The 225781-nt window shown below is 67.0% G+C and carries 230 protein-coding genes, 1 tRNA gene, 1 other RNA gene and 2 pseudogenes (2 of these 234 running past the window's edge); 139 read left to right on the plus strand and 95 right to left on the minus strand.

All coding sequences use genetic code 11. The features are described 5' to 3' along the window. The 7 genes from CPH63_RS11530 to CPH63_RS11560 form a co-directional block, all read left to right on the plus strand. On the plus strand, positions 1-273 hold the end of the coding sequence (locus CPH63_RS11530) for a glycosyltransferase family 4 protein (RefSeq protein WP_157749487.1). Its footprint begins 648 nt before the window's first position; the window shows 273 of its 921 coding nt (coding positions 649-921); its start codon lies off the left edge, out of view; the stop codon is at positions 271-273. Between the two features lie 192 nt (positions 274-465). Continuing rightward, positions 466-1575, plus strand: a complete 1110-nt coding sequence (locus tag CPH63_RS11535) for a lysylphosphatidylglycerol synthase domain-containing protein (protein ID WP_157749488.1) — start codon at positions 466-468, stop codon at positions 1573-1575. 8 nt (positions 1576-1583) lie between these two features. Continuing rightward, positions 1584-2693 carry a glycosyltransferase family 1 protein gene (locus tag CPH63_RS11540; RefSeq protein ID WP_197704313.1) on the plus strand — a complete coding sequence of 370 codons (1110 nt, stop codon included), beginning with the start codon at positions 1584-1586 and terminating at the stop codon, positions 2691-2693. Positions 2694-2797: 104 nt separating this feature from the next. Beyond that, positions 2798-3916 carry a glycosyltransferase family 1 protein gene (locus CPH63_RS11545; protein ID WP_096305091.1) on the plus strand — a complete coding sequence of 373 codons (1119 nt, stop codon included), beginning with the start codon at positions 2798-2800 and terminating at the stop codon, positions 3914-3916. Next, a complete protein-coding gene (locus tag CPH63_RS11550; RefSeq protein WP_096303099.1) occupies positions 3913-4824 on the plus strand; it encodes a glycosyltransferase family 2 protein in 912 nt (303 codons plus the stop codon). Before CPH63_RS11545 ends, CPH63_RS11550 begins: the two co-directional genes overlap by 4 nt. A gap of 87 nt (positions 4825-4911) precedes the next feature. Then, positions 4912-6012, plus strand: coding sequence for a sugar phosphate nucleotidyltransferase (locus CPH63_RS11555; RefSeq protein WP_241895621.1), 1101 nt, complete (start codon positions 4912-4914; stop codon positions 6010-6012). 54 nt (positions 6013-6066) lie between these two features. Then, positions 6067-6984 (plus strand): DNA-3-methyladenine glycosylase, encoded by a 918-nt coding sequence (locus CPH63_RS11560; RefSeq protein WP_096305093.1) that lies wholly within the window; start codon positions 6067-6069, stop codon positions 6982-6984. A 4-nt stretch (positions 6985-6988) separates the two neighbouring features. Here the strand turns inward: CPH63_RS11560 and CPH63_RS11565 are convergent, their stop codons facing one another. From CPH63_RS11565 to CPH63_RS11585, 5 genes are all read right to left on the minus strand, one after another. Continuing rightward, positions 6989-7840 carry a serine hydrolase gene (locus CPH63_RS11565; RefSeq protein WP_241895622.1) on the minus strand — a complete coding sequence of 284 codons (852 nt, stop codon included), beginning with the start codon at positions 7838-7840 and terminating at the stop codon, positions 6989-6991. Further along, positions 7837-9225: a coenzyme F420-0:L-glutamate ligase gene (locus CPH63_RS11570; protein ID WP_096303100.1), complete on the minus strand. Its 1389-nt coding sequence runs from the start codon at positions 9223-9225 to the stop codon at positions 7837-7839. Before CPH63_RS11570 ends, CPH63_RS11565 begins: the two co-directional genes overlap by 4 nt. After that, complete coding sequence (gene cofD / locus CPH63_RS11575) at positions 9222-10181, minus strand: 2-phospho-L-lactate transferase (protein WP_096303101.1); 960 nt, start codon at positions 10179-10181, stop codon at positions 9222-9224. The genes CPH63_RS11570 and cofD overlap by 4 nt, the downstream gene beginning before the upstream one ends. Before the next feature lie 62 nt (positions 10182-10243). Further along, positions 10244-10882 carry an O-methyltransferase gene (locus CPH63_RS11580; RefSeq protein ID WP_197704315.1) on the minus strand — a complete coding sequence of 213 codons (639 nt, stop codon included), beginning with the start codon at positions 10880-10882 and terminating at the stop codon, positions 10244-10246. Positions 10883-10934: 52 nt separating this feature from the next. Further along, positions 10935-12314, minus strand: coding sequence for an aminotransferase class V-fold PLP-dependent enzyme (locus tag CPH63_RS11585; protein WP_206745536.1), 1380 nt, complete (start codon positions 12312-12314; stop codon positions 10935-10937). A 247-nt stretch (positions 12315-12561) separates the two neighbouring features. Here CPH63_RS11585 and sigE point away from each other — a divergent pair, with 247 nt between their 5' ends. The 4 genes from sigE to CPH63_RS11605 all read left to right on the plus strand — a co-directional run bounded on the left by sigE (position 12562) and on the right by CPH63_RS11605 (position 16187). Next, positions 12562-13251: an RNA polymerase sigma factor SigE gene (gene sigE / locus CPH63_RS11590; RefSeq protein WP_096303103.1), complete on the plus strand. Its 690-nt coding sequence runs from the start codon at positions 12562-12564 to the stop codon at positions 13249-13251. Beyond that, complete coding sequence (locus tag CPH63_RS11595; protein WP_096303104.1) at positions 13248-13832, plus strand: anti-sigma factor; 585 nt, start codon at positions 13248-13250, stop codon at positions 13830-13832. The genes sigE and CPH63_RS11595 overlap by 4 nt, the downstream gene beginning before the upstream one ends. Before the next feature lie 196 nt (positions 13833-14028). After that, positions 14029-15756, plus strand: coding sequence for a S1C family serine protease (locus tag CPH63_RS11600; RefSeq protein WP_096303105.1), 1728 nt, complete (start codon positions 14029-14031; stop codon positions 15754-15756). Between the two features lie 38 nt (positions 15757-15794). Further along, on the plus strand, positions 15795-16187 hold the full coding sequence (locus CPH63_RS11605; RefSeq protein ID WP_096303106.1) for a sec-independent translocase: 393 nt from the start codon (positions 15795-15797) through the stop codon (positions 16185-16187). 15 nt (positions 16188-16202) lie between these two features. On the opposite strand, the gene CPH63_RS11610 is transcribed toward CPH63_RS11605, so the two are convergent. Further along, positions 16203-17336: an Mrp/NBP35 family ATP-binding protein gene (locus tag CPH63_RS11610; protein ID WP_096303107.1), complete on the minus strand. Its 1134-nt coding sequence runs from the start codon at positions 17334-17336 to the stop codon at positions 16203-16205. Between the two features lie 114 nt (positions 17337-17450). Between CPH63_RS11610 and CPH63_RS11615 the strand changes: the two genes are divergently transcribed. The 3 genes from CPH63_RS11615 to CPH63_RS11625 are packed head-to-tail and all read left to right on the plus strand — an operon-like array spanning position 17451 to position 19053. After that, a complete protein-coding gene (locus tag CPH63_RS11615) occupies positions 17451-18011 on the plus strand; it encodes a MarR family winged helix-turn-helix transcriptional regulator (RefSeq protein WP_096303108.1) in 561 nt (186 codons plus the stop codon). Between the two features lie 23 nt (positions 18012-18034). Then, the gene (locus tag CPH63_RS11620) at positions 18035-18751 is read left to right on the plus strand and encodes an AzlC family ABC transporter permease (RefSeq protein ID WP_206745537.1); all 717 of its coding nucleotides are present in this window, start codon (positions 18035-18037) and stop codon (positions 18749-18751) included. Between the two features lie 14 nt (positions 18752-18765). Further along, positions 18766-19053, plus strand: coding sequence for an AzlD domain-containing protein (locus tag CPH63_RS11625; protein ID WP_241895623.1), 288 nt, complete (start codon positions 18766-18768; stop codon positions 19051-19053). Here the strand turns inward: CPH63_RS11625 and CPH63_RS11630 are convergent. Both CPH63_RS11630 and CPH63_RS11635 read right to left on the minus strand, forming a co-directional pair. Beyond that, positions 19012-19542 (minus strand): DUF1003 domain-containing protein, encoded by a 531-nt coding sequence (locus CPH63_RS11630; RefSeq protein WP_096303110.1) that lies wholly within the window; start codon positions 19540-19542, stop codon positions 19012-19014. The two genes, CPH63_RS11625 and CPH63_RS11630, sit on opposite strands and share 42 nt — an antisense overlap. Beyond that, entirely contained in the window at positions 19535-20854 is a 1320-nt protein-coding gene (locus CPH63_RS11635; RefSeq protein ID WP_096303111.1) for a magnesium transporter MgtE N-terminal domain-containing protein, read from the minus strand. Before CPH63_RS11635 ends, CPH63_RS11630 begins: the two co-directional genes overlap by 8 nt. Before the next feature lie 64 nt (positions 20855-20918). Between CPH63_RS11635 and CPH63_RS11640 the strand changes: the two genes are divergently transcribed. From CPH63_RS11640 to prmC, 5 genes are all read left to right on the plus strand, one after another. Next, on the plus strand, positions 20919-21902 hold the full coding sequence (locus CPH63_RS11640) for a DMT family transporter (RefSeq protein WP_197704317.1): 984 nt from the start codon (positions 20919-20921) through the stop codon (positions 21900-21902). 105 nt (positions 21903-22007) lie between these two features. After that, the gene (locus CPH63_RS11645) at positions 22008-22967 is read left to right on the plus strand and encodes a CoA ester lyase (protein ID WP_091359108.1); all 960 of its coding nucleotides are present in this window, start codon (positions 22008-22010) and stop codon (positions 22965-22967) included. A 189-nt stretch (positions 22968-23156) separates the two neighbouring features. Next, a complete protein-coding gene (locus CPH63_RS11650; RefSeq protein WP_096303112.1) occupies positions 23157-23912 on the plus strand; it encodes a hypothetical protein in 756 nt (251 codons plus the stop codon). 194 nt (positions 23913-24106) lie between these two features. Then, positions 24107-25303 carry an acyl-CoA dehydrogenase family protein gene (locus CPH63_RS11655; protein ID WP_096303113.1) on the plus strand — a complete coding sequence of 399 codons (1197 nt, stop codon included), beginning with the start codon at positions 24107-24109 and terminating at the stop codon, positions 25301-25303. 45 nt (positions 25304-25348) lie between these two features. Next, a complete protein-coding gene (gene prmC, locus CPH63_RS11660; RefSeq protein ID WP_172892203.1) occupies positions 25349-26242 on the plus strand; it encodes a peptide chain release factor N(5)-glutamine methyltransferase in 894 nt (297 codons plus the stop codon). Here prmC and CPH63_RS11665 read toward each other — a convergent pair. The 4 genes from CPH63_RS11665 to CPH63_RS11680 all read right to left on the minus strand — a co-directional run bounded on the left by CPH63_RS11665 (position 26231) and on the right by CPH63_RS11680 (position 31577). Next, entirely contained in the window at positions 26231-26839 is a 609-nt protein-coding gene (locus CPH63_RS11665; RefSeq protein WP_096303114.1) for a cysteine hydrolase, read from the minus strand. The two genes, prmC and CPH63_RS11665, sit on opposite strands and share 12 nt — an antisense overlap. 70 nt (positions 26840-26909) lie before the next feature. Then, positions 26910-29900: a right-handed parallel beta-helix repeat-containing protein gene (locus CPH63_RS11670; RefSeq protein WP_172892204.1), complete on the minus strand. Its 2991-nt coding sequence runs from the start codon at positions 29898-29900 to the stop codon at positions 26910-26912. A 282-nt stretch (positions 29901-30182) separates the two neighbouring features. Further along, positions 30183-30539, minus strand: coding sequence for a hypothetical protein (locus tag CPH63_RS11675; protein ID WP_096303116.1), 357 nt, complete (start codon positions 30537-30539; stop codon positions 30183-30185). 30 nt (positions 30540-30569) lie between these two features. Further along, positions 30570-31577 (minus strand): GTP pyrophosphokinase family protein, encoded by a 1008-nt coding sequence (locus CPH63_RS11680; protein ID WP_096303117.1) that lies wholly within the window; start codon positions 31575-31577, stop codon positions 30570-30572. Between the two features lie 158 nt (positions 31578-31735). On the opposite strand from CPH63_RS11680, the gene CPH63_RS11685 reads away from it, so the two are divergent. Next, a complete protein-coding gene (locus tag CPH63_RS11685; RefSeq protein ID WP_096303118.1) occupies positions 31736-32092 on the plus strand; it encodes an iron chaperone in 357 nt (118 codons plus the stop codon). A 21-nt stretch (positions 32093-32113) separates the two neighbouring features. Here CPH63_RS11685 and CPH63_RS11690 read toward each other — a convergent pair whose 3' ends face one another. Both CPH63_RS11690 and CPH63_RS11695 read right to left on the minus strand, forming a co-directional pair. Continuing rightward, entirely contained in the window at positions 32114-32992 is an 879-nt protein-coding gene (locus CPH63_RS11690; RefSeq protein ID WP_096303119.1) for an RNA polymerase sigma-70 factor, read from the minus strand. Then, the gene (locus CPH63_RS11695; protein ID WP_096303120.1) at positions 32989-33576 is read right to left on the minus strand and encodes a carboxymuconolactone decarboxylase family protein; all 588 of its coding nucleotides are present in this window, start codon (positions 33574-33576) and stop codon (positions 32989-32991) included. Before CPH63_RS11695 ends, CPH63_RS11690 begins: the two co-directional genes overlap by 4 nt. 96 nt (positions 33577-33672) lie before the next feature. On the opposite strand from CPH63_RS11695, the gene CPH63_RS11700 reads away from it, so the two are divergent. Continuing rightward, positions 33673-34080, plus strand: coding sequence for an EVE domain-containing protein (locus CPH63_RS11700; RefSeq protein ID WP_157749489.1), 408 nt, complete (start codon positions 33673-33675; stop codon positions 34078-34080). A 25-nt stretch (positions 34081-34105) separates the two neighbouring features. Here CPH63_RS11700 and CPH63_RS11705 read toward each other — a convergent pair whose 3' ends face one another. Continuing rightward, complete coding sequence (locus CPH63_RS11705; protein ID WP_096305099.1) at positions 34106-35662, minus strand: NAD(P)/FAD-dependent oxidoreductase; 1557 nt, start codon at positions 35660-35662, stop codon at positions 34106-34108. A 255-nt stretch (positions 35663-35917) separates the two neighbouring features. On the opposite strand from CPH63_RS11705, the gene CPH63_RS11710 reads away from it, so the two are divergent. From CPH63_RS11710 to CPH63_RS11765, 12 genes are all read left to right on the plus strand, one after another. Continuing rightward, the gene (locus CPH63_RS11710) at positions 35918-37582 is read left to right on the plus strand and encodes a hypothetical protein (protein WP_096303122.1); all 1665 of its coding nucleotides are present in this window, start codon (positions 35918-35920) and stop codon (positions 37580-37582) included. A gap of 16 nt (positions 37583-37598) precedes the next feature. Further along, on the plus strand, positions 37599-37892 hold the full coding sequence (locus CPH63_RS23425; RefSeq protein ID WP_096303123.1) for an FmdB family zinc ribbon protein: 294 nt from the start codon (positions 37599-37601) through the stop codon (positions 37890-37892). Positions 37893-37967: 75 nt separating this feature from the next. Next, positions 37968-39215, plus strand: coding sequence for a formamidase (gene fmdA, locus CPH63_RS11720; protein WP_096303124.1), 1248 nt, complete (start codon positions 37968-37970; stop codon positions 39213-39215). A 33-nt stretch (positions 39216-39248) separates the two neighbouring features. After that, positions 39249-39656 carry a YccF domain-containing protein gene (locus CPH63_RS11725; RefSeq protein ID WP_096305100.1) on the plus strand — a complete coding sequence of 136 codons (408 nt, stop codon included), beginning with the start codon at positions 39249-39251 and terminating at the stop codon, positions 39654-39656. A 52-nt stretch (positions 39657-39708) separates the two neighbouring features. Continuing rightward, complete coding sequence (locus tag CPH63_RS11730; RefSeq protein WP_157749490.1) at positions 39709-40149, plus strand: YbaB/EbfC family nucleoid-associated protein; 441 nt, start codon at positions 39709-39711, stop codon at positions 40147-40149. Between the two features lie 6 nt (positions 40150-40155). Then, complete coding sequence (locus CPH63_RS11735; RefSeq protein WP_096303126.1) at positions 40156-40875, plus strand: hypothetical protein; 720 nt, start codon at positions 40156-40158, stop codon at positions 40873-40875. An 18-nt stretch (positions 40876-40893) separates the two neighbouring features. Next, complete coding sequence (locus CPH63_RS11740; protein ID WP_096303127.1) at positions 40894-41724, plus strand: hypothetical protein; 831 nt, start codon at positions 40894-40896, stop codon at positions 41722-41724. Then, on the plus strand, positions 41721-42164 hold the full coding sequence (locus CPH63_RS11745) for a hypothetical protein (protein WP_096303128.1): 444 nt from the start codon (positions 41721-41723) through the stop codon (positions 42162-42164). The genes CPH63_RS11740 and CPH63_RS11745 overlap by 4 nt, the downstream gene beginning before the upstream one ends. A gap of 150 nt (positions 42165-42314) precedes the next feature. Further along, positions 42315-43583, plus strand: coding sequence for a CpaF family protein (locus tag CPH63_RS11750; RefSeq protein ID WP_096303129.1), 1269 nt, complete (start codon positions 42315-42317; stop codon positions 43581-43583). Next, the gene (locus CPH63_RS11755) at positions 43584-44444 is read left to right on the plus strand and encodes a type II secretion system F family protein (protein ID WP_096303130.1); all 861 of its coding nucleotides are present in this window, start codon (positions 43584-43586) and stop codon (positions 44442-44444) included. Then, entirely contained in the window at positions 44441-45385 is a 945-nt protein-coding gene (locus CPH63_RS11760; RefSeq protein ID WP_096303131.1) for a type II secretion system F family protein, read from the plus strand. Before CPH63_RS11755 ends, CPH63_RS11760 begins: the two co-directional genes overlap by 4 nt. An 84-nt stretch (positions 45386-45469) precedes the next feature. Further along, on the plus strand, positions 45470-45679 hold the full coding sequence (locus tag CPH63_RS11765) for a hypothetical protein (RefSeq protein ID WP_096303132.1): 210 nt from the start codon (positions 45470-45472) through the stop codon (positions 45677-45679). A gap of 68 nt (positions 45680-45747) precedes the next feature. Here CPH63_RS11765 and CPH63_RS11770 read toward each other — a convergent pair whose 3' ends face one another. Further along, positions 45748-46431: a nitroreductase family protein gene (locus CPH63_RS11770; protein WP_157749491.1), complete on the minus strand. Its 684-nt coding sequence runs from the start codon at positions 46429-46431 to the stop codon at positions 45748-45750. 444 nt (positions 46432-46875) lie between these two features. On the opposite strand from CPH63_RS11770, the gene prfB reads away from it, so the two are divergent. The 4 genes from prfB to smpB all read left to right on the plus strand — a co-directional run bounded on the left by prfB (position 46876) and on the right by smpB (position 50257). Then, positions 46876-47973: a peptide chain release factor 2 gene (prfB, locus tag CPH63_RS11775; RefSeq protein WP_096303134.1), complete on the plus strand. Its 1098-nt coding sequence runs from the start codon at positions 46876-46878 to the stop codon at positions 47971-47973. A 68-nt stretch (positions 47974-48041) separates the two neighbouring features. After that, a complete protein-coding gene (ftsE, locus tag CPH63_RS11780) occupies positions 48042-48731 on the plus strand; it encodes a cell division ATP-binding protein FtsE (RefSeq protein WP_091359080.1) in 690 nt (229 codons plus the stop codon). Positions 48732-48832: 101 nt separating this feature from the next. Further along, entirely contained in the window at positions 48833-49720 is an 888-nt protein-coding gene (gene ftsX, locus CPH63_RS11785; protein ID WP_256385840.1) for a permease-like cell division protein FtsX, read from the plus strand. Between the two features lie 39 nt (positions 49721-49759). Beyond that, the gene (smpB, locus tag CPH63_RS11790) at positions 49760-50257 is read left to right on the plus strand and encodes an SsrA-binding protein SmpB (RefSeq protein WP_096303136.1); all 498 of its coding nucleotides are present in this window, start codon (positions 49760-49762) and stop codon (positions 50255-50257) included. A 15-nt stretch (positions 50258-50272) separates the two neighbouring features. On the opposite strand, the gene CPH63_RS11795 is transcribed toward smpB, so the two are convergent. Then, on the minus strand, positions 50273-51754 hold the full coding sequence (locus CPH63_RS11795; protein ID WP_172892205.1) for a CYTH and CHAD domain-containing protein: 1482 nt from the start codon (positions 51752-51754) through the stop codon (positions 50273-50275). A gap of 127 nt (positions 51755-51881) precedes the next feature. Here CPH63_RS11795 and ssrA point away from each other — a divergent pair. Beyond that, positions 51882-52255, plus strand: a transfer-messenger RNA (tmRNA) gene (gene ssrA / locus CPH63_RS11800). Between the two features lie 230 nt (positions 52256-52485). Here the strand turns inward: ssrA and CPH63_RS11805 are convergent. Further along, a complete protein-coding gene (locus CPH63_RS11805; protein ID WP_096303138.1) occupies positions 52486-52728 on the minus strand; it encodes a hypothetical protein in 243 nt (80 codons plus the stop codon). A 29-nt stretch (positions 52729-52757) separates the two neighbouring features. Further along, on the minus strand, positions 52758-53321 hold the full coding sequence (locus CPH63_RS11810; protein ID WP_096303139.1) for a DUF664 domain-containing protein: 564 nt from the start codon (positions 53319-53321) through the stop codon (positions 52758-52760). A 149-nt stretch (positions 53322-53470) separates the two neighbouring features. Here CPH63_RS11810 and CPH63_RS11815 point away from each other — a divergent pair, with 149 nt between their 5' ends. The 6 genes from CPH63_RS11815 to CPH63_RS11840 all read left to right on the plus strand — a co-directional run bounded on the left by CPH63_RS11815 (position 53471) and on the right by CPH63_RS11840 (position 59012). Then, positions 53471-54103 (plus strand): hypothetical protein, encoded by a 633-nt coding sequence (locus CPH63_RS11815; protein ID WP_096303140.1) that lies wholly within the window; start codon positions 53471-53473, stop codon positions 54101-54103. Positions 54104-54235: 132 nt separating this feature from the next. Next, the gene (locus tag CPH63_RS11820; RefSeq protein ID WP_157749493.1) at positions 54236-54646 is read left to right on the plus strand and encodes a hypothetical protein; all 411 of its coding nucleotides are present in this window, start codon (positions 54236-54238) and stop codon (positions 54644-54646) included. A 190-nt stretch (positions 54647-54836) separates the two neighbouring features. After that, positions 54837-55214, plus strand: a complete 378-nt coding sequence (locus CPH63_RS11825) for an ATP-binding protein (protein WP_157749494.1) — start codon at positions 54837-54839, stop codon at positions 55212-55214. Positions 55215-55399: 185 nt separating this feature from the next. Continuing rightward, positions 55400-55870 (plus strand): hypothetical protein, encoded by a 471-nt coding sequence (locus CPH63_RS11830; protein WP_157749495.1) that lies wholly within the window; start codon positions 55400-55402, stop codon positions 55868-55870. A gap of 107 nt (positions 55871-55977) precedes the next feature. Then, positions 55978-58458: a bifunctional FO biosynthesis protein CofGH gene (locus CPH63_RS11835; protein WP_096305101.1), complete on the plus strand. Its 2481-nt coding sequence runs from the start codon at positions 55978-55980 to the stop codon at positions 58456-58458. Positions 58459-58742: 284 nt separating this feature from the next. Further along, positions 58743-59012, plus strand: a complete 270-nt coding sequence (locus CPH63_RS11840; RefSeq protein WP_371364932.1) for a WhiB family transcriptional regulator — start codon at positions 58743-58745, stop codon at positions 59010-59012. A 27-nt stretch (positions 59013-59039) separates the two neighbouring features. Here CPH63_RS11840 and CPH63_RS11845 read toward each other — a convergent pair whose 3' ends face one another. Then, complete coding sequence (locus CPH63_RS11845) at positions 59040-59444, minus strand: metallopeptidase family protein (RefSeq protein WP_241895627.1); 405 nt, start codon at positions 59442-59444, stop codon at positions 59040-59042. Positions 59445-59692: 248 nt separating this feature from the next. On the opposite strand from CPH63_RS11845, the gene CPH63_RS11850 reads away from it, so the two are divergent. The 8 genes and pseudogenes from CPH63_RS11850 to ahcY all read left to right on the plus strand — a co-directional run bounded on the left by CPH63_RS11850 (position 59693) and on the right by ahcY (position 66978). Next, positions 59693-60088 carry a DUF3499 domain-containing protein gene (locus tag CPH63_RS11850; RefSeq protein ID WP_096303144.1) on the plus strand — a complete coding sequence of 132 codons (396 nt, stop codon included), beginning with the start codon at positions 59693-59695 and terminating at the stop codon, positions 60086-60088. Between the two features lie 63 nt (positions 60089-60151). Further along, entirely contained in the window at positions 60152-61546 is a 1395-nt protein-coding gene (locus tag CPH63_RS11855; RefSeq protein ID WP_096303145.1) for a phosphomannomutase/phosphoglucomutase, read from the plus strand. Continuing rightward, a complete protein-coding gene (locus tag CPH63_RS11860) occupies positions 61543-61749 on the plus strand; it encodes a Trm112 family protein (RefSeq protein ID WP_096303146.1) in 207 nt (68 codons plus the stop codon). The genes CPH63_RS11855 and CPH63_RS11860 overlap by 4 nt, the downstream gene beginning before the upstream one ends. Continuing rightward, the gene (locus CPH63_RS11865) at positions 61746-62888 is read left to right on the plus strand and encodes an SIS domain-containing protein (RefSeq protein WP_096303147.1); all 1143 of its coding nucleotides are present in this window, start codon (positions 61746-61748) and stop codon (positions 62886-62888) included. The genes CPH63_RS11860 and CPH63_RS11865 overlap by 4 nt, the downstream gene beginning before the upstream one ends. Then, on the plus strand, positions 62885-63856 hold the full coding sequence (locus CPH63_RS11870) for a cation diffusion facilitator family transporter (protein ID WP_096303148.1): 972 nt from the start codon (positions 62885-62887) through the stop codon (positions 63854-63856). Before CPH63_RS11865 ends, CPH63_RS11870 begins: the two co-directional genes overlap by 4 nt. Next, entirely contained in the window at positions 63853-65088 is a 1236-nt protein-coding gene (manA, locus tag CPH63_RS11875) for a mannose-6-phosphate isomerase, class I (protein ID WP_197704319.1), read from the plus strand. The genes CPH63_RS11870 and manA overlap by 4 nt, the downstream gene beginning before the upstream one ends. Positions 65089-65133: 45 nt before the next feature. Continuing rightward, positions 65134-65322 (plus strand): annotated as a pseudogene (locus CPH63_RS23700) (MerR family transcriptional regulator); the annotation flags it as partial. Positions 65323-65493: 171 nt separating this feature from the next. After that, the gene (gene ahcY / locus CPH63_RS11880; protein ID WP_371364935.1) at positions 65494-66978 is read left to right on the plus strand and encodes an adenosylhomocysteinase; all 1485 of its coding nucleotides are present in this window, start codon (positions 65494-65496) and stop codon (positions 66976-66978) included. A 70-nt stretch (positions 66979-67048) separates the two neighbouring features. Here the strand turns inward: ahcY and CPH63_RS11885 are convergent, their stop codons facing one another. Next, positions 67049-67813 carry an RDD family protein gene (locus CPH63_RS11885; protein WP_096303150.1) on the minus strand — a complete coding sequence of 255 codons (765 nt, stop codon included), beginning with the start codon at positions 67811-67813 and terminating at the stop codon, positions 67049-67051. A 60-nt stretch (positions 67814-67873) separates the two neighbouring features. Here CPH63_RS11885 and CPH63_RS11890 point away from each other — a divergent pair, with 60 nt between their 5' ends. Then, positions 67874-68869: a stage II sporulation protein M gene (locus CPH63_RS11890; RefSeq protein WP_096303151.1), complete on the plus strand. Its 996-nt coding sequence runs from the start codon at positions 67874-67876 to the stop codon at positions 68867-68869. A gap of 38 nt (positions 68870-68907) precedes the next feature. Here CPH63_RS11890 and CPH63_RS11895 read toward each other — a convergent pair whose 3' ends face one another. The 5 genes from CPH63_RS11895 to CPH63_RS11915 all read right to left on the minus strand — a co-directional run bounded on the left by CPH63_RS11895 (position 68908) and on the right by CPH63_RS11915 (position 74388). After that, complete coding sequence (locus tag CPH63_RS11895) at positions 68908-70191, minus strand: DUF58 domain-containing protein (RefSeq protein WP_096303152.1); 1284 nt, start codon at positions 70189-70191, stop codon at positions 68908-68910. A 76-nt stretch (positions 70192-70267) separates the two neighbouring features. Then, on the minus strand, positions 70268-71233 hold the full coding sequence (locus CPH63_RS11900) for a MoxR family ATPase (protein ID WP_096303153.1): 966 nt from the start codon (positions 71231-71233) through the stop codon (positions 70268-70270). Then, on the minus strand, positions 71230-72426 hold the full coding sequence (locus tag CPH63_RS11905) for a DUF4350 domain-containing protein (protein WP_096303154.1): 1197 nt from the start codon (positions 72424-72426) through the stop codon (positions 71230-71232). Before CPH63_RS11905 ends, CPH63_RS11900 begins: the two co-directional genes overlap by 4 nt. Next, on the minus strand, positions 72423-73082 hold the full coding sequence (locus CPH63_RS11910; protein WP_096303155.1) for a DUF4129 domain-containing protein: 660 nt from the start codon (positions 73080-73082) through the stop codon (positions 72423-72425). The genes CPH63_RS11905 and CPH63_RS11910 overlap by 4 nt, the downstream gene beginning before the upstream one ends. A 4-nt stretch (positions 73083-73086) precedes the next feature. Next, positions 73087-74388, minus strand: a complete 1302-nt coding sequence (locus CPH63_RS11915) for a hypothetical protein (protein WP_096303156.1) — start codon at positions 74386-74388, stop codon at positions 73087-73089. Positions 74389-74496: 108 nt separating this feature from the next. On the opposite strand from CPH63_RS11915, the gene mtrA reads away from it, so the two are divergent. From mtrA to secA, 6 genes are all read left to right on the plus strand, one after another. Continuing rightward, positions 74497-75186, plus strand: a complete 690-nt coding sequence (mtrA, locus tag CPH63_RS11920; RefSeq protein WP_096303157.1) for an MtrAB system response regulator MtrA — start codon at positions 74497-74499, stop codon at positions 75184-75186. Between the two features lie 130 nt (positions 75187-75316). Further along, entirely contained in the window at positions 75317-76948 is a 1632-nt protein-coding gene (mtrB, locus tag CPH63_RS11925) for an MtrAB system histidine kinase MtrB (RefSeq protein ID WP_096303158.1), read from the plus strand. Next, the gene (locus tag CPH63_RS11930; protein WP_096303159.1) at positions 76945-78723 is read left to right on the plus strand and encodes a hypothetical protein; all 1779 of its coding nucleotides are present in this window, start codon (positions 76945-76947) and stop codon (positions 78721-78723) included. Before mtrB ends, CPH63_RS11930 begins: the two co-directional genes overlap by 4 nt. A gap of 118 nt (positions 78724-78841) precedes the next feature. Continuing rightward, entirely contained in the window at positions 78842-79615 is a 774-nt protein-coding gene (locus tag CPH63_RS11935) for a ComF family protein (protein ID WP_197704320.1), read from the plus strand. Positions 79616-79765: 150 nt separating this feature from the next. Then, positions 79766-80359 carry a ribosome hibernation-promoting factor, HPF/YfiA family gene (gene hpf, locus CPH63_RS23705; protein WP_172892302.1) on the plus strand — a complete coding sequence of 198 codons (594 nt, stop codon included), beginning with the start codon at positions 79766-79768 and terminating at the stop codon, positions 80357-80359. A 339-nt stretch (positions 80360-80698) separates the two neighbouring features. Further along, positions 80699-83533 carry a preprotein translocase subunit SecA gene (gene secA / locus CPH63_RS11945; RefSeq protein ID WP_096305105.1) on the plus strand — a complete coding sequence of 945 codons (2835 nt, stop codon included), beginning with the start codon at positions 80699-80701 and terminating at the stop codon, positions 83531-83533. Positions 83534-83558: 25 nt separating this feature from the next. Here the strand turns inward: secA and CPH63_RS11950 are convergent, their stop codons facing one another. Beyond that, complete coding sequence (locus CPH63_RS11950; protein ID WP_096303161.1) at positions 83559-84149, minus strand: Rv3235 family protein; 591 nt, start codon at positions 84147-84149, stop codon at positions 83559-83561. A gap of 78 nt (positions 84150-84227) precedes the next feature. Beyond that, complete coding sequence (locus tag CPH63_RS11955) at positions 84228-85124, minus strand: LysM peptidoglycan-binding domain-containing protein (protein ID WP_157749498.1); 897 nt, start codon at positions 85122-85124, stop codon at positions 84228-84230. 173 nt (positions 85125-85297) lie between these two features. Here CPH63_RS11955 and CPH63_RS11960 point away from each other — a divergent pair, with 173 nt between their 5' ends. Both CPH63_RS11960 and CPH63_RS11965 read left to right on the plus strand, forming a co-directional pair. Next, on the plus strand, positions 85298-85507 hold the full coding sequence (locus CPH63_RS11960) for a hypothetical protein (protein ID WP_096303163.1): 210 nt from the start codon (positions 85298-85300) through the stop codon (positions 85505-85507). After that, the gene (locus tag CPH63_RS11965) at positions 85507-86019 is read left to right on the plus strand and encodes a Clp protease N-terminal domain-containing protein (RefSeq protein WP_096303164.1); all 513 of its coding nucleotides are present in this window, start codon (positions 85507-85509) and stop codon (positions 86017-86019) included. Before CPH63_RS11960 ends, CPH63_RS11965 begins: the two co-directional genes overlap by 1 nt. Positions 86020-86151: 132 nt before the next feature. Here CPH63_RS11965 and CPH63_RS11970 read toward each other — a convergent pair whose 3' ends face one another. Beyond that, positions 86152-86757 carry a TetR/AcrR family transcriptional regulator gene (locus tag CPH63_RS11970; RefSeq protein ID WP_096303165.1) on the minus strand — a complete coding sequence of 202 codons (606 nt, stop codon included), beginning with the start codon at positions 86755-86757 and terminating at the stop codon, positions 86152-86154. Between the two features lie 94 nt (positions 86758-86851). Here CPH63_RS11970 and CPH63_RS11975 point away from each other — a divergent pair, with 94 nt between their 5' ends. The 5 genes from CPH63_RS11975 to CPH63_RS11995 all read left to right on the plus strand — a co-directional run bounded on the left by CPH63_RS11975 (position 86852) and on the right by CPH63_RS11995 (position 89995). Next, a complete protein-coding gene (locus tag CPH63_RS11975) occupies positions 86852-87601 on the plus strand; it encodes an SDR family NAD(P)-dependent oxidoreductase (protein WP_096303166.1) in 750 nt (249 codons plus the stop codon). Between the two features lie 71 nt (positions 87602-87672). Then, a complete protein-coding gene (locus CPH63_RS11980) occupies positions 87673-87990 on the plus strand; it encodes a DUF1330 domain-containing protein (RefSeq protein WP_096303167.1) in 318 nt (105 codons plus the stop codon). Then, a complete protein-coding gene (locus CPH63_RS11985) occupies positions 87987-88475 on the plus strand; it encodes an SDR family NAD(P)-dependent oxidoreductase (protein WP_096303168.1) in 489 nt (162 codons plus the stop codon). The genes CPH63_RS11980 and CPH63_RS11985 overlap by 4 nt, the downstream gene beginning before the upstream one ends. A 94-nt stretch (positions 88476-88569) precedes the next feature. Then, a complete protein-coding gene (locus CPH63_RS22280; RefSeq protein WP_157749499.1) occupies positions 88570-88911 on the plus strand; it encodes a hypothetical protein in 342 nt (113 codons plus the stop codon). A 268-nt stretch (positions 88912-89179) separates the two neighbouring features. Then, a complete protein-coding gene (locus CPH63_RS11995) occupies positions 89180-89995 on the plus strand; it encodes an isocitrate lyase/phosphoenolpyruvate mutase family protein (protein WP_096303170.1) in 816 nt (271 codons plus the stop codon). A 336-nt stretch (positions 89996-90331) separates the two neighbouring features. Here the strand turns inward: CPH63_RS11995 and CPH63_RS23710 are convergent, their stop codons facing one another. The 4 genes from CPH63_RS23710 to CPH63_RS12015 form a co-directional block, all read right to left on the minus strand. Beyond that, entirely contained in the window at positions 90332-90610 is a 279-nt protein-coding gene (locus CPH63_RS23710; RefSeq protein ID WP_096303171.1) for a type II toxin-antitoxin system RelE/ParE family toxin, read from the minus strand. After that, entirely contained in the window at positions 90607-90891 is a 285-nt protein-coding gene (locus CPH63_RS12005; protein WP_096303172.1) for a type II toxin-antitoxin system Phd/YefM family antitoxin, read from the minus strand. Before CPH63_RS12005 ends, CPH63_RS23710 begins: the two co-directional genes overlap by 4 nt. A gap of 267 nt (positions 90892-91158) precedes the next feature. Beyond that, positions 91159-93708: a polynucleotide kinase-phosphatase gene (locus CPH63_RS12010; RefSeq protein ID WP_096303173.1), complete on the minus strand. Its 2550-nt coding sequence runs from the start codon at positions 93706-93708 to the stop codon at positions 91159-91161. Beyond that, positions 93705-95108: a 3' terminal RNA ribose 2'-O-methyltransferase Hen1 gene (locus CPH63_RS12015; protein WP_096303174.1), complete on the minus strand. Its 1404-nt coding sequence runs from the start codon at positions 95106-95108 to the stop codon at positions 93705-93707. The genes CPH63_RS12010 and CPH63_RS12015 overlap by 4 nt, the downstream gene beginning before the upstream one ends. A gap of 120 nt (positions 95109-95228) precedes the next feature. Between CPH63_RS12015 and CPH63_RS23210 the strand changes: the two are divergent. Next, positions 95229-96011: pseudogene (locus tag CPH63_RS23210) on the plus strand (DNA polymerase beta superfamily protein). A 100-nt stretch (positions 96012-96111) separates the two neighbouring features. Here the strand turns inward: CPH63_RS23210 and CPH63_RS12025 are convergent. Continuing rightward, the gene (locus CPH63_RS12025) at positions 96112-96711 is read right to left on the minus strand and encodes a hypothetical protein (protein WP_157749500.1); all 600 of its coding nucleotides are present in this window, start codon (positions 96709-96711) and stop codon (positions 96112-96114) included. 53 nt (positions 96712-96764) lie between these two features. Here CPH63_RS12025 and CPH63_RS22945 point away from each other — a divergent pair, with 53 nt between their 5' ends. From CPH63_RS22945 to CPH63_RS12040, 4 genes are all read left to right on the plus strand, one after another. Next, positions 96765-97187 (plus strand): hypothetical protein, encoded by a 423-nt coding sequence (locus tag CPH63_RS22945; RefSeq protein WP_206745538.1) that lies wholly within the window; start codon positions 96765-96767, stop codon positions 97185-97187. A gap of 65 nt (positions 97188-97252) precedes the next feature. Continuing rightward, complete coding sequence (locus CPH63_RS22285; RefSeq protein WP_157749501.1) at positions 97253-97816, plus strand: hypothetical protein; 564 nt, start codon at positions 97253-97255, stop codon at positions 97814-97816. A gap of 70 nt (positions 97817-97886) precedes the next feature. Then, a protein-coding gene (locus CPH63_RS12035) for an IS3 family transposase (protein ID WP_096303177.1) occupies positions 97887-99004 on the plus strand; the annotation gives its coding sequence in 2 pieces (ribosomal slippage) (positions 97887-98154 and positions 98154-99004; 1119 coding nt in all). A 293-nt stretch (positions 99005-99297) separates the two neighbouring features. Next, positions 99298-99897 carry a cation transporter gene (locus CPH63_RS12040; protein WP_096305106.1) on the plus strand — a complete coding sequence of 200 codons (600 nt, stop codon included), beginning with the start codon at positions 99298-99300 and terminating at the stop codon, positions 99895-99897. Between the two features lie 68 nt (positions 99898-99965). Here CPH63_RS12040 and CPH63_RS12045 read toward each other — a convergent pair whose 3' ends face one another. Further along, positions 99966-100298: a YnfA family protein gene (locus CPH63_RS12045; protein ID WP_172892206.1), complete on the minus strand. Its 333-nt coding sequence runs from the start codon at positions 100296-100298 to the stop codon at positions 99966-99968. 79 nt (positions 100299-100377) lie between these two features. Between CPH63_RS12045 and CPH63_RS12050 the strand changes: the two genes are divergently transcribed. Next, entirely contained in the window at positions 100378-100572 is a 195-nt protein-coding gene (locus tag CPH63_RS12050) for a hypothetical protein (protein ID WP_096303178.1), read from the plus strand. Positions 100573-101884: 1312 nt separating this feature from the next. On the opposite strand, the gene CPH63_RS22585 is transcribed toward CPH63_RS12050, so the two are convergent. The 4 genes from CPH63_RS22585 to CPH63_RS12070 all read right to left on the minus strand — a co-directional run bounded on the left by CPH63_RS22585 (position 101885) and on the right by CPH63_RS12070 (position 105614). Then, positions 101885-102160, minus strand: a complete 276-nt coding sequence (locus CPH63_RS22585; protein ID WP_096303179.1) for a hypothetical protein — start codon at positions 102158-102160, stop codon at positions 101885-101887. An 807-nt stretch (positions 102161-102967) separates the two neighbouring features. Beyond that, a complete protein-coding gene (locus CPH63_RS12060; protein WP_096303180.1) occupies positions 102968-103255 on the minus strand; it encodes a transcriptional regulator in 288 nt (95 codons plus the stop codon). Beyond that, complete coding sequence (locus CPH63_RS12065; RefSeq protein ID WP_157749502.1) at positions 103255-103818, minus strand: hypothetical protein; 564 nt, start codon at positions 103816-103818, stop codon at positions 103255-103257. The genes CPH63_RS12060 and CPH63_RS12065 overlap by 1 nt, the downstream gene beginning before the upstream one ends. Before the next feature lie 323 nt (positions 103819-104141). Next, on the minus strand, positions 104142-105614 hold the full coding sequence (locus CPH63_RS12070) for a potassium/proton antiporter (RefSeq protein WP_096303182.1): 1473 nt from the start codon (positions 105612-105614) through the stop codon (positions 104142-104144). Between the two features lie 213 nt (positions 105615-105827). Here CPH63_RS12070 and CPH63_RS12075 point away from each other — a divergent pair, with 213 nt between their 5' ends. Next, entirely contained in the window at positions 105828-107564 is a 1737-nt protein-coding gene (locus tag CPH63_RS12075) for a chloride channel protein (RefSeq protein ID WP_096303183.1), read from the plus strand. A gap of 106 nt (positions 107565-107670) precedes the next feature. Further along, positions 107671-108180 (plus strand): MarR family winged helix-turn-helix transcriptional regulator, encoded by a 510-nt coding sequence (locus CPH63_RS12080; RefSeq protein WP_096303184.1) that lies wholly within the window; start codon positions 107671-107673, stop codon positions 108178-108180. 180 nt (positions 108181-108360) lie between these two features. On the opposite strand, the gene CPH63_RS12085 is transcribed toward CPH63_RS12080, so the two are convergent. From CPH63_RS12085 to CPH63_RS12100, 4 genes are all read right to left on the minus strand, one after another. Continuing rightward, entirely contained in the window at positions 108361-109746 is a 1386-nt protein-coding gene (locus CPH63_RS12085) for a hypothetical protein (protein WP_197704322.1), read from the minus strand. Positions 109747-109941: 195 nt separating this feature from the next. Then, positions 109942-110145 carry a ferredoxin gene (locus CPH63_RS12090; protein WP_096303186.1) on the minus strand — a complete coding sequence of 68 codons (204 nt, stop codon included), beginning with the start codon at positions 110143-110145 and terminating at the stop codon, positions 109942-109944. Then, positions 110142-111335, minus strand: coding sequence for a cytochrome P450 (locus CPH63_RS12095; RefSeq protein WP_096303187.1), 1194 nt, complete (start codon positions 111333-111335; stop codon positions 110142-110144). Before CPH63_RS12095 ends, CPH63_RS12090 begins: the two co-directional genes overlap by 4 nt. 33 nt (positions 111336-111368) lie before the next feature. Next, entirely contained in the window at positions 111369-111938 is a 570-nt protein-coding gene (locus tag CPH63_RS12100; RefSeq protein WP_096303188.1) for a TetR/AcrR family transcriptional regulator, read from the minus strand. Between the two features lie 263 nt (positions 111939-112201). On the opposite strand from CPH63_RS12100, the gene CPH63_RS12105 reads away from it, so the two are divergent. Next, positions 112202-112726 (plus strand): pyridoxamine 5'-phosphate oxidase family protein, encoded by a 525-nt coding sequence (locus CPH63_RS12105; RefSeq protein ID WP_096303189.1) that lies wholly within the window; start codon positions 112202-112204, stop codon positions 112724-112726. A gap of 381 nt (positions 112727-113107) precedes the next feature. Further along, positions 113108-113680, plus strand: coding sequence for a hypothetical protein (locus tag CPH63_RS12110; RefSeq protein ID WP_096305108.1), 573 nt, complete (start codon positions 113108-113110; stop codon positions 113678-113680). Between the two features lie 77 nt (positions 113681-113757). Here CPH63_RS12110 and CPH63_RS12115 read toward each other — a convergent pair whose 3' ends face one another. Beyond that, positions 113758-113994 carry a helix-turn-helix domain-containing protein gene (locus CPH63_RS12115; protein WP_096303190.1) on the minus strand — a complete coding sequence of 79 codons (237 nt, stop codon included), beginning with the start codon at positions 113992-113994 and terminating at the stop codon, positions 113758-113760. A 138-nt stretch (positions 113995-114132) separates the two neighbouring features. Between CPH63_RS12115 and CPH63_RS12120 the strand changes: the two genes are divergently transcribed. From CPH63_RS12120 to CPH63_RS12155, 8 genes are all read left to right on the plus strand, one after another. Beyond that, entirely contained in the window at positions 114133-114804 is a 672-nt protein-coding gene (locus CPH63_RS12120) for an SAF domain-containing protein (protein WP_157749503.1), read from the plus strand. Then, complete coding sequence (locus tag CPH63_RS12125) at positions 114801-116093, plus strand: chromosome partitioning protein (RefSeq protein WP_096303192.1); 1293 nt, start codon at positions 114801-114803, stop codon at positions 116091-116093. The genes CPH63_RS12120 and CPH63_RS12125 overlap by 4 nt, the downstream gene beginning before the upstream one ends. An 81-nt stretch (positions 116094-116174) precedes the next feature. Then, positions 116175-117299, plus strand: coding sequence for a 5'-3' exonuclease H3TH domain-containing protein (locus CPH63_RS12130; protein ID WP_096303193.1), 1125 nt, complete (start codon positions 116175-116177; stop codon positions 117297-117299). A gap of 162 nt (positions 117300-117461) precedes the next feature. Further along, positions 117462-118919, plus strand: a complete 1458-nt coding sequence (locus CPH63_RS12135; protein WP_096303194.1) for a wax ester/triacylglycerol synthase family O-acyltransferase — start codon at positions 117462-117464, stop codon at positions 118917-118919. After that, entirely contained in the window at positions 118916-120079 is a 1164-nt protein-coding gene (locus CPH63_RS12140; RefSeq protein WP_096303195.1) for a patatin-like phospholipase family protein, read from the plus strand. Before CPH63_RS12135 ends, CPH63_RS12140 begins: the two co-directional genes overlap by 4 nt. Then, on the plus strand, positions 120076-120573 hold the full coding sequence (locus CPH63_RS12145; RefSeq protein WP_096303196.1) for a hypothetical protein: 498 nt from the start codon (positions 120076-120078) through the stop codon (positions 120571-120573). The genes CPH63_RS12140 and CPH63_RS12145 overlap by 4 nt, the downstream gene beginning before the upstream one ends. Positions 120574-120754: 181 nt before the next feature. Further along, complete coding sequence (locus tag CPH63_RS12150; protein WP_096303197.1) at positions 120755-121042, plus strand: WXG100 family type VII secretion target; 288 nt, start codon at positions 120755-120757, stop codon at positions 121040-121042. A 99-nt stretch (positions 121043-121141) separates the two neighbouring features. Next, a complete protein-coding gene (locus tag CPH63_RS12155) occupies positions 121142-121720 on the plus strand; it encodes a suppressor of fused domain protein (RefSeq protein ID WP_096303198.1) in 579 nt (192 codons plus the stop codon). Between the two features lie 76 nt (positions 121721-121796). Here the strand turns inward: CPH63_RS12155 and CPH63_RS12160 are convergent, their stop codons facing one another. Continuing rightward, entirely contained in the window at positions 121797-122951 is a 1155-nt protein-coding gene (locus CPH63_RS12160; RefSeq protein ID WP_096303199.1) for a magnesium and cobalt transport protein CorA, read from the minus strand. 94 nt (positions 122952-123045) lie between these two features. Between CPH63_RS12160 and CPH63_RS12165 the strand changes: the two genes are divergently transcribed. Next, positions 123046-123552 carry a MaoC family dehydratase gene (locus CPH63_RS12165; RefSeq protein WP_096303200.1) on the plus strand — a complete coding sequence of 169 codons (507 nt, stop codon included), beginning with the start codon at positions 123046-123048 and terminating at the stop codon, positions 123550-123552. Here CPH63_RS12165 and CPH63_RS12170 read toward each other — a convergent pair. Next, complete coding sequence (locus CPH63_RS12170) at positions 123549-123971, minus strand: NUDIX hydrolase (RefSeq protein ID WP_096303201.1); 423 nt, start codon at positions 123969-123971, stop codon at positions 123549-123551. The two genes, CPH63_RS12165 and CPH63_RS12170, sit on opposite strands and share 4 nt — an antisense overlap. Before the next feature lie 131 nt (positions 123972-124102). Here CPH63_RS12170 and CPH63_RS22290 point away from each other — a divergent pair, with 131 nt between their 5' ends. The 4 genes from CPH63_RS22290 to CPH63_RS12185 are packed head-to-tail and all read left to right on the plus strand — an operon-like array spanning position 124103 to position 126847. Next, positions 124103-124258, plus strand: coding sequence for a hypothetical protein (locus CPH63_RS22290; RefSeq protein ID WP_157749504.1), 156 nt, complete (start codon positions 124103-124105; stop codon positions 124256-124258). 11 nt (positions 124259-124269) lie between these two features. Beyond that, a complete protein-coding gene (locus CPH63_RS12175; protein ID WP_096303202.1) occupies positions 124270-124998 on the plus strand; it encodes a PH domain-containing protein in 729 nt (242 codons plus the stop codon). A 35-nt stretch (positions 124999-125033) separates the two neighbouring features. Next, positions 125034-125897: a PHP domain-containing protein gene (locus tag CPH63_RS12180; RefSeq protein WP_096303203.1), complete on the plus strand. Its 864-nt coding sequence runs from the start codon at positions 125034-125036 to the stop codon at positions 125895-125897. Between the two features lie 17 nt (positions 125898-125914). Continuing rightward, positions 125915-126847 carry a PD-(D/E)XK nuclease family protein gene (locus CPH63_RS12185; protein WP_206745539.1) on the plus strand — a complete coding sequence of 311 codons (933 nt, stop codon included), beginning with the start codon at positions 125915-125917 and terminating at the stop codon, positions 126845-126847. 28 nt (positions 126848-126875) lie between these two features. Here the strand turns inward: CPH63_RS12185 and CPH63_RS12190 are convergent, their stop codons facing one another. The 4 genes from CPH63_RS12190 to CPH63_RS12205 are packed head-to-tail and all read right to left on the minus strand — an operon-like array spanning position 126876 to position 131746. Next, complete coding sequence (locus CPH63_RS12190) at positions 126876-127751, minus strand: oxygenase MpaB family protein (RefSeq protein WP_197704323.1); 876 nt, start codon at positions 127749-127751, stop codon at positions 126876-126878. 4 nt (positions 127752-127755) lie between these two features. Further along, positions 127756-128685, minus strand: a complete 930-nt coding sequence (locus tag CPH63_RS12195; protein WP_096303205.1) for an alpha/beta fold hydrolase — start codon at positions 128683-128685, stop codon at positions 127756-127758. Continuing rightward, complete coding sequence (locus CPH63_RS12200; RefSeq protein WP_096303206.1) at positions 128682-130007, minus strand: PQQ-binding-like beta-propeller repeat protein; 1326 nt, start codon at positions 130005-130007, stop codon at positions 128682-128684. Before CPH63_RS12200 ends, CPH63_RS12195 begins: the two co-directional genes overlap by 4 nt. A 53-nt stretch (positions 130008-130060) precedes the next feature. Then, complete coding sequence (locus CPH63_RS12205; RefSeq protein ID WP_197704324.1) at positions 130061-131746, minus strand: DEAD/DEAH box helicase; 1686 nt, start codon at positions 131744-131746, stop codon at positions 130061-130063. Positions 131747-132011: 265 nt separating this feature from the next. Between CPH63_RS12205 and CPH63_RS12210 the strand changes: the two genes are divergently transcribed. Continuing rightward, complete coding sequence (locus tag CPH63_RS12210) at positions 132012-132740, plus strand: ferritin-like fold-containing protein (RefSeq protein WP_096303208.1); 729 nt, start codon at positions 132012-132014, stop codon at positions 132738-132740. A gap of 43 nt (positions 132741-132783) precedes the next feature. On the opposite strand, the gene CPH63_RS12215 is transcribed toward CPH63_RS12210, so the two are convergent. From CPH63_RS12215 to ligD (CPH63_RS12230), 4 genes are all read right to left on the minus strand, one after another. After that, a complete protein-coding gene (locus CPH63_RS12215; protein ID WP_096303209.1) occupies positions 132784-133008 on the minus strand; it encodes a DUF3107 domain-containing protein in 225 nt (74 codons plus the stop codon). Positions 133009-133122: 114 nt separating this feature from the next. Then, complete coding sequence (locus CPH63_RS12220; RefSeq protein WP_096303210.1) at positions 133123-133788, minus strand: TetR/AcrR family transcriptional regulator; 666 nt, start codon at positions 133786-133788, stop codon at positions 133123-133125. 38 nt (positions 133789-133826) lie between these two features. Next, entirely contained in the window at positions 133827-134765 is a 939-nt protein-coding gene (gene ligD, locus CPH63_RS12225; protein WP_096303211.1) for a non-homologous end-joining DNA ligase, read from the minus strand. After that, positions 134762-135745, minus strand: a complete 984-nt coding sequence (gene ligD, locus CPH63_RS12230) for a non-homologous end-joining DNA ligase (RefSeq protein WP_197704326.1) — start codon at positions 135743-135745, stop codon at positions 134762-134764. The genes ligD (CPH63_RS12225) and ligD (CPH63_RS12230) overlap by 4 nt, the downstream gene beginning before the upstream one ends. 167 nt (positions 135746-135912) lie before the next feature. Between ligD (CPH63_RS12230) and CPH63_RS12235 the strand changes: the two genes are divergently transcribed. The 12 genes from CPH63_RS12235 to nudC all read left to right on the plus strand — a co-directional run bounded on the left by CPH63_RS12235 (position 135913) and on the right by nudC (position 153661). Next, the gene (locus tag CPH63_RS12235; protein ID WP_096303212.1) at positions 135913-137022 is read left to right on the plus strand and encodes a Ku protein; all 1110 of its coding nucleotides are present in this window, start codon (positions 135913-135915) and stop codon (positions 137020-137022) included. 11 nt (positions 137023-137033) lie between these two features. Continuing rightward, on the plus strand, positions 137034-138119 hold the full coding sequence (locus CPH63_RS12240; RefSeq protein ID WP_096303213.1) for an alpha/beta fold hydrolase: 1086 nt from the start codon (positions 137034-137036) through the stop codon (positions 138117-138119). 72 nt (positions 138120-138191) lie between these two features. Then, positions 138192-139493, plus strand: coding sequence for a DUF3152 domain-containing protein (locus tag CPH63_RS12245; RefSeq protein ID WP_157749505.1), 1302 nt, complete (start codon positions 138192-138194; stop codon positions 139491-139493). Positions 139494-139679: 186 nt separating this feature from the next. Next, positions 139680-140840 carry an adenylyltransferase/sulfurtransferase MoeZ gene (moeZ, locus tag CPH63_RS12250; protein WP_096305111.1) on the plus strand — a complete coding sequence of 387 codons (1161 nt, stop codon included), beginning with the start codon at positions 139680-139682 and terminating at the stop codon, positions 140838-140840. A gap of 15 nt (positions 140841-140855) precedes the next feature. Further along, a complete protein-coding gene (locus tag CPH63_RS12255; RefSeq protein WP_241895634.1) occupies positions 140856-141206 on the plus strand; it encodes an MGMT family protein in 351 nt (116 codons plus the stop codon). 74 nt (positions 141207-141280) lie between these two features. Continuing rightward, positions 141281-144379 (plus strand): ATP-dependent DNA helicase, encoded by a 3099-nt coding sequence (locus tag CPH63_RS12260; protein WP_096305113.1) that lies wholly within the window; start codon positions 141281-141283, stop codon positions 144377-144379. Further along, positions 144376-147672 carry a UvrD-helicase domain-containing protein gene (locus CPH63_RS12265; protein ID WP_157749506.1) on the plus strand — a complete coding sequence of 1099 codons (3297 nt, stop codon included), beginning with the start codon at positions 144376-144378 and terminating at the stop codon, positions 147670-147672. Before CPH63_RS12260 ends, CPH63_RS12265 begins: the two co-directional genes overlap by 4 nt. A gap of 91 nt (positions 147673-147763) precedes the next feature. Then, a complete protein-coding gene (locus tag CPH63_RS12270; RefSeq protein WP_096303216.1) occupies positions 147764-149212 on the plus strand; it encodes a dipeptidase in 1449 nt (482 codons plus the stop codon). After that, the gene (locus tag CPH63_RS12275; RefSeq protein WP_096303217.1) at positions 149209-149919 is read left to right on the plus strand and encodes a hypothetical protein; all 711 of its coding nucleotides are present in this window, start codon (positions 149209-149211) and stop codon (positions 149917-149919) included. The genes CPH63_RS12270 and CPH63_RS12275 overlap by 4 nt, the downstream gene beginning before the upstream one ends. Positions 149920-150026: 107 nt before the next feature. After that, the gene (locus CPH63_RS12280) at positions 150027-151322 is read left to right on the plus strand and encodes a pitrilysin family protein (RefSeq protein ID WP_096303218.1); all 1296 of its coding nucleotides are present in this window, start codon (positions 150027-150029) and stop codon (positions 151320-151322) included. Beyond that, positions 151319-152704, plus strand: a complete 1386-nt coding sequence (locus CPH63_RS12285; RefSeq protein ID WP_096303219.1) for a pitrilysin family protein — start codon at positions 151319-151321, stop codon at positions 152702-152704. The genes CPH63_RS12280 and CPH63_RS12285 overlap by 4 nt, the downstream gene beginning before the upstream one ends. Positions 152705-152722: 18 nt before the next feature. Next, a complete protein-coding gene (gene nudC / locus CPH63_RS12290) occupies positions 152723-153661 on the plus strand; it encodes an NAD(+) diphosphatase (RefSeq protein WP_096303220.1) in 939 nt (312 codons plus the stop codon). A 45-nt stretch (positions 153662-153706) separates the two neighbouring features. Here nudC and CPH63_RS12295 read toward each other — a convergent pair whose 3' ends face one another. Then, entirely contained in the window at positions 153707-154420 is a 714-nt protein-coding gene (locus tag CPH63_RS12295) for a uridine kinase (RefSeq protein ID WP_197704327.1), read from the minus strand. Continuing rightward, on the minus strand, positions 154417-154668 hold the full coding sequence (locus CPH63_RS12300) for a mycoredoxin (RefSeq protein ID WP_096303221.1): 252 nt from the start codon (positions 154666-154668) through the stop codon (positions 154417-154419). Before CPH63_RS12300 ends, CPH63_RS12295 begins: the two co-directional genes overlap by 4 nt. 166 nt (positions 154669-154834) lie before the next feature. On the opposite strand from CPH63_RS12300, the gene CPH63_RS12305 reads away from it, so the two are divergent. The 4 genes from CPH63_RS12305 (at position 154835) to CPH63_RS22295 (ending at position 158149) form a co-directional block, all read left to right on the plus strand. After that, positions 154835-156886, plus strand: a complete 2052-nt coding sequence (locus CPH63_RS12305) for an ATP-dependent helicase (protein WP_197704328.1) — start codon at positions 154835-154837, stop codon at positions 156884-156886. Positions 156887-157049: 163 nt separating this feature from the next. Next, complete coding sequence (locus tag CPH63_RS12310) at positions 157050-157415, plus strand: hypothetical protein (protein WP_157749507.1); 366 nt, start codon at positions 157050-157052, stop codon at positions 157413-157415. A gap of 162 nt (positions 157416-157577) precedes the next feature. Continuing rightward, positions 157578-157922 carry a WhiB family transcriptional regulator gene (locus CPH63_RS12315; RefSeq protein ID WP_096303223.1) on the plus strand — a complete coding sequence of 115 codons (345 nt, stop codon included), beginning with the start codon at positions 157578-157580 and terminating at the stop codon, positions 157920-157922. 53 nt (positions 157923-157975) lie between these two features. Then, a complete protein-coding gene (locus CPH63_RS22295; protein ID WP_157749508.1) occupies positions 157976-158149 on the plus strand; it encodes a hypothetical protein in 174 nt (57 codons plus the stop codon). An 88-nt stretch (positions 158150-158237) separates the two neighbouring features. Here CPH63_RS22295 and CPH63_RS12320 read toward each other — a convergent pair whose 3' ends face one another. Both CPH63_RS12320 and CPH63_RS12325 read right to left on the minus strand, forming a co-directional pair. After that, positions 158238-159599, minus strand: coding sequence for an AarF/ABC1/UbiB kinase family protein (locus tag CPH63_RS12320; protein WP_096303224.1), 1362 nt, complete (start codon positions 159597-159599; stop codon positions 158238-158240). Next, complete coding sequence (locus tag CPH63_RS12325) at positions 159596-160642, minus strand: hypothetical protein (RefSeq protein ID WP_157749509.1); 1047 nt, start codon at positions 160640-160642, stop codon at positions 159596-159598. The genes CPH63_RS12320 and CPH63_RS12325 overlap by 4 nt, the downstream gene beginning before the upstream one ends. A gap of 205 nt (positions 160643-160847) precedes the next feature. Here CPH63_RS12325 and CPH63_RS12330 point away from each other — a divergent pair, with 205 nt between their 5' ends. After that, entirely contained in the window at positions 160848-161543 is a 696-nt protein-coding gene (locus CPH63_RS12330) for a M48 family metallopeptidase (protein ID WP_241895636.1), read from the plus strand. Between the two features lie 38 nt (positions 161544-161581). Here the strand turns inward: CPH63_RS12330 and CPH63_RS12335 are convergent, their stop codons facing one another. After that, positions 161582-162976, minus strand: a complete 1395-nt coding sequence (locus CPH63_RS12335) for a zinc-dependent metalloprotease (RefSeq protein WP_096303227.1) — start codon at positions 162974-162976, stop codon at positions 161582-161584. A gap of 252 nt (positions 162977-163228) precedes the next feature. Here CPH63_RS12335 and CPH63_RS12340 point away from each other — a divergent pair, with 252 nt between their 5' ends. Together CPH63_RS12340 and CPH63_RS12345 are read left to right on the plus strand one after the other, a co-directional pair. Next, the gene (locus CPH63_RS12340; RefSeq protein ID WP_096303228.1) at positions 163229-163564 is read left to right on the plus strand and encodes a hypothetical protein; all 336 of its coding nucleotides are present in this window, start codon (positions 163229-163231) and stop codon (positions 163562-163564) included. A 9-nt stretch (positions 163565-163573) separates the two neighbouring features. Continuing rightward, positions 163574-164605 carry a PDZ domain-containing protein gene (locus tag CPH63_RS12345; protein ID WP_096303229.1) on the plus strand — a complete coding sequence of 344 codons (1032 nt, stop codon included), beginning with the start codon at positions 163574-163576 and terminating at the stop codon, positions 164603-164605. 63 nt (positions 164606-164668) lie between these two features. On the opposite strand, the gene CPH63_RS12350 is transcribed toward CPH63_RS12345, so the two are convergent. Further along, on the minus strand, positions 164669-165214 hold the full coding sequence (locus CPH63_RS12350) for a PPA1309 family protein (protein WP_096303230.1): 546 nt from the start codon (positions 165212-165214) through the stop codon (positions 164669-164671). 140 nt (positions 165215-165354) lie between these two features. Here CPH63_RS12350 and CPH63_RS12355 point away from each other — a divergent pair, with 140 nt between their 5' ends. Together CPH63_RS12355 and CPH63_RS12360 are read left to right on the plus strand one after the other, a co-directional pair. Continuing rightward, on the plus strand, positions 165355-168360 hold the full coding sequence (locus CPH63_RS12355; RefSeq protein ID WP_096303231.1) for a UPF0182 family protein: 3006 nt from the start codon (positions 165355-165357) through the stop codon (positions 168358-168360). A 100-nt stretch (positions 168361-168460) separates the two neighbouring features. Next, positions 168461-168534: transfer RNA gene (locus CPH63_RS12360), tRNA-Met, on the plus strand. Positions 168535-168602: 68 nt separating this feature from the next. Here the strand turns inward: CPH63_RS12360 and CPH63_RS23715 are convergent. From CPH63_RS23715 to CPH63_RS12390, 5 genes are all read right to left on the minus strand, one after another. Then, complete coding sequence (locus CPH63_RS23715; RefSeq protein ID WP_371364940.1) at positions 168603-169031, minus strand: tyrosine-type recombinase/integrase; 429 nt, start codon at positions 169029-169031, stop codon at positions 168603-168605. Between the two features lie 641 nt (positions 169032-169672). Then, complete coding sequence (locus CPH63_RS12370) at positions 169673-170458, minus strand: SGNH/GDSL hydrolase family protein (protein ID WP_096305116.1); 786 nt, start codon at positions 170456-170458, stop codon at positions 169673-169675. Positions 170459-171248: 790 nt separating this feature from the next. Then, positions 171249-171524: a hypothetical protein gene (locus CPH63_RS12380; RefSeq protein ID WP_096303234.1), complete on the minus strand. Its 276-nt coding sequence runs from the start codon at positions 171522-171524 to the stop codon at positions 171249-171251. Between the two features lie 615 nt (positions 171525-172139). Beyond that, on the minus strand, positions 172140-172679 hold the full coding sequence (locus CPH63_RS12385) for a hypothetical protein (RefSeq protein ID WP_197704329.1): 540 nt from the start codon (positions 172677-172679) through the stop codon (positions 172140-172142). Positions 172680-173335: 656 nt separating this feature from the next. Then, positions 173336-174076: an alpha/beta fold hydrolase gene (locus tag CPH63_RS12390; RefSeq protein WP_096303235.1), complete on the minus strand. Its 741-nt coding sequence runs from the start codon at positions 174074-174076 to the stop codon at positions 173336-173338. 319 nt (positions 174077-174395) lie between these two features. On the opposite strand from CPH63_RS12390, the gene CPH63_RS12395 reads away from it, so the two are divergent. The 3 genes from CPH63_RS12395 to CPH63_RS12405 all read left to right on the plus strand — a co-directional run bounded on the left by CPH63_RS12395 (position 174396) and on the right by CPH63_RS12405 (position 176654). Continuing rightward, positions 174396-175694 (plus strand): serine/threonine-protein kinase, encoded by a 1299-nt coding sequence (locus CPH63_RS12395; protein ID WP_157749510.1) that lies wholly within the window; start codon positions 174396-174398, stop codon positions 175692-175694. Then, positions 175691-176209 carry a hypothetical protein gene (locus tag CPH63_RS12400; RefSeq protein ID WP_096303237.1) on the plus strand — a complete coding sequence of 173 codons (519 nt, stop codon included), beginning with the start codon at positions 175691-175693 and terminating at the stop codon, positions 176207-176209. Before CPH63_RS12395 ends, CPH63_RS12400 begins: the two co-directional genes overlap by 4 nt. A gap of 64 nt (positions 176210-176273) precedes the next feature. After that, positions 176274-176654: a VOC family protein gene (locus CPH63_RS12405; protein WP_096303238.1), complete on the plus strand. Its 381-nt coding sequence runs from the start codon at positions 176274-176276 to the stop codon at positions 176652-176654. A 35-nt stretch (positions 176655-176689) separates the two neighbouring features. Here the strand turns inward: CPH63_RS12405 and CPH63_RS12410 are convergent, their stop codons facing one another. Continuing rightward, a complete protein-coding gene (locus CPH63_RS12410) occupies positions 176690-176992 on the minus strand; it encodes a helix-turn-helix domain-containing protein (protein WP_096303239.1) in 303 nt (100 codons plus the stop codon). 112 nt (positions 176993-177104) lie between these two features. Here CPH63_RS12410 and map point away from each other — a divergent pair, with 112 nt between their 5' ends. Further along, positions 177105-177875, plus strand: a complete 771-nt coding sequence (gene map, locus CPH63_RS12415; RefSeq protein WP_096303240.1) for a type I methionyl aminopeptidase — start codon at positions 177105-177107, stop codon at positions 177873-177875. 6 nt (positions 177876-177881) lie between these two features. Here the strand turns inward: map and CPH63_RS12420 are convergent, their stop codons facing one another. Continuing rightward, positions 177882-178562 carry an NADPH-dependent F420 reductase gene (locus CPH63_RS12420; RefSeq protein ID WP_096303241.1) on the minus strand — a complete coding sequence of 227 codons (681 nt, stop codon included), beginning with the start codon at positions 178560-178562 and terminating at the stop codon, positions 177882-177884. A gap of 165 nt (positions 178563-178727) precedes the next feature. On the opposite strand from CPH63_RS12420, the gene CPH63_RS12425 reads away from it, so the two are divergent. The 3 genes from CPH63_RS12425 (at position 178728) to CPH63_RS12435 (ending at position 181267) form a co-directional block, all read left to right on the plus strand. Next, positions 178728-180002 (plus strand): MFS transporter, encoded by a 1275-nt coding sequence (locus CPH63_RS12425; RefSeq protein WP_096303242.1) that lies wholly within the window; start codon positions 178728-178730, stop codon positions 180000-180002. 27 nt (positions 180003-180029) lie between these two features. After that, the gene (locus CPH63_RS12430; protein WP_096303243.1) at positions 180030-180803 is read left to right on the plus strand and encodes an HNH endonuclease family protein; all 774 of its coding nucleotides are present in this window, start codon (positions 180030-180032) and stop codon (positions 180801-180803) included. Between the two features lie 224 nt (positions 180804-181027). Next, positions 181028-181267 (plus strand): hypothetical protein, encoded by a 240-nt coding sequence (locus CPH63_RS12435; RefSeq protein WP_096303244.1) that lies wholly within the window; start codon positions 181028-181030, stop codon positions 181265-181267. Between the two features lie 73 nt (positions 181268-181340). Here the strand turns inward: CPH63_RS12435 and CPH63_RS12440 are convergent, their stop codons facing one another. Both CPH63_RS12440 and CPH63_RS12445 read right to left on the minus strand, forming a co-directional pair. Next, on the minus strand, positions 181341-182627 hold the full coding sequence (locus CPH63_RS12440; protein WP_096303245.1) for a hypothetical protein: 1287 nt from the start codon (positions 182625-182627) through the stop codon (positions 181341-181343). Next, complete coding sequence (locus CPH63_RS12445) at positions 182624-182965, minus strand: hypothetical protein (protein ID WP_096303246.1); 342 nt, start codon at positions 182963-182965, stop codon at positions 182624-182626. The genes CPH63_RS12440 and CPH63_RS12445 overlap by 4 nt, the downstream gene beginning before the upstream one ends. Before the next feature lie 175 nt (positions 182966-183140). Here CPH63_RS12445 and CPH63_RS12450 point away from each other — a divergent pair, with 175 nt between their 5' ends. The 7 genes from CPH63_RS12450 (at position 183141) to CPH63_RS12480 (ending at position 189853) form a co-directional block, all read left to right on the plus strand. Further along, positions 183141-184406 (plus strand): APC family permease, encoded by a 1266-nt coding sequence (locus CPH63_RS12450; RefSeq protein WP_096303247.1) that lies wholly within the window; start codon positions 183141-183143, stop codon positions 184404-184406. Positions 184407-184518: 112 nt separating this feature from the next. Then, positions 184519-185892, plus strand: coding sequence for a ferric reductase-like transmembrane domain-containing protein (locus CPH63_RS12455; RefSeq protein ID WP_197704330.1), 1374 nt, complete (start codon positions 184519-184521; stop codon positions 185890-185892). Between the two features lie 50 nt (positions 185893-185942). Beyond that, the gene (locus tag CPH63_RS12460; RefSeq protein ID WP_096303248.1) at positions 185943-186452 is read left to right on the plus strand and encodes an FMN-binding protein; all 510 of its coding nucleotides are present in this window, start codon (positions 185943-185945) and stop codon (positions 186450-186452) included. Next, positions 186449-187186, plus strand: coding sequence for an FAD:protein FMN transferase (locus tag CPH63_RS12465; RefSeq protein WP_197704331.1), 738 nt, complete (start codon positions 186449-186451; stop codon positions 187184-187186). Before CPH63_RS12460 ends, CPH63_RS12465 begins: the two co-directional genes overlap by 4 nt. Before the next feature lie 59 nt (positions 187187-187245). Further along, positions 187246-187896 carry an HAD family phosphatase gene (locus CPH63_RS12470; protein ID WP_096303250.1) on the plus strand — a complete coding sequence of 217 codons (651 nt, stop codon included), beginning with the start codon at positions 187246-187248 and terminating at the stop codon, positions 187894-187896. Positions 187897-187931: 35 nt separating this feature from the next. Next, positions 187932-189167, plus strand: a complete 1236-nt coding sequence (locus tag CPH63_RS12475; protein WP_096303251.1) for an acyl-CoA dehydrogenase family protein — start codon at positions 187932-187934, stop codon at positions 189165-189167. Positions 189168-189250: 83 nt separating this feature from the next. Next, positions 189251-189853 (plus strand): TetR/AcrR family transcriptional regulator, encoded by a 603-nt coding sequence (locus CPH63_RS12480; RefSeq protein WP_096305119.1) that lies wholly within the window; start codon positions 189251-189253, stop codon positions 189851-189853. On the opposite strand, the gene CPH63_RS12485 is transcribed toward CPH63_RS12480, so the two are convergent. From CPH63_RS12485 to CPH63_RS12510, 6 genes are all read right to left on the minus strand, one after another. Then, entirely contained in the window at positions 189850-190599 is a 750-nt protein-coding gene (locus CPH63_RS12485; protein WP_096303252.1) for a succinate dehydrogenase/fumarate reductase iron-sulfur subunit, read from the minus strand. The genes CPH63_RS12480 and CPH63_RS12485 overlap by 4 nt on opposite strands. Beyond that, positions 190596-192497 carry a fumarate reductase/succinate dehydrogenase flavoprotein subunit gene (locus CPH63_RS12490; RefSeq protein ID WP_096303253.1) on the minus strand — a complete coding sequence of 634 codons (1902 nt, stop codon included), beginning with the start codon at positions 192495-192497 and terminating at the stop codon, positions 190596-190598. Before CPH63_RS12490 ends, CPH63_RS12485 begins: the two co-directional genes overlap by 4 nt. A gap of 34 nt (positions 192498-192531) precedes the next feature. After that, the gene (locus CPH63_RS12495; protein ID WP_096303254.1) at positions 192532-193347 is read right to left on the minus strand and encodes a hypothetical protein; all 816 of its coding nucleotides are present in this window, start codon (positions 193345-193347) and stop codon (positions 192532-192534) included. Beyond that, positions 193344-193640 carry a hypothetical protein gene (locus tag CPH63_RS12500; protein ID WP_096303255.1) on the minus strand — a complete coding sequence of 99 codons (297 nt, stop codon included), beginning with the start codon at positions 193638-193640 and terminating at the stop codon, positions 193344-193346. The genes CPH63_RS12495 and CPH63_RS12500 overlap by 4 nt, the downstream gene beginning before the upstream one ends. Before the next feature lie 142 nt (positions 193641-193782). After that, complete coding sequence (locus CPH63_RS12505; protein ID WP_096303256.1) at positions 193783-194721, minus strand: glucosyl-3-phosphoglycerate synthase; 939 nt, start codon at positions 194719-194721, stop codon at positions 193783-193785. A gap of 33 nt (positions 194722-194754) precedes the next feature. Next, the gene (locus CPH63_RS12510; RefSeq protein WP_096303257.1) at positions 194755-196029 is read right to left on the minus strand and encodes a lipase family protein; all 1275 of its coding nucleotides are present in this window, start codon (positions 196027-196029) and stop codon (positions 194755-194757) included. 678 nt (positions 196030-196707) lie between these two features. Between CPH63_RS12510 and CPH63_RS12515 the strand changes: the two genes are divergently transcribed. Continuing rightward, positions 196708-198192 (plus strand): condensation domain-containing protein, encoded by a 1485-nt coding sequence (locus CPH63_RS12515; protein ID WP_096303258.1) that lies wholly within the window; start codon positions 196708-196710, stop codon positions 198190-198192. 2 nt (positions 198193-198194) lie between these two features. Then, a complete protein-coding gene (locus CPH63_RS12520) occupies positions 198195-199682 on the plus strand; it encodes an MFS transporter (RefSeq protein WP_096303259.1) in 1488 nt (495 codons plus the stop codon). Here the strand turns inward: CPH63_RS12520 and CPH63_RS12525 are convergent. Further along, positions 199677-201317, minus strand: coding sequence for an MFS transporter (locus CPH63_RS12525; RefSeq protein ID WP_096303260.1), 1641 nt, complete (start codon positions 201315-201317; stop codon positions 199677-199679). The two genes, CPH63_RS12520 and CPH63_RS12525, sit on opposite strands and share 6 nt — an antisense overlap. Before the next feature lie 187 nt (positions 201318-201504). On the opposite strand from CPH63_RS12525, the gene CPH63_RS12530 reads away from it, so the two are divergent. After that, positions 201505-201888 (plus strand): VOC family protein, encoded by a 384-nt coding sequence (locus CPH63_RS12530; protein ID WP_096305120.1) that lies wholly within the window; start codon positions 201505-201507, stop codon positions 201886-201888. Between the two features lie 505 nt (positions 201889-202393). Then, on the plus strand, positions 202394-203380 hold the full coding sequence (locus CPH63_RS12535) for an EAL domain-containing protein (RefSeq protein ID WP_157749511.1): 987 nt from the start codon (positions 202394-202396) through the stop codon (positions 203378-203380). Here CPH63_RS12535 and CPH63_RS12540 read toward each other — a convergent pair whose 3' ends face one another. After that, positions 203381-203920: a YbhB/YbcL family Raf kinase inhibitor-like protein gene (locus CPH63_RS12540; RefSeq protein ID WP_096303262.1), complete on the minus strand. Its 540-nt coding sequence runs from the start codon at positions 203918-203920 to the stop codon at positions 203381-203383. Between the two features lie 107 nt (positions 203921-204027). On the opposite strand from CPH63_RS12540, the gene CPH63_RS12545 reads away from it, so the two are divergent. Next, positions 204028-204660, plus strand: coding sequence for an NADPH-dependent FMN reductase (locus CPH63_RS12545; RefSeq protein WP_096303263.1), 633 nt, complete (start codon positions 204028-204030; stop codon positions 204658-204660). A 91-nt stretch (positions 204661-204751) separates the two neighbouring features. Here the strand turns inward: CPH63_RS12545 and CPH63_RS12550 are convergent, their stop codons facing one another. The 4 genes from CPH63_RS12550 to hisN all read right to left on the minus strand — a co-directional run bounded on the left by CPH63_RS12550 (position 204752) and on the right by hisN (position 207847). Continuing rightward, entirely contained in the window at positions 204752-205153 is a 402-nt protein-coding gene (locus CPH63_RS12550) for a CoA-binding protein (RefSeq protein WP_241895638.1), read from the minus strand. Positions 205154-205155: 2 nt separating this feature from the next. Continuing rightward, positions 205156-206391 (minus strand): cation:proton antiporter, encoded by a 1236-nt coding sequence (locus tag CPH63_RS12555; RefSeq protein ID WP_096303264.1) that lies wholly within the window; start codon positions 206389-206391, stop codon positions 205156-205158. A gap of 2 nt (positions 206392-206393) precedes the next feature. After that, the gene (locus CPH63_RS12560; RefSeq protein ID WP_096303265.1) at positions 206394-206948 is read right to left on the minus strand and encodes a cation:proton antiporter regulatory subunit; all 555 of its coding nucleotides are present in this window, start codon (positions 206946-206948) and stop codon (positions 206394-206396) included. A gap of 95 nt (positions 206949-207043) precedes the next feature. Next, on the minus strand, positions 207044-207847 hold the full coding sequence (gene hisN / locus CPH63_RS12565) for a histidinol-phosphatase (RefSeq protein WP_096303266.1): 804 nt from the start codon (positions 207845-207847) through the stop codon (positions 207044-207046). Positions 207848-207999: 152 nt separating this feature from the next. Here hisN and CPH63_RS12570 point away from each other — a divergent pair, with 152 nt between their 5' ends. Next, on the plus strand, positions 208000-209118 hold the full coding sequence (locus CPH63_RS12570; protein WP_096303267.1) for an aminotransferase class I/II-fold pyridoxal phosphate-dependent enzyme: 1119 nt from the start codon (positions 208000-208002) through the stop codon (positions 209116-209118). Here the strand turns inward: CPH63_RS12570 and CPH63_RS12575 are convergent. The 4 genes from CPH63_RS12575 to CPH63_RS12590 are packed head-to-tail and all read right to left on the minus strand — an operon-like array spanning position 209111 to position 213169. Beyond that, positions 209111-210007, minus strand: coding sequence for an MOSC domain-containing protein (locus tag CPH63_RS12575; RefSeq protein WP_096303268.1), 897 nt, complete (start codon positions 210005-210007; stop codon positions 209111-209113). The two genes, CPH63_RS12570 and CPH63_RS12575, sit on opposite strands and share 8 nt — an antisense overlap. A gap of 20 nt (positions 210008-210027) precedes the next feature. Beyond that, positions 210028-211059: a ribosome small subunit-dependent GTPase A gene (rsgA, locus tag CPH63_RS12580; RefSeq protein WP_096303269.1), complete on the minus strand. Its 1032-nt coding sequence runs from the start codon at positions 211057-211059 to the stop codon at positions 210028-210030. 13 nt (positions 211060-211072) lie between these two features. After that, a complete protein-coding gene (gene aroA, locus CPH63_RS12585) occupies positions 211073-212365 on the minus strand; it encodes a 3-phosphoshikimate 1-carboxyvinyltransferase (RefSeq protein WP_096303270.1) in 1293 nt (430 codons plus the stop codon). 42 nt (positions 212366-212407) lie between these two features. Continuing rightward, positions 212408-213169: an SOS response-associated peptidase gene (locus CPH63_RS12590; protein WP_096303271.1), complete on the minus strand. Its 762-nt coding sequence runs from the start codon at positions 213167-213169 to the stop codon at positions 212408-212410. A 52-nt stretch (positions 213170-213221) separates the two neighbouring features. Between CPH63_RS12590 and CPH63_RS12595 the strand changes: the two genes are divergently transcribed. Further along, positions 213222-213848, plus strand: coding sequence for an alpha/beta family hydrolase (locus CPH63_RS12595; RefSeq protein WP_157749512.1), 627 nt, complete (start codon positions 213222-213224; stop codon positions 213846-213848). Positions 213849-213873: 25 nt separating this feature from the next. Here CPH63_RS12595 and ybaK read toward each other — a convergent pair whose 3' ends face one another. Next, positions 213874-214350 carry a Cys-tRNA(Pro) deacylase gene (ybaK, locus tag CPH63_RS12600; protein ID WP_096303273.1) on the minus strand — a complete coding sequence of 159 codons (477 nt, stop codon included), beginning with the start codon at positions 214348-214350 and terminating at the stop codon, positions 213874-213876. A 143-nt stretch (positions 214351-214493) separates the two neighbouring features. On the opposite strand from ybaK, the gene CPH63_RS12605 reads away from it, so the two are divergent. Genes CPH63_RS12605 through CPH63_RS12615 form a run of 3 tightly spaced genes read left to right on the plus strand, consistent with a single transcriptional unit; the run spans position 214494 to position 217154 of the window. Continuing rightward, positions 214494-215345, plus strand: a complete 852-nt coding sequence (locus tag CPH63_RS12605) for a sigma-70 family RNA polymerase sigma factor (RefSeq protein ID WP_371364944.1) — start codon at positions 214494-214496, stop codon at positions 215343-215345. A gap of 8 nt (positions 215346-215353) precedes the next feature. Continuing rightward, entirely contained in the window at positions 215354-215635 is a 282-nt protein-coding gene (rsrA, locus tag CPH63_RS12610; RefSeq protein ID WP_091358818.1) for a mycothiol system anti-sigma-R factor, read from the plus strand. A 16-nt stretch (positions 215636-215651) separates the two neighbouring features. Continuing rightward, complete coding sequence (locus CPH63_RS12615) at positions 215652-217154, plus strand: sensor histidine kinase (RefSeq protein ID WP_096303274.1); 1503 nt, start codon at positions 215652-215654, stop codon at positions 217152-217154. Between the two features lie 46 nt (positions 217155-217200). On the opposite strand, the gene CPH63_RS12620 is transcribed toward CPH63_RS12615, so the two are convergent. Both CPH63_RS12620 and CPH63_RS12625 read right to left on the minus strand, forming a co-directional pair. Next, complete coding sequence (locus tag CPH63_RS12620) at positions 217201-217452, minus strand: WhiB family transcriptional regulator (protein ID WP_091358813.1); 252 nt, start codon at positions 217450-217452, stop codon at positions 217201-217203. A gap of 325 nt (positions 217453-217777) precedes the next feature. After that, the gene (locus CPH63_RS12625; protein WP_157749513.1) at positions 217778-218737 is read right to left on the minus strand and encodes a diacylglycerol kinase family protein; all 960 of its coding nucleotides are present in this window, start codon (positions 218735-218737) and stop codon (positions 217778-217780) included. Here CPH63_RS12625 and CPH63_RS22300 point away from each other — a divergent pair. Next, positions 218736-219188 (plus strand): hypothetical protein, encoded by a 453-nt coding sequence (locus tag CPH63_RS22300; protein WP_157749514.1) that lies wholly within the window; start codon positions 218736-218738, stop codon positions 219186-219188. The genes CPH63_RS12625 and CPH63_RS22300 overlap by 2 nt on opposite strands. A gap of 1 nt (position 219189) precedes the next feature. Here CPH63_RS22300 and CPH63_RS12635 read toward each other — a convergent pair whose 3' ends face one another. The 4 genes from CPH63_RS12635 to sodN form a co-directional block, all read right to left on the minus strand. Continuing rightward, positions 219190-220005 carry a SigB/SigF/SigG family RNA polymerase sigma factor gene (locus CPH63_RS12635; RefSeq protein WP_206745542.1) on the minus strand — a complete coding sequence of 272 codons (816 nt, stop codon included), beginning with the start codon at positions 220003-220005 and terminating at the stop codon, positions 219190-219192. Continuing rightward, positions 220002-220397 carry an ATP-binding protein gene (locus tag CPH63_RS12640; RefSeq protein WP_096303277.1) on the minus strand — a complete coding sequence of 132 codons (396 nt, stop codon included), beginning with the start codon at positions 220395-220397 and terminating at the stop codon, positions 220002-220004. Before CPH63_RS12640 ends, CPH63_RS12635 begins: the two co-directional genes overlap by 4 nt. A 9-nt stretch (positions 220398-220406) precedes the next feature. Further along, positions 220407-220979 (minus strand): acid phosphatase, encoded by a 573-nt coding sequence (locus CPH63_RS12645; RefSeq protein ID WP_096305124.1) that lies wholly within the window; start codon positions 220977-220979, stop codon positions 220407-220409. 140 nt (positions 220980-221119) lie between these two features. Beyond that, entirely contained in the window at positions 221120-221530 is a 411-nt protein-coding gene (gene sodN, locus CPH63_RS12650) for a superoxide dismutase, Ni (protein WP_096303278.1), read from the minus strand. Positions 221531-221609: 79 nt separating this feature from the next. Here sodN and CPH63_RS12655 point away from each other — a divergent pair, with 79 nt between their 5' ends. Then, complete coding sequence (locus tag CPH63_RS12655) at positions 221610-222011, plus strand: S24 family peptidase (RefSeq protein ID WP_096303279.1); 402 nt, start codon at positions 221610-221612, stop codon at positions 222009-222011. Here CPH63_RS12655 and rfbC read toward each other — a convergent pair. Continuing rightward, positions 221990-222589 (minus strand): dTDP-4-dehydrorhamnose 3,5-epimerase, encoded by a 600-nt coding sequence (rfbC, locus tag CPH63_RS12660; RefSeq protein ID WP_096303280.1) that lies wholly within the window; start codon positions 222587-222589, stop codon positions 221990-221992. The two genes, CPH63_RS12655 and rfbC, sit on opposite strands and share 22 nt — an antisense overlap. 229 nt (positions 222590-222818) lie before the next feature. Here rfbC and CPH63_RS12665 point away from each other — a divergent pair, with 229 nt between their 5' ends. Together CPH63_RS12665 and CPH63_RS12670 are read left to right on the plus strand one after the other, a co-directional pair. Next, a complete protein-coding gene (locus CPH63_RS12665; RefSeq protein ID WP_371364949.1) occupies positions 222819-224018 on the plus strand; it encodes an NADP-dependent malic enzyme in 1200 nt (399 codons plus the stop codon). A 109-nt stretch (positions 224019-224127) separates the two neighbouring features. Further along, positions 224128-224868: a YitT family protein gene (locus CPH63_RS12670; RefSeq protein WP_197704333.1), complete on the plus strand. Its 741-nt coding sequence runs from the start codon at positions 224128-224130 to the stop codon at positions 224866-224868. A gap of 150 nt (positions 224869-225018) precedes the next feature. Here CPH63_RS12670 and CPH63_RS12675 read toward each other — a convergent pair whose 3' ends face one another. After that, entirely contained in the window at positions 225019-225198 is a 180-nt protein-coding gene (locus tag CPH63_RS12675) for a DUF6104 family protein (protein WP_096303283.1), read from the minus strand. Positions 225199-225210: 12 nt separating this feature from the next. Then, positions 225211-225781 carry the 3' portion of a Gfo/Idh/MocA family protein gene (locus tag CPH63_RS12680; protein WP_096303284.1) on the minus strand. It continues 431 nt past the right edge of the window, so 571 of the gene's 1002 nt are visible here — the last part of the coding sequence; its start codon lies beyond the right edge, outside the window — the gene reads right to left on this strand; it ends in the stop codon at positions 225211-225213.

The raw sequence follows: 225781 nt of genomic DNA on the forward strand, positions 1-225781 counted from the left end.
GCCATGCGGGCGACGCCGGTGGTCGCCGCCGACCTCGAAGGCATCTCAGACGCGGTGGTTGCGGACGAGACCGGAGTGCTTCTCCCGTCCGCCGACGCCGACCGTTGGATCGGCGAGCTCACTGGTTTGCTGGCCGATCCAACGGGGCTCGCTGAGCGAGGAGCACGCTATGCCGTGGGCGCCGCCGCGCGTTACTCGGAGGGCCAGATGGGCGATGCACTATGCCGGGCACTGGGCTTGCTGCCAGCCCAGCGAGGCGACGGTGGACGGTGACAGTTACCGGGACGGGAAACGCTGTACCGATGCTGGCGGTAAGCGCTTGTCTTCGCGCAGACGCCTGCTTCCTACGACGTGAATTAGTAGGCTCGGGTGGCCGACCAGGATCGCGCCGATGCCGGGGTTTGCCTGGCTGGTCTCATGTCCCGAAGTCGTTGGCATGCCTGCGACCACGTTACGATGCACGCAATGGGACACGTCAACGCAGCCGAGGAACCCGGTCTGGGCAACAGGGGCGATGCCGCCGATGATGGGCCGATAGGAGGCGCTGCGGCCCATGACGGTTCCGCCCAAGACACGACGGCTGAAAGCGCGGTCGAGGGCGCCGGGGCCGTCCGTGGCCGGCTAGATCGCCGGCGGGCGACGGCCGGCGTTGCTGTCATTGTCGTGGTGGCCATCGCGGCGGGGTGGGCCCTCTTCAGCCAGCGCAAGGCGTTCATCGCCGGCGTGCGGGTGATGGGGTATCTGCCATTGCTCGTCAGCCTGCCGGTGGCGATTGTTGCGGTCTTCGCCACCTTTCTGTCATGGAACGAAGTGCTCCTTGGGCTGGACGTCCGGCTTGGGTTCCGCAGTGCAGCGAAGGTCTTCTTCGTCAGCCAGCTCGGAAAGTATCTGCCGGGATCCGTCTGGCCAGTTGCGCTTCAGATGCAGGCTGGCTACGAGCGCGGCGCCAAGCGACGCACCATGCTCGCGGCCAATCTGATCACGCTTGTGCTCAATTGCACAGTCGGGCTAATCATCGGCGGGCTGAGTCTGTCAGTCGCCCAGCCCAAGGTGCTCGGTCACTACTGGTGGTTCGGCTTCGCGTTGTTAATCCTTCTTCCGCTGCTTCATCCGCGGGCCCTCCCGAAGCTGATCGACCTCCTGTACGGCCTAATCGGCAAGGAGCCGCTGGGCGAGAGCGTCCGACCGGCCTCCATGCTGCGGTCGATGGGTTGGTGCGCGCTTTGCTGGTTCGCCCTCGGAATCCATCTCGCCATACTCTGTGCAGCCTTCGGCCCGCTCTCGGCGGCCGACATCGCCGGCTGCCTGGCGGCGATGGCTCTGGCGGTCACCCTCGGTGTTCTCTTCATCCCGGCACCGGCCGGCGCCGGGATCCGCGACGTGACCCTGGGGGTGGTGCTCGGTTCCGTGCTCGCCAATGGCGGCCAGATATTGGCGGTCGTCGTCGCCTCCCGATTAGTGCTCGTCGTCACCGACCTGCTCCTCGCCCTGATCGCCGCCGTGGTGCCGTCGGGGGCCAAGCCCACCGCTTCCGGTTCGGTCTCCCAGGCGCCCGGGCAGCCGACTGACGGGTAGGCAAACTAGTGCGTCTCGCAATCCTGCTTGAGCAGGCTCTATCGCCGGTCCCCGGCGGCACCGGACGCTATTCGGTCGAGCTGGTTAAGGCCCTCGTCGGCACCGCCCGGGCGGACGATTCGGTGAGCACCTGGACCGCCGCCCACCGCGACCTCACCGCCGCCTTCGTGGCCGGCGCGGCGGGGCCGCACCGCGTCGCGCTGCCTCGTCGTGGCCTGATCGCCGCCTGGAGCCGGGGGGTCGGCCCGCGCCCGCGGCACGCTGACCTGGTCCACGCGCCGACCCTGCTCGTTCCGCCCCGTCCGCGCAGCGGCCGGTTGGTGGTGACCATCCACGACGTCGTTCCGTGGACGCACCCGCAGACGCTCACCCCGCGCGGGGTGGCGTTTCATCACGCCATGGCCGCCCGGGCCGCCGACTATGCCGACGCGATAGCGGTGCCGACCCAGGCGGTCGCGGCCCAACTGCTGGAGCACGTCCCGGGGTTGACCGCCGAGCGGATCAGCGTCCTCGGTGCCGGTGTGAGTGACTCCATCCGCCTCGACCCGACCCCTGAGCGGACGGCGGACGTGATCGCGCGCCTGCGGCTGCCGCAGCGGTATCTGCTGAGCCTGGCTACGCTCGAACCGCGCAAGGGCCTGGACGTGCTGCTGGAGGCGCTGGCCGCGACCGCATCGCCCTTGCCGCTGCTACTGGTCGGCCAGCCCGGATGGGGTGGGCTCGACGTCCCGGCGATGGCCGCCCGCCTCGGGCTCGGCCCCGATCGGGTGCGGGTCCTGGGCCGCATCGAGGATGCCGACCTCGCCGTGGTGCTGCGTCAGGCCACCCTGCTCTGCGCCCCGAGCCGGGCCGAGGGTTTCGGCCTGCCCATCGCCGAGGCGATGGTGGCCGCAACTGCGGTCATCTGCTCCGACGATCCGGCACAGGTCGAGGTTGCCGGCGGGGCGGCCCGGGTCGTGGCCCGCGAGGACCCGGCCGCGTTGGCCACCGCGATCGCCGAGCTCGATGGTGATGATTCCCACCGCTCCCGCTTGGAGGCGCTCGGACGGGCCCGTTCGGCCGATTTCGACTGGACGGCCGTGGGAGCACGGGCCTGGGAGCTCTACCGGCGGCTCTGAGTGGCCAGGGCGGAGGATTCGAGGCGGGGAAGGGTTGATCGGCGCCCCGGTAGGATCGACCGGATAAGTTTCGTCGATTAGCTGGGAGCAATGCCGTGCTGCGCGTGCTGATCGACGCAACCGCCGTGCCCGCTAATCGGGGCGGAGTGGGGCGCTACGTCGACGAACTGGTGCCGGCGCTGACCAGGCTCGGAGTCGGCACCCAGGTCGTCTGCCAGCCGGCTGACGCTGAGTTCTACGCGGCCCGCAGCGCGCTGGCTCCGCTCACCGCGGGGCGGTTGGCGGCCCATCCGGCGGCTCGACTGCTCTGGGAGCAGATCGAGCTTCCCCGCCTCGTCTCCCGCGTTCGCCCGGACGTCCTCCACTCGCCGCACTACACCGAACCGGTCTTCTCCCGGGTGCCCGAGGTGGTGACCCTGCACGACGCCACCTTCTTCACCGATGAGGCGCTCCATTCGCGGGTGAAGGGCCCCTTCTTCCGATCCGCGACCCGACTGGCCCTGCGCCGCGCGGCCGGCTGTGTGGTCCCCTCGCAGGCCACCGCCGACGAGCTGGTGCGGGTGGCCGGGGCCGACCCGGCGCGGCTGCAGGTGGCGCACCACGGCGTCGATTCGCAGTCCTTCCAGCCACCGTCCCAGCAGCAGCGGCGAGCCGCCGCCCTGGCCGTCGGGCTGGCCCCCGAGCAGCCGTATGTGGCCTTCCTCGGCACCCTGGAGCCCCGCAAGAACGTGCCCGCGCTCATCGCCGGGTGGTCACAGGCGGTCGCCTCGCGGCCGAACCCGCCGGCCCTGGTGCTGGCCGGCGGCGTCGGCTGGGACGAGACGATCGACGCCGCGGTAGCCGCCGTCGACTCGCGGCTGAGCGTGCTGCGCCCGGGCTACATCCCGCTGGAGCACCTGGCCGGCTTCCTCGGTGGGGCGCAGGTCGTCAGCTACCCCAGTCTCTTCGAAGGGTTCGGGTTGCCGGTGCTGGAGGCGATGGCCTGCGGCAGCGCGGTGCTCACCTCCCGGCGCGGGCCACTGCCGGAGGTCGGCGGGGATGCCGTCGCCTACTGCGAAGTCGACGCCGCCTCCATCGCCACCGAGCTGGCGGCCCTGCTGGACGACCCGCAGCGGCGGGCCGACCTCGGCGCGGCGGCCACCGCTCGGGCCGCCACCTTCAGCTGGAGCGACTGCGCGGCCAAGCACGTGCTGGCCTACGAGCGTGCCCTGGCGGCGGCATGAGCCAACAGCCCGCACAGCCAGACACGCCCGACGTGACGGTCATCGCGGTCACCTTCGACCCGGGTGCCTCGCTCACCGCCTTCCTGGATTCCTTGACGACGGCCGGCGGTCCGGTGGCCGCAGTCGTGCTAGCCGACAACGGCGAGGGCGACCAACTCGACCCGGTGGTGGACTCGGCGCAGCAGCGTCCCGGGGTGCGTGTGGTGCGCACCGGCTCGAACCTGGGCTACGGCCGGGCGGTCAACATCGCGGCCGCTACCATCGACACGGAGTTCGTCGTCGTCGCCAACCCGGACGTGGTGTGGAGCCCGGGCTCCCTCCAGACCCTGCTGGAGGCGGCTCGGCGCTGGCCCCGCGGTGGGTCGTTCGGACCACGTATTTACACCGAATCCGGACTCGTCTACCCCTCGGCTCGGGCCCTTCCGTCGCTCGGCCGCGGAATCGGTCACGCGGTCTGCGGATGGTGGTGGCCGTCCAATCCGTGGACGACCAGTTACCGCAACGAGCGCCGCGCGCTGGGGGAGACCCCGGTCGGCTGGCTCTCGGGCGCCTGCCTGCTGCTTCGCCGCAGCGCATTCGAGGCGATCGGTGGCTTCGACGAGGCGTACTTCATGTATTTCGAGGACGTCGATCTGGGCGATCGACTCGGCCGCGCCGGGTGGCAGAACGTCTACGTGCCCGACGCTGAAGTCACTCATATCGGCGCTCATGCCACCTCCCGGGACCCGGCTCGGATGGCGACCGAACATCACCGCAGCGCCTGGATCTACCTCAGCCGCCGGTACGCCGGGCTGCGCTGGGCGCCGGTCCGTCTGGTGCTGAGGGCCGGCCTGAGGCTACGGTCGGCCCTCTCCCGGCGAGCCCCGTCGGTGGCCGCCGGCGCGCGTCCGAACAATCCGGGGAAGTAATCGAAGTAACGGCGAGTGGTCCGTCGGAGCACGGAAAGTAGGAAATGATAGTGAGGTTCGCGCCAACTAGTGGAAGGTAGCGATTCGTTGATCGAGACCAGAGACATCGCCGATAGCGACCGTAGCGTCGACGCGGTCGTTCTCGTCGGCGGAAAGGGCACCCGGCTTCGACCGCTGACTCTCTCCGCGCCCAAGCCGATGCTGCCGACGGCCGGTGTGCCGTTCGTGGCTCACCTCCTCGCCCGCATCCGGGACGCCGGGATCAGTCACGTCGTTCTCGGCACGTCCTACAAGGCGGAGGTCTTCAGCGAGTACTTCGGCGACGGTTCGGCGTTCGGGCTGGAGATCGAGTACGTCTTCGAATCGGAACCGCTCGGCACCGGCGGGGGTATCCGCAACGTCGCGTCCCACCTGCGCGGTGACACGGCGATCGTCTTCAACGGCGATGTCCTCTCCGGCTGCGACCTGCCGGCGCTGCTCAAGACGCACCGTGACGCCGCCGCCGACCTCACCCTGCACCTCACCCGGGTCGGCGACCCGCGCGCCTTCGGTTGCGTGCCGACCGACTCCGACGGCCGGGTGACCGCCTTCCTGGAGAAGGACCCCAATCCGGTGACCGATCAGATCAACGCCGGCACCTACGTCTTCCGGCGCGAGATCCTGGAGCAGATCCCGACCGGACGCCCGGTCTCGGTGGAGCGGGAGACCTTCCCCGGTCTGCTCGCGGCCGGAGCGCTGGTGGTCGGGCACATCGAGTCCAGCTACTGGCGTGACCTCGGCACCCCGGCTGACTTCATCGCCGGCTCCGCCGACCTGGTCCAGGGACGTATCGCCTCCTCGGCCCTCCCCGCGCCGGCCGGGGACGCGATCGTGCTCCCCGGGGCCAAGGTGGCCGACGACGCCAAACTCGTCGGCGGCACGGTCGTCGGCGCCGACTGCATCGTCGAATCCGGCGTCACGCTCGACGGCGCGGTGCTCTTCGATGGGGTTCGTGTCTGCAGCGGCGCCCAGGTACGCAGTTCGGTGCTCGGGTTCGAGAGCAGCGTCGGCCCCTCCAGCGTGCTGGACGAGGCGGTCGTGGGCGACCGGGCGCAGATCGGCGCGAACATCGAACTCCGCGCCGGTGCGCGGGTCTGGCCGGACGCGGTGCTGGCCGATGGCAGCCTGCGCTTCTCCTCCGACGGCTGAGGGCTGGACGGCTGTGCGTCGGCGCGACCCTAAGCCGGTGACTGCGCCGTGACCATGACCGACCTGCGTCTGGAGCGGAGCTGGTCGCCCGGGCGCCCGGTCGATATCCGGGCGACGCTGGCCCCGCTTCGCCGTGGAGCCGGCGACCCCGCCCATCGCGTCGACGACACCGGCGTCTTCTGGCGCGCCTTCAACGCACCGACCGGTCCGGTGACCCTGGCGCTGCGGCCGAGCGGCAACGGGGTGTCGGCCACCGCGTGGGGATCGGGAGCCGAGTGGGCGCTGGAGGCTGTTCCGGCGCTGCTCGGGGCCGGTGATGACTGGTCCGAGCTGGATCTCAGCACTCAGCCGCGGCTGGCCCGGCTGCTGCGGGGACGACCCGGGCTGCGACTGACGCGCACCGATCGAGTCTTCGACACGCTGGTGCCGACCATCCTGGAGCAGCGGGTCACCGGCGGCGAGGCCCGCAGTTCCTGGCGGGCGCTGCTCTACCGTTACGGCTCACCCGCGCCGGGACCGAACGAGGCACTTCGGGTCCCGCCGACCCCGGCGACGATCCTGCAGGTGCCGACCTGGCAGTGGCACCGCTTCGGGGTCGATCTGCAGCGGCAGCGGGCGATTCGCGCCGCGGCCACCGTCGCGCCGCGCTTGGAGGAGGCGGTCACCATGTCCGACGCCGACGCGCTGCGCCGGCTGCGGGTGGTGCCGGGGATCGGTGCGTGGAGCGCGGCCGAGACCGCTCAGCGCGCCCTCGGCCACGCGGATACGGTGAGCGTCGGCGACTTCCACCTGCACGACCTGGTGGTCTTCGCCCTCTCCGGTGAGGCTCGCGGTGACGATGAGCGGATGCTCGCCCTGCTGCAGCCGTGGGCGGGGCACCGGCAGCGGGTGGTACGCCTGATCGAACTCTCCGGTGTCCGGAAGCCGAGGTTCGGGCCGCGGTACGCGCCGCTGGACACCCGCTCCATGTGACGCCTCAGCCCAAGAGTCCCAAGACGGCATCACTCAGTTGTGGCCAGGCCTGCGCGGCCCAGCCACCGAAGGGCCGGTCGGCCAACGCCACCAGCGCCAGTCCGGCCCGTGGGTCGACCCAGAACATCGTGCCACTCTGACCGAAATGCCCATAGGTTTGCGGCGAATTCTTCGCCCCGGTCCAGTGCGGTGATTTCTTCGCCCGCAGCTCGAAGCCGAGGCCCCAGTCATTGGGGTCCCGCATGCCGTAGCCGGGGAGGACCCCGCGCAACCCCGGATACTGCGCGCTCGTCGCCTCGGCCAGGGTGCTGGGGTGCAGCAACGTGCGCGGGTTCAGCAGTTCTCGCAGGACGGCGGAGAGATCGGCGACCGTGGAGCGGCCGTCGCGGGCCGGGGACCCCTCCAGGACTGTGTCGGTGAGGCTCAGCGGCACCGCGACCGCCTCGTGCAGGTAGGCCGGAAAGGCCATTGTGGTCGCCTCCGCCACCAGCTGCCCGATGAGGTCGTAGCCGACGTTGGAGTAGACCCGGCGCTGCGCGGGCGGGTATGAACGCAGCAGTCCCTCCGGCGCCACGCCGGAGGCGTGCGCCAGCAGATGACGCAGGGTGGCCCCGGGGAGCAGTTGCTCCTCGGCCGGGTCGTCGAGTGAGAGCGCCTCCTCCTCGACGGCCACCAGCGTCGCCAGCGCACTCAGCGGTTTGGTCACCGACGCCAGCGCAAAGACCCGATTCACGTCGCCAGCGGTGGCGATCACGCCGTCGCCGTCCACCAGGGCGGTTGCGGCCGCACCGACCGGCCAGTCGTCGATCCGCTGCAGCACCTGCTGGGCGGCGGCCGGGTTGATGCCTGCGCTCACCAGGCCTCGAGTCGCTCGCGGGCCAGCCGGATCAGCGCCGGTAGTTCGGCCGAGCTCCCGTCCGGCAGGTCGTCCCAGGAGAACCAACGAAGATCGAGGGATTCGTCGCTGATCGTCGGCTGGGCGCCTTCGGGTGCGATGGCCAGGAAGCGCACGTCGAAGTGGCGCGTCGGCAACCCCAGCGAACAGGTCAGCGGGTGCAGGTCGAGCCCGAGCGGTACTGGGTCGAAGGAGAGGGCACCGATCCCGCTCTCCTCGCGGGCCTCGCGGGCCGCGGCGTCGAGGAGGGTCTGGTCACCCGGTTCACAGTGGCCGCCGACCTGTACCCAGAGCCCAACCCGCGGATGCAGGGTGAGCAGCACGGTGCGTTGGGTCGGATCCATCACCAGCGCGCTGGCGGTGAGGTGGCCCGGTACGCAGTGCCGCCAGGTCGCGTCCGTGCGGGCGCCGAGGAATCCGAGAAAAGCCTGCTGTAGCAGGGAATCCTCGCGGGTCACCGGAACCATCGCCGCGATCGTGCGGACCGCATCGACGTGCAGCGCCGGGGCGGCCTCCATCCCCACTCCGACGTCCTCGCGCCCGAGCTCGATCGCCTCGGCCGTGCCCAGCCGGAAGAGGTCCTCGTCCGCGCCTCGGATGAGGGTGCGGCTACCGGCTCCGTCGTCGGGTAGCTCGCCGTCCACGGCCAGGCCGCGCACGATGGCGATCGGCACTCGCGTCAATTTGCCCTTCACCAGGTCGGCCGCGGCGGCGATCTCGTCGGCCACCGCCACCTGGGTGACCTCGAGCAGATTGCCATAGTCGTCCAGCTGCCCGCGCTCGTCGTTCACCGCACGCAGTCCGGCGACGCCGATGGCGGCGTCGGTGATACCGGCCCGCCACGGTCGCCCCATCGAGTCGCTGATGATGACCGCGACGTTCACCCCGAGCTGGCTCTGGATCGCCTTGCGAAGACCGTCGGCCGAGCCGTCGGGGTCCAGCGGCAGCAGTGCCAGTTCGTTGCGGGCGACGTTGGAGGCGTCCACGCCGGCGGCCGCCAGCACTAGACCGTGCCGGGTCTGGGAGATGCGCAACGGTCCGCGCTGGGCGACCACCCGCACCGTCTCGCCGTCGATAGCGGCCTGCCGGGCCGCCTCCCGCTCGTCCGGGTCGGCCGTCTCCAGGGTGATGAGTCGCCCCTCGACTTTGGAGATGGCCTTTGAGGTGACCACCAGCACGTCACCGTCCTGAAGGGGTGGCGCATACACGGCGATCAGGGCGGCTAGGTCGTCGCCGGGACGGATCTCACCGAACCCCAGCACGGGGAGGATCTCGACCCGCGAACTCGCCGCGCCCCGGTGCGGGTCGACGGAGTGCTGGTCAGTTGTCCGGTCGTCGCTGCTCATCGGGCCGCCGAAGTCAGTCCGGCCACGGCGAAGGCGTCGCGCACCATCTGCGCGGTGGCCTCGTCGTCGCTCATCAGCAGTGGCGTCGGCAGTACCGATACGCCGGGAATATCAGCTGATTCTCCGGATTGGATGAGCCACCCGTCCAGCACCCCGTCGGCGCTGCGAGCGCCGTAGTGGCGCCCGACGCCCTCCGCACTGACCTCGACGCCGATCGCCGGTAGGCAGGAGTCGGCCATCCCGCGAACCGGAGCGTTGCCGATGATGGGGGAGAGTCCGACCACGGGCGCGGCGCTGGCTCGCAGCGCCTCCCGCATGGTGGGGACGTTCAGGATCGTCCCGATGCTCACCACCGGATTGCTGGGTGCGATGAGCAGGATGTCGGCGTCGGCGATCGCCGAGAGCACGGCCTCGGTCGGTTTGGCGTCCTCGAGACCGATCTGCACGAAGCTCTCCGCGGGGAGTTCAGCGCGATGCTTGATCCACCACTGCTGAAAGTGGATGGCGCGCCGCGCCCCGTCCAGCTGGACGACGACGTGCGTCTCGCAGCGAGCGTCGGTCATGGGCAGCATCCGGATACCGGGCTGCCAGCGGTCGCAGAGCGCACCGGTGACGTCGGTGAGGGAGTAGCCGGCATCGAGCATCTGGGTACGGACCAGATGCGTGGCCAGGTCGAGGTCGCCCAGACCGAACCAGCTCGGCTCCGCGCCGTAGCGTGCCAACTCCTCCTTGACCCGCCAGCTCTCGTCGGCCCGTCCCCAGCCGCGTTCGGTGTCAGTGCCGCCGCCGAGGGTGTACATGACACTGTCCAGGTCGGGACAGATCCGCAGCCCATGGAGGGTGATGTCGTCTCCGGTGTTGATGACTGCGGTTATCTGGGCGTCGGGGTAGGCCCGGCGGACGCCGCGGAGAAATCGGGCACCCCCGATGCCGCCGGCGAGAACTGTTATCTGCACGCATTCCAAGCTACGCGAGACGCGGGCGGCGACCGATCAGGGTGCGCCCCGGATGACCGGAGCTAGCGCTTCACTGCCGCCAGCAGGCCGTCGCCGACCGGCAGCAGGGCGGCGAGGAGACGATCGTCCTCCCGGACCGCCCGCCCCAGCTCCCGCTGCGCCACCGCGTCGGAATCCCGGGCCGAAGGGTCGGCGACCCGGTCCTGCCAGAGCGCGTTGTAGAAGACCACCACGCCGCCACTGCGCAGCAGCCGCACCGCCTGCTCGTGGTAAATGCCGTTGGAGCCGGTGTCGGCGTCGACGAAAACCAGGTCGTAGGCGGCGTCGGTCAGGCGGGGAAGCACCTCGGCCGCCGAACCGTTGATGAGCCGGTAGCGGGTGGTGGCGATGCCGCGCTCGGCGAAGGCCTCTTTGGCCGCCCGCTGGTGCTCGGCCTCGACATCGACGGTGGTGAGAATCCCCTCCGGGCGCATGCCGCCGAAGAGCCAGAGTCCGGAGACGCCGGCGCCGGTACCGACCTCGACGACGGCCCTGGCCGCAGAGGCCGCGGCCAGCACCTGCAGCGCGGCACCGGCGGCGGAGCTGATGGGTTCGCATCCGAGTTCGGTGGAGCGAGCGCGGGCCGAGTCGATCACCTCGGTGGTATCGGGCCAGTTCTCCACGAAGGTCAGACTGTTCTCACCCAGCATTGCGTCGGCCATAGTTGACGATGCTATCCGCCACCACCGGCTTTTCCGTGCATCGTCAAGGGTGTCAGCGCATCGAATCGATGAGCATCTCGATGTCGGCCACACTGGTGCGCGGATTGACGATCGCGAATCGCGTGCAGACCCGTCCGTGATGCTTCGTCGGCGTCACCAGCGCCACCTGCTCCTCGAGCAGTCGAGCACTCCACTGCGTGTACTGGCTGTCATCCCAACCGATGCGTTCGAAGATCAGCACCGACAGATCCGGCTCGACGAGCAGTCGCAGGTGGGGTGCGTCGCGGATCAGTTGCGCCCCGCTGCGGGCCACGTCGAGGGTGTGCTCCACGGCGTCGCGGTAGGCGTGCGTGCCGTGTACGGCGAGGGAGAACCAGAACGGCAGGCCACGGGCTCGACGGCTGAGTTGGATTGAGAAATCCGACGGATTCCACTCGCCTTCGATGGTGACCGGGTCGAGGTAGCCGGCCCGCTGGGTATGTGCGGCGTGGCCCTGCCGCGGGTCCCGGTAGACCAGCGCGCAGGAGTCGAAGGGGGCGAAGAACCACTTGTGCGGATCGACGATGAAGGAGTCGGCCCGCTCGACGCCGGCGAAGAGTGACCGAGCGCTCGGCGCGGCCAGAGCGGCCCCACCGTAGGCGCCGTCGACGTGCAGCCACCAGCCGTGCTCGGCCACCACGTCGGCGATGCCGTCGATGTCGTCGACCACGCCCAGGTTCGTGGTGCCGGCGGTGGCGACGACGGCGAAGATCCCGTCGGCGGCGGCCGGTGACAACTCCGCGATCACCCGGCGCAGCGTCGAGCCGACCAGACGCCCGCGCTCGTCCCCGGGAATCTCGATGACGTCGACATCCATCACCACCCGCAACGCATGCTTCACCGACGAGTGCGTCTCTGCGGTGACGCAGACGGCCCACCGCTCGGGGCGGACTCCGCTGCGCCGGCTCAAGGCCCATTCCCGGGCCGCCACCAGTGCGGAGAGGTTTCCCACCGTGCCCCCCTGCACGAAGACGCCGCCCGCCTCCTCCGGGAGGCCGACGAGGTCGGCGATCCAGCGCAGCGCCTGATTCTCGGCATAGACCGCGCCGGAGCTCTCCAGCCAGGAGCCGCCGTAGATGCTGGACGCGCCCAGCAGCATGTCGAAGGAGACCGCCGCCTTCGTGGGGGCACTCGGGATGAAGGAGAGGAAGCGCGGGTGATCCACCGAGATGCAGGCCGGCCCGAGCACGTCCGCCCAGAGTCGTAACGCCTCGGCGCTGCCGAGTCCCTCCGCGGTGACCGTCGCCCCGGCGGCGGCGGCCAGTTCGGCCGGCGAGGCGGGGCGATCCAGCGGGGCGTCCATCGCCAATCGATCCAGGCAGTAGTCGCTGAGCGCCTGCGCGGTGGCCTCGCTGTCGGGGGTGGACATGTGCATCGCTTCATAACCGGACATGAAGACAGCCTAGGTTCGGCGGCTCTCACACGCAGTGCACAGGAACGTCTCATCGTTGTGTCAGGACCGCCGCGGGAAGATATGTGCAGACAGATGCAGGCCCCCAGGCCCCGGCCGGTCCAGAAGCGGGATTGGAACTCGGAGCAGGAATGGGACGTTCGTCCTGTTAGTTGAACTCGTAGATGAACGTCGTAGTTGAAGTTCGCAGAGCAGCCGCGGTTTCGTGGCTGCGAGAAGGGAACATCGCGTGAACGACCGAGCTGTGGATCTGACGGCCGACCCAGCCGCCGAGACGCTGGCCGACCCGGGCGTGCCCAACAACTGGACGCCGCCCAGCTGGGATGAGGTCGTGCGTGAGCATGCCGATCGGGTCTACCGATTGGCCTACCGGCTCTCGGGCAACCGGGCCGATGCCGAAGACCTGACGCAGGAGACATTCGTCCGGGTGTTCCGGTCGCTGGCCCAGTACTCACCCGGCACCTTCGAGGGTTGGCTGCACCGCATCACCACCAACCTCTTCCTGGACATGGTGCGTCGCCGGCAACGGATCCGCTTCGACGCGCTCCCCGAGGATGCCGGTGAACGGCTGGCCTCCAACTCGGCCGGCCCCGAGCAGGCCTACGCCGAACTCCACCTCGACCCGGAGATCGAGCGGGCCCTGGACGCGCTCCCGGCCGACTTCCGCGCGGCCGTGGTGCTCTGCGACCTGGAGGAGCTCTCCTACGAGGAGATCGCCGCCACCCTCGGAATCAAGGTCGGAACTGTTCGCTCGCGTATTCACCGGGGCAGGGTTCTGCTGCGTGAGGCGCTGGCCCATCGCGCCCCGGGCCTGCGCCCGGCCGAGCCGGGCGTGACAGAGTTTGCCGGCGAGCTCGAGTCCGAACCCGCCGCACCGGCACCGGCCCGCGCAGAAGGGCTTCAGGGTGCACTTCGATGAACTTCGCTCCCCAACATCTCTCCGACGAAGCGGTGGCCGCCTGCGCTGACTCCGCTTTGAACGCGCCGGCGCGCCTGCGGGCTGAGCGGCATCTGGCCGGTTGTGCCGAATGCCGCCGGGCCGTGCAGGAGCAGCAGGAGGCGGCCCGGGTGCTGCGCCGGGCGGTCGCGCCGGCGCTGCCGTCGGGCCTGATGCAGCGGCTGCGGGACGTGCCGCAGACGACCGAGCTGCCGCCGAACGACTTCACCCTCTCGCCGGAGGGGAATGCAGTCTTTCCGACCTTCAAGCCGTCCGGCTCCGGGTCCCGGGCGTCGGCACCGCCGCCACCGCCGCACCACTCCGTCCGCCGCCACTCCCGAGCGCTGCTGTTCACCGCGGCCGCCTTCGTCTCGGTGAGCGCCGCCAGCGTTGCCGTTGCCGCGGTGCCCTCGCAGGTTGCCCAGGACGCGCCGGCGCCGTCAGCTCCGGCGCGCTACCTTCCGGCCGGCTACTCGAATGTGTCCTACGCCGACCCGTCGTCTGGCGATGCCGGCACTCCGTCGCTGCCCAGCCTGGTCGGTGGCGGCGTTAGACACGCCTGAGCGTCACCCGGCCGACGTGTTGAGAGTCCGGCCCGGGCATTCAGCCACTGCATAGGTGGCGCCGCTACCGTCAGATCGAGTGCCTGTTCCGTCGTCTGCACCTGACTTCGCTGTGCCTGTTGCGGCCCGTAGGGCGTAGTAGGGCTCGCGCTGGCAGAATCGGTGCGGACCGCGGCGAACCGCAATGAGGAGATCGATGACCGACAACGACGACGCCGTGCAGGCCGATTCGGCTGGCAAGCACGCGAGCGCCGATGAGGTGCACCCGGATCGGCCTCGACCCACCCTTGAGAAGAACCCCGGTGCGGCGCCGAACTCGGCGCCGGTTGCGGACGCACAGGCCAACGCCGCTTTCGCCCGCCCGGCGGGCGTGCTGACGTCTTTCGATACCGCTTCGTCTGCCCCGCCGCCGGTGGCCGCCCCGGCCGTCGTGTCGCCGCCCTCCCCGGCCGAGCGAGCCGCCTTCGGCCCCCCGCCCGGAGCCATCCGCGAGTTCGACGCGCCGCTCGGAGCGCGCCTGGATCCGCGGCACGCACCGATCTCGCCTCCCGTTCACCCCGCGTTGAGTTCAGCCTTCGGCCGCTCGGTCGACGCCGACGAGCGGGGCTTCGCCGCCCCCTCCGGGTCTCGGCTGGTGGCCGGGAACGAGCCCGGATCACCTTGGTGGAAGGCGAACGCGGCCTCCGACCCGTGGCGCGACCCGAACTCGGTGGCCTGGCTCGGACGGCCAGCCGTATTTACGGCAGGAACACTGACTCAGGTTGAACCTGAAGAGGACGTCGAGACAGATCCGGATGCGGCTGTCGAATCGACCGCGGATGCCGAGCCGCCGGCCCCGACCGGCCGGTACGCCCGCTTCGGATTCCGAGCCCTCACCCTCTCGATCGTCGTGGCCCTGCTGGCCGGTGTGCTCGGTGGCGGAGTCGGCTTCTGGCTGGCCCACCGGGCGGCCGACGCGGTGCATGACAGCCACGTCAAGCTCGCCGAGGGATCCAATGCGATCGTGCGAGCACCGGGTTCGGTGGCCGACATCGCCAAGCGCGTCTCGCCGGCCGTCGTCTCGATCGACATCCGCACCTCGACCGAGGCCGGCACCGGATCGGGCGTCATCATCGACAAGAACGGCTACATCCTCACCAACAACCACGTCGTCTCGGCCGCGGCCAACGACGGCACCATCAAGGTCACCTTCAGCGACAACACGACCGAGGCGGCGAAGATCGTCGGACGTGACCCGATGACCGATCTGGCCGTCCTGAAGGTCACCAACAGCCACATCACCGTCGCCACGCTGGGGGACTCGTCGAAGATCGCCGTGGGCGACCCGGTGGTGGCGATCGGCTCCCCGCTCGGATTGACCGGCACCGTGACGACCGGAATCGTCTCGGCGCTGGACCGCCCGGTGCATCTGTCCGGGGAGGGCAGCGACACCGACGCCGTGGTGAGCGCCATTCAGACCGACGCCGCGATCAACCCGGGTAACTCCGGTGGCGCGCTGGTCGACGCGACCGGCGCGATCATCGGCATCAACTCGGCGATCGCTTCGCTGGGAACGCAGTCCGGCAGCTCTGGGGGCAGCATCGGTCTCGGCTTCGCGATTCCGATCAACTTCGCTCGCTCGATCGCCACCCAGCTGATCCAGACCGGTAAGGTCGTGCACACCTCGATCGGCCTCTCGGCCCGCAGCGTCACCGACGGTTCCCGTGACGGCGCCTACGTGGTCCAGGTCAGCCCCGGCGGCCCCTCGGAGAAGGCCGGCGTGAAGACGGCCGATGTGATCACCGCGGTCGACGGCAACGCGATTCTCTCCGCCGACATGCTCAGCGTCGAGGTGCAGAATCACAAGCCGGGCGACGTGGTGAAGCTGCACATCTTCCGCGGCGCCAAGGAACTCGACATCCCGGTGACGCTCGGCTCCGCCTGAGCCGTCCGCCGCGCCGTGGCGTCGCCTAGACTTCGAGCATGTTCAACATCGGGCCGCTGGAACTGGTGGTGCTGGGGTTCGTCGCGCTGATCGTGATCGGCCCGGAGAAGCTGCCCCAGCATGCTCGTGACGCGGCCCGCATGATTCGTTCATTGCGGGAGATGGCCAACGGCGCCCGCGGCCAGTTCCGCGACGAGCTCGGGCCCGATCTGGCCGACCTCAACCTCGACGCGCTACGTGAACTGCGCTCGTTGAACCCGCGCAGCGCCCTGATGAAGGCGCTCTTCGACGAGACCGACTCGACGGCCGGCGAGGTGGTGGCCGAGAAACCGCAGACGGCGCCGACATCCTCAGCGCCGCTCTCCTCGCCCCCGTTGCCGCCGTCGCTGGAGAAGGGCGAGATCGCGCCGTTCGACGACGACGCGACCTGAGCCGAACGGGCTGAGCTAGCTGCGGGCCGGGCTGAGGCCCAGCGAGCGGCCGACCAGGCTGTGCTGGCGACCGGCGAGCTTCTTAGCCACTTCGCGCATCGCCTGCGCGGCGGCCGACTCGGGGTGAGTGAGTACAACGGGGGTTCCGTCGTCGCCGCCTTCGCGGACGGCCTGGTCGATCGGGATCTGCCCGAGCAGCGGAACCCGCGTTCCGGTGGAGGCGGCCAGCGAGTCGGCCACGGCCTGCCCGCCACCGCTGCCGAAGAGCTCCATCCGTGAGCCGTCCGGCATCTGAAGCCAGCTCATGTTCTCCACGACGCCGACGATCTGCTGGTGCGTCTGCAGGGCGATCGAGCCGGCGCGCTCCGCCACTTCGCGGGCCGCGAGCTGCGGAGTGGTGACCACCAGCAACTCGGCCGAGGGCACCAGTTGTGCGACCGAGATGGCGATGTCTCCGGTGCCCGGGGGCAGGTCCATCAGCAGCACGTCCAGATCGCCCCAGAAGACGTCGGCCAGGAACTGCTGGAGCGCCCGGTGCAGCATCGGCCCGCGCCACACGACCGCGGTGTTGCCCGGGGTGAACATGCCAATTGAGATGACCTTCACGTTGTGCGAGATCGGCGGCATGATCATCTTCTCGACCTGCGTCGGCTTGTGCTGCACGCCGAGCATGCGCGGCACCGAGAAGCCGTAGATGTCAGCGTCGAGGACGCCGACCGAGAGCCCCTGCTCGGCCAGCGCGACCGCGAGGTTCACCGTCACCGATGACTTCCCCACGCCGCCCTTCCCCGACGCGACCGCGTAGACCCGGGTGCGGGATCCAGGCTGTGCGAACGGGATCTCATTGGCCGGCGCATCACCCTTGAGCGACTGTCGCAGCTCGGTGCGCTGGGCGTCGGTCATCACGCCGAGGTTGACCTGAACCTGGGTGACCCCCTCGACGCGGCGTACGGCGTCGGTGACGTCCTTGGTGAGCTGCTCCTTCATCGGGCAGCCGGCGACGGTCAGCAGCACGTAGACGGCCACGAAGCCGTCGGCACTCGTCTCGACGCGTTCGACCATGCCGAGTTCAGTGATCGGCTTACGAATTTCGGGGTCCTGCACCGTGGCTAGGGCAGCACGGACCGACGACTCTTCAGGTTGAGGCACGCCGATGATCCTACGTCGCCGGGCCGGATAGGCGGCATTCGTGAGGGCGACTGTGATCTTGCATATGACGCTCAGTGTGCGGTTTTGATTACAGACTGTCTAGAATTCGCAGCCATGACCTCCGAGGGACAATCCATCAGCCCTAATGACTGGCGTCTGGGCGTATGGCGCTCCTTCCTGACCGCCCATGCTCGGATCAACGACGTGCTGGCCAACGACCTGGCGACGAAGGTGCAGATGCCGCTGCCCTGGTACGACGTGCTGGTGCAACTCACCGAGGCGCCGGAGCGTCGTCTGCGGATGGCCCAGTTGGCCGAGAACGTCCTTCTCTCCCGGTCGGGTCTGAGCCGCCTCGTGGATCGGCTGGAGCGGGAGGGGCTGGTCAGCCGCGAGCCCTATCCGGGCGACGCGCGCGGCACGTACACGGTGCTGACCCGCGAGGGACTGGCCCGGCTGCGGGAGGCGACGCCGGTACATCTCTCCGGGGTGAACGAGCTCTGGCTGAGCCGCTTCAACGACGACGAGCTGCGATCGCTGGGCGAGATGCTCGACCGTGTCGTCGAAGCCGCCTCAGCCGACCGAACTTCAGTTGGCCGAACTTCAGTTGGCCGAGAACCGGCCGGCGAACCGGCCGGCCAAGTCCTACCCGGCCGCACCACCCCGCCGAAGGGCTGATCGACCGGGCTAGCGTGAGCGCGGTGGAGGAGGAGAAGACGCACCGGTCGGTGATCGGTGACTCCCTCGGCGTCGGTGTCGCGGTGGGCGCCTACGGGGTGGCCTTCGGGGCCTCCTCGGTCTCGGCCGGACTGAGCGTTCTGCAGACCTGTCTGCTCTCGCTGCTCGCCTTCACCGGTGGCACCCAGATCGCGGTGGTCGGGGTCGTCTTCGGCGGCGGCACGCTGGGCACCGCGCTCGGCTCCGGGCTGCTGCTCGGTTCCCGCAACACGCTCTACGGCATGCGAATGGCGCCGTTGTTGAAGGTGCGCGGGGCGCGGCGACTGCTGGCCGCATTAGGCACCATCGACGAGTCGACGGCGATGGCGATCGCGCAGCCAACCCCGAAGCTTGGACGGTTAGCTTTCTGGTGGACCTTCGCCGGTGTCTACTTCTTCTGGAATCTGGCCACCCTGCTCGGGGCGGTCGGCGCGCAGGCGCTCGGAGACCCGACGAAGTTCGGATTGGACGCGGTGGTGCCGGCGGCCTTCCTCGCCCTGCTGGCCCCACGGCTACGCAACGGGGCGCTGGAGCGTCGAGTCGCGCTGGCCGCCGCTGCGATCGCCCTGGTCCTCATCCCTTTCACGCCGCCGGGCGTACCGGTGCTGGCCTCCTGTGCGGCGGTACTGCTGGCGGTGCTGCCGCGTCCGGGCGCTCCAGTCCGCTCGGACGAGTCAGCCGAGAGCCCCGATCATCCATGAATCTATGGCTGTTGGTGATTGCGACCTCTGTCGGCTGCTACCTGCTGAAGCTCGCCGGGTACCTCGTCCCGGCGCGCTACCTGCAGGCACCTCGGATCCGCCAGATCGTCGAGGTGCTGCCGGTGGCCCTGCTCAGCGCTCTCGTCGTGGTGGAGCTGCTCGCTCATGGTCGGCACATCGACCTCGACGGGGCCCGGTTGGCCGGCTTCGGCGCCGGTGCGATTGCGGTCTGGCGACGAGCGCCGTTCCTGGTTGTGGTGTTAGTCGCGGGCGCGACCGCGGCGCTGATCCGGCTGGTCTAGCTCCTCCTCGCGGGCCTCGGCCAGATCCTCGGTGAGGTCCTCGACGGCGCGGGCGAGTTCGGAGCGGAGGAAGTCACGGGTGACGACCTCGCCGAGTGAGATACGGACCGCCGCCAGTTCGCGGGCCAGGTAATCGACGTCGGCCATCGACTGGCGCGTCTCACTGCGGTCGGCCTCCAGATTGACCCGGTCCCGGTCGTCCTGGCGGTTCTGGGCCAGCAGGATCAGCGGTGCGGCGTAAGCCGCCTGCAGCGACAGGATGAGCGTCAGGAACTGGTACGGGTACCCGTCGAAATGTGGGAACTCGGGGATGGCGTTGTACACCATCCAGACGACGATGACGATCGATTGCAGCACCAGGTAACGCCCGGTGCCCAGGAAGCGGGCGATGCGCTCGGTGGAGCGGCCGAAGGCCTCCGGGTCGTAGTTCACCCGCAGGCCACGTCGCGGCAGGTTCGGCTGGTCGAGCCGTTCGCGTCGCTCAGCCATCGGCCTGACCCGCCGAGCCTGTCGTGCCGGCCGCCGCCCGCGCCTCGGCTTCGTTGTCGCTCTGCTCGTTCTGGGCGTCTACGTCACGCCAGTCCTCGGGCAGCAGATGATCCAGCACGTCGTCGACCGAGACGGCACCGAGCAGGCGTCCGTTCTCGTCGATGACCGGCGCCGCGACCAGGTTGTACGTCGCCAGATGCCGGGTTATGTCGGCGATCTGGGTGTTCGGTCGCAGCGAACGGGTGTCGCGCTCGGCCAGCCCGCTGACCAGGGCCGACGGCGGCTCGCGCAGCAGCCGCTGCAGATGCGCGGTCCCCAGGAACTTGCCGCTGGGCGTCGCCTGCGGCGGCCGGACGATGAAGACCTGGGCGGCCAGGGCGGGGGAGAGGTCGGGATTGCGGACCAGGGCCAGGGCCTCGGCCACGGTGGCGTCCGGCAGCAGGATGACCGGCTCCGTCGTCATCAGACCGCCGGCGGTGTAGTCGCCGTAGGTCATCAACCGGCGTACCGGCTCGGCCTCGTCGGGCTCCATCAGCTTCAGCAGGCGTTCCTGGTCATCGGCCGGCATCTCACCGAGCAGGTCGGCCGCGTCGTCATCGTTCATCGCCTCCAGGACGTCGGCGGCCCGCTCATCGGCCAGGGACGTCAGCAGGCTCACCTGGTCGTCCTCGGGCAACTCCTCCAGGATGTCGGCCAGCCGCTCGTCATCCAATGCGGCGACCACCTCGAGGCGGCGCTTGGCCGGCATGTCCTGCAGGGCCGACGCCACGTCGGCCGGCCGCAGCCCGGCCAGCACGGAGAGCAGCGTCTCGGTGCCCTGCGAGTTCTCGGCCAGCGCCAGCCCGTCCACCTCGTCCCAGGCGACCTGGAAGAGCTGCCCCCGGCGACGGGACAGGCGCCCACCGCCGCTGCGTACCGCCAGCCGGGTGATCTCCCAGTCGCCGGTCCGGTTCTGCTCCATCGCCGCGTCGACGATCGAGACCTGCTGCTGGTCATCGGTGGTGGTGACCGTCCGGTCGAGGAGTTCGGCCAGCACCAGGAGCTCGCTCGGACGGCGTTCGAACCGCTTCATGTTGACGGTGCCCGACGAGAGCGTCACGGCGTCCGGCTCGATGCGGGTGACCCGCCCCATCGGTACGAAGATCCGGTGCCGGTGCTGGATCTCCAGCACCAGGCCGAGTACCCGTGGCGGTTGGCGTCCGATGCGCAAGGTGGCCACCGTCTCGCGAATGCGACCGAGCTGATCGCCGCTCGGGTCGAAGACCCCGATGCCGGACAACCGTGCGATGAAGACCCGGCTACCGACGCTCATACTTTCGAAGATTAGTAGCCGGAATGCGTTCGCTTGGCACCGCCGCACTTGAGAGGATGCATTTGTGTCGGAATCCCCCCAACTTTCCCCCAACCCTGCGCCCGATCCGGCAGCCGGCCCCACGGCCCCGATCGATCAGCTCGCGACGCCGCCGCTGCGCGACGGGCTGCTGCTCGCGCTGGCCATCGCCGGGGTCTCCTTCTCCGGCCCGCTGATGGCCGCGACCGCGGCACCGGCCCTGGCGATCGCCTTCTGGCGTAACGCGATGGGGGCCGGGCTGACCCTCACCCTGGCCGGGCTGCGGGATCGGGCCGCGATGCGGCTGGTGCCCCGGCGGGCCTGGCTGGTCTCGATGGTGGCCGGGGTCGCGCTGGCCGGGCACTTCGCGGCCTGGGTCCCCAGCGTGACCATGACGTCGGTGGCCTCGGCGACGGCACTGGTCTCCACGCAGGTGATCTTCACGGCCCTGATCGCTCAGCTGCGGGGACAGCGACTGCCGCGGCTGGCCTGGATCGGTATCGCAGTGGCGACGGCCTCCACGGCGCTGATCACCGGGGCCGATCTGGACAGCACGCCGCGGGCCCTGGTCGGAGATCTGCTGGCCATTCTGGGTGGGTTGATGGCGGCGCTCTACGTCACCTTCGGCTCGTCGGCCCGGGAGAGCATGACGAACTCCCTCTATACCGCGTCCTGTTACAGCACCTGCTCCACCGTGCTGCTACTCGTCTGCCTGCTGGGCGGGGTTCAGCTGTCGGGATACTCGGCCAACGCCTGGGTGAAGATCGTGCTCGTCACCCTCTGCGCCCAGATCCTCGGGCACAGCGTGATCAACCTGGTGCTGCGCTCGATCAGCCCCACGGTGGTCGGCCTGGCGATTCTCTTCGAGACGCCGGGGGCGGCGATCGTCGCCTACTTCTGGCTGGATCAGACGCCGCCGCCGCTGGCCTTCGTGGGGGTCTTCGGCCTGCTCGTCGGACTGGTCCTGGTCTCGCGGGCCCGGTCCGTCGCCGCGCCCCTATCCGAGACCGAATTGGAGCTCGTCGACTAGATCGGTCTGAGTGAAGCGATCTGTGTGAAGCGGGCTGTGTGAAACCAGCAACAGTGTCGGTTGGATGCCTTGGCACGGCGGCGAGCAGTAGGCATGCTTCGCAACATGACTGAAACCTTGCGCCCGCGCCGCTCCTGCCTCGCCGTCCCCGGAAGCAACCCTCGCTTCCTCGAGAAGGCCAAGGGGCTCGACGCCGACCAGGTCTTCCTCGACCTGGAGGACGCCTGCGCACCGCTGGCCAAGCCGGGCGCCCGCAAGAACATCGTCGCCGCACTCAACGAGGGCGGCTGGGGCAACAAGATCCGGGTGGTGCGGGTCAACGACCTGACCACGCACTGGACCTACCGCGACGTCATCGAGGTCGTCGAGGGGGCAGGACCGAACCTCGACTGCATCATGCTGCCGAAGGTGCAGAGCGCGGCGCAGGTGCAGTGGCTGGACTTCACGCTGACCCAGATCGAGAAGACGATGGGCTTCGAGGTCGGGCGCATCGGTATCGAGGCGCAGATCGAGAACGCCGAGGGCCTCATCGCCGTCGACGCCATCGCCAAGGCCTCGCCCCGGGTGGAGACCATCATCTTCGGACCGGCCGACTTCATGGCCAGCATCAACATGAAGTCCCTCGTCGTCGGTGAGCAACCGCCGGGCTACGACGTCGGTGACGCCTACCACCACATCCTGATGTCGATCCTGATGGCGGCCCGGGCCAACAACAAGCAGGCCATCGACGGCCCGTACCTGCAGATCCGCGACCCCGAGGGCTTCCGCCGGGTCTCCTCCCGCAGCGCGGCGCTCGGCTTCGACGGCAAGTGGGTGCTTCACCCCGACCAGGTCGGCATCGCCAACGAGGTCTACGCCCCCAGCCAGGAGGACTACGACCACGCTGAGCTGATCCTCGACGCCTACGACTACTACACGTCCGAGGCCGGCGGGGCCAAGGGTTCGGCCATGCTCGGCGACGAGATGATCGACGAGGCATCCCGCAAGATGGCCCTGGTCATCTCGGCCAAGGGGCGGGCCGCCGGGCTGGTGCGCAGCTCCAAGTTCACCCCTCCGGAGAGCTGAACCGGCTTCAGACTGGCTTCAGACTGGCTTCGTCTGACCGATGTAAGCGATATCGGCCGGTGCGCTTACCTCAGAGTCCGCTGAGTCGAGTCCAATTCGTTACGCGGTACCAGCGGTCCCTCTGTTAGCGTCGCCGGTCTGGACCCGTTCAAGTGGCGGGCGTCTCACCAAAATCTCTGGAGAATAGTTATGCGGAAATTGCCCTATTCGGGTGTCCCTCTGACCGCTGCCGTCGCGGTGGTTGCCCTGCTGGCCACCGGCTGCGGCTCGGACAGCAAAACGCCGGCCCCGAAGACGCCCACGGTGGTCGCGACGCCGTCCGTCGACACCTCGGGTGACGCGGCCTACGCCAAGGCGCTCGACGCCCTCTCGGCCTCGACCGCCTTCCACGCGCTGGCCCAGGGCGATGCCGGCACCGCCAACCCGCTCAAGTTCGACATCCACTTCGGCGAGACCGGGTCGGAGGCGACGGTTCAGGGCACGGGGCTCAACCTCACCCTCGTCTCGGACGGCACGAACGTCTACATGAAGGCGCCGGCCGCGCTCTGGGCCTCCAACCTGGACAGCAGCGTGAAGAACCCGGCCGCCAAGCTGGCCCTGCTGAGCAGCAAGTGGGTCAAGATCGACACCACCCTGGACGCCTTCAGCAGCTACGACATCTTCACCAGCAAGGACAAGTACATCGCCAAGCTGAAGTCCCAGACGACGCACTACGGCCTGGCCGGCAGCCAGAAGGTCAACGGTGTCTCGACCACGGTGCTGAAGGGCAACAACGGCAGCACCTGGTACGTCGAGTCGACCGGAAAGGGGCGTCCGGTGAAGACCACCGGGGCCGGCGCCACCACCGGCGGGTCGACCACGATCGACCAGTACGACGTGCCGTTCACCCCGCCGCTGCCGAGCGCGTCGCAGGTCGTCGACTACAAGACCGTCACCGCTTCTTGATCCTCTGATCCATCGCTGCGGGGTGAGGTGGCGGGCGCTGGTGACAGTGAGCGTCCTCTCACCCCACGGCATTGGAGATGAGCGGGTTACGGCAGATACTGGCCGGTGACAGCTTTCTCCGGAGTTGCAACGAATTGCCTCCGGTTACCGCCGCCGCGCCAGTGCGCGGAGTTCATTGAAGGAGTTCGCCCCAGATGGCCCGACTTGCCCAGACCACCGGTCTGACTGACATCCAGACCGAGATTCTGTCGACGGTGAAGAGCTTCGTGGACAAGGAGATCATTCCTTACGCCACCGATCTGGAGCACAAGGACGAGTTTCCCGAGGCGATCGTCGAGGGCATGAAGGAGATGGGCCTCTTCGGCCTGATGATCTCCGAGGAGTACGGCGGCCTCGGCGAGTCCCTGCTGACCTACGCGCTGGTCGTCGAGCAGATCGCCCGCGGCTGGATGTCGGTGTCCGGCGTCATCAACACCCATTTCATCGTCGCTTACATGATCGCCCAGCACGGCACCGACGAGCAGAAGCAGCGACTGCTGCCGAAGATGGCCACCGGCGAGATTCGCGGCGCCTTCTCGATGAGCGAGCCGGAGTGCGGCTCGGACGTCGCGGCGATCAAGTCGAAGGCGACGCCGGACGGGGAGTTCTACATCCTCAACGGCCAGAAGATGTGGCTGACCAACGGCGCCCGCGCCGGTGTGGTGGCCACCCTGGTCCGCGACGACCTCGGTGCCGAGTCGGTCTACAAGAACATGACGACCTTCCTGGTGGAGAAGGAGTCCGGCTTCGGCGAGACCCGTCCCGGCCTGACCATCCCCGGCAAGATCGACAAGATGGGCTACAAGGGCGTCGAGACCACTGAGATGGTGCTCGACAACGTGCGGGTCAGCGAGAACGACATCCTGGGCGGCCCAGAGGGACGTGGCAAGGGCTTCTACCAGATGATGGACGGCGTCGAGGTCGGTCGCGTCAACGTCGCCGCCCGCGCCTGCGGCATCTCGATCCGGGCCTTTGAACTGGCGATCGCCTACGCTCAGCAGCGCCGTACCTTCGGCAAGGCCATCGTCGAGCACCAGGCGATCGCCTTCAAGCTGGCCGAGATGGCGACCAAGGTCGAGGCGGCCCACGGCATGATGGTGAACGCGGCCCGGCTGAAGGACTCCGGCAAGCGCAACGACGTCGAGGCCGGCATGGCCAAGCTCATCGCCAGTGAGTACTGCGCCGAGGTCACCCAGGAGTCGTTCCGCATCCACGGTGGCTACGGCTACTCCAAGGAGTACGAGATCGAGCGGCTGATGCGCGAGGCGCCGTTCCTGCTCATCGGTGAGGGCACCTCGGAGATCCAGAAGACGATCATCAGCCGCGGGCTGCTGCGCGACTACAAGGCCTGAGGTTCTGACCGCGCTGACCGCGCTGATCATGTCGGGCCGGCGGCTGTGACGCTCTCCTCGCGGGAGCGACTGCAGCGTGCCGTCGGCGAGGCCGGACGCCAACTCGAGGCGGCCGGCGTCGCCAGCCCACGCGTCGACGCGCTGGCGCTGGCCGCCTTCGTCCTGGGCGTGCCCCAGCTGGTCGTCGCGGTTGCCCCGGAGCTCGACGACTCCTTCGAGGATCGCTACCGCGCGGTCGTCGAGCGCCGGGCCCGGCGGGAGCCACTGCAGCACATCGTGGGCTCCGCCGCCTTCCGCTACCTCAGCGTGCAGGTGCGCCCAGGCGTCTTCATCCCACGGCCGGAGACCGAACTGGTCGCCGAGGCGGCGATCAACGAGGCACTGGCCGTGCTGGCCACCGGCCGTACCCCGACCCTGGTCGACCTTTGCACAGGCACCGGCGTCATCGCGCTCGCCCTGGCCCAGGAGGTGCCGGCGGCGCGAGTCTTCGCCGTCGACGTCTCACCCGATGCAGTCGAGCTGGCATCCGAGAACGCCGCCGCGCTGCAGCTGCAGGTCAATGTCGTGACCGGCGATGTCGCCGATGAGTCACTGCTGCCCGAACTCTCGGCGTCGGTGGACGTGGTCGTCTCCAATCCGCCCTACGTGCCGCCTCAGGACGCTCCGCTGCCACCGGAGGTGGAGCACCACGATCCGCAGCTGGCCGTCTATGGCGGCGGTGCCGACGGATTGCGGACGCCGGCCCTGGTCGTCACGGCGGCGGCGAGGCTGCTGCGCGACGGGGGGCTGCTGGTGATGGAGCACGATGACTCACAGGGAGCGTCGGCGCGATCGTTGATCGAGAAGACCCAATGTTTCTCAGACGTTCGTACGCAGGTCGACCTCGCTGGACGGGATCGCTTCGTGCTGGCCCGGCGCCGGGCCGGATCAGACCGCTAGTTCGGAGAGGAATTCCTTCGCCGATAGGGGCTGGGAGAACATCGGGTAGTCGTATTTGATCGCGTTGTCGTGCTCCTCGATCGAGGTGCCCGCGACGCAGTCGGTCAGCGTGAGAACCCGGTATCCGTTCTCGTAGCCGCTGCGCATGGTCGATTCGACACAGCAGTTGGTGAGGAATCCGCCGAGCACCAGGGTGGTGATCCCCTTGCTGCGCAAGATGAAATCCAGATTTGTGCTGGCGAAAGTGTCTAGCCCCCGCTTGCCCTCCACGACGATGTCGCCGGGCTGCGGCGCGAGGCTGTCGACGATCGCGGCGCCCCACGTCCCTTTCACGAATGCGTTCCCGTCCACGACACCCTTGAGAATGCCGTACGGGTGGGAGCCGATCTCGTTGTACCCGGATGCGAAGGTAATCGGGGCGTGCATGATGGTCACCCCGGCGTCGCGGGCCGCCTGGACGACCTCATGGGTGTTCGTCAACATGTCGGTCCGGTCCATCACATCGGCCACGGCGCCGTGCAGCACGCCGCCCTCGCTGACGAACTCGTTCTGATACTCGATGAGCACGAGCGCGGTGGTCTTCGGATCGATCGTCATCGGTCTGCCTTCTCGAGTGTGAACCGGAACACATCGACGCTAGTCCGCCACCCCCGCGCGAACAAGGCTCTCAGCTGGAGTGTCTGCGTGCGCGGTATGCGATGAGCAGCGTCCCGGCGAGGGCGGCTGCGAGTGCTGCGACGGCGAGCGCGGCGACAGGAACGCCGGTATCAGCCAGTGAGCTCGCGGTGGCGCTGTCGACCCCGCCGGTGAACGCCAGCGAGTCGTCCGGCCCGGCAGCGGCCGGCGTGGGGGTCGGCGTCGGTGTTACGCCGGCGACGGTCCAGAAGCCCTGCGCGTCGTTGTCGGTGACCGACTGGTCGGTGTCCGTCGTGAGGGTGGGGATGACCAGCGGCTTGACGTACTCGAGCGTGCTGTCGACGTACCCATCGCCGTCAGTGTCGGTGGCGTCGGCCGCTGCCGGCGGTGAAACATAGGCCACGTTCTTGGAGGTGGCCGTCGCGGACGGGGCCGACATGATGCGTACGTGGACAGTCAGCGGGGGGCCGTCAGCTCCGACCGGGAGTTCCTCGGCTGCGACGGCGGTGAGACCGGTGACGCTGTACCCCGCGCCGGTCATCGACTCCAGCGTCACGCCGGTCGGCAACACTGGGGTGATCGACCAGCCGGCCGGCGCCGAGCGTGGTCCGCCGTTGTGCGCAGTGAGCGTCCAGGTAACGATGTCCCCGACGTGGTACACGGTGCCGGTGGGGCCGGTCAGCGCCTCGACGAGGGAGAGCGTGATGCAGTTGGTCGGGTAGAGGACCAGAGCATCGGTGAGCTCGTCAACGATGGCGCCCTGCCCGTCATAGACGAGCTCCCCGTCCAAGTACCCGGTCGCCCGGCACGGCGAGCCCCAGTCATTGGGGTCGTCGTAGTCGCGAGCATCCACCGCCACCGGTCCGGTCACGGCGCGACGGGCCGCGGCGACCGCGACCGCCGCGGCGCTGTCCTCACCCTCCACCGCATTGGCGAAGGTTCGGATCGCCGTCGATGCGCCGGGGAAGGTGTTTCCGATGACCAGGACGGGGGTGCTCACCGTGCGGCGCGCGGCGTCCGGCGTCGAGGCGTCCGGCGAACCGACCTGCACCCAGGTGCCGTCGCCGTGAAAGACGTTGTCGGAGACGGTGATGCCGGACGAGGAGTAGGAACCCGGGTGGTCACCGTCCTCATAGAGCGGGGTCACCATGACCGCGGCCTCGTCCGTCGCGCCGGTCTGGGTAATGGTGTTGTTCGCGATGGTGACGCCGTGCGCCGGGGCCGCTGAGACGACATACCGCTGACCGGAGACCGTGTTGTGCGCGAAGGTGACGTTGCTGGTGCCGGTGTACAGGTTCAGGCCGCGGGTGTTGCCGGTCATGGTGTTGTCGTGGATGTTGATGTCGTGGCTGATGCCGGAGCCGGCGGTCGTGACGACCAGGTTGCCCACCGCCGCGTTGTTGGTGAGCGTCGATCCACTGACGCTCAGGTGGGAGACACTGCGGCCGTAGAGCGCGTATTCGGAGACGCCCGACACGCGGGCGTCGGTGATGGTGGCGTTGTCCGATGAGGAGAAGAAAACACCGTAGGAGCCGGCGTCGATGGAGGAGTCGTTGACCGTGATGGCCGTCGAGTCGTAGGCCCTCAGGATGGCGGCCCCGGTCGTCGATGACACTCCGGCATGGCCGGTGACGATGATGTGCTCTGCCTTCGTCGTTGTTGTCTCATGCAGGACGATGCCGGTGCCCGGCATGTCAGCGGTGACATTGGTGATCGTCGCGTTGACGGTGCCGAGCAGGGAGATCGCGGTCGAACCGGTGGTCGCGGTCCTCACGTCGATGTTGGTGAGGGAGTAGTTGACGCGGTCCGAGGTGGGGTCGATGTTGGACTGCGCGGCGATGCCGTTGGTGAAGTTGGTGACGAGCGCGTCGGAGATCGTTACCCGACCGGCGTTCATGGTGTTAATGCCGGTTCCGCTGCCGGTACCGGTGATGTGCGGCCGGGTGATGGTGGCGCCCTGGGTTGAGCCGAGCGTAATTCCGCCGAGGGATACCGCGCTGACGACCGGGGAGATGACGTTGGGACCCGTGCCGGTGTCGGCGATGTTGGTGTAAACGCCGTAGGCGAAGCGACTGACCGTTATCCGGTTCAGGGTCACGCCGGAAGCCCTGTAGAGCTGGATTCCGATCGACTGAGCCGTGTCGTCCCCGATCACGGTCGGAGTTGTGAGGGTAGCGCCGGTCGTGGATCCGAGGGCGATGCCTTCGCGGTTCGCTCCGGTGACCGTCGCGTCGGTGATGGTCGGTCCGGTCGCCGTGCTCGTCGGCGTCGCCGCGATTCCCCGGGCGAAGTCGGTGACGACGGGCGAGGTGATATGAGCGGCGCTGGAGTTGGCCAGGTCGATGCCGGTACCGGTCGCGGTGCCGGTGACGGTCACTGACGAGATCGTCGGACTGCTCGCGGCACCGAGGGCGATGCCCACGTTCTGGGCGCTGAACTTGCCGCCGACGACGGCGATGCCGGTCGCGGTCGACGCGGCCGTAACCACCACCCCGGTGGCGACACCGGCGACATTCGCGTCGTTGATGGTGGCCGATCCGGTGGTGAGGTTGACGCCGTAGGACGAGGCCTGGTCGCCGCCATCCATCTGGAAATCGTTGATGATTACCCCAGTGGCCGTGGCGCCCAACTGGATTCCGGTTGGGCGCAGCACCCCGTTCGGGTTGACGACAGTGATCCCGTCAAGCACGGCGTCGCTGGAGGAGACGGTCACGGCGGCCCCGGTGGCCGAGACACCGAGCATCACGTTGGCGGCATCGGAGAGGCCGCCACCGGTGACGGTGAGCTGCGCGAAGAGCGTCGACGGCCTCGCCGCTGTGAGTTCGACCCGGCGAGGCACGGTCAGGCGCTTGGCGAAGATGTAGTCATCGACGTCGAACGACACGGTGTCGCCCGCCGCCGCGAGGTTCAGCGCCGACTGCAGAGTCAGCAGCGATGCATCCTTGGGGCGGCGCGAGGTCGGCCCCACCCAAGCCATCTTCACCGTGTCCGCATTGGGCACCACGATGTTCAGTGCCGGCACGGCTGCGCCACTGTGGCTGGCCGGAGATACGACGGGAAATACGACCAGCGCCGATGACACGCCAACGAAAGCAACTACCAGACGAGCGAGTCGTCGGCGGACCTGAGGCCCGCCGGGGTTTGCCCCGTTGACCACCATGTGTTCCCTCCCTCACGCACAAGCAAGCGTTGAACTGCCGTCGGTCGCTCATGAGTAATGGCGTGACTACCGCACGCGCCCAAGTCGACCGTAGATCGCTGTGGCCAGCATCACAAGGCCTCGACGTCTGACTGCCGACGGCGGTCACGGCCTCTTGAGGGCGAGCGGGACCTCGGACGGATCCACCCAGCGTCCGAGGCCCGAGCCGGCCCCGACGGCCAGGTTGCCCGGGCTCCACGGTCGTACGCGGACGCGGTCGGCTCGGATCTCGACGAGCTCCACCTGTTCCCAGGAGCCGCCGTCGTTCATCCACCAGGGCTGCAGCAGTGAAGACATTCCGTGACTGAGGACGACCGAGCACGCCGAGTCATATTCGGTGGCCGGGCCAAGCACCCCGCCGAAGAGGGTCTCCGGCACCCACCTGTCGCCGTCGACGTGCCGCCGCACTTGTCCCACGGTCTCGCCGTCGTCGCGGGCTACCGCACTTACCGGGCTGCTCATGGCTGCCTCTCCAGTTCAGGTTGGACAGTTTCAGTCGATGCTGGCCCGTCCGGAGAGCTTCTCCAGGCGGCTGGTCAGTAGCGGTATCCGGTGTGCGTTGCCGGTCAGACGGACGTACCGTTCGCCGAAGACCGCCAGCAGCGCGTCATCCAGGCGGCGGACCGCGCCCGCCGGGTACCGGTAGCCCATCCGGGTGATCAGCGCATCCATGTCAACCGAGGTGAGCAGGCCGCCGAGTTCGTCGAGTGAGGTAATGCCCAGTTCGAGCAGCAGCCCGGAGATCCAGCTGTAGTGGTCGGTGCGTGACCACCCCGCCTCGGGGTACTGAGAGGCAAGAAAAGTGGTCAATTCCTGTGGGCTGATGCGCGGGTCGGCCGGGTCGAAGTCGGGGCGCCGCGCCGCAGCCGAGGATTGAAGTTGATCGCGGATCTCGGTGAACTCACGATCGGCCAGTTCCAACAACCCGGCCGCCAGGGTGAACCGCCGCTCCAGGTCCGGGGCCAGCTCGGCGGGCACGGTGCCCTTGTAGCGGATGTCGTGTTCGAACTCCGCCCACGCGTGCTGAAGCACGGTGCGCACCTGTACCGAGGCTGGGCGCTCGGGAACGGCCGGCGATGAGATGAGCAGGTGCCGGCTGGCGTAGCCGAAGCGCCCGTCGCGCGCAGTCTCCTCGCCGAGATCGCGGTCGTCGATGATCGTCAGTTGGTCGGCGAACAACTGGGCTACCGCGACGACGTCGCTCTGCAGATACGTGATGACTCGCACGCCGATCACGTCGGTGATCTCGGTCAGCGGGTCGGAGAAGAGCGGAGTCCCGTCGAACGATCGGACCGCCTTCGCCGCGAACGAGGCCACGCCCTTCGTTCGACTGGTGATGCTCAGATAGTTGATGCCGGCGTCGTCGAGCACCGTCGTGATGATCGCGACGTACCGGTCAGTGATCGCGTGCAGTTCGGGCTGAATCGCGGCATAGGTGCGCACTGCGTGGCGGACCGGCTCGTCCGACGTCTGTTTACCAGGCAGGGATCGGGAGGTCATGGGGCAACCTTGCCCTACCGAGGCTCGATTTCGATACAGGCCGGTGCCTGATCCGACGCGTCGGCGCTGCGCCGGCCGCGATGTCGAGGCGCCGCCCGAGCGGGGATCGGCGCCTGGTTTCTCTTCAGCTAGGCGTCCGGATTTGTCAGACTGGGTAGATGACCGCCTCCGATATCGATAGTTATCTCGCCGGTGTGCCCGAGCCGAAGCGGGACACGCTCGAGCAGCTGCGGCGCGACATTCTCACCGTCATCCCCGACGCCGAACAGTGCATCTCCTACGGGATGCCGGCCTTCAAGGTGGAGGGGAAGACGGTCGTCGGGTTCGCGGCCTTCAAGAATCACCTCGGCTATCTGCCCCATAGCGGATCGGTCTTGAGTCAGCTCAAAGACGACCTCGCCGGGTACACCCAGACCAAGGGATCACTGCACTTCCCGCTCGACGAAGCGCTCCCGGCGGAGCTGGTGCGCAAGTTGGTCACGGTGCGGGCGGCCGAACTCGGACTGGAGATCTGAACCCGACGAGGTGACGAAGCGTCAGCGGCTGAGCCTCGTCAGCTCGTTCATCCGGTGTAGTTTCTCCGGGTTGCGCATTGCGTAGACCCGGCTGATGCGTCCCAGTTGGAACTCGAATCCGATGACGGTGTCGACCGTGCCGTCCAGCAGCACACGGGCACCGGGCGCACCGTTGAGTAGCAACTGCTCGATGACCGCGTTCGGAGCGACGCGGGCGAATCCACCGAGCAGGTTGGCGATCTTCTTCGCGCCGATCACCGGCTGACGCACCGCGTCGGCGATTCCCCCGCCGTCGGCGATGAGAACCGCATTGGGGGCGAGGGTGTCCATCAGCGCCTGCAGGTCGCCGCTCTGCAGGGCGCCCAGGAACCGGTCCACCGCATGCCGCTGTTCGGCGCGGTCCACTTCCATTCTCGGTCGACGAGCGGCGACATGCGATCGGGCCCGGTGGGCAATCTGGCGCACAGAGGCCGCAGACTTTCCCGTCGCATCGGCGATCTCGTCGAAGGGCAGGTCGAACACCTCGCGCAGCACGAACACCGCCCGCTCGGTCGGTGTCAGCGTCTCGAGCACGGTGAGCATCGCGATGGAGACGCTCTCGGCCAGTTCGACATCTTCGGCCACATCAGGCGTCGTCAGCAGTGGTTCGGGCAGCCACTCGCCGACGTACTCCTCCCGGCGACGGGCCATGGTGCGCAGTCGGTTGAGCGCCTGCCGGCTGACCACGCGCACCAGATAGGCGCGCGGGTCGATCACCGCCGCCCGTCCGGCCGCGCCGATCCCGTCCCACCGCAGCCACGTCTCCTGCACCGTGTCTTCAGCGTCGGCCGCAGATCCGAGTAGCTCATAGGCGACGGTGAAGAGCAGACTGCGGTGGGCGACGAACGGATCGTCGGTCATGAAGCAGAGGGTAGTGCAGGCCGTGCGGCCAGCGGCTTCAGATCGCAGGAGTCGGCATAGCCTTCGGACTCGATCCCGAGCGCCACGTTTCCGCGGGCGTTCATGTTGGCCAGCGCGATGAACGCGGTCAGCTCGACCGTCCCAGCCTCCCCGAGCTGCCCGAGCAACTCGGCCACCATCTGATCGGTCACCGTCGGCGGAGTCTCGGTCATCGCCTCGGCGTAGCCCATCACCTGCCGCTGCAGAGGCGTGAAGACAGTAGACGTACGCCAGCGCGGTACCTCCCGGGCCTTCTCCAGATCAAGGTGGGAGTTGAAGGCCTGGAAGTAGCCGAAGTCCAGGCACCAGCTGCACCCGATCTGGGCCGCCACCGCCATATGCGCGAACGATTTCAGGGTTTCGTCGCAGGCGTCCCACTTCTGCGCCTTCGCGCCGATGCCCATGGTTGCCTTCAACACGGGCCGGTTGTGCCAGTAGACGCCCAGCGGCTCGGGCACGCGGCCGAGCAGTCGCTTGCTGAACCGCTTCGCGATCGCCCCGTAGACGCCGGTGATCTCTGCCTTGGGAATGCGGGTGGTACTCAACGTTCCTCCTGAGGGTTGGTGTCAACATCAAGACACCGACGAGGCGCAGAATGTGACACCCGCTGCGGGAGCAGCTTCCGGGATACGCTGCCTGCCGTGACTTCATCCTCAAGCGTCGTCCGGACATGGGTGGTTGTGGCCGCTCGTGATCACGCCCGGCGCGGCGTGGCCGACGGGTTCATCATGGCCAACCACGGCAAGCGCGCACCGTTGGCCAGAATGAACGCCGGTGATCGTCTCCTCGTGTACTCGGCGAAGACGGCGTTTCCCGACGGCGAGCCGCTGCGGGCGATCACCATCGTGGGAACCGTCACCGGCACCGAACCCGAGCCGAGTCCCGTGATTCCCGGCGGATTCCGGCGGCGCGCGGCGCTACGCGAGATCGAACCGATCCAGTTGGCCGAGCTGCGTGACCTGCTCCCGACTAGTCGCCTCAGATTCGGTTTCTTCGAACTGCCGAATGCCGATGCCGAACTGATTTGGAAGCTGGTTCCGGCCGGCTGATTCCGGCACCGGGCACCCAGGGCGGCTACTTCGTCGAGCGGCGCTGCGTGTCCAGCGTCTCCAGTAGGCGAAGCCAGACCTCATTCATGGTCGGGAAGGAGGGAACCGCGTGCCAGAGATGCTCCAGATTCACCTCGGCCACAACGGCGACGGTCGCGGCGTGGATGAGCTCGGCCACCTCGGGGCCGACGAAAGTTGCCCCCACGATCACGTTGGCCGCCCGATCGATGACTAGCTTGGCCCGTCCCCGGTAGCCGTCGCGGATGAGGGCGGCCCCGGCCACGGCGCCGAGGTCGTACTCCACGGTCTCCACATCCACTCCGGCGTCGCGGGCACTCGCCTCGGTGTGCCCGACCGACGCCACTTGCGGGTCGGTGAAGGTGACCTGCGGAATGCGATTGTGGTCGGCCAGGTCACGGAATCGACTGGAGTCGAGCGACCTGCCCTCGGCTCGGGCCGCGATGACCGCCCCGGCGATGCGGGCCTGGTACTTGCCCATGTGGGTGAGCAGTGCCCTTCCGCTGAGATCCCCGACGACATAGAGCCAGGGAGCCTCGTCGGCGGCCGCGGTCAGCCCGAGGACCGCCAGGTGGTCGTCGGCCTCGACGAAACCCCGGTTCGCGCGGACGGCCTCCTCCAGGCCGACCGAGGCCAGGCCCAGGTCGTCGCTGGAGGGGCGGCGCCCGGCGGCGACCACGACCTCGTCGACCTCGATCGTCTGTCCGGCGATCGACTGGCCGGTGAAGCTCACTTCGACGACACCGCCGTGTAGGTGCCCCTCGCCGCGCGCGGCCGGGTCGGAGCGCCGGATGCCCTCGACGGTGGCGGCGTTGTGCAGCACGACGCCGGCTTCGGCGAACCGCTGGGCGACCAGCTCGCCGGCGAAGGGCTCGTCCTTCTCCAGCGGCCCGTCCGACATGCCGATGATCGTTACTTCGGCTCCGAGTCCGCTCAGCCAGGTGGCCGACTCGCAGGCCACCACGCCGCTGCCGATGATGGCGACTCGTCCGGGAATCTCATGGAGATTCGTCACGTCCCGTGACGTCCAGGGCAGTGCGTCGCCCAGTCCCGCCACCGGCGGGATAGCGGCCGACGTCCCGGTGGCCAGCACCACGGCATGCCGGGCGGTCAGTGTTCGCACCGAACCGTCGGTGGCCGTCACCGTGACGCTCCTGGTCCCGGCCAGGCGGCCGTGGCCGCGTACGACCTCGATGTTGTTGTTGCTGGCCCACTCGACCTGCGACGAGTCGTCGTGGTGGCTGGTGAAGTCGTCGCGGCGGGCCAGCAACGCTGTCGCATCCACGGCCTGGTCGCCGACCAGGCTGGCGACACCGGGGAGGGCCCGGGCCGCGGCCAGCACGTCGAGCGGCCGCAGCAGTGCCTTGCTCGGCATGCAGGCCCAGTACGAACACTCGCCGCCGACGAGTTCACGCTCCACGATCACGGCGGTTCGATCGCTGCCCTGGATCGCGAACTGGGCCGCATTTTCGCCCGGTGGCCCACCGCCGATCACGATCACGTCATAGACGTCGGTGGCGGACGGAGTTCCGTCGGAGTGGGGTGCTTGCTGAACGTCGGCCATGACGTTCACGGTAGTCGCCGTGAGCAGACCGTTACTCACTGGTAATAGGAATTGCGCGCCGCAGAAATTTGCTCTCGCCATTCTTCCGCTTACCGAGTGCTCGGTTTGAACCGGATATCACCGCCGTTCCAAGTGAGCCTCGTATTGACGTGATAGCGCGACCGTCGCAGCGCGCAGAAGGAGATTGCAATGTCCTCGGATATCTCAGAAGTTCCGCCACCACCCGTCGTTCCGCCCTCGTTGCCGCACTCGGCAATGGAGAAGCAGGTAGCTCGCAGTTACAACTCGATGGTCGACAACGAGACTCTTGAGGACTACTCCCTTAGGTATGCTCCAAAGTCCTTTAGGAAGTGGACCGAATTCACGGTCGCTACCACGGCACTCGGCGGCATCGCCTATCTAGCCGACTTCGCAATCGGCGCCTCCATCGCCATCACCCACGGCTTCACCAACGCGCTCGCGTCGGTACTGGTTGCCGCGCTCGTCATCTTCCTGACGTCGGTCCCGATCGCCTACTACTCGGCCAAGTACTCGATCGACATGGACCTTCTGACCCGCGCGGCCGGCTTCGGATACCTCGGCTCGACCTTCACCTCGATCGTCTACGCCAGCTTCACCTTCATCTTCTTTGCCCTTGAGGGCTCGATCATGGCCCAGGCGTTCAATACCGGATTCGGGCTGCCGCTCTCGCTCGGCTATATCCTGGCGTCACTGATCGTCATTCCGCTCGTGGTCTTCGGAATGACAGCGATGTCGAAGCTGCAGGTGTGGACGCAACCGGTCTGGTTGATCCTCATGTTTGCCCCGTTCGTTTACATCGCCTTCACCGAGCCGAGCAAATACTCTGACTTCACGAGTTTCTCCGGCAACAACGGCAGCTCGGACTTCAGCGGCATCGGGTTCGGTCTCGGAATGGGCGTCGCCCTCTCGCTGATCGCCCAGATCGGTGAGCAAGTGGATTATCTGCGGTTCATGCCGCAGAAGACGACTGCGAATGCCAAGAAGTGGTGGACGGCGGTTATCGCCGCCGGCCCCGGCTGGGTCATCCTGGGCGCGGCCAAGCAGCTCGGCGGGGCCTTCCTGGCCTTCTATGTCGCGGCCCAGGGCGTCAGCCTGACCAAGGCGGGGGAGCCCATCGAGCAGTACATCGGTGGCTTCGGCGCGTTCATGACCACCGGTGCCGTGGGCCTGGCCGTCTTCTTCGTGGTGCTGTCGCAGATCAAGATCAACGTCGTCAACGCGTACTCCGGGTCGCTGTCGTGGTCGAACTTCTTCTCCCGGGTGCTGCACTACCACCCCGGTCGGGTCGTCTGGATCTTCTTCAACGTCGGCATCGCGCTCACCCTCATGGAGATGGGCGTCTTCAGTTTCCTCAACACGGTGCTCGGCTTCTACTCCAACGTTGCCATCGCCTGGATCGGTGCCCTCGTCGCCGACCTGGTGGTGAACAAGCCGCTCGGTCTCAGTCCACCGATAATCGAGTTCAAGCGAGCCCACCTGTACAACTTCAACCCGGTCGGCTTCGGGTCGATGGTGGTCGCCTCGACCGTGTCGATCATGGCCTTCTACAACTGGTTCGGCGCCTACCCGCAGGCCTTCTCGCCCTTCATCGCGCTGGCGCTGGCCTTCGTCCTCTCACCGCTGCTGGCCGTCGTGACGAAGGGGAAGTACTACATCGCGCGGGAGGACACCCTGGCCGAGCCGCTGATGGTGGACGGGCAGCTCTCTGCGGTCACCCTCGAGTGCAGCGTCTGCACGACGTCCTTCGAACGGCCGGATATGGCGAACTGCCCATTCCACAACGGTCCGATCTGTTCACTCTGCTGCAGCCTCGACAAGAAGTGTCATGACATGTGCAAGAAGGCCGACGCCCAGCTGATCCAGCTCAGCTCACCGCCGGCCTCCGAAGCGGCGCGGTAGATCGCGCGGCCCCACCGTGCCGATCTACGAGTTCCGATGCCCGTCGTGTGCTGAGTTTCGGCTCTCCCTTCCGATATCGGCCGAGACATCAGCGCCGGTTCGCTGCCCGGTCTGCTCGGAGCGCTCACCTCGAGTGTTCCGAGCGCCGGGCGTGGCCCGCACGCCGACCGGCCTCGCCACCGCACGCGGCCCCGAGGAGGCGAGCCGCGACCAACCGCAGGTCGTGCGACGAGCCGCTACCCCGCACAAGGGCGGGGAGCGGTCGCCGCTGCGGGCTAAGCCGCACCTGCCCGCGCTGCCTCGGCCCTGAGCGGTAAGGGCGCGTCTTCTCTTCAACCGTCTTCCCTCCAACCGACTTCTCCCCAACCGATCGAAAGGTTTCCCTGTGCCCGAAGTTGTCTTCTCGGTGGATCAGTCCAAGTCGATGCGGGATCAGACCGTCCCGGGTCACAACCGCTGGCATCCCGACATTCCGGCCGTGGCCTGGGTGAAGCCGGGAGACGAGTTCCGGATGGAGTGCAAGGAATGGACCGACAATCAGATCGGCAACAACGACTCGGCCAATGACGTGCGTGATGTCGACCTCACGGTTGCGCACATGCTGAGCGGCCCGATCGGAGTCGAAGGTGCCGAGCCGGGCGACCTGCTGGTGCTGGACATTCTCGACCTCGGCCCGGTGCCGCAGGAGGTCGGGCCGGCGCCGGGGCAGGGTTGGGGTTACACCGGCATCTTCGCCAAGTCCAACGCCGGCGGATTCCTCACTGACTACTACCCAGACGCGGCCAAGGCCATCTGGGACTTTCACGGACAGGTCGCGACCTCGCGGCACATCCCCGGCGTGAGCTACACCGGGATCACCCACCCGGGTCTCTTCGGGACCGCTCCGTCGGCGGAACTGCTGGCCCGCTGGAACGCCCGGGAACGTGCGCTCATTGCCACCGACCCCACCCGGGTCCCCGATCTCGCGCTGCCACCGGAGCCCGTCGGCACGCTCGCTGGAACGCTGACCGGGGCCGAGATGGAGCGCGTCGGCGCCGAAGGGGCCCGCACCGTCCCGGCCCGGGAGAACGGCGGCAACCACGACATCAAGAACTTCACCCGGGGGTCGCGAGTCTTCTACCCGGTTCACGTGGCCGGCGCGCTGCTCTCCGGAGGCGACCTGCACTTCAGCCAGGGTGATGGCGAGATCACCTTCTGCGGAGCCATCGAGATGGGTGGCTTCATCGATTTCCACGTCGACCTGATCAAGGGAGGCATGCAGACCTACGGGGTAACCACGAACCCGATCTTCATGCCGGGACGAGTCGAGCCGAGGTATTCGGAGTTCCTTAGTTTCATTGGCATCTCGGTCGATCATGACACCGACACGAATCACTACCTGGACGCGACCCTGGCCTACAAACGGGCCTGCCTCAACGCGGTCGAGTATCTGAAGAAGTTCGGCTACTCCGGCGAGCAGGCCTATCTGATCCTGGGCTCGGCGCCGATCGAGGGTCGGATCAGCGGCGTAGTCGATATCCCCAACGCCTGCTGTTCGCTCTACCTGCCGACTCAGATCTTCGACTTCGACATCACTCCCTCCGCGGCCGGGCCGCAGTGGGGCGACCGAGGGGCGTGCGCACTCACGTCATAGTCGCGCCGCACGCGCTCGTGAGATGGTGATGTGGTGAAGACGCTGCTGAACATCATCTGGCTGGTGCTTGCCGGCTTCTGGATGGCGATCGCCTATGTGGTGGCCGGCGTGATCTGCTGCCTGCTCATCATCACCATCCCGTTCGGCATCGCCTCGTTCCGAATCGCCAGCTATGCGCTCTGGCCGTTCGGGCGGACGGTGATTCGTCGCGACGATGCCGGCGTCGGATCGGCGATCGGCAACGTTCTCTGGGTGATCGTGGCCGGCGTCTGGCTGGCGCTCGGGCACATCATCACCGGCATCCTGCTCTGCTGCACGATCATCGGAATCCCGCTCGGCGTCGCCAGCTTCAAGCTCGTCCCCATCTCCCTGCTCCCGCTCGGACGACAGATCGTGCCCACCGACTCGATCGGCGTCTACCGGCCCGTGCCGGTCGACTGAGCACGACAATCGGACTTTGACGGGGCCGGAAGCCGCGGGATACGTTCCTTCGGTGACGGAGGCTACGAATGGGCGCGACGCGGTCTCTGCCTTCGCTGGGCGCATCGCCGCCCTCCACGCACAGACCGAGCAGGCCCGAGCCGCGCTGGTCGACACCACGGCGTCGGCGAGCAGCCCGGACGGTTCGGTGACCCTGAGTGTGAACCCGGCCGGGGTACTGACCGCCATCCAGTTCGGGCCGGCCAGCCGCGACCTTCCCTCCACCGAACTCGCGGCAGCCGTGCTGGCCACCCTGAACGACGCCCGCATCGCCGTGCTGCGCGACGCGGCGGCCAAGGTCGCCGCTGCGGTGGGGGAGGCTACCGAGCCGGTCGCGCTGCTGCAGCGTCAGATCGAGGAACTCATCCAGGCTGCGCCGCCCAAGCCCGGTGACGTAGCCGATGACAACGACGATGACGATCACGATGACGGCTACGGCGGGCGAGGCCTGTGACGCGCGATGGCGATTGAACTACCGGGCCCGGTCGCGGATTTCCTCAACTTCATCGGGATCATGTGGCCGAACGTCAACGAGGACAAGGTTCGTGAGTTCGGCGAGCACGTCGCTCAGTTCGGGCACGATCTGCAGAGCACCCATCAGAGCGCGACCTCCATCATCGGTGACCTCGGGATGGCCTACCAGGGTGCGAGCTATGAGCAGCTCCTCGCTACCTGGGGCCAGATGTCGAGCACCCACCTCACTGAACTGATCGACGGGTGCTCAGTCGTTGCCGGCTCAATGGGTGTGGCGGCTGACGTCGTCATCGGGATGAAGGTGGAGGCGATCGCCGAGCTGGTGGTGCTGGCCGCCGAGTTCGTGGCCGACCAGGTAGCCGCGGTGGCGACCTTCGGCATCGCCGAGGCGGCGCTGGCCCTCATCGAGCTGGAGGGGCGCCAGCTGGTGAAGTTCCTGGAGCAGGAGCTCGTCCAATTCATCGTCGCCCACGTCATCGAGGCTGCGGTCGGACCGTTGGTGGTCAAGGTGGAGCAGGCCGCCGAGGGCCTGGTGTACCGAGGTGTCAGTTCCGCGTTGGGGGTCAGCGGCGGGTCCGGCGCGTCGTTCCAGATAGTCCCGGAGCAGGTGAGCGCGTACGCGGCCACCATCCGTCAGCAGGCCGAGACCTTCGCCGGCCAGGCCGATGCCTTCACCGTCACCGCCGCGTCGATGAGCTTCGAGTGAGCTTCGAGTGAGCTTCCAATGAGCAACGAGATCGTCCGGGCGCTGGAGAACGCCGCCAAACAGGTCGTCGAAGCACTCGGCAAGGGCGCCAAGGGGGCCGAGCGGAGGCTGCTGCATTCCACGGCCGACAACCTGGAGCGCTCGGCGGCCAGCCACGTCGAGAACGATGCCAAGGCGGCCCGGGAACTCGAGGATGCCGCTCGCGGCGACGGGAGTGTCCGCGCCCCGCACGGTGCTGACGCGCCCGCTCCGACAACTTCGTCGGCCGGCCCGAGCAGCGGAGCGAATCTCCGTCACGACCTGGCCGACGCCGCCGACCTGCCGAACCCGGGGCGGCCGCTCTCAGCCGAGGAGTACCCCTACCTGCAACCGCCGTCGTCTGACCTGGAGGCCGAGGCGGTGGCGGGATCAAGACCTCCGTCGGCCCGTCACCTCGTCTCCGATCCGGGCGATCGCCCGGTGCCGACGCGCGAGGACCTGACGTCATTCAATGGTCCGGTCGCGCCGACGACGGTGCAGCCGGGGGAGACGATCTACCGGGTGGTGGGCGATGGGACCTGGCCGACCGGTGGCTTCTGGTCGCGGACGCCCCCGGCCAGCGAGTCGGAGCTGCGGTCAGACTATGCGGTACTGAACGAGTGGAACGGCGACCACGGCGTGGTCGCCTATACCCCGACCGAGCCGATCCGGGTGTGGGAGGGTGAGGTCGCTGCCCAGTACGCCTCGGGCGGAGACGATTCGCATTACCTGCCGGGCGGTGCGCAGCAGATCTGGATTCCGCGCGGGTCGGTCAGTGGCGAGAACGGGCATTGGGTGATCGCCCCGATGCCGGGAGGGAGTACACCGTGACGGCAGCAGCGGGCGGCATCACCGCCGATGGGGTCGAACGGCTGGTCGGCAAGGCCCGGGCGGTGGTGCAGGCCGTCGATGAACTGCGTAGTGTCGCGCCGACCGCCGCCGATCTAGATTGGGCGGACTTCCGGGCCGCCCGCCTGCACGAGCGCTGGGCCGCGCTCGGCCGGGTGATGCAGCGCGGGGACGCGAACGGGTTCGCCGGCACCATCGAGGCGATCGTGTCGAATGGGCGTCCGCTCGACGATGCGCCGGTGAATATGCAGAAATTCATCTCACCCCTGCACGTCTTGCTCAACGATCTGGCCGAGGAGTACGCGGCGGTGATCGAACCGCTCGTCGAGGGGAACGCCTTCAGCGAAGCGACGCTCGCCCGCTTCCGAGAACTCCTGCCACCGCTGGCCCCGCTGCCGGCAAGCCCGCCCGAGGGCCGGTAGTCAGCGAACGGCCACGTCAAGTAGTTGTTAGGCGATCCGGTCTCTATCCACAGCTGTGGTGATCGTCATTTGGCTTCGCTGTGTAGTCGTATAGCGTGCGCCTCTAACGCGATACGCAGAGGCTGCTGGCTAGCCGCGGGGGGAGGGGCAATGGCGTCTGGGCAGAGCATCGTCGAGGACGAGGTTCGGGAGCTCATTCAGCGACGGGGCATCGACCCGATCGTCGAACCGGCCACCACCCGTCGCCTCGTCGAAGAGGTGATCGGCGAGTATCTGGATCGCTCCGTCACGTCCTCGCTTCCACCGCTCGGGGACCCGGCCGCGTTGTTGCGCGCAGTGCTCGACTCGGTCTCCGGCTTCGGGCCGCTGCAGCCGTTCCTGGACGACCGGACGGTCGAAGAGATATGGATAAACGAGCCGGGGCGGGTATTCATCGCCCGACGCGGCCGCTCCGAGCTCACCACCCTCATCCTCTCCACTGAGCAGGTGGCCGAACTGGTCGAGCGGATGCTGCGGGCCTCAGGACGCCGGCTGGACCTCTCCAGCCCGTTCGTCGACGCGATGCTCCCGGACGGATCTCGTCTACACGTTGTCATCCCGCAGATCACCCGGACCCATATGGCCGTCAACATCCGCAAGTTTATAAGGGGAATCTCGACCCTTGACGAGCTGATCGCGCTCAACGCGCTTCCGGCGGCGGCCGCCCGGTTCCTGGAGGCCAGCGTCGTGGCCGGGCTGAACATCCTGGTCAGCGGGGGCACCCAGGCTGGAAAGACAACGCTGTTGAATGCCCTCTGTGCTGCGATTCCGGCGCGCGAACGGGTCATCACGGTGGAGGAGGTCTTTGAACTTCAACTGGGTCTTCCGGACGTCGTGTCGATGCAGACGCGTCAGGCCAATCTGGAGGGTACCGGGGAGATTCCCCTGCGAAGACTGGTGAAAGAGGCGCTGCGGATGCGTCCGTCTCGGCTGGTCGTCGGCGAGGTCCGCCAGGAGGAGTGCCTCGACCTGCTCATCGCGCTCAACAGCGGCCTTCCAGGAATGTGCACGCTGCATGCCAACTCGGCCCGGGAAGCCCTGGTCAAGATGTGCACCCTCCCGCTGCTGGCCGGCGAGAACGTGTCGGGCGCGTTCGTACTGCCGACGGTGGCGACGAGCGTCGATCTCGTGGTGCACCTCGGCTCGGAGGCATCCGGCCACCGCCGGGTGCGTGAGATCGTCGCCGTTCCCGGACGAATCGAGGGTGACACGATCGAGACGGCAGACATCTTCACGTCGGTGCGGGGCCGCCTGGAGCGGGGCGACGGCTACCCGCCACATCTGCAGCGGTTCGAGCAGGCCGGTGTCGATGTGGCCGAGCTGCTCGGTTCAGCTGGTCGCCACAGCACGGCGCGGTCATTGGCTGAGCGGGTGAGCTGAGTGGGAGCATTTCTCGGACTGATGCTGGGTGTCGGGCTCCTGCTGATCTGGCGCAGCGGCTCGCGGGCGCCGGCTCGCCGCGCCGCACCGACTACGGGCTGGACGCGTCGGCGCAGCGATCTGCTCCGCCAGGCTGGCGTGGAGGGCGTCGGCTCGCTGCAACTGCTCGGTGCCCAGATGCTCTGCTCGGTGCTCGCCGGGATCAGCGTCGCGATTCTCACCTCGACGGCATCGATAGCCCTGATGTTCGCCGTCTTCGCATTCTTCATCCCGACCACCGTGCTCGGCCGGATGCGTCGACGTCGGCAGGTCTTGCTACGTGAGCTCTGGCCCGAGGCGATAGACAACCTGGCCTCGGCGGTGCGGGCCGGGATGTCGCTGTCGGAGGGACTCTCGGCGCTCGCGATTCGCGGGCCCGAGCCGCTGCGTCTTCCGTTCGCGAGGTTCGGCGCGGCCTACCGAGCCTCCGGCCGATTTGGGGAGTGCCTCGACGTGCTCAAGGCTGATCTGGCCGACCCGGTGGGCGATCGGGTGTGCGAGACGGTTCGGGTGGCTCGGGAGGTTGGCGGCAATGACCTCGGCAACGTGCTACGGGCGCTGTCGGAGCTGCTGCGCTCCGACGCCCGCACGAGGGCCGAACTCGAGACCCGGCAGGGCTGGATCGTCAACGCGGCACGACTGGCGGTGGCGGCACCCTGGATCGTGCTGCTTCTGCTCGGCACTGAATCAACGACGCTGCAGGCCTACAACTCCACGACCGGCGTCGCACTGCTGGCTATCGGCGCGCTGGTTTGCCTGGCCGCGTACCGGATCATGCTGCGCATCGGTCAGCTTCCGCCCGAGCCGCGGGTGCTGCGATGACCCCGATTCTGGTTGGCGGATTGGTCGGGTTGCTCTTCGCGACGGGCGTCATCATCGCCGTCCGGGCGGCGCCACCGCTTCGTCCGGTGCGGCTGGAGGATCGCCTCGCGCCGTACCTGTTGGACACGCCCGTCCAATCCAGATTGTTGCAGCGACCGTCGGCGACGGCGGCGCCATTCCTGGTCATTCGCCGGCTCTTCGGCCCGCTGGGCGGCGACCTGGTGTCGATGCTCGACCGCGTCGTCGGCGGGACGGCCTCGGTACGCCGTCGGCTAGCCGGACTCGGCGGTCGCATGAGCGTCGAGGAGTTCCGAATCGAGCAGGTCGTGTGGGCCGCGCTCGGCATGATCGGTACGGCGACGCTGGTTGCCCTGCTGGGAGCTGCGCATGGGGGCGTCGATCCCGTTCTGACCATCGGCGCCGCGCTGCTCGGATTGGCCGGCGGTGTATTCGGTCGTGACTGGTGGCTGTCGCAGCAACTGCGCCGTCGGGAGAGCCGGATGCTGGCCGAGTTTCCAGTGCTGGCCGACCTGCTGGCCCTGTCGGTGATTGCCGGCGAGGCACCGGTGAACGCTCTGCAGCGAGTGTGCCGGTTGACCGGTGGCGAACTGGCCGCCGACCTCGACGGTGCGCTGGCTCAGGCTCGCTCCGGCCTTCCCATCACCAAAGCTCTGACCGAGTTGGCCGAGCGCAGCACCCTCGAAGTCTTCGCCCGCTTCCTCGAAGGTCTCGTCGTCGCCATCGAGCGGGGCACACCGCTAGCCGACGTCCTTCGTGCGCAGGCCGCGGACGTTCGCGAAGTGGCGAAGCGGGCCCTGCTGGAGGCCGGCGGGAAGAAGGAGATCTCGATGATGGTGCCGGTGGTGTTTCTGCTGCTGCCGATCACCGTCATCTTTGCCCTCTATCCGGGTTTGGCGACGCTGACGTCGCTGACCAACTAGGACCAATTCGCTCGGGCCGAGTCATTTGGCCCGGGGGGCCGGACTGTCGATTGACACTGCAAGTTAGGAACGGGGAGATGACGAATGATTGATTTCGATCTGCTGAGGGCCTGGGTGGCCGTCTCGTACGCGCGGGTGCGCGGCAGCGACCCGGAGCGCGGCGACGTGCCCGGCTGGGTGATGGTGACGATCATGACCGCGGGGCTGGTCGTGGTGATCTTTGCCCTCTTCAAGGACAAGATCACCACCGCGGTGAGCGACGCCATCGACTCCGTCACCAACAAAACTAAGTAGGTTGGGGAGTTTTCTTCCCGGATTCCGGGAAGAAAACTCCCCACGTCCGGCCAGAAGCAGCGCGCGCCTCAGCTAACGATCGGCGGGCCGTCCCAACGCTCCCAGCGGGCGAACTCCTCGACCGGCCGGCGGGAGAGCTTGGTCAGGCGCTTCGTCGGGTACCCGAGTGGCACCGCGGCGGCGATGGCGACCTCCGCCGGAAACCCGAGAAGCTGCTGTACCTCCGCCTCGGCGCCGGCCGAGAAGGTCGTCAATGCACCGGCCATTCCACGGGCGTGGGCGGCCAGGATGATGTTGTGCACGAACGGGTAGATGGAGGCGCCGCTGACGATCCCGACCCGATCGAGCGACGCGTCGATCGAGGAGACCAGTCGCAGGTCGACCCCCACCACCAGCAGCACCGGTGCGTTGGCGAGCGCGCGATACCAGCTGAGCGACGCCTCCTCGACGGCGTCGACGTCGTCCTCGGTCACCTTCGTCGGGGTGATCGTGTTGAACGCCGTCTCGCCGAGCCTGCCCTGGGCGACATAGCTGCGCACGATCCCGTTCGCCGCTTCGATCACCGCGGTCTTGGTCGCGGGGGAGCGGATCGCCACCACCCGCCACCCCTGCCGGTTGCCGCCGCTGGAGGCGAAGCGGGCCAGCTCCAGGATGGCGCCGATGTCGGCATCAGTCACCGGTTCATCGGTGAACTCCCGCCCGGCAAACGCCGTCCGGAGCACCCGCTCGAAATCCCGGTCGAAAGACGCCACAGCCAGCTCCAGTCCATTGTGGTCGGGTGGCCGGCTATCGCGGCCCGCCCCCACCACAATGGACGAGCCGGCGCCCGGTTGTCACGCAGGGAGAAGCCGAGCACGCCCCCAGATGTGCTCAGGCTCCTCCCCGGTGAGCGCAAGGCCGGGCAAACCCCTCCCTGGAGTACCCGCGCCCTCGGGTTGGCGACTACAGGACTTAGCCGCACCGCCCGGCGCCTGGACTTCATCCCGGCCCTGCGAGAAGGCCCGGCGTATCCCCGACAAATGCCGGGCCCCCTCTAGCCAGAGAGCTTACAAACATTCTGGACTGTAGGTTTCGATTCCGGGTGTGTTCTCTACTACGTCCGTGGCTGGTTCCTCCGGACCAGAGCAGCTGGGGTGGCTGGACGGACATATCACCCGGACGGAGGCCGAATCCGGGCCGCAACTCGCGTAACGTAAATCGACGTGACCGATGTCCCCGCCGAGCTCAAAGAACTCTCCGCCACCCTGGCCAGCATTGAATCCGTGCTGGATATCCCCAAGTTGCAGGCCGAGGCGGACGATCTGGAGCGCCAGGCGAGCGAGCCCAACCTGTGGGACGACCCGGAGAGCGCCCAGAAGATCAACAGCCGCCTCTCCTTCGTGCAGGGCGATATCCGCCGGGTCGAGGACCTGCGGCGGCGGGTCGACGACGCCGGCGTGCTCTGGGAACTGGCCGAGGGGGAGGACGACGAGGACTCCCGCTCCGAGGCCGAGACCGAAGTCGCCGACCTGCGCAAGCGCATCGACGAGCTTGAAGTCCGCACGCTGCTGTCGGGGGAGTACGACTCCCGCGAGGCCCTGGTCACGATCCGCTCCGAAGCCGGAGGCGTGGACGCGGCCGACTTCGCCGAGATGTTGCTGCGGATGTATCTGCGCTGGGCCGAGCGGCACAACTACACGGCCGAGGTGCTGGACACCTCCTACGCCGAGGAGGCCGGCATCAAGTCCGCCACCTTCGAGGTGAAGGTGCCCTACGCCTACGGCACCCTGAGCGTGGAACAGGGGACGCATCGTCTGGTGCGGATCAGCCCCTTCGACAACCAGGGGCGTCGCCAGACCAGCTTTGCCGGGGTCGAGGTGCTACCGGTGGTCGAGCAGTCCGATCATGTCGACATCCCCGACGACGATCTGCGGGTCGACGTGTACCGCAGCTCGGGCAAGGGCGGTCAGGGCGTCAACACGACCGACTCCGCGGTGCGGCTGACCCACCTGCCTACGGGAATCGTCGTCACCTGCCAGAACGAGCGCAGCCAGATCCAGAACCGGGCCTCAGCGATGGCGGTGCTGCAGGCCCGCCTGCTCGAGCGGCGCCGTGAGGAGGAGCAGACGGCGATGAACGCGCTCAAGGACGGCAGCAACTCCTGGGGCAACCAGATGCGCAGCTACGTGCTGCACCCCTACCAGATGGTCAAGGACCTCCGAACCGAGTACGAGGTCGGAAATCCCCAGGCCGTGCTCGACGGTGACATAGACGGCTTCATCGAGGCCGGAATCCGCTGGCGCCGCTCCAGCTGAGTAGTTGTTGAGTCCGCGCCGGGCCGGTTGGGGCGATCGCAAGTAACTATTCGGTAAACTTCATCCTTGTGATCCTGCTAGAGAACGTCTCAAAGGTCTACGCGGCCGGGGTTCGCCCGGCGCTGGACTCGGTGTCGCTGGACATCGCCAAGGGGGAGTTCGTCTTCCTCATCGGTGCCTCGGGCTCTGGAAAATCGACCGTTCTCCGGTTGCTGCTGCGCGAGGAATTGGCCAACTCGGGCAAGGTGAAGGTCGACAAGTTCGACGTCGGCAAGATGCCCAAGCGCAAAGTCCCCGACCTGCGACGGGCGATCGGCTGCGTGTTTCAGGACTTCCGGCTGCTGCCCAAGAAGACCGTCTACGACAACGTGGCGTTCGCCCTCGAGGTGATCAACAAGTCACAGCGGCAGATCAAGCGAACGGTGCCGGAGGTGCTCGACCTGGTCGGCCTGGAGGGCAAGGCCAAGCGCTTCCCGGGGGAACTCTCCGGTGGCGAGCAGCAGCGCGTCGCTATCGCCCGGGCCTTCGTCAACCGGCCGCTGGTACTACTGGCCGACGAGCCCACGGGAAACCTTGACCCGGACACCAGCCAGGGAATCATGGGTCTACTCGAGCGGGTCAATCGCACAGGCACCACCGTGCTTATGGCCACCCACGACAACAACATCGTCGACGCCATGCGCCGGCGGGTGATCGAACTAGAAGGCGGCAAGATCGTCCGCGACCAGACCCGCGGCGTCTACGGGGTCGGGCGCTGAGAGTCGCACCGCGTCGCCGCGGTCATCTTGGCCGCACGGCCGCCACCGCCAGTCAGCTATAAGCCTTAACCAGTTAGGAACTCATGCGAGCCAGTTTTGTGATGTCGGGGGTCGCCACCGGCATCCGGCGCAATCTCCTGATGACGATTGCACTCGTGCTGACCACGACGATCTCCCTCTTCTTCCTGGGCGGGGCGATCCTCACCAGCATGGAGATCAACAAGTTCAACGACCAGTACAAGGACAAGCTCAACGTCTCGGTGTACCTGTGTGGCACGACGCCGTCGGAGAACTGCACGCATCCGGTCACGCCCGCTGAGAAGGCCGCCCTGCAGGTCCAGTTCGCCGCCGACGATCGGATCAAGTCGGTCGAGTTCATCAGCAAGGAGGCGGCCTACGCCAAGAACAAGAACCTCCTCGGCGTCGACGCGGCCAAGTTCCTGAGCCCGTCGGACTTCCCGGATTCGTTCACCCTCAAGCTCTATGACCTCGGCAAGGACTACACCGCCGTGGCCGCCACCTACAAGGACAAGCCAGGCGTAAATGGGGTGCAGAACGTCAACGAGACGCTGAAGACGTTCCTGCGCATCTTCGACTCGGCCCGGACGGCGGCCTTCGTCTTCGCTCTGCTGATCCTGATCTGTGCCATCATCCTGATGGCCATCACCATCCAGGTCGCGGCCCAGCAGCGACGGGCCGAGACCTCGATCATGCGATTGGTCGGCGCGTCTCGCTGGATGACGCAGTTGCCGTTCATCATCGAGGCGATCATCGCGGTGGTGATCGGCGGTATTCTCACCGTCCCGGCGCTATGGTTCGCTAAGCAGCGCGTTCTCTACGACATCTTCCACAACTCGGTACGCAACCAGGTGCTGCCCGGACTGAACATCAACGACGTGCTGATCGCCAGCGGAATCTCGCTGGGAATCGGCTTGGTGCTGGCGATCGTGACCGCCTACATCACGCTGCGCGCCTACGTGCGGCTCTAGGCCCGAGAAACCAGCCGAGAAAGCCAGCAGAGAAAGCCAATGAGCCAGACCTCGTCCAGCAACCGCGACCCCGGTAAGAAGGTGGTCGCGCAGAACCGCAAGGCCAGCCATGACTACACGATCATGGACACCTTCGAGACCGGCGTGGTGCTCACCGGCACCGAGGTGAAGGCGCTGCGGATGGGACGGGCATCGCTGGTCGACGGCTTCGCAACCATCGATGACGGCGAGGTGTTCATGCACAACGTCCACATCCCGGAGTACAGCCAGGGAAGCTGGACGAACCACGCCCCGCGCCGTACCCGCAAGCTGCTGCTGCACCGCGAGGAGATCCGCCGTCTCGTCGGCAAGACCCACGAGGGCGGCCTCACGCTGGTGCCCATCTCGATCTACTTCCGAGACGGGTTGGTCAAGGTCGAGTTGGCTCTGGCCAAGGGTAAGAAGTCGTATGACAAGCGTCAGGACATGGCGACCCGGGACGCCAACCGAGAGGTCACCCGAGCGCTCGGCCGCCGCAGCAAGGGAATGTCCGACTGACTTGCTCGCCGCCGGCTAGCTGGTTTCGCCACGCAGTTGCCGACGCTCGCGCTCGGCGTTCTGCCGCATTTGAGCCACCAGCACGCCGTAGGTGAAGGCATTCTCGGATTCCGCTGAGGCGAGGTCAGCCAACCGCCGCAGCACCTGAGCGGCGACGACACTGTCGTGGAACTCCCCGAGCAGATCCTGCAGCGCGCTGGTTGCCGCTACCGTCTCCGGCTCGTCATCAGCCGCCTCGGCCGCGTACCGGACCCGCTTGCCGATCTTGCGAGCGGAGTGCAGATCTTCGTCGGTGCCGTCGAATCGGGTCGCCGTCGACAGTCGCTTGTTCAGCTTCTTCTGCACCTTGCGGACGGAGTCGTTGAGCGTCTTCGCGGGGCGCCCGGCCGCCGCGGTGAAGGGCGGGTCATCACGCCAGCGCAGGATCTCGCCCAGCAGCGCGCTGTAGCGCACCCCCGCCATCTCGGCGAGCAGGGACTGCTGCGCGTCGGCCAGTTCGTTGGTGAGGCGGGTCTTGATCTGCTCGCCGACGGGTCCGACCACCAGGTCCTCCGGCAGTTCGTCGACGGCGCTGCCGAGACGGGTCAGCATCACCTCCCGATCCCGGACCTCCCCGAGCACGGCCGCGTACCACTTCAGCTCATCTTCGAAACGCGCAGCCTGCTCACCGTCGAAGCACTCCGGGAAGCTGCGGAGCGTGCTGCGCAGTCGGCGGGTCGCAACCCGGGTCTGGTGGATCGCGCTCGGCTGCCCGGCCTGGATGGCGAAGTGGCCGCCGACGATCGTGCGGACCTGCCCGCTCATGTAGTCCATCAGAACCGCGCCCGCTGAGGCCCGCGCGCCACCGAGCCCCTCGTTGCCGATTCCGACGCGGGCCCGGGCCAGTTTCGAGCGGCTGGTGGACGGGTAGGCGCCAGCGGCCAGCAGTTGCTCACCGAGCGCCTTCAGCATCCGGCGCTTCCCGTCGCGCCCCAGTTCGATCTCGATCTCCCGCCACCTCGGGGCCCGCACCTGGGCCCGGAGCGGGAAGGCCCGCACCTCATCGTCGGCGACCTCGACCAGCAGCCGACCCTTCGCGTCGGTGAAGCGGTGGCGAGTACGACTGACGTCCAGCCGGACGCTCGGGGCGACCGAGCGGTCGCCGAGGAACGGCGCGAGAATCTGAGCCAGCTCAGGCGGGAGGACGACGCCGCCGGTCATCTCGGACTGGCCGACGATCGAGGGCCACTGAAGCTCGGCGCGGTCCTCGCCGGAGGGAACCTTCAGCTGCCAGCCGGTGTCCGCCTCACCCTCACGGTGTCGCAGCGAGATCATGAACCTCAACAGCCGATCATCCTCGGTGTCGAAGTAGGTGCTGGCGACGGCGACGGTGTCGATCGCCGGCTGGGCGACGCCGGCTTCGCTCGAGCCGCTTTCAACCCCGAGGTCAGCCGGAGCGAACGTCGGCATGACGAAATCGGGGGAGACGTCGAACTTGGTCTCGATCTCGGTCTGCATGCGGCTCGCACCCCCTGGCTCTGCCCGTCGAGTCTGGCCCGTAACCAGCATCCGGCGACGGGCCAGTCCTGCCGCTCAAGCCTAACTTGCGTCGCCGATTAAGCTGAAGGAGTACGACTCACAACATGGGGGTGAACGGTATCGACTCTGGACGTCGATGCAGGAGAAGCGGGCCGAGGACCGCATTGCTGACCTCGTTAAAAAAGCGATGCAAAACCAATAAGCGCCGATTCCAATCGCGCTGAGTTCGCTCTCGCTGCCTAAGTAGCGGAGTGACTCTGTCAGCCCGGGTTTGTTGCCGCCCCGGATGCTGGCATCAGCTAGGTGACTTACCGTCCTTGCCGGTCGCGGGCTTGGACGGGACAACTCACAGCGGCTGGGCTTGTCACCCTGGCTTGTGTGCATGACCAGGGAAGCCGAGTAGAGGCAGCGCACACTGCGCCCGGAGAAGTCCTGTTGAAGCGACAGAGGACGGGGGTTCGATTCCCCCCACCTCCACTGAAAGTTCGGCGGTCACCAAGCGGTGGCCGCCGAACTCGTTCCGCGGCACAAGCGCGCGGGCGGAAGTCGCTGGCTCGCTTCTGCTATTGGCGATTTTGGGACCGGGGCACTGAGCTACTGCTGGCCCGTACGAGGTCAATCCGAGGCGGTTGCAGCGGATGAGCTGCCAGACAAAGGTGTAGGGGCCAACACTTACCGGTGCGAAGCCGGCGTCGACGCCGAGCGACGAGTCAGTCGCGTTTGGGGTGACCCTGCCTGCTGCTCTTCGCGCGCTGCTGCTGCTTCTTGCTGCTGCCGATGATCCAGGCCAGCACCATCCCGAGGATCCCGACGATCACGAAGAGTTCCCCCAGGACCAGCACCGCGCCCCGCGCGCTAGCCCCCAGCATCAGGTTGGCGATGAGGAACAGCACCGCACCGATGACCAGGCAGTACCGGGCGGCTTCGTCTATTGCGGTGTGTCGTTTCGGCATTCACGGAGGCTACCTGAGCCGCTGGTCACCTACTCGGTGGTCCACCCGGGCGGCGGGTCCTCGCCGACCAACCCGTCGATGGACTCCCGGAGCAGATCGGCGTGTCCGGTATGCCGTCCGTACTCCTCAACGAGGTCGAAGATCAGCCGGCGCAGGCTGGCGTGCACGCCTTCGCTATTGGCGACGTGGGCCGGGAAATCAAGGCCGCCTTTCTCCAACGCCTCCTGCGCCCGGCGCTCCGAGCGACCGACCGCCGCATCCCAGAGCGCGTAGAGATCCTCCGGGGCGTCTTCGGCCGCGGAGGTGAAGACCCAATCGGGGCCGCCGTCCCAGTCGGCCGATTGCCATGGCTCACCGGGCGCTGAGCCGGTGAGTTTGAGGGTGAACGTCATGTCCTCGACACAGGCCAGGTGCTTGAGCAGACCGCCGACGGTCAGGCTCGAGGATGGAAGGCGTGCGTTGAGTGCGGCTGCGTCCAGGCCACTGGCCTTCCACCGAAAGGTCGCGCGCAGCCGATTGAGGGCGCCGAGCAGATGCTCCACCTCGGTGCCGGCGAGTGGGGGTTCCCAGGGAGTCGAGTCATCAGTCGCCACGAGCCGAAACTATCGCGGGCCAACCGCAGTCGTCGAGACCCCACGATCACCCGCTTGGCATGAAGGCCCACGGCGCCGGCTGCGGCAAGGTGAGGAGTAGTCGACTCCACGCGGCCAAGGCTGGAGATCCACAGGAGGGAACGAGCCAGATGACCACGCCGAAACCCAGTGCTGACGTCGCCGCCCCGGATCGCGGCATGGTGGCGATGGACTCCGCCGGTCGAATCCAGATTCCCCGAGTTGGCGCGATCTCCGCCGCCTTGATGCGTATCGGCTTGGGATTGGTGTACCTCTGGGCCTTCATCAGCCAGGGGTTCGGCATCCTCTACTCGAACGTGACCACCTCGGCGGAGGCGATCAACAACGACAACGCTCCGATCAAGTACGGCTGGTCATTCACCGTCGACAGCAGTCAGGGATGGATCAGCTCCGGGTTCAAGGCCTCGCCGACTTCGGGCTTTGTCAGCAATATGCACGGACCGTTGGCATTCATCCCCAAGAATCTGCCGACGGGGCTCGACGACTTCGGCTGGATGCTCGCGCTGGCCGGCCTAGGGGTGGCCCTGACATTCGGAATCTTCAACACCATCGCCGGGTGGGGCGGCCTCGTGCTGAACCTCATCATCTGGCTCGCCACCTTCCCGCCGTCCAGCAATCCCATCCTCGACGCCGAGCACATCACCTTCGCTCTGGCCATCTTTCTCATGATGTGGATCCAGGCCTCCAACTTCTGGGGGTTCGGCCGCTGGTGGCGAAGCCACACCCCGACCCTGCTCAACTGATCTGATCCCGATCCGAACTGCGCCGGCCGGAATGCTCGGATCGACAGCGGCGAATCACCTTTGCAAATCACGTACTCCGCGACACGGGCCGAGATCGCCTCCGGTGCTTGCCCCCGGTGCCATACTGCAGCCGTGAACCTAAAACTCCGACCGGAAGCGGGTCCGGACTGGGTGCTGCCGCAGGAGTGGATACCGCCGTCGGACGACTCCGTCGACGGCCGGGCCAGCCCGAGCCGGGTCGTCGTGATGGTCATCGCGGTAGGCGCGATGCTGGTCGTCCTGCTCGCCGGCGTGGCTCTCGTATCGCGAGCGGTCTTCGTCGATCATCGGGACGCGAGACAGGCCCGGGTTCTCGCGAAGTACTCCGAAATGATGCGCGGATGCGTGGCCGGCGGCACCTCCGTCGACGTTTGCTCGGCTCAGGTCTACAGCGACTGCCTGGCCGACCCGTTCTGGTCCCAGCGCAGCTTCGCCACTCTCTGGATCAGCGATGGCGGCGATGAGGCGACGACCTACTGCGGGTCACCGGCGGCGGTCGGCTGACCTGATCAGATCGGCCCTGCGTCCGACGTCCCCTGCGTCTCGGTGGCCACCTTCGTTGAGCCGATTGAGGGTCATTCTCGTTGAGTGTCTCGTCACCGTAGTGGGCCGTCGCTGGTAGAGATCGACCGATCACGGGCATGAACCCAACGAAGGCTGAAAAGCATTCTCCTTAGAAGTGAGGTTGATATCCGTGTCAGACGACATCCTGCTACCCCCGAATGGTGACGCGCCACGGCTCGCCCGCAGCTACGTCGCCGAGCAGGCGGTGGGGATCGCGCCCGGCCTCGTCGAAGATGCCGAACTGCTGGTCTCCGAACTGGTCACCAACGCACTTCGCCACGGCCGTCCCGAGATCTTGCTCAGCGTGCACCCCGACCCCCCGGGAATCGCGGTAGCCGTCGGCGACCGCGGCGATGCCGACGCCGTAGCGCCCGTCGCCGCCGATCCGGAGAGGCCGCGGGTCGGGGGTCGAGGACTCATGATCGTGAACGCGATCGCCGCCCGCTGGGGCGTCTCCCGAAACTACCCCCCGCCCGGCAAGACGGTCTGGTTTCAGCTCACCGGCTGACTCTTCCGGTCCCAGTGGACCAAGCGCAGCCCACGGTGACGGGTGTCACAGCTCGCCGAGACTGACGCGCGTTAGCGACCGCCTCCGCTGGGGATGATGCGTTCAACACACGAGTTGGAACAACCGTCCAAGACACCCGCCGACCTCCACACCACCCAAGCCAGCGCAGACATCGAGGGATCCTCATGGCCGAACTAGCGACAGCCTTCGCCGTCACACTGACTCGTAGCAGCTACCTGCCTATCGCTAGAACCGCTCCTCGGCGGGCGCGGCGATTCGTGCGGGAGGCGTGCGGTGCGGCCGCCCTGCCGGTGGACATGATCGAGGACGCCAGTTCGGTGGCCGCCGAACTGGCTAGAGCGTTCACCACGCAGACCGGCCTTCCGGTGCAGCTCACGGTCAAGGTTGAGAACGGCGCGGTGATGGTGCGCATGCAGGACCGATCGGTGACGCGGCAGATGCCGGTCGTCGGCGCGACCTCGCGCTCGCTGCCGGTGAGCCGACTCTTCGCCTCCTGGGGTTTCTGTCAGCAGCAGAACACCCGCGAATACTGGGTATTGCTCCGACCCGTCGCCGCCGAGCGGGTTGCGCCGGCCGTGATCGCGACCTCCACCGTTGCGCCGGCCGAGGGCGATCTAGCTGCGGACGCCGCCTGATCGCACCCCTGAGAGCCGACGGCCGTCGGCTCGCCGGCTTCGGTGATTAAGCTGGCCCAGTGACAGCTGAGCTCGCGCCACCCGAGTCCGTCCCCTCCGAGTCCGCAATGCGGCGCGCCCTTCGACGGGCTCGCGACGGTGCCAGCCTCGACGTCACCGAAGCATCGATCCTGCTGGCCGCCACCGGTGCCGACCTCGACCAGCTCAGTGCCATCGCTGCCCGGGTGCGCGATGCCGGACTGCGCGCGGCCGGTCAGGAAGGCCTGATCACGTACTCGCGCAAGGTCTTCATCCCGCTCACCAGACTCTGCCGCGACCGCTGCCACTACTGCACCTTCGTCACCACCCCGAATCGGGTCCACAGCGCCTACCTCGAGATCGACGAAGTCGTCGAGATCGCCGCGCAGGGAGCATTGATGGGGTGCAAGGAGGCGCTCTTCACTCTCGGTGACCGCCCCGAGGATCGCTGGCCGCAGGCGGCCCAGTGGCTGGAGGAGCGGGGCTATGACTCCACTCTCTCCTACCTGCGGGCCGCGGCCATCGCCGTACTGGAGCGCACCGGTCTGCTGCCACACCTCAACCCGGGCGTGATGAGCTGGGCCGAGTTGCAGCGTCTGAAGCCGGTTGCGCCGAGCATGGGGATGATGCTGGAGACCACCTCCCGGCGGATCTTCGCCGAGCCCGGCGGGGTGCACTTCGGCAGCCCGGACAAGGACCCGGCCATCCGGCTGCGCGTGCTGGAGGACGCCGGGCGTCTCTCAATTCCGTTCACCACCGGAATCCTGATTGGTATCGGGGAGAGCAGGGTCGAGCGGGCCGAGTCGATCTTCGCGATGCGTCAGGTCGCCCGTGAGTACGGCTCCATCCAGGAGATCATCGTGCAGAACTTCCGGGCCAAGCCGGATACGGCAATGCGCAACCAGCCGGATGCCGACCTCGACACCTTCGTGGCCGCCATCGCGGTCACCCGGCTGCTGCTCGGCCCGTCGATGCGCATTCAGGCGCCGCCGAACCTCGTCGACCTGCAGGAGTGTGCGCGTCTCATCGGGGCCGGCATCGACGACTGGGGTGGCGTCTCGCCGCTGACCCCCGATCACGTCAACCCGGAACGTCCGTGGCCGAACATCGAGGCCCTGCGCGAGGTGAGCGCGGCGGCCGGCTTGACCCTTCGCGAGCGGCTCACCGCACACCCGTCCTACGTGCGGGCCGAGACGCCATGGCTAGACCCGCGTGTGCTGGCGCACGTCCGCGCGCTCGCGCTGCCGGACGGGTTGGCTCGGGAGGACGCCGTCGTCAGCGGTCACGCCTGGCAGGAACCGGATGCGCACTGGGTCTCCTCCGGACGGGTGGACCTGCACACCGCCATCGACGACTCCGGACGCACCACCGACCGGCGTGGGGACTTCGACGAGGTCTACGGAGACTGGCAGGAGGTGGCGACCCGGATCATTCCGCAGCGCGCCGAGGCGCATCCCGAGCGACTCGATTCCGCGGTCGCCGCGGCTCTGCGGGCGGCCGAACGCAACCCGGGTGGTCTCAATGAGGCCCAGGCGCTGGCGCTGATGACCGCCGAGGGCGACGCGATGGACGCGATCTGCGCGCTGGCCGACGGGCTGCGCTCTGACGTTGTGGGCGACGAAGTCACCTACGTCATCAACCGGAACATCAACTTCACCAACGTCTGTTACACCGGCTGCCGCTTCTGCGCCTTCGCGCAGCGGGCCACCGACGCCGATGCCTACACCCTCTCCGGTGAGGAGGTGGCCAGCAGGGTTCGGGAGGCCGTCGCCGAAGGGGCGACCGAGATCTGCATGCAGGGCGGCATCGATCCGGCTATGCCGGCCTCGGCCTACTTCGACCTGGCGCGCGCGGTGAAACTGGCCGCCCCGCAGATCCACCTGCACGCGTTCAGCCCGATGGAGATCATGAACGGCGCCAGTCGGGCCAACCTGTCGGTGAGCGACTGGTTGAGCGGGGCCAAGGAAGCCGGGCTGGACTCGATCCCCGGCACGGCGGCGGAGATCCTCGACGACGAGGTGCGCTGGGTGCTGACGAAGGGGAAGTTGCCGACCAGCGCCTGGATCGACGTCGTCACCACCGCACATCGCCTCGGGATCCCGTCAACGGCGACGATGATGTTCGGCCACGTGGATCGCCCCGACCACTGGGTGCGGCACATCCAGCTCATCGGCCGGCTTCAGGACGAGAGCGGCGGCTTCACCGAGTTCGTCCCGCTGCCCTTCGTGCACAACCAGTCGCCGATCTACCTGGCCGGCCTCGCCCGGCCGGGACCCACGTCCCGCGATACCCGGGCGGTGCACGCGATGAGCCGGATCCTGCTACACGGCCGGATCCACAACATCCAGACGAGCTGGGTCAAGCTGGGCGACGAAGGTACCCGCGACATGCTCCGCAGTGGCGCCAACGACCTCGGCGGAACGCTGATGGAGGAGACGATCAGCCGGATGGCCGGATCGGAGAACGGCTCCCGCCGGGACGTCAGTGAACTGGAGGCGTTGGCGGCGAGCATCGGCCGTCCGGCCCGCCAGCGCAGCACGCTCTACGGTCGCCCCTCTGTCGTCGCTTAACGCTCAGCTGACATCAATTCCCAGCATTATCAGAACTCGGCTTGACTTAGGGGTAACGACATGGGTGTAATTCCCTCAGTGTTATCTACCCGAGACGAGTAGCGATCCGCAGATCAGCAGTCAGCTCTACTGACCGCGGTCAGGGATCCGGAGAGATCCGGAGTGATCGTCCGAGACTCGGGGTCCGGTGTCCATATCAATCCCCCGAAAAGACACAAAATGAGTGAAACGCACAGGAACCAAAGGGAGTCGCAGTGACGGACTTGATCGGTGACCAGACTGATATCACTGCGGCAGGCGACGACGAACTGACCTCGATCTTCGGTCTTCCCGACGAAGAGAGCTGGCAGGAGCGCGCCCTCTGCTCGCAGACAGATCCAGAGGCATTCTTCCCCGAGAAGGGTGGCTCGACTCGTGAGGCGAAGCGCATCTGCACCGGTTGTGAGGTCCGCACCGAGTGCCTGGAGTACGCGTTGCTGAACGACGAGCGCTTTGGTATCTGGGGTGGACTCTCCGAGCGTGAGCGGCGCCGCATGAAGCGGATGGCGATCTAACTCCGACCGGATCGGGACGCAGCCCGTCTAGAGCGGGTGGATGTCGTCGATGTCCTTGCCGATCAGCTGCGCCACCAGCTCCGCCACCACGGCGAAGACCAGGCTCGATCGTTCATCGCCGGTCGCGGTGCGTGCCTCGATCGGCCGGCGGTAGATCAAGACCACTGGTTGCGGGGAGCCAGGCGATCCTCTGCTGCCCGGACGCATCAGCCGTCCCAGGGCAACCCCGTGGTCGGCGACGACATCGCTGTCGAACTCGACATCTTCAGCCGCGGCGAAGACCGGCACGTCATCGACCGCGAACTCGATGCCGTCGAGTTCGCCCGGCCAGTGGCTCTCGAGGTGCTCGACCGCGTCGAGGACGACCTCGTCGAAACTCTGCGCTCGAGTTCGGCTGATCGGCACCCCACTGGGGGCAAGCACACCGCGCATACCGCGACCGTGACGATCTCGGCGTCGCGGGCGTCGCGCTTCGGTTCTCTCCGGCACGATGTGAACGTTACGCCCGGGCACTGACACTCCGACCCGAAATCCGTCCCGTGGCGGCCGTGACGCCGCGCACGCCATCGCTGTGGCCCGCGCCGGTGGCTGGCGGTTCCCAGGGTTCGCGACGACACGACAGGCCCCATGATTCGGCTTATCCGGGCGGCGGAGCCGTCGAGGCGCTATCGTCAGCGACTGTGAGGCATCTGCGTTCCTGTACCCGCACCGGTTGCGGGACGTCGGCGGTGGCAACGCTGACCTATGTTTACTCGGATTCGACTGCGGTCGTCGGCCCTCTCGCAACTTTCGCCGAACCGCACTCCTATGACCTCTGCGAGCAGCACGCCATGAGCCTCACCGTGCCTCGCGGTTGGGAAGTGCTGCGCCACAGCGGTGAGTTTCCGGCTCCGATGCCGCAGGCCGACGACCTCGAGGCGCTGGCCGATGCCGTCCGCGAGGCGGCCCGTTCGGAGAGCCCGCAGCTACCCGGCGGTACCCCGTACGCGGTGACAGCCGACGGGCCGAGCGCCCCCGCCAGTCAGCTCGGAGTGGCCCGCCGGGGACACCTGAGCGTCGTCCCGCCCTCGCGCTGAGCCGTATTTCATCCGCCACCGGGGGGACTGCTGTCGGAAACCCCACGCCGCTAAACTCTGCTCATGGTCAACCTCGCTGCGTTCGTGAAGGCATATGACGTGCGCGGCACGTACCCCGACCAACTCGACGAGAACGTGGCCCGGGCGCTCGGTGTGGCCTTCGTTGAGGTCACCGGCGCCAGCCGAATCGTCACCGCCCATGACATGCGCGAATCCGGACCGGCGCTGGCCGGGGCCTTCGCCCGGGGCGCCGGCGCAGCCGGCGCGACGGTTGTCGACGCGGGGCTCGCCTCCACCGACATGCTCTACTACGCGGCCGGCATCCTTGATCTGCCCGGGGCGATGTTCACCGCCAGCCACAATCCGGCCAAATACAACGGCATCAAGCTCTGCCGGGCCGGCGCGGTCGCGATCGGCCAGGACACCGGGCTCACCGAGATCCGGATCCGGGCCCAGGAACTGCTCGACTCGGGGTCCGTGCCGGACGCCGAGCCGGAGATCGAGAAGCGGGACATGCTGGGTGACTACGCCCGCTACCTGCGCTCGCTCGTGGACCTGACGGGGATCCGGCCGCTGAAAGTCGTCGTCGACGCCGGCAACGGAATGGGGGGCTACACCGTTCCGGCCGTGCTCGGCGCCGAACTGCTCGATGCGCTTCCCCTGGAGATCGTCCCGCTCTACTTCGAACTCGATGGATCCTTCCCCAACCACGAGGCGAATCCGCTGGAGCCGGCCAACCTGGTCGACCTGCAGAAGAAGGTCGTCGAGGTTGGCGCCGACATCGGCCTGGCCTTCGACGGCGACGCCGACCGCTGCTTCGTCGTCGACGCCGCCGGAAACCCTGTGTCGCCGAGTGCCATTACCGGTCTGATCGCGGTTCGGGAGCTGGCCAAGTCACCCGGATCGACCGTCATTCACAACGTCATCACGTCGCGGGCGGTACCGGAGATCATCGCCGAGCACGGCGGCGTGGCACTGCGCACCCGGGTGGGGCACTCCTTCATCAAGGGTGAGATGGCCCGCACCGGTGCGATCTTCGGGGGCGAACACTCGGCCCACTACTACTTCGCCGATTTCTGGCGAGCCGACACCGGCATGCTGGCCGCGCTGCACGTGCTGGCCGCCCTCGGCGAACAGGGCAGGACGCTGGCCCAGATCAGCGCCCAATACGAGCGCTACGTCGCATCCGGCGAGATCAACTCCACCGTCGACGACCAGACGGAGCGGATCGCCGCGATTCGCGAGGCGTTCGCTAGTCGGACGCAGAGTATTGATGAACTCGACGGACTGACCGTCGACCTCAGCGATGGGAGCTGGTTCAACGTGCGGGCGTCCAATACCGAGCCGCTGTTACGACTTAATGTCGAGTCGCCGACCGCCGGGCAGATGGCTGCGCTGCGCGATGAGGCGTTGGCGGTCATACGAGCACAGGAATCCAAGAATGGTGGTGTGGCATGACGATCTCGCCCGAACTGTTGCAGATTCTGGCCTGCCCAAGTGACGACCATGCTCCGCTGCGGGTCGACGGGGCGACCTTGGTCTGCACCAGTTGCCTGTCAACGTTTCCGGTGCGGGACGGAATCCCGGTCCTACTGCTGGACGAGGCGACGCCTGGCCCCAACGGGCTCGGCGTCCCGGCATCGGCGCCTGCGGGTACGTGAGCGTCCCTGAGCCTGAGATCCTCGACGACGCGGACGCTCTGGCGGCCCGCGATTCGGGAAACCTGCTCTGGCAGTTGGCCACCGCAGGGGCCGAGGTACGTCGCGCACAGACGGCGACCGTCGAGGCCGGCCTGTCCCGGCTGCGTTCGGAGATCCCACCCCGGGCTCTGCTGGTCGCGACCGACGGCGTCCACGCCGACTCCGGTCGCCTCGTCGTCACCGCCGCCGCAGCCCGTGCTCCGGCGCTCGTCTGGGACGACTCGGAACTCCCACAGTGGGCCGGCTCCTCGGACGCCCTGCTCGTCGGCTGCCAGCAAGGTATGTCAGCCCGACTGGCCCGTCTGGTCGATGCGGCCCAGCGGCGCGGCCTGGCGATCGCGGTGGCCGCACCGCCGCAGAGCGCGGTCGGGGAGGCGGCCGGGCGGCAGCCTCTCGTGGCGGTCGACCCGCAGATTCATCCGCTGGCCGCGCGTTGGAGTGTGCTGACCCCGCTGCTGGTCGCCGCCGCGGAGCTCGGGGTGGTCGCCGAACCGCGCTGGAGCGAACTGGCTGATCAGCTTGACGCCACCTGCTACGAGTGCCGGCCGGCGGCCGACAGTTACGCCAACCAGGCCAAGTCGCTCGCGCTGCAGCTCATGGAGAGTCTGCCGGTGGTGGTCGGCAACGGAACGCTGGCGACCGTGGCCGCCGAGACGATTGCCCATAGTTTTCAGAGGATTGCCGGCCTGCGTGCGCTCTGGGCGACGATGCCCAATGGTGCCGACCGGATCGCGGCCGTACTGGCCGAGTCGGCAGCGACGTCCGCTGAGGACGATTTCTTCGCCGACCGGGTCGAGGATGCCGTGCTGAAGCCGCGGCTCATCCTGGTCGGGGGTGAGCGGGCGCCGCTGCGGCCGGCTGAGTTCGGCTCGGCCTCGCTGGTCGAGGAGTCGCCGGACGAGGCGGCCGCGCGGCAGGCCCTGAGCGCGCTGCAGGCAATGGCCGAGCGGTCGAATCTCCGATCCTGGCCGGTCGAGGTGCCCGAGGCGACCGCGCTGACCCGCTACGGCGTGGCGACAACCTTCGGAGATTTCGCGGCGGCGTACGTGGCCCTGGCCACCGGACGTTCGACCGCCGAAACCGAGAGCTCGCTGCTGTGAGCGATCACAGCTCGTCGAAGGCGGTTCTCGCGGCGCTGGCGGCCAACCTCGCGATCGCCGTGATCAAATTCGTCGCCTACGCCTTCACTCTCTCGTCGTCGATGCTGGCCGAGGCGGTGCACTCAGTCGTCGACTCGGGCAACCAGGTGCTGCTGCTCATCGGCGCTCGCCGCTCCCGACGGGTGGCCACTCCCGAGCATCCGTTCGGCTACGGTCGGGATCGCTACGTCTACGGCTTCCTGGTTGCTCTCATGCTCTTCTCCGCCGGTGGACTCTTCGCCGTCTTCGAGGGTGTCGAGAAGCTCCTTCACCCGCACCCGATCGATCGGGCGCCGATAGCGTTCACGGTGCTCGGCATCGCGATACTGCTTGAGTCATTCTCCTTTCGTACCGCGGTGCGGGAATCGCGCGCGTTGAAGGGCGATGACAGCTGGCCCGCCTTCATCCGGCATGCCAAAGTGCCTGACCTGCCGGTCGTGCTGCTGGAGGATTTCGCCGCGTTGATCGGTCTGCTGCTGGCAGTGATAGGCGTGGGAATCTCAGTGATCACCGATAACGGCATCTGGGACGGCATCTCGACCGTCAGCATCGGCGCCCTGCTCATCTCGGTCGCCGTGATCCTGGTGATCGAGACGAAGAGCCTGCTGCTGGGCGAGGCCGCGGCGCCCGACGTGATCGCCACGATCGCCGGTGCCCTGCGCGGCCACGGCGTGGACCGGGTGATCCATCTGCGCACCATGCACCTCGGGCCGGAGGAGTTGCTGGTCGGGGCGAAGCTCGCCATGCCGGCCGCCACCTCGCTGGCCGACGTGGCCAAGGCCATCGACGCCGCGGAACTGCGGGTCCGTACGGCAGTGCCGCAGGCTCGCGTCATCTATCTCGAACCCGATCTCGATCGAGATGCGCCGGAGCGGCCTGAATTGCAGAACGTCGCAGCCGATGCGTCGGCGAAGAGCGGCCCCGAGTGAACCCGCCCGCCGTCGTCCGGTTGAAGGGGGTGATCCGCCACTATCGCTGGGGTTCGACGACCGCCATTCCGGAACTGCTCGGCATCGAACCGACGGGGGAGCCGGTCGCTGAACTCTGGTTGGGGGCGCATCCGGATGATCCGGCCGAGGTGGTGGAGGCGGGCGTCTGCCTGGACGAGCTGATCGCCTCAGACCCGGTGCGGATGCTCGGCGCCGGCTCGGTCGAGCGCTTCGGGCCCGGGCTGCCCTACCTGCTCAAGCTGCTGGCCGCCGGCCGGGCCCTGTCGATTCAGGTGCACCCGACGGTCGAGCAGGCGCGACACGGCTACGTCCAGGAGCGAGCGAACGGCGCACCCGGGCCGTACAACTATCAGGACAAGAACCACAAGCCGGAGCTGCTCTGTGCCTTGACGCCGTTCCAGGCGCTCTGTGGCTTCCGCGCGGTTGAGCAGACGCGGCAGTACCTGGACGCGCTGAACGGCGTGGGCGAGCCGATTCCGGGGCTCGTCCAGCTCGCGGCCGAGCTGAACTCCGCCGACGGGCTCCGCGCCGCCTTCAGCTGGCTACTGCGGCTACCCAAGCCGCAGGCGCAGCAGTTGGTGGCCGACGTTGTCGCCGCCTGCGCCGCGCTGGTCGCCTCCGATGAGCCGTCGGCCGATCAGTGGGGACGGGCCGCAGCCGCGACCGTGCTGGCGGCCTCGGATTTCCCGGGCGACATTGGCGCCGTGGTGGCCCTGCTGCTGAACTTCGTCGAACTGCAGCCGGGGGAGGCGATCTTCCTGGCCGCCGGAAATGTGCACGCCTACCTGCGGGGCCTCGGCGTCGAGATCATGGCCAACAGCGACAACGTGCTGCGCTGTGGACTTACGTCCAAGCACATCGACGTGGAGGAGCTGCTGCGGATCACCGATTTCTCACCGCTGCCGGATCCGCGCTGGTCGCCCACCGGGACCTCGACCGAGCGAACCTTCGCCGTGCCGGTGCCCGACTTCGCGCTCACCGAGCTGACCCTGGACGGTTCGGTGACCGAGGTGTCGGCGCCGTCGGCGGTGATCCTGGTCTGTACGGAGGGCTCGGCGGCGGTTGAGTTCGGCGATTCGCAGATCCTGCTGGCGGTCGGCGAGGCCGCCTTCATCCCGGCGAATGCGACCCCGGCGACCCCGGCGCCCCCGACAACCTCGGTGCGCCTGCGTGGTAAGGGCACCGTCTTCAGTGCGACGACTGGCCGATGAGCAGGCTTCTCGAAATCTGACACAACCGTGCTAGGGTTGGCGACGATGAAACCGTTGACCATCCAGCAGGCCGCCGAGGCCACCGGTTGGTCGCAGCGCATGTTGCGTTATCTGGAACAGTCCGGCTTGGTGACTGCGATGCGGTCACCGGGCGGGCACCGTCACTACGGGCCCCGTCAGATCGAACAGCTACAGAGGCTGCGTGAGCTGATCGGTGCCCACGACCTGGGCATCACCGACATCGCCTTCGAACTACGTATGCGTACCGACTCGAGCCTGGCCCGAGCGGTGGACGACTGGTTCGGGGCGGTTCATCGGTTCGCCGCCCCCGAGCACGCCGGCATCTACCGGCGGCTCGCCGCCCAGCAACAATCACAGGATCACCGCCTACACACAGGAGAAAAAGTGAGCGTCACCCTTACCCCGGACAGCGCCGGCTCGGTCACCGACTTCAAGGTCGCCGACCTCAGCCTCGCCGCCTTCGGCCGCAAAGAGATCCAGCTCGCCGAGCACGAGATGCCCGGCCTGATGGCGCTGCGCCGCGAGTTCGGTGCCGCCCAGCCCCTGAAGGGCAAGAAGGTCGCGGGCTCGCTGCACATGACCGTGCAGACCGCCGTGCTCATCGAGACCCTCGCCGCCCTCGGTGCCGACGTTCGCTGGGTCAGCTGCAACATCTTCTCGACGCAGGACCACGCCGCCGCCGCGATCGTCGTCGGCCCGAACGGAACTCCGGAGAACCCGCAGGGCATCCCGGTCTACGCCTGGAAGGGCGAGACGCTGGAGGAGTACTGGTGGTGCACCGAGCAGATGATCGTCTGGCCGGACGGCAGTGGACCGGACTCCATCGTCGATGACGGCGGAGACGTCACCCTGCTCATCCACATGGGCGTCGAGTTCGAGGCCACCGGAGCGGTTCCGTCCACGGACGAGAACGACTCCGAGGAGTACGGCATCATCCTGGACACGCTGCGCCGCTCGATCGCCGAGCAGCCCGGCAAGTACACCCGCATCGCCGCGGACATCGTCGGTGTCACCGAGGAGACCACCACCGGCGTGCACCGCCTCTACGAGTTCGAGAAGGCCGGCACGCTGCTCTTCCCGGCGATCAACGTCAACGACTCGGTGACCAAGAGCAAGTTCGACAACAAGTACGGCGTTCGCCACTCCCTCATCGACGGCATCAACCGCGGCACCGACGTCATGATCGGTGGCAAGATGGCCGTCGTTCTCGGCTACGGCGACGTCGGCAAGGGCTCGGCGGAGTCGCTGCGGGGCCAGGGTGCCCGCGTCGTTGTCACCGAGGTCGACCCGATCTGCGCACTGCAGGCGGCGATGGACGGCCTGCAGGTCGTCACCCTCGACGACGTGGTCGGTGAGGCCGACATCTTCATCACCACCACCGGCAACAAGGACATCATCATGGCCGAGCACATGGTCCAGATGAAGCACCAGGCGATCGTCGGCAACATCGGTCACTTCGACAACGAGATCGACATGGCCGGTCTGGCCAAGGTGCCCGGCGTGGTCAAGAACGAGGTGAAGCCGCAGGTTCACGAGTGGGTCTTCCCGGCCACCGCCGACCGTCCGGCGCACTCGATCATCGTGCTCAGCGAGGGTCGCCTGCTCAACCTCGGTAACGCGACCGGCCACCCGAGCTTCGTCATGTCGGCGTCGTTCGCGAACCAGACGATCGCCCAGATCGAGGTGCACACCAAGCGTGGCGAGTACGACAAGAAGGTCTACGTGCTTCCGAAGCACCTCGACGAGAAGGTCGCCCGTCTGCACCTGGACGCCGTCGGCGCCAAGCTGACGATCCTCTCCAAGGCCCAGGCCGAGTACATCGGCGTCGATGTCGCCGGCCCGTACAAGCCGGAGCACTACCGCTACTAAGCTCTCCCGCTAAATCACTTAGCTGACGTTCGGCCCAGGATGCATTCGTGCCTCCTGGGCCGAACGCGTCTCACCAGCGACCCGGCTGCATCGCTTCGGTCCGCCGGCGTCGTTCGGCCAGAACGGTGGTGAGCACCAGGGGAGTGGGCGTACCCCACGGCGGCGGCGGCGCGATGACCGCCTCGAGGCGGGCCCGCAGGTCGTTGCCGAGGCTCTGCTGCGCGGGCAGCGACATCTCGCTGGCCCGGGTGACGAACTGCCGGACACTGAGGGCGAGTTGGTCGTCGAGGCGGGTCAGATCCAGCGAGACGGCCCACGGCACGAGCTGCGGGGGGACCCAGAACTGGGGGGCGACCGCCCCCGCCGCTCGACTGCCGGTGCGTTCGTTGATGACGAAGCTGCCGGCCATCAGATCGCCGATGCGCTTGTTCCGTTCGGAGAAGGTCGCCGTGAGAATGCCGGCCGACGTGCCGAGGAAGAGGAGGAGCCCCGGCTTCTCGAGCAGCAGACTGGAGAGGCCGCGGACCAGGGCTCGACGGAAGCCGAGCGGGCCGCCGTCGTCACGGACCGCCCGCACGCCGAGGGCGAGTTTGCCCAGCGTCTTGCCGTTGCTCAGCCACTCGCAGACCGTCGGATACCCGCCGAAGGCGCAGACCAGGCCGACGACCAGGACCGCGGCGGAACTGGCTGTGTCGAAGGCAGCGGCGGCCAGCGCGAAGCAGAACAGGATGACCAGTTCGACGGCCAGATCGATGAGGGCGGCCACGGTACGGGTGCCGACCCCGGCCGGCGCGAGATCGATCGCGACTCCCTCGCCGGAGATGATGCTGCTCATTCGCTGCTCGTCCTCTCGCGCTGCTCTGACGCTGCACAGTCTCGCATCTAGACTCCGAACGTGGATGTCGACGCGTTCGTGGCCGGGCACCGACAGGAGTGGGCTCGGCTGGAGCAATTGTCGGCCCAGCGACGTCTGAATCCGGCCGAGGTCGACGAGCTGATCGCTCTCTACCGCCGCACCGCTACGCACCTGTCGCTGGTTCGCTCCCGCACCCCCGACCCCGCGACCACGGCCCACCTTTCGCGGTTGCTCTCCCGGGCCCGGGCGGCGGTCGTCGGCGAGCCGCAGGCCCGCGGATGGGCGGCGCTGCGCCGGGGCGTGCTGGTCGATTTTCCGGTCGCGGTGTACCTGGCCTGGCGGTGGTGGGTCAGCGTCGCCGTGGCAAACATCGCGGTCGCCGCCGCCATGATGCTCTACCTGCAGGCCCATCCGCGGAAGCTGGAGCAGGTGCTCTCCGACGACCAGATCAAGCAACTGGTCAACCACGACTTCGCCGACTACTACCGTGAGAACGCAGCCCATTCCTTCGCGCTCAAGGTGTGGACGAACAACGCGCTGGTCGCCGCGCTCGCCCTCTTCCTCGGGGTCAGCATCGTCGGCACCATCTACGTGCTGTTCCAGAACATCCTCAATCTGGGCGTCGTCGGCGGGGCGATGCTCTCCGCCGGAAAGGCGAGCATCTTCTTCGGGCTGATCCTGCCGCACGGCCTGCTCGAGCTGACCGCGATCTTCGTCGCGGCGGGGGCCGGGCTACGCGTCGGCTGGGCCTGGATCGCTCCGGGGCGCCAGCCCCGATCGCGGGCGCTGGCCCAGGCCGGGCGCTCGGCCGTGACCATCGCGCTGGGACTGGTGGTCGTCCTGGCCGTATCTGGCGTGCTGGAGGCCTTCGTCACGCCATCCGGCCTGCCGACCGCGGCCCGGATCGCCATCGGAGTCCTCGCCGAGGTGGCTTTCCTGAGCTACGTCGTGATCCTCGGTCGGCGCGGGGTTGCCGCCGGCGCCACCGGTGACCTGCCGCTGGGCGAGCAGGAGGACTACCTACCGGTCGCCTGACCCGGGACCGGTCCGGCCCGGTCCGGTGTCAGGCGACTTCAGAGACGCCCGGCGGCCTTGAGGTCGAGGTAACTGTCGGCCACCTTGGAGGCGAAGGTGTCGGCCGGGGCCTGCACCACGACGGCGCCGAGCCGGGTGAGACGGGCGGCGACCTCGCTGCGCGCCTGCAGGGCGAGTTCGGCGGCGGCTGCGGTGTACGTCTCGTCCGGGGTGGCCCGCGCGCCGGTGAGTTCGATGAGATGGGGATCGATGACGCTGGCGACCACGAGCAGGTGACGCTGGGTCAGGGCCGCGGCCGCGGCGAGTAGACCGTCGGCCGCCGTCTCGTCGAGGCTGGTGAAGAGGACGACCAGCGCCCGTTTGGAACTCGTCCGGCGGATCTCGGCCGCCAGCAGTTGCGGATCGGTCTCGACCAGCGTTGCCTCCAACGGTGTCAACGCCCCCACCAACTGGGCCAGGGTGTCGGCCCGCGAGCTCAACGGCAGGCGAGCCTGAACCTTGGTGTCGGCGGCGATCATGGCCACCCGATCGCCGGCCCGGGCGGCGAGTGCGCCGAGCAGCAGAGCGGCGTCCAGTGCCGCGTCGAGTCGAGGTTCGTCGCCGATCCGGGCGGCGGAGCTGCGGCCGGTGTCCAGGGCCAGCACGATGTTCCGATCCCGCTCCGGGCGCCAGGTGCGCACGACGGTGTCGCGGTGACGAGCCGTGGCCCGCCAGTCGATCGAGCGGACGTCGTCTCCGGCCACGTACTCGCGCAGCGAATCGAACTCGCTGCCCTGCCCGCGCTGACGAACCAACACAGCACCGTCGATCTGGCGTAGTCGCGACAGCTTCTCCGGCAGGAACTTGCGGGAGGCGAACGCCGGGAGCACCTTCAGCGTCCCCGGTACCGGCAGGCGGCGCTGCCGCGCGGCCAGCCCGAGCGGGCCGCGCGCGCGCACCGACACCGTGACGCTGCGGCGCTCGCCCCGACGGGTCGGCCGCAACCGGGTCCGCACCGCGACCCGATCACCGGCGGCGATTCGCACCGGGGTGGCATACGGCTGGGCGCCGCTGGACGGTGTCCAGCCGTCGTTGATGACCCCGCGAAGGGTCCGCCGCCCGACGTTGAGGACGCGCAGCGTGGTCTCGCCGTCGCCGCCGAGGCGCACGGCGGCGCTGGGGTCGCGGCTGAAGCGCAGGTCAGCGATCCGGGCCGCGGCGAGCAGGTCGACGATCACGGCCAGCAGGAGCAGCCCGAAGACGGTCCAGACGATCGCGGCCGGAAGAACCACCAGTAGTAGGCAGCATCCGAAGACCGCCACGAGCCGCCCAGTGATCGCCATCGCCGAAGCCTATGCCGTGGTCGACGCAGCTTCAGCGGGGCGCAGGCTCAACGGGGGGGCTCAACAGGGGGCGGGCTCAGCGGGGGGCGGGGACAGACGTGAGCACTGAACTCAGCACCGAATCGGTGGTGACGCCTTCGAGTTCGGCCTCGGGTCGAAGGACGATGCGGTGCCGGAAGGTGGCCGGCGCCAATGCCTGGACATCGTCCGGGGTGACGAACTGGCGCCCGGAGAGCCAGGCCCAGGCCCGCGCGGCGGCCAGCAGGGCAATCACTCCGCGTGGCGAGACACCGAGCGAGGTTGCGGGCGCGGCTCGGGTCGATCGGGCCAGCTCCACGATGTAACCGAGAATCTCCGGAGCCGCGTAGACGCGACCGACCGCGTCGGCGGCGGCGGCCAGGTCGTGGGCGGTGGCGACCGGGCGGACTCCGGCGGCGGCGAGGTTGCGCGGGTTGAAGCCGGCGGCGTGCGCGGTGAGCATCCGCAGTTCGGTCTCCCGATCCGGCAGCGGCATCGTGACCTTCAGCAGGAACCGATCCAGCTGCGCCTCGGGCAGCGGATAGGTCCCCTCGTACTCGACCGGGTTCTGCGTGGCGATGACGCAGAACGGGTCGGGGAGTAGCTGCGGCTGCCCGTCGACCGAAACCTGCCGCTCCTCCATCGCCTCCAACAGGGCCGACTGCGTCTTCGGCGGCGTCCGGTTGATCTCGTCGGCCAGCAGCAGGTTGGTGAAGACCGGTCCGGCCCGGAAGGTGAACTGGCTGGTCGCCGAGTCGTAGACCAGCGAACCGGTGACGTCGCCCGGCATCAGGTCGGCGGTGAACTGGATGCGGGCCGTCTGCAGGTCCAGGGCCGCCGCCACCGTGCGCACCAGCAGCGTCTTGGCGACCCCGGGGACGCCCTCGATGAGGACGTGGCCCCGGCAGAGAAGGCCGACCAGCAGCCCAGTGACCGCGGCATCCTGGCCGACGATCGCCTTGCTCACCTCGGCTCGGACCGCGCCGAGTGTGGCTCGCGCGTCGAGTGTTGCTGGCTCGGTCACGGCGTGTCGTCCTTCGCGATTGTTCGGGCTGGCTGACTGGTTGCGGGGGAGCCGGACGAGGTGGGTTGTGGCTCCGTTGCGCCTGCGGTGACCGACTCTTCCAGGGCGGTCAGCTCTTGGGCGAGCCTAGTCAGACCGGCGTCATCGGACGGAACCGGCCCGAGCAGCACATTGTCGGCTCCCGGTCGGTCGATCATCGCCGCGATCGTGACCGGTTCTGTCGTCGCTTCGACCCCGAGGTGTGTGGCCAGACGCCTGGTCGTCGCACCCCGTAGGGCGGTGGCGGCGCTCTGACGAGCCTCGGCGCGCCGATACAGGCGGCCATGACCCTCGACCACCTCGGCGGCCCGTACGACGACGGGCAGCGGCTCGGTGACGACTGGTCCGAAGCGGCGCCCGCGCCAGAGCGCCAACAGCATCCCGAGACCCACGAGCCACCAGACCGCGTGCACGGTCCAATCCGGGAAGAGCGACCAGACTGAGCTCGTCTGGGACGCCTCGGGGTCGGCCGCGGCGAGCAGCCAGGAGATGTCCGTGACACGACCGTTGTCGGTAATCAGGTTGATCGCCAGTGCCGCGACGCCATCGTGTCCGAGACGCCGGTTGGTGATCAGGTCGGCGCTGCCGATCGCCACGAAGCGTTCTCGGATGACGATCCGCCCCCGGTAGCAGGACTCGTCGGCGTATAGCAGGGCATCAGTGAAATCGACGGTTCCGGCCGCCACCGCGCCCGGTGCGCGGCAACCCGGCGGCACCGAGTCGGGGCCGGCACTCCGATCGGTGAGCTGGGCCAGGCTGCCGTCCAATATGGCGAGCTGGTCGGACGTCGGCTCCAGTAGCACCAGTCGGTGGTTCGCGGCCAGCGTGCGCAGCTGGTCGTCGGAGTAGAGCTCGGGGCTCGTCACGACGACGGTGGAGGAGCCGGTGAGGTCAGCGATGCTGGTCGCCCGATGGATCACCACTCCACGCCGGCTGAGCAACTGGGCCACCGCCCGGGAGCCGTCCTTGCTGGCCGAGTTCGGGTCCAGCGGCGATCCGGGCGCGGCCGAGTCGGCGGTCTTGATGATCGCCGCGCAGACGATCAGTGCCGCGAAGACGAACCAGAGCCGGGACCGACGCCACCACGGGCGTAGCAGCGGAGCCGGGGCGGTGCTCGCCGCATCCGCATTTCCCGCTGAGTGCGGTGTCGTCACGACGGCACCGCATAGCGGGGTGCGGCGCTCGCAGCATGCTGCACGGACGCCTGCCGAACCGCCTCCGAAGCAGCGCGTCCGAGCTCGTCATCGGCCGCCGTTGCCGGGCGATCACCGAACCAGATCTCGTCGAACGCGGCGGCGGCCTGGGTGAGCACTTCGGCGGCAGCGGGCAGTCTCTCTCCGGCGGCGCGGGCGAGTTCGCTACCGGTGCGCCCCGGCATCGGGTCCAGCACGCCCCGTCGTTCGATGCTGGCCGCGCAGTCGCGCAGCCATTCGCGGACGGCCAAGGCGTATTCGCCGGCTGCGCTGTGGCGCTGCGCTGCGCGCCGATGGTCGACCTCGCTCAGCGGGCCCAGCGGATCGGCGGCCACTTCTCGGGCCTGCCGCCTGAGGCGCCCGGCCCGGCGTAGGGCGAGCACGGTCGCGGTCAGCGCGGCGGCCGCGATGACCAGGATCGCCACATCGACCAGCCGCCCGCTGCCGGCGTGCGACAGCAAGGAATCGAGCTTGGCCCCGGTCCAGTCGAGCACCCGCTGGGTCAGCGAAGGGTCGTCCCGGTGGTATTCGGGCTTCGACAGTTCCCGCTGCGCCGCCGTCTGAGCCGCCGGCCCGCTAACCGGATCGCCGCCCGGGTTGAGCAGCCAGGCAATCACGCCGCTACCGCGGCGGCTGCAGGGCCGCCTGCTGCAGCACGATGTCGAGGCCTTCCCGGCGCATCCGCTGGTCTACGTAGAGCAGCGCGTCGATACCGGCCTTGATCGGCGCGGCGAACGTGGTGATGAGCACCGAACCGATCGAGGTGATCAGGACGTAGACGGCGAAGTTCCCGTCCGAGCCGCCGGTCAGGCTCTGGCCCGAGATGAGGGTCGCCGCGATGGAGAACGGTGCCGCGACGATCACCGAGATGATGGAGACGATGATCCAACCGAGCGCGCGGATGCCCCAGACGCGCCAGAACGATCCGTCGACGAGGTGCTTGGAGCGACTCAGGGCGCCCCCCAGGGACACCTTCTCGACCATGAAGGCTGGGATCGCCAGCGCCCAGATGCCCCATAGCCAGATACCCGGCGCAAGGCAGAAGAGCAGCCCGATCGTCGGAACGATCCCGACGATCAAGGAGAGGCCGATAAGACCCGGCAGCCTCGGACGCGTGCGAGCCCACACTTCAGCCAGCTCGATCCTGCGGCCCAGTACGTCGTCGGTGACCACGATGGTGAGCATGCCGGTGAGGACGGCCCCGAAGACGACGGTGACGCCGAGTGACAGTAGTCCGCCTCCGAGTGCCCCGGCGACCTGTCCACCGCTGAGCCCGACTGTGCCGTCGTCGTTGGTCGAGAAGCTGCCCAGATCGCTCAGGTTGTGATTGAGGATCAGCTCGAAGATCGCGACCACCGCGACCTGCAGGACGGCGATGATCGCCGAGAGGCCCAATGTCGCCTTGGGGTTGCGCCGGATCGTGCGGAAACTCCCGTCGAGGATGTCGCCGACGCCGAGCGGACGCAGCGGGATCGATCCCGGCTTCGGGGCCATCTGCGCGTAGTACTGATTCAGGTGCGGCGCGCCGCCATAGCCGCCACCGGCCGGGCCGTTGTAGCCGGGCGGCGGCGAGTAGTTCGGCGGTCCGTAGGCGGCGGGCGGGGTATAGCCGGGTGGGGTGTAGCCCGGCGGCTCGTAGCGCGCCGGCGGATAGTTCGGCGGAATCGGTGGAGGTGGTCCGGTCGGCGGTGCGTAGCTCGGACCGTATCCCGGTGGCTGATAGTTCGGCGGCTGGTCAGCGGGCGGCTGGTAAGTCGGTGGCTGGTAAGTCGGTGGCTGGTAAGTCGGTGGCTGGTAAGTCGGTGGAACGGACTTCTCCAGCGATACCTGATCGTCTTTGTCGCCGCGGTCGCCCGCGTCGTCCGCTCCGGCGTCTGCCACGGCGCTCCCGCTTCCCTGCTCGTTCGAGACCTTCGACGGCACCCGCCGAGGCGACCCAATCTTGTCACCGGTCTACGGCTGGCCCAACTCGCAACACACGCGCGGAACCGGTTACACCCTCGTTGGCTCAAAAAGTGCCACGATGTAGACATGAAACCCCGTGTCCTCGTCGTGGACGACGACCTTGCGCTATCCGAGATGCTTGGCATCGTGCTGCGTACGGAGGGTTTCGAGCCAGGTTTCGTGGCCGATGGCACCGGCGCGCTGGCCGCTTTCCGTGAGATGACCCCGGACATCGTGCTCCTCGACCTGATGCTGCCCGGGCTCTCCGGGCTGGACGTCTGCCGTGCGGTGCGGGCCGAGAGCGGGACGCCGATCATCATGCTGACCGCGAAGAGCGACACCGTGGACGTGGTGCTGGGGCTCGAGTCCGGCGCCGACGACTACGTGGTGAAGCCGTTCAAGCCCCGCGAGCTGATCGCGCGGATGCGGGCCCGGCTGCGCCACCACGACGAGGTGGTCAGCGAGACCCTGACCATCGGCCCGACCGACTCCCCGGTCACCATCGACGTCCCGGCGCATCAGGTGACCCGTGATGGCGAGGTGGTGAGCCTGACGCCGCTGGAGTTCGATCTGCTGGTCGCGCTGGCCCGTAAACCCCGGCAGGTGCTGACCCGTGAAGGTCTGCTGGAGCGGGTCTGGGGCTACCGGCATGCGGCCGACACCCGCCTGGTGAACGTCCACGTGCAGCGGCTGCGCTCCAAGATCGAGCGCGACCCGGAGCGGCCGGAGGTGGTACTCACGATTCGCGGTGTGGGGTACAAGGCCGGCCCGCCGTAGACCCCATCCGTGGAGACCGTCCGTTGTCGCCGAGCTCCTCGAAGCGTCTGGGAAAACCGAGCCCCAGCTGAGTGCGGAGAGCCGCCGGCAACAAACCCTGGTATGAACGTTCTGCTATGAGAGCTCTGGAATGAACGCGTTCGCCGAGAAAATCGCCGCGCTGCGTTCAGCCGACCATCCGAGGTTGCGCGCGATCGGGTCGAGGGTCTCCCAGTTCGCGAACCGGCTCCGGCAGACATGGAGTCGCTCACTGCAACTGAGGGTCGGGGTGACCACCGCGACGGTCACGTCAGTTGTCGTCATCCTGGTCGGCGTCTTCCTGGTCAACCAGATCAGCGCCGGAATTCTGCGGGCCAAACGCGACGCCGCGATCGCTCAGGCCAACACCGGCCTGCAGACTGCGCAGCGGGTGCTCTCCGGAGTCGGCGTCGGGGACGTCGCCGGGGTCAGTGCGGCCGTAGACCAGATCCAGGCCAACCTCACCGCCACCGGCCCCTCGGCGGGCCTGTTCACCATCGAGATCGAATCCACCAGTGCACCGCTGAGCACTGCGCAGTCCGAGACCGGCATCCCGATCGAGCTGCGGCGACTGGTTCAGGGCGGAAATCTGGCCGTGCAGTACTCGCCGATCTCGCAGGCCGGACACCGCGACCCGGTGCCCGGTCTCATCGTCGGTGAGCCCATCTCGGCCGCCGGTGGCGTCTTCGAGCTGTATTACCTCTTCGCCCTCACCGCCGAGCAGAGCACCATCTCGCTGGTCCAGCGCACAGTTCTCATCTCCGGCATCGTGCTGGTCATCTTCATCTCCGGCATCGCCTACCTCGTCACCCGGCAGGTGGTCCGCCCGGTTCAGGTCGCGGCGGCGACGGCCGCCCGATTGGCCGCCGGTGACCTGTCGCAGCGAATACCGGTTCACGGCACCGATGACATCGCCCTGCTCGGTCAGTCCTTCAACGACATGGCCGGGAGCCTGCAGGGCCAGATTCGCCGCCTTGAAGACCTCTCCCGCCTGCAGCAGCGCTTCACCAGCGATGTCTCGCACGAGCTGCGGACCCCGCTGACCACGATCCGGATGGCCACCGAGCTGCTTTACTCCGAACGCGCGGAGTTCGCTCCGGTGCTGGCCCGTTCGGTCGAGCTGCTGCTCACCGAACTGGACCGTTTCGAGGCGCTGCTGGCCGATCTGCTGGAAATCTCCCGCTATGACGCCGGTGTCGCGCGGCTGGATTCGGAGAAGACGGATCTGCGTGGGGTGCTGGCCAACGCGGTGGCGGCCAGCAACACGCTGGCCCAGCGGCACGGCATCGAGCTCGTCGTCGACGGGCCGGCCACTCCGGTACTGGTCGAGATGGACGCGCGGCGGGTCGAGCGGATTCTGCGCAATCTCATCGGCAACGCCCTCGACCATGCCGACGGGCGTCCCGTGGTCGCCACCGTGGCCGCCGACGAGCACTCGGCCGCCGTCGCCGTGCGCGACCACGGTGTGGGGCTCCGTCCGGGTGAGGCCGGTCTGGTCTTCAACCGATTCTGGCGTGGTGACCCCTCCCGCAGCCGTCTCACCGGCGGCACCGGGCTGGGCCTGGCGATCAGCCTCGAGGACGCCCGCCTGCATGGCGGATGGCTGCAGGCCTGGGGCGAGCGGGGTCTCGGTGCCCAGTTCCGGCTCACCCTGCCGCTGAACCTGGGGGACACGCTGGTCTCGTCCCCGCTACCGCTTGAGCCCGAGGCACTGATCGAGTTCGACGTGAGGCAGGACGGATGAACCCCCGAAACCGAATCAGCCGCACCGTCATTCGCCGGCCCCGTCGCAGCCTGACCGGGCTTGCCCTGCTCGCGCTCGTTTCGCTGCTCTGCGCCGCCTGTACCGGCGTTCCGACGCAGTCCAGTCCGCAGATCGTCCGCGGCCTGGGAGACGTGACGTCGGTGTCCGCGCCGTCCATCGCACCGATCCCCAACGCCGATCCACGCACGATCGTGCAGGGATTCCTGCAGGCCAACGTCAGCGATGTCGATGACCACCATGCGGCCGCGCGGGCTTTCCTGACCGTCGACGCCCGGGGCAAGTGGAACGACAACACCACCACCGTGGTCGACAGCTACACCGTCGGAGTCAGCGACCCGTCCAACAATGTGGCCGTTACCGGTCAGCAGGTCGGGTCGATCGACGCCCGCGGCATCTATACCGCCGATCTCAGCGGCGACGGATCCGTCGGCGACAGTGTGGAGTTCACCTTCGTGATGCGCCAGGAGAACGGTCAGTGGCGCATTCAGCAGCCGCCGAACGGCCTCATCGTGCAGCGGTCGGACTTCGAGACCCGGTACTCCGTGCAGACGCTGTACTTCTTCGACCTCGCCCAGCAGCGACTGGTGCCGGACCTGCGCTACACCTCGCTCGGCGACCCGCAGGCGATCGCCTCCTGGCGCTTGACCCAGCTGATCACCGGACCCCGCCCCGAACTGGTGAACGCCGTGCAGCAGTTGCCGGTACAGAGCAACGCCAGTCGGGCTTCGGTGACGCTCGGGGACCCGATCGTCATCGAATTGCCGGGCAGCAGCCTGCTCGAACCGGAGACGCTGACCCGGCTGGCCGCACAACTCGCCGTCAACTTCGACCCGGACGCCACCTTCGTCACGCTGCGGATAACCGACGGCGGAAAGCCGGTGACCATCCCCGGTGTCGGGCAGACGTTCAGTCGTAACCAGTTCGCCGTCGCCCAGCCCCCGACGACCTCCACTCCGCCGCTGTACTACCTCAACGACAAGTCTGTGCTGGTCGACCAGAACGGGTCGCCGTTACCCGGCGCGCTGTCGTCGGGGCACTATCCGTTGACCAGCGTCGCTGTAGCCGGCGCGACACCGTCGACCTACAAGCTGGCCGGCACGGTCGGGACGGCGCTGCGGTCGCGTCTGCTGGTCGGGTCCATCTCGACCTCCTTGCAGGACGCCGGGGTCGCCGCCGGGCCGTTGAGCGCGCCGACGTGGGCTCCTAACGCGAATGAGGTCTGGGTCGGGCGCGGACTCTCCCTGCTGCGGATCTCCGTCGGACACCCTCCGGTCGCGGTCTCCCTGGGCAGCCGGGGACCGACCAGCGGGAGCATCCGGTCGGTCAAGTTCAGCCCGGAGGGGTCGCGCCTTTCGCTGGTCATCGCTGCCGCCGATGGGACGGCGCAGCTCTGGATCGCGACGCTGGTCAGGGCCGGAGATTCGGTCCGGGTCGACACCCTGACTCCGATCACGCCGCCGCAGTTGGCGCTGCGGGACGCGGCCTGGAGTGGCGAGTCGGCGCTGTTCACCATCGGCTCGAACCTGCTCACCGGCAGCTACGGCATCTGGTCGGTCCGCAGTGACGGCTCCGCACTCGACGAGCGCTCCCACGTCGGGCTGCCCAAGGCCCCGGACTCGATCACCGCGGCCAGCCGGGTGGTGGCCTGGGTCAGTGCCGGCGGCGCGGTCTTCCAGCAGTCCCGATCGAACACCTGGTCCGGCCCGGCCGACTCCACGGCGCGGGGGATAAGCCCGACCTACGTTCAGTGGTGAGCCCGGCTCGGGTCCGACCGCTTCGGCTGGGCTCGGCGGTGCTCCACAGGGCGGCCGGATCTGCACAGCCGGTGGCCGCGAGCACCACGGGCTGACGTCCGGGCCCGACGATGGACGGATGCCGCTCGTCTCCCCGTTCCTGCTCTCGTCGTTGGCCGACCTGATCTTTCCGAACCACTGTCTCGGGTGTGCCCATCCGGGCCCGGTGCTGTGTCTGAGCTGCCGCCCCCAGGGCGGACTGCTCCAGGTGGCGACACCCGGGGTGCGGTGCATTGCCGCTGCGCCCTACGAGGGTCCGCTGCGCCGCGCACTGCTGCATTACAAGGAACGCGGCCGCCACGATGCGGCGCCGGTGTTGGGCGAGCTGCTGGCCCGGTCCGTCCAGGCCACGGCCGGCGGTACTCCAGGTGGGCTCGACCGGGTGCTGCTCGTCCCCGTCCCCTCCGCGCGGGGCGCCCGGCGGCGGCGGGGTGGTGATCATATGGCGCGGTTGGCTGAGATCGCGGCCGAGCGTCTGGCGGCAGCCGGGGCCGGTCTCCGGCCGGTACCGGTCCTCGACCTGCTGAGTCTGAGTAGGCCGGTCAGGGACGCCGCGGGGCTGAGCCGCGACGAGCGAGCTGAAAATCTGGCCGGGGCGATGACGGTCGACTCCCGCGCCAGCCTGGAGGCCGGCGGGTTCGGCGACGCTGACCGGGTCATCCTCGTTGATGACATCGTGACCACCGGCGCCACGGTCACGGAGGCCGTCCGGGCACTGCGGGGCGGCGGCTGGCCGGTGCTGGCGGCGGCCACGGTCGCCGCGACCCGCCGCAAAGCGGGCATAGACCGCGAAATTCCGGCCCGGAGCGAGTCACGGAATGCCACCCATGTAAGCCGTGAGCAAACGCCATGACTTCAGAAATAGAAACACGATATGACTAGCAGTGACCAGCTTTCAGGTCTAGCGTCAGTGGAACCCTGACCGAGTCGGCGATTCAGCGCCAACGCACGGCTGATCGCCGCATTATGTGGTGGAGGCCGTATGCACACAACCCTGAGCGGGATCGAAGTTGTCGTCCGAGGACGAAACGTCGAGGTGCCCGATCACTTTCGAGTTCATGTCTCCGAGAAGCTGGCCCGCCTGGAGCGCTACGACGGCAAGATAAGCCGTGCCGATGTCGAGCTGAACCACGAACCCAACCGCAGACAACATGACAACTGCCAACACATCGAAATAACCTGCCGCACCCGCGGCCCCGTCGTACGCGCCGAAGCGTGCGCCGATGACTTTTACAAGGCTCTCGAACTGGCAACCGAGAAGCTGGAGCGCCGTTTTCGCCACGCCGCTGATCGCCGCCGGGTCCACCACGGACGACGCACCCCTGTGTCAGTCGCAATCGCCACCGCCGCCGCCGATGCGTTGGCGGCCTCAGAGGCGAGCAGTGCCACCGAAGACGAGGAGCCCTATGACGGGCCGGGGAAGGTCGTTCGGGAGAAGGAGCACCCGGCCAAGCCGATGACCGTCGACCAGGCACTATTCGAGATGGAACTCGTCGGACACGATTTCTTCCTCTTCTCCGACGCCGACTGCGGTCTGCCGAGCGTCGTCTACCGGCGCCACGCCTACGACTACGGCGTGCTCCGCCTCACCGGCTGATCGGCTGAGCAGACTCTTCTCCCGTTCCCATTCATTTCAACGAATACTCCGGCTAGCCTTCAATGGAACCTTGAGCAATCGACGCGCTGCCGGTGTTGGAAGTCCCCCGCAAGATCGTCTGATGCGCTCGCGTTGGTCAACTCGGATCCGTCGTCCGAGTTGACCAACGCGAACCGAACCCGGCTACCACCAATCTCATCCTGATCGGCCCCGATGGGCCTCGATCTCTGGTGCGCCCGAACCCCGACCGGTGTCCGCTACCGGTGAAATCGGCGAGAAATTAACTTCGGCTGAGCGCCGCCCGCTGCGCCGGTGAACTTCGACCCGTACGATGGCGGCGTGGTTCTAGCCAAATTGTTGCGCGCCGGAGAAGGCAAGATGGTCCGGCGCCTTTCGTCCATTGCCGATGACATCGATACGCGTGAAGAAGACTATGTCGACTTCACCGATGCTGAGCTGCGTCAGGAGACTGACAAGTTCAGAGCGCGTATCGCCGACGGTGAAACCCTCGACGACTTGCTCCCGGAGGCCTTCGCGGTCGTCCGGGAAGGGTCGCGCCGCACCCTTGGGCAGTTCCATTACAAGGTGCAGCTCATGGGTGGCGCCGCGCTTCACCTCGGCAACATCGCTGAGATGAAGACCGGTGAGGGCAAGACGCTCGTCTCGACCCTCCCGGCGTACCTGAACGCACTCTCCGGTGACGGCGTGCACGTCGTCACCGTCAATGACTATCTGGCCAGTCGTGACGCCGACTGGATGGGTCGGGTGCACCGGTTCCTCGGCCTGACCGTGGGCAAGATCCTCTCCGACATTCCGCCGGAGCAGCGACGCGCGGCCTATGCCTGCGATATCACCTACGGCACGAACAACGAGTTCGGCTTCGACTACCTGCGCGACAACATGGCCTGGTCGTTGGACGATCTGGTGCAGCGCGGCCACAACTTCGCCGTGGTTGACGAGGTCGACTCGATCCTGATCGACGAGGCCCGTACCCCGCTCATCATCTCCGGCCCGGCCGAGGAGAACCAGCGCTGGTACCTGGAGTTCTCCCGCCTGGCGCCGCGGCTGCGCAAGGACGAGCACTACGACGTCGAAGAGGGGAAGCGGACGGTCGCCATCACCGAAGAGGGCGTCTCCTTCGTCGAGGACCAACTCGGCATCGACAACCTCTACGAAGCGGCAAACACCCCGCTCGTTGGCTACCTGAACAACGCGCTCAAGGCCAAGGAGCTCTACAAGCGCGACCGTGACTACATCATCAACGACGGTGAGGTGCTCATCGTCGACGAGTTCACCGGCCGCGTGCTGCACGGCCGTCGCTACAACGAGGGTATGCACCAGGCGATCGAGGCCAAGGAAGGCGTGGCGATCCAGCACGAGAACCAGACGCTGGCCACCATCACGCTGCAGAACTACTTCCGTCTCTACAAGCGGCTCTCCGGCATGACTGGTACCGCCCAGACCGAAGCGGCTGAGCTGCACCAGATCTACAAGATCGGCGTCGTCCCGATTCCGACGAACCGGCCGATGGTGCGGGCCGACCGTACCGACCTCATCTACAAGAGTGAAGAGGCGAAGTTCTCGGCCGTCATCGACGACATCGCTGAGCGGCACGAGGAGGGGCAGCCGATCCTGGTCGGCACGGCCAGCGTCGCGAAGTCCGAGCGCATCTCGGCCCTGCTGCTGCGCAAGGGCATTCCGCACGAGGTGCTGAACGCCAAGCAGCACGCCCGTGAGGCCGCCATCATCGCCAACGCCGGCCGGCGCAGTGCGGTCACCGTGGCCACGAACATGGCCGGTCGAGGCACTGACATCATGCTCGGTGGCAATGCCGAGTTTTCGGCCGACGCGGCCCTTCGCGAAGCGGGGCTCTCACCGGACGAGACGCCGGAGGAGTACGAAGCCGGTTGGGCTGACTCGCTGGCGGCGGCGAAGGCCGACATCGAGAAGGAGCACGACGAGGTCGTCGATCTCGGCGGGTTGTACGTGCTCGGCACCGAGCGTCACGAGTCGCGGCGTATCGACAACCAGCTGCGGGGTCGGGCCGGCCGTCAGGGTGACCCGGGCGAGTCGCGCTTCTACCTCTCGCTGGGCGATGACCTGATGGTTCGCTTCAGCGGTATGGCGGCGGCCATGTCACTCGGACGTCTCCCTGAGGACACCCCGATCGAGAGCAAGGTCGTCTCACGGGCGATCCAGTCCGCGCAGACGCAGGTCGAGCAGCAGAACTTCGAGATCCGCAAGAACGTCCTCAAGTACGACGAGGTCATGAACAAGCAGCGCGCTGTCATCTACGGCGAGCGGAAGACGGTCCTCGACGGCGCCGACCTCTCCGATCAGATCAGCGGCATGATCGAGGACGTCGTCACCGCGTACATCCAGTCCGGCACGGCCGGGTACGCCGAGGAGTGGGATCTGGAGCAGCTCTGGACCGCGCTCAAGACGCTGTACCCGGTGTCGCTCAGCATTGACGAGGCGATCGAGACGGCGGGCGGGGATCGCTCTGATCTGACCCGGGAGTTCCTGATCGAGGAGCTGGTAGCCGACGCGCAGGCGGCTTACAACGCGCGCGAAGAGGACCTCGGCAGTGACGTGACCCGTGAGCTCGAGCGGCGGGTGCTGCTGTCGGTGCTCGACCGCAAGTGGCGGGAGCATCTCTACGAGATGGACTATCTGCAGGAGGGTATCGGAATGCGCGCGCTGGCTCAGCGCGATCCGCTTGTCGAGTACAAGCGCGAGGGTTTCGATATGTTCAGCGCGATGATGGACGGCATCAAGGAGGAGTCGGTCGGCTTCCTCTTCAACCTCGAGGTTGAGGTCGAGGATCCGGATGCTGCTCCGGCGGCACCGGCTGCGCCGAGCCAGCTCGCCGCCGGCGCTGACGAAGCCACCGACGACGATGGTCCGCAGATCGATTTTGCGGCCTTGGCGGCGGCACAGGATCAGCATGATTCGGCGCCTGCTTTCAACGCCAAGGGGCTGGAGCGCAGCAAGTCGTCGGCGCCGCTGGTCTACACGGCTCCGACGCTGGGCTCGGATGCGCCCGAGGTTCGTATCGGTGACGCGGGCGATGGTGCGGCCAAGCCGGCGCCTCGCAGCGCGGCCGCCCGGAGCAACCCGAACCGCGGTAGCCGGGGCAACAAGAGCACGAGCGCGCGCAAGCGCAAGCGCTGACCGATCCGGCGGCAACTCGGTTGGATCAACCGAGTTGCAGCCGGACGCAGCGCCACCGCCCGTTCTGCCCTTCCAGACGAAGGGCGACGGCGCGGCTGCGGCCACGAACGGCGACTACGGCGGCGATCTCGGCGACGCCGTCGGCTGGTTCGCAGAGATGAATGGTCCTGACCGCAGCGCCACCGCGCCACCGGTTGGTGACCTTGGCATTGTCGCAATCTCGGGCCAGACCGGCGAAGACGCCACGGCTCAGGTATGGAGCTAGCTGGGCGATCGATCGACGCCCGGCGAAGGCCTCGAGTGCACCCACGAGCAGGCGCCGGCTGAAGCCGACCGGGTCGGGTAGGTCCTGACTCGTCGCTGTGAGATGCCCGAATGGGCTCTGCGCGGAATCTAACTCGGCCTGGTTGTCCCGCTGGTGTTCGACGAAGGGGAGCGGTCGGTCTCGTGGCCCGACCAGGTGAAGCTGAGCCCCCTCGTCGTCGAAGGGCGGCTCCCGACGCGGCGCCGGCCGGACGGTGATCGCCGTGTGTGGGGACCGGGATCGTCCGATGGCGACGCGATGCTGGTGCGCCGTTGGTTCCTCCGACGCGACGGCCAGTGAGGCGGTGCTCATATGGTTCCTCCTTGGTATTGCTGGGATATCGACGCGGTGTTGCCGTGAAATTCGTTGGCGTGTGACTGGAACGCGGGGTTAGCTGGCCGGGCTTGTCGATGGCTGATCGGCGGGCGCCTGGAGCACTGAGCCCGGATGAATGAGCCCGGGGTCGGTGCCGATCGCCGCGGCGTTCGCCGCATACCAGCGCGGCCACTCAGCGGCGATCTGCTCGTTGCTGGCCGATGCGCCGAGCCGGTGCGCCGCGATGAGCCAGAGAGAGTCGCCAGGAGCGACGGTCACTGAGCGTTCCTGGGTTTTGGGCGCGTCGGTCTTCGCGGTGACGGGCCGAACGGGTGTGGGCGGCGTCGAACCTGGCTGGCCGGCTGTCGGCGTTGCCGGGATGGCGGCGGTGCTCCCCCGGGGCGTCGCAGCAGGGGTTGGCGTTGCTGTTGGATGGACCGCCGGCGACGGCGTCGCAGCGTTCGGACTAGGGGAGGGGATCGTGAGGCGCGGTGTCGTCGTGGCGATCGGAGTCGGCGCGGAAGTCGGATCGGTGGGGAGCGCGGGTGCTGGAAGTGGCGTGGCAACCGAGGATCCGATCACGCTCTGGACGGCCGCCGGTGGAGCGGGAGTGCTGGCCTGGGCCGCGACGGGTGCCAGTAGCACGCCGAGACCGCTCGCTCCGGCGACGAGCCGAAGCATGGCCCGGGGGAGTAGTCGACTTGCGGCGATCTGCAGCGTGCGACCGGCCGCTCCAGGAAGCGCCGTGCCTAGTGCCGCCAGGATTCCTAGACCGAACCAGATCGCGATCAGCCAGAGCGCACAGCCGGCGAGCTTCGCCGCCACCAGGTCCGCGCCGCTCTGCGCGACCCAGGCGTGCGGACCACGAACTCCGAGGGTCAAGGCGTGCCAATCCGGTCGAAGCCGGATCAATACGAAGCCGTCGACGATGCAGAGCAAAGCGGCGAGCGGGTACCTCTTGATGTTGTTCATGGCCTGATCCGTTCGTTTGCGTTCATTTGCATCCTTATACATGCAATGAGGATCAGTCAAGAGCGGAGGAGTGTCTCGTCGCACTCATGTCGGCGCTGGGTTTGCCCCCTGGGGCGGTTTGCTGTGTCAGTTTAGGTTGACGGCGGTCGATGTGTCAGTCTAAATTGACAGGCATGGACATCGCCGAACTCAGCGCGAATCTCTCGTCGGATGACCCGGCGATCGGGCTTCGCGCCTCGTTGGCGCTGCGTCGCCTGGCTGAGAGGGTTGAAGCGAACCAGGTCGGGGCGGCCCGGAAAAAGGGCTGGTCGTGGCAGCAGATCGGTGACGCGTTGGGTGTGACCCGCCAGTCCGTGCACACCAAGTACAACAAGGAGCCCTGATGACCATCGAATCCGTCGCGCCCGAGGTGCGTCACGTCTGGGGCATCTATCTGCGGGCCAGTGAGGAGGCTCGTCGCCGAGGTGACCGCCGCACCGGCACCGATCACATCTTCCTCGCCTTGCTAGAGGATCCCTTGATCGAAATGGTGTTGGGTGTAGATCTGCAGCAAGCTCGCCGGGCCGTTGAGGCACTCGATCAGCAAGCCCTGGGCGCGCTGGGCCTGGGGTTCGGGAACGACGTTCCTGCGCTGCCGATGCGCGCCGTGCCGAAGAATCCGAGGTTTAGAGATGTCGCGCGAAGCGATCGCCTCCGCATGACGCCGGCGGCGAAGAAAGTGCTTGAGGATGCGGTCAAGCCCAATCGACGGAAGACCCAGGTCACGTCTGAGCAGGTATTGGACGCGATCGTCACTCTGCAACCACCAGATCCCGCGGCCGTGCTGCTGGGTGCGCTCGGCGTGAGTGCGGCAGAGATACGGCGTCGACTAGATGCGGCCACGCCCGGCAGTTGAGCCCCAAGTGACGTTCACGACGACCAGCGAGACGGCACCAGACCGCGCTAACTGAGGGAACGATATGCGCTTATCTCGGTCGAGGTCTCCGCGCGCCGATCGACGGCTCGCGCGCCTTGCCTGGGATGGGGCTTATCTGCCGATGATGAGTGCGAGGAGGGTATTGACCGCGGTTTCGAACGGGCGGGTGTTCCGCTGCGCCTGGGCCAGTAGAAGACCTCCTTGGAGCGCGGCGAGCAGGGTAATGGCGAGGTCGTCCGGATCAATGTCGGACGGGAGTTTCCCCTCGGCGTGTAGGGATCGCAGTCCATCGCTGATGGCGGCTGCCCACTGGTCGAACCCGGACGCAATGAGCGCTCGCGCCTCGGAGTCGCTCTCGGCGAGTTGACCAACGAGCGAGCCGAGTGCGCAGCCGCCCTTCGCCTTGGTGCGCTTCGCGGCGGTGATTACCATCTTCTGCCAAGCCTCGACTCCGTTCGCGCTGCCTAGGGCCTGCCGGTTGCGACTGACGATGGCGTCGGCGTTGTAGTCGATGACCGCCTGCACGAGGTCGTCCTTGTCGGGGAAGTAGTGGTACAGCTGCGAGCCGCTGACTTCCGCTGCCACCTTGACGTCTTCCAAGGTGGTCGCCACGACTCCGCGCTCGTGGATCAAAGCGGCAGCCTCTTCCACGATTCGTGCGCGGACGCGCTGGCCTTTCGCGGTGAGCTTCGGCCGCTCACGTGTCTCGTTGACCATGAACCCATCCTAGCAATTCTGAGTTTGACACCTCAGTTTCGCCGTGTGATAGTGAGTCACGCAACCCAGTTTTACAGGAAAGGACAGACGGCGTATGACTGATCTAAAGGGCCGGACCGCGCTTGTTACCGGGTCGACGAGCGGGATCGGCAGAGCTACGGCCATCGCCTTGGCCGCACGTGGCGCACATGTGCTGGTAGTCGGACGCGATGAGCAACGGGCCAGAGACGCGGTCACCGAGATCGAGGGCAGCGGCGGTAGCGCGACGTTTCGGCTCACGTCGCTGGTCGACCTCGAGTCGGCCCGGGAGCTGGTCGAGTGGGCCATTGATGCCGGCAACGGTCACGTCGACATCCTCATCAACAACGCCGGCGTCGCCTTGATGGGACCAAGCAACGCAGCAACCGAAGCAGACTTCGACGAGACCTTCACCGTGAACGTCAAGGTTCCGTTCTTCCTCGTCGCGTCACTGGCGCCAGCCATGGCCGAACGCGGATGGGGTTCGATCGTCAACGTCTCCACGATGGTCGCCAGTTTCGGACAGGCCGGCATGGCTCTGTATGGCGCGAGCCGAGCAGCGCTCGAACTCCTGACGAAGGCCTGGGCCGCCGAGTACGGCGGACGTGGCGTTCGGGTCAACGCCGTTGCGCCCGGCCCGACGCGCACCCGGATGATGGAGGCGATCCCTGATGAGATGGTGAACCACCTCGCAGCACTGGCACCAGCAGCTCGGGTAGCTGAGCCGGAGGAACTGGCGTCGGCGATCGTCTTCCTCGCCACCGACGATGCCAGCTTCGTCCACGGCGTCACCCTCGCGGTCGATGGCGGCCGAGTAGCGACGTAACGCCTGCCGGCGGTGACGTTTAAGGGTCAAAGACCTAGAGCACAAATCAACCAAGACTGAGGGCTATTCATATGAGCGCATACCTAATTGTCGAATTCACGGTCAAGGACCCGGAAACGTACCGCGAGAGATACGCCCCCATTGCTGGGCAGACAGCCAAACAGCATGCAGGTGAGGTAATCGCCGGTAACCGGGAATTCCTGCACGGCGATGGCTCGCTCACCTCAGGAGCACTCGTGCGGTTTACCGATCGTGAGACGGCCCTCAGGTGGTACAACTCGCCCGAATTTCAACAGCTGATCGATGTTCGAGGTGTCGCGATGGATGCCCGTTTCAGTTTGCTCGACGGCCTCCCCATGCGCGCCGACGATGTGAGGCAACCCGTATGAGCTCACTCCCAGGAAAGACGGTGCTGATCACGGGCGCCAACGCCGGGATCGGCAAGGAAGCGGCCCGGCAACTGGCGTTACGTCCCGAGATCGTGCGGATCTACTTGGCGTGCCGAAACCGAGGTCGGGGCACGACGGCGAAGGCCGAACTCGAAGCGGCGACCGGCCGGCGCATTTTCGATGTCGTTGTCATAGATGTCGCCGATCTACGTTCGGTCCGAGCTGGCCTCGCGGCCATCGGCGGATCGGTCGACGCGTTGGTCATGAACGCTGGTGTCATAGGCCCGCAGTCGATGGAGTTGACCGCTGACGGGGTCACCAAGGTGTTCGCGACGAATGTGCTTGGCCACGCCGTTCTCCTCGAAGGGCTCCTGGCCGAGGGGCGGCTTGGCGAGGTTGCGGTCCTCGCCGGAAGTGAAGCAGCCCGTGGAGTTCCAAAGTTGCGGATGAAACGGCCATCCCTTTGCCTCAACCTCAGCCGATGAACTCGCCACCGTCATCGACGGCAGCTATTTCGGCGGCAGAAAATCTGACTTCAACCTGGCGTTCGGGCAGGCCAAGTACATCGGTGCCCTCTGGATGGCTTACCTGGCCCGGCAACACCCCGACCGCCGTCTTGTCACCGTGAGCCCCGGCGGCACTACTGGCACTCAAGCCGCCACCGACCTCAAGCTGCCGCTACGTATAGCAGCCAAATACGTCATGCCCCACCTGGGTCTCACCCACAGACTTGACGTGGGCGCGAGACGACTGGTCGACGCCGTCATCGACCCGACCTTGACTAGCGGTGTGTTCTACGCCAGCCCAGCCAACGCTGTCACTGGTCCGTTGGTCAATCAAGCCGACATCTTCCCTGATCTGGCCAACCCGTCCTTTCAGGACCACGCCAACGAAGCCATCCACCGCTTCATCACCAAATGACGTTCAACAACTGGCTCTCGGGTGGTCTCGGTCCGAGGTCAGTGGCGAGTGTCCACTAACGGCCATTGACGTCGCGGACTATTGATCCGTATGAGCGCGGGGTTTCTTTAGTGGCGGCGACCGGGAATCATGGGGTGATGTTCATTGGGGTCCTTGACTGTGTCGGCGCGGTGCGCAACTCGGCCGCCGGTTCGGAAGATTCTTTGCGCCGCAGATTCCACCGGTTGCCACGCGATGTGCCCTCCGTTTGCGTCGATATTGTTGCCTCGTGACCACCGCGGCATCGGCCGAGCGGGCGACGGCTTTTCTCGCCCTGCACACCGGCGTCGGCTTTGTGCTTCCGAACGCGTGGGATGCCGGCTCGGCCCGTGTCCTGGAGCAGATCGGCTTTGCGGCGATCGCCACGACCAGCGCCGGCATCGCGTGGTCGTGTGGAGTTCCGGACGGAGGCACGCTGGATCGTGACACGATGCTCGAGCATGTCGGTCGGATCGTGGCCGCCGTGAGCGTTCCGGTGACTGCGGACCTGGAAGCTGGCTTCGGAGACACCGCTGACGAGGTCGGGCAGGCCGTGGCTCGGACCGTGCAGCTCGGGGCGGTGGGAGCCAACCTCGAGGACGCCGTCGACGGTGTGCTGCTCGGTATCGAGGAGGCGGTCGAGCGCGTCGCGGCGGCCCGGGCCGCGGCGCCTGCCGGCACGTTCGTGCTGAACGCCCGCACTGATACCTACTTCGCCGGCACGATCGGCGATGTCTTCGCCGAGACGGTCAAGCGGGCAGTCCGCTACCTCGATGCGGGGGCTGACTGCATCTTCGTACCTGGCGTCGTTGAGGAAGACACGATTCGCCAGCTCACCGCGGCTATTCCCGGCCCGCTCAACGTGGTGGCCGGTCTGGCGAACACGATCGACGCAACGACGCTCTTTTCGCTTGGCGTCAAGCGCGTCAGTTTGGGCGGTAGCTTGGCCCGAGCCTCGCTCAGCGCGCTCGACCGCGCCGCGCGGGAATTGTTCGACTCTGGAACGCTTGGCTTCCTCGACGGCGCGGTCTCCTACGCCGACCTGCAGCGACGTTTCGGTTCCTAAGCGCGGCGTGAATCGGACGGCGGTTCACGGTAGTGAGGTTCGGCCAAATCGAGACACTCGAATGTGGCTGCGGACGCCCGACGCGTCGTCGGCGAGGCTGTTGCGTCGTCTGCTGGGTTACCCCTCCTCGCGTTTCCGTGCACCGGCATCATTGCGATCCATCGACAGGTCGCGGCGACGATCGAGGTCGGGGATCTGCACATACGTTCTCTTCTGTGCGGCAAGGCACGGTCGCAATGGCGCCCGAGTCTCTCTCGATATCGACGGCTCTCGGGCGCAGGGTGGCCTCGTTGTTTTCGGAACCTATGGGCTGTGTTTTAAGGTGGATTGGCGCGGTCAGGGTGCGCGATAGGCGTCGGATCGTGGGAAAACGCCAAGTATTTGGACGCGATGGTCTTGATCGCTGATTCGGTAGAGGACTCTGTAGGTGCCTCGGCGGGCACTGTGGCGATCGTGCAGTGGTGGCCGCAACCGCTTGCCGACACGATGAGGATTGTCAGCGAGTGGGCCCGTGATGAATTCGAACGCGGCGGTGGCCACCGCCTCCGGCAGTTGTTCGGCCAGATGTCGGCGGGCGGTGGGGGAGAATGTGAGTTCCCACCGTTCGTCGCTCACTTGCGGGCTCGACGTGCCTTCATCGCGGCCAGGACCGCGTCGGGGCTTTCTCCCTCTCCGCGAGCTAGTTCAGCGTCCGCAACGCGCAACGCTCGTACCGTGTCGGCGTTGGACAGGACGGCGATGGTTTCCTCGAGTGCGTCGAGGTCGTCGACGGAGACCAGGACTGCCGTTGGTCGTCCGTGGACGGTGACGGTGACCCGGTCGTGGTGGGCGCCCACGCGTGCGACCAGGTCGGACAGGTGTGCCTTCGCGTCGGCCAGCGTGCTTGTCTCAGACATAGTCATAAGTATGACTAGTTTCCCGACCTGTGTCCACTGGGCCTGCGGGCCGACGTCTCGTACTTGCTGGCGTCCGTCCACTCGTTCGCCGACCTCGGTGTCCCTAGTCCCAGACGCTGAACCACGAGACCCTGGGCCAGGCGCAGAGAACCTCACATGCGCGAGGCCGTCGGTGCTCAACGGCGTCCCGAACGACGGGTAGGGCGCCGGCACGTTGGCCGGCTGTCTTCACGCAAGGCCGTCAGGGTATGGCCGCTGTTCTGTCGGTCAGAGCCGTGGGTCGATGGGTTCGGACTCGAGGGCGAGGACGGCGAAGACTGGTTCGTGGATTCGCCAGAGGGGTTCGCCGGCGACGGAGCGTTCGAGCGATTCGATGCCGAGGGCGTATTCGCGGGCGGCTAGGGAGCGTTTGTGGCCGAGGTTGCGGTCGCGAAGCCGGGTCAGGTTCGCCGGTTCGGTGTAGTCGGGTCCGTAGATGATGCGTAGGTATTCAGGGCCGCGGACTTTCACGCCGGGTTGGGCGTAGCCCCGCGCTGTTTTCGTAAGATTCGCGAGGGGTTTGACGACCATGCCCTCACCACCGGTGTTGGTGAGGGCGGTCCACCAGTTGATCCCTGCGGTTACCGATGAGTCGTCGCTGGTGTCGACGACGAGGCGCCTGGTGGAGCGGATCAGTGATGGAGCGGCGGCGACGAGTCGGTCGGCGATGCCGAGATGCCAGCTGTGGTCGCGGTTGCTGTGGGTGTGTCCTTCGGTGGCGAGGACCTGGAACGGGGCGATCTGTACACCGTCCAGCCCGTGTGTCGGCCAGACGTAGCGGCGGTAGGCGTCGCGGAACGCGGTCGCGTTCGCGGCCCGGGACACCGTCCGTGCCAGTAGGTCGGTGACGTCAAGGCCCCGATCGGCTGAGGCTTGCAGGACCGACACGGCGGCGGGTAGGGCGGCGTTCGCGGCGGCGCCGACCGAGGCGTATTGCTGGCGAAGCAGGTCTTCGGCTTTGGCTGACCAGGGCAGCAGTTCGGTGTCGAGCAGCAGCCAGTTCGTGCCGAGTTCCTCCCAGAGGTTCGTGTCCTCGACTGCTTGGCGCACTGTGCTGAGCAGGGTCTCGGTGGTGTCGTGGTCGAAGAAGGACCGGCCGGTGCGGGTGTAGACGGCGCCGGTGGATCCGTCGGTGGCGCCGAAGCGGTCGGCGGCGGTGTCGGCGTCGCGGCAGATCAACACGACCGCCCGTGATCCCATGTGTTTTTCTTCGCAGATCACGTGACTGATGCCGTCGCGGCGGTAGAACTCAAATGCTGTGCCTGGATGCTCCAGCAGTTGTCCGTCGGTTTCGGTGGCCGTCGGTGCCATCGTCGGCGGCAGGTACAGCAGCCACCGTGGTTCGAGGGCGAAGCGACTCATCACTTCCAGCGCTCCGGCGGCGTTCTCCTCCCGGACGGTGACCCGCCCGGCGAGGCGGGTGTCGACGCCGCGTTTGCCGAGCACGTCGGTGATCGCCAACTCCTCCGGTGCGCGCCGGTCCAAATCTGTGACCGTGGAGTTGAGCGGTTTCACCGGTTCGTACCAGACCCGCGCCGCCGGTACTGAGATGACGTCTTTCTCCGGGTAGCGAACGGCGGTGAGTTTTCCGCCGAACACGCAGCCGGTGTCCAGACACATCGTGTTGTTCACCCATTCCGGTTCCGGGGTGGGGGTGTGTCCGTAGAGCACCATCGCCGGACCGCGGTAGTCATTCGCCCACGGGTACCGGACCGGCAGACCGAATTCGTCGGTCTCTCCGGTCGTGTCGCCGTAGAGGGCGAAGCTGCGGACCCGTGCTGAGGAGCGTCCCTGGTAGGCCTGCTTCAGCCCGGCGTGCGCGACGACAAGGTTGCCGTCATCCAGGACCAGATGAGACACCAGTCCGTAGCAGAAGAGTTCGACCTCTTTACGGAACTCCACTGACTCGCTGGCCAGCTGTGCGAGGGTGGTCTCCAGCCCGTGGCTGATCTGCACGTTGCGTCCCTGCAGGGCTTTCACGAGTTTGCTTTCGTGGTTGCCAGGCACACACAACGCGGTGCCCGCTGCGACCATCCCCATCACCAGACGCAGCACGCCGGGTGAGTCCGGTCCGCGATCAACCAGATCACCGACGAACACGGCTGTCCGCCCGTCGGGATGAGTTGCGTTGACCGGGCGGCCAAGCTCGTCACGGTCGATCAAGTAGCCGAGCTCACCGAACAGCGTCTCCAGCTCCGCGCGGCAGCCGTGAACGTCACCGATCACATCGAACGGCCCACGGCGGTCACGTAAATCGGTGAGCAGCTTCTCCCGCACGATGACCGCATCAGCGACGTCGTCCTCACTGTGCAGCACATGGACCTTTCGGAACCCCTCCTTGCCCAGGTGCCGCAGCGAGCGGCGCAGCTGGTCATGTTGGCGGCGGATGACCGTGTCACCGAAGTCGCGGTCCGGGCGCGAGGCGTTACGGTCCAGGCACACGCGTTCGGGCAGGTCCAGCACGATCGCGACCGGAAGCACGTCATGCTCGCGGGCCAACGCGACGAGCTGCCGACGCGCGTCGGGCTGCACGTTCGTAGCATCCACCACCGTCAGCAGCCCAGCGTCCAGACGCTTGCCGGCGATGAAATGCAGCACCTCGAACGCCGCGGACGTCGCGGCCTGGTCGTTCTCATCGCCGGAGACCAGACCGCGGCAGAAGTCGCTGGACAGCACCTCAAACGTACCGAAGTTCTTCCGCGCGAACGTCGACTTACCAGAGCCGCTCGCGCCGATCAGACAGACCAACGACAGCTGCGGAATGTTCAGCTCGGTCATGCGCTCACCCTCCGGAAAACCGCCATCTGCGTCGGCGCCCCGACCTCAGGATCCACGTCACCGACCCCTACGAACCGGACGTCATACCCATAGGCGGTCGCGGTCGTCTGTGCCCACGCCGCGAACTGCGCCCGGGTCCACTCGAACCGGTGGTCGCGGTGACGGAACTGCCCGGCCGGGAGGAACTCATACCGCACGTTGTACTCAGCATTCGGAGTCGTCACCAGCACCGACCCCGGACGGGCGTGACCGAACACCGCCCGCTCCAACGCAGGCAGCCGTGCCGCATCGATATGCTCGATGACCTCCATCAACACCACGGCGTCAAAACCCGCCAACCGGTCATCGCGATATACCGCTGATGACTGAATGAGCTCCAGTCGGGCCCGGACTGTGTCGGGCGTCCGGTCCAGATTCAGCCGACGCGCCGCGACCTCCAACGCCCGGTGCGATACCTCCGCCCCTAGCACCCGAGTGAACGCAGGGTCTGCGACCAGGTCGTGCAGCAACGCCCCCTCGCCGCACCCCAGGTCCACCACCGTCGACGCGCCCTCGGCCCGTAACGTGGCGGTCACCGCGTCTTTGCGCTGTACCGCCAGCGGTGTTGGTCCCTTTTCGGGGTCGTCGCTGACCGCGTTGTCTAGCGCCTCGGGGTCGACGTCATCGACCTCAGCCAACCGTGCGACCGCGCCAGCGACAAGAACCCGGTGGTGTCCTAGGTAGCGGCGGGTGATCAGCTCCCGTTCCGGATGCTCACCCAGCCACTCACCGCCGGCGCGCATCAACTTCTCCACCTCGTCGCTACTGATCCAGTAGTGCTTGCGGTCATCGAGCACCGGCATGAGCACATATAGCTGCGTCAACGCATCCGCGACCCGGGCCGTGCCCGCCAGGTGCAGGTCCACGAACGTCGAGTCACCCCATTCGGGAATCTGCGGATCGAGCGGGATCGGCGTTGCGGTCACCGCCCACCCCAGAGGCGCGAACAACCGCGCCACCAGATCCACACCGCCGCGGCTGGGCAGCGCCGGGATGTGCACTTCCAGCGGCACGGCCTGACCAGGTAACTCGGGCCTGGCGTTGCACCGACCGGTCATCGCTGTGCGGAAGACCTTTCCCAACGCGACCGCCAGCATCGACGACGCCGCGTAAGGCTTGTCGTTGACATACTGCGACAAGGCGAACCCGTCCGATCCGCGGTTGCCTTTGCTGCGTACCAACGCGACCGGGTCGACCTCCAGCATCAGGGCCACCGTGCAACGCTGCGTCGTCGCCTCCGGCCACACCACCGTCGCCACGCCACCAGACATCTCGAATGCCTGTGCCTTGTCTGGGTGCTTGTGGAGTAGGAAACCTAGATCGGTTGCGTCGGGCATCGTCGTAGACAAGGTCAGCAGCACCCCTGTAGTTTGCCTGACCCCCGCAACACCAAATCAAACCGCCGAAGCACGCCGTCGATCCGCCGTAGTGTGCAGGAATTCAGTACGCACGGCGTCCGAGACGTTCTAGAGTCGTGTCCCGTGATCGACGTTGATGCCATTGCCGGTGACCGTAGTCCCCCGCCGGGTTTTGACCACCCTCATGCCTCAGAGCTGGCGCGTCGGATCGCTGAGCGTGGTCTCATCGTTCGCACCCAGGTCGGCTCCGGTGTCCACGGGACCGCGATCGCTGGTCAGGACGATCGCGATGAGATGGGGATCTGTCTTGAGCCACCGCAATTCGTCACCGGCTTGGCTCGAGTGCCGAGCGGCACCAGCGCCGACGCCGAGGTCAGGTTCGAGCAGTATCAACGTCACACGGTCTGGGATCAGCCAGGAGGGTTGGCCAACCGCTCAGGTGCCGGTGACCTGGACGTCGTCATCTACTCCGCCCGCAAGTGGGCGCGGCTCGCGCTCGGCGGCAATCCGACCGTGCTGCTGGTGCTGTTCGCCCCGGATGAGGAGACCATGTTCCGCAACGAGGCCGGTGCTTAGCTCGTCGCCAGCGCGCATCGCTTCGTCTCCCGCCAGGCAGCGGCTCGTTTCATCGGCTACCTCCGAGCGCAGAAATCGGCCATGACCGGCGAGTCCGGCGCCCACACGAACCGACCCGAACTCGTCGCGATCCACGGCTATGACACCAAATACGCCATGCATGCGCTGCGACTCGGGCTACAAGGCGTGGAGCTGCTGCAGACCGGCCGGATCAGCCTGCCGATGCGACAGCCTGAACTTGGCTACCTGCAGTCGGTCAGGCACGGCGAGATCGTTCTCGCCGAGGTGCTCGCAGAACACCCCGACTACGCCGACAGGCCAACTTTCTGACACGAGTTTCTGACACTTCGGATCGGGTGTGTCGCCGGCGCCGGGGTTACGTAAGGAAAACGGTCGTTTTCAACTGCGGTGAGCGTGGCGAGTGCACTGATCACTCGAGACGCCGCGCCGAGGGTCGTGCCAGCGTCACTGCGGCAGCACCCTGAACCAGCGCGGCGCCGCTGGCTAGCCAAGCGCCCGGACCGATGCTCAGATGCGAGCTGGCGGCGCCGAAAGAGGCGAGTTCCCCGGACCACGTGCTGAGCCACATCGCGATGCTCAACCCGCTGAGAAGACCGAATAGCGTGAAAAGGCTGGCGAGACCGAACCTGCGGGTCTTCGGTTTGCCTAGCACCGCCAGCAAGGTGGCGAGAACAGCGACTGCGGCGCAGCCGACCAGGACCGGCGCGAAGCGCAGTCCGGTGCTCGCGGTGCTCAATGCAGCCGACTCAGCGATGTAGGCGTGCGTGGCGCCCGAGACCCGCACGGTCACGGTGAGGACCTGGGAGCCGGATCCCGACTGCGCTGCGTAGAGCCGAGACAATGCAGCGAACACCGCCAATATCGGTGGCACCATCAGCGCCAGGAGTACGAGCGCGATCCGCGCCGCCGGCCGACCTTGTGCACCAGGTGCATCAGGTGCATCGGGTGCATCTGTCGACTCTGGAGCGTCAAAGTCGATGAAGTCCAGGTTGTTTGGTGGATTATTCACCTGGCAAGCTTGGCAGTACTCGATATCAGACGACCCACGTGGAGGTAGCCGTCATGACAGGCAACGACCGGCGACCCGTCCCTGCCGAGGAGTCGGAGGTGCTGGTGAGCAAAGGAAAGGGACCTCTCGGAGCCTGGGAACTTTACGATTCCCCGTCGCGCAGGCCGCTACTGGACGATAAGGAACTAGGCATTAGGCAGAGGTTCGCCTATGAGACCCCCAACGGCTGGACCGAGTCAGGAGAGACCGGTCCGATGCTCAGCCCCGACGAGCGAGTCCGGCTAAGCCGTTCCGGATCACTCGAAGTCACTTACCTAGCTTTCCGCTGCGCGGCCGAGGTCGACGGAATTGAGCTCCAGATACCCGGCCAAACAGCCGAGCGATTCCAGGCCTCTGCGACGAGCAACATCTCTGGTAACCGGTTCGTTGTTGTACAACTCCTCCCGCGAGCGTCCTACGGCTGGGAACCGTACTAGGGACGACGTCTTTCCCTTTAAGTGATCTATTTCGCACTCAGCGTTACGCCCGTTACTCTTCCGCCATGACAATTCGGAGGGCACTGACTGTCGTATTCGCAGCGCTTCTTGCCTTGGCAGGAACCGCACTACCCGCATCAGCATCCACACCCGTTTCATTGGGCTCATCGTCCCCGGCCTGGGGAACGCCGGCGCAACACGCTGGCACCGCAAGGCCCCTCTGGGCCTATAGCGTCTGCGCCGGCGAGTTCATCTCAATCAACGTCGCAGCCAACGGCTTCGTCTACGGCGGCGAGCAATCGTGCACGAGCTCCCAGCGCCAAACCCTGGAATTCCTCCTACTGAACAACAAAGGCGACGTCGTCGGCGCCCCGACGATAGCTTGGACCGGGTACCAGAACTACATCCATGCAACGAATCACTGCAGTAGCAGCGCGAAAACGTTATGGAAAGAATACGCCTACGGAACGGCCAGCGGCATCCAGCTCCAGCCCTATCCGGCAGTAAAGGCTCTATACCTCAACTGCTACACCGCGGGCATCAGCGGTGGATGCACCCAAAACAACATCCGTGCAGAGCTGATCCGGCAAGGACTAGCCTCGATCGCCGCCGCAATTCGCGTGGCCTGACCCCGGTTGGTTGATCCAGGTCGAGTGAGAGTCTTGCGGCCCACGTTGTGGGCAGGAAGGCTTGACCACGATGACTACGAGGAAGCGGCACAGCCCGGAGCAGGTCGTGCGGAAACTGGCGCAGGCTGATCGGATGCTGGGCGAAGGCAAAGACATTGCCGATGTCTGCCGGGAATTGCAGGTCTCTGAGCAGACCTATTTCCGGTGGCGCAACCAGTTCGGCGGCCTGAAAGCTGACGACGCGAAACGGTTGAAGGACCTGGAGCGGGAGAACGCCACCCTGAAGCGGCTGCTCGCCGACGCGGAGCTGGAGAAGGCCGCGTTGAAGGAGATCGCCCGGGGAAACTTCTGAGCCCGGAACGCCGGCGCGCGGCCGTTCACCACCTCATCACCACGATGGGCGTGAGTGAGCGGTTCGCGTGCCGGGTGACCGGGCAGAACCGCACCACACAGCGACACGAACCACAGGCGGCGACGCCGGCCGATCCCGACGCGGCGCTGCGGGCTTGGTTACGGGAGTACGCGAAAACGCATCCGAGGTGGGGATTCCGCCGCGCGTATCACGACGCCCGCGGCGAGGGGTGGACGGTGAACCACAAGAAAATACAGCGACTCTGGCGCGACGAAGGCCTACGCGTGCCGCAACGCCGCCGCCGTAAACGCCTCGGCACCAGCACCGCCCCCGGCCTACCGAAAGCTGACGCACCGAACACGGTGTGGGCCGTCGACTTCCAGTTCGACGCCACCACCGACGGCCGACCGATCAAGATCGTGTCGATCATTGACGAGCACACCCGCGAATGCCTCGGTGGGCTCGTGGAACGGTCCATCACCGCTGATGCGTTAGCCGACGAACTGGACCGCGTCGCCGCCGGTCGTGGGTACCCCGTCGTGCTGCGCAGCGACAACGGCCCCGAGTTCGCCTGCGCGGTGATGACCGATTGGGCCGGTGAACAGGTCGGGCTGTCGTTCATCCCACCCGGCGAGCCGTGGCGCAACGGCTACGTCGAATCGTTCAACTCACGCGTCCGCGACGAATGCCTCAACATCAACATCTTCTGGTCCCTGGCCCACGCGAGGGTCGTGATCAGCGACTGGAAACAGGAATACAACGAACATCGGCGGCACTCGGCTCTGGGCTACCAAACCCCAGCCCGCTACGCTGCCATCTGCACCCACCGAAACTGACTCTCACAAACCGTGGATCAATTCACGGGGTCCGGCCACGCGTCCGACCCGACTGCTAGCCACCCCGGTTCACGCCCAGCTACAACGCATGCGTGTGGCCTGCGCCCTTTGAGAGGCGCAGGCCACACGCTATTCTGTCGAAACGTAAGGGAGCCCGACACCACCTCAATCGGCCCGGGCGCCCAGTCCCCAGCAACGGGAGATTCTGCTCGTCGCCGACCTTCCTCAAATCGGCAACATCACAAGCCCATTCGTACCGGCAGTGGTTTGTGCGGTGTAATCGGGGCGTGCCGGTGTCCGCTGCTTCCGCCGCAGCCGCTGCTGCTCTGTTACGGCGGGGCCGCGCGCTGGAGGGGCTGACGCTGGGCTGGAACGCAGTCGGCATCGGCGTGCTGGCCATCGCAGCGCTGCGAGCGCATTCCGTTGCGTTGGCCGGGTTTGGGCTGGACTCGCTGATCGAGATCGGAGCTAGCACGGTGGTGCTGTGGGAGTTGGCCAGCACAGGACAGGTCCGCCAGCGGCGGGCGCTTCGGATGATCGCGGCCGCGTTCACCGCCCTAAGTGTTTACCTGCTCGTGCAGACCGCGATCGTCTTTGCGGTGGGCTACCGACCGCAGCACAGCCCGCTGGGGATCGCCTGGACCGCGGTCACGGCAGCGGTGATGTTCGCGCTGGCCGCCGGTAAGTCCCGGACCGGTCACGCTTTGCGGAATCCGGTCCTGATTGCTGAGGGGCACGTCACGGTGATCGACGGCCTGCTCGCGGGCGCAGTGCTGGCGAGTCTGGTTCTCAACGCGGCGCTGGGCTGGTGGTGGGCCGACCCGGCTGCCGGCCTCGTGATCGTCTACTACGCGCTCAGAGAGGCCCGCGCGATCCAGCGCGACCACTCGTAACAGTCGGCCACGGCGAGGGTCAGGGTCGGGCCCGGCGTCAACTAGCCGCGAGAACGCGAGGACGCGAGTCAGTGGCGGGGAACGTACATGATGACGACGACGCCGAGGAGGCAGATTCCGGCGCCGAGTAGGTCGAATCGGTCGGGGCGGTAGCCGTCCATGATCGCGCCCCAGGCCAATGAGCCCGCGACGAAGATGCCGCCGTAGGCGGCCAGGATGCGCCCGAAGTGTGAGTCGGGTTGCAGGGTGGCTACGAAGCCGTAGGCGCCTAGCGCGACGATGCCGCCGCCGACCCAGAGCAGGCCGCGATGTTCTCGGACGCCTTGCCAGATCATCCAGGCGCCGCCGATCTCAGCGATCGCAGCGACGATGAATAACAGCAAGGAACGCACGACGATCACCGTTGCAACGGTAGCGGCAGCACCATTGTTCGGATCGGGACTTGCATCTGGTACTTAGGTACACGTTTACCGTTGTCGTATGAAGTTCCTGACCCGCCGACGCATCTGGCTGCCATCATCGTGCACCCTGCCCACCGTCGAGCAGCCGCTACGCGTGGCCGAGTTCGACGCCCTCTTCGTCCGCGCACTGCGGGAAGTGACGCGCACCGGGCCAACCGCTGTGCGCCTCGCGGACACCTTGGCTCACCGGGCCCGGGCGCTGATGCCGGTATGACCGGACTGCGCGCTGGCCAGGTCGCCGCTCGAACTGAACCACCCGCAGCTTAGGAACGTTGCCGTCAACGTGACCTTCGGACGGCTGGTGTCGTGCTGCAGCGGCCCCGCAGTCAAGAAACTCGTGTCACCCGCTCTGTAACCCCTGTCAACCCACCAGAGTCGTCACGAGTTCTCGACACCCCCCTCGCCATACGCGACCGGGCTCTCGCAACCGGTCGTTTTTAGGACGGCCCGCCCCTGATGCCGACGAGACCATTGCAGCCCTCGATTGGCGTCGCGCGGTGCCGGGACTCGCGTCCGTCCGGGAGTCCCGCTTTCTAGCCGGGAAGCGCGCGAGCTAGAGCCAAACGAAGACGGCGACGTAACCGACTGCGAGGATGACAGCGATGCCGAATCCTGCGAGCCGAGTGGCTCGCAGGCTGCCGAAGGGCAGGTCCCACCGATCCATCGCGTACTTCGGTTTGACCAAAAGCGTCAAAGGGGCAGCAGCTAGCATCACGTACACAGCGCTAAATAGCGTGCCGATAAGCGGATGACTAGTCAGCATGCCGAGCCTTGTACCTGTAGGTCGATCGAGTCCATTTGGAGCCTCCAGTCAGAACCGCTCCTCCGTATGCCCAAAGGTACGTCGACGCAAAGTCGCGGGTGTTCCACCGCTTGGATCCTGCATTTGCCGCAGCGTAGCGTCCGGCGGCTGCCGCGCCCACGATTGTCGCAGATGCAAGAACACCCCCACATATCTCTGAGCGGACATTCGAAGAAAGCATACAGCCGATAGCGACGCTCCGTACGGTGTGAGCCGCGCGGTACAAGCGCCAGCGGCGCTCCAACAGAAAGTCTCGATTTGTCGATTGGATACCTTCCGATGGTGGTGTGCGATCACACCTAGCCAGCTATGAACAGATAGATCGTGAAGGAGCCGGACGCGAGAGCAACTCCGCTGAGTTGGTATCGGCCAGGGTGTGCCATGTATGTAGATCTCGTCTGTTCAGGGAACAGCTCATACCGGTCTTCGAACGCTCTCAGGCTGTGCCCTCTCGTGACGATCAAGAACACACCGAAGAAACAGATACCACCAACTGACAGCACCTTTGCATCTGTACCAGGATGGGTCAGCGCGGAGACTAACGCGACAAGACCCGCTGCTCCAACGGTACCGCAAACCCACTGCGCGGGTCGCCGAGTAAGGTCGCGCACCAATCCAACAAGCAAGAACAGAAAGACGACGAAAAGCGATGATCGGGAGCACAGAACACACTACCTTCAAGCGACGTCGCCAAGGCCACTGGTTGACCCTCCGCGCTGGGTTCTCAGGTCCGTGTGCTCGACACTCTGCTCCTGTGCTTGGATCGATTGGCCCTAACGGCTAAGGCTGCGACACCTGTGAACGCGAACATCATGACAGCCGCGATCTCGACCAGCCAAACCGGCCCCGTGTTCGCGATGACAGCAATTGCGACCACGCCGAGGCCTAACGGATACTGCAGCGCGCCGAGTTGTGTGCGGAAAAAGCTGAGGGCGAATATTCCACTTCCCGACAGCACGATCAGAATGAAACACCATACAGGCACGAGATCGATGTACATAGTTACCAGCCATTCTGGTAGGCACAAAACCGTAATACGCGTTGAGCCCACCCCAGACAGCACTGTGGACTGGATGACTACGAACGGTCCATGAGAAAGCACGAGTCACAGACCGCGGCGTCACAGAATGCCGAGGAACGTATTTGACGTTTCGAAGCGGGCGGAACTTAGCCGTGACCAAGTCTATCCCGGTGTTGAAGGCGGCGCGTCGCCAAGAGATGTTGCCGTGCACGGCTTGGTGTCCGTTCCAAGCCCCGCTCGCGCCGATGGCAACCGCCGTCGCGATCCCACACGCTCCAGCCGTCGCGACGATGCAAAGCCCTGCGGCTGCGAATCCGGTAATCGTCGCAGCGCGCTTAAAGAACTTCCGCCACCCAAACTGCCCCGTGAGATCCAACTGGTTGATCGGGTCGATGGGGTAGGTGTAGGCGTTGTGTTCATGATCGAACCGTCACTCTCATCACGAGGCCGGCGTAGCGAGCACCAGCGGTTGACACAGTCACGTGTGCTCCCAGATCAGGTAAGCCCAGTAAATCATGGACGCCATACGTATTCAGATGCTCGGTCCGAGAGCTTGGCCCGGGCCAAGCAGATCGACGGATCCTGCGCTCGTCATCCCACTCTGCCCGCGGCACGTGCGGTCGCGTTCAGATGGGAGCTCAACAACGGTCCAAGGTTGGCAACTTGTCGGTCGCCTGGTCTGCGGAACGGCCCCTGCGTCGGGGGGCCGAGGCGGCCATGGTCGGAGGCCTGCTTCGATCGGTATGCGAGGGCGGACTCTGCCATGAATCGACCTGATTTGATGGCTTACTGGACCGCATCGATGAGGCGGCGCAATGCCGCGACATGGTTGTATAGGGCTTTGCGGCCGGAGCTGGTCAGGCTTATCCACGTCGTGCGTCTCCCGGCCTGTACGCCTTTGCGGCTGCGCACGTATCCGGCGTCGGCCAATGCGGAGATGTGTTTGGACAGCACCGAGTCGCTGACCTCGAGAACGTCTCGCAGCGTGATGAACTCAGCTTCCGTCACTGCGGAGAGCGTTGTGAGCACCTGGAGCCGGGCCGGGGCATGGATCAGCGGGTCGAGGCCGGTCATCAGTGGTTGATCAGCAGCGCGACTAGCCCGAGACACGCGAGCACGGAGAGCGCGGCCAGTGCCCGCGGTGAGGCACCCCGCGCATGGGATGCCGGGTCGCGTTGGTAGGCGGTCCACCACCGTAGGGCGCCGAAGGAGTAGCCGACTCCGCCGGCCACGGACGCCGCCGCGACGAGCCACCAGTGGGACTGGAAGGCAGCCCACGTCGCGGCCACTAACGCAGACGTGTAGACCAGCGTCGATGTGGTCGCAGTCCCCAGGACCATCTGGCTAGCCAGCCCGTCGACCCGCACGCCATTGATCCGCCGGAACTGGAACAGCATGAATGCCACCACACCTAAGAACACCGCCACCCCCGCCAGCGCCACTGCGAGGCCAGCCCTCGTCTGACTGGCGATCCCGCACGCCGCGGTCCCCACCTGGACCGCGATCGCGACAGCCAGCGCGGGTTGGAGACCGCCGGGAAGTCGCAGACTGGCGGCGAGTTGCCGGCGCTTCTGGTCCGCCACCGCCAGGACGGAACGAGGATCGTCAGGGTTCTGCTCAACTGGGTAACTTTCCATAGTGGAAAGTATCGTGCTTACTTTCCAATTTGGCAAGTACCTCACTGTGCTCAGATCCTAAACGCGAGTAGTGCGACTCCTCATCAGCCTGATGCCCTACGTCTTCTGGATCTAATGCGCGGCTAGCAGTGCGCAGACGCGCGCCCATCGACGGCTTCCGCGTGGCCTGAAGTTCGTCGACAATGAGCAGAGAAACCGCCGGCCAGGCCGCGGGTAGCCGTTCGGAGCGTGATTGGGCGTCGTGTCATTCTGCGGGGCGGGCGCGGCGGAGATCCGGCCACCCAGTAGCGGCTGCGTACGCAATAGGCGACTCGGGTGACGACCTAGGCGTCGCGGACAACGCCGGTGAAGATCGCTGCGAGGTCGCGGTCGCGGTCAGCCTCAGCGGTGATGAGCACTTGGTCTCCTGCCTGCAATCTGGTGTTGCCGCGGACGCGGATGGGTTGGCTGTCCCGCACCAGCAAGCTGATCCAGGCATTCTCCGGGAGCTTCGGCATGTCGTCGACGCGGCGTCCATCGGCGTATGCACCGGCCACGACCGTCAGCCGGTGGATGTTCTCGGGTTCCACGGTCATGCGTACGCCGAGCGCCCAAGGCTTGGGAGTGGTGACGCGCATCGGCACGTTCAGCCATCCGGCGACTGTCGGCACGAGGCTGCCCTGTACGAGGACGGAGAAGGCGACGACGATGACGACGATCCCGTACAGACGTGCGGCGTCGTCGACGTGGGAGGCGAGGATGAAACCGCCGAGCAGGATTGGGACGGCGCCTTTGAGACCGGCGAACAGCACGAAGTTGCGTTCGTTCGGTTTCAGCCGCGCCGGAATGAGGCACAGCCCGACGAAGACCGGACGGATCACTACCGCGAGGACGGTACCGATGACCAGCCCCGGACCCCATACGTCAGGATGTCCGAGTTCGTCCAGGTCAACGGTCAGTCCGAGCACGATAAAGGCGACGATCTCGCCGAGGCTGGCCAACGCGGAGTGGAACAGTTCGATCTCGCGCTTGTACGGTGCTCGTTCGTCGCCGAGCAGAATCCCCGCGATGAAGACGGCGAGAAAGCCCGAGCCGTGGGCCAGGGTTGCGGTGCCGAAAAGGATGAAGGCGCAGGCCAGCGTCCGCAACGGATACAGCCCCTCGCTGGGTAGCGGCACGGCCCGGATGAACCACAACAAGAGCCGACCGCCGAGGACGCCGACGGCCGCGCCGACGCCCATCTGCAGCAGAAACTCTCCGGCTACATGCGCGAATGCGCCGGCACTGAGACCGTGGGCAGTGATGAGGCTGGCCATCAGGGCGATCCCGACCGGATCGTTCGCACCGGACTCGCCTTCCAGGATCGTGCCACTGCGGCCTTCGACCTCCCGCTGGCCGAGGACGGAGAACACCACGGCCGGGTCGGTCGGGGAGATGGCGGTAGCTACCAGGAGCGCCAGGTACCAGGACAGCCCGAACGCATAGTGGATGAACGCGGCGGCTGCCGCGGCGGTGAGGAACGTGCCGAGGACGCCGGTCATGGCGATCGGCCCGGCCGCCGAGCGAACCCTGGACCAGCCGATGTTCAGACCGCCGGAAAACAGAACACAGATCAGCGCGACGGTGACCAGTCGCTCCACGAGTTGCTCGGGCTCGTGAAGCTCAGGGGCGGCTTTCACGGCAACCGCGGCGGCGACCAGCACCAGCAACGGCGCAGGGATCTTGATGCGCTCGGTCAACCGATTCGACAGCAACGCCACGAGCAGCACGACGGCGACCAGCAGGATCAGCCGGGCGAAGGTGTACGTGTCTGACATGACCCTCCGAGGCTCGGGCTCGCATTTTCTGTATCAGCAGCCACAGGGGACAGTGAGGACGTTGCCGACCAGAATTCCCGGCCCACCGACGGCCAGCCTAGCCGAGAAGCGGGCCTGGGAGGTTCGGTTCCGCGGATCGGCCTGGGCCCGCGTGAAGGATGGCCTTGGTCTCATCTTGGTTATTCGTCACTGCAATTGTTGCAGACTGCAAGTATGACTTTGAGTGCTGCGCAACCTCGTACGCGCCTGACTGCACCTCGGATTCGACCGGAGAGCCGCGCCGGCCTGTTGCTGCTGTCACTGGTAGTCGGTGTCGGAGCAGGCTTCGGTGCGATCGCGTTTCGATACATGATCCGTGGCCTCACCCGGCTGTTCACCGGGTTCGACGACTATGCGGGACTCGGACACGTCGCAAATCCGAACGTGTCGGGGGTGGGCCGCTGGTTCGTCCTGCTGACCCCAATCGTTGCCGGCCTGCTCTACGGGCCGTTGGTGTACCGGTTCGCGCGTGAGGCCCGCGGCCATGGGGTGCCGGAGGTGATGGTCGCGGTCGCGCGCAACGGCGGACGGATTCGCCCCCAGGTCGCGGCGGTCAAGGCCCTGGCCTCAGCCTTGTGCATCGGCGGCGGCGGCTCGGTGGGGCGGGAGGGACCGATCGTTCAGATCGGGTCCGCGCTCGGCTCGTCGCTGGCGCAGCTGGTTCGGCTGGATGACCGTCATGTGAAGCTGCTCGTCGCCTGTGGTGCGGCCGGTGGCATCGCGGCGACCTTCAACGCTCCGCTGGCCGGCGTGTTCTTCGCGATGGAGATCATCCTGCGCGAGTGGGTGACCCAATCCTTCGGGATGGTCGTGCTCTCCTCGGTCACTGCGAGTGTGATCGCCCGGTCGATCTTGGGCAACAACCCGTTCCTGACGCTGCCCTCCTTTCAGATCGAACACCTGATGCAGTACCCGCTGTTCGCCGTCCTCGGTGTAATCGCAGGGTTGACCGGGGTGGTGTTCTCCAGGGTGCTTTATGCGATCGAAGATGCCTGCGACTGGGCGTGGCGCGGCCCGGAATGGCTGCGTCCGGCCGCCGGTGGGGTGCTGCTCGGCGGCCTGCTGCTGGTACTGCCCGAAATGTATGGCGTGGGCTACCCGGTGCTAGGCAAGGCGGTGGCCGGCGGCTACGCGATCGGATTCCTCTGCGCGCTGCTGGTCGGGAAGCTGGTGGCCTGCAGCCTGACCATCGGCATCGGCGGCTCCGGTGGTGTCTTCGCGCCGAGCCTGTTCTGCGGGGCGATGCTCGGGGCGGCGTTCGGTCAGGTGGTGCATTCGGTGGCGCCCACCACTGGCGGCTCGGCTGGTGCTTACGCGCTTGTCGGGATGGGGGCGGTGTTCGCCGGCGCGGCCCGCGCCCCGATAACGGCGATCGTCATCCTCTTCGAGTTGACCGGGGAATACTCGATCATTCTGCCGCTGATGCTCGCTGTGTCAGTCGCCGCCGGCGTCAGTCATCTCGTCTCTCATGACACGGTGTACACGCGTAAGCTCCTGCGTCGCGGCATCGACATCGACGAACCAGCCGATGCCCGCCTGCGGCGTCGACCGGCGAGCGCATTCATGGCTGCGCCGCCCGAGTCGTTGAGGATCGATGACGACCTACGCAGCGTCGCGGCCCGCTTCGCAACTACCGGCGACTCTCAGCTGCCCGTCATCGACGACACCGGAAACTATGTCGGAGTTGTCGCCGCCCACCAGGTGCTAGATGCAGTCGCCGCCGGCGAATCGAGCGACGTGCTCCACCTCGTGGACAAAACCGAACCATGCCCCGCCGATGCCCCGATGGCCGAGATCCTGCGACGCCTCGACCGAGGCGAAGGTGCGGTGCCGATCTGCGACAGCGACGGTGCGCTCAGCGGCTGGGTCCGCCACCGCGACATCCTCAGCACGCTCACTCAATCACCATGAGGAGGGTTACCGCCGCCCGGTCGGCGGACGGTCGCGTGCCACCTTGACGGCGTATCGTCCGTCTTGCACAACGCAAGGATTGCACATCTCAGGACGGACGGTCGCAGTGGCGAAGGCAGCACCAACCACGAGTCCGACCGCGGTCGTCGCTGACGAGGTCGACGAATTCGTCAGCGCGGTGCTCACGGCGTCTCGTGTGTTGGTCGGGGTGTCGGCGCGATCATTGAACGAGGTTGAAGGAACGGTCACGCTGACTCAGTTCCGCACACTCGTGGTGCTCGACAGTCACGGGGAACTCAATCTGAACGGGCTGGCCGAGATCCTCGACGTCAATTCATCGACCGCGATGCGCATGATCGACAAGCTGTTGTCCGCTGGTCTCGTCACCCGCAGCGACGACCCGGAGAACCGTCGCCGCGTCATTCTCGCCCTCACCCCTGCTGGTCGTGCCCTCGTGCGTCGGGTAACCACCAAACGGCGTAAGGAGATCACCCGAATCGTTTCACGAATGGCGCCGGACCATCGGGCTGGACTCGTCACGGCGCTACTCGGCTTCGCCGCTGCCGCGAGCGAACCCGACGCTGATCCTGATGCCGCGATGACATTTGGTTGGTAGCACCAACCCGCGGCCAGCAATTCCGCTATCTGGAACCACTATCTGGATCACCGGCCCGCGGAAGCGCCTAATCTCGCGGTCATATACGGACCTAGCACGCACAGGCAGGGACGACATCCGTTGGGGGCGGTGCGGTGCTGAGGCCCGTTTTGATCATCGGCTCGCGCGGTCGCGACCGGTTCAGAGCCTGGCAAGCGCCGCCAACCGGGCCATCCCGGCCGGCGTAGCCGTTCGCAGCCGGTCCTGGAGTGCCTGCACCGCCGGGTCGCTCGCACGCGCGGCGGGGACACGGGCCGGGTTCAGAGGCACCTCGTCGGACCACGCCCTGATGTCCGGTTCGGCGTCGAACGCGGCCACTGCGCGTCCGCCCAACACCTGCATGCGAGCCCAGTCGGTGTTCGAGTTGCCATACGGCGAAGGAGGGCAGAGCCGGTTCTTCTCCGCCTCGTCGTGTCGCGTCGCTTCGACGTAACCCGCGAGCGCTGCACCGAAACACGGAAAACCGGCCCGGATCGGCTGCAGCGTGATCACGTCCGGCCGCCAGATGGGGACGAGCGGAGGCTGACGCAGTCCCTCCGCCGCGCAGTGCACGACGACGGCGTCGGGCGCGATCGCGGTGTCCCCTTCGTCCAGGTACAACCGGCCCGGCTCGACGAAGCGGACGTGACCGAGGCGGATCACGTTCTCAACGGTGCGCAACTGCTCCAATTCCCACCGGCCCAGCGTCGGCGCGCGTGCCATCGTCGGGGTCACGGCGGGATCGATGCGCAGCATGACCCCGGCCGCTTCGAGCCGCAGCAGCACGTCGTCCAGCGAGGATGCCGCAGCAGCGCACTCGACGATGGCCGCCGCGGCACCCAGGTACGTGGCCGGATCGGGCTGGATGACCGCGCGGTCGAGCATCCACGGGTCGCGCGGGCGCACCCAGCCGATCGCGTCGGGGTCCACCCGGTGTTCAAGCAGCCAGATCACGCAGTCGGTGGCGGTCTTGCCCGAGCCGACGACGACATACTGCTCGGGCGCCGCGCCGATCCCTACCAGTTCGTGCGCGGGGACGACCCGCGCACCGGCGGCGACACCGAATGGTGGCGGCGTGTGCGCGGGCGTCCGCGGCTCGAGGTAGCGCGCGTCGACGATTCGGCAACCGGGTCGAACGGCGTATCGCCGGCCCGATACCCGCGAGACGAAGTGTCCGTCGCCGGTGTATTCACAGCTGCCGAAGAACTCGGCGCGATGGGTCGACCGCATCCGTCGATGCAGCACCTGGGTGTAGTAAGCGCAGATCTCAGCGGTGCCGGCACGCTCGGACAACCCGGCCTCCGGACCGTCGGTCTGCTGCGCCCCGCCGCCGAGCAGGGTCGACGCCACCCCGTAGAACGCCGAGGCCTGGTGCAGCCGCACGAACGGGTAGGCGTCGAGCCAGTGCCCTCCCGGTGCGGCTCGCCGGTCTACGAGTGCGACACGCACGTCCGCGTGGTCGATCAACACATCGGTGAATCCCATCCCGACTGCGCCGGCACCGACGACCAGATAGTCGACGTCGACGATCTCGGTAGGGCTCGGCACATCCGCCATACTGGCCCGGTTCTGCACCCACGACAAGGAAGAGCGCCTGCCGGGATCGTATGGGGTGACGACGTCGACGAGTACCAGGGCAGTCTCGAGGGGTCAACGCGATAGGTCAGGCTGGGAGACGATGGCCGAACGTCACGTGGTTCAGCGAGGCGATCTCCGTCGTGCCTGCGGCTTCACCGATCTCGCTCAGTTGACCTGGATGGCGTGGGTCGGGCAGTCGGCTTCGGCAAGTTTGGCGTTGGCCAGTTGCTCGGGGTCGGTGTCGTCGATCTCCTCACGTACGACCTGGCCGATCAGTTCGGCGTCGTCGAAGCGGAAGATTTCTGGGGCAGTCAGCGCGCAGTTGCCGAAGCCGGCGCAGACGTTGTCATCGAGGGTTACCTTCCTCATTTAGCTTCCTCGAACTGCAACGGCAGGTGGGCTGGTCCGTAGTGCGCCCCGCCCTTCAGGGGCCCCCACGTGACTTCGCCGGCCGGCAGGAACCGCGGGAATTCACAGAGTGTTTCGAGCAGCACTTTCAGTTCAGCGCGGACGAGCGGGGCACCGAGGCACTGATGGATACCCCAGCCGAAGGTGAGGTGGGCGCGGCTGGCACGGTCGGGATCGAACTCGTCAGGCCGGTCGAACTTCTCCGCGTCCCGGTTTGCCGATGCGTAGGCCACTAGAACCTGCGAGCCGGCCGGGATGAGCACACCGTCGACGACGACGTCCTTGCTGGTGCGCCGGCCGAATTGGTGAATCGGCGCACGGAGTCGTAGTACTTCCTCGACGTACTGCGGCGCGAGGCCAGGGTCGGCGCGTAGTTTGTCCTGCGATTCAAGGTCGTTCGCGAGTAGCCAGAACAGCGAGGATGCCGCGTTCAGGGTTGTCTCGTGCCCCGCGATCGCCAGGGACATCAGCATCCGCGCCGCGAGGTCGTCCGACACCGGCGCACCGTCGATGACGGTCGTATCGAGCAGTGCGTTGCTGTAGTCGCCGAGATCCTCGGCTCGGTGTCGAGCGACCTCGGCGTCCATGAGCGCCTTGATGCCGGCGTACGCATCGTCGAAGTCGGCGTCGTAGACCTGCGCCCACATCTCCTCCGTCGCCTTGTGCAGTCCCTCGATGGTGTCGTCGCTGAAGCCGGCCACCTGCGTCAGCGCGCGCAGTGGCAGCGGAAGTGAGATCGCTGAGACGACATCACCGCCGCCCTGCGCCACGAAGGCTTGCACAAGGTCGCGGGCGACGCCGCGCAAGAACGGCTCAAGTGCTCGTACCCGGGTCGGCGTCACCGCCGCAGCCATGGGCTTGCGGTAGGACGTGTGTACCGGAGGGTCGAAGTCGATCGGGACGTCCCGACCCTCGCTCACCGTCGGGATGCGATGCCCGAGGCCGCTGACGAAGGTGTCGTGATCGCGTAGCGCCGCCTTGACGTCGTCGTAGTGCGACAGGATGTAGAACCCGCCGTACCTCTGCGAGTAGGTGACGCGGCCAGTCGATTGCAGGTCGGCGTAGGCCTGCCACAGGTTGTCTTCGGTCAGCGCTTGGTCGTTGTGGTCGAAGTTCACCGGTACCGGCGTGGAGTGTGGACAGTCCGACATGCAAGGGAGCCTAGACGAGACGGTCCGTCTTGTCTAGGCTTGAATTGCCGGCATCAACAGGTTTATGACAGCGTCTGTCTGCGCGTCGTCGATCGGCTGAGTCTGTAGCAGGAACCGGTAATAAAGCGGCGCATAGAGCATCTCGATGACCTGGTCGAGGTCGACGTCGGCGCGGATAACGCCGTCCTTAAGTGCGGCCTCAAGTCGGGCGTGGCAGGCCTCGACACGAGGTCGGATCAGTGTCCGCTGAATCTGGGTCGCGACCTCAGGGTCGCTCTGCGCCGCTGCGATCAGGGCCCGGTAGGCGATCATGTCCTTGCTGGACAGCCGATTCCCGACGGTGCGCAGGTGCGCGCGCAGGTCGGCGCGCAGGTCGGCGGTGTCAGGCACTGCGGTAGCCGGTGTTGCCCGTTCCAGCAACGCTTCGAGTAGCACGGCCGCTTTGGACGGCCACCAGCGGTAGATCGTCTGCTTACCGACGCCGGCCCGCCGAGCGATGCCCTCGATCGTCAGCGAGGAGTAACCGACCTCGATCGCCAGGTCGAGGGCAGCAGTGAGGATCTCGGTGCGGGACCGCTCACTGCGTCGTTCGGCGCTGGGCATCCTCAGACGATATCGCCCAACGGGTCCGTCCTGGCCTAGCCGGCTGATCTACCCGAACATGTCCCTCATCCAGCGTCGCAATCGACGCGTGGCGACCGGATCATGGCGAAGCGAGTCCCCTTACTGAGGTGAGATTCTGTTTGCGATAGGGGTCAAAACGCCTGGTGTTGACAGGGATATCGGCATGACCGGCTGAGTACCAGCGCTGGCTAGCGCGTAGTGCAGCCCTGTCTGTCGACTGCTTCGGCAACTATCGTCGGGGTATGAAGATCACAAACATCGGCGCGGGTGACGGGCTCGAACCGTTGCGGTGGGAAGCAGTGCAGGAACGCCTGAACGCCGGTCAGCCTCCGGCCGTCGGGGCTCCCAACCAGCGCACGACCTGGCTCACCACAGTGAACGCGGACGGCAGTCCTCATGTCACAGCAGTTGGTGCGCTGTGGCTTGATGGCGCGTTCTGGTTCCAGACCGGCGCCGCTACCAGCAAGGCACGCAATGTCGCTCGCGACCCGAGGTGCGCGATCTCGACCTCGATCCTTGAGATGGACGTGGTGGTCGAGGGCAGCGCTGAGCGAGTTACCGACGCTGCGACCGTCGCTCGGCTGGCCCATGCGTGGGCCGATCAGGGCTGGCCGGTGGAGCCCGACGTTGAAGGCACCGGCCTTACAGCGCCATTCAATGCACCCGGACTTGGGCCCGCACCTTGGCAGATCTATCGGATAGCGCCGCGTTCCTTGACCGCCGTTCTCGGCATCGAACCCGGTGGCTCTACCCGCTTCGACCTGTGACGCGATCAGGAGTCGGCGCGGCCGCCGAGCGATACGGCGAATGACCGGACGGTATGCCGCCGGGCTTGTCCGGCCGAGCGGGCTGGATTAGCCGTTGCCGGATGTACCTCGCGCGCGACAAGCCAGACGTGTCGGGTGTGCGATCTGCGCGGCCGGGCGCTGGGCCGGTTCGCGCCCGTTCGGACACGCACGCCTTGCATCAATTCCGGGTGTTCCGGGCTGTCGAGCGGCGCTTGCTCTGGTTACGATTCGTCCACACGTGGTTGGGAGGAGCAGCGATGCTTCGCACCCGCGCCGCATCGGCCGCGGCCCCGGTCCGCCTGACGGCTGGTCGGACCATCGACGAGGCCTCAAGGACGAGGAGTCTGTAAGAATCCGTTGATGGCTGAGGCGACGAGGTGGCAGGGTCTCTTCGCCGATCTCGAAGCCCAGGCCGACGCGTTGGCCGCGGCTCACCGCGCGGCCGAGGTTGAGGATCAGGTCCGGATCGAGGTCGGTCGGCTCCGACTGATCGACCGTCTCCGCCCGGCGGACGGAGGCACCATTCGGTTGATGTACCCCGGCGCGGTGGTTGTCAGCGGCGAGTTGCTGCGCGTCGGTCCGGATTGGCTCCTGCTTGACGAGGGTTCGGGCCGAGATGCGCTCGCGTTGCTCACCCCGCTGCTGAGCATCGGCGGTCTGGGTCGCCTGGCCGCGGTTCCCGACACCGAATCGATCGTCGAGTCTCGGTTGGGGTTGGCCCACGCATTGCGGGGGATTGCCCGCGATCGTTCGGCTGTCCGCATAGAACTGATCGACGGCTCAACGCTGGATGGCACCGTCGATCGGGTGGGACGGGACTTTCTCGAACTGGCCACGCATGCCCCCGGTGAACTTCGCCGACGCAGCGAGGTGCGTGAGGTGCTGGCGGTGCCCTTCTCGGCCGTCGCCGTCCTGCGACGTGCCTCAGGCTGACATCTCATCGGTCGGATGGAGCGCCGGTACTCAGGCTCTCGTCTCGGTGGCATAGCGGCTCAGACCACTTGGGCGGGTCAGCTGAGCTCGGGCTCGCTCTCGGTCAGCGGGTGCTGCTCCACAAATTTGCGGGTCTCGTCGTACATCCGCTCTATGTACTCCTCGAGCTTGACCCGCTCGACCCGCCACTGACCGCGGCCGCCGATCTTGATGGCATCCAACTCGCTGTTACGTACCAGCGCATAGGTCTGTGACGCCGAGATGTTCAGGATCTCAGCGACATCAGGCAGCGTGAGGAACCGATCGGATGCCATGCTCAGAGCTCATTTCGGGTCAGAATCGGATGTTTGCCTTCACCCAGTGTGACATCTGCGTGATCACAGACAATGACGTTATCCACAGTTTCTATGATGATGTTTTCTTCGTCTTGGCTGTACTGCAGCATGTTGGGCGTGACTACACAATCTCCCGCGCCACGCCGGGTGAAGACTCCGCGCTGGCTGGACCTGCGGCTCATCGCCGGCGTCGTGCTGGTTCTCGCCAGCGTTGCGATCGGAGCCACCGTGGTCGCCTCAGCCGACTCGACCGTGCGAATGTGGCAGTCGTCGCGCAACCTCTCGGCCGGTGCTGTGCTGAGCGCCTCCGACCTCTCCTCGGTGCGGGTACATCTCGCGGCAGGATCTGGGGCCTACCTCCTCGCGACGACGCCCGTCGTGGGCCAGGTCCTGGTGCGGGACGTCAGCGCCGGGGAGCTGATACCGCGCTCGGCGATCGGGACGACCGCAGCAACCACCACGGTCACGGTTCCGCTGCAGGCCGGCGAAGCGCCGAAGCTGAGCCGTGGCGAACGCCTGCAGCTTTGGATCTCCACCAAGTCCTGCCCGGCCACCGTGGTGCTCAGCGACGTGACGGTGCAGGACGTGCAGTCCACCGGCGGGGGACTGGCGGCCGACGGCGGGCAGAGCGCCGTAGTACGGGTACCGCCGGCATTGGCGCAGCGGGTCGTCACTGCGCTCGGCATCTCCGACGCCACCCTCCGCGCCGGGGTTGTCACCGGCCGAAGCCAGCCAGACAGCAATGAATCATTGCCTGATCTCACCAACTGCGGTGGGACCGATTCGTGAAGACACCGGTTCTCACCGCCGCTGACGGAGCCGAATGGGAGGCCGGCCTGGTCGTCGCGCTGGACCGCGGCGATCATGACGTCAGCGTCGTGCGGCGCTGTGTCGACATCGTCGACCTGCTCGCGGTGGCCACCACCGGGCAGGCGCGCGCCGCCCTCGTAGCGGCCGGGCTACGACGGCTCGATGCGGACGCGGTCGACCGCCTCGCCGCAGCCGAGGTCGCTGTTGTTGGCGTGGTCCGGCGGGGTGACGATGCCGCCCAGGAGCGGCTCTCGGCGATCGGTGTGGCCTTTGTCGTGCCCGACGATGCCGACGCCGCGGTGGTCGCCGCCGTCATCGGTGACGCGATCGCGGCCCGGGAGGGTGGACTGCGGGCACCCCGAAGCTTCGGCGATCCGACGGCGGCGACGTCGATGGCTATCCCGCCGACGCTCGGTGCGACCCCGGTTCAGCTGCCCACCCAGCGCGGCTCGGTGATTGCGGTCTGGGGACCGACGGGGGCGCCCGGGCGCACGACCGTCTCGGTGCTGGTCGCAGACGAGCTGTCCCGCCTCACCCGTTCCAGCTTGCTGATCGATGCCGATGTCTACGGCGGGGTGGTCGCCTCGGTGCTCGGTCTCTTGGATGAATCACCAGGGTTTGCCGCCGCCTGCCGACAGGCCGGGTCGGCCCGGATGGACGCGACCGCGCTGGCCGCCCTCGCCTGGCAGCTGAGCCCGACCCTGCGAGTGCTGACCGGTCTGCCCCGGGCGGAGCGGTGGCCGGAGCTACGCCCGGCCGGTGTGGAGGCGGTGCTGGAAGCCGCACGTTCGCTGGCCGACTTCACCGTCGTCGACTGCGGCTTCAACCTCGAATCGGACGAAGAACTCTCCTTCGACACCGTTGCCCCGAGGCGCAATGGCGCCACGCTCGCCGTCCTCGACCGCGCAGACGTCATCCTTGCGGTCGGCTCGGCTGATCCCATCGGCATGCAGCGCCTGGTGCGGGGGCTGGCCGAGTTGCGCGACGCGGAGGTGGAGGCACCGGTCTGGGTGGTGCTCAACCGGGTCCGCAGCAGCGCCGTCCCCGGCGACGTCGAGGTCGAACTGACGAAGGCGCTGGAGCGCTTCGCCGGGCGGCGGCCGGCCGCCCTGCTGCCGATGGACCTGGAGCCTCTCGATGCGGCCCTGCGGGTCGGGAAGGCCCTCGGCGACATTCGTCCCCGGAGCCCCCTCCGACTGGCGGCGGCGGAGTTGGCGTCGGCTCTCGCCGGTGTCGATCAGCCCGTCCGCCGCCGTTCGCGGGGCTGAGCGGGCCGAACGGATCGGACGAACCGGCTCGGCTTCGGCGGGGCGTGCAGAACTGTCGTAGCGAAGTGGGAGAGTGAGGGTGTGAGTTCTCAGGTGCTGCTGGCGGTCGACGGCAACTCTCTGCTGCATCGCAGTTACCACGCCCTGGCCTCCTCCGGTCTGCGCACCAGCGACGGCCGTGCCATGTGGGCCGTCCGTGGCCTGGTATCGCAGCTGGTAGCCGCGGTCGAGCGGATCGAACCGGACGCCGTCGTCATCGGGTTCGACGATCCGCAGGCCAGCCTCCGCCGGGATCGGTGGCCGCAGTACAAGGCTCAGCGGTCAGAGAAGCCACCGACGCTTGAGCAGCAGTTGATGCTCGCCGTCGAACTGCTCTCCGGGATGGGCATCGAGGTGATCGTGCCGCCCGGCCTCGAGGCCGACGACGTCCTCGCCTCCGCGGCCCGGCACGCGACCGCGGCCGCTGCCCACACCGTCGTGATGACCTCGGACCGAGACTCGTTCGCCCTCATCAATGAGACAACCTCCGTGCTGCGCATCATCAACGGCGGTGTTGAAGCGTCGCCGATGCTCAACGCGCAGCGCCTGATGCTGCTGCTCGGCATCACTCCGGCTCAATACCGCGACTACGCCGCGATGCGGGGCGACGCCTCGGACAACCTGGTCGGCGTGCACGGGATCGGCGCCAAGACCGCCGCCAAACTCCTCACCGCCCTCGGTACGGCGCGCAATGCCTTTGATGATCTCGATGCCGGGGGTTCCCGAGTGATCGCCGCGATCGGCAAGGCCGCCGCTGCCCGGCTCGGGACGCCGGAAGCCCGGGCAGCCTGGGAACTCAACTGCGCGGTGATGGCGATGCACACCTCGGTGCCGCTGGAGGTCGACCTCGCCCAGGGCTGCGGGGCCGGACGCGGTCGCCTGCCGCTGGCGGCCGACTCGCTGCGTCCGGCCTTCGAGACGCTCCAACTCACCTGGACGCTGCCGAAGGCCCTGCGCCTGCTGGCCGGCGAACAGGGCGAGTCGGCACCTGTGCCCGTCCCCGCCTACACCTCCTACGACGGAGCCTTCGCGACCGACCGCGGTGAGCGATTCGTTCGAGACGCGGGCCGTCGTGACCCGGGCTATCGCTCGGGATCGGGTTTCCGGAAGCCGTTCGCGCCGCTACACCGTAAGACCGCCAACAGTGACCAGCTCTCGCTCTTCTAGCGGCATGTCGACCGTCCGGTGGATGCGTTCGGCCCGAGCATGCGAACATGACGTATTGGTGTAATCCCGCCCACCATCGCGGTCTATCGGCCACGACGGCGGGTACGACTGAGCCCATAGCGTGGCCGCCACGCCCATCGGCCCAAAGGAGACTTCGACGCGATGACTGACCGGCTCTCCTCCCTGGACGTCTCCTTCCTGTATCTGGAGGGACGCACCACGCCGATGCACGTCGGCGGGCTGGCCATCTTCGACCCGCCGGCTGACGGGTTCGACTACGAGCAGCTGGTGACGCTGCTCGAGGAACGAATCTCGCTGGTCCCGCGCTATCGCCAGAAGGTGCGCTTCATTCCCGGCCGCATCGCGAACCCGGTCTGGCTCGACGACCCGGACTTCGACATCACCTATCACGTTCGCCGTTCAGCCCTACCGCGCCCAGGCTCCGACGACCAGCTCCGCGAGTTCTGCGCCCGCATCCAATCCCGTCCGCTCGACCGCAGCCGCCCCCTCTGGGAGATGTACCTGGTCGAGGGGCTCTCCGGTGGACGCGTTGCGATCATCACCAAGACCCATCACGCCGTGGTCGACGGAATCAGTGCGATCGACATCGGCCAGGTCATCCTCGACGCGTCACCAGTGCCCCGGGAGGTTCCGGAGGATCTCTGGATGCCCGAGCCCGAACCGTCCTCGACCCAGCTGGTGGTGGAGGCGGTAAACGAGATCGTTCGCCGTCCCGGCGCCGTCGTCGACACCGTGCGCCTCGGGGTGAACGACCTTCGTTCCACGGCCGGCCGGGTGGTCGGTGCCATCGGGAGCATCGCTACGGCGGCCAAGGTTGCCATTCGTCCGGCCCCGCCCAGCCCGCTCAACACCGGCATCGGAGAGCAGCGCCGCTACGGCACCGCCGCCACCTCGCTCGAGGACTACAAGCTGGTCCGCAAACAGCACGGCGGAACCATCAACGATGTCGTGCTGGCCACCGTCGCCGGGGCCCTTCGGGGCTGGCTCCTCTTCCGCGGTGAGTCGGTCACCCCGGCCACCACGATCCGCGCGATGGTTCCGGTCAGCGTCCGAACCGACGCCGACCTGGACAGCGCGCTGGGAAACAAGGTGTCGGCGTTCTTCGTCGACCTGCCGATCGGCGAGGCCAGCCCGTTGATGCGGCTGGCCCAGGTCAGCTACGCGATGCAGGCGCACAGCGAGTCGGGGCAGTCGGTGGGCGCCGACTCCATCGTTGCGCTCTCCGGTTTCGCTCCGCCCACGCTGCACGCGATGGGAGCCCGGGCGGCGAACGGATTCACCCGCCGCCTCTTCAATCTCGTCGTGACCAATGTGCCCGGCCCGCAGTTCCCGCTGTACGCGGCCGGGGCCAAGATGACGCAGATGTATCCGATCCTGCCGTTGGCCACTGGCCAGGCGGTGTCGGTCGGCCTCACCTCCTACAACGGCGGCGTCTACTACGGCCTGAACGCCGACCGCGACTCGATGCCCGATGTCGATGTGCTGGCCACGCTCATCGAGGAGTCGCTCGAAGAGTTGGTAGCCGCCAGCCAGGCCCCGAAGACGCCCGCCGCCCGCACCGGGCGGGCGGCGAAGAAGAGCGGCAGCGTCGCCCGATGAGTGACCCTCGACCGAAGTCGTCGCCGAGCTCGGGGGCGTCGAAGCCAACCAACCCGAAGCCAGATAAGCCGCAGGTCGCGAAGACGAAGCCGGCGCGTCTGCATTCGGTCGCCCCGATGCCGCCCGCTCGTCCGTCCCGGGCGATCGTCCTCGGTAGTGGCGGCGTGCTCGGTTTCGCCTGGATGCTGGGCGCGCTGGGAGCACTCGAGGTCGAGGCCGAGTTTCGCGCGCACGAGGTCGACATCATCGTCGGCACGTCAGCCGGCTCAGTCGGGGCGGCCTTGCTGTCCTGCGGCATCACCGTCGATCAGATCCGTCGTCACCACCAGGGCGTCGCGCTCCCGACCGATCCCCCGATCGCCTTCGACCATGATGCGGCCACCGGCGGTGGGCTCCCGCGCCGCCCCGGCGTGCTGCCCGGCTCACCGCAGCTCCTGCTGAACGCGGTCCGCCACCCGCGGCGGGTACGGCCGATCGTCACCCTGTCGGGCGTCCTGCCGGCCGGACGGGGCACCCTACGGCCGGTGACCGAGATGGTGTCAGCGGTGGCCGCCGATCAGGGTTTCGACACCACGTGGCCGAACTCGCCCCGTCCGTGGATCGCGGCCAGCGACTACACGACCGGGCAGCGAGTGCTCTTCGGACGCGACGACCTCGGCCCATTCGGCGATCCGCAGGTCAGTCTCAGCGACGCGGTGACTGCCTCCTGCTCGATCCCGGCCTGGTACCCGCCGGTGCAGCTCGGTAGCCACACCTTTATCGACGGTGGCGCCATCTCCAACGCATCCGTCGACATTCTGGCCGATGTTGACGTCGATGAGGTGTACGTCTTCGCACCGATGGCATCGGTCAACATCGATCGCCGCCGATCACCGGTCGGGCGTATTGAGCGGGCCGTGCGGCGATCGGTGACTCGAGGCGTGCTGAGCGACGTCGAAGCACTGCGGGCCAGCGGAAAGCGCGTTGCGCTGGTTACGCCGGAGCCGACCGATCTGGAAGTGATTGGACTCAATCTGATGAATCCGAGACGGCGATCGGAGGTCCTGGAGGTCGCCAAGCAGACGGCGTCGATCCAGCTGCGTCAGCAGCTCGCCGCCCGTAGCTGGAGTAACCCGCGCGAGGCCGGCGCCGGCTTTGGGCGGGGGAGTGCGCGCGCGTGAGGATCTACATCCCTTCGACCATGTCCCAACTGGGCGCCCTGCTGGAGACCGGTGAGCTCGGGTTCGGCAGCACGACCGCCTTCGCCGTCACCGACGGACTGCGGGACTGGTACCGCGACGACGACATCGAGGAACTGGAGTACGCGGCCATGATCGAGGCGGCCCGGGCCTCACTGCGGTTGCTCGACACCGAGCCAGACACTGTTGCCCGGCGGGTGGTGCTGGCCGCTGACGTGGAGGATGGCGACGTGAGCGTCCGCGACGATCTCGACCGTGGCGTAGTGCGGGTGGGTATCTCGATCCCGCTCTCGGCCGTCGTGTCGGTGCACGTCGACGGCGAAGACGCCGAGACGGCGGTGCGGGCCGCGGCGACGGCGATGGTGCGGGCTGAGCTGGGCGACGAGGACGCTCAGGAGACCGTGGATGATGTGGAGGGGTATGAGTTGGCCTGGTACGCCAACCAGGAGATCCCCGCCCTCGTCGAGCTTCTATAGCGGATTGCCCTTATAAACGCGGCGGATTCCCTAGCTGTACCGCAGCACATGTGGATAACCGGCTCGCATCTGCGCGTTCATCCACAGAGTGCCTGCTGAGGGCGTTTCGCGAGCGCCGGCTGGCTAGCGTTGACCCTGCAGATCGAGGCGGCATCGGGTCGCCCGGGAGGGGATATGTGCCATGTCATTGAAAGTCACGCCGGAGCAGCTCCAGACTCTGAGCGGCACCGTGTCCAGAACAGCGGCCGAGATTCGGCTTTCTCAGCAGAGCTTGAAGGGGCAGCTGGCACCGGTCGTCGGCTCCGAATGGGCCGGAGCAGCGGCCACGCAGTTTGCGACGCTCTACGGGCAGTTCGATCTGCACGCTGCCGGCCTCTCCGACGCCCTCGACGGGATCGGGCGGCTGCTTGGTCAAGCCGGTATGAGCTACGCCGAGGTCGAACAGCGGATCGCCGCCTCCTTCCGCTGAGGTCGCTCCCGACGCCACCGTGACCGGAACTGCGGAACGGGTGTCTTGGAAGCGGCGGCTGCGCCGGGCCGGTTCGGCCTGAACTACGCTCTCTTAACTGTGTCGCCTGACGAGATCCTGACTTTGGTTGAGCAGTCCTACCGTGCGTACTTCGAGGCCGAACCGGCCCGGGCCTCCGTCTCGTTCCTCGGCGTGGAGCCGATGGAGGTTCTGCGTTTCGAGTCGCCGCTGGGTCAGGACGAGATCGTCAACTACGTGAGTCTCGGGATGGCCCGGCGGCCGATGACCGGTGGAGACGAGTTGGTGGTCGCCGAGGACGGGCCGCGGGCCGAGCTGCTCCTCCAGTGCCGGGGCGACGGAGGGGACCTCTGGCGGCAGCTGGCGATACTCGCATCGGCCCCGGTGGTCGAGGGGCTCATCTTCTCCGCCGGCGCGCGGGTTGACCTCGGTACTCCGCTGGCCAGCGGGTCGCGCTGCACCGGAGCCATCGTCTCGGTCGCTGAGTTGGCCCGGCTCGAGTTCTCAGGTGGCGGCGTGGAGTTTCTTCGACTGCTGCCGGCGACGGCCAACGAATTGGCCTGGGCCCGGATACACGGCAGCGAGGCTCTCGCCGAGCGGTGGAACCTTCAGGGCGTTGACCTGCTCGACCTCGGGCGGGAGAGCGTTCAGCTCGACTGAGACGCACCACGCACGCTGGCATCCCAAGCGGGGGGTGTCGCGGCGCTGGGTGCCGGTGCGCTGGGTGCCGCTGCGCTCACAACCAGCCGGCTCGCTTGAACGAGTGGTGCAGCCATAGGCAGACCCCGACCACGATCCCGACGACGAGCGGGTACCCGAACCGCCAATGCAGTTCGGGCATGTGGTCGAAGTTCATCCCATAGATACCGGCCACCATGGTGGGGACGGCCGCGATCGCCACCCAGGCCGAGATCTTGCGCATGTCTTCGTTCTGGATCACCGAGACCTGAGCCAGATGCGCCGAGACTAGCGTGTTCAACAGATCGTCGAAGGCGGTCACCTGGTCGATTACCTGCCCGAGGTGGTCGTTGACATCGCGGAAGTACTCGCGGATCTCCTCGGCGATCAACGGCATCTCCGTCTCGCCGAGGGAGCGCAGCGGAACGGTCAGCGGTGCCGCCGAACGCTGTAGCGCGAGCACCTCTCGCTTCAGGATGTACATCCGGTTGGTGTCCAGCGACCGGGCCGCTCCGCCGAAGACCGCCACCTCCATCTCATCGATGTCGGTCTGCAGCGCCTCGGCGACGGCCAGATAGTCGTCCACCACGTGGTCGAGGATTCCGTGCAGCACGGCCGAAGGCCCCTCGGCCAACAGCGTCTGCTCCTTCTCCAACCGCTTGCGTAACGCGTGCAACCCGCCGTGCTCGCCGTGGCGCACGGTGATCACGTAGTCGACCCCGAGGAAGACCATCACCTCGCCGGTGTCCACCACCTCGACGGTGGTGGACGAGTCAGTGCTCGACACCGCGCTCTCGTCGTAGTGCACCGTCTTCACCACCGCGAAGAGCATCTCATCGTCGTAGCTCTCCAGCTTCGGGCGCTGGTGCGCCGAAACCGCGTCCTCGACGGCCAGCGGGTGGAGATTGAAATGCTCGGCCAACCCGGCCAGCTGAGCGTCGCTCGGCTCGTGCAGGCCGATCCAGACGAACCCCTCGCCGGAGGCCACGACGCCGTCGTGGGCTTCGCGCCAGTTCGGGCGGCCGCGGTCGTCATGACTCGGCTCGTGCCGTACCCCGCCGACGTAGACGGCGCAGTCCACAATCGCCGTACTCCGCTCCACCTCGGGGATCCACGGGACGGGCGCATGACGTGGTCCGGGGCGCAGCACAGCCGGGCGAAGGGATGCGGGGCGGGGGATATGACGTCGGGCACGATTAGTCACGCGCCACATTCTGCCCCCTTCCCGCGGTCGATCGTGCAAGATAGCAACGTTTGACGCAGCAGCGGGCAAATTCATCCACACGGATCCGTATGAGGAGTGCAACGTGCAGTTTGGTCGGTACTACGAAGAGTTCGAGGTCGGCGCGGTCTACAAGCACTGGCCCGGTAAGACGGTCACCGAGTACGACGACCACCTGTTCTGCCTCATCACCATGAACCACCACCCACTGCACCTGGATATCAACTACGCCGAGAAGACGACCGACTTCGGCAAGAACGTGGTGGTCGGAAACTACATCTACTCGCTGCTGCTCGGGTTGAGCGTGCCGGACGTCAGCGGCAAGGCGATCGCCAACCTGGAGGTCGAGTCGCTGCGTCACGTCGCACCGACCTTCCACGGCGACACCATCTACGGTGAGACGACTGTGCTGGAGAAGACTCCGTCCAAGTCCAAGACCGACCGCGGTGTTGTCTACGTCGAGACCATCGGCTACAAGCAGGACGGCACAATTGTCTGCATTTTCCGGCGCAAGGTGATGGTTCCGACCAAGGAGTACATCGACGCCCGCGGCGGCGAGCAGCCCGGTCGCCCGACGCCGATCCCGCGCTAGTCGGGTAATGCCCCCCACTCGGTGAGCGCGCTGAGCAGCCCGGGCACCAGCGGCAGCTGCGCCAGCTCGGCCCGGCTGACCCAGCGCGCTTGGGTGGCGTCGTCGGCGGCATGTAACGTCCCGCCGACGACGCTGCACAGGTAGTCGTCGATGCAGTAGGTAACGCTCTTAGCCGCGTCACCTACCGCATCCACATGGTCTTCGACGCTGCCCAGCAGCTGAAGCACCCTAACGGCAAGGCCGGTCTCCTCGGCCAATTCCCGAACACAGGCGGCGTCGCTCGTCTCCCCGCCGTCGCACTTCCCGCCGGGGATCGACCAGGTGCTGGCCCACGGATCGCGGGCCCGCTCGACCATCAGCAGCCGCCGACGGTCGTCAAAGACAACTCCGCCGGCGGCGCGGATGCGGGTCGTCGTCATCGCATCAGTGTGTCCTTTCGCCGCGGTAGCGGCCAGGATGTGTGTCGGCTCACAGCGGCGCGCCTGACGCGGCGCGGCCGGGAATCGGATAGAACATAACTGGAGTCGTATGGATACGGACTGGAGTTCAAGTGGACACGAAAAAGCTGATCGGCGCCGTGGTTGTGGCGTTCGTCCTCTTCTTCATCGTCACGTCGCCAGATGATGCCGCCAAAATCTCGCACAACCTCTGGCACGGCGTCATGAATACCGCACACGGCGTGTCGGACTTTATCGACAAGCTCTAGGCAGCAAGCCGATGGCCGACGTCGTCGAGCGCTACCTGCTGCCGACGGAAGGCATCGTCTTCGAGGTCCGTCGGCACTGGGTATCTCTCGCCGAGTCGGGCGTGTTGTACCTGGCATTCCTGATCGGCGGTTTCCTCGCCCTCGGCTTCTTCGAGGATGTCGAGATCCTGCGTCTGATGTCCGCGAGCTTCTTGATCCTGAGCACCGCTTGGTATGCCTGGATCGTCTTCGACTGGCATATCGAGCGTCTGGTCGTCACCAAGAAGCGGGTCATCCTGATCTCGGGAATTCTCACCCGCAACGTGGCGATCATGCCGCTGACGAAAGTCACCGACCTGACCTACCAGCAGAGCCTGCTGGGGCGCCTCTTCGACTACGGCACCTTCATCATCGAGTCGGCCGGGCAGGACCAGGCGCTGAGTCGTATCGACTACATCAGCGGGCCGGACAAGCACTATCAACAGATCTCCAACCTGCTCTTCGGAACCGGCGCCGCGACCGACCCCGAGGACGCCCCGCTGCCGAGTTCGTCACCGAGTTCGTCGCCGACCCCGTCGACCGACACCGACCAGGTCCCGGACTTGATGCTCGATGTCGGACCCAGCGCACCCGGCATGGACGGCGACTACTTCGACGAGCCCGCCGCCTTCGATGACCCCGATAGCCACAACACCTCACCGCTGCCCCGTATCAACGTCGGAACCCAACCGCCCTCGCGACGGGCCGACCCGCCGCCGTGATCGGGTTCGACCTCCCACGTCGATAGGCTGAACCGGTGACGATCGATCTGCACACCCACTCCCTCGCCTCTGACGGCACCGATTCGCCATCAGAGCTGGTCGCCAACGCCAAGGCGGCGGGGCTGACGGTGCTGGCGATCACCGATCACGACACCACCGGCGGCTGGGCCGAGGCGACCGCCGCCCTTCCAGCCGGGTTGACCCTCGTCACTGGTACCGAGTTCTCCTGCGTCTACACCGGGGCCGACGGACGTGACGTCAGCCTGCACCTGCTGGGGTATCTCTACGACCCCGAGAACGAAGGGCTGCGCCAGGAGCGGATCCGGCTGCGCGAGAGCCGGCTCGGACGGGGCGAACAGATCGTCCGAAATCTCGAGGCGGACGGCTATCCGGTTACCTGGGAGCGGGTCACCGAACTCGCCGACGGGGGTGCCGTCGGGCGTCCGCACATCGCCCGCGTGCTGGTGGAGAACGGTGTGGTTGGATCGGTGAACGAAGCCTTCGAGGAGCTGCTGTCGGCCCACGGCAAGTACTACGCGAAGAAGGTGGACACCGACGTGTTCACGGCGATCGAGTTGGTTCGGGCCGCGGGCGGCCTGACCGTCTTCGCTCACCCCTTCGCCCATCGCCGTGGCCCAGTGGTCGGCGTGGACGTGATCGCGGCGATGACGGCGGCTGGATTGGACGGTATTGAGATCGACCATCCCGACCATGCGCCGGAGGATCGAATCGCCCTGCGGGCCCTGGCCACGGAGCTCGACCTGGTCGGCACGGGCGCCTCGGACTACCACGGGACGAACAAGACGACCCGTCTGGGCGCCTGCACCACAGACCCGAAGGAGTACGAACGCCTCGTGTCGCGAACTTCCGCTCGCGTCCCCATCAGGTTGTCAGCCTGATCCACTACGGTGGCGCTATGTCGCGGGTCGGTGAGCAGGTCGGGGAGCAGCTCCAACTCGGGTCGATGCCAACTCGCCTCTTCTCCTGCACTCCCTCGCGGCTGACCACGTTCGACTGCCCGCGCCGGTATCGCATGACCTATCTTGACCGTCCTACGCCCCCGAGAGGGGCACCCTGGGCCCACAACACGATGGGTGCGGTCGTACACCTGGCCCTGCACCGTTGGTGGCAGTTGGGGCGCCCCAAGCGCAATCCGGAGAACGGCGGGTGGCTGGTCGAACGTCACTGGCAGCACGACGGGTTCCGCGATCTGGAGCAGTCGCTGACGTGGCGCTCGCGGGCTAAGGAGTGGGTCGAGCAGTACCTGCGCGGAGTCGACGCCGACGATGAGCCGGTTGGGGTCGAACGAACCGTGGGCACCCGCACCGACCGGCTCGCCGTCTCCGGTCGGGTCGACCGCATCGACGGGCGGGACGGGGAACTGGTCATCGTCGACTACAAGACCGGCCGCAGCATTCCGGGAGAGGATGACGCGCGCGGTTCGCTGGCTCTCGCGCTCTATGCGCTGGGAGCCCGGCGCACCCTCCGTCAGGCCTGCCGAAGGGTTGAGCTGCACCATCTGCCGAGCGGATCAGTCGCCGCCTTCGAGCACACCGACGAATCGCTGCAGCGACACATCGCCCGGGCCGAGGCCTGCGCCGAGGACATCGTGGCGGCGACGGACACGCTGGCCGGGCTGCTCAACCAGGCCGACGCCCAGGCGTCACCGACCGCAGCACCGCGCCCGCCCGGCATGACCGCCGACGAGACAGCGATCGCCGACGATCTCTTCCCGGCCGTACCAGGCGCTCAGTGCGGTTGGTGCGACTTCCGGCGAAACTGCCCGACCGGGCTTGCCTCGTCACGCTCACTGGACTCCTGGTCCGGTCTGGCCGAAGTCGCCGGGTAGGGAAGATCAGTAGGAAGTCCGGACGTGGTCAGGCGGCCGAGTCGCCCCGCTCAACGCCCGCCCGGCGGAGCGCATCGCGGTAGAGCGGGCTACGCCGATACTGCGCGGGCACCGGGGCCGTCGCCACCCGCAGGCTGCGAAGCGCCAGGGCGTTGACCGTATCGCTGGCCGGCAGCGGCGGCAGCCGATACATCCGTTTGGCCCAGGCCGGCAGCAGCCCGACGGCTAGCGAAGTCACCGCGGTCCAGCCGAGACGGGCCGGCAGGACCAGCGGAATCGGAACCGACATCGGCGGAAGCAGGACGACCCGGGCCGCGGCCCGCGCCGCGTCCGTTGCCTGCAGTCGTGGGCGAATGCCGGCGAAATACTCCTTGAGCTCGATTCGCGTCGAGGGGACCGCGTCGCGCGGGATACCTACCAACTCCGCTGCGATCTGCTGCTCGCGCACGTACTGGTCGGCCTCGGCGGGGCTGATCCGCAGGCCGGAGCGGTGGGCACTGACCAGGAACGAGTCGACCTCGCAGGCGTGCACCCACACCAGTTGATCGAGCTCGACCACCCCCAACTTCTGATGGATTCCACGCACCCGGGCCGCCATCCGATCGACATCGGCGCGCGGGGCGAAGGCGACCGTGGCGACGAAGAGGCCGGTTCGTTGCAGGCGTCGCCAGGGCGCTTCACGGAACGTGGACTGGGCGTCCAGAAGCGCCATCGCCTCCGGGTGCAGCGCCTGCAGCAGCAGTGCCCGCAGCCCGCCGATGAGCGCCAGCGGATCGGAGTGAACCTTCCAGGTGACGCTCTGCGGTCCGAAGTACCCGAGGTCTTCCTCCGCTGCGCTTCCCGCATGGTCGGCGGTGATCTGGCCGGTTCCGATCGTGCCAGTGGCGAACTCGTCTGGGGTCACCCGTTCAGGATGCACCCTCGGCGGCCAGGACCGCATCACTTCGCCAGAAGCCGACGAGCGCCTCGATGGTCGGCGCCGGATTGTCCGCCGCCGGTGAATGCGCCGCGTCCGGGATGACGATCCGCTCCACGCCCAGGCGCTCGGCCATCTCGATCTGTGCCGGGGGCAGCCAGACGTCCTCATCACGGCCGTGTAGCACCACGATCGGCAGGCCGGTGGCGCGGAGTTCGTCGACACGATCCGGCTCCGAAAGCAGCGCGTCGCCCATACCCAGAAGCATCGTCGGGCTGCTCTGCACGAAGCGGGTGTGCAGGAAGTCCGCCAATTCCGGCGGTGGCGGAGCGTAGCCCTCCTCGCTGGCGGCGAGTAGTTCCATGCCCTGATACACCGCCTCGATGCCGTATTCGAGGAGTACCGGGCGGAGCAGGTCCAGCCGCTCGCGCTGACTCTCGTCGACCCCAGACGGCCCGGAATCCATGAGGACGAAGGAGGCGACCGCCTCCGGGCGCGCGATGGCGGCCGCGCGCGCGACCAGTCCACCGAAGGAGTGGCCGATGAGGTGGGTCCGACCAGGAAGGGTCGCGATGACCGCCAGCAGGTCTTCGGCCAGTGCCGCCGTCGTGTAGTCGGACTCCAGCTCGCTGATCGCCCCGGTAGCGTCGACCCGCTGGCCGGCGCTCTGGTACTGGCCGCGCTGGTCGACCGCGGTCACGAAGTAGCCGCACTCGGCGATGGGGCGAAGGATGGGCGCGAAATCCTCTTTGGATCCGGTGAAGCCGGGGACCAGCAGCACGGCGGGGGCGTCCGGATCGCCGATCTGGAGAGCGGCGTAGCTGCCCCGAGCGGTGTCGATGCTGACTAGGGGGACGTCGACGTCGGCTAGCTGGCGGGGCTCGGCCAGTTCGACTGCGGGTGCCGGACGTCGTTGCATCATTTGTAGACCGTAGTCGACGATGCTGCGACGAGGAATCCGGATCCCACTGTGATAATCCGGCTGTCGGCCGGCGGCGCATTCACCGCAATGGATTCGGTCACCGCGCCGCTGCTCGGGTTCAGAATGGCGATTCCGGTCGAGGTGGGCAGGGCGAGCGTGCTCAGGTCGGCCGACCCGGTCGCGGTGCCCGGCCCACTGAAGGTCGGGAGCGTGCTGGCCGGCTTCGACCACACCTGCCGGGCCCCTGGGGTGTCGACCGCGTAGACGGTGTCGCCGATCCAGATCAGTTCGCCGTTCGTCGATTCGGTCTGCAGCACGGGCCGCAACGGCGACGGGGCCGGGGTGAGAACGGTGTCGGTCGCCAGGACCGAGCCGTTAGAGGGCTGGTAGCGGATCAGGGTGCGCGTCGTCGAATCGAGGGCGGCGACGAACGAGTCGGCCGCAGCAGGCACCACGGCGGAGGTGCGGATGCGCCATTTCACCGGATCGGTGGGGTTGTCTCCCGACTTGTCGGGGGCGGTGAGGTCACGCAGCAGCAGGTAGTCCCCGTTGGTGCAGTGCTGGCTGATGAGGACACCGGCAGCGCCGCGAACGACGCGCAGATTCTGACACTGGGCGGGCGCGACGTAGGTCCACCCGTTCAGCCCGTCGCTCATCCGGATCGTGCGCACCAGGGTGGAGGTGGCCAGCGTCAGAGCGAGGCTGTCCGGGATGACGATCGGTGTCCCGATGACCAGATTGCCTTCGTCGTCCAGAGTCCGCTCCTGGATCCGCTGGCCGGTACCGGTGTCCAGCGTGGTGAGTTCGTCGCAGTTGCCCTTGGCCGAGTAGAGCGCCTGGGTCTTCCCGGATTCCTGGATCACCGAGCAGAGTGCCCGATCCGTTCGGGTGAAGGTCCAGCGCGGTGAGCCGGTGCGGGCGTCCCGTCCGGTGACCGTGTGCGCGGAGTAGGTGACCACGGTGCCGCCGAAGAACGGCTGTCCGATCGCGGTGGCGTCGTCGCTGCGCCATGCGACGGTGAGTGGGTTGCTACGTGGTGCCGCGGTGACGGTGGCCGGGGCCGACGCCGCGGTACGACTGCTGACGTGGCTGATCTCGCCGCGGGCCACGATGATGAGGAAGGTCGCCACCGTGGCCGCTGTGATGAGCGTGATCGCGGCGACGTAGCGGCGTCGGGCCCGTCGGGTGGCGGCGTTGAAGTCGGCGAGGAACTCCGTTGCTGGATCTCCGGCCGTCTCCTCCGCTGAGGCAGTCGCTGAGTCGGTCGCCGAGCCGGTGGCCGAACCCAGTGCAGGGTTCGTCGCAGGATCGGCCGGGCTCATCGAAACATCTTCGCCCACCTACCGACGGCGGTCGTTGGTGGGTCCGGTCCGGATCAGTTACCGGGGCTGTCGCTCGTCTTCGACTCCGTGGCCGCGCCGGTGGTGCCGGCCGCTCCAGCGCGGGTGCGCCGGCGGTTGCGCTTGCGGGCGGGGCGGGCGGCGGTGCCGTCGGCACTGCTCGAGCCGCCGTCGCTGGACGGGCCGGAGGCCGAACCGCTCTCAGCCCGGGGCGGGCCGGAGCGGTCGCCGCCGGAACGCTGGCTCCCGGATCGCCGGGACGAGCCGCCACCGGAGGCGCCACCGGAACCGCTGCCGGACCGGCCGCCGCGACTACGCCCACCGTCGCCGCGATCGCTCTTCGGCGCGCGGGGCTCGCGGCCACCCAGATCCTCCACCTCTTCGGCTCCAAGGCCGGCGCGGGTGCGCTCGGCGCGGGGGAGGGTACCCCGAACTTCACGGGGAATGTCGAGTTCTATGAACAGGTGCTCGGAGGTTGAATACGTCTCGACCGGCTCGTGGAACGGCAGGGCCAGCTTGTCGCAGATCAGCTTCCAACGCGGGATGTCATCCCAGTCCACCAGCGTGACCGCGGTGCCGGACTTGCCCGCGCGGGCCGTGCGCCCGATGCGGTGCACGTAGGTCATCTCGTCTTCCGGCGCCTGGTAGTTGATGACGTGCGTGACGTCATCGACGTCCAGGCCACGGGCGGCGACGTCGGTGGCGACGAGGACGTCCACCTTTCCGGAGCGGAAGGCCCGCAGCGCCTGTTCCCGGGCGCCCTGGCCGAGGTCACCGTGGACGGCGGCGGCCGCGAAGCCGCGCTCGATGAGCCCCTCGGCGACCTTGGCCGCCGTGCGCTTGGTGCGGGTGAAGATCATGGTCAGTCCACGTCCGCGAGCCTGCAGGATTCGCGCGAGCAGTTCGACCTTGTCCATCGAATGGGCGCGGTAGGCGAACTGATCGATGTGCTCGGTCTGCGGGGTGCCGTTCCCCTCCTCGGCGCGGATCTGAATCGGCTGCTGCAGGAACTGGCGGGCCAGGGCCACGATCGGCCCGGGCATCGTCGCCGAGAAGAGCAGGGTCTGGCGACGGGCCGGAATCGTGGCCATGATCTTCTCGATGTCCGGCAGGAAGCCGAGGTCGAGCATCTCGTCGGCCTCGTCCAGCACCAGAGTCTGAATGGAGCTGAGCACGAGGTGGCCCTGCTTGATCAGGTCCAGCAGTCGACCGGGCGTGCCGACGACCACGTCCACGCCCTTACGCAGGGCATCGATCTGCGGCTCGTAGGCCCGACCTCCATAGATGGACAGGACCCGCGCGCCGAGCGTCTTTCCGGCGGCGGCGAGATCGCCGGAGACCTGGACTGCGAGCTCACGGGTCGGCGCGATGACGATGGCCTGGGGTGCAGCACCGCTAATCGGCTTAGTTTCGCCGAGCTGGAGACGGTTCAGCAGCGGTACACCGAAGCCGAGAGTCTTGCCCGTACCGGTGCGGGCCTGTCCGATCAGGTCGTTGCCGGCCAATGCGATCGGCAGGGTCAGTTCCTGGATGGCGAAGGTGTGGGTGATCCCGACGTCGGCGAGGGCGCTGACGATCTCAGGCCGGATCGGGAAGTCGGAGAAGGCCGGGCTCTTCGGGCTCACATCGGCCCGGGCGGCGAGGGGCGTAACTTCTGCCTCGATGGGGGCAGCCTCGACGTCGGTGACGGAGGGTGCGCTCGAGAGTTCTTCTATTGTCATTATTTTCCGTTGCTCTTCCATGTCGGTGCGCCGACCAGCTTGACCGGTGAATCCGGTGCACATTCGACTGCAGACCGCAGAACAGCGGTGGCTAGATCGACAAAGAAGAGGGTCAACGCGGAGATTCGGCGCCCCGAGATTCAAGGCGCCAGAACCCCATGCTAGCTCAACCACCTCCGTTTCGACGGATCCTGGCCTCGCGCCGGGCTTCGATTGGCGTCGGAGGCGGTGTGGGACGGCATCCCGCAGGCGCTACTCTTCCGGCGTGACCGAGTTCTCCGCGCCCGCTGACTCCGACGCTTCGACTGCTGTCCCCGGACCCGTCTCGCCCCCTGAGGCCGGCAACGACGAGGTGCCGCGCGCGGCGGTCGTCGACCTGTTGGCCGTACTCGCCTACGGCGAGCTGACCGCGTTCGAGCGGCTCGCCGAGGATGCCCGGATGGCTCCGACGCTCGTCGGCCGGGCCACGCTGGCTCAGATGGCCGGCACCGAGATCGCGCATTTCCGCCTGCTCGCCGATCGGCTGACCGAGCTCGGCGCGGAGCCGAATTCAGCGATGGCGCCCTTCATCCCGGCGCTGGAGGCATTCCATGCCACGACGGCACCATCCACCTGGCTCGAGGGACTGGTCAAGGCCTATGTGGGCGACGGGATGGCCGCGGACTTCTACCGCGAGGTGGCCGAGTTCGTCGACCTGCGGACCCGCGAACTCATCTCGGTGGTGCTGGCCGACAGCGGCAGCGCGGCCTTCGCGGTGCGTGAGGTGCGCGCGGCGATCGCCGAGCAGCCAGCCCTTGCCGGGCGGCTAGCGCTCTGGGGCCGGCGGCTCGTCGGTGAGGCGATCAGCCAGACCCAGCACGTCCTCGCCGAGAACGACGCGCTGACCGAGCTGTTGATGAACGGCACCGGTGGGCTCACCGGAGTGGCCGCGATGATCACCCGGATCACCGACAAGCACAGTGAGCGAATGCACGAGCTTGGTCTCGACGGCTGAGCCTTCTGTGTGATCGACGGCTGAGCCGTCCGGCGCAGCCGAGTTAGTTGGCGAAGCCGACGCGGCGAACGTCGGCGTCGGCGATCTCGACGTAAGCGACCAGAGCGGAGGGGACCAGGACGACGCGCCCCTTCTCGTCGGTGAGCGACAGCAGACCGTCGGACTTCTTCAGCGCGTCGGAGACGAGCGCCTGCACCTCAGCCGGAGTCTGCGAGCTTTCGACAACGATCTCGCGCGGCGTGTGCTGAACGCCGATTTTGACCTCCACGGGGTGCCTCCTTGGTTCTGCGGAGTGGGCAGGGCCGAACTCCGCCGTCGATGACGAATGTTGGTATTCACGCTAGCCGAAGGCCAGCGGGTACTGCGCGCGGTGGCCCTGCGCTCAGAGCGAACGCTGCTGTTCGAGGACGAAGAGCGGGAAGTTCGAGATGCCTCGCCACTGCAGCGACTCCACCAGGCCCACCGCTTCGTCCTTGGGGATCGGACGGTCGGCGTTGAGCCACCAGCGGGCCACGATCTGGGCTCCACCGGTGAGCACCATCGCGAGCAATTCGGCCCGCACCCGGTCGAGTCCGGTGTCGGCCGAGACGGTGTCGGCAACGGCATGCATGATCTCCGACGAAACCCGGTCTACCCGTTCGCGGACCGCCGGGTCGTTTCCGAGATCTGTCTCAAAGATGAGGCGGAACGCGCCGGGTGAACCACCCTCGGCCCCCTCGACGAAGTTGAAGAAGGTGCTCAGGACTCCGTGCACGCGCTCCTGGTTGTCGGTCGTCTCCGACAGCGCACGACCGATCGCGCCGACCAGGGCTTCGGCCTGCTCGTCGATCAGGGCGAGGTACAGCTCAAGCTTTCCGGGGAAGTGTTGGTACAGGACCGGCTTGGAGACTCCGGCTTCGGAGGCGATGTCGTCCATGGCCGCCGCGTGGTAGCCGTTGGCGATGAAGACACTCTGGGCCGCCGCAAGCAGCTGCTTTCGACGTTCGGCGCGCGGTAGGCGTCCACTGCGCGGCGTCGGCTCGCTCTCGGTTATCAACAGTGCTCCCATATTCCGCGTGGATACTAATTTCCACAGATGTTACGACGCTAAACCCTCTCGCTGATCAACTGCGGGTGATTTGGTGCTTCTAGTGTGTCGGAATATAGGTCGCCGAGACGTTCGGCCCGCTCGAGAACGTCCGCTGCGGTGAAGACCAGATTCTGTGGCGACTGCAACTCCTCCCACGCAACGGGGGTCGAGACCGTCGGGCGGCTGCGTGCGCGCAGCGAATACGGGGCGACGGTGGTCTTGGCCGCGTTGTTCTGGCTCCAGTCGATGAGCACCTTCCCCCCTCGCAGGGACTTCGCCATCTTCGACACGATCAGCTTCGGGTGCCGCTCGGCCAGTACGGTCGCCAGCTGTTTGGCGAATCGTGACGTCTCCTCAGGCGCGCTCACCGACACGGCGGCGCTCACCTGAATCCCCTTCGAGCCAGATGTCTTCACCGCCGGTCGCAGGCCGGCATCGACGAGTTCGGTCCGCAGCAGCAGTGCGACCTCGGCACACTCGGCGATTCCGGCGGGCTTACCGGGGTCGAGATCGAAGACGATCAGATCGGTGCGTTGCTTCGGGTCCGCATCGCGGTGCCGACCCGAAGCGGGCGCGAGCTGCCACTGCGGAGTGTGCAGCTCAAGAGCGGCCTGGTTGGCCAGCCAGACGAGCGTCGCCAGCTCCTCCACGATGAGGAAATCGATGGTTTCGCGATCCATCGTGGAGCCCGGTACGGCGATTCGGGCCGTCGGAACCCAGTCCGGTGTGTTCTTGGGGGCGTTCTTCTCGTAGAAGAAGGGCGCATCCACGCCGTTCGGATACCGCTTGACGGTGAGGGGCCGGGCGGCCAGGTGCGGCAGCAGCAGCGGAGCGATGCGGGTGTAGTAGTCGATCACCTCGCCCTTGGTGAAGCCAGGCTCGGGGTACATCACCTTCTGCAGGTTGGACAGGCTGAGCTGCCGTCCCTGCACGTCGACGGCGACGCGTTTACTCAATCCCGTCCCACCTCGCTCGCATCCTTGTCCGTCCGTACTCCCACGAAGACGGGATGTCTCAGTCGGGCCTGGTCGGTGTCGTTTGACCACTGAGAATAGGAGACTTCGACGACGGTACGCGGCTGCACCCGGGTTAGGACCCGACCGGGGCTCGCCTTGAGGCCGAGTTCGGCCGGGCGCGGGTCCGTCACCAACTGACCCTGCAGGGCTCGGGCGGTCGCGTTGGTGAGCCCGCTGCCGACCTTCCCGGCAACCCGCAGTCGGCCGTCGGCGAAGTACCCCAACACCAGAGAGCTAAGGCGGGAAGCCGAGTCGCCGGCCGACTCCCACCCGATCACCACGAACTCGCTGCGCTGGATGAACTTCACCTTGACCCAGTCCGCACTGCGGGCGCCCGGGTGATATCGGCTGTCGCCCCGCTTCGCGACGACACCCTCGAGTTCATGGGCGTGGGCGGCGCTGGAGACCGCATCGGGATCGTCGAAGGCCGGGCTCAGACTCCACGCCGCAGACGCCGCCGAACCACCATCAGCCGAACCACCATCAGCCGTGCCGCCGTCAATCGAACCGTCAGCCAGACGTTGCAGGGTTTCGCGGCGCTCGTGCAGTTCACGCCCGGTCAGGTCGACGCCGTAGAGGCGGAGCAGATCGAAGGCGATGAAGGCCACCGGGTTCTCCGCCGCCAGCGCCCGGGCCGGGGCGGCCTGCTGGACGTTCATCCGTTGCTGAAGGCTTTCGAAGGACGGGCGTCCGTTGTTGAAGGCGACGATCTCGCCGTCGAGCAGGGCATCGGAGAAGTCGGTGCCCAGCGTCTGCAGCTCCGGGTAGGCGATTGTCACGTCGTTGCCGTTGCGGGTGGTGATTCGCGCCGTCCCATCATGAACGTCGACCAGCGCCCGGATGCCGTCCCATTTGAACTCATAGAGCCATCCGGGGCCCCGGGGGAGATCGCTTCGCGCTGTCGCGAGCATCGGCCGCATCCGTCAATTCTGCCGTGCGATGCAGCGCCAAGTCACGACACGCGCCATGATGGTGCAGAGTTGTTGTAAGTCGGCAGCGCGTTCTTCGCCGTGAGGTGGTCGAGCCTGCTGGGTAACAACGCCGTGGCGACGGGCGCTCGCGGCTCATTTCGAGGATAGGTTCGCCGGTGCGATCGATCTGGAAGGGTGCCGTCTCATTCGGTTTGGTGAGTATCGGCGTCAAGATGTACTCCGCGACAGAAGAGCGCGATGTGAGCTTTCACCAGGTGCGCCGCAGCGACGGCTCCCGCATCAGATACCGGCGGGTGGCCGAGGCTGACGGCGAAGAGGTGGCCTACGGCGACATCGCGAAGGGTTACGCACTTCCGAGCGGAGAGATCGTCGTGCTGACGGACGAGGATTTCGCCGACCTGCCGCTGCCTACAGTGCGCGCGGTGGACGTGCTGCAGTTCGTGCCGGACGAGCAGATAGACCCGATCTACTTCGCGAAGAGCTACTACCTTGAGCCGGAACAGTCCGCGGTGAAGCCCTATGTGCTGCTCCGGGACGCGCTCGCCGACAGCGGCATGGTGGCCGTGGTCAAGGTCGCCATCCGCAACCGGGAGCAACTGGCCACCCTGCGGGTGCGCGAGGGCGTCATCGTGCTCGAGACGATGGTCTGGCCCGACGAGGTGCGCGAGGCCGACTTCGCCTTCCTGGAGACCGACGTAACGCTGCGCCCGCAGGAGCGCGACATGGCCCAGTCGCTGGTGCAGAGCATGTCGGGCGACTTCGACCCGGAGCAGTACACCGACGAGTACCGCGCGGCGCTGCAGCAGGTGATCGACGCCAAGGTCGAGGGGCGTGAAGTGGTCGAGGTGGCCGACGCCCAGCCGTCGACTGGCACAGTTATTGACCTGATGGCTGCGCTGCGGGCGTCGGTGGACGCTGCGAAGCGGGGCCGGGGAGAAGCGACCGGCAAGGAAGCGACCGGCACGGAAGCGAGTGCCAAGGCACCGCCGGCGGCCAAGACCCCGGCGAGTCAGACCCCGGCGAAGAAGGCGGCCGCGAAGACGACGGCGGCGAAGGCAGCCGCGAAGAAGGCGCCCCCGACGAAGTCGACGGCGTCCAAGTCCACGGCGGCCAAGTCCACGGCGTCCAAGTCCACGGCGGAGAAGCCGGCGGCGAAGCGGGCCCCGGCGAAGAAAACTCCGGCCAAGGCAGCCGCGAAGAAGGCGACGGCGAGCAACCAAGAATCAGCCAAGCACGAGTCGACTCGGGCCCGACGTACCGCGTAAGGTCTCCTGCCATGGTGAACCCCCAGCGACTCGTGCCGAGTCTGCGTACTCGCTCCGGGCAGCCCCGGTCGGTCCGGATCGCTCAGCTGTCGGATGAGCCGCTGCCGACCTTCGATTCGAGCATCCCCACCTGGCCGGGCCGCAAAATTCAACTTGGCGGTTCGGCGCTCTTCGTCCGCAGCACGCCGGTCTCGGCGCAGCCGTCGGGCGCGGCCGTAGAGGCTGAGCCGGCGCTCTTCGTGCACGGACTGGGTGGCTCGTCGACGAACTGGACCGATCTCGCCGCCCAGCTCTCGCCCTGGTTGGACATCGAGGCCATTGATCTGCCCGGGTTCGGACGATCCGGCCCGGCCCGGGACGACAACTACTCGACCCAGTCGTTTGCAAACCTGGTGATCGCCTACTTGGAGCAATCCAACCGGGGCCCGGTGCACCTGTTCGGCAACTCGATGGGCGGCCTCATCTCCATCGTGGTCGCCGCTGCGAGGCCCGATCTGGTGCGGACGCTGACGCTGGTGTCGCCCGCGGTGCCCGACCTGCGGCCGGGGCGAGTGCGGGTCAACCCGCTGCCGCTGCTGCTCGTGCCGGGATTCGGCACGTTGGCGCTGCGCAAGCTGGCGCAGACGAGCCCCAAGACGAGGGCTCGCCAAACGGTCGAGCTCGTCTTCGGTGACCCGGCCAAGGTCACGTCGAACCGGATGGCGGAGGCCATCGCCGAGGTGCAGGAGCGTGGCGGCATGAGCTGGGCATCCAGCGCCATGCTGAGTTCGCTGCGGGGCATGGTCGGCTACTACCTGGTGGCCGGTGCCCGCGGCGCCTGGGCGCGGATGGCGTCGATCTCCGTACCTACCTTGGTGGTGTGGGGCGATCGCGACAAATTGGTCGACGTCGGCCTGGCGCCTCGCGTGGCGACGACGATTCCCGATGCGCGGCTGCTGATTCTTCCCGGCGTCGGGCATGTCGCACAGATGGAGGACCCGCAGAGCACCGCCCGAGCCTTTCTGCAGATGCGTAGCGAGACGATCGCGCAGAGTGGCCAGACGTCCGGTCGCCATGCCACCGCTAACCAGCCCCGGCCCCCGGCCGAGCAACTTTAGTCATTTCGCAGTGGGATGAGTCGCGGCGTGTGGATTCAGCGGTTCTCAGCCTGATGTGCCACCCTGGTTACCGTGACTGAGCAGTCCGAGGGGAGTCGTGCGAGCGCAGTGGAGACCCGCCGCAGCGCCGCCATCGACGCCATTCAGGCTGCGCAGCGCCCGGCGACGGAACTTGATGCCGAGTATTCCCAGTACGACCGCCGCGCCCGCCAAGCACCGTCGCGACGCGCCAGTTCCGCCGCCCGCACCGCCGGCCACGCTTCGGTTCAACGTCCGGTGCCCCGTACCGCCCGCCATGCACCACCCGTGCCGGCGACCACCCGCCGACCGGGGGCGCGTCGGCCGGCCGCGGAAGGGTCGCACGTTCCCGCTCAGGCTCACCAGGCGGCGAACGCCGAGCCGGCGTCGAGTGACGACGTGGTGGCCACCCAGCGCGCCTACGAGACCTACGAAGCGAACGCTGAGTCCGGCCCTTCGCTCATGGGCCGCACCCGGCGCTTCGTGCGGCGCTACGGTTGGCGGGCTTACGCCCTGCCGATTCTGGCCGTCGTCACTGTCGTCGCCCTAGCCAGCTCGGACAAGATAGCTGGCCGGCCGCCGGCTACTCCGGTCGCCGCCGCGCCCAGTCAATCAGCTGCCGCGCCGGCTCCGGCCGCGGCACTGCCCAGCTCTCAGCTCAAGGTCGACGCACCCGGTGCCGGGGCCGTTGACGAGCCGCTGGTCTCGGATGTGCTTCCGGCGGGTGCTGCGTACACGACTACCGGCAACGGCAAGTTCACCGTTCTCCCGGGCACGTCGCCGGTCATCGGTCACGGACCGCTCTTCAAGTACACCGTCGATGTCGAGGGCGGGGTAACCGGCGTCGACACGGCGAAGTTCGCGTCGGTCGTCGATTCCACGCTGGCTAACCCGCACAGCTGGATCGCCGCCGGAAACGTCTCGTTGCAGCGTGTGGCGACCTCCTCCGCGGCCGATTTCCACGTCACACTCACCTCGTCGATGACCGTCCGCAAGTACTGCGGTTACGACCTGCCGGTCGAGACCTCCTGCTATGACTCGAGCAGCCGTCGGGTGATCGAGAACGTCGCTCGCTGGGTACGCGGTGATCTGGCCTATGTCGGTGATCTGGCTACCTACCACCTGTACATGGTCAACCATGAGGTCGGCCATGCGCTCGGGCACTCGCACAGCCACGTCTGTCTCTCCAACGGGCTGGCTCCGGCGATGATGCAGCAGACGCTGGGGCTGAAATCGATCAGTGGCCAGATCTGCGAGTCCAACCCGTGGCCCTACCCGGCCGGCGCCACCGACGCCCCCGGCGTCGAGTCCGCCGATACCACCACGAACAGCCCGATTCAGGTTCCGGGCAGCTAGTTCGACCGCCGCTCGGCCCGCTCGCTGAACCGTCCCGCAGCGATCCGGTACCGGCCTATAGGGTGCTCGGGAATTGTCGGCCGGGCGTCGGTCGTTACGCTCTTGGACGACACGTTGCCACAAGACGTCGAATGCAGAAGAGTTCCATCGAAGGGAAATCCAGTGCCAGCACCGGTGTCACTACCCATTACCTTGCCGCCGCTCGTCGAGCCGGCCGCAGAGCTGACGATCGACGAGGTCCGCCGTTACAGCCGTCACCTGATCATCCCCGAGGTGGCGATGGCTGGGCAGAAGCGGCTGAAGAACGCGAAGGTCCTCTGCGTCGGTGCCGGCGGCCTCGGCTCTCCGGCCCTGCTCTACTTGGCTGCGGCCGGGGTCGGCACGCTCGGAATCGTCGAGGACGATGTCGTCGACGAGTCGAACCTGCAGCGTCAGATCATCCACGGCCAGAGCGATATCGGACGGCCGAAGGCCGAATCGGCTCGTGACTCGGTCAAGGAGATCAACCCCTACGTGAACGTCATCGTGCACAACGAGCGTCTCACCAACGACAACGTCCTCGAGATCTTCGCCCAGTACGACCTCATCGTGGACGGCACCGACAACTTCGCCACCCGCTACATGGTCAACGACGCCGCGGTGCTGCTGCACAAGCCCTACGTCTGGGGTTCGATCTACCGCTTCGACGGACAGGTCAGCGTCTTCTGGGACGACTACGGGCCCAACTATCGTGACCTCTACCCGGTGCCGCCGCCGCCGGGAATGGTGCCCTCCTGCGCCGAAGGTGGCGTCCTCGGCGTCCTCTGCGCCTGCATCGGCTCGGCCATGGTGAACGAGGCGATCAAGCTCATCACCGGGATCGGTGAGTCGCTGCTGGGTCGCCTGCTGGTCTTCGACGCCCTCGCGATGGAGTGGAACGAGATCAAGATCCGCAAGGATCCGAACACCGCGCCGATCACTGAGCTGATCGACTACGAGTCCTTCTGTGGCGTCGTCTCCGAGGAGGCCCAGGCGGCCGCCGCGGGTTCGACGATCACCCCCAAGGAGCTCAAGGAGCTGCTCGACTCGGACAAGCCGGTGTACCTGGTGGACGTTCGCGAGCCCGCCGAGTGGGAGATCGTCAGCATCCCCGGTGCCACGTTGATCCCGAAGGATCAGATTCTGCGTGGTGACGCGCTGGCCTCCCTGCCGCAGGACAAGCAAATCGTCATGTACTGCAAGACCGGCGTGCGCTCAGCCGAGACACTGGCCGCGGTGAAGGCCGCCGGTTTCAAGGACGCCCTGCACGTCCAGGGTGGCGTGACCGGCTGGGTGAACCAGGTCGACCCCAGCCTGCCGTCCTACTGACCTTCGGCGCCACCGGTGGCGGAGGCTGAGGCGCGCGTCGACGAGCAGATTCTGGCTTGTGTGCGGAGCATCCCGCGCGGTCGTGTGATGACCTACGGCGACGTCGCGGAGTATGTCGGTTCGAATGCTCCGCGACAGGTCGGTCGGGTGCTGTCCGAGTACGGTGACACCGACTCAGACGATGTGCTCGACGATTCGCCGCACTGGCAACCGCTGCCGTGGCATCGGGTGCTTCGGGCCGACGGGCGATGCGCTCCGCATCTGTTTCTCCGGCAGCGGGCTTTGCTACTGCTGGAGGGGGTTCCATTCCGCGGCGACCGGGTGCTGCTGCGGGAGTGCCGATGGGATGGTGTGTCGCCCGGCTGACGGCTCGGCCGGATTGAGCTTGCTACGGATACTTGCTGGAAAAATTGTCGGTACCCCATGCTGAAATGGATGCCATGACCTCGCCCGACGAACAGCGTCCGTACCGCCTGGTGCGCCGCCCAGGCCGGCCGCCGGTTGTGCCCGCGCTCGACCCGGATCAGCGGCGAGTCGTGGAGCACGGTGCTGGGCGCATGCTGGTGCTGGCCGGCCCCGGCACCGGCAAGACCACGACCCTGGTCGAGGCGGCGCTAGCCCGGGTGGAGGCCGGCGTCCCGGTCGAGCAGTTGCTGATGCTGACCTTCAGCCGGCGGGCCGCGGCCGAGCTGCGCGATCGCATCACCGCCCGACTCGGGCGCACCGTGCGGCAGCCGATCGCGCGGACCTTTCATTCCTACGCCTTCGGCGTACTCCGGATGAGCGCTCTGGCCAACGGCCTGCCGAGTCCCCGCCTGCTGGCCGGTCCGGAGCAGGACGTCGTACTCCGTGAACTCATCGCCGGTGATGCGGCCAGTGGACGTTCACCGTGGCCGCAGTACCTGCAGGCCGCCACCGGCACCCGCGCCTTCGCCGGCGAGCTACGGGATCTTCTGCTGCGAGCGGTCGAGCGTGGCCTCGACGGCGACGACCTGGCTGAGCTGGGGCGCCGGAAGTCTCGGGCCGACTGGCAAGCGGCTGGCGGCTTTCTCCAGCAATATCAAGAAGTCACCTCCCTCTCGCAGCCCGGAGCTTGGGATCCGGCGGAACTCATCCGGGCCGCGACCGACGCCCTCGCCGCAGATGAACAGCTGCTCACCGCCGAGCGGCGCCAGCGCCGGTACATCTTCGTCGACGAGTATCAGGACACCGACCCGGCCCAGGTCGAGCTGCTCTCACTCATCGCCGCCGGCAGTCAGGAGTTGATCGTCGTCGGTGATCCGGATCAGTCGATCTACGCCTTCCGGGGCACCGACTCCTCCGCGCTGAGCGACTTCGAGCACAGTTCCGCAGACGTGGAGACGGTCGCGCTGCGAACGAGCCGGCGCAGCGGCGCTGTGCTGCTGGCCGCTAGCCGGGCCGTGGCCCGGCGCCTGCCCGGCCCGGCAACCGCGCGCGCGCTGGTTGCGGCCCCGCAGGCCGCCCCCGGGCGAGTGGATGTCGCCATGCTGCACTCGGCCAGCGAAGAGGCGAGCTACGTCGCCGCGACGCTGCGCCGTGCGCACCTGGAGAACGGCCTGCCCTGGTCACGGATGGCCGTGATCGTCCGTTCCACCCGCAATTCACTCGCCGTTGTGCGTCGCGCGATGGTCACGGCCGGTGTGCCGGTGGCGGTTGCCGGAGAAGACGTGCCGCTGGCCGAGCAGCCGGCGGTCGCCCATCTGCTGACCGCGTTGGAGTGCGTCCTGCAGCCGGAGTCACTCACCAACGAGATCGCCGAGTCGCTGCTGCTCGGGCCGATCGGGGGAGCCGATTCGTTGCAACTGCGCCGGCTTCGACGTGAGCTGCGGCAGGGCGGCGACACCGCCGACATCGACCTGGCCCAGTTGCTCGCCGAACCGCTGACCAGCCGAACGCTGGTCGGCCGCGCCGCCCGCGCGGCGCAGCAGGTGGCCGACGTGCTCGAGGCCGGTCGGGTGGCATTGAGTCGCAAGCTCAGCGCCGAGGAGGTGCTCTGGGCGGTGTGGGACGCCACCGGGCTCGCCCGTCGCTGGCTACGCTCAAGTCAGGCCGGCGGGGCGATCGGTTCGGCCGCCGATCGGGATCTGGATTCGGTCATCGCCCTCTTCGATTCCGCCGCCCGCTTCGCCGACCGCCTGCCCGGTGCCTCCGTCGTCGAGTTCTACGAACACCTCGCCGCACAGCAGATTCCCGGAGATTCGTTGGCCGATCGCTCTCAGCGCAGCGAGGCGGTGCAGGTGCTGACGGCTCATGCCAGTAAGGGACTGGAGTGGGACCTAGTCTGTGTGGCCGGGGTCCAGGAAGGTGTCTGGCCTGATGTCCGGCGGCGCGGTTCACTACTCGGTGCCGACCTGCTGGTCGACGTGGTGGCCGGCCGCGACGGGCCGGGGGTCTCGTTCACCGCTCCCCAATTGGCCGAAGAACGCAGGCTCTTCTACGTCGCGATCACGCGAGCCCGAGCCCATCTGGTGATCACCGCCGTCAGTGGTGAGGATGAGCAACCGTCCCGGTTCCTGGACGAGATCGACCCGATCGACGGCGAGCGCGAGTTCGCCGAGGTGCCCCGTGGAGTCCACCTGCCGGCCGTCGTTGCGCAGTTGCGCTCGGTCGTCTGTGATCCGGGCGAGGGCAGTATCCGAGTCGATGCAGCGGCCCAGGAGCTCGCCCGGCTGGCCGAAGCCGGAGTCGCCGGGGCCGACCCGAGGCAATGGTGGGGGATCCTGCCCCTGTCCAGTGAGGAGCCGGTCGCCGATCCGGATCGGCCGGTTCCGCTGAGCCCCTCACACCTCGATTCATTTCTTCGCTGCGAGGTGCAGACTCTGCTGCGCCAGTTCGGTGCCCGCAAGGACGACCAGTTGAGCGCCTCCCTGGGCACCCTGATCCACGAAGTGGCGGCGATCGCCCCGCCCGAGGCGACGCTGGCCGACTTCGAGGCGCTGCTGGACGAGCGATGGCACCGTCTCGATTTCGGCGCGGCCTGGGTTGGCACTCATCAGCGGCTGAAGGCCCGGAAAATGCTGGTCAAACTACTTGAGTGGCTGTCGAGCAAGAAGTCGCAGCTGGTCGCCGTCGAAGAGAGCTTCTCAATCGACGTCGTCGATGCTGTGCTCCGCGGCCGGGTGGATCGACTGGAGCGTGACCCGGCCGGGCGCCTAGTCGTCGTCGACTACAAGACGGGATCCAGCAAGGCCAAGACAGACAGCCTGCTCTCCAATCCGCAGCTCGCGACGTATCAGCTGGCGGTCGAAGGGGGCGGCTTCGCGCGCGTCGACGACTCGACCGAGGCCGGCGGTGCAATGCTCGTGCAACTTGGCGACTCCGCAGCGAGCGTCGGGGTCCAGCCCCAGCCGCCCCTGGCCGAGCACGAAGATCCGACCTGGATAGCCGACACGGTGGCTGAGGTGGCGGCGAAGATGCGTGACTCCACGTTCATCGCCGCGCAGAACGACTACTGCCGGATGTGCGATGTGAAAGCCAGCTGTCCGCTCACCCCGTCCGGGCGTCAGGTGACCGCGTGACAACCCAGATCGCGGTCTCGGCTCGGCAGCTGGCCGGCCTGCTCGGCCTCCCGGCGCCGTCGGAGGAGCAGATCGCGGTAATCGAGTCGCCGCTGGAGCCCGGTGTGGTGATCGCGGGTGCCGGATCCGGGAAGACGGAGACGATGTCCACCCGCGTCGTCTGGCTCATCGCCAACCGATTGGTGAGCCCCGACCAGGTGCTCGGGTTGACGTTCACCCGCAAGGCGGCGGCCGAGCTGAGCCGCCGTATTCGCCGTCGGCTCGCTCAGTGGCGAATGGTGCTGGAGCACGAGACGCCGGAGGAGTCCGAGGCGATCGCCGCCCTGATTTCGGGTGAGCCGACGGTGCTGACCTACGCCGCCTACGCCGGCCGGCTGGCCGGTGAACACGCGATGCGGCTGGGCTCCGAACCCTCACCGCAGCTGCTGTCACCGGCAATGCGCTGGCAGTTGGCCGACGGCGTCGTGCGCCGCTTCACCGGTGAGGTTCCGGTCGCCGCCGGCGTGCTGTCGACGGTGGTGAATCAGGTGCTCGATCTCGCCGATCAGCTCTCCGACCACCTGCGCAGTCCCGCCGAGCTCGAGGAGTATTCCCGGCAGGACCTCGCCTGCTTCGAGGCGCTGCCCCTGGGCAAGGGGGCGCGCGCGGTCGAGTACCCCGGTGACTCGAAGAAGTTCATCGACGCCACCGTGGTGCGCCGCGCCCTGGTCCCACTGCTTCAGGAGTTCGCCCGGGCCAAGGCGGCTCGACAGGTGTCGGACTTCGGCGACCAGATGGTGCTGGCCGCCCGGTTGGCGGAGCTCCCGGATGTAAGCCAGATCGAACGCGACCGCTTCCGGGTCGTGCTCCTGGATGAGTACCAGGACACCGGGCACGCCCAGATCGCTATGCTCACCGGGCTCTTCGCCGGCGGCCACCCGGTGACCGCAGTCGGCGACCCGTTCCAATCCATCTACGGCTGGCGCGGTGCGGCCGCGGGAAACATCGGTCGCTTCGCCGACCGGTTCCCCCTCCCGGACGGGAGCCCGGCCCGTCGCTATGCGCTGGCGACCAGCTGGCGCAACGACGCCCAGATCCTGGTCGCCGCCAATGAGGTGTCCCAGAGCCTTCGCGACGACGACCCGTTCGCGATCGAGCTGCGGCCGCGCCCCGGCGCCGGTATGGGCGAGGTGCTGGCCGCGGTCACCGAGACCGTCGACGAGGAGGCCCGGTGGGTGGCCGAGACCATCGCAGCTCGCTGGCACGCCGAACCGTCCGGCACCCGTACGGCGGCGGTACTCGTCCGCCGACGATCCCAGATCCCGCTCATCCACGAAGCACTGCTCGATCTCGGTCTACCGGTGGAGGTCGTCGGCCTGGGTGGCCTGCTGACGACGGCCGAGGTGGCCGACGTGCGGGCCACACTTCAGGTGCTGGCTGATCACAACGCAGGCCCCGCCCTCGTGCGGTTGCTAGCCGGTGCCCGGTGGCGGATCGGTCCTCGGGATCTGGCCGTGCTTGGGCGGCGAGCCCGCAGCCTGGTGCAGGTGCGCGGTGAGGGTGCATCCCGGCTTCCCGGCGTGGTTACGGCCGACCAGCGAGTCCTGCTCGCGGCTGAATTGGCCGCAGCGGCCGAAAACGCTGAGCAGGGCAGCCTGGTCGAGGCGATCGACGACCTGGGCAACCCGAGCGACTACTCCGCTGATGGCTACGAGCGGATGCGCGCGATGTCAGACGAGCTACGACGGCTGCGCCGTCGGCTGGCCGCGCCACTCACCGAACTGGTGGCCGAGGTCGAGTCGACGATCGGAATCGATGTCGAGGTCGCCGCCCGCGCCGATCGAGCCGGCGTCGGTCGGACGCACCTGGATCGGCTGCTCGACGAGGCGGCCCGCTTCTCCGTCGAGGCGGACGAGGTTTCACTGCCGGCTTTCCTGACCTTCCTCGACGCCGCCGAGGACGAGGAGAACGGCCTGGAACAGGGCGAGCTCAGCGTCGAGTCCGAACGCATCCAAGTCCTGACCGTGCACGGCGCAAAGGGTCTTGAGTGGAACATGGTCGCCGTGCCCGGTCTGCTGGAGGGCATCTTTCCCGGTAGCACCGTCGGTATCGACTGGACCAAGACCAAGGGGCTGCTTCCGGCGCCACTGCGCGGCGACCATGCCGACCTACCGAGGTTCAACCTGACCCAGGCGACCGATCGCAGCGACGTGTCGAAGGGCCTGAAGACCTACAACGACCAGGTGAAGGCCCGGCAGCGACTGGAGGAGCGGCGCCTGGCCTACGTCGCCTTCACCAGAGCTCGCTCCACTCTGCTCGTCAGCGGATTCTGCTGGGACAACACCAAGAAGCCGCGGGTCGTCTCGCCATTCCTGGCCGAGGTCGCCGAACACGCCGAGGTCGGGCAGTGGTTCACTCCGGAGCCGGAGGCTGACAACCCCACAACCCGCGAGCCGGTGGTGCACGCGTGGCCGGTCGACCCGCTGGAACGGCGGCGGGTCGAGGTGGAGGCCGGTGCCGAACGGGTCCGGGAGCAGCGGCGGCGGCTGCGTGAATCGGGTGATCGGGATAGCGAGGGCGTCGCCGTGTTGCCCGGTCTGCTCGGCGACGCCACCGAAGAGACCGCCCGATGGCGCCGCGATGTCGATCTGCTGTTGGAGGAGCGGGCCCGACTGGCCGCCACCACGGCCACCGACGTTGTCCTGCCGAGCATGCTCTCGGTCTCGCAGCTGGTGGCGCTGCGCCGCAGTCCGGACGAGCTGGCCCGTGTCCTACGGCGCCCACTGCCAGTGCGCCCAGCGCCGCTGGCCCGACGCGGAACCCTCTTCCACACCTGGTTGGAGCAGCGTTGGTCGGCGCAGTCCCTCCTCGACATCGACGAGCTTCCGGGCGCCTCTGACGTGGGCGCCGATGACGCCGACTTCGAAGCGCTGAGGATCGCCTTCGACGCCAGCCCATGGGCCGCACGGACGCCGATCGAGGTGGAGGTCGGTTTCGAGATGGCGGTCGGATCGGTCGTCGTTCGCGGGCGTATGGACGCCGTATTCGGCCCGGAGTCAGCCACCCCCGGCACCGACTGGACGGTGGTCGACTGGAAGACCGGGGCGCGTCCGCACGGGGCCGAAGCGGCGGCCGCCGCCGTCCAGCTCGCCGCCTACCGGCTGGCCTGGGCGCAGTTGCTGGGCATCGAGCCCGACGACGAGGCGGGCCTGGCCCGAGTTGGGGCGGCGTTTCACTACGTGCGCACCAATGAGACCGTCCGTCCGGTCGATCTCCTCGATGCCGCCGGGCTAGCCGCGCTCATCAACGGCTGAGCAACGAATGATCACTCCGAAAGGGTCGGGCAGTCGGCCGGCGTCGCGACGTCGTTGTTGGTCGCCCACCTCGGCGCACTAGCGTGAAGGTATGACGACAGTGCGCGAATTCATCGACATTCATCGCCACGACCTGCTGCGCGACCTGGACGAATGGCTGCGGATCCCAGGCATCAGTGCTCAGCCGGCTCATCACGCAGACGTCCTGCGCAGCGCGGAGTGGTTCGCCGCGGCCGCCACCCGCACCGGATTTCCAACGGTCGAGATCTGGCCCACCGCGGGTATGCCGACGGTCTTCGCCGAATGGCCGAGTGACGACCCCGACGCGCCCACCGTGGTCGTCTACGGCCACCACGACGTGCAGCCGGTCGACCCGATCGAACTCTGGACGAGTGACCCCTTCGACCCGACGATCGACGGAGACCTCCTGCGGGCCCGCGGTGCCTCCGACGACAAGGGGCAACTCCTCTTCCACCTGCTCGCGGTCCGGGCCCATCTCGCCGCGACCGGGCTCACATCCCCGGCGGTAAACCTCAAGCTGCTGATCGAAGGGGAGGAGGAGTCGGGCTCGCCGAACTTCGAGCAGCTGCTCGCCGACCGGCATGAGCGGTTAGCCTGCGACGTCGTCGTGATCACCGATACCGGCATGCTCGCCGCGGATACCCCGAGCACGGTCACCGGGATGCGCGGGTTGGTCGCGGCCACCGTGTACTTCCACGGCCCCGACCTCGACCTGCACTCCGGTGTCTTCGGTGGCGCTGTTCCCAACCCGGCGACCGCGATCGCGGCGCTGGTCGCCGCACTGCACGACGACGACGGCCGCGTGCAGATCCCGGGTTTCTATGACGATGTGCTGTCGCTGACCGCCTCCGAGCGGGAACTCTTCGCCAAGGTCCCCTTCGCCGAGAGCGAGTTCCTCAGTGTCGCCAAGTCACGCGCCCTCGACGGGGAAGCCGGCTACAGCACGCTGGAACGCCTCGGCGCCCGCCCGACGGCCGAGGTCAACGGAATCGGCGGTGGCTACCAAGGCGACGGTGGCAAGACAATCGTCCCCTCCGACGCGTTCGCCAAGCTCTCGTTCCGCCTCGTCGCCAGCCAGGTTCCGGAGCGCATCCGCCTCGCGGTGGAGGAGTTCGTCGCGACGCGCACCCCGGTCGGTATCCAGGCCCGGGTCGAGTGGGACGGCGACGGGGTCGCGCCGTGTCTGGTCCCACTCGGGACGCCGGCCTACGACGCCCTCGCAGCGTCCATCAGTGAGGCCTTCGACGGGCGAGAGGTGCTGCCCACCCGGGAGGGAGGAAGCGGGCCGGAGGCGGCGATCCAGCAGGCACTGGGCGTCCCGCTCGTCTTCCTCGGCGTCGGCCTGCCCGACGATCAGATCCACGCGCCGAACGAGAAGGTCAACCTCTCCATGCTCTACAAGGGTGCCGAGATAGCGGCCGGACTCTGGTCCCGGTTCGCGCAGGTGGGCGCCGCCGCGCTGCGCGATCTCACCCCGGCCGAGTCACCGGCGGCCGGTGACGGGTCGGCCGCCGGATGAGCCGCCGCCGGCCCAGTATCGGCGAGGCGGCCGTGCTGGCGGTGCTGTGCCTGACACTGCTTGGCACCAGCCTGGTCGCCTGCTCGACGACGATCTCAGGCACCGCGAGCCGCGGATTCTTCCAGTCCGCCGGTCCGTCGCCCGCCCCGGACGCCACCGCTCCCCAGACCTCCTCCCCGCCGGATGAGAGCGACCCCACCCCGGATCCGGCGCTGAACTGCCCGACGGTGAATCACGTGGCCGCGAAGCTGCGCTACCGGTGCCTCACCACCGGGATGACCCCGGGTCAGGACAGCCTCTGGCCGGTGGTCTTCGTGAAACCGGTCGAAACGTCCTGGTGGCTCGATGAGGGTTCCGGCCTCTGGGGGCCGCTCGACGGGGACACACTGGCCGATGTCACCGTCGACATCCGCGGCCGGGAGGTCGATGCCGGCTCCTACGGCCCGACGCCGGCGATCAAGACCCTCGCCGCGAAGAACACCACGATTGACGGGCATCCGGCCCACATCCTGCAGACCCGCTTCACGATCGACCCGACCTACGTCAAGGAGCGGAAACTCAAAGTGCGGACCGAGGTCTCCTGGATCGTCGCCATCTCCATCGACGCCACGTCGGCGTCGGTGTGGTTCGTCTCCGTTCCCGACGAGGCCGCGTCGCTCATGCCGGCCGCCGCCGCCCTCGCCACGAGCATCGTGGTGCTGCCGTGAGCGCGCTCTTGGAGATGGCGGGGTGGGGTGCGCGCTGCCGCCGTGTGCTCGCTGCCGCCAAGTGCGGACTGCAGTCCAACACGTAGGGTGAACCAGTGCCACGTGAGATGAAGCTTCCCGCCCCCTCCTTCACCCTCCATCACCAGACGCTGGCCAATGGCCTACGGGTCGTCCTGGCTCCCGATCGGTCCGCGCCGGTCGTCGGCGTCGCGGTGCTCTACGACGTGGGGATCCGCTCCGAGCCGGAGGGGCGAACCGGCTTCGCTCATCTCTTCGAACATCTGATGTTCCAGGGGTCGGCCAACCTCGAGAAACTCGAGCACTTCCGCCTCGTGCAGTCCTCCGGCGGCGTCTTCAACGGGAGCACCCACTTCGACTACACCAACTACTTCGAGGCGCTGCCGTCCAACGCCCTGGAACGCGGTCTCTTCCTGGAGGCCGACCGGATGCTCAGTCCGCGCATCACCGAGGAGAACCTGGCCAACCAACTGGCCGTGGTGAAGGAGGAGATCCGGGTCAACGTCCTGAACCGGCCCTACGGAGGTTTCCCGTGGCTTGAACTGCCACCGGTCCTCTTCGACACCTTCCCGAACGCTCACAACGGGTACGGCGGCTTCGTCGATCTGGAGAGCGCGACCGTGGCCGATGCCAAGGATTTCTTCAAGAAGTACTACGCACCCTCCAACGCGGTGCTGGCCGTCGGTGGTGATTTCGACACCGCCGATGCACTCGCCCTCGTCGAGAAGCACTTCGGCGCCATTCCGGCCCGCCGCACACCTAAGCGTCCCAGCTTCGCCGAGCCGCCGCTCACCAGCGAGCGCCGCGCACAGGCTCGCGACGAGCACGCTCCGATGCCGGCGGTGGCCATCGGTTACCGCGTGCCCGACCCGATCGGCAAGCTCGACGCCCACCTGGCCAACGTGCTGCTGGCCGAGGTCCTCAGCGACGGTGATGCTTCCCGGCTGAACCGTCGACTGGTGCAGCGCGACCAACTGGTGATCGATGTCGGCGCCTACCTGGGCGAGTTCGGTGATCCGTTCGACGAGCGTGACCCGTCGGCCTTCACGATCACCGCCCACTACCCGGATGCCGGGTCGCTGGAGTCGATTCTCTCGGCCATCGACGACGAGCTGACCCAGATCGCCACCGACGGTCTGGCCGGCGGCGAACTCGACCGGGTGCGAGCCCGGCTGATCAGCTCCATGCTGCGCGAGTTGGATGCGGTCATCTCCCGCACCCTTGAGTTCGCGAAGTTCGAACTTCTCTTCGGACGGGCCGAGTTGATCGCTGAGCTGCCGGGGCGGCTGGCCGCGATCACCGACGCCGACGTCCAGGCGGCCGCAGCGCAGCTGACACCGAATCGCCGCGCCGTCGTCGAACTGATCGCCGGAGGAGCACGATGAGCCCGCAGACTTCAAAGAGCCGCAAGAGCCCGAAGAAGATCGAGCTGGCCACCGGTGCCGTCCCGCCGCTGACTTCTCCTCGGCGACCGCGAAAGCTCACCGAGGGCAAGCGGACGCTGGCCAACGGGCTGCGCGTCGTGGTGGTACGCAAGCCCGGTGTGCCGTTGGTCGAGGTGCGGCTGCGGGTGCCGTTCTTCTCCGCTCACCCCGGACATTCAGCACTGGCCAGCGTGCTGTCCGACAGCGCGCTCACCGGCACGTCGCGTTACGACCGGGCCGGTCTGGCCGGCGCCATTCAGGCCCTCGGTGGTGATCTTGGGAGCGGCGTCGACGCCGACCGCCTCATCTTCTCGGGCAGCGTGCTGGCGACGAACATGGTCCCGCTGCTGAACATCCTCGCCGACGTCCTCACCGACGCCAGCTACGCGCACTCTGAGGTCAAGGCCGAGCGGGAGCGGCTCATCGAACGGCTGAGCATCGCCCGCTCGCGAGCCGGGGTAGTCGCGGCGGAGGCCCTCGCCGCCCGCATGTGGGGCGACCACCCGTACGCGCGGGAGCTGCCCCATGTCGGGGAGGTCGAAGCGGTCACGGCGGCCAAGGTGCGCAAGCTGGCCGATCATTCGATCCGCCCGTCCGAGGCGGTTCTGGTCATCGTCGGTGACGTCTCACCGGTGCGTGCCCTGGACCAGATCGAGAAGGCCCTCGCCGGTTGGACCGGACACGCGAAGAACAAGAAGTCACTTGCGCTGCCGACGTTTACCGGGGGACCGGTTGTCCTCGTCGACCGTCCCGGTTCGGTGCAGTCCTCGCTGCGTCTCGGCGGCACCGCGCTGCGCCGCGACGATCCACGTTTTGCTGCGCTTCAGCTGGCCAACCTCGTCTTTGGTGGCTACTTCTCCTCGCGCTGGAACGAGAACATCCGCGAGGACAAGGGATACACCTACGGACCGCACAGCCGGATCGAGCACAACCAGCTCGGCTCGGCACTGATCTTCGACGCCGATGTGGCCACCGAGGTGACGGCGCCGGCGCTACTGGAGACTTACTACGAGCTGGGGAAGCTGGCTTCACTGCCGATCACCGACAAGGAACTCGAATCGGCCCGTCAGTACGCCATCGGGACGCTGGCGCTCTCCACCGCGACGCAGGCCGGCCTGGCCTCGACCCTCTCCGGGCTGTCGGCCAGCGGGCTCGACGCGGACTGGATCGCTACCCATCCGGCGCGCCTGCTCGCGGTGACCACCGAAGAGATCCGTGAAGTGAGCGCGGAGTTCTTCGCGCCGTCGAAGCTGGTCACCGTCGTCGTCGGCGATGCCGAGAAGGTTTCAGCGCCGCTGGGCATCCTGACCGAGGTCACCACCGCCGAATCTTCTGAGAAGTAAGGGCCTTCGAGCAGACGTATGGAAAACCAGCCGCCGTTGAGCCGCGCCACCTTCGATCGCGCCGCGCTGCACCGCACCGACGATGCCTGGCTGGCGGCGGCCTGGGACCGGGCGAAGGTTGCGTTGCTGAACCAGCGTGGCGCGACCCCGACCAGCAAGGTCGACGGGGGCTGGCAGCCGGTCTGGAGCGATGCTTCCTGGGTCGCCCGATTCAGCGACGACCACCCGTCGGTGCTGGTCGAGCGACGATTCCTCGGCATCATCGACGACGTCCCATACTTCTCCGCGACTCTGACCGCCGAGGCCGATGACGAGGACTGGCGCGGGCTGCGGGAGATCGGTGGCGCTGTCGACGATCTGACCGGGAGCCTGCTGGCCACGGCGCTCGGACTGCAGCAGTGGCATGCCCGTCATCCGCACTGCGCCCTCTGTGGCGAACTCACCGTCCAGACGCTCGCCGGCTGGACCAGAACCTGTCCGCGGGACAGCAGCGTGCACTTTCCGCGCACCGACCCGGCGGTGATCATGCTCATCCACGACGGCGGCGACCGTGCGCTGCTCGGACGCGGCGCCGCCTGGGGGGTCGGGCGCTTCTCAACCCTCGCCGGTTTCGTCGAGCCGGGGGAGTCGCTCGAGGCAGCGGTCGCCCGAGAGGTCTTTGAAGAGGTCGGGGTGAGGGTCGGTGACATTCGCTACGTGGCCAGTCAGCCGTGGCCGTTCCCGGCGTCGCTGATGGTCGGATTCACGGCTCGGGCCATCGACGACGGCACCATTGAACTCGATGACGACGAGGTCGTCGACGCGGGGTGGTTCACCCGGGAAGAGGTTCGTCAGGCCGGCGTGTGGACCGACGACCCGGCGGCCGATTCACCGGAGAACGGGTCGCGGCTGCGGGCCATCCCGCCGCAGTTCTCAATCTCACGTCACCTGATCGACGGATGGCTCGAGAGCGAATAGGCCCGCACAGGCGAGACGATCGGCGGCTACTCGGCTGCGAGCGGGTCAGCCGGATGCGTTGAAGCGGATGGCTGGGCGGCGGGGATCCTCCAACCGAACGACGACGTCGGCCCGATCCGACGGCTCGGACTCTTCGTCGTAACTGGCGAAGGCCGGCAGTGTCCAGGCCGCCTCGGCCGGGGTGTGCCGGGCCAGCGCGGCGGCGGACATGGCCAGGTGGATACGAACGTCGAACTCCAGCTCGGGGCGGATCAGCAGCGCACCGCTGACGAGCACGATGCTGCCCGGCGGGGCCTCGATGGTGGCGGCTCGGGTCATCCGGTTGCTCACCGGATCCCGCAGGGACGGCAGGAACCGCCCCGAGCCACCCGGCCCCAACGGGTCCAGCACCTCTCGGCGCAGTGTCGCGTGATCGAGCCATCCCTCGGCGAAGGACTGCAGATCGTGACGGCCGTACTCCAGCCGCAGTGACGCGTCGCGCCAGAAGAGATCGTCACGCAGATGGGTCACGGGACGGGACCGTCGGCGCAGCGGCTCGATCAGCGCCTGCGCCAACTCGTGGGGGCGGGTCGCCCCGGCGCCGTCGATCGCGACCCGAAGCGTCGCCGTACCAGCGTGCGCTGCTGCGCCATCCTGCGCTGCTGCCGGGAAGGTGGCCAGGAACTCCGCGAGTCGCTCGACAAGCTCGGCCTCGCCGATCGGCGCGAAGGCCACAGTCGGTAGGGCTCCGCTGCGCCCCGGCGATTCGCCGCGGCTCATGCCACCGACGCGAGCTGCTCCTTGACCTGGGCCACCGACGGGTTGGTGAGTGCACTTCCGTCGGCGAAGACGAGCGTCGGGACGGTCTGGTTGCCACCGTTGACCTTCATCACCAGGTCGGCCGCGGCTTCGTCGAGTTCGATGTTCACCTCTTCATAGGCGATACCCTCACGATCGAGCATCGTCTTCAGACGCTTGCAGTAGCTGCACCACGTCGTCGAGTACATCGTCACATCTGCCACGGTCATTGCCTCTCAATGTCTAACTCATCCGGATCGCGTACAGCTGGCACAACACCGTCGCCGGGCGGGTTCTTCCGCCGAAAGCGAAACTGACCGCGAATTTGCCGCCGAGTGCGTCACTCCGGCCAAGGCGGGTGCAGAAGTTGTCGCACCACGCTGGCAGGATCGCGGGGTGACCCATTCCCGAAGCGTGCTCGACGGTCTGGACGCCGAACAGCGTGAGGCGGCCCAAGCCGTCCGGGGGCCCGTCTGCATCCTGGCCGGCGCCGGCACCGGCAAGACCCGAGCGATCACGCATCGGATCGCCTACGCGGTAGGAAGCGAGGCGGTGCCGGCCGGGCAGCTGCTCGCCCTCACCTTCACCGCCCGCGCGGCCGGCGAGCTCCGCACCCGGCTGCGGACCCTCGGGGCGCACGGGGTGCAGGCGCGAACCTTCCACGCCGCCGCCCTCCGTCAGCTCAGTTACTTCTCGCCCCGGGTGCTGGGCGGGGAGATGCCTGAGGTCGTCCCGAACACGATCCGGCTCGTCGCCAATGCGGCGGCCCGAACCCGGCTGCGCAGTGATCGGGCCGAGGTCCGTGACCTCGCCGCCGAGATCGACTGGGCCAAGGCGGTGCTGGCCGCCCCGCAGGACTATCCCGAGCGGGCCCTGGCCGCCGGGCGCCAACCACCACTCACCCCCGCCGTGGTGGCGCAGGTGTACGCCGAGTACGAACAGTCCAAGCGCCGCGCCGGGCAGCTGGACTTCGCGGATCTGCTCCTCATCATGGCTGGGGCGATCGAGCAGCACGCGGACGTCGCCGAGGAGATTCGTTCCCGCTACCGGCACTTCGTCGTCGACGAGTACCAGGACGTCTCGCCGCTGCAGCAGCGGATCCTCGACGCTTGGCTCGGTGACCGGGACGATCTCTGCGTCGTCGGCGACGCGAACCAGACCATCTACTCCTTCGCCGGAGCCACCCCACAGCACCTGCTGAGGTTCACCGCGCGCTTCCCGCAGGCCGTGGTCGTGAAGCTTGAGCGTGACTACCGTTCGACGCCGCAGGTGGTGGAGCTGGCGAACCGGCTGGTCGCCTCGGCGCCGACGCCGAGGTCCAGCCCGCAGGCCGGTTCAGCGCCGATCTCCGGCAACGGCACCCGACTGCGGTTGATCGGGCAGCGCCCGGACGGCCCGCCGCCCACGTTCACTGAGTTCGACGACGAACCGGCGGAGGCGGCGGCGGTCGCGGCGGCCTGTCGACGGCTGATCGAGCAGGGAACACCCCCGGCCGAGATCGCCGTCCTCTTCCGGATCAATGCTCAGTCTGAGGTGTATGAGCAGGCACTCTCCGGGGCCGGAGTGGCGTACGTGTTGCGCGGCGGCGAGCGTTTCTTCGACCGCCCGGAGATCCGCGAGGCCCGACTGCTGCTGCGCGGCGCCGCCCGCTCGGATGATCGAGAGCTTCCGCTGACCGAGACGGTCCGCGGCGTACTGGCCGGCTCCGGTTGGCACCCGGACGCGCCGCCGACCGGGGGGAGCGCCCGCGAGCGTTGGGAGTCGCTCGCTGCGTTGGTGAGCCTGGCCGACGATCTGATCGCCACGAACCCGCAGGCGCACCTGGTGGAGCTGGTGGAGGAGCTCGATCAGCGCGCCTCGGCCCAGCACGCCCCGACCGTTCAGGGGGTGACGCTCTCCTCGCTGCACTCGGCGAAGGGCTTGGAGTGGGATGCCGTCTTCCTGGTCGGGCTCACCGACACCACCCTGCCGATCTCGCACGCCACCACCGACGATCAGGTCGCTGAGGAGCGGCGGCTGCTCTACGTGGGGATCACCCGCGCCCGCGAGCAGCTGGCCCTCTCCTGGGCGCTGGCTCGCAGTCCCGGGCAGCGCCGGGGGCGGCGACCGAGTCGCTTCCTCGACGGGCTACGCCCGGCCAGCTCGTCAGCGGCGGTCGAGGCCCGTTCGAAGAAGAAGGCAGTCGCCGTCGAGGCCAATGATGCCGAGCTCTTCGGCCGGCTGCGAGCCTGGCGTCGGATTCAGGCCGACGCCCAGAAAGTGCCGGCTTTTGTTGTCTTCTCTGACGCCACGCTGGTGGCGATAGCCGACGTTGCTCCGACATCGCGCAGTGCCCTGGCAGCGGTCTCCGGCGTGGGGCCGGCCAAACTGGATCGCTATGCGGAGCCGATTCTGGCCGTCCTGGCCGGCGGCACCCCGGAAGAGGTCGGCCCGGTAGCGGTCAGCTGATCGCCGAAGCGGCACGAGGATCTGCGAACACGGCGCGAAAAGTTTCTCGATTTAATTCGATTGCGCTGTCCGCGGATGATGGATAGCCTCTCTTTGAAGCACGACGCGAAAGCGCGTCTGCGGCGCTGCTCGCAGTGCCTGACCAACCGAAGGAGGTGCCCCCATGAAGAACTCAGGAATGTTCGCTGACCTTGACTTCCAGCCGAAGTCTGCCCAGCTGAGCGCGTTCGGTTCGCCGACCGTGGGGGCAGATTTCGGTTGGCGTCGCGAAGCGCGGCCAGGCAGCGACGCAATGGGCTTCACCCGCCCGGCTGATCTTCGCGATATGCAGGCCGTTGCCTGCTTCGCCGGCGTAGGCACGTCGATCCACGAGGGCACCACTGTCAGTGGCGCCGGGTATGGATTCACTGTCACCGCTTCGCGACACGCATCGGCCAACGCCACCGCTGCCAAGTCGGCGCTGATCGCACCGACAATGGCTGCCAAGCGCGGCGCCCCGCCTCGAGGGAATCGAAGTCTGATCACTTGATCAGGTTCGAACCTTCGAGGCCGCGGCTCCCACTTGGGAACCGCGGCCTTCTTTCGTTTTCGGCCCCGTTCCAACGCAGCACCTCCAAAGTCCGCCCGCTGACCACCACTCGAAGAACCGCAGCACTCGCTAAGAAACCGAATACGAAACCGAAGGACCGACATGACGCTCAGCTGCTTACCCACCGATGACATCACCTCTGGGAGCGCGCTGGAACTGGCCCACACGGGTCTGGTGCTCGACCCGCTCTCACCCAGCTGCCCGGCCGACCTGCCTTGCCAGGTCCGCGACGCGGACCTCTGGTTCGCCGACACACCGGTTCAGCTCGAGGCGGCCAAGGCGCTCTGCCAGGACTGCCCCGTGCGTCAGGCTTGCCTGGCCGGCGCTCTCGAGCGGCGTGAGCCGTGGGGCGTCTGGGGTGGCGAGATCTTCGACCACGGTGTTGTGCTCGCCCGCAAGCGTGGCCGTGGACGGCCGCGCAAATCCGACCAGGACGTCGCCGCGTGAGCGGAGGTGCCCACCCGCAGACCGCGGGAACCCAACTTTTCAGGAGAGATCAGATGAACACGCTTTACGCCGCACTGGCGCGTGAACGACTACTCGATGGCTATCGCGAAGCGGAGCAGGCCAAGCACGTTGGCGTGGCCCGCACCCGTTCGCGGGGCGATCTGCGGCAGTACCGCCGTAGCTCGCTCACCACTCGGGTCTGGCGGAGCCGGCTTCGGCTCCGCTAAGCCAACCGGAGTCATCCAAGAAATGTAGGCATCGCAACGCCGGTAGCCAATGGTCGCCGAATAGTGGCCCCAGGCAGGAGGTGGGTGACTATTCGGCGAAGCCGGGCTGCCAGCGTTGCGCCAGAGCCCGGTAAGGCGCCGTCGCGCCGAGCTGGCACAGAACCGCGATCGAGCCCAGGCTCACGCGGTGCAGGAGCAGGTAGTCGGGCGGAAGGTTGAACATCCGCCCGACCCTGGCCTCCTCGTTTCGGGGATCACCGATCCGCGCGGCCTGGGAGCGCATCCAGTCCCGGGTGAAGGTGAAGTTCTCCACGGTCAGCGGATCCAGGATCGGACGCAGATAGTCCAGCACCTGCTGGGCGTCGAGTTCGATCCCCGGACGGATGAATCCGAACTCGGTCATCTCCTTGATCAACTCGGCCTTGCGCCCGTCCAGCGCCAACCGGGTCATCCGTCCGAGCGGCTTCGGCGAGCCGTTGGGCAGCCGGGCCACGGCCCCGAAGTCGAGTACTCCGAGGCGTCCATCGGCACTGATCCGGAAATTGCCAGGGTGTGGATCGGCGTGCAGCAGACCGGCGCGCTCCGGCGATGAATACTGCAACAAGGCCAAGGTATATCCAGCCCGGTCACGCTGAGCCTGGGTGCCGGAGTCGATGATCTCCGAAACCGGGGTGCCGTCGATCCACTCGGTCACCAGCACCTTCGGGGCACTGGCGACAACTCGCCCGACCAGGATGTCCGGGTCGTCGGCGTAGGCCTTGGCGAAGCCGCGCTGGGCGTCGGCCTCCATCCCGTAGTCGAGTTCCTCGAGGATCCGCTCCTTCAGTTCGCTGATGAGCGGCTTCACGTCCATACCGGGAGACATCCGCCCGAAGAGCCAGGCCAGGCGGGAGAGCTGGGTGAAGTCGGCCATGAGCGCTGGCCCGGCGCCCGGGTACTGGATCTTCACCGCCACTTCGCGGCCGTCGCTCCAGATGGCCTTGTGAACCTGTCCGATGCTCGCCGCGGCCGCCGGAGTGTCGTCGAACTCCTGGAAGCGCTTGGTCCAGCTCTTGCCGAACTGCTCGTCGAGAACCCGGTGCATCGTCGCGGCCGGCATCGGGGGGGCGGAGTCCTGCAGTTTGGTCAGGGCTTCCCGGTAGGGCGCGGCTGAGGCCTCCGGCAGCGCGGCCTCGAAGATCGAGAGGGCCTGCCCCAGCTTCATCGCGCCGCCCTTGAGCTCGCCCAGGACAGTGAAGAGCTGCTCGGCGGTGCGCTGCTGGAATTCGGCGGCGACGTCCTCGGCCGATTTGCCGGTGATTCGCTTGCCGATTCCGACCGTCGCTCGTCCGGCTGCCCCCAACGGAAGCGTAGCCAGACGGGCCGTTCGCGCGACCCTGCGCTGCGGGATATCGGTGCCGTCCTTCACCTTGCCAACATAGGCCATCGGCCTGTGGGGTGTGGTATTCATCGCCCGGAATCCGCCGGATCGTGTCCCTGGCAGTCACAGCGCGGATGAGCGCTCCAGGTTCTGCGGCGCAGCCGCCAGTCGGGCAGGTGCAGCTCCAGAGTGGCATCGATGGTGCTGACCTCCTCACCGTCCAGATAGGCGAGCGCCTGCAGCGCGGCCAGCCCGGAGGTTGTGACCGCGAGCGCCGAATCCGACGGGGGAGGATGCCGGGTCGACAGCGACAGCTGGGCCGCCAACGCCGACCAGGCGCTGTCGCGATCGAGCCGGTGTAGGTCGGCGCAGTGCAGGCAACTCGACAGACCGGGCACCACCGTCGGGCCGATGATCGCGTGATCACCACCGACCCACGCGACCAAGTGCGCACGGCCGAGGCGGTGCAGCGCCGAGCCGACGTCCGGATCGACAAGCCCGTCGCCGGCGAGCACCACCAGGTCGACCGGACGCTGCTCCGGTGGCACTCCGGCGTTCACCTCCGGCGCCGACCGATGCAGCGCATCCGTGGCGGCGGTGGCGAACCGGGTCCCCTCGTCAGTCGGGAGCAACCCCCCGGGAAGGCAGTGACTCAGCCGGACAACGCCGTCGCCGATGACCCGGACGTGCCCGATCCCGGCGGTGGCCAGGATCGAACCGATGGTGGCGGCCAATCGGCCGGAACCCTGCACGAGGACGATGCGTTCGGAGCGGGTGCCGAGCAGGTCGGCCCCCTTCTCGCCGCGACGAGTCCGCAGGGCGCCCAGTTCGCTCTCCAATCGCGGTGGCCCGGGGTGGCGTAACGCCCCGGAGGCGGTGACCATGAAGCCGGCCGAGTCGAGGTCGCCGCGGGCCTCGTCGATCCGGTCGGTCGGTTCGGTCGTGGGTTCGGTAGTGGGTTCGGTGACGGGTTCGGTGACGGGCGGCGTATGCCGGTGCAGCAGGGACGCCACCTCCTGGGGCACGATCCCGTCGACGATCACCCGCCGCGTGCCCAACTCGACTTGAACCGCGTGCGGGGATCGCCAGAGCACCCTCGCATGCGGGTTGAGTACCAGTTCGGCGTCGGACACGTGTTGCACTTTCCCAGGTTTTCCCCCGCGGTGCATTTGGTTATCCACAGGGATTGTGATCGTTCGATGAGCTAGAGGTCAGGAAACGCGAAGGATCACCCTCAACCCGATGTCCACACCTGTGGATATCGATGTGGAAAGGTCACGCGCGGTGCGCCGGCGGATTGTGAGCCTCGCTGTCACACCCAGTCGCTACCGTAGGGAGGTGACCGCACCCCGCCGACCATCCGGCTCGCCGCCCAAGTCGCCATCCGGCTCCTCATCGGCCTACTCCGCCCAATCGGCCGGCCTCAACATCGCTCCCGACGTAGCCTTCGACCCGGCGGCAACCCCACTGGTCGAGGTACGGCGCAGCGCCCGGCGCCGGCGTACCGTGTCGGCCTACCGCGACGGGGATCGCATCGTCGTCCTCATCCCGCAGCGCTTCAGCCGGGCGCAGGAGCGCGAATATGTGGAGAAGATGGTCGGGCAGCTCTCCGCCACCGAGGCGCGCCGGCAGCAGCGCTCCCGCTCCCGCAGCAGCGATGAAGCCCTGATGGCCCGGGTGCGGCAGTTGAGTGAGCGCTACCTCGACGGACGGGCCTACCCAACTTCAATCCGCTGGGTCCCGGCGATGCGCACCCGTTGGGCCTCCTGCACACCGCTGGACGGGAGCATCCGGGTCTCCACACGGCTTCAGCAGATGCCTGATTGGGTGCTCGACTACGTGCTGGTCCACGAGTTGGTGCACCTTCAGGTGCCCGGTCACGGGCCGGAGTTCTGGGCGCTGGTAGCCAACTACCCGCGCACCGAGCGCGCCCGCGGATACCTCGACGGGGTCAGCGCCGCCGCCCACCTCGACATCGTCGAAGATGGTGACGACACCACCGACAGCGGGCGCGGGGATCTACAAGCTAACTAACTTAGCCGAACTGTCGGGGTCGGTATCGCCACCCGGCGTCACTCCGAGGGGGGCGGCTGCTCCGTGTCCTTGGGTCCGCTCGTCTCGGAGCGCTCGGTCGGCTCGTCGAGCTGGCGAAGTTCGTCACTGGCCCCGCTGATCTGATCAGCGGACGTGGGGACGTCCAGCTCGGCCATCGGGTCAGAGCCCACCCGCTCGGCGAATCCCAGTGGGTCGTCGAGGTCCTCAGCGGAGGGGAGCAGGTCAGGGTGGGACCAGAGCTCGTCGCGGGCACTGAGCCCGTGCTTCTCGGTTACCGCCCACCAGAGTGCCGCGGCCTCTCGCAGTCGACGCGGTCGCATCTCCAACCCGACGAGGGTGGAGAAGGTCTGCTCGGCCGGGCCGCCGGCCGCGCGCCGCCGCCGCGACGTCTCGCGCAGTGCCGAGGCTCCCGGCATCCGGTCCTGGGCGGCCGCCGCGACGACAGAGTCGACCCAGCCCTCGACGAGCGCCAGCAGGGTCTCCAGGCGTCGTAACGCCGCCTCCTGGGCCGGTGTGTCGGCTGGCGTGAAGAGTTCGCCGTTGAGGGCGTTCTGCATGCTCTCGGGGTTGGTCGGGTCGATCTCGCCCATGGCCCGCTGTAGGGCCTCCGGGTCGATGGTGATGCCACGGGCGTAGGCGGCGACCGCTTCAAGCAGCTGCTGGCGCAGCCAAGGGACGTGGCCGAAGAGGCGCTGATGGGCCGCCTCGCGCAGGGCCAGGTACAGCCGCACCTCCTCGTCCGGGAGTTCGAGTCCGTCGCCGAACGCGGTGACGTTCTCCGGCAGCAGGACCGCCGTACCCGGCGCGGCCAGCGGCAGGCCGACGTCGGTCGAGCCGATCACCTCCGCGGCCATACCGGCCAGGCCCTGCCCGACCTGCGCGCCGAACATGAGGCCGCCGAGTTGGGTCATGACTCCAGCCATGGGCCCGGCCGCGGCCAGCGCCTCGGCCGGAACGGCGGCCGACATGGAGGCAACCACCCGCTCAGCCACCGGGTCGCAGAGCACGCCCCACACGTTCAGGGTCTTCTCGATCCACTCGACCCGGGTCCAGGCCTCGGTGGTGGTGATGCCGGAGGGGAGATCGGTGACGGCATCGAGCCAGACATCGGCCAGACGTAGTGCGTCGGTTACCTCGCGCCGCTCGGCGTCGGTGACGGCTCGGTAGTTCGCGGCGATGGTGGAGATGGCGATCTGGCGGGCCAGGTCCCAGTTGACCGGTCCACCGCTCCAGGAGAGCAACTTCTGAAGTTCCGCGAAGAGCGGAATCTTGCCGGCGAGGTCATCGCCGCCGCTACCGCCACCGCCGATGCCGCCGCCACCGATACCGCCGCCACCGATACCGCCAAAGCCGAACCCGCCGCCGGAGCCGCCGGGTGGGTTGTTGGGTCCGAATCCGAAGGGAATGCTCATCGTCGACCTCGTTCTGCTGTGGGTGGGCGCGGACTGACGGTGGCAGCAATCGCCGCCGTGGCAGCCCGTCGGGGTCCAGGTTCGCCTGGGCTTCGCAGCGTGGTGATCGTCGCGAATTGGGCTGCGAAGAGACCGGCTGGGCGCCGCGCGTAACTTTCTCGTCTCACGTTAGTGCCAACGCACCGCAGATTGAATGCGTGCCTGAGGCGTTGCGCCAGCAGCGAACGCCTCCGCAGCGGTAGCGTCGCCGGGGTGAGCGGTCTCGTCGAGCGGCTGTCGGGGGAGTACGCATGGGCCATCTGGCTCGCGGCTCCGCTGCTCATTACCCTGTTTGCCTCGCTGTGGATGTGGTGGCGCGGACGGGCCCGTGGTGTTCCCGCCGCGGGCTCAGCCATCAAGGCTCATCACAGATACCTGGATACCCTCAGCGCTGTCGCAGCCAGCACGGCACAGCCGAGTCGGCCGGCCGCGTACTCAGCAGCGTGGTCGCCCACTGAGCCCGAAGCGGCGTCTGACGAACCGGCCGAGGATGGTCCCGACGGGCTGGAGGAGCCTGCGAAACAGGAGACCCTGGAGTCTTCCAGCTAGGGTGCTGGGGTGAGTCGTCGTACTAAAACCCTGGTCACCAGCGCTGTTCTCGTCATTCTTCTCGGATTCGTGGCGTTCACGCTGCCTGTCCCATACGTGATTCTGAGCCCGGGACCGACGCTCAACACCCTCGGTACCGACAACAGCGGAGCGCAGATCATCGTGCTCAACGGTCGTCAGGCCAAGGCCACCACCGGTCATCTGAACCTCACCACGGTGAGCGAACAGTCGCAGCGGATTACTTCGGTGCAGGCGCTCATCGGTTGGCTGAAGGACGATCAGGTGGTGGTTCCGCGGGCATCGATCTTCCCGCCTGGGCAGTCGCAGCAGCAGGTCGATCAGCAGAACACCCAGGACTTCAGCCAGTCCCAGGATTCGGCCACCGCCGCCGCGGCCTGTGAACTCGGCTACCCGAAGAGCTTCGGTGTCTCCAGCGTGGACTCCACGCTCGGGGCGGCCGGGCAGCTGAAGAGCGGCGACAAGTTCGTCTCGGTCGACGGGGTGCCGGTGGCGACCCCGGAGGCGCTCTCAGCGGCGCTGAAGACCAAGAAGGCCGGGGACGTGGTGACCGTCGTGGTCGATCGAAACGGCGTTCAGCAGACAGCCAAGGTCAAGCTGGGCCCACCGGCGGCCGGCGGCACGGTCCCTCGTCTCGGTGTCGTGGTGACACAGGGCTGCCTCTTCCCGTTCGGCGTCGACCTCGGCTTGGGCAATCAGATCGGCGGCCCATCGGCGGGTCTGATGTTCGCCCTGGGCATCATGGACAAGGTCGGCACGGCCGATCTCACCAACGGAAAATTCATCGCCGGCACCGGCGAGATCAGCCCGGACGGGACGGTCGGGCCGATCGGCGGTATCGCGCTGAAGATGATCGCCGCCCGCCGGGCCGGAGCCACCGTCTTCCTCGCTCCGGCCGGAAACTGCTCGGATGTGAAGGGCAATATCCCCGACGGCCTCAACGTGGTGAAGGTCGAGACGCTGCACGGCGCGGTACAGGACCTCAAGGCGCTGCAGGAGGGGCAGCCGGTTCCGCATTGCTGAGCGACCCGCATTTGCTGAGCGACCCGAATTTGCTGAGCGACCCGAGTTTGCCGGCCTGACGCGCTACTCCGCGAAGGTGGCGAGCAATGCCTCGACCAGGTTCGGCGCGAGTGTCTGACCGGTGAGCAGGTCCTCTTCGGCGTCCGCCCCGTCGGCCCCACCCGCTGAGGGGCGGAGCCGGAGCATCGAGGAGGCGGTGCCATCGCGCAGCACGGCGACCACGAGGCGAGCCTCCCGTCGTTGCGGGTGCTCGAGTACCGCGGTGGCGATGGCGTCGTCACTGAACCCGGCGTCGGCCTCCGGGGGCAGGAAGACGATCTCCTGGGAGAGCGCGCAGCCCAGAATGGACTCCGGCCAGCCGATCTGGGCCAGCATCTGCTCGATATCACCGGTCGGCAGATCCTCCTGCTCGATCGGGGTGAGCGCATCCGGGGCGATCTCGTCGCCCTCGGTGAGGCCGAGACTCGTCGCCGCGCCGGCGTCGGAGGCGACGAGCTCCCGTGTCGCGACCATCGCGAAGAGGCGGGGCACCTGATCCCATCCAGCGGTCGATACATGATTTTCGATTTCGGCAGCGAGCGAGTCGAGCTGCCACTGGGCAGAGGTCACCTCCCCATCATTGCCTATGCCCACTCAAATGCTGTGCTCAGCTCGGTGATCCGGCGCACGGAACCTCGTTGTCACTGGGTACGTTGTCCTAGCTAGCAGGCATCCGAGTGCGGAGCCTCTGCAGTGACTATGAAGGAGCAATGCCCGTGGTAATGCGGCCGCCGATCCCCGCCGTCTCGCTGTCGCGTCGAGGCAAGATCATCATCTCGGTAGTGGTGCTGGTATTCCTGCTCCTCACCCTCGCGAACTCCTTCGTCGGGGTGTACATCGACTGGCTCTGGTTCGGTGAAGTCGGGTATCGCAGCGTCTACAAGAAGATCTTCTTCACCCGGGCGACCCTGGTGGTCGTCTTCGGGCTGCTGATGGCGGCCGCGATTGCCGCGAACCTGATCATCACCTATGTGCTGCGCCCGCCGTTTCGTCCGATGTCGGCTGAGCAGCAGAACCTCGAGCGTTACCGGGTGATCCTGGAATCGCGCAAGAAGCTGGCTTTCACAGTCGTGGTGGTCCTCGCCGGTCTAGCCGCCGGGCTGTCGGCGCAGTCGAACTGGCAGGCGTGGCTGCTCTGGCGCAACGGTGGCAGCTTCGGGATCAAGGATCCGCAGTTCGGCAAAGACATCTCATTCTTCGCCTTCGACTACCCGATATTCCGGATTCTGCTCGGCTTCGGCTTCAGCATGGTGATCTTCTCGCTGCTCCTCGCGATTGCCCTGCACTACCTCTTCGGCTCCATCCGATTGCAGACGCCGGGGCAGAAGATCTCGATCGCCGCGCGTCGGCACATCACGGTGCTCGTCTTCATCTTCATCCTGCTGAAGGCGGTCGGCTACTGGCTGGACCGCTACGGCCTGGTCTACTCCGACCGCGGCAAGGTCACCGGCGCTTCGTACACCGATGTGAACGCCTCCCTTCCGGCCAAGACGATTCTCTTCTGGATCGCCATCATTCTCGCCGGCCTGGTCTTCGCCAGTATCTGGCTCAAGAGCGCTCGTCTGCCCGCCATCTCCTTCGTGGTGCTGCTGATCCTGAGCATTGTCATCAACGGCATCTACCCGGCACTCGTGCAGCAATTCACGGTGAAGCCGAACGCCAGTGACAAGGAGGCGGTCTATATCGAGCGAAATATCCAGGCGACAAGACAGGCCTACGGCGTCGTTACAAATACCGCCAGCGATCCGAACGGGACGGTCACCTACAGCTCCTTCGACCCCTCTTCTGATCCGTCGACCGACTCGATCGTCGCCACCGACCCGACGGTGAGCAACATCCGCATCCTCGACCCGAACATCGTGTCGTCCACCTTCGCGGCGACGCAGCAGCTGCAGAACTACTACGGCTTCCCGGGGAAGTTGGATATCGACCGTTACACGCTGACCGATCCGACCAGTGGAAAGGTCTCCACCCGTGACTACGTGGTGGGCGTACGTGAGCTGGATACCGAGAACCTGACCGGCAACCAGGCGAACTGGATCAACAAGCGCACGGTGTACACCCACGGTTACGGGTTCGTCGCCGCGGCCGCCGATCAGGACATCACCAACTTCCCGACGACGTACACCGAGAAGGACATCCCATCAACCGGGCCGTTGAACCTGAAGGTTCCGCAGGTCTACTACGGCGAGCTCGGCACCGACTACGTCGTCGTCGGCGCCAAGGGCGACCACGAGTCGGACGGCAAGGGGTCGACCTCGACCTACACCGGCACCGGGGGAATTCCGCTGGACAACTTCCTCACCCGGCTGGCCTTCGCCTCGAAGTACAAGGAGACGAACTTCCTGCTCAACGACGCGGTCACCTCGCCCAATGCCAAGGTGATGATCGTTCGTGATCCGCGGGCCCGGGTGCAGAAGGCGGCCCCGTTCCTGAAGGTGGACGGCGATCCGTATCCGGTGGTCGACAGCGTGACCGGCCACATCGTCTGGATGGTCGACGCCTACACGACGATGGCGGCGTACCCCTATTCGGAGAAGGAGTCGCTGGCCTCGCTGACCTCGGATTCCCTGACGACAGCGGACAAGACGGCTGCGCAGCCCGATGATCAGGTGAACTACATCCGCAACTCGGTGAAGGCCACGGTGGACGCCTTCGACGGCACCGTCAAGCTGTACCAGTGGGACAACACCGACCCGCTGATCAAGGCTTGGAGCAAGTCATTCCCAGGTCTGATCCAGCCCAAGACGGCGATGCCGCCGCAGCTGGTTGCCCACGTGCGGTATCCACAGGATCTCTTCGAGGCTCAGCGGGCGGTCCTGCAGCAGTATCACGTGGATGACCCGGTCGAGTTCTACAACCAGCTCGACAAGTGGACTGTGCCGGCTGACCCGGCCAGCCCGGACAACACCGCCAACCAGCCTCCGTACTACGTCCTCGCCGCGTCCCCGACCGACAGGCAGGACACCGCGGCGGCGCCGGAGTTCCAGCTGACCACGCCGATGAAGGTGAATGGCCGCCCGTACTTGGCGGCCTACATATCGGTGAACAGTGATCCGGGTAAGAACTACGGCAAGATCAGCGTGCTTCGATTGCCCAGCGGGTCGTCGGTGAACGGCCCGGAACAGGTGTATGCGACGTTCAACGCGAACGCCGTTATCTCCAAGGACATCTCCCTGCTCAGCGGTAACGGCTCGACGCCACTGCACGGGAATCTGCTGACGCTGCCAGTGGGTGATTCGTTCCTCTACGTCGAACCCCTCTACGTAAAGGGGGTCAGTGCGAACGCCTTCCCGATCCTGCAGCGGGTACTGGTGGAGTACGGCGGGAAGATCGGTTACGGGACGACGCTGGCCATGGCGTTGATGAACCTCAATGAGCCGGTGGTGGGTCAGGGGATCGGGGCCGCGGGGACGACGACGAGCCCGCCGACCACATCGCCGCCATCCACTTCGGCCGCGCCGACCACGGTGCCGCCGGCCGGCTCCGCGTCGATCGATTCGATTCTGACTCAGCTCGACACGGCATTCGCGGATCTGCAGGGTGCGTACAAGAGTGGGAACCTGTCGCAGATCGGCCTGTACCAGCAGCAGATCGCCCAGCTGACGCAGGAGTACCTGGCGGCTCGGGGGACGCCGGCGCCGGCTAGTTCGAAGGCGCCATCGGGGTCGTCCCCGACCTCGTCGGCACCGACTTCGGCGTCGAAGACTCCCTAGCTGTAGTCGCCGGCCCCGTCCCCGGCTGGCCTCTTCCTGAGAGGTCAGCCGGGGAGTGGTCAGCGCGGCCTCAGGGGTAGGGTAGAGTTCTAATTACCGACGCGGGGTGGAGCAGCTCGGTAGCTCGCTGGGCTCATAACCCAGAGGTCACAGGTTCAAATCCTGTCCCCGCTACAACGAAGAAGCCCGATCCCGCAAGGGGTCGGGCTTCTTGCATGTTCGACATCGAAGGCTCGAAGCGGCTAACTGTGACCAGATTCGTGACCAGACTCTGGTTCCGCGGGAGCGGGTTCGGGCGATGACGTGATCAGGTTGCCCAGCATCTGAGCCATCGATCGATCCAGCCCAACTGAGCGGTGGGTGTAGATCTGCAGGGTCACGGCCATGTTCGCGTGACCGATCCGGTCACTCACGAGCTTCGGGTCAACCCCGGCGTTCATCGCGAGCGTGGCACACGTGTGTCGTACGTCGTGCAGACGTATGCGAGGTACGCCGGCTAGGTCGATCACTCGGTTGAATCTGCTGGTGACGGTGTCGGGGTGGATGCGCCGGCCATCGGGCCAGACCATCAGGTATCCAGTGTTTGCATGATCTCGACCAAACGCGGCTTGCTCTTCATCGAGCGTCAGCAGGAGTGCCCTCAGGCCGGCGACAGTCGTGTCCAGAGCTATTTCGCGCTCGCTGGCATGGGTTTACCATCCGAATCATGGGCCTGCCCGCGAAGAACAACGCGGGCGTCCCAGACCCGGAGAAGGCCCTCGTCGAGGTCAACTTGCGCCCGATGTAATCCGGCCAGCTCCGATCGCCGCATTCCCGTGGTCGCCGCGGGGAGTTCGGGTACTCCTGGGCCGAGATCGGCGCCACACGCCAAGGCGCACAACAACGCCGGGTAAAGCCGCCTGAGCGGACGACAGCACGGACGCTCTTCGTTTGTGCGGCATGTCTGGTCCACCTGGCCAGCTGCCCGCGTGCCATGCTTCGTCGATGAGCCCGGACCAGTCGGACATCAGAACCCGAAGCAATCGCCGATCTGCCACCTGGCAGTCCATCGTGGCGGTCTGCTTCGCTATAGCGGCGGTCAGCTTCGTCATCGCTGGTGAATGGGTCGGTGTTGCCTTGGATGTCCTCGCCGCTGTCGCGTTTGGAAGTGCAGCAGTCCTTAGCTAAAGATCGGGCCGAAGGAGCTAGGGCAACCGCTGCATGCCTGATAGCAAGGGTGCGCCTGGACCGCGCGCACCATGCGGCATGAGCGGACGTCCGGCTAACGACGGTACGAGCAATGGCGCATCGACTCCGTCCATCAGGGTCGGCCTCAAGAGCTGAGCACTTGCTCCAGCTGCGCAGCTATGGCCGTCATGCCTTCCGCGTTCGGGTGGAACGAGCCACCGGTCTGCTCGAGGACTTGATGAAACGGTTGTACCCAGGGCTCCGTAGATCCAAGTGCATGCTCGACGCTCAGAGCTGAAGCGCGGATCAATTCGGCTCCCGTTCTGGTTGCCGCGTCCCGGAAGACCCGGCCAATGGCGTTCTGGATGGTGCGGAACTGGTCCAGCTCTTCCTGGGAGAAGGAGACTGCGCTAGCCGATCCCGCATCGAGCACGGTCAGGTAGTCGACGAGCAGCACCCGAGCCTTCGGGGCTTGCACGCGCGCCTTCTCGATCACGGTTACGAGACCGTCGGTCGCCCGCTCGATTGCGTGCTCAGTCGGTAGCGGGACGCCATTGGAGTACTCGGTACCCATCATCGCCACGATCGGGGCACCCGGATCGGCACGGAGCCAGGAGAAGTAGAGCATCGCTCCGATGAACTGGAGATCGTTCCCGCCCGCGGTGATTGTCACCACGTCGGCGTCCCGTGGAATCCCGTCCGTCTGGGGCGGAAAGGTGATGCCTCCGAGCGTCTGCTGGGGTGTGTCGAGCACGTTCGCTGTCGTGGCGCCGGAGACCGTGAGATCGACCAGACGCGCACCAAGCCGCTCTGCGAGCTGGTGAGCGTAGTTCTTTTCCGAGCGCATCGCGGCCACGTCGGCAACGGGCTCGATACCGGGTCCGGCCGCGAACGAACTCCCGAGGGACACGATGAGCCGGATTGACGCCACCACCACATTCTGTCACCGCTGACCTCGGCCGACGGCCTGGCGACTTCACGCTCATCGGCAGATCCGGTCGTCGCCCGCGCGGTAGATTGACGGTTGCGACGAATCCTGGCCAACCCCTGGCACATCGACGGATCAACCGGGTTTCGGGTGTGCTACATAGTGCTCTGGAACCTCGTAAGCGTCCATTTATGAACTCGGAATGTTCCAGGTCGACGAGTCTCAAATTTCAGTCTCATCCAGGGCCGAACGGCCCAGTGCAAGCCCGTTCGCGTCGCCGGGCCAGCCCCGGAATCGCTGGGGTCAGACGCAGGTGGACGCTCGCGTCCAGAACTCGAAATCGTGAGATGCCGTCACGATGACCGGAACGGAACAGGCCCTCCCTGCTGGTGGAATATTCCAACGACTACGGAGCCTTCAGGGACTGCCATTTGGACCCGGATAACGCGGCCGGCCGCAATGTCCCACATCTTGATCGCTTCCATCCAGTGGACCTGGTCTAGCGGCCAACTCATGGGCTGATCGCCTCGCTTACGTTCTTCCTTGTCAGGCCACCAGGTCAACGTCTCGCCATCGCTGGACAACGTTCCCCCTGGGCCCCCCGCCTCGCCGGCCGCGACCACGGTCGAGGAATCTAAACGGAGTATCCGCGGCCACGCGGCCAGTCTCAGCAGGGCAAGCGTTCCTAACAGGCCGCAGACCGCTGCGATTCCCCGCAGTCTGAGGTAAGCGCCCGTCTCTCTGCTCATCGCCGGGTAGCTCACGGCCGAGTGCAGGACCCCATTGATCATCACTAGTCTTGTGGCCAGCTGAGCTGGGTCGATGTGGGTTGAACCGGTGGTTCACTAATGATGGCGAGGGTTTTCGCGTCACGGCAGACCAGCCACGACCTGCCGTCGGCGACCAGCCCGTTCACTGTGTATCCGGCGGCGATCTCACGCGCTTGCTTCCGCGCCCCCATCATGAAAATGGACACCCCAACTGCTACCGCCGTGAAGACGACTCCCAGGACGATGCTGGCATACAGCGTTTCGTAAGAGTTGAAGGCGCTCTCGAAGGCAAGCGGCATGCCAGCGAAACCTCCCGCAGCGGTCGCAAAGATGCCTATCAATTTTAGTCGGATAGACGACACGCCTGGTAACGGTTCTCGTCCGCGTGAATCCATATTTTCCGACACGTCAGCCTCCGCCGCGAGTTGAGACCTGTGGAGCAATGCCGGCACAGCTGCGATCTGGATCAACCGCAGGGAGGGGCCCCAGAGACATCGGCATACACGTTCCGAACATGAGCCCGACGCGCGGCCTTCTGAAAGTCCGCGCACGCCGATTCGCTAACTCGGGATGTTCCAGGTCGCGGGCGAGAACTTGAGGCCCACCGTGACCGTGTGACCGAGGCTCAACGAGACGGCTCGAAATGGTCGCGATACGGCGGACACCCCGTGCGTCCCGCTCCTGCAAACGACCGCCTCAGGCGCGTCGGCAGAGACACGCCGAACGGCGGTGTAGCTGCTCATAACCCAGAGGTCACAGGTTCAAATCCTGTCCCCGCTACAGATGCAAGGCAGTACGTACGAGGGTCTCAGTGCTTCGGTGCTGGGACCCTTGCTCGTTGGCGGTCAAGATGCCAATGAGCGCATCCAGCCGGCGACAGAGCGCGCAGGCCGGATATACGTGGTCAGCGGTGTTCAGTGCAGGTGCGTGATGAGTATCTTCAGGCCGATCATGAGCATGCCCAGCGCGCAGGCGGCGAAGGTCATGAGGAACAGCGAGAGTCCTCGGAGCTGGGCGTTTCGACCGGCGGACCACCCGTAGTAGGTGAGCATGCCGACCGTGACGGCGAGAGCGACGTAGGCGGCGGTGGTCGGCGATCCGCCGATGAGCCGATCGGCGAGTAGGGCCAGCAGAGGAATGTAGGAAGCGCTGACCATCGGCCACTTGGCGACAAGCGCTGATCCGATGTGATGCCAAGTTGGTAGATGGCCGCCGCTGATGTGTTCGCCCAGTTGCGCGTACTCCTCAGCCAGCCAGTACACGATGAGGGTCAGGAAGACCGCTAGCTCAAGGGCCAGCGTGCTGAGATGGCTGCCGGCCGTGGCCAGGACGGCGGCGGTGACGATGAGTCCGTAAATCCCCGCGGCCTGCCGAATCTCGGATCGTTCCGGCGTGACGGGTGATTCTGCGGTCGCCGGTGCCCGAACCTTGCCGTCGTCGTGGGGTGACGTCATCAAACGCCCTCTCGGTGCGAGACCTCTGAGAATCTGACGCTGCCACGCGGGCGCCGGGACGGGGTCACCCGGCACGAATGATCTCCCCTTCTGGACGCAGCCACGGGCTACGATGCTGGCTTGTCCTACGTCGATCGCATCTCGGGGGGTTGCTCGATGAACTGGGTCGCTCAACGGCCGCCCGTGCGCAGGCCACGGACGCGGGCGGCTTTGGCAGGAGTCGCTGCGCTGGTCGTCCTTGCCGGGGCTTCACTCCTCTGGTCAAGGGAGGCCTACCACCAATGGCCATGGTCGGAATATCCATCGTCAATGAACTGGTGTGGCCGGAACTGGGCCGCGACACCGTCTGGGTCAGTCAGTCGTCGAGTAGCTGAGGACGGCGCAAGCGTCTTCAAGAAGGCTGGCGATCTTCCTGGAATTCTTAATCACGGCGAGGTCTGGACGTCCGTCCTCACGGGCTCGACGCCCTTCACCTCGTGCCAGATCTCCGAAGTTTGGCTCCGCACGGGCGCTGATCGCTTTGAAAACATGGGACTGCAAGGGGCCCCGTAGCAAGTTGGCGCCGCGCGTGGGGTGTGCGGTGCTCGTGTTTCGCTCATTGTGCTAACGAAATGTTGATGGTTCTGGTTGACGCCGGTCGCGATTTGAACCAGTGGTCAAGTAGTTGCCTCTGGCGCATGTCGCCGTTCGGGTGGCAGTGGGTTACGACGGATGCCGTCAAGGAGCTGCGCGAGTTCGAGGGGCTTGGCGACCATCGCCATGTGACCGGTATCCAACGAAACCCGGTATCCGCACCAGTGGGTGTTGGAACGCTCCTGCAGATCAGGCGGGACCCTTAGATCCCGGGTCAGGTGGACGTACCAGCGGGGGACGGCCGGCGTGAGTCCGGATAGGTCGTTCGGCTCGGTCAGTAGCAGAGCGGATTCATCCGTACGAGAACCGATGACGAACTCGGTCTGTTCGGCGTCGAGGTCATTGCACAGCATCTCGATACCGGCACCACCGCGAGGTCGGTAGATGCCGCCGGCGATGGTCGGTACTACGGCCGCACGCGTCGCCGGTGCCATTGTGGCCATCACCGTCTGTCCGTGGCCGGGGATGATCGCGGCGATGCAGATGGCGGCCTTGAAGCGCTCGGGCGCAATCGCCAGCACGCGAGGAACGATGACGCCGGCGAGTGAGTGCCCGACCAACACGGCATCGGTCACCTCCGCCGCGTCCATATCTGCCACGATGGCTCGCGCACAGTCGTCCGGCGTCACGGTCCTCAGATCGACGGCTGCCCTCGATTCGCGCCCGGGCAAGTCCACTGCGATGTATCGGCCGGAGAGGAACGGGAGCATCCGGTCCCACGACCTCGCACAGAAGCCCCCACCGCACACCAGGACGAACGTCATCGGCTCTCCCTTCGCTCACCCGTGAGGGCCCATAATACGTGCGAAATATTCGCAGAGATACGGCCCGGACTGCTTCGGCGAGTATGGACGTCCTTCGCGTGCTGGAAGGCGTGAAGTGGGCGATGTTTCCAGACTGGGCGCAGTGGGCATATCCCCACATAGATCCCTCAGTCCGAGACCCGACACCAGTTCTGACCCCGCACGGCCCACGCTCGTGGCGCCGGTGCAGACGGCGACGGGCTCCGGGCTGACGCAGCGTGGAGCGGCCACCTGTGAGCGGAGTGCGTAGAACGGAACGGCTGTGCCCGAGGATGGCATCGTGACCTCCAGCGCCCCTGGGGTGGGAACTGGGGCGCTGCTCGCGTCGCGTTATCGGCTGCGCGAACGGGTCGGGCGCGGAGGCATGGCTGATGTCTTTGCCGCCGCCGACGAGCTGCTTCACCGGCCGGTTGCGGTAAAGGTGTTCCGGTTCGATTCTCCGGCCGTCGATGACCAGCGCCGGGTCGAGGCGGAGATGCGGACGCTGGCCGGGCTACGGCATCCCAACCTGGTTACCGTCTTCGACGCTGGATCAGTCCACGAAGGGCCGGAGGCGACTCCGTACATCGTGATGGAGCTGATTACCGGGCCGACCCTCGGTCAGCGCATCGCGCAAGCACCGCTGATTCCCGATCAGGTGCGCCTTCTGGGCTCGGAGCTGGCGGCGACGCTGGCCTACGTGCACGGGAAGGGGATCGTTCATCGCGACATCAAACCGGCCAACGTTCTACTGGACACCCCGAACATCGGCGGTTCGCCCTTCAGCGCCAAGCTGACGGACTTCGGCATCGCGGTGCTGCTTGATTCGACTCGCTTCACCATGGCTGGGATGACTGTCGGCACCGCCAACTACCTCAGCCCGGAGCAGGTCCAGGGCGGGCAGGTCACGCCGGCCAGCGACGTCTACCCGCTGGGACTGGTGCTCCTCGAATGCCTCACCGGACGGCTGGCCTACCCAGGCCCCGGGGTGGAGGCCGCGCTGGCCCGGCTAAGTCATCAGCCTGACATCCCTGCGTATCTTCCAGCTGGGTGGCGGCAGCTGCTCACCGCCATGACCGCATTCGAGGCATCAGCGCGTCCGAGCGCCGCCGACGTGGCACACCAGCTGGCGGGGCTGATCGAACGGTCCGAGCCGCCGAACACGGCTTACCTCCCCGACCCGGCCGACCGTGATCACCCGACCGCCCTGGCGTCGTCGGCGACGGCGCGGCTCGCCGGCGTCGAGGACCCAGCCAGGAGCACTCAGCTGCTTGCGGCACTGCCCAGCACAGACCAGTCCGGTAACGATCTCTCCGGTAACGATCTCTCCGGTAACGAGCGGGGCGATAGCCGCCGGCCCGGCGAGCCGGCGCGGTGGTCTCGACGCTGGCTCGGAGCTCCGGCCTGGATCTGGTTGACCGTCGCGATCGGATCCCTCGTGCTGATCGGCGCGATCGTGTTCGCGGTGAACCGCTCGGAGTCCTCATCCAGATCACCGGGATCCTCCTCCGGCTCGTCATCCAGTCCCCAGCCCAGCTACCCGGCGGTGCCGGGGAACGTCGGTGTCCATCTCAGGCAACTGGAAGGTGCGGTCGGATGAGTGGACGCATCGGCCGGGCGCTCCTAGTGGTGGCGGTGCTGGCCCTCGCCGGTTGCTCAAGCGGCCGATCCACAGGCGACTCCGCTTCGGGCATCGACAGCGCGACCCAAACGCTGCTTCGTCGTGACGTGCAGGCCCTTGCCGTCGCCACTGCGGCGCGGAACACCGCCGGAGCCCGGGTAGCGCTCGAGACGCTCACTGCAGACGCTGACGCCGCCCATCTCGCAGGCAAGGTCAGCGATGGCCAATACCAGTCGATTCAGTCGGCGGAGGCGGCCGTCCGGGTTGACCTGACCAACGTGGTCAGTTCACTGTCCCCGACCTCCCCGGCTGCGCCCAAGGTCAGCACGGCCGCACCTACGACCTTCGCTGCGCCGAGTCCGGCCGTACCTACTCCCGCCGCACCCAGTCCTGCCGCGACCCACCCGAAGCCTGCTCCCGCCCCGGCGAAGCCGACGAAGCAGAAGGGAAAGGGAAAGGGCAACGGGAATGGGAATGGGAATGGGAATGGCTGATCCTGTTTGATCAACGAGAGCGATCAAGCGCGTTGGATCGCCCCGTCACGAGGAGCGGAGCAGAATGCCAGTTGTAGGAGTTGGCGGGATCTTCTTCCGGGCCAAGAACCCCGACGCCCTCAAGGCCTGGTACCTGGAGCATCTCGGCGTAGGCCCCGGCGCCGCCGAGGGAACCGGGGCGGCCGACGAATGGTCCTGGACGGCGCAGGGCGGCCCGCTCGTCTTCGCCCCGTTCGAAGAGGCAACCGACTATTGGGCTGTCGAGAAGCAGTTCATGCTCAACCTGCGGGTCAGCGACCTCGTTGCTCTGCTCGAGCAACTGATCGCGGACGGCATCGAGGTCGTCGTCAAGCCGGAGTGGAATTCAGCGGAGACCGGGCAGTTCGCCCGGATACTCGATCCCGAAGGCAACGCCATCGAACTCTGGGAACCGCCTGCCGACTGAACCGGCACTCGGCGCCCGCATTGCGGCCGGCTCGACTAGGAGGCCAGCCGCTCGCGGACCTTGCGACCACCTCGAGCTGGCTTGACAGCGCGCCCGGCCCGGTTGACATCGGCCCAGACCGCATCGAGCGAGAGGTCCAGGATGCCGGCCAGTGCGGCGATCGTCGGGAAGGCGGGCGTCGCAATCCGCCCGGTCTCGATCTTGCGAAGGGTCTCCGGCGAGACCCCCGCAGCGAGGGCAATCTCCAGTATCGAACGCTCGCCGCGGGCGAGACGCAGCAAGGCGCCCAGACGCGCTCCGCGCTCGACTTCGGCCGCAGTAAGCGGCAGTCTGACCATGGGTCGAATTATAGTACCGGGATAGTATGGCCGGTATAGTTATTGGCTCAACAAGTTAGCCCGGCTACTGGTCACCCGTTGGCCCTGTTGTCGGCCGCTAGGAAGGCGCCCCATGATCGAGATCCTGAACGCCGCCGAGGTGGCGCGAGCCCGGGAGACCGGCGCCTTGGTCGCACACGTCTTGCAGACGCTAAAGGGTCGGGCCAAACCCGGAACAAACCTGCTCGACATCGACCGGTGGGCGCAGGCGATGATCCTCGAGGCCGGAGCGAAGTCCTGCTACGTCGACTACGCCCCGTCCTTCGGGCGTGGACCCTTCGGTCATTACATCTGCACATCCGTCAATGACGCCGTCCTGCACGGGCTCCCGTACGACTACGCGCTGGGCAACGGCGATCTGGTGAGCCTTGACCTCGCCGTAACCACCGGCGGAATCGCGGCCGACTCCGCCATCAGTTTCATCGTGGGGGATCAGAAGCCCGCACAGAGCGTCGCACTGATCGAGGCAACCGAACGCGCGTTGAGCGCGGGCATAGCCGCGGCCGGACCGGATGCCCGGATCGGCGACATCTCCCATGCCATCGGCACCGTCCTCACCGAGGCGGGTTATCCGATCAACACCGAGTTCGGAGGCCATGGCATCGGATCGACCATGCACCAGGATCCGCATGTCTCCAACACCGGACGACCCGGGCGTGGCTACCGACTCCGTCCGGGTCTGCTGCTGGCGCTGGAGCCATGGGTCATGGCGGACACCGCGCAACTGGTCACTGATTCCGACGGCTGGACACTGCGGAGTGCGACCGGCTGCCGGACCGCACACAGCGAACACACCATCGCCATCACCGACGACGGCGCCGAGATTCTCACGACCTCGGCCTAGACGCACCTACGCGCGCTGGGCCTGCGCCGCCCGTCGTGCGACTTCGGCAGCGTCGGCCGCCTGCGCGCCGCCGGCCCAGTCCTGCTCATCGGCGGCATACATCAGGCCGTAGGCCGGCGTACCGGGCTGCATACGCCAACCCTCGGAGAGCGGGCCGTGGTCAACGGCGTCGTAGCCAATCGCATTCAATACTTCAGCGAATCGGTGCTTCGACGCGGCGTCGTCGCCGGCGATCGACAGTGCGCTGCGGTCAGCCGAGCCGGCTGGGCGGGGCAGGTCTCGAAGATGCTGGAAGTAGATGTTGTTGAAGCACTTGATCACCTGTGAGCCGGGCAGGTGCGCCTGCAGGAGCTCGGATGACGTCACCGAATCAGCGTCGAGATCAGCGAAGTGGCCGTCGCGCTGGGCGTAGTAGTTCATCGTGTCGATCACGGTCTTTCCGGCCAGCTCCGCCACCGGCACCTGAGGATAGTTCTTGAATGGAATCGTGACGACGACGACATCACCGAGCTCGGCGGCCTGCGTCGCCGTGACGGCCCGGGCGTGTTCGCCGAGACCATCGACGAGTTCAGCGAGGGTATCCGGGCCGCGGCTGTTGCTCATCACAACGTCGTGACCAGCCGCCACCGCAAGCCGGGCGACTGTACTGCCGATATGTCCGCTTCCGATGAAGCCCCAGGTAGTCATGACAGGGCCAACCTCGGAGTCGAGGGCCGAATTCCGACGGGTTGCCGTTCGGCCCCGTCGTCGAAGTGCCGCCGCCCCCGCGCGGCTAATTGATCCGGCACTGCAGTCTCGGTTTAATCGGTGGGTCAACGGCGCGACAGGTCGAGCGGAAGGTGCCTGGTACTAGTGGCTCGACGACCGCTGGGCCGTCAATTCGGCTGGCTCTGGACGGCCTACGCGGTGAGTGCCTACGGTTCGGGGCTGGGCTTCGGCGCGCTTCCGCTGATCGCCGTGCTGGTGCTGCATTCCAGTCCCGCACAGGTCTCCGCGCTTTCGGCGGTGGGGCCGGCGATTGGTGCCCTGATGGCCTTGCCGATTGGCCCGTGGGTCGAGTTCCGCGCCAAGCGGCCGGTGATGATCGCGATGGATGTGTCGCGCTTCGCCGTGATGATCAGTATCCCGGTCGCGTACGCGTTCGGCCGCCTCACCTTTCCCCAACTGCTGGTCGTCTCGGCCGTGGTCGCCACCGCAAAGATCGCCTTCAACGCGGCTAGTGGGTCCTACCTCAGAAGCATCGTCCGGGCGGATGATCTACTCGTCGCCAACGCGCGGTTCGAGTCCACCAACTGGAGTTCCATAGCGGTCGGGCCGCCGCTCGGCGGGGCCGCGATCGCCCTCTTCGGCCCGGTCATCACGGTGGTCCTCGACGCGTGCAGCTATCTCCTCTCCGCGCTTGGAATAGCGGCGATCCGTGGGCGGGAGGAATGCCCACAGCGGGCCGATCGGAGCCGGGTCCGGGCCGCTGAACTTCTCGACGGCTGGCGGCACATCCTGACCCATCCCGTGCTCCGGCCCCTTTATCTCAACAACATGCTGGTCGGCGGACTTATCATGGCGACCGAGCCCCTGCTCGCCGTGCTGATGCTCCGCGACCTCGGGTTTCCGCCGTGGCAGTATGGCCTCGCCTTCGCCGCCCCCTGCCTCGGCGGGCTGATCGGCTCCCGGCTGGCGCCCCGGGTCGTCGCGCGATTCGGGCAGCATTGGGTCTTCCGGAACGTCGGCACGCTGCGAGCCATCTGGCTAATTGGTCTAGCCTTCGTCCGTCCGGGCGTTGTCGGTCTCGCGATCGTGATGTTCGTCGAGTTCGCGATCATCGTCAGCATGAGCCTCTACACACCTGTGCTCGCCACGTACCGGCTTGTGCACACACCTCCTGGCCGGGTGGCGCGCACGCTGTCGGCCTGGTCTATCGGTCAGCAGCTGGCCATTGCCGTCTGTACCGCCCTCGGCGGACTGCTCGCCACTGCCTCCAGTCCACGCGTGGCCCTCGCGATTGCCGGGCTGACCATTCTCGCCAGCCCACTCCTGCTGCCTCGATGGCGGGACGAGGCAGCGGTGTCAGACTTTGAGCTGCCCGAAGCGGTGTCCGCAACCGACGGTCTTACCCCAGACGTCAGGTAACCCCGGGAATTCGTGCAGGATGGCGGCATGAGGATCGCTGGACGAGGCCATTGTGTTGCGGCGGTGTCGGTCACCGCGCTCTGCGCCGTTGTTCTGGTGGCCTGCAAACCTACTGCGCTGCCCGAAGCGCAGCGCAGTGTCACGGCACCTGAAGCCTCTACCGCGGCTACCGTGCCGGCACTCAGCGGCTCGGCGGCCAACGCACTGGCGACGCTTCCGGTGAAGGGGCGGGCCCCGATGACTGGCTACAGTCGGGCCATGTTCGGGCCGGCGTGGACGGATGCGGTCAGTGTCGAGGGCGGCCACAACGGCTGCGACACCCGTAACGATGTGCTGCGCCGCGACCTGACCGCGGTTCAGATCAAGGCCGCCACCCACGGCTGCACCGTGCTCGCTGGTTCGCTGCACGACCCCTACACCGGCCGGACGATCGCCTTCACCCGAGGAGTCAGGACGAGCACTGCAGTGCAGATCGATCATGTCGTCGCCCTCGGGGATTCCTGGCAGACCGGAGCGCAGCAGCTCTCGGCGACGCAGCGCACCAATCTGGCCAATGACCCGTCGAACCTCTGGGCGGTGGACGGCCCGACCAATGCTGCCAAGGGGGACAGTGACGCAGCATCGTGGCTGCCGCCCAACAAGGCCATCCGCTGCACCTATGTCGCCCGCCAGGTCGCGGTGAAGCAGAGCTACCACCTGTGGGTGACCGCCGCGGAGAAGGCGGCCATGGGCGCGGTCCTCAGCGGCTGCCCGGGGCAGCCGCTGCCCACTGCGGCGCAGTGGGCAACCCCCATCACCTGAGATGTCCAGTCCGGCCCGGGATGGCGCTGGGTCCGGGCATGGGTGCAGTAGCTGAGGAGCAACACAGCCAGCCCGAAGCCCATTGACATGATGCGCACCGGAGGTGCCCCGATGAGTCAGCCTGCAGCCACCGCCACAGACCGTGTCTTTCGCAATTTGAGCCAGGGTAACTCGCCACCGCTCGCGACGTGATACCGCGGAACACCCAATACCGGGCCGGCGCCATGACGCAGCTGGCTGGATTGAACGAGGGACCGTTGACCGACGCCGCCGACGGCGATGGCGGACACTTCAGCGCGACCCTGGAGACGGTCGTCTATGAGCCACCCACGACCGGTGTGCACGCCGTCGAGTTCGCCCCGGGCACGACCGTGATCGTGGCCTACCGGGCGAAGATACTGCCGGCGCCGGCCGGAACGACGACCGTCACTCTGGGCGTCTCCAACGCTCGCACTGTGCCGTGAATCGGCGCGGTGATCAGGTCGTCTGACCGCTGTCGAATGTCGTTGGTCAGTCAGGGATGACTCAGACGATGACTCAGACGTAGTAGCGATCCCAATACCAGCAGCCCCAGAGCCCCACCAGGATGCTGATGATCACCAGCACGTAACCCCAGCGGGGGAAGCGCCGGCGCACCGCGATGCCCATCAGAACCAGCAGGAACGGCTCGAAGTCCAGGGCGTGACGCATACCGAACTGGTTGAAGCCATTCACGTAGTAGACGAGGTTGGTCACCGCGCCGGCAGCCACCCCGAACCACATCGCCACCACCAGCCGGGTGGGGCGCCGAGCCCAGAACGCCAACACCAGCGCCGGACTCGTCCAGATCAGCGCCTGGCCAGAGGTCGCCGGATTCGCCCACGGATACCCCGGGTGCAGCTGCGGTCCCTGGATGAAGAACGAGTAGAGCTGGTGCTGCAGGAAACGAAGTTGGAACGGCGACCCGGTGGGGGAGCCGAGCTGATCGCGCTGATACCACTTTGTGTAGCCGATGTCGGCGAAGGTGCCCCAGCGGGCCTTGTTGTAGGCGACCCAGAGCCCAAAGGTGACGACGCCGACGCCGGCGAACTGAAGCAGTCGGGGCAGGTACCGCGGGGACAGACGCAGCGGCCGATCGCTGTCGGTCAGTAGCAGGTAGAGGTACACCGGGATCGCCAGCGCCATCGAAAACCGCGACTCGAACGCGCAGACGGCCCAGATGCCGACGAGCCAGGCCCGCCTCGGACCGAGCAGCTCGGCCAGCGCCAACATGGTGAAGGTAGCCGCCCCGACGTGGGCCATGTCCCACACATCGCTGAGCATCGCGCACCAGAGCAGGTCGGTGCCGGCGAAGAAGAACGCGGTCAATGCCAGCGACTTGAACGGGGTCAGCCCGAGCCGCTCACATACCTTCCAGCACGCGGCCACTCCGATGCCGACGAGGATCATGCCGAGGAAGAGCTGGTCCCAGTTGGCGCCGAAGAGCGCGACGAAAGGCATCGAGAGGACGCCCGGCATCGGACCTTCGATAATGAAATGCTGGCCGTTATAGGGGAGCGCGTCGATGTAGTCGCCCGGGAACTTGATCCAGACGTGCCCGTGATTGAAGGCGTCTGCGAGCAGGTCGTAGTTGTTGTACGGCGGCTTGCGCCCGTTCGCGAAGAGGTAGGTGACGATCGCCGCGACCACTCCGGCGGCCGCCGCGTGCAGGTGAGTGGCGCCCGCGACCCAGCCGGTGAAGGCTCCCCGCAACCGGCGACGCTCGTCGCTGTTCATGCTGTCGTTGGCCGGGCGATCCTTCGTGGTGGTCGCGGCCGGCGGTTGGGTCGATAGCTGGTCGATCATCGGTCGCCCAGCTCCGATCGGTCCGAGCCGGCGCCCGGACGTCGGTTGAGCAGCGCTCCCACGGCCACGCCGGCCAGCACGAGTGCCGCCCCCAACCAGACGGCATTGTCAGGAAGTTGCGGCTCGGCCACCCGACCCGCTGACGGCTGAGACTGGAGTGCCGCGGCTGCGCCCCCGGGCGGCTCTCCGAACCCGGCCGGACGCAGCGGTCGGTCGAGGGCCGGCGCGAGGCCGAGATCAGAGTCGCGGTCGGTCGGGCGCAGCGTCAGGTAGACGCAGACCGCAACCGCCACTACGACGGCGAAACCGACGACCTCCCAGAGGTTGCTATTCGCCATAGCTTCGGGTCCGTTCGTCCATCTTCATCCGCGGGTAGCTCATCCGAAGAGGATACGGTCGACGACTACCGGTGGGTAGGGACCCCCGCCGATGAAATCGACGCACTAGTCTCGGGAAGCTCGGCGAAGACACTCCGCGAAGATGCGCCAGGTTGTGATAGGTGGGTACGCACGGATGGTGAGGCCCGACGGCCGTGATAACTCGCTGATCCGACGCCTGGGGCTGACCGACGCGATCGTCATCGGCCTGGGGTCGATGATCGGTGCCGGGGTCTTCGCCGTCTTCGGACCGGCGGCGGCGGTGGCTGGCTCCGGGCTGCTGATCTCGCTCTTGCTGGCCGGCGTGGTCGCGTTCTGCAACGCCATCTCCTCGGCCCGGCTGGCCGCGCTCTATCCGGAGTCCGGAGGTACCTACGTCTACGGCAAACGGCGTCTCGGGGAGTTCTGGGGTTATCTCGCCGGCTGGTCCTTCGTGGTCGGGAAGACGGCCAGCTGTGCCGCGATGGCCCTCACCTTCGCCGCCTACGCAGCTCCGGAGCACCTGCGTATCGTCGCCGTCCTCATCGTCGTCGCGCTGACCGCGGTCAACCTACGCGGCCTGCAGAAGTCGGCCTGGCTGACCCGCCTCATCGTGGTGCTGACCCTCCTCACCCTCATCGTCGTGGTCGTCGGTGCCTTCGTCGGCGGCAACGCCTCGACGCAGAACTTGTCACCGTTTCCCGGAGGTGACCTACGCGGCATCCTGCAGGCCAGCGGCCTGATCTTCTTCGCCTTCGCCGGCTACGCCCGGGTCGCCACCCTCGGTGAGGAGGTGCGTGATCCGGCCCGGACCATCCCGCGCGCTATCGTCATCGCCCTCTGCATGACGCTCTGCGTCTATGCGATCGTCGCGCTGGCCGCGTTGCTGGCGCTGGGGGCGCCGGCACTGGCGGCCAGCTCGGCCCCACTGCACGATGTCGTCGCTTCGGGAGAGCTGCACCGCGCCGCCCCACTGGTCCAGGTCGGCGGGGCGATCGCGGCCGCCGGTTCGCTGCTTGCGCTGATCCTCGGCGTGTCTCGCACCACCTTCGCGATGGCGCGGGATGGACACTTCCCGCGCCGGCTCGCCGCAGTGCACCCCTCACACGGCACGCCCTATCGCGCGGAGCTTGGCGCCGCGGCCGTCATCATCGTCCTCATCGCGACTGTGGACCTGCGCCACGCGATCGGCTTCTCCTCCTTCGGTGTGCTGCTGTACTACGCCGTCGCCAACGCATCGGCGCTGACTCTCGGACGGCCGGGGGAGCGGCGCCCGGCACGCTGGTTGCCGTCGCTCGGGCTGGGCGGCTGCCTGCTGCTGGTCGTCAGCCTGCCCGCGGCCACGATCCTCGCCGGTGTGGTCGTCCTGCTCATCGGCGGCGTCGTCTGGGGTGTGCGGGCTCGCCTCACCCGGCAACCCTGAACCTGAGCGATAACAACGAATATTCACAGCTCTCAGCTGGCTGAGAGGAAACATAGAAGTTGCCGGGCGATGCTGGAGGCCGACCAACCCACTCTGATCGGAGAAGTGTCACGTGACCGCCCAACTGGCCCGGCATGATCGTCCCGCCGCCCGCCGAGCCACCGTGATCCCGCGCCCGCGCATTACCAGGGCCGCGGTGCTGCTGGCGATCGGCATCGGTGCGGTGTCGGTCCTGGCCCTCTGGTGGAACGACACGAACTTCGTCACCGGCCTCGACGGCTGGCTGACCAACGCCGGACGCATCACCGGGCTGGAGTGCGGCTACGGGATCGTTGTGCTGCTGGCCCTGATGAGCCGGATGCCGCTTCTGGAACGAGAGGTCGGCACCGACCGGCTGGTGCGGTGGCACGCGATCGGCGGCCGGTACATCGTCTGCCTGGTGGTGGCGCACACCGCGCTCATCACCTGGGGCTACGCGCTCACCGCGCATCGCAGCATCTTCGGGGAGACCGCGGACCTCAACACCCAGTACGCCGACGTGCTGATGGCCACCGTGGCCTTGGGGCTGCTCCTGCTTGTCGGGTTCACCTCGGCCCGGGCGGCGCGGCGCCGACTGGCTTACGAGACCTGGCACTACGTCCACCTCTACACCTATCTGGCCGTCGCGCTCTCCTTCAGTCATCAGTTCTCGACCGGGGCTGACTTCGTCGACCTCCGCGCCCGCGTGCTCTGGTCCGCGCTGTACATCGCCGTGGCGCTGCTGATCATCCGCTACCGGATCGTCGAGCCGCTGCTGTCCATGCGGCGCCACCAATTCCGCGTCGCCGAGGTGCGGGCTGAGTCGCCGGACACGATCTCCCTCTACATCACCGGTCGCAACCTCGCCGAGCTGCGGGCCGAATCCGGCCAGTTCTTCCGGTGGCGTTTCCTCACCCGCGACCTCTGGTGGGTGGCCAGCCCCTACTCGCTGTCCGCGCCGGCTCGTCCCGATCACCTGCGCATCACCGTGCAGAACGCAGGGACGCACAGCGCCCAGCTCGCGCAGCTGCGACCCGGCACCCGCGTCCTCGCCGAAGGCCCGTACGGTTCCTTCACCGGGGCCCAGCGCTCCCGGGACAGGGTGCTGCTCATCGCCGGTGGGGTTGGAATCACCCCGATTCGAGCGCTCTTCGAGAGCCTTCCCGGTCGCCCGGGCGACATCACCCTCGTCTACCGCGCCAGTTCGCCGGTGGACATCATCCTCAAGCACGAGATCGACGAGATCGCGGCCTGGCGGGGTGCGCGGGTTCACTATCTCGTTGGCCCGCGCCGCAAAGGTCCGAGCGACTTCCTCTCGGCTCGCAGCATCTCCCAGTCCCTCGGTGACATCAGGAACTGGGACGTCTACCTCTGCGGGCCGCAGAGCATGACCTCCGCGGTGCGCGAGTCACTGCGTCAGCTCCGGGTGCCGGCCCGGCACATCCACCACGAATCGTTCGTCTTCTGATGCACCCTTCACCTCAGCCCGCAACGAACGCCCCCAATCGCTAGGTAGCCATGAAACGCATACTCTTCTCGTTCGTCGGCACGATCGCGGCGCTGGTCGCGCTGCTGTCGTTCAAGACGCACAGCCCGCTGCCGGCCGCCGCCGGGTCGCTGCCGTCAGCGGCCATCTCGGCCGCGCCGACCCCGACGCCGGCCTCCAGCACGCCGACCAGCGGCGGCTCGGCCACCGGCGCGCCACCGGACCCGACCCCGGCACCGACTCCGACTTCGACTAAGGCGGCGTCCAAGACAACGGTCGGCAGCGCCGTGACCACCCGCTACGGGGTGGTCCAGGTAAAGGTCGTGACGACAGGCTCCGTCATCAACTCGGTCGCCTTCGTGCAACTCACCGCCTTTGACGGACGATCGCAGCAGATCAACAGCTACGCCGCACCGACTCTGCTGCAAGAGACCATCAACGCGCAGAGCGCCAACATCGACGGAGTCTCCGGCGCGACCTACACCTCCGACGGTTACCGGCAGTCGCTGCAGAGCGCGCTGGATCAGGCCGGACTGCATTGAGCGAGCGGCGGCGGCATGTCGAGACCGCGATGGGTACCGTCTTCTCACTTGACCTAGCGGCCGATTTCGACGTCACCGCGCTCGCCGCGACGATGGAGTGGCTACACCGCATGGACGATCTCTTCTCGACCTACCAACCGCAGAGTCAGATCAGCCGGCTCGACCGGGGCGAGCTCGGGGTCGCCGGCTGTGACCCCGAGGTGATCGAGATCCTCGATTTATGCGAACAGTTGCGGACTCAGACCGCCGGCTACTTCGACGTCCGGGCCGGTGGCTCGTTGGATCCGTCCGGTGTGGTGAAGGGCTGGGCCATCGAGGGCGTACATCAGAGGCTCGTGCGTGCCGGCTCGGTTCGCCACTACGTCAACGGCGGGGGAGACATCCGCTGCACCGCCACCGCGGACCACCCGCCGTGGCGCTTCGGCATCGTTGACCCGCTGAACTCGCAGCGACTGCTGACAGCGGTCGCCGGTCGGGACTTCGCCCTCGCCACCTCCGGCACGGCCGAACGGGGAGCGCACATCGTGGACCCGTACACCGGTCGGGCCGCCGACGGATTGCTCAGCCTCTCACTCGTCGGCGCCGACCTCACCTACATCGACGCCTACGCGACCGCGGCCTTCGCGATGGGCAGCAAGGCGCGGGCGTGGCTGTCGGGGTTGACCGGTGTGGAGGCCATGGGGGTCTCCGCCGACGGGCTTCGCTGGTCGACATCCGCCTTCCCGAGTGCTTGAGCGGCATCCGGATCGACCGCACAGTTGAACATGAATCCAGATTCAACTAGGTTGGACCGGTGACCGACTTGACGCCGCTGGCCCGTCCCAGTGCCGTCATCTTCGACTTCGGCGGAGTCCTCACGACGAGTGTCCTAGACGCCTTCGGCGACTTCGGTGAGCGCATCTGCGGCGATCGAGGCCTGCCGATGCGCCTGTTCCGCACTGACGAGGTGACCAAACGCCTCCTGGCCGCCCACGAAGAGGGACGGCTGGACCAGCAGGGCTTCGAGGAGGGTTTCGCGGCCCGACTTCGCGAGCACGGCGCCGAGATCGGAGCCAACGGGTTGCTGCGCGACCTGCAGAGTGGGTGCCGCCGCGACGACGCGTCGATCGAACTGCTGGCCCAACTGCGGGCCGCCGGCGTGTCCGTCGGGCTGATCTCCAATTCGCTTGGCGACTGCTACGACGGATACGACCTCGACGCGATGTTCGACGCAGTCACGATCTCCGGTCAAGAGGGCGTCCGCAAACCGTCGCGTCGGCTTTACCAGATCGGCTGCGAGCGCCTCGGCGTCCCGCCGGGCGAGGTGGTCATGATCGATGACCTCGAGCACAACATCGTCGCCGCCGAGCGTCTGGGCATGACCGGCATCGTGCACCGCAGCGCCCGAGAAACGGCGCGGGCGCTGCAGTCGATCCTCGGGATCACCCTCGCCGCGGCTCAATAATTTTCGCCATTCCATCTCTCTTCTGAGGAGTCTGCATGAACTTCGAAATCTCCGACCGGGCCAAGGAGTACCAGGCGCGCCTCCTGGAGTTCATGGACGAGCACATCTACCCGGCGGAGGCGATCTACGCCGCGCAGATGGCCGAGTCCGGCAACCCGAACTATCACCCGCCGATCCTGGAAGAGCTGAAGACCGAGGCCCGAAAGCGCGGACTCTGGAACCTCTTCCACCCGCACGCCAGCGAGGAGTGGGGTTCGCCGGGTCTGAGCAACTCCGACTATGCGCCGCTGGCCGAGATCATGGGGCGCAGCCCGGCCCTCGCTCCGGAGGCGATGAACTGCAACGCGCCGGATACCGGGAACATGGAGGTATTCCAGCTCTTCGGCACCGACGAGCACAAGGAGAAGTGGCTCAAGCCGCTTCTGGCCGGTGAGATCAGGTCGGCCTTCGCCATGACGGAGCCGGCCGTCGCCAGCTCTGATGCCACGAATGTGCAGCTGCGAATGGAAGCCGACGGCGACGAGTACGTGCTCAACGGCCGTAAGTGGTTCGCGTCGAACGCACTGCACGCCAACTGCAAGGTGCTCATCGTCATGGGCAAGACGAACCTGGACGCCGCAACTCATCGCCAGCAGTCGATGATGGTCGTCCCGATCGACACCCCCGGCGTGACGATCCTGCGCGGGCTTCCGGTCTTCGGCTACATGGACCGGGAGGGGCACGCCGACATCCTCTTTGAGGACGTCCGGGTACCGAAGTCGGCGCTGCTGGCCGGCGAGGGCGATGGCTTCATGATCGCGCAGGCCCGCCTCGGGCCGGGGCGCATCCACCACTGCATGCGCGCGGTCGGGATGGCTGAACGGGCGCTGGATCTGATGATCGCCCGGGCCCAGAGCCGTACCACCTTCGGCCAGCCGGTAGCCAATCGCTCCAACATCCAGGACTGGATCGCCGAGGCCCGGATCGAGATCGAGATGATCCGGCTGCTCACCCTCAAGACCGCCTGGCTCATGGACACCGTCGGCAATCAGAAGGCGCGCGTGGAGATCGCCGCGATCAAGGTGGCCGCTCCGGAGGTCGCGCTCAAGATCGTCGACCGCGCGATCCAGGTGTTCGGCGGCGCCGGCGTCACCGAGGACGTCCCACTGGCCAGTTTCTACGCACATCTGCGGACACTGCGGCTGGCTGACGGCCCGGACGAGGTGCACAAGCGCACCATCGCCCAGGTGGAGCTGCGTCGCATCGAACCGGACTGGAACAAGAAGCGGTAGCCGCGGTGAACGCACCGCAGGGGCGGTTCAGCGAGAGCGCCAACGACGCTGTGGAGGTGCCCTCCCTGGTCGACACGACGGGCATGAAGGAGCGTCCGAGCACGGCGCGAGGAGCGCGGACCCGGGCGGCCCTGGTGGCCGCGGCCCGCACCGTCTTCGAACGGGACGGCTTCATCGCGTCCCGCCTCACCGACATCACGGCCGAGGCGGGCTGTGCAACCGGCACCTTCTACGTCTACTTCGCAGGCAAGGACGAGATCTTCACCGCCGTGCTGGAGGAGGCGCAGAATGACATGCTGCACCCCGGGATGCCCCATGTCCCTGAGCGCGACGATCCGGCGCTGGCTATCGAGGCGGCCAATCGCGCATATCTGACGGCCTACCGGCGCAACGGGAAGCTGATGATCCTGCTGCAGCAGGTGGCGATGATCGATCCGAAGTTCCAGGAATTGCGGACCAAACGCGGGAATATCTTCGCTGAGCGCAACGCTCGCCACATCGCTGACCTGCAGGCGCGTGGGCTCGCCGATCCGACACTGGACGCGTTGATGGCCTCTCGCGCGTTGTCGGGGATGGTGAGCCGGATGGCCCTGGACTGCCTGGTGCTGGGCGACTACGAGCTGGAGGACGTCGTCAGCATCACGACCAAGCTGTGGGTGAACGGCCTTAAATTAGCGGCTGGTTAGCTGCGCCGGCCGATCTTGTTGCCCAGCCACACCAGTGGGTCGTACTTGCGGTCCACCACACGTTCCTTCATCGGGATGAGGGCGTTGTCGGTGATCTTGATGTGCTCCGGGCAGACCTCGGTGCAGCATTTGGTGATGTTGCAGAACCCGAGGCCGAACTCCTCCTGGGCCTGGTTCTTGCGATCCAGGGCATCCAGCGGATGCATGTCCAGCTCAGCAATCCGCATCAGGAAACGCGGACCGGCGAAGGCTGCCTTGTTCTCCTCGTGGTCGCGCACCACATGGCAGGTGTCCTGACAGAGGAAGCATTCGATGCACTTGCGGAACTCCTGCGATCGCTCGACGTCAACCTGGGCCATGCGGTATTCGCCGGGGGCCACTCCCTCGGGTGGTGCGAAGGCCGGAACCTCACGAGCCTTCGTGTAGTTGAAGGAGACGTCGGTGACCAGGTCCTTGATCACCGGGAAGGCTCGCAGCGGCGTCACGGTGATCACCTCGGCCTCGGTGAAGGTGGACATGCGCGTCATGCAGAGCAGTCGCGGCCGGCCGTTGATCTCGGCGCTACACGAGCCGCACTTGCCCGCCTTGCAGTTCCAGCGAACCGCGAGATCACCGGCCTGGGTCGCCTGCAGCCGGTGAATGATGTCGAGCACGACCTCGCCTTCGTTCACCTCGACGGTGAAGTCGGTCAGCTCGCCGGCCTCGGCGTCGCCACGCCACACTTGGAATTTCGCCTGATAGCTCATTCGGACACCTCCGGCAGCGCGGTGAGTTCTTCCTCGGTGAGGTACTTGCCCAGTTCGTCACGGGCGAAGAGCGAGATCAGGTCGTCGCGCATCGTCGACATCGGCTGGCGCACCACATCGATGCCATCGCCGCTCAGCGAGCAGATCAGGTTCACCCGACGCCAGTTCGGATCCATCTTCGGGAAGTCGTCGCGGGTGTGGCCGCCCCGGCTCTCCTCGCGTATCAGCGCGGCCCGGGCCACGCACTCGCTGACCGCCAGCATGTTGCGCAGATCCAGGGCCAGATGCCAACCGGGATTGAATTGCCGGTGCCCCTCGACGGTGACGGTGCGGGCGCGTGCCTTCAGCTCCTGCAGCTTGGCCAGGGCTTGCTCAACCTCGGCCGCCTTGCGGATGATCCCGACCAGGTCGTTCATCGTCTGCTGCAGTTCCTGGTGCAGGGTGTACGGATTCTCCCCGCCTTCATTGGCGAATGGCGCCAGAGCGTTACTGCTGGCCGCATCGACCTGCTCCGGGCTGACCTGGGGCCGATCGTGGCCGAGCGATTTCACGTACTGCGCGGAGCCGACGCCGGCTCGACGGCCGAAGACGAGTAGGTCCGATAGCGAGTTGCCACCGAGCCGATTCGACCCGTGCATACCGCCGGCCACCTCGCCGGCCGCGAAGAGTCCGGGGACCCGGGCCGCCGCCGCGGTGTCGGGATCGACCTCGACACCGCCCATCACGTAGTGACAGGTCGGGCCGACCTCCATCGGCTCGGAGGTGATGTCGACGTCGGCGAGTTCCTTGAATTGATGGTGCATCGACGGCAGCCGCTTGAGGATCTCGGCCGGCGTACGGCGGGAGGCGATGTCGAGGAAGACACCGCCGTGCGGTGAGCCCCGGCCGGCCTTCACCTCGGAGTTGATGGCCCGGGCCACCTCATCGCGGGGGAGCAGGTCGGGGGTGCGCTTGTTGTTGTCCGGGTCGTCGTACCAGCGATCAGCCTCGGCCTCGTTGTCGGCGTACTGACCGCGGAAGACGTCGGGGACGTAGTCGAACATGAAGCGCTTGCCATCGGAGTTGCGCAGCACCCCGCCGTCGCCGCGGACGGATTCGGTGACCAGGATGCCCTTCACCGACGGTGGCCAGACCATGCCGGTCGGATGGAACTGGATGAACTCCATATTCAGCAACGACGAGCCGGCCCGCAGGGCCAGGGCGTGCCCGTCGCCGGTGTACTCCCAGGAGTTCGAGGTGACCTTGAACGACTTGCCGACGCCGCCGGTGGCCAGCACGACGGCCGGAGCCCGGAAGAGCACGAACCGTCCGGATTCCCGCCAATACCCGAAGGCGCCGGAGATCGCCCCGGTGGGGCTGCGCAGCAGTTCGGTGATGGTGCACTCGGCGAACACCTTCAGACGGGCGTCGAGGTCGCCGGCCTCGCGCAGATCCTCCTGCTGCAGCGAGACGATCTTCTGCTGCAGCGTGCGGATGAGCTCCAGACCGGTGCGATCGCCGACGTGGGCCAGCCGTGGATACTCGTGACCCCCGAAGTTCCGCTGACTGATCTTGCCGTCTTTCGTGCGGTCGAAGAGCGCGCCGTAGGTCTCCAGCTCCCAGACCCGGTCGGGCGCCTCCTTGGCGTGCAGTTCGGCCATCCGCCACGAGTTGAGGAACTTGCCGCCTCGCATGGTGTCGCGGAAGTGGACCTGCCAGTTGTCGTGGGAGTTGACGTTGCCCATGCTGGCCGCGATCCCGCCCTCGGCCATCACCGTGTGGGCCTTGCCGAAGAGGGACTTGCAGATGATCGCGGTCCGCATCCCCTCCTCCCGTGCCGCGATGGCCGCCCGCAACCCGGCGCCTCCAGCCCCGATGATCAGGACGTCATAGTCGTGCGTCTCTACCTCAGCACTCATGCTTGACGATGCCCATCAGTCGAAGATGCTCCATTTAGTTGAAGAGTCTGGGGTCGGTGATCGTGCCGGAGGCGACCAAGGCGATGTAGCCATCGGTGATGACGAGGGTGGCCAGCGTCGTCCAGGCCAGCTGCATGTGCCGGGTGTTGAGCCGGCTGATGAACGTCCAAGCCTTGTAGCGGATCGGGTGGGCCGAGAAGTGCTTGAGCCGACCGCCCATCAGGTGACGGCACGAGTGGCAGGAGACCGTATAGGCCCAGAGAAAGAGCACATTGACCACGATGATGATGGTGCCGAGGCCGATCCCGAACCCGCCGTCGGCGCCGTGGAAGGAGCGAATGGCGTCATAGGTGTTGATGAGCGAGATGAGCACGGCGACGTAGAAGAAGTAACGATGCGCGTTCTGCACGATAAGTGGGAAGCGCGTCTCGCCGCTGTAACGCGAGTGCGGCTCGGGGACAGCGCAGGCCGGTGGTGAGAGCCAGAACGACCGGTAGTACGCCTTGCGGTAGTAGTAGCAGGTGAGCCGGAATCCGAGCAGGAACGGCAGTACCAGCAAGGCAAACGGTACGAAGGGCGGGAACTCGCCGAACCAGGTGCCGAAGTCCCGCGCACCCGGGTCGCAGGATGCCGAGACACAGGGGGAGGAGAACGGAGAGAGGTAGTGGTACTCCTCGACGAAGTAGGCCCGCTGGGAGGCGGTGCGGATCAGCGCGTAGAACAGCCACGCGGTGAGCAGCGTCGCGGTGAGCAGCGGTTGGATCCACCAGCGGTCTCTGCGAAGGGTGCCTGCGTCGACCTGGGCTCGACCCGGGGCGGCGACGCCGACGCGTGCGCCTGCGCGCGTCACCGTTTGGTGCCGTGATATCCGCCGATGCCCTCGTCGTCGGCGTCGCGCCACATCAGCGCGTCGACCGGAGTGTTGTCGATCTGAATCGGGGTGAGGGCAGGCTCCGGGGTACGCGTCGGCACGCCGACGAGGTCGCCGGCATCGATGCGTAGCCGCTCGATGTCGTTAACCAGTCGGCTGATCGGAGGAATATTGCCGTAGGCGCTCTGGGCATCACCCACGCGCGCCTGTAGCTCCTCGATCGCCCGATTGACCGCTCGTAGCTGCGTTGCGTCGCCACCGAATCCGCCCACGAATTCACCCCTCGAAAGTCGCCTGGTGAATCCAGTCTGGCCCTAAGTGGTCGCCGATGGAAGACCCAAAAGTGATCGGGCTCACTTCAGTCGCCGTGGCAAACGTCGGCTTCACCCACGCCATGCCCGTATCAGCCGGGCGTTACCCGTCGGCGAAGGATCTCGAACCGCGGTGCCGGGTATCGATTGTGCTCATCGGCGGCCGGTTGAGGGCCGAGAGGGACGATGTGTCACTCGGGTAGCGCGTCCCGTCGTGGCCGAAGGTGCTGAGGCCGATGCCGGAGTCGGCGACCCCGACCCGGGCGAGAGTGCTGGCCAGGATCTGCCGACTCATCACGGCGAGCTCGTTCAATTCACGATTGCGATGGGTGCGGACACCCAGGTTTACCTGAGCGATCGCCTCCATTCCATAGCGACGATAGGTGTCGATGAGGATGCCGATCTCCACCCCGTAGCCGGGGGCGAAGGGGATCGCGCGCAGTAGCTCGCGGGTGGCGGCATACTCTCCGCCGAGCGGCTGGAGGATGTCACCCAGATCGGGGAGTAGACCGGTCAGCAGCGGTCGCGCCACCAACTGGGTGACCCGCCCGCCGCCGTGAGCGTCGGTGCGGCCATCGATCGTCAGCGGTCGCCGGTAGAAGCCCTTCACCAGCTGCACGTCCGGTTGGAGCAGCAGCGGGCCCACCAGGGCCGGGACGAATCGTGGACTCGGGTTCAGGAGATCGGAGTCCACGAAGACGACGATGTCGCCCTCGGCCACCGCCAGCGAGCGCCAGAGGACCTCCCCCTTGCCCGGACGGACCGGCAGGTCGGGCAGGGCCTCCTCGCGCGTCCAGACCTGAGCGCCGGCAGCCGCAGCCAATCGACGGGTGCTGTCAGTCGAGCCGGAGTCGAGGACGATCAGCTCGTCGACCAGACTGCCCAGCAGCGGTGAGATGCTTCCGACGACGGTGGCGACGGTCTCTTCCTCGTTGAGGGCCGGAAGGACGACCGAGATCGTCCGGCCACGTTTCGCGGCAACGAGTTGGGTGACGCTCCACCTCGGTTTTGGCCAGAAATTACGGGGTGCATCCGGCGCCATCGTCGTTCCCTTCGCCAGTTAGCGGAAGTTGGATCAGAGCTTGCAGGCACCCGAGATCGGCTTGCCGTTGAAACGGTCATCGAGGAAACTCAGGACATCCGGTGTTTTGATGATGCCGAGAGTCACGTGCTCTGACAGGGCCACCGGCTGCGCGATCACCTTCACCCCGGCGCTGCAGTACTTCTTGATCAGGGCAACCGAATCGGCGGTTGGAATGGCCTCATCGAGCAGCGAGTAGTAGTCATAGATGGGCGCCACCGGCATGTTCTGCCCCAGGTTGTCCAGCGCGATTATCGACTGGTTCTGCGGCAGGTCGATTCCGTTGGGGACGGTGGTCAGGTCATTGACATTGGTGAACGCCACGTTGACTACGAAATCGGCGGTGCACTTCTGATCGACGGCGGCGAAGACGGAGAGGCCCTTGGCGTTCAGCTGTGACTTGATATTCCACTCGGGGTATCCGTGGCTGACCCCGACGATCGCGCCGAGCATGAAGCCGACGAACGGTCCACCGTTGAGTTGCTTGTAGGAGTTTTCCAGGTTCGCCGGTGCCCCACCGAACGCGATCCCGGCGATCTTCAGATCCGGGGCGTAGCTGTGCTGGAGTTCGGCGGTCCAAGCGGTTGCGTGACCGCCTCCGGAGTAGCCCCAGGCGCCGACCGGTGTGCTGCTGTTGAAGCCCGCCGGTGCGAAGCTGAGTGCGGCCCGAATGCCGTCCAGGGCGATATGTGCCGCCTGGCGTCCGACCAGGAACCCTGAATTCGGACCCTCGAAGTCGGCCACATCGAGGGCGAAACCCTTGTTCAGCGCCTCGGCCATGAGCGACTGCTCCTGACCGGTCAGCACGGCGCTGTTGGTCTCGAGCGTGTAGGACGGAGCGCACTGCGACCCGGTGCTGTCCTCGGCGGTCTGATAGGCAATGAGCGGGCGGCTAGCCGCCTTTCCGGTGTACTTGGCCGTCGGCACCAGCAGGGTGGTGACTGAAGTGATGGGCTGGTCGTGAGCATCGTTGGAGCGGTAGGCCAACTGCCAGGCGGTGAGCGGGACGTTCAGCCCGAGGAAGGCGATCTTCGCCGGAACTGTGCGCGAGCGAATCACTTTCCCGTTCGGCAGATCGGCGAGGTTCGCCGGCGAGGCATAGAACGGGTCGTTGGCCGGGACGGGGAAGGTCGCTGCTGTGTCAGCTCCGGCGCCGACTTGGTTGAGGCCGGCGTTGAGGCCGACCCCGGCGGCGCTCACCAGGATCGTCGCCACGGCCAGGCCGACGGAGAGCTTTCTGTTTCGGATCTGAACCCGCCCCGCAGTCATACGATCTCCCTTTGCTCGTGAAAAAGCGACAGTGGGCAGCGTCGGTCTCTCCGGTGTCCCTGCTAGATCTTGGTAGATCTAGGTAGATCTTGGTAATTCTTGCCAGGGAGGATATTCCGATTACAGCCCGTCACTCATCGCTAAAATTGCATTGCCAATGCAGTGCTCAGAACTGACTTCTTGCACAGCATTCCAATAACGTGTGAACCGGTCCGTCTTCGTTGTCGGCCGGTGCAATTCCTGCCGACGATTGCAGCCGAAGTTACCGGTCGGTAAGGAGTCTTACCATTCCGTAAGTTAGGGGTCTTTGACCTCGAAAGAAAGCGGTACTGAGGGTTGATTTAGTGATCTACAGCACATGTTTGTAGAAGTACCTAGTACTTAACGTGGCAGGAACACGTACCAGGTACAAAAAGTGAGGAGACGACTGCATAACGTCACTTTCTGTCCGTTCTGCCCTGAACACCGGGCTTCAACGCGGGAATTTGCAGCGAGGAGACGTGACCATTCCTGATGTCCCTGAGGGTCGCCGGGTCGATCTGGGCGGTTGAACCGGTCGCGGTGGCAACGCTTGAGTTCCGAACGCCCCATCGCATACACTCGCGCCCAACCCGAGGCAATTGATAAATGTCGATCTTTATGCGCTCGGCTTAGGCTAGGAAATCGGGGGACATATTAATGGTTAAATTCGGGCTCGTAGAGAAGTGGGAACCGGTCCCTGGCCGCCTGATTTCCTGGGCGCCTACCTCAGCGTCGCGGGCAGCAGCGGCCAGCGCGCCCGCGCACCCCACTCCGCCCTCGCACATTCAAGAGGCATACCTTGAATCGGCCCACCGAAATCGCGATTCGGGCTTTCGCTTCTCCCGGCTATGCCTCATAACCTTTGACATTGCCGGACGCCTTGACGTGGCCGCGATGACCTCGGCGGTGAACTCATTCGTCACCCGCCATGACACTTTCCTGACCTGGTTCACAACTGACGACCAGGGGTGTCAACGACACCTCGTCGACGCCTCCGACGTCGAGCTGGCGCCGACCGACCACGGCGTCTTCACCGACTCCGAACAGATACGCGACCATGTACAAACCGCAACACCGGGCCCGGATGTCTGGGAGTGCTTCACCTTCGGAGTGGTCGAACAACCCGAGCGCTTCACGGTGTATGCGGCGATCGACCACCTCGCCACCGACGGTATCTCGCAGGCCCTCACGATCTATGAGTTGCGTGAGCTGTACACCTGCGCGCTCAATGGTGAGGGGGCCGAGCTGGCCGAAGCGGGCAGCTACATCGAGTACTGCGCGCGGGAGCGGGCAGCGAGCGCGCGGCTCGACCTGGACTCCCCGACGGTGCGCAGCTGGATCGAGATCGTCCAGGCCAATGGCGGAGATCTACCGACTTTCCCACTTGATCTTGGCATGGGCGAGGCGGGCTACACCCGCACGGCCGATACTGCGTATCCGCTACTGGATCCGGCCCGCGCGTCCCGGTTCGACGAGGCCTGCGAACGGGTCGGGGCCAAATTCAGCGGCGGAATCTTCGCCGCCGCGGCGCTGGCCCAGTACGAGCTGACCGGACGACCGGTCTACCTGGGTCTCACCCCGAAGAGCACTCGCTCCACTCCCGGCGAGTGGGCGGCGATCGGCTGGTTCGCGAGCCTGATCCCCATCCAGTTCAGCGTGACGGGTGCGTCGTCGTTTCTGCAGTTGGCCGCTGTCGCCCAGCAGGCCTTCGTAGCTGGGAAGGAACTCGGCGACACGTCCTACCACCGAGTGCTGGAGTTGGTGACGGCAGAGCACGCAATCACCACCAAACCTGGTTGGACCGCGCCGATGATCTCCTACGTCGACGTTCGGAAGCTTCCGGGGGAGGAGGAGTTGGCGGCGGCTCGGGTCGGCCTCGTCGGCCTCTTCGGTAGCCGGGGCAGCTCGGAGGACGTTTTCATGTGGATCAACCGGTTCACCGATCACACCGGCGCCGTCTTCCTCTACCCGGACACCGAGCAGGCGGCGCGATCCATCGACGTCTACTTCGCCAAGATCAACGAGATCTTTCAGACGGTTGTCGATGAGGGTGACTATCGCCCCACAATTCCCGATGCGGCGGGCGTGGACCCTCTCAGCGGATCGGGGCTGGATCGATTCGAGCCGGCGGCGCGCCGATAGCGATGGCCACTCCGGAGGCGGCGGTGTCGGCGATCTCGGTCCCGCCGAGCGCCGCGCGGACGACCCACAGCGAGCACAGCGAGTGGCTTGCCCTCGGCGTCTGCCTGATCGCCGTCTTCATGCAGATGCTCGACGTCACCGGCGTGAACATCGCGTTGCCGGCGATCGGGGCCGGACTGCAGGCCCCGCCCAAGTCGCTTCAGCTCATCCCGATCGCCTACACGCTGACCTTCGCCTGCTCGCTGTTGACCGCGGCGCGCATCGGCGACCGCTACGGTCGCCGTCGAATGTTCCTCGTTGGTCTGGCCGCGTTCGCCCTCATGTCGGTCGCCTGCGGCTGTGCCACGGACGTGCCGATGCTGGTCGGGTTCCGGCTCGGTCAGGGGGTAGCCGGCGCGCTGATGGCGGCGCAGACGGTCGCGGTCATCGCGAATGCCTTCGCTCCGCTCAGTCGCCCGGCGGCCTTTGCCATCTATGGTGCGACGGCCGGGATCGCCAGCCTCGTCGGTCCGAACGTCGGCGCCGCACTACTGGTGCTCAACCCGGGTGGTCTCGGCTGGCGGCTAATCTTCTTCGTCAATGTCCCACTCGCCCTCGTCGCCGTTCTGATCGGGCGGCGCTGCATCGCTGAGTCCAGGATCATGCCGCAGCCACGACTCGATCTGCCCGGAGCGGCACTGTCGTGCGGCGGCTTGCTTCTGTTCGTGGGGGCCCTGACCGTTGGCAGCACGACCGGTTGGGGGCCTGTCGCACTGGTGGCCCTGGCCGTCGCACCACTCCTGCTGCTGCTCTTCGTGATCGTCGAGGTGAGGCGGGAGAACCGCGGTGGCGATCCGCTCTTCCGGGTCGCGCTGCTCCTGCGGCCGAGCTTCGGCTGGGGAGCGCTGCTGGCCCTGCTTGTCTACGGTATTTTCACCGGTCTGGTCTTCACCCTGTCACTCACCCTGCAGTTCGGCGTCGGACTATCCGCGGCGCAGACGGGCGCCGTCTCGTTGCCCCTGGCGTTGGGCGCCATCGGATTCGCCGCCGTCTCACCGCGGCTGTTCCGGCGATTCGGCGCGCGCCTGCTCGTTGCCGGGACAGCCGGCCTGGCGCTGGCCCTCCTCGTGATGGCCCTATTCGTCGATGGGCTTGATGGCTGGAGCTCGGCTTTTCGGCTCGGCCTGCCGTTGCTGCTGGCCGGGGCCGGCGTCGGCGTCTTCATCGCGCCGCTACCGGTGACGCTGCTTCGGGACGTGGCACAGCGTGATCTCGGCTCGGCCTCCGGGGCCCTTCCGACGATCCAGCAGATCGGGTGTGCCCTCGGGTTCGCAGTCGCGGCGGGCATCTATTTCGGGCGGATGGATGCCTCGCCGTCGACCTCGGAGGTCTATCTGCACGCGCAGCAGACGGTGCTAGTGGTGCTTGCTGCGGCGGCCATTGTTGCCGCCGCCGTCGCGGCTCGGATTCCGCGCGATGACACGCGCCTCAGCGCGGCGATGACTTCATGATGTGGTCGCCGGTTCCGGCGTCTCCTCATCCTCCTCCGTCCCGGGTTGCCGCCTCGGAATCCGCCCGGTGAGCAGCAGCGCCCCGGCCGCTAGCAGGGCGGTGACGCCGAAGGCGTTCTGCAGAGCGCCGAGGCGGGCGTCCGCGTTGATCGACACGATCGTGTCGATACTCGCCGGCGGGACGTTGGCCTTCTCCAGTGCACTCCTGAGCTGTGTGTCGGAGATGAAGGGGACTCCGCTGACAAGCTCGGTCGAGGCCTGGGTCTTCACTGAACTGGGAATTGAGGGGTTGCTCTGAATCTCGCTCGTGACAGCCGTGCTGAGACTGGCCAGCAGGACCGATCCGATTAGCGCCGTGCCGAGCGATGCCCCGAGATTCGTGGCTGTGTTCTGAAGTCCACCGACCTCGGCCGACTCCGAATCGGGGACGGCCGACACGGTGACATTCCCCAGCTGCGAGGAGAGCGCACCCAGACCCGCCCCGATCAGCAGCATCGGAATCGCCACCACGGCCGCGTTGGCCCCGGGGTCCATGCCGGCGACTAGAACGAGAATTCCGGCGAGGAGTGAGAAGAGCCCCAAGCGCACGACCCGGCGTGGGTTCGCCCGTGGCGCGATCTTGGGGATGCCACCGGCCGCGAGCAGGAGTGCGACGGAGAGCGGGAAGATCCGCAACCCCGTCTGAAGCGCATTCAGCTGCAGCACCACGGAGAGGAAGAGGGGGACCGCGAAGAAGACGCCGGCCTGCACCAGGTACTGCGAGAAGAACATGCTGAGGCCACCGGCGAGCTGACGGTTGCTGAGCAGTTCGGTGCGCAGCAGTGCGGCGGCGCCCCGGCGTTCGCGACTGCGCTCCCAGCTCAGGAAGAAGTAGACGATCACCAACCCGCCGACGATCAGCCAGATAGTCGGTGAGACTCCGAACCAGGACGGGGCGCCCGGCTTCGACTCGACCCAGCCCCACTCACTGGAGCGCAGGACGCCGAAGACGATGCTGCCCAGACCGGCGATTGAAAGCAGCGATCCCACCAGGTCCAGCTTGCCCGGGGTCGCTGGGACGTCGGCGATTCGTTTCAGGAAGACCAGGATCACCGCGACGATGACGACCTCGCCGGCGAAGACGTATCGCCAAGAGGCGAAGGTGGTGACGGTACCGCCGATCAGCGGCCCGGCCGCGACCGCCATCGCGCCGGCTGCAGCCACGAGCCCGTAGGCACCGGAGCGCTGGGCCGGGGCAAAGTTCGCCGCCACCAGTGCCACGATCGCGGGCATGATCAGCGACGCCCCGACGCCCTCCAGCACCGACCAGCCCAAGAGCAGCACACCCAGATTCGGGGCCACGGCGGTTAAGCCGGAGCCGGCGGCGTAGATGACCAGACCGATACCGAAGGCCCGTTTGCGCCCGAGGATGGTCCCCAGTTTGCCGCCGGTGATCATCAGGGTGGCCATCACGAGCGTGTAGAGGGTGATGGCCGTCTGGATCCCGCTGATCGTCGTCCCGAGGTCGGAGGCCACCGTGGCCATCGACACGTTCATGACCGAACTGTCCAGGGTCATCAGGAACTGGCCTGCCGCCAGCACCGCGAGCACCAGGCTCGCTCCGGACCGCACAGTTGGCGCGTTTGATGCACTCATCGAGATCTCACCTTCGCCGAGCAAGGGCACAGGCAGCCCGATGCGGCCCGAGCTGGCCCAGTGGGGCCAGTGCTACAACTCGCATCGAATGATCTATCGGGCCTCTTCGCTTCGCAAGGATGTCGGGCTGCGACGGCGCGTCTGCATCGCCGGACCGGCGCGCAGTAGGGCGGCGGATACTCGTGGGGTGCCCAGGATCGGACGGCTGCATCACACGATCATCGACTGCCCGGATCCGCCTGCGCTGGCGGCCTTCTACAGCGCACTGCTCGGGCAGCCGATCACCTATGCCGACGACGAGTTCGTGGTCGTCGCACACGACGACACGAGCTCGGGGCTGGCGTTTCAGTTGGCCCCAGATCTGGTGGCGCCCACCTGGCCGGATCCACAAGTGCCTCAGCAGTTTCATCTCGACGTGATGGTCGACGATCTCGCCACCGCGGCGGAGCTGGTCGAGCTGTTGGGCGCGCGGCGACTCAACGGCGAGTGGGTCTTCGCCGACCCGGCCGGACATCCGTTCTGTCTGATCCCTCGACCCGGTTGGGCGGCGCCGGTGAGCGAAGCGCAGTGATCGCTGCCTGTAGTTGCTGAACTGCAGGAAGTAGTAACTAATTGTTTCGTGGCTGGGCGCTTTCGGTATTCGTGTGGTGCATAATCCAACCGAGGGTAATTGCTCTTCGCGGCGAGTTTGGTTGAATTCGCAACTCTCGCAGGATTGGTCTCGACATTTCGAATATCACCCCGACGGCCCTGTCGAAAGGTTGCCCCCGGTGCCTACGAGTTGCAGCGTGATGAAGGCTCCGTCGGAGTTGGCACCTGCGGTCGCTCGTGTCGCAGTGGCCTTCATTGAATCTCTCGTAACCGCGGCCGGTGCCTCTGGTGGCATGTTGAAAATGCGCGGGCACGGTGAATTATTTGCCGATGGGCCGGAGATCGGTGTTACTTCGGTGTACACCGTCCTTCACGACTGCCTGCTCGCCGCGGAACGATCAGCGACCGGAACGGGCACCGAAATCGTCGGGGGTGGCGATTCGGCGCTCCACATCTTGTCAGTGGGGTGCGCGCGCGGAGCGGTTGTGCTGAGCCGCCGAGACGCAACGTGGACCGAACGCGAAGTTACCCTGGTCGAACTGGTGATCCAGACCAGCAGCGAACTCACCTTCACTTCGGCCAGGGGTCGGACCGGGTCGACGGCGAACGGATCCGAGGGTCGGGCGGCGGCTCCGAGCGTCGATGTGCTGCGACAGGCGATTGCCGACGCCGTCGCCGACGAACAGATGCACCTGGAGTTCCAACCGGAGCTGAATCTGGTCTCGGGGGAGTTGCTCGGCTTGGAGGCGCTGCTGCGCTGGGACGAGCCCACCGTGCGGGGCCAGGGGCGTGACGAGGTGATCGCACTGGCCGAGGAGAGCGGGCTGATGCCGGTCCTCGGTGACTGGGTCTTCGATGCGGCCTGTGACCAACTCGCCCAGTGGGTGGCCGACCTGCCGACCTTTGCCTGGCCGGTGCGGGTGAACGTATCGGCACTGCAGCTCACCGACCAGTTCGTGGACCGTATCGAGAAGCGGCTGCGGCAGGGGGATGTGCGCGCCGAGTTGCTCTGCATCGAGCTGACCGAACATGTGGCGCTCGCTGATCAGGGCCGCTTCGACGGCGTGAACTCCACTGACGACGGCGCTAATCGCGACGTGCTGCAGCGGATCCGCGCGCTCGGAGTGAAGCTCGCACTCGACGACGTCGGCACCGGGCACAACTCGTTGAGCCGCATCAAAGACACCCCACTGGACATCCTCAAGATCGACCGCAGTTTCATCACCGATCTCGACTCCCACCCCTTCAACCACGCCATCGTCGATGCGATTGTGCTGCTCGGACGCGAACTCGACCTCGAAGTGGTCGCCGAGGGCGTCGAGACGGCAGCCGTGGCCCGAGCGCTGTTGAAGGCAGGCTGCTGGCGCGCGCAGGGGCACCTGCTCAGCGCGGCGGCCTCGGCTCAGTCGTTGCGTCCGCTGCTCGCCTCGGGACGGCTGATCGATCCGTCACTTCCGTTCGGTGACTGGTAGCTAACGTCCGTAGGTTGCCAGCAGCTGCGCCCGGGCCAGCGTGTGATAGGCCAGATTGAACGAAAGCACGGCGGGCGAGACGTCGGAGTCGATCTCCAGCGCGTCCGTATCAACGGCGTGCACCACGAAGTAATAGCGATGATCCCGGTCGCCCTCCGGTGGCTGCGGGCCCCCGTACTCCTTCGTTCCCCAATCGGTGCGCAGCGAGATTGCCGCGCCGAGGTCCGGCAGATTTGACCCGGCGCCGGTGGCCAGTTCGGTGACCTCGACCGGCAGGTTGGCCACCGCCCAGTGCCAGAAGCCCGACGGTGTCGGCGCGTCCGGGTCGAAGCAGGTCACCGCGAAGCTGCGCGTGCCCTCCGGAAACCCGGACCAGCTCAGCTGGGGCGATAGATTCTGCGCACCCTCCGCGGTGCCGGGGTAGAGAAACTTCGCCCCGATCGGCTCACTTTCGCTGATGTCGCTGCTGGTCAGCTGGAAAGTGGGGACAGCGGGAAGGTAGTCGTAGGGGTTGGGTGTGACGGCGCGGTCGAGGCTCATGGACTCTCCTTGGTAGCGATTCCGGACCTGAACATAAACTCTATTCACCCCTGGTTGACGACTGCGGCCGACCGCCCCTGACCAGCAACGGACGTGACTCACACGCAATGGCTAATTCCATCGACAGCACCGAATCCATCGACAGCATTGGCAACATCGAAGATACTGCTGACCCCACTGACTCGAGACCTCTCATCGTGGGCATCGGTGGGTCCAACCGCCCCGGGTCGAGTACGGACCGCCTCCTGCACTTCGCACTCGAGCAGGCCGAGCGGCAGGGGGCACGGATCAGCCTCTTCACCGGTGCCGCGCTGGGTGCACTCCCGATCTACGGCACGGCTGAACTGCCGCAGGAGAGCGACTTCACCGACACCGTGGCCCGCGCCCGCGGGATCATCGTCGCCACCCCCGGCTATCACGGTGGGATGTCGGGCCTGCTGAAGAACGCCCTCGATCATCTGGAGGGGCTGCGCGGCGGCGACGCGCCGTACCTGGACGGTCGGGCCGTGGGGCTCATCGTCACAGCTGCCGGCTGGCAGGCCGGGGGGACGACCCTGGTGTCGCTTCGTTCGACGGTCCACGCGCTGCGTGGGTGGCCGACGCCCTTCGCCGCGACGCTGAACTCGGTGGAGCCGATCTTCGATGATGCCGGTCAACCGTTGGAGCAGGTGGCGCAGGCACTGAAGATCGTGGCCGGCCAGGTGATGGACTTCGCCCGGTGGCGCGCCGCCGGGCGGTAGTGGCTGCGTCCTAGGCTAATTTTCTGGTGCCTCGAGTCCTAGGCTGGTTTTTGGTGCCTCGAGTCCTAGGCTAATTTTCTGGTGCCTCGAGTCATAGGCGGCGCTGCTCGACGAGCAGGCAGCGATCCTCCACGTAGATCAGTCCGGCCGAATGGGCGATCTCGCGAGCCTCGGCCGAGTAGATATCCAGCTGCAGCCACACTGCCTTCGCGCCGATTGCCACTGCCTGCCGCACCACATCCGGCGTCTGGGCGGACGGGCGGAAGACGTTGACGAACTCGACCGGCTCCTCCACCTCGTCCAGGCTGGCGTACGCGGTGGTGCCGAAGATCTCCGGTCGTCGCGGATTGACGGGCAGGATTCGCCACCCATGACGCTGCATGTGAGCCGGAACGTAATGCGCCGCCTTGGCCGGGTCGGCACTCGCGCCGACCACGGTGATGGTGGCGAACGACCCGAGAATCTCGGCGATGGAGGTGTTCATCTCGGTCATTGTCAATTCCCCTGGGTGGTCGCATGAGATCCGACCAGCAGCTCTGGTGGCGGCCGGCGTGGTGGTCTTTCAGCCTTCAATCGGTCCGGAAGCTTGTTGACGGCGGCGCCGAGGATGATCGTCAGCAGCACATAACACGCAGTCAAGGGTCCCACCTTCGGCTCGATCCCGGCTCCGACGGCAAGCGTCGCGATGACGACGGAGAACTCGCCGCGCGGGATCAGCGTGACCGCCGCCCGCCACCGTCCGCGTCGCTTGATCCGCGCCCGCCGCGCCGCGACGTAACCGGTGCCGAGCTTCGTCACCGAGGTGACCACGAGCAGAGCCACGGCCAGCGGCAGGACCGGAAGAAGTGTGCCGGGCGCGGTCGATAGGCCGAAGAAGACGAAGAATGCCGCGGCGAAGACGTCGCGCAGCGGCCCCAGCACCTCGATTGCCGTGTGGGCCACTGTGCCGGAGACTGCGATGCCGACGAGAAACGCGCCTACGGCGGCCGAGACCTTCAGTGCGTCGGCGATACCGGCGACGAGCAAAGTAAGCCCGAGCACGCCGAGCAGCAGCGACTCCTTGTCGTCGGCCGAGACGAGCTTGGTGACCTGGTCGCCGTACCGGGTGGCCAGGATCAGCACGATCGTCACGGTGACGGTGGCTACGCTGACGGCGATGACGATCTTGCTCGCGCCACCGCCGGCCAGCAGCGCGGTGAGCAGCGGCAGGAAGAGCGCCATCGCCAGGTCTTCCATCACCAGGACCCCAAGAATTGCCGGTGTTTCCCGGTTTCCCAGGCGCCCGGAGTCACCGAGCATCTTGGCGATCACGCCCGAAGAGGAGACCCAGGTGACGCCGGCCAGGGTCACCGCGGCGATCGGACCCCACCCGGCGATGAGGGCGAGTCCGGCGCCGGGCAGCGCGTTCAGCGCCGCATCCAGTGCGCCGATCGGGTACTGCGTACGCAGGCTGCTGCGCAGCTCGTCGGCCGAATACTCCAACCCGAGCATCACCAGCAGGAGAATGACCCCGATCTCGGACGCGGTCTGAAAGAAGTCGTGGCTGGCGGTGAGCGAGATGAAGCCGCCCTGCCCGAAACAGAGGCCGGCGAGCAGATAGAGCGGGATAACCGGGATCTTGAGGCGGCGGGCGACGCGTCCGAGAACGCCGAGGCTGAAGAGCACGGCGCCGAGTTCGATGAGCAGGACCGCAGCATGGGACGTCGGTGAGTGCTCGGCCGCCGAAAGCATGATCAGCCGCTCGGTCGGTGATCGGTGCCTGGGGGCGGCGCCGGATTGGTCGCCGGATTGGTCGCCGGATTCAGCGTTCCGGCCAGGATGTGGGCGACCTGATCCACCGCGTCCTGGGTGCCGACGGTCACCACCAGGTCGCCGGGCATCAGCACGAAATCGGGCGTGGGCGACGGGATGGCGGCGCTGCGGCGCAGCACCGCCACGATCGACGCCCCGGTGAGGGTGCGCACCTGCGTGTCGCCCAACGGCCGGCGGGCGTACGGCGAGTCGTGGGGGATCGGCAGTTGCTCGACGATCAGACCCTCCGCCTGCATCTGAAGGGCGGCCAGCCGCGAGGTAAGTTGCGGGGCGCCGAGAATCTCGGCCACCGCATTCGCCTCATCGTCGGTCAGCGCGATGCTGAGCGCCGAGCCGTCGCCGTCCTCGTCGTAGATGACCAGGTCACGCAGACCGGTGCGGCGGGTGACGATGCCGATGCGGTGCTCGTCCCGGAGCTCGATCTCCTGGCACACACCGATGCCCGGGAGCACCCGGCTGCTGATCTCCACGTTCATCTGAAGAAGCTTACAGAAATGCGGCAATCGGCCGGGTTGCTCAGGGGTTGATCAAGCGCCGGTCAAGCGCACAGCGCTCGCCGATTGCTCGTCCATTACTCGCCCAGCCGAGCCAGCAGCGCCTCGTGCAGAAGGCCATTACTGGCCGCGGCGTTGCCGTGCAGCACACCATCGCGTCCGTTCAATCCGGTGAAGCGGCCGCCGGCCTCGGTCACGATCGGAGCGAGAGCGGCCATATCCCACAGCGACAGTTCAGGCTCAGCCGCGAGGTCCACCGCGCCCTCGGCCACCAGCATGTACGACCAGAAATCGCCGTATCCGCGGGTGCGCCAGACGACATCGGTGAGCTCCACGAAAGCCGCGCGGCGATCCAGTTCGGCCCATCCACCGAGCGAGGCATACGAGAGGCTGGCGTCGGCGAGGTCAGCCACCTTGGAGACGGCCAGCCGCCGGGGCTCGGCACCGAGCGCGGTCATCCAGGCGCCGGCGCCCTTGGCCGCCCACCAACGCCGGGCCAATGCCGGGGCGGACACCACGCCGACCACCGCCTCATCGCCGTCCATCAGCGAGATGAGGGTGGCCCAGACCGGCACGCCGCGCACGTAGTTCTTGGTGCCGTCGATCGGGTCGATGACCCAGCGCCGGGCGGAGTTGCCGATCGATCCGAACTCCTCGCCCGACACGGCATCGTCTGGCCGCTCTTCGTTGATGAGCGCCCTCAGCTGGGTCTCTACGGCACGGTCGGCGTCACTGACCGGCGTCAGATCGGGCTTCGTCTCGACGGCCAGGTCCAGGGCACCGAAGCGCCGCATCGAGTGGGTGTCGGCGGCATCGGCCAGCCTGAGCGCCAGTTCCAGATCGGGCGCTAGATCCGCGCCGTAGGGGTGTGGTTGGACCATGTGGGCAGGCTACCGTCGTGGACGTGAACGTCGATACGGCAGGCATTCAGCCACCAGTTGGCACCGACGGCGCCTCACCTCCGGGCCTATCGCAGCCGGGCCTATCTCAGCGGGGCGTATCTCAGCGGGGTGCGGTCGAGCCGTTCCACGTCATGCGGACCATGGAACTGGCCGCGGCACGCCGCGCCGCCGGTCTGGCCGTCTACGACCTCTCGGTCGGACAACCGCTCACCCCGGCACCCGCGTCGGTGCTCGCCGCGGCGCACCGTGCCCTGCACTCCGACCGCATCGGCTACACCCCCGCCCTCGGCTTACCGCAGCTGCGTGAGGCGATCTGCGAGCACTATCGACGTACCTATGGCGTCGACGTCGCCAGCAGTCAGGTCGCGCTCACGACGGGATCCTCGGGGGGCTTCCTGCTGTCCTTCCTCGCCGCCTTCGACGCCGGGGATAGCGTCGTGGTCACTCGTCCGGGCTACCCGGCCTACCGGAATCTGCTCTATTCATTGGGTTGTCAGGTGGTCGAACTGCCTTGTGCGGCCGAAGCCGGCTTTCAGCCGACGATTGAGCAGCTTCGGGCACTCGATCCGGTGCCGGCCGGCCTGGTGCTGGCGAGCCCGGCCAATCCGACCGGCACGATGCTCGCGGCCGATGCGCTGCGGGAGATCGCCGAGTGGTGTGAGCAGGCGGGCGTCCGGCTGATCAGCGACGAGATCTATCACGGCATCACCTACGGAGATCCGGCGACGACGGCCTGGGGCCTTGGCCGGTCGGCCATCTGTGTCGGCTCCTTCTCCAAGTACTTCTCGATGACCGGGTGGCGACTGGGCTGGCTGCTGCTGCCCGAGGAGCTCGTCGATTCAGTCGACCGGTTGGCCGGCAACTTTGCCCTCTGTCCGCCGACGCTGTCGCAGCACGCGGCCCTGGGAGCCTTCGATGCCTACTCCGAGCTCGATGACAACGTGGCGCGGTACCGGGCGAATCGCGATTTCATGCTGGGCCGTCTCCCCCACTGCGGGTTGGATCGGCTGGCCCCAGCCGATGGCGCGTTCTACATCTACGCCGACGTCTCCCGCTGGACCGCCGACTCGCTGGCCTTCGGCGCCCGACTGCTGGCCGAGACCGGAGTGGCGGTGGCCTCGGGGATCGACTTCGATCCCGTCGACGGTGGGCGCTTCATCCGGATGTGCTTCGCCGGGGACGCCGGCGAGATAGCGACGGCGACATCTCTGCTGCAGGAGTGGCTGGGGCGGCAGCCGGCGATCAGCTAACCGCCTCCGGCTCACGCAGCGGTTCGGCCACGTCGCTCATCTGCAGTACCTCGACCGGGTCGCCGACGCGGATCTGAGACTGTGCACTGTCGGCGGTCTGATCGCTGAACTCGGCCACCGAGAGATCGGGAATGAGGTTGACGCCAAACCAGGTCGCGCCATCCCAGCGCCGCCGACTGGCCAGTGTGGTGATCGGCTCCTTCCCCTTCTCGGCGGTCTCGGGGTTGATCGTGGTCAGCACGCAGCGATCGCAGGCCTTCACTGCCCGGAAGGTCGAGGAACCGATCCGGATGTGCCTCCACTGATCCTCGACGAACGGTTCGCCCCCACGCACCACCACGTTGGGACGGAAGCGAGTGATCGGCACCGGGCCCTCGTCGCTGCGCGGGCCGTCGGCGATCCACTCGTTCAGCTGCGCCAGTGACTCCTCGCTGGCCAGCAGCAGCGGGTAGCCGTCGGCAAAGGAGACCCGGTCGGCGCTGTCGCTGAAGAGGGGATTGGGGGAGCGACGGGTCGGATCGTCCAGATACACCAAGCGCACCCGGCGGCCGAGGAATGAGCTGAGCCAGGCGTGCGCGGAGTCAGCGGCGCTGGTGGCAACGACTTCGCTTCGCCAGATCTGCACGGGCAGCCGGACACCGGCTGGAATCGCGACCTCGAGATCGTCCATCTCGGGAGCGTTGAAGCGCAGCCCGCTGCCGTTCTCCCGCGCCGTGATGAGCAGCAGCCGTGGCACCTCGCGGGCGGTGACGACCTTGCCCGCCTCGTCGACCAGCATCCAGCGACGGTCACCGGCCAGCCCCCAGGGCTGCACCAGCGCGACGCTCAACTCCTCCCGGCGGGTCGACTTCACCGGATAGCGGAAGATCTGACTCAGCTCGATCGGCACCCACCCAGGCTAGCGAAGGCCTACTCGGAGCGCGTCATCTCCGGCGCGGCCGACCGGGTTGCGACCAGCCGGCGGAAGGCGGCCAGCCGCTGCGGCGTCGACTCGCCGGAGGCCACCCAGGTGTCGAGGTAGCAGCCATCGGCGGCCGAAAGGTGTTCACAACCGGGCGGGCATTTGTTCACGCCGTCTTCCAGATCCGGGAAGGCCCAGAGCAGGTCCTCGACCCCGACGTGGGCCAGGCCGAAGGAACGGACGCCCGGCGTATCGATGACCCAGCCGGCTGAATCCGGAAGCGGCAGCGCGATCGCCGAACTGGAGGTGTGCCGCCCCTTCCCGATGGCGCTGACGACCCCGGTACTGCGCATCGCATCGGGCACCAGAGCGTTGATGAGCGTCGACTTGCCGACACCGGAGTGACCGACGAAGACGGACCGATGTCCGACCAGCCGCTCCAGCAACGGGGCCAGGTCGCCGCCGCGCTGCGTGATCACCGCGGGGACGTCCAGTGGTTCGTAACGGGCCAGCACCTCATCGGCCGGTGCCAGATCGGCTTTGGTGAGACAGAGGATCGGCTCCATTCCGGCCGACAGCGCAGCCACCACACAGCGGTCGATGAGCCCGTAGCGCGGTCCCGGCTCGGCCAGGGCGGTGACGATGATCATCTGGTCGGCGTTGGCCACGACCACCCGCTCGAAGGGGTCGGTGTCATCAGCGGTGCGGCGCAGTACTGTGCTGCGCTCGGCGATTCGAACGATCCGGGCCAGCGCGTCGACCTCACCCGAGAGGTCACCGACCACGCTCACCTCATCGCCGACGGCGATGCCCTTACGGCCCAGTTCACGGGCCCGCATGGCGACCACCGTCTCTTGCTGAGCGGAGTTCTCCAGCAGCACCCCATAGCGGCCACGGTCGACCGTGAGCACCATCGCCTGCTGCGCCTCGTCGTGGGCCGGCCGCTGCTTGGAGCGGGGCCGGGTACCCCGACTGGGGCGTACCCGGACGTCGTCCTCGTCCAGATCTCGGACGTCCGGGCGTCGGCGGGTGGGGGGCATCAGCCGGTAATCCTCACGGCGTCAGCAACCGTGTCCAGAGCCCGACGAAGTCCGGCAGCGTCTTCGAGGTGCAGGCGATGTCGTCGATCTCGACGCCGGGCACGCTCAGCCCGAGTAGGGCGCCGGCTGTGGCCATGCGGTGATCGGCGTGCGCCCTCCAGAGACCGGCGTGCAGCGGTTTGGGGGTGATCGTGAGTCCGTCGTGGTGTTCGTGAACCCCACAACCGAGGGCGGCCAGATCGGCGTGCAGCGCGGCCAGCCGATCGGTCTCGTGGCCCCGGGTATGGGCGAGCCCAGTCAGGTGCGACGGCGAATCGGCCAGGGCAGCCAGCGCGGCGATGACCGTACTCAATTCGGAGACGGCGGTGAGGTCGACATCGATCCCCCTTATTTTCCCGGTGCCCTGGACGGTGAGTGTGCCGTCCTCGAGGGTGACGTCGGCGCCGAGTCGCTCCAACAGTTCGCGCAGTTCGTCGCCGCCCTGGTTGGTCGTGGTCGGCCAGTCCGGGACGCTCACTCGGCCCCCGGTCACCAGCGCCGCGGCCAGGAACGGGGCTGCGTTGGAGAGATCCGGTTCGATGAGCACGTCCGGGGCGAGGATCCGTCCCGGCGCCACCCGCCACGAGGTGGCCGAGGTGGCCCGTGCGTCGACGCCGGCTGCCCGCAGCGCCTGCAGGGTCATCTCGATATGCGGCGCCGAGGGAACCGGATCGTGGCCGATGTGGAGCACCTCGATACCCGCGTCGTAGCGGGCACCGCTGAGCAGTAGTCCGGAGACGAACTGCGAGGAGGCCGAGGAATCGAGGAGAACCCGTCCGCCGGCTACGTGGCCGATGCCGTAGACGGCGAAGGGGAGGCGGCCGCGGCTCTGGTCGTCGACGGTGATGCCAGCCATCCGCATCCCGTCGAGCAGCGTGCTCATCGGCCGCTCGCGCGCGTAGAGGTCGCCGTCGAAGTGCACCACGCCGTGGGCCAGCGCGGCGAGCGGCGGAAGGAAGCGCATCACCGTGCCGGCCAGGCCGGTGTTGATGTTCGCGCTGCCGAAGGGGCCGGGGTTCACCTGCCAGCGATCCGGGTGGATGTCGATTCCCACCCCGAGCCCGCGCAGGGCGTCGATCATCAGCTCGGTGTCGCGGGCCATCAGGCCGCCTCTGATCGTCGACGGTGCTGCGCTCAGGGCGGCGATCACGAGCGCCCGGTTGGTCTGCGACTTCGATCCGGGAAGCCTGATCTGCGCATCGACCGGCCCGTCGGCGTGCGGCGCCTTCCAGGTGGGGTGCGTGCTGTGTGCGGTCTCGGTACTCACGCGTGCCAGTCTGCCAGTCGCCGCAATGGTGTCTGCGGCAATTCAGAGCTCGAGTGTCGGCTGAGTAGCCGATGCCACAGGCTCGATGAGCTGCGGACCGTTGTTCTTCACGTTTCCGACCGCCGCCGACACGATGTAGGGCTCAAGACGAGCCGGCGGCAGTTCAGCGAGCAGTCGTTCGGCGACGGCTAGGTCTTCGCTCGAGCAGTCCAACCATTCGGCCCGCCGATGCGGTGGCACGATGACCGGGTTGCGGTCGTGAATCTCGCCGAGCAGATCGGTCGCTTCCTGCGTGATGATCGTGCACGTCACCAGCCAGCGGTCGGGGTCGTCATCGGCCAGCGACGCGTCCCGCCAGAATTCGTAGAGCCCGGCCATCGCCAGCAGGTGCCCATCAGGATCGTGCAGGAAATGCGGGATCTTCGCGGCGCCGTTCTTCTGCCACTCGTAGTACCCCAGCGCCGGAACCAGGCAGCGCCGTTTGGCGGCGGCCGCTTTGAAGGCCGACTTCTGCGTGACCGTCTCGATGCGGGCGTTGATCATCCTGGCCCCGCCTCTGCGGTCACGCGACCAGCTCGGCACCAGGCCCCAGCGCGCGGTCTGCAGCTGACGCACCGCCCGGGCCTGAGCGCCGTCCGGATCGGCTTCTGAGGCGGGCCGCGGTCGGCGCTGCACGACGATGCGAACCGGATCGGTCGGAGCGACGTTCCAGGACGGAGCCAGATCGTCGTCGGGCGGCTCCTGGACCTCGAACTCGAGCATCAGGTCGGAGTCGGCGGCAACACTCACGTAGCGACCACACATGCCATCCAGGCTACGGAACTTCACGTCTGACGTTGGCTCTAGCCTGTAGACCATGGCTAGAACAGTGGCGTCGACGACCCAGGGCGAGGCGTGGGTCGATCTTAAGCGGCCGGTCGGCGATGCGCGGTCGATCGCCTTCATCGGGCACGGCGCCGGTGGCGGGGTCGAAGCGCCCGACATCCTGGTGGTGACCCGGGCGCTGCTGGCCCACGGGGTGGTGGTGGCCCGAGTGACTCAGCCTTACCGGGTCGCGGGTAAACGCGCGCCGGTTCCGGCTCCCCGCCTGGACTCCGCATGGCTGGAGGTGGTGTCCGCGGTGCGACGGCGCCGCGGACTGAGCGCCCTGCCGCTGGTCTTCTCCGGACGTTCTAGTGGGGCGCGAGTCGCCTGCCGGACGTCAGCCGGGCTCGCCGACGCTGTCGTCGCGCTCGCCTTTCCGCTGCATCCGCCGGGGAGGCCGGAGAAGACACGTCTCGACGAGCTGGACGGGGTCACCGTGCCGACACTGGTCGTGCAGGGTGACCGCGACGCCTTCGGCCAGCCCCCGCCCCGCCTGAGCGGCGGGGCGCCTCGCGCGGTGCTGGTGATCGAAGGAGCGGATCACTCACTGAAGCGGGACGCGGCCACCATCGCGAGCGGTGTCATCGAATTCCTGCAGGCCCTCGAGCTGGCTACCTGATCGAGCGCGCCGGGGAGGTGTTCGGTCAGCTCGCCGAGATGGCGGCGACCCGGGCCTGGGTCACCGCGATGAGATCAGCCGGGGTCAGTTCGACCTGCAGCCCTCGTTTGCCGGCGGAGACGTAGATGGTCGCCAACTCCTGAGCCGAGGCGTCGATGACTACGTCGATGCGACCCTTCTGCCCGATCGGCGAGATGCCTCCGACGACGTAACCGGTGGCCCGGGCGGCGGCCGCCGGGTCGGCCATCTGCGCCCGCTTACCGCCGACCGCGGCCGCCAGTTGCTTCAGATCCAGCCGACCGGCCACCGGCACCACGCCGCAGACCAGTCTCTGGTCCACGTTGGCGATCAGCGTCTTGAAGATCTGGGTCGCGGGGACGCCGAGCGCGTCGGCCGCCTCGTCGCCGAAGGCTTCGGCCCGCGGATCGTGGGTGTACGGATGCAGGGTGTGCGCGATCTTCAGCTTCGTCAGCAGTGCTGTCGCGGGAGTTCCGGTGGCCACGTCGCACGATGCTACGCAGACGGTCGGCGCCCACCTCGGAATCCAGGCGTGGCTGCGGGAATCAGTCGCCGTGTCTCTGACGTTTCACCCTCACAGAGCAGGAATGACCCAGATCGAGGGAAGAGGCAGGCCCAATGGCGGCAATGGTGGTGACGAGCAGGCGCACTCCGACTACGGAGTTCGCCCCAGTCGATGCGCGGGCTGCCTCGCGGGCCGCGGTCGAAGTGGCGGAGCAGTCTCTCGCGGCGAGTGCCGGTATCGCGGCGCTCGGATCGCTGGCCCACCGTCCACCGTCGCCGGCAGCCTCGCTTCAGGAGCAGCCGGTGGTGGGTGCTGATAGGAGAGTCGAGGGCGCGCACGTATCCTCGCTAGGGCAGGTCATTCACGACCAGCCAGAGGAGAGGTCGATAGTGCGCGAGGAGACGGTAGAAGAGCGTAGGGCGCGCTTTGAGCGTGACGCGCTGCCGTTCCTTGATCAGCTTTACGCGGCGGCCATGCGGATGACGCGCAACCCCACCGATGCCGAGGATCTGGTTCAGGAGACCTTCGTCCGGGCGTTCTCGGCGTTCCATCAGTTCACCGAGGGAACGAACCTCAAGGCGTGGCTGTACCGCATCCTCACGAACACGTTCATCAACACGTACCGCAAGAAGCAGCGCCAGCCCCTGCAGTCGAACAGCGACAGCGTCGAGGACTGGCAGTTGGCCCGGGCCGAGTCGCACATGTCGACGGGTCTGCGCTCGGCCGAGATGGAGGCGCTGGATCACCTCCCGGACAGTGACGTGAAAGAGGCGCTCCAGGCCCTTCCCGAGGACTTCCGGCTGGCGGTATTTTTAGCCGACGTCGAGGGTTTCGCTTACAAGGAGATCGCCGAGATCATGGACACGCCGATCGGCACGGTGATGTCGCGTCTGCACCGTGGGCGCCGGCAACTGCAGGTTCTGCTGGCCGACTACGCCCGCGACCGCGGCCTCATCTCCGTGGACGCCTCATGAGCGCGCCGATGGGATTCGGTCCCGGTGGGATCAACTGCGACGACGTGATCAAGGACGTCTTCCTCTATCTCGACGACGAGTCCGACGCCGCCATGCGCAACCGGATTCGCGACCATCTTGACGATTGCGGGCCCTGCCTTCGCCAGTTCGGAATCGAGCAGGACGTCAAGTCGCTCATCGCCCGTTGCTGCGGGGCGGACGTTGCGCCGTCGGGCCTACGTAACCGGATTCGGGTCCGGATCACCGAGATCTCGGTGGAGATCGCCCACAGCGAATACCTGCCCGAGTAGGGGCGCGAGCTGACCGATGGCAGCTCTGGGGGACCTGCTTGCCCAGCGCAGTTCGCTCTCCGTTGAGCAGACCCTGCACGTGCAGCGTCTCGTCGGCCAGTGGCAGTTGCTGGCCGACCTCTCCTTCGCCGATCTGCTGCTGTGGCTGCCGATCGATGTCGACTCCGACGGGCGTCCAGCGGCATTCCTCTGCGTGGCCCAGTGCCGTCCCACCACCGGCCAGACGGCCTACCTGCATGACGAAGTGGGGTCGACCATCACCGGCGCGCGAGCGATGCCGCTGCAGGTGGCCTTTGCTGAGGGGCGAATCTTCCGGGAGGGTGATCCGGACTGGGACGGTGACCTTCCGATCCGCCGGGAGGCCATCCCGATTCGGGTAGGTAGCGACGTGGTTGCCGTGCTCGGTCGAGACAGCAATCTCGCCAGTGTGCGGAGCCCGAGCCAACTGGAACTGGTCTATCTGCAGAGCGCCGCCGATCTCGCGATCATGGTCGCCGACGGAACCTTCCCGGGCGACGACAGCGGTCCGGAGCAGGCGAGCGGCCCGCGGGCCGGCGACGGGCTGATCCGGGTAGAACGCGATTCGACGATCATCTACGCGAGCCCCAACGCCATCTCGGCCCTGCGTCGCCTGGGGATCGGCGGCAACGTGCTGGGCGAACCGATCGGAGCGCTGGCCAGCTCGATCGCCAATGACCCCTTTGACGCCGGTGATCTCGCCGCGGCGGTCGATGCGGCACTTGCCGGGGGGAGCCCAACTCACGTCGAGCTGGACGGCGGCGGGGCGACCGTGCTCTTCCGGGCGCTCCCACTGCGCCCGGCCGGGGAGCCGCTCGGTGCACTGGTACTGCTGCAGGACAACACCGAACTGCGCCGCCGCGATCTCGCGCTACTGAGCAAGGACGCGACCATCCGCGAGATTCACCACCGGGTCAAGAACAATCTGCAGACGGTGGCTGCCCTGCTGCGGCTGCAGGCGCGCCGGGTGGTCGCTCCGGAGGCGCGGCTGGCGCTGCAGGAGTCGATGCGTCGGATCGCCTCGATCGCCTTGGTACACGAGACACTCTCGGTGTCGCTGGACGAGTCGGTTCCCTTCGACGACATCGTCGATCGGTTGCTGGTGATGCTCAGCGATGTAACCGGCGCGGGGGAGCGGATTCGGCTCTCCCGCGATGGATCCTTCGGCGCGATCGCTGCCGAGATCGCCACCTCGTTGGTACTGGTGCTCACCGAACTCATCCAGAATGCGACCGAACATGCCTTCACCGACACCGAGTCGGGGGCAATCGTGGTCCAGGCAGCCCGCCGAGGCGGAATGCTCGTGGTGATGGTGATTGACGACGGCGTCGGGCTGCCCGACGGATTCACCGCCGACGGGAGCGATCGCCTGGGGCTTCAGATAGTCCAGACCCTGGTCTCAGCGGAGCTGGGTGGCACCTTCGAGATCCATCCGCGTTCGGACGGGCTGCGCGGGACTGAGGTGCGGGTTACGGCGAACCTGCAGCCGGACCGGCGGTGAATCCCGCCGGGTCCGGCTAGCTGGTTGCGATGCGTTCTGCTACTTGTCAGGCCATCCGAGCGCGAGCTCGGGCATTTCGCCGTTTCAATGCGCGACGTTCGTCCTCCGAAAGGGCGCCCCAAATTCCTGCATCCTGCCCGCTCTCAAGTGCCCAGGCCAGGCAATCCTGGGTCACCGGGCAGCGGCGGCAGACGGTCTTGGCCTGCTCGATTTGAAGTAACGCCGGCCCGGTATTCCCAATCGGGAAGAACAGCTCGGGGTCTTCGTCACGGCAGATCGCGCGGTGACGCCAGTCCATGAAATTACGCTCCTCAGGTAGCCGGCGAGGATGATGAGTTTCCTCTGCCGTGCTTGTGAATTCTTTCACGAGCTCGGGTCAGCGGCAAGCGTTTCGCCGTTCGCTGCGGGCGATGTCACGTTGAGGCGCCGGATACACACCGTAAGCGCTTCACGACCCGTACTAAGCGTTACGGAAATTTGGACGATCGGCAAGGGTATTTGTCAGAAACTCGCCAGATCCCGTTGCTGCTCTTAGGAATTAAACGGACATATGCCGCCAAAGTTCAACGAAGCGAGTTGGTCGCTTAGGTGCCGGTGACCGTCTGAATCGATCGACCTGCGAGTCAGATAAGCACCGAGACGGCCCGCGGAACGGACCAGACGCTGATCAGCTCGCGAGGCTCGAGTAGGTCGCCGTCCACCTGTACCGGCATGGGCTCGCTGGCCCGCAGCACCATGGCGCTCACGTCGTTGCGCGTCACGGCGCCCCAGCGAACCTGCCGAGGGTTCGCACGGGCCATCTGGGCCACACCGTGGAGCACGCTCAGCGAGTTCATGCTGGTGCGCGCGTAGAGGCCGAGACCGGTGTCGAAGGTGGTTTTGGGGGTTGGGCGTAGCGGCCGGTTGCCGGCGAAGGTCCACGGGTCGGCGTTGGTGATGATCGCGTTGTGCAGTCCCTCGATCGTTGAGCCGTCAGCGAGTTCGACACTCAACTTCGGATGACGTCGGTCGGAGCCGAAGAACTCTCGCAGCGCCACCCGCGCGTAGAGGGAGTGGGTGGAGCGTTTACCGCGGCGGCGGTTGCGCTCCACACCCTCCACGATCGCCGCGTCGAACCCGATTCCGGCGGCGAAGATGAACCAGCGGCTGTCGATGCGCCCCAGGCTGATGCTGCGGCGCGACTGCGTCCGCATGGCCTCCAGCAACGCGCCGGTCGCCTCGACGGGATCGTTCGGGATTCCGAGCGCGCGAGCGAAGACGTTCGTCGAGCCGGCGGGCACGACCCCCAGTGCGGGTACATCCTCATGGACGCCGTCAGTGAGCAGGCCGTTGACGATCTCATTTATCGTCCCGTCGCCGCCCAGCCCGACGACCGCGTCGACCCGGTCGCGCATCGCCCGGCAGGCTAGCGCGGCGGCGTGTCCGCGGTTGGCCGTCTGCTCGATCTCAACCTCGGCGCTGTTGCCGATTGCGTGGGCCAGGACATCGCGGACCAGGTTGGAGGTGCCGGTTGCCCGCGGGTTAACAATCACCAGCACGCGCACGTTGGGCAGCGTACCCGCCTGGGTAGGCTCGGTCATCATGAGCGAGCCCGTCCCGACCGATCCCGAACCGGACATCGACGTTTCAGTCGACCCGGGTGGCGCCGCCGCCGGAGAGGTGCCCAATGCGCTGCGGTTGGCCGCCGCGGTACTGCTGCTGCAGGCGTTGGGCCTGGTCGTGGCAGCCGCGGTGCTGGTTGTGAAGACCGTCGTCGGCGACCCGGACAGCATCGGTCGTTCGCTCTTCGGTGCTGCGATGGCGGTGCTGACCGCTCTGGTTCTGGTCGGCTGCGCGCGCGGGCTGATGCGGCTGCGCCCGGCGGCTCGCACGCCGATCGTGGTGCTGGAGCTGCTTGCGCTTCCGGTTGCCTACAGCCTCGCCTTCCAGAGCGGGCGCATCGGTTACGGCGCACCGATACTGCTGAGTGCGCTCGGCATCCTGTACCTGCTCTTCACCCCACCGGCCCGCGAGGCGCTCGACCGGGAGATGTAACTCAGGCCCGGTCGGTCGGCTCGGCCGGCGGTGCGGCCACAGGTGCAGCGAGCTCTCCGCGCAGTTTCGTCAGGCTGCGGCTGACCAGTCGCGACACCTGCATCTGAGATACGCCGACGAGCTCCGCGATCTCGGTCTGGGTGCGGCCGGCGACGAATCGCAGCATCAGCACTTCGCGCTCCTGCGGATCGAGCCGGTCGAGCGCTGGGCGCAGTACCGCCCGCTGCTCCACCCGGTCCAACCCGTCATCGATGGTCGCGAGCAACGGATGATCCGAACGGCCACCGCCGGTCTCGGTGAGCACCTCCAACGGCGCGGCCGAATAGGCCCGCGCGGCGTCCAGCGCTTCGAGCACCTCCTCCTCACTGGCCTCGATCCGCACGGCCAGTTCGGCGACGGTCGGCGCCCGGCCGAGTTGCTGACTCAGCTCCGAGCGTGCGCTGTTCAACGTTGTCTGCAGCTCCTGGGCCCGACGCGGGACCTTGATCAGCCATCCCGAATCCCGGAAGTAACGCTTGATCTCCCCGAGGATCGTCGGTGTGGCATAGGTCGAGAACTCCAGACCGCGCTCAGGCTCGAAGCGATCGATCGACTTGATGAGGCCGATGGTGCCGACTTGGACAAGGTCGTGCAGCGGTTCGCCGCGGTCCTTGAAGCGGCGCGCCAGGTACTCGACCAGCGGGAGGTGCAACTCCACCAACTCATCGCGCAGCCGGCGCCGTTCGGCGTCGTTGTCGCTGGCCTGCATCGCCAGCAGCAGCTGATTGGAGCGTTCCTTCGTGATCGCAGACCTGCTGCGGGTGTCTGGCTCGCTCACGGGGTCAGGATCTGGCGACGCTTGGTGAGACGGATCGTGAGCTCCTCGCCCTGGTGCTCGACGTCCAGTTCGTCGGAGACGGCCTCCAACACCGTCCAGGCGAACCCAACCCGATCCGGCTCGGCTCCAGGCTCCGCGCAGACGCTGGTGGTGATCTCGATGCCACCCGAGCTGACCCGGAACCACGACTTGAGCGGGGTGTCGCCGCTGGCATGGGGCAGCAGCAACCCGACCGCCTCATCGACGGCGATCCGCAGGTCGTCGATCTCGTCCACCGTCAGATCGCAGCGGGCGGCGAGGGTAGCGGTGAGCGAGCGAAGCACGGAGATGTACTCCGGCTTGGCGGGGAGGGTCAGCTCCACCTCGTCCGGCAGGGTTTGCGACTCGGTCATGATCTGCTCCTACTCGCGAACTGGGTTCGGGATGTTCCAATGCATGATGACAGGGACCTCGTGCTGGGCTCCCAGCATCGAGGGCGCCGCCGTGTCGAGGGCGAAGCTGGCACCGGCGGTGATCGGCAGGCCGATCCACCTGATGCCCAGTACGCGGCTCATGTGTCCGTGCGCGACGAGAACCACCGGTCCGTCGACTGCGTGCTGTGCCGCGACCGCCAGCACCCGATCGGCCCGGGCCGCAACCTGGGCACCGGTCTCGCCGCCCGGACATCCGTGCGTCCAGACCGTCCAGTCGGGATCCCGTTGGTGAATCTGCTGGCTGGTCAGACCCTCGTAGTCACCGTAGTCCCACTCGGCGAGGTCATCGTCGACGGCGTCGACCCGCAACCCGGCTAGTTCGGCCGTGCGAAGCGCCCGCTGTCGCGGGCTGCTCAGCACCAGGCTGGGCTTGAGATGGCCGACGATGTCACGGACGGCCCGGGCTTGCCGTTCACCCAGCTCGGTGAGCGGCAGGTCGGTCTTGCCGGTGTGCTGTCCGGATCGACTCCACTCGGTCTCGCCATGACGGATCAGCCACACCTCGCTGCTGTCACTGAGTCGACCGCCCCGAGCATGATCGGTGGGTGTGGCCGGGGCCGGCTCCGATTCCTCGGAGCCGGCCCCAGTCAGCGTGGCTTCCTGCGACTTCACGGAACGCGACGTCACCGATGGGAGGGTGCTCAGGCCGCCTTCTTCGTCTCCCAGAAGATCGTGTCGATCTCGGCGATCAGGTCAAGCAGCTTCTGCCCCTCGGCCGGGTCGACCGAGCCCTTGCCGGCGGCGGCGCCGGCCTGCTTGGTGGCCTTGTTGAAGAGCTCGTGCAGCTGCGGGTACTTCTCAAAGTGCGGCGGCTTGAAGTAGTCGGTCCACAGCACCCAGAGGTGGTGCTTGACGAGCTCGGCTCGCTGCTCCTTGATGATGAGGGCCCGGGTGCGGAACACCGGGTCGTCGTTTCCGGCGTACTTCTCCATGATCGCCTTGACCGATTCGGCCTCGATCCGCGCCTGGGCGGGGTCGTACACGCCGCAGGGAAGATCGCAGTGGGCGTGAGCGGTAACGGTCGAACTGCGGAAAGTTTGGAACAAACGCATCAGCGTGCCTCCTGCTTGTACTGGTGATTTCCTTCTTGCGATCGACCCTACTCTGAGCCCGTAACGGCCAGCAGGCAGCATGTGGCATGTGGAATTCCGCGGTGCCCGGCGTGTGCGATGGGGACGAGTACGGGTCAGTGGCCCGTCGATGGTGCCCACGCTGCACTCAGACGACCTCGTGTTGGTCCGCTACCGAGCAGCGATCCGACCGGGAGACGTCGTAGTCGCGCGATTTCATTTGATGCCGGATCGTCTGGTCATCAAGCGTGCGCAGCGTCTGGAAGAAGATGGCTGGTGGTTGGTCAGCGACAATGTGTTTGCCGGCGGTGACAGCGAAGTGCACGGCGTGGCCGAGGTGCTCGGCCGGGCCGCGTTCTACCTGCCGGCGGCCACCCGCGGTTGGAGGCGCTGGCTACCTCATCGGCTGCATCGTGATTGGCCGCCCGGCCCGGCGACGGATCAACCGCGCAGTTCGGCGTAGAACTGCTGGCACTCCTTGATCGTCGGCAGTAGCCCGAGTTCGGCGGCCTCGCTCAGCGACGGAGCCGCGGCGTCCTTGTCAGAGAGGATCGGCGTGAGCTCCGACGGCCAGGGCAGCCCCAGCTCCGGGTCGAGCGGATTGATGCCGAACTCAGCCCCCGGGGTGTAGCCGGTCGAGCAGAGGTAGGTGACGTTGCTGCCCTCTTCCAAGCTGACGAATGCGTGCCCTAGGCCCTCACTGATGTAGACCGCGCGACGGTCCCGGCCGTCCAGCAGCACGCTGTCCCACTCACCGAACGTGGGGGAGCCGACCCGAATGTCAACGATGACGTCGAGGACACTCCCTTTCGGGCAGTAGACGTATTTCCCCTGGCTCGGCGGCACCTTGGCGAAGTGAACACCGCGCAGCACGCCGGTCGCCGAGCTGGAGTGATTGGCTTGGGCAATGGTGAGTGGATGTCCGACCGTCTCGGCGAACACCTCCGCTTTGAACCACTCGAGGAAGAAGCCACGGTCATCGGCGAAGGTGTTGGGAGTGAACTCCCACGCGCCATCGATTTTCAAGGGACGAGTCTGCACCTGACGAAGCTAGCAAACCGAACGGTGACCACTGGGCGACCACAACGCATATTGAGTCGCAATTCTCCCAATACGGGCGCATCCTGAACAGATGGGGTGGCTGGTGTCACGCCGAATTTTCTATCGGTCTTCCACCAGTACGTGACAAACTCAAATGCCCGGGTCGGACCCGAGCATATCTATCCGGCCTATCGAGGCTCGACGACGAGCTAGACGCGATCTAGATGCGCTGTCGTGCCTTGCCATCGAATGTGGGGCGACCGCAGTGCCGTTCGATCCGTCCAGCCCAGTGTTTCGTGCCCACGAGGGTGGGAAGCTCGTCGTGAACTCGACGATCGCGCTCACCGATCGGGAGGCGCTGTCGCTGGCGTACACACCGGGCGTAGCAGAGGTCTGTACGGCCATCGCGGGAGACGAATCGCTCGCGCGCGACTACACCTGGCGTTCACGGTTGGTCGCCGTGGTCAGTGATGGCACCGCGGTGCTGGGCCTCGGAAACCTGGGACCGGCTGCCTCGCTGCCGGTGATGGAGGGTAAGTCAGCGCTCTTTCGCGAGTTCGCGGGGCTGAACTCCGTTCCGATCGTGCTCGCCACCACCGACGTCGACCAGATCGTCGCGACGATCGTGAACATCGCTCCCTCGTTCGGCGGGATCAACCTGGAGGACATCTCGGCGCCGCGCTGCTTCGAGATCGAGGAGCGGCTGCGCAAGCTGCTGCCGATCCCGGTCTTCCACGACGACCAGCACGGCACCGCCATCGTCACCCTGGCGGCATTGCGCAACGCCGCGCGGGTCACCGGACGGGAACTCTCCCAGCTGCGGGTCGTCGTCTCCGGCGCAGGGGCGGCCGGTGTGGCCTGTACCAAGATCCTCCTGGCCGCGGGTATCGGCGACATCGCCGTGGCCGACTCAAAGGGAATCCTCTACAAGGGCCGGGACGGCCTGAACGCGACTAAGCAGGAACTGGCTGAGATCACCAACTTCAGCGGCCTCACCGGCACCCTGGAGGAGGCCCTGGCCGGAGCCGACGTCTTCCTGGGCGTGAGTGCCGGTCGGGTGTCGGAGGAGGCGGTCGCCACGATGGCGCCGGGCGCGTTCATCTTCGCGCTCGCCAATCCGGAGCCCGAGGTCGCTCCGGAGATCGCGCTGAGGTACGCGGCGGTCTACGCGACCGGACGTAGCGACTACCCGAACCAGATCAACAACGTGCTGGCATTCCCGGGCATCTTCGCCGGGGCCTTCGACGCCGGGGCCGGTGCGATCACCGAGAACATGAAGCTCGCCGCCGCCAGCGCGCTGGCCGACGTGGTCGAGCATGAACTCGCCCCCGATCGAATCGTGCCGACGCCGTTCGATCCTCGCGTCGCTCCGGCGGTGGCGGCCGCAGTGGCCGAGCAGGCCCGACACGACGGCATCGCGACGCTGTAACGCGCCATCGGTCGCGCGTGCGACCAATGAATACGGTTTCGTGCTCTGCTGCTCACGGCGTGGCTTCAGGGGGCGAAATTGGCTTCCCGGCCCGTGACAGAGTGGGGGAGTGAAGCGCCGCCCGGTCAAGGAGACACTCCCTAGGTTGATTCCCCGGCTCGGCCAGTTGTATGTGGGCCTCGCGCTCTACGGCCTCTCCAGCGCGTTACTGGTGCGATCGAAACTCGGACTCGACCCCTGGGACGTCTTCCACCAGGGCATCTCGCGGCGCACTCACGTGTCGATCGGTGTCGTGGTCATCCTGGTCGGCGCGTTGGTGCTGCTGCTCTGGATACCACTCGGCCAGCGGCCCGGCCTGGGCACGGTCAGCAATGTGCTGATCGTCGGCAGCGCGCTGAATCTGGCGATCTGGCTGCTTCCCGATCCGCATGCGCTGCCGCTGCGACTGCTCTATCTGTCGGCCGGAATACTGCTCTGCGGGGCCGCGACCGGCCTCTATATCGGTGCCCGCTTCGGTGCCGGACCTCGTGACGGGCTGATGACCGGCATCGCGAAACGCCTCGGCTGCTCGATCCGGCTCGCTCGCACCTGCATCGAGCTCACTGTGCTCGCGGTCGGCTGGTTGCTGGGCGGAACCGTCGGTCTGGGGACGGTGGCCTTCGCGCTCTGCATCGGCCCGCTGAGCCAGCTGTTCCTCGGAATCTTCGCGCCGGCCACCGTCACATCCGAGCCCGTCACATCCGAGCCCGTCACATCCGAGCCCGTCATGGCCGAGGCGAGCCCCTCGCCGGCCCCGTCCAGCCACTCGTCGCGGAGAACTCGTCTGCGGCAAATGTTTACGAAACTCTGATTACCGGATACTTTTACCGAACCAACAGAAGGGCCGGTAAGCGGAGATGGCAGGAACGGGAACGATCGGCGTTGTACTCATCGTCATCGCGGCGGGGGCGTTGCTGCTGATCGCGCTGCGCCAGGGTCGCAACAAGCGGGACGAGTAGGGCTACTCGTCGAGTTCGTCGTCGGCCCGGGCCAGCCAGGTCGCGAATCGGTCGACGGCGATCTCGAAGTCAGGGTGCTCGTCGACGAAGGTCTGCAATCGATCGGCCAGCCAGGCCAGCGTGACCTCCTCCTCGCCGCGGCGACTGCTCAGCTCTTCGATGCCCCGGTCGGTGAAATACATGGATCCGATCTCCTACTCGTCGTCTGCGGCGTACCGGGCACCGAGTTCGTGGCGCACGCCGTCGATGACCTCCAGAATGTCGACCGTGTCGCTCAGCGGCATGATCTCGCTCTGGGTGGCTCCCTCGCGTAGGCAGCGCTGCACCTCGACCAACTCCGGCTGGTAGCCGTTGCCCTGCGTCTGGGCTTCGTGGGTCACCTCGCCGGCGCTGTTGTGAATGACGATCTTGGTGGGGCGATGCACAGATCCGTGGGCCTGGATCCAGCCGTCGCTGCCGACGATGAGGGAGATCGGGTCGGTGCGCGCCTGCGTGCTGCAGGAGAGCTGCGCGTACACACCGTGCGGGTAGCTGAACTGCATGGCCGCCGTGGCGTCGGAGCCGGTGGGGGAGAGACTGCCGCTGGCGAAGACGGCCTCCGGCTGGCCGAGCATCATCCAGACGAAGTTGATCGGGTACACACCAAGGTCGAGCAGGGCGCCCCCGCCGGCCTCGAGATCGAAGAGGCGGTGCGACGGGTCGAACGGGAAGTGGCGGCAGAGTTCGGCCCGCACGCTGTGCACGTCGCCGATGGCCCCGTTGTGC

It is taken from the genome of Jatrophihabitans sp. GAS493, from assembly GCF_900230215.1.
In the GTDB taxonomy this organism is placed as follows: domain Bacteria; phylum Actinomycetota; class Actinomycetes; order Mycobacteriales; family Jatrophihabitantaceae; genus MT45.

Bases quoted from the DNA above. Each gene is read 5' to 3' on its own strand.
- CPH63_RS12220 (WP_096303210.1), bottom strand. From the start codon at position 133,788: ATGGGAGCACTGTTGATAACCGAGAGCGAGCCGACGCCGCGCAGTGGA.
- CPH63_RS12320 (WP_096303224.1), bottom strand. From the start codon at position 159,599: ATGAATACCACACCCCACAGGCCGATGGCCTATGTTGGCAAGGTGAAG.
- CPH63_RS11805 (WP_096303138.1), bottom strand. From the start codon at position 52,728: ATGCCGAAACGACACACCGCAATAGACGAAGCCGCCCGGTACTGCCTG.
- CPH63_RS12310 (WP_157749507.1), top strand. From the start codon at position 157,050: ATGAAGAACTCAGGAATGTTCGCTGACCTTGACTTCCAGCCGAAGTCT.
- CPH63_RS22295 (WP_157749508.1), top strand. From the start codon at position 157,976: ATGAACACGCTTTACGCCGCACTGGCGCGTGAACGACTACTCGATGGC.
- mtrB (WP_096303158.1), top strand. From the start codon at position 75,317: ATGAACGCGTTCGCCGAGAAAATCGCCGCGCTGCGTTCAGCCGACCAT.
- CPH63_RS12440 (WP_096303245.1), bottom strand. From the start codon at position 182,627: ATGATCGACCAGCTATCGACCCAACCGCCGGCCGCGACCACCACGAAG.
- CPH63_RS12620 (WP_091358813.1), bottom strand. From the start codon at position 217,452: ATGGACTGGCGTCACCGCGCGATCTGCCGTGACGAAGACCCCGAGCTG.
- CPH63_RS12095 (WP_096303187.1), bottom strand. From the start codon at position 111,335: ATGTCGGACTGTCCACACTCCACGCCGGTACCGGTGAACTTCGACCAC.
- CPH63_RS11690 (WP_096303119.1), bottom strand. From the start codon at position 32,992: ATGACCGACGATCCGTTCGTCGCCCACCGCAGTCTGCTCTTCACCGTC.
- CPH63_RS11860 (WP_096303146.1), top strand. From the start codon at position 61,543: ATGACGATCTCGCCCGAACTGTTGCAGATTCTGGCCTGCCCAAGTGAC.
- CPH63_RS12075 (WP_096303183.1), top strand. From the start codon at position 105,828: ATGACTTTGAGTGCTGCGCAACCTCGTACGCGCCTGACTGCACCTCGG.
- CPH63_RS12140 (WP_096303195.1), top strand. From the start codon at position 118,916: ATGAGTGACCCTCGACCGAAGTCGTCGCCGAGCTCGGGGGCGTCGAAG.
- CPH63_RS11605 (WP_096303106.1), top strand. From the start codon at position 15,795: ATGTTCAACATCGGGCCGCTGGAACTGGTGGTGCTGGGGTTCGTCGCG.
- CPH63_RS12410 (WP_096303239.1), bottom strand. From the start codon at position 176,992: ATGGTCAGACTGCCGCTTACTGCGGCCGAAGTCGAGCGCGGAGCGCGT.
- CPH63_RS11740 (WP_096303127.1), top strand. From the start codon at position 40,894: ATGAGCAACGAGATCGTCCGGGCGCTGGAGAACGCCGCCAAACAGGTC.
- CPH63_RS11550 (WP_096303099.1), top strand. From the start codon at position 3,913: ATGAGCCAACAGCCCGCACAGCCAGACACGCCCGACGTGACGGTCATC.
- CPH63_RS11835 (WP_096305101.1), top strand. From the start codon at position 55,978: ATGCGGCGCGCCCTTCGACGGGCTCGCGACGGTGCCAGCCTCGACGTC.
- CPH63_RS11685 (WP_096303118.1), top strand. From the start codon at position 31,736: ATGACCGCCTCCGATATCGATAGTTATCTCGCCGGTGTGCCCGAGCCG.
- CPH63_RS11675 (WP_096303116.1), bottom strand. From the start codon at position 30,539: ATGAGCAGCCCGGTAAGTGCGGTAGCCCGCGACGACGGCGAGACCGTG.
- CPH63_RS12485 (WP_096303252.1), bottom strand. From the start codon at position 190,599: ATGAGCTATCAGGCGAAATTCCAAGTGTGGCGTGGCGACGCCGAGGCC.
- CPH63_RS12420 (WP_096303241.1), bottom strand. From the start codon at position 178,562: ATGACTACCTGGGGCTTCATCGGAAGCGGACATATCGGCAGTACAGTC.
- CPH63_RS12510 (WP_096303257.1), bottom strand. From the start codon at position 196,029: ATGACTGCGGGGCGGGTTCAGATCCGAAACAGAAAGCTCTCCGTCGGC.
- CPH63_RS12090 (WP_096303186.1), bottom strand. From the start codon at position 110,145: ATGAGGAAGGTAACCCTCGATGACAACGTCTGCGCCGGCTTCGGCAAC.
- map (WP_096303240.1), top strand. From the start codon at position 177,105: ATGATCGAGATCCTGAACGCCGCCGAGGTGGCGCGAGCCCGGGAGACC.
- CPH63_RS11560 (WP_096305093.1), top strand. From the start codon at position 6,067: ATGACCGACCTGCGTCTGGAGCGGAGCTGGTCGCCCGGGCGCCCGGTC.
- CPH63_RS12105 (WP_096303189.1), top strand. From the start codon at position 112,202: ATGAAGATCACAAACATCGGCGCGGGTGACGGGCTCGAACCGTTGCGG.
- CPH63_RS11895 (WP_096303152.1), bottom strand. From the start codon at position 70,191: ATGGCGATCACTGGGCGGCTCGTGGCGGTCTTCGGATGCTGCCTACTA.
- CPH63_RS12135 (WP_096303194.1), top strand. From the start codon at position 117,462: ATGACTGACCGGCTCTCCTCCCTGGACGTCTCCTTCCTGTATCTGGAG.
- CPH63_RS12445 (WP_096303246.1), bottom strand. From the start codon at position 182,965: ATGGCGAATAGCAACCTCTGGGAGGTCGTCGGTTTCGCCGTCGTAGTG.
- CPH63_RS11595 (WP_096303104.1), top strand. From the start codon at position 13,248: ATGAACTTCGCTCCCCAACATCTCTCCGACGAAGCGGTGGCCGCCTGC.
- CPH63_RS11950 (WP_096303161.1), bottom strand. From the start codon at position 84,149: ATGAGCACCGCCTCACTGGCCGTCGCGTCGGAGGAACCAACGGCGCAC.
- CPH63_RS11970 (WP_096303165.1), bottom strand. From the start codon at position 86,757: ATGGTCAACGAGACACGTGAGCGGCCGAAGCTCACCGCGAAAGGCCAG.
- CPH63_RS11665 (WP_096303114.1), bottom strand. From the start codon at position 26,839: ATGACGATCGATCCGAAGACCACCGCGCTCGTGCTCATCGAGTATCAG.
- CPH63_RS12605 (WP_371364944.1), top strand. From the start codon at position 214,494: ATGGTGGTGACGAGCAGGCGCACTCCGACTACGGAGTTCGCCCCAGTC.
- CPH63_RS11735 (WP_096303126.1), top strand. From the start codon at position 40,156: ATGGCGATTGAACTACCGGGCCCGGTCGCGGATTTCCTCAACTTCATC.
- CPH63_RS11585 (WP_206745536.1), bottom strand. From the start codon at position 12,314: ATGTCCGGTTATGAAGCGATGCACATGTCCACCCCCGACAGCGAGGCC.
- smpB (WP_096303136.1), top strand. From the start codon at position 49,760: ATGAGCCAGACCTCGTCCAGCAACCGCGACCCCGGTAAGAAGGTGGTC.
- CPH63_RS12590 (WP_096303271.1), bottom strand. From the start codon at position 213,169: ATGTGTGGTCGCTACGTGAGTGTTGCCGCCGACTCCGACCTGATGCTC.
- CPH63_RS11615 (WP_096303108.1), top strand. From the start codon at position 17,451: ATGACCTCCGAGGGACAATCCATCAGCCCTAATGACTGGCGTCTGGGC.
- CPH63_RS12060 (WP_096303180.1), bottom strand. From the start codon at position 103,255: ATGACCGGCCTCGACCCGCTGATCCATGCCCCGGCCCGGCTCCAGGTG.
- CPH63_RS12315 (WP_096303223.1), top strand. From the start codon at position 157,578: ATGACGCTCAGCTGCTTACCCACCGATGACATCACCTCTGGGAGCGCG.
- CPH63_RS12460 (WP_096303248.1), top strand. From the start codon at position 185,943: ATGAAACGCATACTCTTCTCGTTCGTCGGCACGATCGCGGCGCTGGTC.
- CPH63_RS11965 (WP_096303164.1), top strand. From the start codon at position 85,507: ATGACCATCGAATCCGTCGCGCCCGAGGTGCGTCACGTCTGGGGCATC.
- CPH63_RS11645 (WP_091359108.1), top strand. From the start codon at position 22,008: ATGACTGAAACCTTGCGCCCGCGCCGCTCCTGCCTCGCCGTCCCCGGA.
- CPH63_RS12065 (WP_157749502.1), bottom strand. From the start codon at position 103,818: ATGGAAAGTTACCCAGTTGAGCAGAACCCTGACGATCCTCGTTCCGTC.
- CPH63_RS12175 (WP_096303202.1), top strand. From the start codon at position 124,270: ATGGCCGACGTCGTCGAGCGCTACCTGCTGCCGACGGAAGGCATCGTC.
- rsgA (WP_096303269.1), bottom strand. From the start codon at position 211,059: ATGCCCCCCACCCGCCGACGCCCGGACGTCCGAGATCTGGACGAGGAC.
- CPH63_RS12005 (WP_096303172.1), bottom strand. From the start codon at position 90,891: ATGTCTGAGACAAGCACGCTGGCCGACGCGAAGGCACACCTGTCCGAC.
- CPH63_RS12505 (WP_096303256.1), bottom strand. From the start codon at position 194,721: ATGGCGCCGGATGCACCCCGTAATTTCTGGCCAAAACCGAGGTGGAGC.
- CPH63_RS11830 (WP_157749495.1), top strand. From the start codon at position 55,400: ATGGCCGAACTAGCGACAGCCTTCGCCGTCACACTGACTCGTAGCAGC.
- CPH63_RS11765 (WP_096303132.1), top strand. From the start codon at position 45,470: ATGATTGATTTCGATCTGCTGAGGGCCTGGGTGGCCGTCTCGTACGCG.
- CPH63_RS22585 (WP_096303179.1), bottom strand. From the start codon at position 102,160: ATGTACATCGATCTCGTGCCTGTATGGTGTTTCATTCTGATCGTGCTG.
- CPH63_RS11795 (WP_172892205.1), bottom strand. From the start codon at position 51,754: ATGCAGACCGAGATCGAGACCAAGTTCGACGTCTCCCCCGATTTCGTC.
- CPH63_RS22280 (WP_157749499.1), top strand. From the start codon at position 88,570: ATGGCTTACCTGGCCCGGCAACACCCCGACCGCCGTCTTGTCACCGTG.
- CPH63_RS12640 (WP_096303277.1), bottom strand. From the start codon at position 220,397: ATGACCGAGTCGCAAACCCTGCCGGACGAGGTGGAGCTGACCCTCCCC.
- CPH63_RS12400 (WP_096303237.1), top strand. From the start codon at position 175,691: ATGAGTGGACGCATCGGCCGGGCGCTCCTAGTGGTGGCGGTGCTGGCC.
- CPH63_RS12545 (WP_096303263.1), top strand. From the start codon at position 204,028: ATGGCTAATTCCATCGACAGCACCGAATCCATCGACAGCATTGGCAAC.
- CPH63_RS12615 (WP_096303274.1), top strand. From the start codon at position 215,652: ATGGCAGCTCTGGGGGACCTGCTTGCCCAGCGCAGTTCGCTCTCCGTT.
- CPH63_RS12430 (WP_096303243.1), top strand. From the start codon at position 180,030: ATGAGGATCGCTGGACGAGGCCATTGTGTTGCGGCGGTGTCGGTCACC.
- CPH63_RS11885 (WP_096303150.1), bottom strand. From the start codon at position 67,813: ATGAGCAGCATCATCTCCGGCGAGGGAGTCGCGATCGATCTCGCGCCG.
- hisN (WP_096303266.1), bottom strand. From the start codon at position 207,847: ATGGTCCAACCACACCCCTACGGCGCGGATCTAGCGCCCGATCTGGAA.
- CPH63_RS12450 (WP_096303247.1), top strand. From the start codon at position 183,141: ATGGTGAGGCCCGACGGCCGTGATAACTCGCTGATCCGACGCCTGGGG.
- CPH63_RS11855 (WP_096303145.1), top strand. From the start codon at position 60,152: ATGGTCAACCTCGCTGCGTTCGTGAAGGCATATGACGTGCGCGGCACG.
- CPH63_RS11570 (WP_096303100.1), bottom strand. From the start codon at position 9,225: ATGAGCAGCGACGACCGGACAACTGACCAGCACTCCGTCGACCCGCAC.
- ftsX (WP_256385840.1), top strand. From the start codon at position 48,833: ATGTCGGGGGTCGCCACCGGCATCCGGCGCAATCTCCTGATGACGATT.
- rsrA (WP_091358818.1), top strand. From the start codon at position 215,354: ATGGGATTCGGTCCCGGTGGGATCAACTGCGACGACGTGATCAAGGAC.
- CPH63_RS12270 (WP_096303216.1), top strand. From the start codon at position 147,764: ATGACGACAGTGCGCGAATTCATCGACATTCATCGCCACGACCTGCTG.
- CPH63_RS11635 (WP_096303111.1), bottom strand. From the start codon at position 20,854: ATGAGCGTCGGTAGCCGGGTCTTCATCGCACGGTTGTCCGGCATCGGG.
- CPH63_RS11815 (WP_096303140.1), top strand. From the start codon at position 53,471: ATGACCACGCCGAAACCCAGTGCTGACGTCGCCGCCCCGGATCGCGGC.
- CPH63_RS12010 (WP_096303173.1), bottom strand. From the start codon at position 93,708: ATGACCGAGCTGAACATTCCGCAGCTGTCGTTGGTCTGTCTGATCGGC.
- CPH63_RS12560 (WP_096303265.1), bottom strand. From the start codon at position 206,948: ATGAACGTGGAGATCAGCAGCCGGGTGCTCCCGGGCATCGGTGTGTGC.
- CPH63_RS12405 (WP_096303238.1), top strand. From the start codon at position 176,274: ATGCCAGTTGTAGGAGTTGGCGGGATCTTCTTCCGGGCCAAGAACCCC.
- CPH63_RS12475 (WP_096303251.1), top strand. From the start codon at position 187,932: ATGAACTTCGAAATCTCCGACCGGGCCAAGGAGTACCAGGCGCGCCTC.
- CPH63_RS12205 (WP_197704324.1), bottom strand. From the start codon at position 131,746: ATGACAATAGAAGAACTCTCGAGCGCACCCTCCGTCACCGACGTCGAG.
- CPH63_RS12555 (WP_096303264.1), bottom strand. From the start codon at position 206,391: ATGCTTTCGGCGGCCGAGCACTCACCGACGTCCCATGCTGCGGTCCTG.
- CPH63_RS12380 (WP_096303234.1), bottom strand. From the start codon at position 171,524: ATGCCGCTTGCCTTCGAGAGCGCCTTCAACTCTTACGAAACGCTGTAT.
- CPH63_RS12355 (WP_096303231.1), top strand. From the start codon at position 165,355: ATGCCCGTGGTAATGCGGCCGCCGATCCCCGCCGTCTCGCTGTCGCGT.
- nudC (WP_096303220.1), top strand. From the start codon at position 152,723: ATGGAAAACCAGCCGCCGTTGAGCCGCGCCACCTTCGATCGCGCCGCG.
- CPH63_RS12435 (WP_096303244.1), top strand. From the start codon at position 181,028: ATGACGCAGCTGGCTGGATTGAACGAGGGACCGTTGACCGACGCCGCC.
- CPH63_RS12260 (WP_096305113.1), top strand. From the start codon at position 141,281: ATGACCTCGCCCGACGAACAGCGTCCGTACCGCCTGGTGCGCCGCCCA.
- CPH63_RS12550 (WP_241895638.1), bottom strand. From the start codon at position 205,153: ATGACCGAGATGAACACCTCCATCGCCGAGATTCTCGGGTCGTTCGCC.
- CPH63_RS11680 (WP_096303117.1), bottom strand. From the start codon at position 31,577: ATGACCTCCCGATCCCTGCCTGGTAAACAGACGTCGGACGAGCCGGTC.
- CPH63_RS12540 (WP_096303262.1), bottom strand. From the start codon at position 203,920: ATGAGCCTCGACCGCGCCGTCACACCCAACCCCTACGACTACCTTCCC.
- CPH63_RS12525 (WP_096303260.1), bottom strand. From the start codon at position 201,317: ATGAGTGCATCAAACGCGCCAACTGTGCGGTCCGGAGCGAGCCTGGTG.
- CPH63_RS11710 (WP_096303122.1), top strand. From the start codon at position 35,918: ATGGAGAAGCAGGTAGCTCGCAGTTACAACTCGATGGTCGACAACGAG.
- CPH63_RS12515 (WP_096303258.1), top strand. From the start codon at position 196,708: ATGGTTAAATTCGGGCTCGTAGAGAAGTGGGAACCGGTCCCTGGCCGC.
- CPH63_RS12625 (WP_157749513.1), bottom strand. From the start codon at position 218,737: ATGATGACCGAGCCTACCCAGGCGGGTACGCTGCCCAACGTGCGCGTG.
- CPH63_RS12170 (WP_096303201.1), bottom strand. From the start codon at position 123,971: ATGACGACGACCCGCATCCGCGCCGCCGGCGGAGTTGTCTTTGACGAC.
- CPH63_RS12390 (WP_096303235.1), bottom strand. From the start codon at position 174,076: ATGACGTTCGTCCTGGTGTGCGGTGGGGGCTTCTGTGCGAGGTCGTGG.
- CPH63_RS11655 (WP_096303113.1), top strand. From the start codon at position 24,107: ATGGCCCGACTTGCCCAGACCACCGGTCTGACTGACATCCAGACCGAG.
- CPH63_RS12200 (WP_096303206.1), bottom strand. From the start codon at position 130,007: ATGAGCCCGGCCGATCCTGCGACGAACCCTGCACTGGGTTCGGCCACC.
- CPH63_RS22285 (WP_157749501.1), top strand. From the start codon at position 97,253: ATGACAATTCGGAGGGCACTGACTGTCGTATTCGCAGCGCTTCTTGCC.
- CPH63_RS11630 (WP_096303110.1), bottom strand. From the start codon at position 19,542: ATGGCTGAGCGACGCGAACGGCTCGACCAGCCGAACCTGCCGCGACGT.
- CPH63_RS12520 (WP_096303259.1), top strand. From the start codon at position 198,195: ATGGCCACTCCGGAGGCGGCGGTGTCGGCGATCTCGGTCCCGCCGAGC.
- CPH63_RS12480 (WP_096305119.1), top strand. From the start codon at position 189,251: ATGAAGGAGCGTCCGAGCACGGCGCGAGGAGCGCGGACCCGGGCGGCC.
- CPH63_RS11535 (WP_157749488.1), top strand. From the start codon at position 466: ATGGGACACGTCAACGCAGCCGAGGAACCCGGTCTGGGCAACAGGGGC.
- CPH63_RS12385 (WP_197704329.1), bottom strand. From the start codon at position 172,679: ATGACGTCACCCCACGACGACGGCAAGGTTCGGGCACCGGCGACCGCA.
- CPH63_RS22300 (WP_157749514.1), top strand. From the start codon at position 218,736: ATGAGCGAGCCCGTCCCGACCGATCCCGAACCGGACATCGACGTTTCA.
- CPH63_RS12570 (WP_096303267.1), top strand. From the start codon at position 208,000: ATGCGGACCATGGAACTGGCCGCGGCACGCCGCGCCGCCGGTCTGGCC.
- CPH63_RS12240 (WP_096303213.1), top strand. From the start codon at position 137,034: ATGGTGAACCCCCAGCGACTCGTGCCGAGTCTGCGTACTCGCTCCGGG.
- CPH63_RS11750 (WP_096303129.1), top strand. From the start codon at position 42,315: ATGGCGTCTGGGCAGAGCATCGTCGAGGACGAGGTTCGGGAGCTCATT.
- CPH63_RS11980 (WP_096303167.1), top strand. From the start codon at position 87,673: ATGAGCGCATACCTAATTGTCGAATTCACGGTCAAGGACCCGGAAACG.
- CPH63_RS12100 (WP_096303188.1), bottom strand. From the start codon at position 111,938: ATGCCCAGCGCCGAACGACGCAGTGAGCGGTCCCGCACCGAGATCCTC.
- ligD (WP_197704326.1), bottom strand. From the start codon at position 135,745: ATGCGGCCGATGCTCGCGACAGCGCGAAGCGATCTCCCCCGGGGCCCC.
- mtrA (WP_096303157.1), top strand. From the start codon at position 74,497: ATGAAACCCCGTGTCCTCGTCGTGGACGACGACCTTGCGCTATCCGAG.
- CPH63_RS12595 (WP_157749512.1), top strand. From the start codon at position 213,222: ATGGCTAGAACAGTGGCGTCGACGACCCAGGGCGAGGCGTGGGTCGAT.
- CPH63_RS12490 (WP_096303253.1), bottom strand. From the start codon at position 192,497: ATGAGTGCTGAGGTAGAGACGCACGACTATGACGTCCTGATCATCGGG.
- CPH63_RS12300 (WP_096303221.1), bottom strand. From the start codon at position 154,668: ATGACCGTGGCAGATGTGACGATGTACTCGACGACGTGGTGCAGCTAC.
- CPH63_RS12160 (WP_096303199.1), bottom strand. From the start codon at position 122,951: ATGTGGCGCGTGACTAATCGTGCCCGACGTCATATCCCCCGCCCCGCA.
- CPH63_RS12285 (WP_096303219.1), top strand. From the start codon at position 151,319: ATGAGCCCGCAGACTTCAAAGAGCCGCAAGAGCCCGAAGAAGATCGAG.
- sodN (WP_096303278.1), bottom strand. From the start codon at position 221,530: ATGCGTTTGTTCCAAACTTTCCGCAGTTCGACCGTTACCGCTCACGCC.
- CPH63_RS12185 (WP_206745539.1), top strand. From the start codon at position 125,915: ATGTCGCGGGTCGGTGAGCAGGTCGGGGAGCAGCTCCAACTCGGGTCG.
- CPH63_RS11935 (WP_197704320.1), top strand. From the start codon at position 78,842: ATGCCGCTCGTCTCCCCGTTCCTGCTCTCGTCGTTGGCCGACCTGATC.
- CPH63_RS11580 (WP_197704315.1), bottom strand. From the start codon at position 10,882: ATGGCCGACGCAATGCTGGGTGAGAACAGTCTGACCTTCGTGGAGAAC.
- CPH63_RS22945 (WP_206745538.1), top strand. From the start codon at position 96,765: ATGACAGGCAACGACCGGCGACCCGTCCCTGCCGAGGAGTCGGAGGTG.
- CPH63_RS12070 (WP_096303182.1), bottom strand. From the start codon at position 105,614: ATGTCAGACACGTACACCTTCGCCCGGCTGATCCTGCTGGTCGCCGTC.
- CPH63_RS11845 (WP_241895627.1), bottom strand. From the start codon at position 59,444: ATGCGCGGTGTGCTTGCCCCCAGTGGGGTGCCGATCAGCCGAACTCGA.
- CPH63_RS12115 (WP_096303190.1), bottom strand. From the start codon at position 113,994: ATGGCATCCGATCGGTTCCTCACGCTGCCTGATGTCGCTGAGATCCTG.
- CPH63_RS12335 (WP_096303227.1), bottom strand. From the start codon at position 162,976: ATGAGCATTCCCTTCGGATTCGGACCCAACAACCCACCCGGCGGCTCC.
- CPH63_RS11600 (WP_096303105.1), top strand. From the start codon at position 14,029: ATGACCGACAACGACGACGCCGTGCAGGCCGATTCGGCTGGCAAGCAC.
- CPH63_RS11955 (WP_157749498.1), bottom strand. From the start codon at position 85,124: ATGAACAACATCAAGAGGTACCCGCTCGCCGCTTTGCTCTGCATCGTC.
- CPH63_RS11760 (WP_096303131.1), top strand. From the start codon at position 44,441: ATGACCCCGATTCTGGTTGGCGGATTGGTCGGGTTGCTCTTCGCGACG.
- CPH63_RS11975 (WP_096303166.1), top strand. From the start codon at position 86,852: ATGACTGATCTAAAGGGCCGGACCGCGCTTGTTACCGGGTCGACGAGC.
- CPH63_RS12150 (WP_096303197.1), top strand. From the start codon at position 120,755: ATGTCATTGAAAGTCACGCCGGAGCAGCTCCAGACTCTGAGCGGCACC.
- CPH63_RS12675 (WP_096303283.1), bottom strand. From the start codon at position 225,198: ATGTATTTCACCGACCGGGGCATCGAAGAGCTGAGCAGTCGCCGCGGC.
- CPH63_RS12110 (WP_096305108.1), top strand. From the start codon at position 113,108: ATGGCTGAGGCGACGAGGTGGCAGGGTCTCTTCGCCGATCTCGAAGCC.
- CPH63_RS12195 (WP_096303205.1), bottom strand. From the start codon at position 128,685: ATGATGCAACGACGTCCGGCACCCGCAGTCGAACTGGCCGAGCCCCGC.
- CPH63_RS11705 (WP_096305099.1), bottom strand. From the start codon at position 35,662: ATGGCCGACGTTCAGCAAGCACCCCACTCCGACGGAACTCCGTCCGCC.
- CPH63_RS11930 (WP_096303159.1), top strand. From the start codon at position 76,945: ATGAACCCCCGAAACCGAATCAGCCGCACCGTCATTCGCCGGCCCCGT.
- CPH63_RS11650 (WP_096303112.1), top strand. From the start codon at position 23,157: ATGCGGAAATTGCCCTATTCGGGTGTCCCTCTGACCGCTGCCGTCGCG.
- CPH63_RS12280 (WP_096303218.1), top strand. From the start codon at position 150,027: ATGAAGCTTCCCGCCCCCTCCTTCACCCTCCATCACCAGACGCTGGCC.
- CPH63_RS12295 (WP_197704327.1), bottom strand. From the start codon at position 154,420: ATGAGCCGCGGCGAATCGCCGGGGCGCAGCGGAGCCCTACCGACTGTG.
- CPH63_RS12275 (WP_096303217.1), top strand. From the start codon at position 149,209: ATGAGCCGCCGCCGGCCCAGTATCGGCGAGGCGGCCGTGCTGGCGGTG.
- CPH63_RS11985 (WP_096303168.1), top strand. From the start codon at position 87,987: ATGAGCTCACTCCCAGGAAAGACGGTGCTGATCACGGGCGCCAACGCC.
- CPH63_RS11960 (WP_096303163.1), top strand. From the start codon at position 85,298: ATGGACATCGCCGAACTCAGCGCGAATCTCTCGTCGGATGACCCGGCG.
- CPH63_RS12050 (WP_096303178.1), top strand. From the start codon at position 100,378: ATGAAGTTCCTGACCCGCCGACGCATCTGGCTGCCATCATCGTGCACC.
- CPH63_RS12655 (WP_096303279.1), top strand. From the start codon at position 221,610: ATGTGGCATGTGGAATTCCGCGGTGCCCGGCGTGTGCGATGGGGACGA.